We start from the raw sequence: 204,176 nt of genomic DNA, 5'->3' as shown, positions 1-204,176 counted from the left end.
CTCCGCGACCTCGCCCGCGGCATCCACCCCGCCGTCCTCACCGACCGAGGCCTCGACGCCGCACTCTCCGCCATCGCCTCCCGCTGCACCGTCCCCGTGACGGTGGGGGTGGATCTGCCGGCGCGTCCCGCGGAGGCGATCGAGGGAATCGCCTACTTCACGGTCTCGGAGCTGTTGCAGAACGTGAGCAAACACAGCTCGGCACGTTCGGCGTCCGTCGAGGTGTGGCGGTCGGCGGACCGGCTGCTGATCCAGGTCACCGACGACGGGGAGGGCGGGGCCCGGATGGACGGCGGTACGGGCATGGCCGGGCTGGCCGAACGGCTGGGCGCCGTCGATGGGCTGTTCGTCCTAGACTCGCCGGTCGGCGGTCCTACGACGGTCACCGCCGAGCTGCCCTGGCGGGACCGGGAGAGGGAGCCGAACCGCACAGGGGCGGCCAGGCGGCCCTAGAGGCCCAGCGACCCCGGAAGGCCGGCACGCCCGGGCCCAGCCCCCTGAGCCCCCTGAGCAGGGTGGGGAAAACCCCCGGCCGAAGAGGGATACCGCCCTCATGGTGCGCCGACACGCGACCCAGCAACCTTGATGTACCGGCCGGAACCCCGAAACCACCGGAGAAACCGGCTCCATGAGAAGAAACGGACTGCACCCATGGCCACGGCATACGGACCGGACACTCGGGACCACCAGCGGTCCGGAGCCGGTTTCGGGGACCACCCCCCGGTGAAGCACTTCTTCCCGGCCGCGCTGCGCGCGCCTTTCGAGGGCAGGACCTGGCGCGAGTTCGGCTATCTGCTGCTGAGTCTGCCGATCAGCGTGGTCCTGTTCAGCCTCTCGATCACCCTGACGACGCTGGGCATCGGCATGCTGATCACCTTCCTCGGGGTTCCGATCCTGGCCGGCGCGCTGGCCATGTGCCGCGGATTCGGCGCGATGGAGCGGGCCCGGGCGCGCGGGCTGCTGAAGCTGGACGTGGCGGACCCGGCGCCGGTGCGCGGCAGGACCGGCGGCCTGCTGTCCTGGGTGGGCGCGGTCCTCAAGAGCGGGGTGTCCTGGCGGCATCTGCTCTACGCGCTGCTGCACCTCCCGTGGGCGATCTTCGCCTTCACTGTTTCGCTGACGTTCTGGTCGTGGGGGTGGGCCGCCCTCACCTACCCGCTGTGGCAGTGGGTCTTCCCGGCGTCCGTGGGGACCGGCGGCATCCAGCTGTACGGCGACGACGGCCACCGCGTCTATCTCGACTCCCCCTTCGAGCTGACCGCGACCAGCGTGTGCGGCCTGGTACTCGTCCTCGTCACACCGTGGATCATCCGTGGGCTGGCGGGCGTGGACCGGGTGATGGTGTCGGGGCTGCTCGGGCCGTCCCGGCTGGCGACGCGCGTCTCCGAGCTGGAGTCGGACCGCGGGGTGGTCGTCGACACGGCCGCCGCCGACCTGCGCCGCATCGAACGCGACCTGCACGACGGGGCACAGGCCCGGCTCGTCGCCCTCGCCATGGATCTGGGTCTGGCGAAGGAGAAGCTGACCGACGACCCCGAGGCCGCCGCCCGCATGGTCGACGAGGCCCACGGAGAGGTCAAGGTCGCCCTCCAGGAACTCCGCGACCTCGCCCGCGGCATCCACCCCGCCGTCCTCACCGACCGAGGCCTCGACGCCGCACTCTCCGCCATCGCCTCCCGCTGCACCGTCCCCGTGACGGTCGAGGTGGACCTCGCGTCCAGGCCCGCCCAGGCCATCGAGGGAATCGCCTACTTCACGGTCTCCGAGCTGTTGCAGAACGTGAGCAAGCATGCACGCGCGACCCGCGCATCGGTCGATGTGTGGCGGACGGCGGACCGGCTGATGCTCCAGGTCACGGACAACGGGCGCGGCGGCGCAGATGTGTCCTCGGGCAGCGGGCTGGCCGGGTTGACCGAGCGGCTGGACGCGGTGGACGGCGTACTCGTCGTGGATTCCCCGCAGGGCGGCCCGACGCGGATCACGGCCGAGCTGCCGTGGCGCGGCTGAACACACCCGCACACACGCACGGAGCCGTGAACAGGACCGCCCACCCCCACTGCTCCCCCTCGTCCCCGGCCGCCGGACCGGCTTGAAATCAAGCCGGTCCGGCGGCCGGGGACACGGCACTGCCGATACTGGGATGCTGGACGTCATACAGGCGGGACCAGCGAGCAGTGGGGGATACAGCGTCATGGTGGAGGACAGGGTGCGAGTAGTCATCGCCGAGGATTCGGTACTGCTTCGGGAAGGGCTCACCCGGTTGCTGACCGATCTCGGGCACGACGTCGTCGCCGGGGTGGGGGACGCCGAGGCGCTGATCAAGACGGTGCGCGACCTCGCCGGACAGGATGCGCTGCCCGATGTGGTGGTCGCCGATGTGCGGATGCCGCCCACCCACACCGACGAGGGCGTGCGGGCGGCGGTGCGGCTGCGCAAGGACTATCCCGGGATCGGGGTACTGGTCCTTTCGCAGTACGTCGAGGAGCAGTACGCGACCGAGCTGCTGGCCGGATCCAGCCGGGGTGTGGGGTATCTGCTGAAGGACCGGGTCGCCGAGGTCCGGGAGTTCGTGGACGCGGTGGTCCGGGTGGCGCAGGGCGGGACGGCACTGGACCCGGAAGTCGTGGCGCAGCTGCTGGGGCGAAGCCGTAAGCAGGACGTCCTGGCCGGGCTGACGCCGCGCGAGCGCGAGGTGCTCAGCCTGATGGCGGAGGGCCGGACGAACTCCGCGGTGGCCAGGCAGCTGGTGGTGAGCGACGGGGCCGTGGAGAAGCACGTCAGCAATATCTTCCTGAAGCTGGGCCTGTCCCCCAGTGACGGGGATCACCGCCGGGTGCTGGCGGTGCTGACCTACCTGAACTCCTGACGAGCTGACACCCTGTCAGATACCTGATGAAGGTCACCGCGGGGGCCGGATGCGGCCGCCGCGGTGACCCGCGCCCGGACAAGGGCCGATCGGGGTCCTAGAACCAAAGAATGAGTGCACAGCGTCTTCACCGAACGGCTGAGGGGCTTGCGAAATATGACAAACCGGTATCAAATCGCGTCTCAAAACAACGTCCACCATATGATCGGTCCAGGGAAGGCGACCCTTACCGACGTAGGGTGGGCCTTGGGACCGCCGGCGGGCCGGCCGGTCCCGAGCCGCCGCCCCGAGGGAGGTCCAGTTCAGTGACCAGCCAGGTCAGTAGCCCAGCCGAACAGGCCGATGAGGCCAGCGAGGCGCTCGTCGGGGGACAGCGTGCCCCCAGTCCCGATCACACGGGCGCCGGCGAGAAGGAGATCCGTCGTCTGGACCGGGTGATCATCCGCTTCGCGGGTGACTCCGGAGACGGTATGCAGCTCACCGGTGACCGGTTCACCGCGGAAACCGCGTCCTTCGGGAACGATCTCTCCACGCTGCCGAACTTCCCCGCCGAGATCCGCGCCCCCGCAGGTACCCTGCCGGGGGTTTCGTCGTTCCAGCTGCATTTCGCCGACCACGACATCCTGACGCCGGGCGACGCGCCGAACGTCCTGGTCGCGATGAATCCGGCCGCACTCAAGGCCAACATCGGCGATGTGCCGCGCGGCGCCGAAATCATCGTCAACACCGATGAGTTCACCAAGCGCCCGATGGCGAAGGTCGGCTACGAGACCAGTCCCCTGGAGGACGGCTCCCTGGAGGCGTACAACGTCCACCCGGTGCCGCTGACCACCCTCACGATCGAGGCGCTGAAGGAGTTCGGGCTCTCCCGCAAGGAGGCCGAGCGCTCGAAGAACATGTTCGCGCTCGGGCTGCTCTCCTGGATGTACCACCGGCCGACCGAGGGAACCGAGGCATTCCTTCGCGCCAAGTTCGCGAAGAAGCCGCAGATCGCCGAGGCGAACGTCACCGCGTTCCGCGCCGGGTGGAACTTCGGGGAGACGACGGAGGACTTCGCGGTCAGCTACGAGGTGGCACCCGCCTCACAGACCTTCCCGCCGGGTACGTACCGCAACATCTCCGGGAACCTGGCGCTGTCCTACGGGCTGATCGCCGCGGGCCGGCAGGCGGATCTGCCGCTCTATCTGGGCTCGTACCCGATCACCCCGGCCTCCGACATCCTGCACGAGCTCAGCAAGCACAAGAACTTCGGTGTACGCACCTTCCAGGCCGAGGACGAGATCGCGGGCATCGGTGCCGCACTGGGCGCAGCGTTCGGCGGATCGCTTGCGGTGACGACGACGTCCGGGCCCGGAGTGGCTCTGAAGTCGGAGACCATCGGGCTCGCCGTCTCACTCGAACTACCACTGCTCGTCATCGACATCCAGCGCGGCGGCCCGTCCACCGGTCTGCCCACCAAGACCGAGCAGGCCGACCTGCTCCAGGCGATGTACGGGCGCAACGGCGAGGCCCCGGTCCCGATCGTGGCCCCGAAGACCCCGGCGGACTGCTTCGACGCCGCGCTCGACGCCGCCCGGATCGCGCTGACGTACCGCACCCCGGTGTTCCTGCTCTCGGACGGCTATCTCGCCAACGGCTCCGAGCCGTGGAAGATCCCCGAGATCGACGAACTCCCCGACCTGCGCGTCCAGTTCGCCACCGGTACGAACCATGAGCTGGCCGACGGCACCGAGGTCTTCTGGCCGTACAAACGCGACCCGCAGACCCTGGCCCGCCCGTGGGCCGTCCCCGGCACCCCCGGTCTCGAACACCGCATCGGCGGCATCGAGAAACAGGACGGCAGCGGCAACATCTCCTACGACCCCGCGAACCACGACTTCATGGTCCGCACCCGTCAGGCCAAGGTCGACGGCATCGAGGTCCCCGACCTCGAAGTCGACGATCCGGGCGAGGCGCGGACACTCGTCCTCGGCTGGGGTTCCACCTACGGCCCCATCACCGCCGCCGTCCGCCGGCTGCGGGCCGCGGGACAGCCCATCGCCCAGGCCCATCTGCGCAACCTCAACCCCTTCCCGAGGAATCTCGGCGAGGTGCTGAAGCGTTACGAGAAGGTGGTGGTACCGGAGATGAACCTCGGCCAGCTGGCCACGCTCATCCGGGCCAAGTACCTGGTGGACGCGCGCAGTTACAACCAGGTCAACGGTATGCCGTTCAAGGCCGAGCAGCTTGCGACGGCTCTCAAGGAGGCCATCGATGCCTGACACCAATGAACTCCTGCAGCTGGTGCCCAAGGCCGAGGCCAAGCAGTCCATGAAGGACTTCAAGTCCGACCAGGAAGTGCGCTGGTGCCCCGGTTGCGGTGACTACGCGGTCCTCGCCGCCGTGCAGGGCTTCATGCCCGAGCTCGGACTGGCGAAGGAGAACGTCGTCTTCGTCTCCGGCATCGGCTGCAGCTCCCGCTTCCCGTACTACATGAACACCTACGGGATGCACTCGATCCACGGCCGCGCCCCGGCCATCGCCACCGGTCTCGCGTCCTCCCGCCGCGACCTGTCCGTCTGGGTCGTCACGGGCGACGGTGACGCGCTGTCCATCGGCGGCAACCACCTCATCCACGCGCTGCGCCGCAATGTGAACCTGAAGATCTTGCTCTTCAACAACCGGATCTACGGACTCACCAAGGGGCAGTACTCCCCCACATCCGAGGTCGGCAAGATCACCAAGTCGACGCCGATGGGCTCGCTCGACGCCCCCTTCAACCCGTTGTCCCTGGCCATCGGCGCGGAGGCGTCCTTCGTCGCCCGTACGATCGACTCCGACCGCAAGCACCTCACGAGCGTGCTGCGCGCGGCGGCCGACCACCCGGGCACGGCGCTGGTGGAGATCTACCAGAACTGCAACATCTTCAACGATGGCGCCTTCGAGGTCCTCAAGGACAAGGATCAGGCGCAGAACGCGGTCATCCGGCTGGAGCACGGGCAGCCGATCCTCTTCGGCGCGGAAAACGACAAGGGTGTCGTGCGCGACCCGGCCACGGGTGACCTCAAGGTCGTCGCGGTCACCGAGGAGAACCGGTCGCAGATCCTCGTCCACGACGCCCACGACGCCAGCCCCACCACGGCCTTCGCGCTGTCCCGGCTCGCCGATCCCGACACCCTGCACCAGACCCCCATCGGGGTACTGCGCAGCGTGGAGCGGCCGGTCTACGACACGCAGATGGCCGAACAGCTCGAGACCGCCGTCGAGTCGGACGGCAAGGGCGACCTGGCCGCACTGTTCGCGGGCAACGACAACTGGACGGTCGTCGGCTAGCGGACACCCCTGGGCTACATCGGCCGACGGCACCCCCTCGGGGCTACTTCCCATCGCCGGACGGGCTGAATTTCGGCCCGTCCGGCGATTGCGGCCAGGGGTGCGACCGGCCACCGCGCACCATGTGGCCATGACCCCGGACCGCCCCGCGTACCGCATCAAGCGGCGTCTGCTCGGCAGAGCGCTCACCACCGAGCGCATCAGCGAGGAGAAGCTGAACAACCGGACGGCGCTCGGGGTGCTCGCCTCCGACTGCATCAGTTCGTCCGCGTACGGCTCCGAGGAGATGCTCCGGGTCCTCGTACCCGTCGTCGGCGCCGCCGCGTTCACCCTGCTCATGCCGGTGACCGGGGCGATCCTGCTCGTACTGCTGCTCCTCACGCTCTGCTACAGCGATGTCGTGATGATCTACACCAGGGCGGGCGGGTCGTACGTCGTCGCCCGGGAGAACTTCGGGCCCAACATCGCGCAGATCGCCGCCGTGGCGCTGCTCGTCGACTACATCGTCACCGTCGCCGTCCAGGTCTCGGCCGGCACCAACGCCCTGATCTCGCTCGCCCATCTGGCCGGCAACAACTTCACCGGCCTGGACCATCTCCAGCTCCCGGTCTCCGTAGCCGTCATCGTGCTGCTCGCGTACGGGAATCTGCGCGGGGTCCGCGAGGCGGGCCGGGCCTTCGCACTGCCCGCCTATCTCTTCATGGCCGCCGTCGGCCTCGTCCTTCTCGTCGCCGCGCTGCGCGGGCTCACGGGCGAGCTGCCGCGCGCCGATCTGCACGCCGCCGGGGTCGTGCCGCTCGGCACTCCGGGCAACGGCTGGCTCTACGGCGCCTCGCTCTTCATCGTGCTGCGCTCGTTCGCCAACGGCGGGTCGTCCCTCACCGGGCTCGAAGCGATCTCCAACGGCATCTCCGCGTTCCGCGAACCCCAGGGCCGCAATGCCCGCCGCACCCTCATCGTCATGAGCACGGTGCTCGGCATCCTCGTGCTCGGTGTCTCCACGCTGGCGCACTTCACCCATGCAGTCCCGTACACCGACGGCACACCCACCGTCATCGCGCAGGAGGCCCATCTCGCGTTCGGCGGCGGGCCGCTCGGTACGGCCGGGCTGGTCTTCGTGCAGCTGGCGACCGCGCTGGTCCTCTACACCGGCGCCAACACCCCGTTCACCGGCTTTCCGTACCTCGCGAGTTTCGTCGCCAAAGACCGGTTCCTGCCGCGGGTGCTGACCCGGCGCGGGCACCGGCTGGCGTTCTCCAACGGCATCATCTCGCTGGCCGTCGTCTCTCTGGCGCTGCTGCTGGTGACCGGCGCCAGCGTGGACAAGCTGGTGGCGCTGTACGCGATCGGCGTGTTCACCGCCTTCACCATGGCCGGGGCCGGCCTCACCGCCTACCACCTGCGGCGCCGCGAGACGTACCGCAGGCTCAAGATCGCGGTCAATGGGACCGCCGCGGTCATCTCCGCCGCCGTGGTGCTGATCTTCGCCGTGACCAAGTTCACCGAGGGTGCCTGGCTGGTCGTGGTGATCTTCCCGCTCGGGGTGTGGGCGCTGATGCGGATCAACCGCGAGTACCGGCACGAAGCGGCCGCGCTGGAGACCATCCAGGCTCCGGGCGCGGACCGGCCGCGGTTCCGCCGCCATCTGGTGTTCGTCCTCGTCGAGACGCTCGACCTGGCGACGCTGAAGGCCCTGCGCTACGCCCATGAGCTGCGCCCGGACGAGATCCGGGCGGTGCACTTCGCGATCGACGAGGCGTACGGCAGACGGCTGGCCGCCCGGTGGGAGGCGACGGCCGCCACGTCCGTGTCCCTGGAGCTGGTGGAGTGCCCGGACCGGCGGCTGCGCCATGCGATGAAGGAGCTCGCGTCCCGCACCACGGAGGACGGCGAGACCTGGCTGACGGTGCTGGTGCCCCGGCGGACGTACAGCAACGCGCTCGGGAAGCTTCTGCACCGGGGCACGGGTGAACAGATGGCCAAGACGCTGGCGCAGCTGCCACACGTGGCGGTGACGATCCTGCCGTTCGACGTCTCGCGGGCGCTGCGCACGCTGGAGGAGGGGCGCGCGCCTCAGCCGGACTGAGCCTGCTCCTTCTTCCCGGCGTCGTACACCTCGCGCGCCGCGTGCACGGCGTCCAGGCGCCGCTCCGTCCAGCGGGCCAGCGCCCACACCTGCTCGGCGGCCTCCCGGCCCAGCCCGGTGAGCGAATAGTCCACCCGCGGCGGGATCACCGGTTTCGCGTCCCGGTGCACGAAGCCGTCACGCTCCAGCGTCTGGAGGGTCTGGGCCAGCATCTTCTCGCTGACGCCACCGACCTCGCGGCGCAGTTCGCTGAAGCGGTACGAGCGCTCCAGCAGGGCGGCGAGGACCAGGACGCCCCAGCGGCTGGTGACATGTTCGAGCACCAGTCGGGAGGGGCACATCTGCCGGTTCACATCGGGCTTCCTGCTCAGGCCACTCACGCTCATACCAGTACCTTACTTCAAAGTGGGTACTTTCGATTGGTTAGTGCATTCCATACAGTGAGTCTGCGAGCCCGAACAAGGACCAGTGCCACCAAAGAGGAGAAACCCCCCATGAGCATCGTTGTCACCGGAGCCACCGGAGAACTCGGCCGTCTCGTCGTCGACCAGCTGCTCACCGCCGTGCCCGCGAACGAGATCGCCGCCGTCGTCCGCAACGAGGAGAAGGCTGCCCCGCTCGCCGCCCGCGGCGTCGAGCTCCGCGTCGCCGACTACGACCGCCCCGAGTCCCTCAAGGACGTCTTCCGGGCCGGCGACCGGGTCCTGCTCATCTCCGGCAGCGAGGTCGGCAAGCGCGTACCGCAGCACACCGCCGTCATCGACGCGGCCAAGGCGGCGGGCGTCGCGCAGCTCGCGTACACCGGTGTGCTGGGCGGCCCCGACGCCGACTTCAAGCTGGCCGACGAGCACAAGGTCACCGAGCAGCTGATCCTCGACTCCGGGCTGCCGCACACCTTCCTGCGCAACGGTTGGTACACCGAGAACTACACCGCCAACCTCGCCCCCGTCCTGGAGCACGGTGCCGTCGTCGCCAACGCGGGCGACGGACGGGTCGCCTCCGCCACCCGCGCCGACTACGCCGCGGCGGCAGCCGCCGTGCTGACCGGCGAGGGTCACATCGGCGCGGTCTACGAGCTGAGCGGGAATGTCGCCTGGTCGTTCGCGGAGTACGCGGCGGAGGTCGCCAAGGCCACCGGCAAGGAGATCGTGTACAAGAACGTCCCGGCCGCCGTGCACCAGGAGATCCTGGTCGGCGCCGGCCTGCCCGAGGGTTTCGCGGCAATCCTCGTCGACGTCGACGCCGCGATCGAGCGCGGACTGCTCGCCGGTACGAGCGGTGACCTGGCCCGGCTGATCGGCCGGCCGACGACGCCGCTCGCCGAGACGGTGACCGCGGCGGTGGCCGCCGCGTAACTCCGCCCGTCACCGGGACGGCGGATGCGGCGCAACTCCGCTCCCCCGCACCCCACGGGCCCCATGTCATGACCGTATGCCGATACGGCTATGACATGGGGCCCTCCCGGCGCTACCGTCATGCAGTCGGCGGAGCAGTTGGCACAGACATGCTGGGAGGGCCCGTGAAGGGAACAAATGAACAACGGGCCGGACTGCTGTCCGGTATCGGCGCCTACGGCCTGTGGGGCATCGTCCCGCTGTTCTGGCCGCTGCTGAAGCCCGCCGACGCGATCGAGATCCTCGCCCACCGCATGGTCTGGTCCCTCGGGGTCGTCGGCATCGCACTGCTGGTGCTGCGCCGCTGGTCCTGGATCGGTGAGCTGATACGACAGCCGAAGAAGCTCGGCCTGATATCGATCGCCGCGGCCGTGATCACGGTCAACTGGGGTCTGTACATCTGGTCCGTGAACAACGGCCATGTCGTCGAGGCCTCGCTCGGCTACTTCATCAATCCGCTGGTCACCATCGCCATGGGCGTTCTGCTCCTCGGTGAACGGCTGCGCCCCGTGCAGTGGGTGGCGGTCGGCACCGGTGTCGCGGCGGTGCTCGTGCTGGCGATCGGTTACGGACGGCCGCCGTGGATCTCGTTGACCCTGGCGTTCTCCTTCGCGACTTACGGCCTGGTGAAGAAGAAGGTCAACATGGGCGGCCTGGAGTCGCTCGCCGCCGAGACCGCCGTGCTGTTCGTGCCCGCACTCGGCTATCTGCTGTGGCTGGGCGCGCAGGGCGATGCGACGTTCGCCTCCGAGGGCCTCGGTCATTCGGCACTGCTGGCCGCGACGGGTGTCGTCACGGCCGCGCCGCTCGTCCTTTTCGGGGCAGCGGCCATCCGCGTACCGCTCTCCACGCTGGGTCTGCTGCAGTATCTGGCGCCGGTCTTCCAGTTCATCCTCGGCATCCTGTACTTCCACGAGGAGATGCCGCCGGAGCGGTGGGCCGGGTTCGCCCTGGTGTGGCTGGCACTCACCCTGCTGACGTGGGACGCGTTCCGGACGGCGCGGCGGACGAGGGCGCAGGCGCAGACTCGTGCGGTGCAGCTGGCGGCGCAGCAGACACCGACGGCCGGGGATTCCGCTTCGCCCTCCTCCGCCGCAACCCCAGCGAAGTGACCACAAATTTAGTTACTGAGTTGCTTTTTTAACTCGGTTGCGCTTCCCTGGGGGTCCACGGAACGCAACCGAGGAGCCTCCATGTCCACCTCCGCGCCCACCACCCCCGTACTGATCGTCGGCTCGGGTCCGACCGGCCTGACCCTGGCCTGCGATCTGGCCCGGCGCTCCATCGACGTGCGGATCATCGACAAGTCCCCGGACTTTCCTCGCAGTTCACGGGCCAAGGGCCCCAACCCCCGCTCCCTGGAGGTCCTGGAGGACCTCGGCGTCGTGGACAGGGTCCTGGCCGCGGGCTCGGCGCCACTGCCCATGCGCAAGTACCGGAACGGGCTGCCGATCGCCGACGCCGACCCGTTCGGGGCATCGCGCCCGACGCCGGACGCCCCGTACGACCGGGGGTGGCTGATCGCCCAGTGGCGGCTGGAGGAGATCCTGCGGGACCGCCTGGCGGAGTACGGCGTACACGTCGAACTCGGCGCGGAAGCCGAGCGGTTGACGGTGGGCTCCGACTCGGTGACCGTCGGGCTCGCAGACGGCCGGAGCATCGGGGCGCGGTACGTGGTGGGCTGCGACGGCGGCCACAGCCCGGTGCGGGGGATGCTCGGCGTCACATTCGAGGGGAAGACGACCGAGGAGCAGATGATGGTCTGCGGGGACGTGGCGGCGGACGGCCCCGACCGCGGCTACTGGCACCAGTGGTTCGACGACGACGGCGCCGTGATGCTGTGCCCGATCCCGGGTACGCGGTCGGGCTGGTGGTTCCAGGCGGGGCCGGAGCGGGACCGGGCGGGAGCCCCCGTACCGCCCTCGCTGGAGAGCTTCCGGCGGCTCTTCGCCAAGCACACCGGGCTGCCGGGCACCCGCCTGACGCAGGCCACCCTGCTGTCCACGTACCGGGTCAACGAGCGCATGGCCGACCGCTACCGGGTGGGCCGCGTACTGCTGGCCGGGGACGCCGCGCATGTGCACTCCATCGCGGGCGGACTCGGCATGAACACCGGGATCCAGGACGCGTTCAACCTGGGCTGGAAGCTCGCCCGGGTCGTCACCGGCCAGGCTGATCCCGGTCTGCTGGACACCTACGAGGAGGAGCGGCTGCCCGTGGCCTCCTGGGCGCTGGACATCAGCTCCGAGCGGCTGCGGGTCACGCTCGATGCGATCCGGCAGCCGGGCGGCGGCCTGGACTCGGTGTTCACCAGGGAGACCACGGGCCTCGGCCTGGGCTACCGCTGGAGCTCCCTCTCCCCCGCAGGCTCCACCGCTCGCCTGCGAGCGGGCGACCGCGCCCCGGACGCCCCCTGCCGCAACGCCGGGACGGGCGCACCGACCCGGCTGTTCGAGGCGTTCGCCGGACCGCACTTCACCCTGCTGGGCTTCGGCCCGGCCACGGCGGACGCGCTGCGGGCGACGGAAACGACGTACGGCGACGCGGTGCGGGCGTACGGGGTGGACGCCGAAGCACGGCACGGCCTGACCGACGACGCAGGCCACGCCCGCTCGGCGTACGGCATCGAAACGGGCGCCGACACCCTCGTCCTGGTCCGCCCGGACAACCACGTGGGGCTGATCGCGCCGGCCGACGACGGCCGGGCTGTCATGGACTACCTGAACCACCTGAGCGGTACGGCATTCAGGCGGCTTTGAGCGCGTCACGGCAGGCAATCCCAGAACTACCACATGTTTATATTCTTCTGACATGTCATGAGCCGATTCACGCGCACGTCCGGGTACTCCCGCGTGCTCCTGCGCACCGCCACCGCGGCCCTGTCAACGCTGTCCTTCCTCATCTGCGGAACCTCGCCCACCACGCACGCGGACGACAGCGTGGAGCAGGTCCACCCGTCCGGCGTCGAATCCCTGCGCTCCGGTGCGACGGCCGACGTCCGCCGCACCTATCGCACGATCGCCACGCACCGCGTCTACGCCATCGAGGAGTACCCGAGGCAACACTTCCCCAGCACCCACGTCCACGGCGCCACGTAGAAAGCCCGACACCGCTTGCTGCCGGGCGCCGGGTTCGCTCCTGCGCCGGGCGCGGGAGGCCGGGCGCGGCGGGCGGCTGTGCGGCGTGGGTCCCGCGGCCGACCGCCGCCCACCGCCCGCCGCCCGCCGCCCGACACGAACCCGGAGATCATCACGTCGGCACGGAGGGCGTGGGGGATCCTTGATGCCTACTCGCCAGGAGCCGGAGGAACCGGAGGCCATGGGACATCGGCCAGCAAGGGAAGGATCTGCTCCTCCTCGTGGTCGAGGTGCGCGTTCAGCTCCGTCGACATCCGGGCCAGCTCGGCGCGGAAGCGCTCGGGGTCAGTGATCCCGATGCCCGCCAGCAGGGCCGCCAACTCGCCCTGGATGCGCGCGACCGTGCGGTGTTCGTCGGCGAGCCGGGCGAAGGTGTCGGTCAAGTGCGGGTGGTAGTGGGCGATTTTGGGGAACAGGTGCGCGTCCTCGCTGGTGTGGTGGAACTCCAGGGCCTGGCAGAACGCCAGGCAGCGCTGCCTGATCTGGAGCCCCAGGCTCGGGGCCGGCGCTTCACCGGGGCCCCGGTGGGCCGCCCGTGCGATGAAGTGGGCATCGGCCTCCGTCTTCACCTGGCGCAACTGGCCCCGCAGCCAGCTGTGGACCTCCATGACCTTGTCGGCAAGGCTGTTGACCTCGCGGGGGCTCTCCCAGCCGTCGGGTTCGGCGCGCTCCAGCACCACGACCGGCAGGGACCGGGTGGTCCCGGCCTGGTAGTCGCCGTATCCGGGCGCCGCTTCCACTGCGTGCGCGAACAGTTCCTCGCGCCGCGCCCCCTCGGCGGGAACCGCGAGGGCCTGGAAGCTACGGGTGCCGGCCTCCACCCGTACCACGGGGTGGGCGAGCAGGTTGTGGTACCAGTCGGGGTGGTTCGGGGAGCCGAGGTTGGAGCCGACGATCAGCAGCGAATCGCCGTGACGGACATAGCCGAGAGGAGTGGTGGTCTCCTTCCCCGACCTCGCGCCGGTGGTCGTCAGCAGGAGCAGATCGCCGCCCTCGAAGGGGCCACCGACCTTCCCTCCATTGGCGCGGAACTCCTCGATGACTGATTGATTGAAGGATGTGGGCATACGGTTCTGTGTCTCCGGAAGATGCGGATGAAGCCCGCAGTGACTGCGGGAACGGCTGATCGTGCAGCGCACGGGACGGAGCCACCGCACGGCCGGCCGCCGGACACGGCCTGCCGGCAACTACGGTGCGCGGTCACAGGACTTGGCGTCTGGACGGCGCACATGACGGTGCCGGGACGCGCGAACGGCAGATGATGACGTGCGGCTTCTGCGCTACGTCACGTACAGGGCGCGGAGTATGAACTCATCACGGACCCCTTGGATGAAGGGTGTTCGCCCGATCACCGGCCGGCCCACTGCTCTTTGGCCGGCGTCACGCGACACCGTTTTCATTACACGCAGTCGGCCGTCGCCTGTCAACGCGGACGTGTGCGCACCGGGCCGACCTTAGGCTTGATCCATGCCGATCCCACCCGCATATGCCCTCGTCGCCACGGACCTGGACGGCACCCTGCTGCGCCGCGACGACAGCGTGAGCCCCCGCACCCGCGCCGCGCTCGCCCTGGCCGCACGGGCCGGAGCACGGCATCTCGTGGTCACCGGGCGGCCCGTGCCCGGCATACGGGGGCTGCTCGCCGGGCTGGGCTACCGGGGGCCGGCGGTCTGCGGGCAGGGGGCCCAGCTGTACGACGCCGGGTCCGGTCGCATAGTGCGTGCGGTCACCCTGGACCGGGAGGCCGCGGACACCGCACTCGGCAAGATCGAGGCCCAGGTGGGGCCGGTCCACGCGGCCGTCGACCAGGACGGTGCCGAGGGGCGGACGCTGATCGAGCCGGGATATCTGATGCCCCATCCCACACTCCCCGCCCAACGCACCCGCCATCGCCACGAGTTGTGGTCCGCTCCTGTCATCAAGGTGCTCATCCGGCACCCGGAGCTCACCGACGACGCACTGGCCGAGGCGGCCCGTACGGCGGTCGGCGATCTCGCCTCCGTCACGCTCTCCGGCCCCGGCACCGTCGAATTGCAGCCGTTCGGCGTCGACAAGGGAAGCGGGCTCGCGCTGGCCGCCGAGTTCCTGGGTGTGGACGCGGGCACGGCGATCGCCTTCGGGGACATGCCCAACGACCTGCCGATGTTCCGCGCGGCCGGGTACGGCGTCGCGATGGCCGACGCCCATCCGGACCTACGGGCCGCGGCGGACGAGGTGACGTCGTCGAACGAGGGCGACGGGGTCGCCGAGGTGCTTGAGCGGGTGTTCGGCTGAGCGGCGGGCCCGGCTCGCCGAGCAGCAGGCCTCGCAGAGCCGGAACCCGCCCTGGTCGGGCCCGCGCCCTCCGGGAGCCCCCCATGCTCGCACGCCCGTCCGACATTGCCATGCCGTCCGGCCGGATCTCACGGCTCCGGTGGCGCCCCGAGCGCCCGCAGCACATGCGCGACCAGTGCCGCGATCGTCTCCTCGTCCTGCACCGGCTTGCGCAGCACATGGCGGTAGTACACCGGGCCGTACAGCATCTCCACCGCCAGCGGGAGGTCGGCGTCCGGCGGGATCTGGCCTTGTTCCTGGGCCCGTCGCAGGCGGTCGACCGCCTCCTCGAAGCGGGGGTCGATCAGCTTCGTTCTGACTGTTTCCGCGAGTGCGTCGTCATGGTGGACCTCGGAGAGAATCCCGGCGTACGCGGGGCCGTAGGGCGGCGTGGAGAGCAGCTTCACCGCGCCCATCACATTGGCCCGCAGGTCGGCGGCGATGTCGCCGGTGTCGACGAACGGCGTCGTGCCGACCAGTGCGTCGGTGAACGCCTCCAGTATCACTGCGCTCTTCGACGGCCACCAGCGGTAGATCGTCTTCTTGCTGACACCCGCTCTGGCCGCGATGGCCTCGACCGTGACCCGGCCGTACCCCTTCTCCGTACACAGTTCGAGGGCGGCCTCCAGGATCGCCCGTCGTGATCTCTCGCTGCGACGCAGTGAACTCGGCGATGTGATCATTCGGTGAGCATAGGTGTATTTGAGCCAATCCTTGTTGACAGTCCGTCGCCAGAAGTCGAACAATACTGAGGCGGAAACGGAACGTGCCGTGTCGTATCGTTCCTGCTGTTCGCACCGTTCGTGCCGTTCGTGCCGCGACGAGCCGATCGGGGGACGGCTCGCCCGGCCGACGGCACGAGTGCGAAGCGCCGCGCGTCAGGCGGTGATGTCCTTCGCCGTGAAGCGGGCCCAGGCCGCCGAGCCGAACACCACCGCGTACAAGCCTTGCAGTCCCAGGTTCTTGACCGCCTCGTCCCAGTACACGGGGTCGCGCAGCAGGTCCGCGTACGACATCCAGTAGTGCGGGAAAAGATACGGATGGATGCCGCTCAACTGCGGGATCGTGTCCACGATCTGCACGGTGATCAGCATCCCGACAGTGGCGGCCATGGCCGCGATCCCGCTGCTGGTGAGGGTCGAGATGAACAGGCCGATCGCCGCGAATCCGATCAGTGACGCCGCGACCACCACCGCGATCAGTCCGGCCCGCAGCAGCCCTTCACCGAACCCGATCCGGGTCCCCGAGATGGTGGTGACCTCGCCCACCGGGAACAGCAGCGCGCCCACGGCAAGCGCCGAGAGGGCCACGACCAGGGTCGCGACCAGACAGAACGTGAGGACGGAGGCGTACTTCGTCAGCAGCAGCCGGGTCCGGCCCGCGGGGGCGACCAGCAGATAGCGCAGGGTGCCGGCGTTGGCCTCGCCCGCGATCGAGTCGCCCGCGACGACCCCGACGGCCATCGGGAGGAAGACCGGGAGCGTCACGGCCAGGGCCGCGAAGACCAGGAACAGGCCGTTGTTGGTGACCTGGGAGAGGAAAGCCGGGCCTCCCCCGCCACCGCCCGGTCCGGGCGAGGAACCGTGATTCGTCTCGATCTTCACCGCGATCCCGATCAGCACGGGAACGGCGGCCAGCACTCCGAGCAGTGCGAGGGTGCGCCAGCGGCGGAGTGTGGTGGCCAGTTCGGAGCGGAGGATTCCGAAGGTCCACAGCGGATTGCGCGCCGTGCCCGCCCCTACGATTCCGGCTTCAGCCTGCGACATCGAAACCCTCTCCGGTGAGTGCGACAAAGGCGTCCTCCAACGAGGCCCGTTCGACGCCGAAGGACCGCAGGCGCACGCCGGCGTGCACCAGCGCCGCGCTGAGGTCCGCGAGTTCGACGTCGCCCGGCGGGGCCTCGGCGCTCACCCGGTCGCCGTCGACCGTGATACCGGTGACGCCCAACTCCTTGAGGACGCGGGCGGCTTCACCCGGGTCGGGGGTGGTGACGGCCAGCCGGCCGCGCGCCCCGGCCGCCAGATCCGCGACCGGGCCCTGGGTGATCAGCCGGCCCCTGGCCATCACCGCGGCGTGTGTGCAGACCTGCTCGATCTCGTCGAGGAGGTGGGAGGAGAGGAAGACGGTGGTGCCCTCCGCCGCCAGTTCTCTGACCAGGGCACGGATCTCGCGCATGCCCTGCGGGTCCAGGCCGTTCGTCGGCTCGTCCAGGACGAGCAGGCGGCGCGGCTGGAGCAGGGCGGCGGCGAGACCGAGGCGCTGCTTCATGCCGAGCGAGTACGCCTTGGCCTTCTTGCCGGCCGCCGCGGCGAGCCCGACCCGGTCCAGGGCCTGCCCGACCCGGTCCCGCCGGGTGCGCGGATCGGCGGTCGGGTCGGCGGAGTCGTAGCGCAGCAGATTGTCCCGGCCGCTCAGGAAGCCGTACAGGGCGGGCCCCTCGATCAGGGCTCCGACCTGCGGGAGTACGGCGCGGGCCGCGCCCGGCATGGGGTGGCCGAGGACCTGCGCGGTGCCGGACGTCGGGTCGATCAGACCCATCAGCATCCGGATGGTCGTGGTCTTCCCCGAGCCGTTGGGGCCGAGGAATCCGAAGACACTGCCACCGGGGACACTGAGGTCGAGGCCGTCGACAGCGAGTTGGCCGCCGCGGTACCGCTTGGTGAGGCCCCGTGTCTCGATCACGGCCCCGGGGGCGCTCACCGCCCTCGGCTCGGTCACGGTCCCAGGCTCTGTCATACGTACTCCCCCATAAGTCGGGTAGGGCCTGTCCGGCGGATCAGGGCCGGACAGCGCCTCAGCGGACCGCCCCGCCGTACGGAGGGTACGGCGGGGCGGGTGGCCTGCGGCGGGAGGCGCGACGCGCCCCGGCGTCAAGCGGCGTTGTCAGCCGCCTTGACCAGCGCGTCCGGCGTGACCGCGCCGACGTACACCTTGCCGTCGTCCGTCATCAGCGCGTTGACCAGGCGGGTCTTGAAGACCGTGCCCGAACCGAACTTTCCGGAGACCTTGTCGCCCAGCGAGTCCAGGAACTGCTGCGCCTCGGCCGGTACGTCATCCGACGCCTTCGTGGGGAGTCCGGTGCCGCCCGGGGTCCTGATCTCGGCGATCGCGTTCCAGCCCTCGCCGATGACCTTCGTGTCCTTGGCGCCCTGGTCCCCGGCGCCCAGTCCCTCGGCGCCCGGGAACATGCCCAGGCCCCCTGCCCCGTCGGTCTTCGGCTGTGCCTTCGCGTCGTCGGCCTCGGTCACCTCGGCGCCCTTGGGCGGGGTGAAGGTGAACGAGGAGGCAGCCGGCTTCGCGAAGTCGACCTTGGTGAAGCCGGCGTCGACGGCGGCCTTGCCACCGCTGCTCGGAAGCAGCGTGAACTTCAGCGGCACACCGCTCTTCGCGTCGACCGCGACCGTGACCGAGCCGATCGTGGAGCCGCTCTGCTTGGGCTTGATGAGCAGTTTGTACGCGTCACGTCCGGCGACCTGCGCCGTGCCGTCGACCGTCACCGATGTGGTGGGGCCCGCAGCCTTCAGGACCTGTTCGGCGAGCGCCTTCGGCGTGGTCGGCACGCCCTCGGGAGCCGGGGTCGAGTGCCCGGCCTCCTTCCCGCTCCGGTCCTCGGTGGCGTGGTAGGCCTGGTTGGTCCTGCTGTCGTACGCCCAGACCTGATCACCGTTGTGGATCAGGCTGTACTCCGCCGCGTTCTCCAGGATCGACACCCGCTGCTTGTCGGGGCCGTCGGCGGCCACGCGCAGGGTGTGCGTGCCGGACGCCAGCTCCGTCATCTTCGTCTGCGGGTCGGCGGTCGAATCGCCCTTGGCGCTGCCGGTGTCGCCTTGGCTGCCGCCCGGGGCGAAGGAGCCGGCCAGACCGCCGAGCGACGGGATACCGAGGTCCGCACTGATCTTCACCGTGCCGGAGAGCTGCTGGGTGTCCGAAGCGGCGATCTTCTCGATGAGCTGCTGTGCGGTGATCTCCGGCAGATCGGGGTCACCGGTGCTCGCGAGCGCCGGGACGAGCCCGATCGTCGCGGCCGCCACCCCCGCCACCGCGACCGGGACGATGTAGCGCGCCGCCTTTCGGCGGCCGGCGGCGGCGCCCCTGGTCCCGCCGTTGGTCTCTACGCTGTCGTTCGGTGCCATGTGTGCCCTACCTCCGTGGTCGGCGGCTTCCGTCCGGATGCACTCGTCCACTCCGTGCCGCCATTCTCACCGTTTTGCTCAGGAGTGGTTGTTCTCCATCTGACCAAGACGGCGGCGCGAAATCGTCACTCCCGGGGAGCAACTCCGCCTACCTCTTCGGTATGACACCGCACGGCCGGGTCTCCCCGGTCCCGTAGGGGGGTACCCCCGGCTCCAGGACCCAGGGGTACCCCCGGCTCCAGGACCGCCACAACGGCCGGGGCCGGGTCGGGAAACCGCGCCGCATGCCCGCCGATCGGGTCACAGCACGGTGAGACAGGTGAATTACGCGCCAACTCTTGACGATTTTCAGTCACGCGTCCACACTTTCAGGCATCTCCAGTCACTTTTCCACGAAACCAGTCAGCGAGGTTGCCGGGATGCTGCCAGCCGAACGTCACCGTCGAATCTCCACCGTCGTGGAGCGCAGCGGCACGATCAGCACCGAGAGTCTGGCCGAGCAGCTCGGCGTCTCGGCCGAGACCGTGCGCCGGGACCTGGCACAGATGGAGAAGCAGGGGCATCTCATGCGGGTGCGCGGCGGTGCAGCAGCGCTGTCCGTCGTCCGCGGTCTGAGCGGCGAAGAGGCATCCTTCACGGAGCGGTCCGCCTCGCAGCAGCAGGCCAAGACGGCGATCGGACGAGCCGCGGCGGACCTGGTCCGCTCCGGCATGACCGTCGTGATCGACGTCGGCACGACGGCTCTGCAGGTCGCCTGCGCCCTGGCGCCGGACTTCCGGGGGACGGTGGCGACCCCGTCCCTGCTGGTCGCGGCCGAGCTGTCCACCCGCCCCCATGTCGACGTACTGATCCCCGGCGGACGGATCCGGGGCGGCGACCTGGTCTGCTCCGGACCTCTGACGGTGGACTTCTTCAACGGCCTCTACGCCGACATGGCATTTCTGGGTTCCGGCGGTGTCGACAGCTCCGCCGGGATGACCGACTTCCACTTCGAGGAGAACGCGACCAAGCGCGCGATCCTCGCCCGCAGCGCGCTCAGCTACGTCCTGGCCGACGGGAGCAAACTCGGACGGGTGGCTCCGCACCGCGTCTGCGGATTCGAGGACTGCACCGGTCTGATCACCGACCAGGCGCCCGAACCGCCCCTGGCTTCGGTCATCGAGCAGTCGGGCGCAGTGGTGATCTCGGCCGGACACTCCTGAGCGCCGCGGCGATCTCTTCTCGGCGACGTCTCCGCGTGAGACCCGCCCCATGCAACGAACGGCAGTTTCTGTAGCGAGCGGCAGTTTCTGAAAGGACAGCACCGCCATGGTCACGACAAACACTGATGTCGTACAAGGTGACGACCCATCGTCCGCGCCGGGCTCCGGCTACAAGCAGGAGATGCGCCGGGAGTTGAGCCGGTACGCCTCTTTCGCCATGGCCTTCGGCTTCGTCTCGATCGCGACGGGCATCTTCACCACCTACGGCTCCGTGCTGAACAGCTCGGGCCCGCGCGGCATCTTCGCCTGGCCGATCAGCGTCATCGGCCAGCTGTCGGTCGCGCTCGTCTTCGGCGCTCTCGCCGCCCGCATCCCCATCAACGGATACGCCTACCAGTGGGTGTCCCGGCTGGTGAACCCGGTCTGGGGCTGGGTCATGGGCTGGATCTCGTTCTCCTTCCTCGGAGTCGTAGTGGTCGCGGTGGACTACACCGTCGCCGCGACGATCCTGCCGGAACTTCTCCAGTACCAGGGGACGACCCAGAACGCCTGGGCGATCACCGCCGTGGTCATCCTGCTCCAGGCGATTCTCGTGGCCGCCTCGACGCAACTGACGCACAAGGTCAACAAGGTCGCCGTGACCGTGCAGCTCATCGGCATGATCTCGCTGACCGTGCTGCTCTTCGTCGTCGGAGCGTTCACGGGCAAGCTCGACTTCTCCACGCTGTTCAGCGCCGCGCCGGCCACGACCGACGGCTACTACGCCCTGGGCACCGCCACCGAAGCGGGGCCGTTCGCCCTCGCGTTCCTCCTGGGCGCCTTCACCATCGTCGGATTCGAGTCCGCGGCCAACCTCGCCGAGGAGACCAAGGACCCGGCCCGGGTGATCCCCAAGGCCATGGCCCAGGCCGTGCTCTCCCTCGGCGTCCTCGGATTCCTGTTCCTCGTGGCGATCACCGCGCTCATCGACGACCCCGTGAAGCTCGCCCAGTCCGCCACCCCCGTGGCCACCGTGATCACCGCCGTACTCGGATCGACGGTCGGCAAGGCGCTCCTGGTCCTGGTCGTGGTCTCGATCTTCTCCTGTGGTCTGGTCATCACCATGAGCGGCACCCGGCTGGTGTGGGCGATGTCCCGCGACGAGCGCTTCCCCGGCTGGCAGGCGCTGCGCAAGGTCAACCCCTCCCGTGGCACCCCGCTCAATGCCACGCTGTTCATCTTCGTCGTCGCGGAGCTGATCCTCGCCTGCTTCTCCGTCTCGACCGACGCCCTGTTCTCGCTCTTCTCCGCCGCCACGCTGCTGCCCGCCATCATCTACGCCGGCACGGTGCTCATGTACATCGTCAAGCGGAAGTCGCTGCCGCCCACGCAGGGGTTCTCCCTCGGGCGCTGGGAGATACCGGTCATCGTGGTCGCCTCCGTGTGGCTGGGATACGAACTCCTCATCTTCCGTGACCAGTCGTTCCGCGACCCCTGGCTCTACGTCCTCGTCCTCTTCGCCCTCGGGGCCGCCTACCTCGTCTACCTCCTGGTCCGGCGCGGCGTGTCCGGCATGTCGATGCCGGACATGATCAACATCGACGAGACCCTCGACGTCACCGCGGCCCCCGCTGCGCCGGGCGCGGTGGGCGCGACCGCCAAGGAAAGCAACCGATGAGCACCATTCTGGCCATCGACCAGGGCACCTCCGGCACGAAGGCAATCGTGGTCGACGAGCGGGGCGGGACCATCGCCATCGCCGAGGAGGAGCTGCGGCCGGCCTACCTCAGCGGCGGCGGCGTCGAGCAGGACCCGCAAGAACTGCTCGACTCGGTCCTCAACGCCGGACGGCGCGCCGTCGCCGCCTCGGGCCGGTCCGTCGACGCGGTGGCCCTGGCCAACCAGGGCGAGACCGTACTTGCCTGGGACCCGCGCACCGGCACCCCGCTGTCCCCGGCGATCGTCTGGCAGGACCGCAGGGCGGAAACGATCTGCACCGGTCTGGCCGAGCACGCCCCGTGGGTGGCCCGGCGCAGCGGGCTCGTGCTCGACTCGTACTTCTCCGCGCCGAAGATGGCCTGGCTGCGGCGGAACGTCACCACCGAAGGGGTGGTGACGACCACCGACACCTGGCTGCTGCACCAGCTGACCGGCGAGTACGTCACCGATGCCTCGACCGCGAGCCGGTCGCTGCTGATGGACATCGACCAGGTCTCCTGGGACCCGGAGCTGCTGGATCTTTTCGGTCTGGGCGCCGAGAAGCTGCCGCGGATCGTGGGCTGCGACGAGGTCATCGGCACGACCGGTGCCTTCGGACGCGAGGTGCCGGTCGCCGGCCTGATCGTCGATCAGCAGGCAGCACTGCTCGCCGAGGGCTGCCTGGAGCGGGGAACCGCGAAGTGCACCTACGGCACAGGAGCGTTCCTGCTGGCCAACACCGGTGACACCGCCCTGCGTTCACGGGCAGGGCTCACCTCCTCGGTGGCCTGGCGGACCGCGGCGCAGACGCCGTACTGCGTGGACGGCCAGGTGTACACGGCGGCGTCGGCCGTCCGCTGGATCCGGGACCTGGGATTCATCGGGTCCGCGAGCGAACTGGACACGGTGGCGGCGAAGGAGTCCGACGGCACCCTGTGCGTACCGGCCCTGGCGGGCCTCGCGGCACCGTGGTGGCGTCCCGACGCGACCGCCACGTTCACCGGGATGACCCTGTCCACCGGCAAGGAGCACATGGTCCTGGCCGTGTTGCAGGGCATCGCCGCCCAGGTCGCCGCCCTGTGCGGCCTGGTCGAGTCCGACCTCGGCACGCCGCTCAGCCGGCTGCGCGCGGACGGCGGGCTGACCCGCAGCCGCACCCTGATGCAGGCCCAGGCCGATCTGGCCCAGGTGCCTGTCGACATCTACCCGTCCTCGCACGCCACCCCGCTCGGCGCGGCCGCGCTGGCCAGGCTGGCCCTCACCCCGGGCATGGACCTGGCGGAAGCCGTCGGTGACTGGAACCCGGTCACCGTCTACGAACCGGTCTGGTCGGCCGACCGGGCCGCGCACTACCGCAGTACATGGGCGGCGGCCGCCGAGGCCACCGCCCGCAAGGGAGAACTCGGATGACCGACACCACACCGCACGAGCCGGACCCTGTCTACGACGTCGTCGTCATCGGCGCAGGCATCGTCGGCTCGGCGATCGCCCGCGACCTGTCCGGCCATCAGCTGTCGGTCGCGCTCGTCGAGGCGCGCGACGACGTCGGCGACGGAACCAGCAAGGCGAACACCGCGATCCTGCACACCGGATTCGACGCGAAGCCGGGCACGCTGGAGTCCGGGCTCGTCAAGCGCGGATATCACCTGCTGTCGGAGTACGCCCGCTCGACCGGCATCCCGGTCGAGCACACGGGCGCGATCCTCGTCGCATGGAACGCGGAGGAGCTGGCCGTCCTGCCCGGCCTCAAGGAGAAGGCCGAGCAGAACGGTTACGACCGGTGCCGGATCGTCGGCGCCGACGAGGTCTACGAGCTGATCCCTTCCCTCGGCGAGGGAGCGCTCGGCGGACTCACGGTCCCCGACGAGTCGATCATCTGCACCTGGACCACGAACCTGGCCCTGGCCACCGACGCGAGGCAGCGCGGCGCCGAGGTCCTGCTCAACCACGCCGTCACCGCGGTGTCGGTGAACACCCGGTCCACCACGCTGACCACCACGGGCGGCTCCGTACAGGCCCGTTGGGTGGTCAACGCGGCGGGCCTCGGCGCCGACCGCATCGACCGGCTCTTCGGCCACGAGCGGTTCACCGTCACCCCGCGCCGCGGTGAACTGTTCGTCTTCGACAAGCTCGCTCGCCCACTGGTGGACAAGATCGTCCTGCCGGTTCCCACGTCCCGGGGCAAGGGGGTGCTCATCTCTCCCACCATCTACGGCAACGTCATGCTGGGGCCCACCTCGGAGGACCTCACCGACCGCACCGCGACCGGAACGTCCGAGGACGGATTCGCCTTCCTGCTGGACAAGGGCGAGCGCCTCATGCCCCGGCTGCTCGCCGAGGAGGTGACCGCTTCCTACGCGGGGCTGCGGGCCGCCATCGACCACGGGGACTATCTCATCGAGCCCACCCCCTCGCAGCGGTACCTCCTCGTCGGCGGCATCCGCTCGACCGGGTTGACCTCCGGCATGGCCATCGCCGAGCACGTCCACGAGGTGCTCGAAGAGGCCGGACTCGTCCTCACCGCACGCACCGACCTGCCCGGCCCTCCGCAGATGGCCAACATCGGCGAGGCGACCGTACGTCCCTACCAGGACGCCGAGCGCATCGCCGCCGATCCCGAGTACGGCAAGGTCGTCTGCTTCTGCGAGCGCGTCACCGCCGGTGAGATCCGCGACGCCTTCCAGTCGCCCCTGCCCGCACGCAACCTGGAGGGCCTGCGCCGCCGCACCCGGGCCATGAACGGCCGCTGCCAGGGCTTCTTCTGCGGCGCGGCTGTCAACCGACTCCTGAACGAAAACGGTTGCGGCGGCGCGGCCGCCGCGCCGGCGCGGCCCGAGGTGAACTCCTGATGACCACCACCACACTCACACCGGACGTCCTGATCATCGGGGGCGGCCCCGCCGGGCTCACGGCTGCCGCCGCCCTCGCACCCCGCATCCGCGGCGAGGTCCTGGTGCTCGACCGGGAGAAGGACGCCGGAGGCATCCCCCGCCACAGCGACCACACCGGATACGGCCTGCGGGACCTGCACCGGGTCATGACCGGCCCGAAGTACGCACGCCACCTCGTCGAACAGGCCACTTCGGCCGGGGCCACCATCCGCACCGAAACCATGGTCACCCACTGGGCGGGCGACCGTGCCGTGGAGGTCACCGGTCCGCAGGGGCGGCTGCGTGTGGAGGCCAAGGCCGTCGTGCTCGCCACCGGCGCACGCGAACGGCCCCGCGCGGCCCGGCGCATCCCCGGCGACCGGCCGCAGGGCGTCTACACCACCGGGCAGCTGCAGAACGCCGTCCACCTCCACCACAGCGAGGTCGGCAGCCGGGCCGTCATCGTCGGAGGGGAACTGGTCAGCTGGTCCGCCGCCGTCACCCTCCGCGAAGCCGGCTGCGCCACCGAGCTGATGGTCAGCCAGTACCCCAGGACGGAGTCGTACGCAGCTTTCAACGTCGCCGGCCGCGCCCTGCTGCGCGTTCCCGTCGCCAACCGCAGCCGGGTCACCCGCATCATCGGCAAGGGCCGGGTCGAGGCCGTCGAGATCGAGAATCTCGACACCCACGCCCGGCGCACCGTCGCCTGCGACACCGTGGTCTTCACCGGAGACTGGATCCCCGACCACGAACTCGTCCGCAGCGGCGGACTCGACCTGGACCCGGGAACCCTCGGCCCGCTGACCGACACCGCCCTGCGGACCAGCCGGCCCGGCGTCTTCGCCGCGGGCAACCTCCTCCACCCGGTCGACACCGCCGACGTCGCAGCCATTGACGGCCTGCACGTCGCGGACCAGGTCGAGGCATGGCTGACCGGGGCCGGCGAGCCTGCCCCGGGCCTGCGCATCCTCGCCGAGGCGCCGCTGCGCTGGGTGTCACCGGGGCTGCTGCGCCCAGGTGACCCGGCTCCCCCGCGTGGGCGCCTGCTGCTGTGGACGGACCGGTCCATCCGGTTCCCGCACGTAATCGTCCGCCAGAACGGGCGGGTCGTCTCGGAACGGACCCTGCCCTGGCCCGCCGCGCCCGGCCGCGTCTTCCGTGTGCCGTGGTCCGTGATGAAGGGCCTCAGCGCCCGGGGCGGCCCGGTCACCATCGCCCTGCGCTGACGAGCGGCCCGCACCCGGGGTACGAACGTGCCCGGGTGCGGGCCCTTTCCCGTTGCCGCCTGGGACATCTGCGGATGACCGTCGGTCAGGGCCGCGTACGCCCTCGGCGCACCTGGGGCGACAGAACCCGCGGCCCCCGGTGCGCCATGCCTCGGGCAACGGCGGGAAGTCCCGCCCGACCGGGGCCGAGGTACGGACGTGCCTGGGATGCGGCGCCAGGGGCGCCCTCTTCCGGGCAGGTCATACCGGCGGGACCCGCCGGGCGCCGGCCCGGGACGGGCGAGGCGCCACCGGCCCGAATCCGGTACGGCCGAAAGCGCCTTTGGACCACGTCCCGGGCCGGTCAACAGGTTCGGCCTCGGAACTCACCCGACCACCGGACCACCGCGAAAGCAGCGCACCGAAGGCGGGGACGGGCTCAGCCCGCCCGGTGCACCACCGCGTCGCACAGCTCCTCCAGCGCGGCCTTCGCGTAGCCCGCGGGCAGCGGCGCCAGCGTCGCACGCGCCTCCTGCGCGTACCGGATGGTGTCCCGTCGCGCCTGCTCCAGCGCCGGGTGGGCGCGCAGCCTGCGCAGCGCCTCGGCGTGCCGGGCGTCGTCGCTCAGGTCGCTGTCGAGCAGCTCGACGAGTTCCAGGTCGTCCCGCTTTCCGTCGGCCGCGGCCCGGGCCCGCAGATGGAGCACGGGGAGCGTCGGGATGCCTTCGCGCAGGTCGGTGCCGGGGGTCTTGCCGGACTCGTGGGAGTCGGAGGCGATGTCGAGCACATCGTCGGCGAGCTGGAAGGCGACGCCGAGCCGCTCCCCGTACTGGGTGAGGATGTCGACGGCCGTCTCGTCCGCGCCGGCCATCATCGCGCCGAACCGGCAGGCCACGGCGATCAGCGAGCCGGTCTTGCCGCGCATCACTTCGAGGTAGTGCTCGACCGGGTCGCGCCCGTCGCCCGGGCCCGCGGTCTCCAGGATCTGGCCGGTGACCAGCCGCTCGAACGCCTCCGCCTGGATGCGTACGGCCTCCGGACCGAGGTCGGCCAGTATGTGCGAGGCGCGGGCGAAGAGGAAGTCGCCGGTCAGGACGGCCACCGAGTTGCCCCAGCGGGTGTTGGCGCTGTCGACGCCACGTCGTACGTCCGCCTCGTCCATCACGTCGTCGTGGTAGAGCGTCGCGAGATGGGTCAGCTCGACGACGACGGCGGCGGGCACGACACCCGGCGCGTCGGGGTCGCCGAACTGGGCGGCCAGCATGGCCAGCAGTGGCCTGAATCGCTTGCCCCCGGCGCGTACGAGATGCTGCGCGGCCTCCGTGATGAAGGGCACGCCGCTCTTGGTGGCATCGAGCAGCCCCGACTCGACAGCAGCCAAACCGGCCTGGACATCGGCCTCAAGAGCGTGGTCCCGCACGCTCAGTCCGAACGGCCCGACGACGGTCACGAGGGGATCTCCTGTCTGCTGACGATCACACGGAATGTCGATCTGTCGCTGTCATCACTCAAGTCAGCGTATCCGGTCCCCTTTCGATCACAGTGGGCGCCTTCCCGCCACCGCCGGTATGTTCGGGATCAGCTCATACGATCAGGAGTTCTCCCTTTGTCCCTCACGGCAACCGACACTGAACCGACACCGCCGCCGCCCGGCGACGACCATGCCTTTTTCGGCCAGCCACGGGGCCTGATGACCCTGTCCGGCCTGGAGGTCTGGGAACGGTTCTCGTTCCTCGGCATGCAGGCGATCCTGGTCCTCTACTTCGCCGACACCGTCGCCCACGGCGGCATGGGCATGGATGTGGGCACCGCGGCGTCCGTCTCGGCCGCCTACGGCACCCTGGTCTACCTGGTCTCCGTGGCCGGCGGCTGGCTGGCCGACCGGATCCTCGGCTCGTACCGCGCCGTCCTGTACGGCGGAATTCTCATCGCGTGCGGGCATTACGCCATGGCGGTGCCCACCGATGCCATGACGTGGACCGGCCTCGGTCTGATCAGCGCCGGAACCGGTCTGCTCAAGCCCAATGTGGCGACCATGGTCGGCAAGCTCTACCGCACCGAGGACGAGCGCCGCGACGCCGGCTTCGCGCTCTACTACATGGGCATCAACATCGGGGCGTTCCTCGGCCCGCTGGTCACCGGCTGGCTCGGGGACCATGCGAGCTGGCACTGGGGCTTCTCGGCCGCCGCCTTCGGTATGACGCTCGGTCTGATCCAGTACGTACTGGGCCGGCGTCACCTGGCCGGGCGAAAGCACAGCGCCGAATTCGCGCTGGCTCCGGAGCCGATGCGCCGCGCCGTCCGGCTGATCGTGGCGGGTGCCGTCGTGGTCGCCGCCGTCGCCACCGCGCTGGCCCTTTCGGGGTGGCTGACCATGAACCGTTTCGTCGACCTGCTCACCCTCATCTCGGTGATCGCACCGGTCGTGTACTTCGTGGTGATGTTCCGCAACCCGCGGGTCACCAGCGAGGAACGCGGCAGGCTGCGCCCGTACGTGGTGCTGTTCCTGGCCTCCGTCGTCTTCAACTTCATCCTCTTCCAGGCGTACTCGACGATGATTCTGCTCGCGTCGACCAACGCCAATACCGAGATCCTCGGCTTCCACTTCCCGGCGAGCTGGTACGCCTCCGCGCTCGGCGCCTTCGAGGTCGCGCTCGCCCCGGTGGTCGCCGCCGTCTGGGCCCGGATGGGCCCGCGTCAGCCGCACGCCTCCAACAAGATCGCGATCGGGGTGATCCTCGGCGGACTGTCGTTCCTGCTGATGGTGCTGCCGACCTCCGGGCACTCCGGCGACACCTACAAGATGGCCGCCTGGTGGATCGTCGGCTCGTATCTGCTGCTCGGCCTCGGCGACATCCTGCTGGAGACCTCCGGCATGTCCGCGACCACGAAGCTCGCGCCCAAGGCGTTCGCCAGCCAGACCATGGCGCTCTGGTTCCTCTCGCTGGCCCTCGCCAACGGCATCCAGGCCCAGGTCGTGAAGCTGTACGGCGAGGTCTCCAACCCCGCCTACTTCGGTATCAATGGCGCAATCGCGGTGGTGGCCGGTGTGGCCGTCATCGCCGCCGCACCCTGGCTCAAGCGCACCATGCACCCCGTCCACTGAGGTACCGCCATGCACATCCGCACCACGTATCCGTATGACACCACCCATGAGGACGTCTACATTCCGCTGCCGGACGGCACCCGGCTCTACGCCCGGATCTGGCGGCCCATCACCGACGAACCCGTCCCCGCGCTCCTCGAATATCTGCCGTACCGGCTGAGCGACTGGACGGCGCCACGCGACTGGCAGCGCCACCCCTGGTACGCGGGCCATGGCTACGCCTCCGTCCGGGTGGACGTACGCGGACACGGCAACAGCGAGGGAATGCCGGGCGACGAGTACGACGCGACGGAGCTGGCCGACGGGGTCGCCGTCATCCACTGGCTGGCCGAGCAGGAATGGTGCTCCGGCCGGGTCGGCATGTTCGGCATCTCCTGGGGCGGCTTCAACTCGCTCCAGATCGCGGCGCTGGCCCCCGAGCCGCTGAAGGCCGTCGTCACCGTCTGCTCGACCGACGACCGCTACGACAACGACGTCCACTACATGGGCGGCTCGGTCCTCGCCGTCGACATGCACGCCTGGGCGGCCACCATGCTGGCCTTCGTCGCCCGCCCGCCGGATCCGGCACAGGTCGGCGAGGGCTGGAAGGACATGTGGCTGAATCGGCTGGAAACGGTCGAACCATTCATCCACACCTGGCTGGCGCACCAGACCCGCGACGACTACTGGAAGCACGGCAGCGTCTGCGAGGACTACTCCGCGATCACAGCGAACGTCCTCGCGGTGGGCGGCTGGCACGACCCGTACCGCGACACCGTCCTGCGGCTCGTCGAACACCTCGGCCCGGACAAGGTCCGCGGGCTGATCGGGCCCTGGTCGCACCAGTACCCCGACCGGGGTCTGCCGCCCGGTCCGGCAATCGGCTTCCTCCAGGAGACGCTGCGCTGGTGGGACCAGCACCTGAAGGACAAGGACACCGGCATCATGGCCGAGCCCCTGCTGCGGTCCTGGATCAGCGAGTCCCACCGGCCCGCCACGGTGTACGAGACGCTGCCCGGCCGCTGGGTCGGTGAGACCGGCTGGCCCTCGAAGAACATCGCGCCGGTCGCGTACGCCCTCCAGGGCGGCCCGCAGATCGTCGACTCGCCCCAGCAGACCGGTCTGGACGCCGGGCGCTTCTTCCCGTTCGGCAACGACGCCGACCTGCCGCCCGACCAGCGCGACGAGGACGCCAAGTCGGTCTGCTTCGAGTTCCCGGTCGAGGACGCCCCGATCGAGATCCTGGGCCGCCCCCGGGTGAAGCTGCGCATCCGGATGGACGTGCCGCGCGGCCAGGCGATCGCCCGGCTCTGCGACGTCGCACCGGACGGCTCCTCCACCCTGGTGACCCGCGGCGCGCTCAACCTCTCCGCACGGCACGGCCGCGACCGTGCGGAGGACTGGCCGGTGGGCGGGACCGAGGACGTGACCTTCGACCTGAACGGCATCGGGCACACCTTCCCGCCCGGCCACCGGATCAGGCTCGCGGTCTCCTCCTCGTACTGGCCGTGGATCTGGCCGCAGGCCGGGTCGGTCGGCTTCACCCTGGACGCCGTCGGCAGCTTCGTCGAACTGCCGGTACGCCGGCACACCGAGGACCCCGCGATCCGGTTCGAGGAGCCGGAGCAGTCGGAGCCGCTCGGCGTCGTCCACCCGGTGACGCTCGACGAACAGCGCCCCGAGCGCCTGGTGGTCCGCGATGTCGCCAAGGGCGAATGGCGACTGGAGGTCGACCCGCGCTACGGCGGCACCCGCGTCTACCCGGACGGCCTGGAATTCACCGAGGACGCCGTGGAGACGTACACGATCCAGGAGAACGAACCGCTCTCCGCACGCACCCGCTCCGACTGGTCGATCCGGCTGCACCGGCCGGAGATGGCGTGGGACGTACGGATCGAGACCCGGTCCGAAATCAGTGCGGACGAAACCGACTTCATCACGTCCGACGAGGTGCTGTGCAAGGACGGCGGCGAAGTCGTCTTCCACCGGACCTGGGAGAAGCGGATCCCGCGCACGGCCGGGTGAACCCACCGCCGTGCCCCCGTACAGCAGGGGGCACGGCGGAACTTTCCGGGCATCAGGAGCAGTTGGGACACTCCCGCGGGGTAGCAACACCGACGTAACGTGTCCCCCAAGCGACCTGGAAAGCGAGGCAGCAACACATGCCCGAGCAGAGCAGCCCGCTCGATCTGGCCGAGGGCGACCCCTTCGGTCCGCACAACCTTCCGTACGGTGTGTTCTCCACCCCCGACCACCCCGAGGACCGCCGGGTCGGCGTCCGCATCGGCAGCCACGTACTGGACGCCGGAGCGGCGGCACACGCACTCGGCTCGCCCTACGCACAGCTTCTCGCCCAGCCGGACCTGACCGCGCTGCTGGCCGCCGGCCGCACCGCCTGGCGGGACGTCCGACGGGCGCTGACCGCTTGGGTGACGGTCCCGGCACACCGCGCGGACATCGAACCGCTGCTGCACCCGGTCGAGTCCGTGACGCTCCACCTGCCGTACGAGGTCGCGGACTACGTCGACTTCTACGCGAGCGAGAACCACGCCACCAACGTCGGAAAGATCTTCCGGCCGAACGGTGACGCGCTGACGCCCAACTGGAAGCACCTCCCGATCGGCTACCACGGCAGGTCCGGCACCGTCGTCGTCTCCGGCACGGATGTGGTGCGCCCGTCCGGCCAGCGCAAGGCGCCCGCCGACGCGGCCCCCGTCTTCGGTCCTTCCATCAAGCTCGACATCGAGGCCGAGGTCTGCTTCGTCGTCGGAGTGGGCTCCGAGCAGGGCCGTCCGGTCCCGCTCGGCGACTTCCGCGACCATGTCTTCGGTCTCTCGCTGCTCAACGACTGGTCGGCGCGGGACATCCAGGCCTGGGAGTACGTCCCGCTCGGCCCGTTCCTCGGCAAGTCCTTCGCCACGTCCGTATCAGCATGGGTGACGCCGCTCGAAGCCCTGGAGGCGGCCCGGATCGCACCCCCGGCCCGCGACTTCCCGCTGCTCCCCTACCTGGAGGACGCGGGCGAGGAGGAGGCCGGCGGCCTCGACCTGCGGATCTCCGTCGCGATCAACGGACAGCTGGTCGCCGAGCCGCCGTTCGCCACCATGTACTGGACGGCGGCCCAGATGCTGGCCCAGATGACGGTGAACGGCGCGTCGCTGCGCACCGGTGATCTTTACGGCTCCGGCACGGTCAGCGGCGCCGAGCCCGGACAGCGCGGCTCGCTCCTGGAACTGACCTGGAACGGCCGCGACCCGCTGGACCTCCCGGACGGCAAGCGGACGTTCCTGGAGGACGGCGACACGGTGACGATGACGGCCTGGGCACCGGGCCCGGACGGCACGCGGGTCGGCCTCGGCGAGGTCACGGGACGGATCGTGCCGTCCGCATGACGCCTGCCCGTCGACGGCCGCGCTCCTGACGGAGCGCGGCCGTCAATGTCCCGCAATTGGTTCACCTGTTCGCGCGGTTCGGAACCGGTTCTCGGCGGATACGCTGGACAGATCCGCGAGACTCCGCGCATGGGAGCACTGATGAGCATCGAACCCGAGGCCCCCGAGCCGCGGTGGGCGGTTCCGCCCGTGGGTGGCTGGACCGCCGATGACCTGGACACACTCCCGAATCTGCCTCCGCACACGGAGCTGATCGACGGGAGTCTTGTTTTCGTGAGTCCGCAGACCCTTTTCCATTCACGGGCGGTCAGCTTTTTCGAATGGCAGCTGCAGTCGCTGGTACCGCCCGACCTTGAGGTCGTGCGCGAATTCACCATCGACATCGACCGCTACAACCGGCCCGAACCCGATGTGATCGTCGTGGACGGCGAGATCATCCAGGACCCGAACCAGACCCGCTTCCCCGCCGAGTCCGTACGGCTGGCGATCGAGGTCGTCTCCCCGGAGTCCCTGACCCGGGACCGGGAGACCAAGCCCGTGAAATACGCGCGGGCCAGGATCCCGCACTACTGGCGAGTGGAGAACCACGACGGCAGGGCGGTGGTCTACGTCTTCGAGCTGGAGCCGTCGACCGGTGCCTACACCTCCACCGGGATCTTCCACGACCGGATGAAGGTCTCCGTCCCCTTCCCGGCCGATCTGGATCTCACCGCCATCACCGCGCGCCGCCGGGCAGCGCCCCCGGAGTAGCTCCGGTGGCGCCACCGCCCGGCCTCGACAGTCACTCGTACTCGGGCGGTTCCTCGTCCCAGCCCCACTCCGGGTCGGCGTCGGGGACCGTCACCCTTGCGGCCGGGCGCGGGGCGGGCGCCTGAGCAGCCGGGCGCGGGGCCGTGGGCGGCTGCTCCACGAGCGGGGTGGCCTCGTCGGCGGTCCCCGGCAGTTCGGCCGCCGACGCGACCCGGCCCCCCGGAGCCGCCGGGACCGGTGCGGCGGGGACCACCGCAGGGCCGGGCTCCGGGCCCGTCGTGACATCCCCGAACGACGCGAGCACCTCCAGCACCCCCTCTCCGTACGTCGCCAGCTTCTTCTCGCCCAGGCCGCTGATGCCCCCCAGCGCGGACACCGAGTCCGGTCGCACCGTGGCGATCTCGCGCAGCGTCGCGTCGTGGAAGATGACGTACGCCGGGACGCCCTGTTCCTTCGCCTGGGCGCCGCGCCAGGTCCGTAGCGCTTCGAAGACCGGGACGGCCTCGGGCGCCAGCTCGGCGGCGGCCGTCTGGGGCTTCGCCTTGCGTTCGCCCTTCGTGGAGCGCGACGCGGGCTTCGGCGCCTCCTTGCGCAGCAGCACCTCGCGCTCCCGGCCGAGCACCGAGCCGCTTTCCTGAGTCAGCACCAGCGTGCCGTACTCGCCCTCGACCGCGATCAGCCCCTGGGCGAGCAACTGCCGTACGACTCCGCGCCATTCGGCCTCGGCCAGCTCCTCGCCGATGCCGAAGACCGAGAGCTGGTCGTGGTCGAACTGGATGACCTTCGCCGTCTTGCGGCCGAGCAGGATGTCGACGATCTGGCCCGCACCGAACTTCTGCCCCCGCTCCCGCTTCAGCCGCACGACGGTCGACAGCAGTTTCTGCGCGACCACCGTGCCGTCCCAGGTCTCGGGCGGGATGAGGCAGGTGTCGCAGTTTCCGCAGGTCGCGGCGGTGGGCTCCTGGCCGAAGTACGTCAGGAGCTGCGCGCGGCGGCACTGGACCGTCTCGCACAGGGCCAGCATCGAGTCGAGGTGGGAGGCCGCGCGGCGGCGGAACGCCTCGTCGCCCTCACCGCCCTGGATGAGCTTGCGCTGCTGGACCACGTCCTGGAGCCCGTACGCCATCCAGGCCGTGGACGGCAGCCCGTCACGCCCGGCGCGGCCGGTCTCCTGGTAGTAGCCCTCGACCGATTTCGGCAGGTCCAGGTGGGCGACGAAGCGTACGTCCGGCTTGTCGATGCCCATGCCGAAGGCGATGGTCGCGACGACGACCAGGCCCTCCTCGCGCAGGAAGCGGGACTGGTGGACGGCGCGCGTGCCCGCGTCCAGACCGGCGTGGTACGGGACGGCCTCGATGCCGTTGCGGCAGAGATACTCGGCGGTCTTCTCGGTCGAGTTGCGCGACAGGCAGTAGACGATGCCCGCGTCCCCGGCGTGCTCCTCCTTGAGGAAGGAGAGCAGCTGCTTCTTCGGGTCGGCCTTCGGCACGATCCGGTACTGGATGTTGGGCCGGTCGAAGCTGGCGACGAAGTGCTTCGCGTCCGGCATGCCCAGGCGCTGCGTGATCTCCTGGTGCGTGGCGTTGGTCGCGGTGGCCGTCAGGGCGATGCGCGGTACGTCGGGCCAGCGCTCGCCGAGGACGGAGAGGGTCAGATAGTCCGGGCGGAAGTCGTGGCCCCACTGGGCGACGCAGTGCGCCTCGTCGATCGCGAAGACGGAGATCTCGCCGCGGGAGAGCAGGCCGAGCGTGGCGTCCAGGCGGAGCCGCTCCGGAGCCAGATAGAGCAGGTCGAGCTCGCCGGCGACGAACTGGGCCTCCATCGAGCGGCGCTCGTCGAAATCCTGCGTGGAGTTGATGAAGCCGGCCCGCACACCGAGCGCCCGCAGCGCGTCCACCTGGTCCTGCATCAGGGCGATCAAAGGTGAGATGACGATGCCGGTACCGGCTCTGACCAGGGCCGGGATCTGGTAGCAGAGGGACTTTCCGCCACCGGTCGGCATGAGCACGACGGCGTCCCCGCCCGCCACCACATGGTCGACGATCGCTTCCTGCTCGCCGCGGAACGCCTCGTACCCGAACACCCGGTGCAGCGTCTGCCGCGCGTCGCTCTCGGTCACATCCATGGTCCCGCCCGTCGCGCCCATTGCCCTGTCCCCCGAAGTCGTGCCGTTCTGTCCTGCCGCCGTCCCCTGCCACGATAGGCGCCGCCTACGACAACGCCGGACGGGCTTGACTTCTCGGGCCCGTCCGGCGTTGTCCCAGCTGCGTGCGTGTGTGCTACCTCACGAACACTCCCGCCTGGCTCGCCAGGTCCAGGAAGTACTGCGGGGCCAGGCCCAGCACCAGTGTGACCGCGACCCCGACCCCGATCGTCGTCATCGTCAGCGGGGACGGGACGGCGACCGTCGGGCCGTCCGCCTTCGGCTCGCTGAAGAACATCAGCACGATGACCCGGATGTAGAAGAACGCGGCGATCGCCGACGAGATCACACCGACCACGACCAGGCCGCCCGCACCGCCGTCCGCCGCGGCCTTGAAGACGGCGAACTTTCCGGAGAACCCCGAGGTGAGCGGGATACCGGCGAAGGCCAGCAGGAACACCGCGAAGACCGCGGCGACCAGCGGCGAGCGCCGGCCGAGCCCGGCCCACTTCGACAGATGCGTCGCCTCGCCGCCCGCGTCGCGCACCAGGGTGACGACGGCGAACGCGCCGACCGTGACGAAGGAGTACGCGCCCAGGTAGAAGAGGACCGACGAGATGCCGTCCGGGGTGGTCGCGATGACACCGGCGAGGATGAAGCCGGCGTGTGCGATCGAGGAGTAGGCGAGCAGCCGCTTGATGTCGGTCTGGGTGATGGCGACGATCGCACCGCCCAGCATCGTGACGATCGCGACGGCCCACATGACCGGGCGCCAGTCCCAGGCGAGGCCCGGCAGCACCACGTACAGCAGGCGCAGCAGCGCACCGAACGCGGCGACCTTGGTGGCAGCGGCCATGAAGCCGGTGACCGGGGTCGGGGCGCCCTGGTAGACGTCCGGGGTCCACATGTGGAACGGGACGGCGCCGACCTTGAAGAGCAGACCGGTCAGGATCATCGCCCCGCCGATCAGGAGCAGCGCGTCGTTGCCCATGGTGTCGGCGAGCGCCGGATCGATCCGGGTGACGGAGCCGTCGACCACGTTCGCGATGGTGGCGTACGAGACGGAGCCCGCGTACCCGTACAGCAGGGCGATCCCGAAGAGCAGGAATGCCGACGAGAAGGCGCCGAGCAGGAAGTACTTCACCGCGGCCTCCTGCGACATCAGCCGCTTGCGGCGGGCGACGGCGCACAGGAGGTAGAGCGGGAGGGAGAAGACCTCCAGGGCCACGAAGAGCGTCAGCAGATCGTTGGCCGCCGGGAAGACCAGCATGCCGGCCACCGAGAAGAGGACCAGCGGGAAGACCTCGGTGGTGGTGAATCCGGCCCTGACCGCTGCCTTCTCGCTGTCGCTGCCGGGGACCGAAGCGGCCTGTGCGGCGAACGAGTCGACGTGGTTGCCGTGCGCGGCGGGGTCGAGCCGCCGCTCGGCGAAGGTGAAGACGGCGACCAGTGAGGTCAGCAGGATGGTGCCCTGCAGGAAGAGTGTCGGCCCGTCGATCGCGATGGCACCCATCGCGGCGATGTGCGCCTTCGTCGTGCCGTACCCCCCGGCCGCCAGGCCGATGACCGCGGCGAACGCGGCGGCGAGGGCGACGACCGTCAGGAAGACCTGCGTGTAGTAGCGGGCCCGGCGCGGCACAAAGGCCTCGACGAGTACGCCCACGACGGCGACACCGATCACAATGAGGACCGGGGTCAGCTGTGCGTACTCGATGACCGGTGCCTTGAACTTCTCGGCCGGGGCGGCCGATGTCACCCCGCCCGCCATTGTCCACAGGCTGTGGACAGCTGTTGCGCTCACTTGGCGGCCTCCACCTCAGGCTGGGGGTCCTTCTTCTGGACGTCCGACATGGTGTGCTGCACCGCCGGGTTGACGATCTCCGTCAGCGGCTTCGGATAGACACCCAGGAAGAGCAGCAGCGCGATCAGCGGAAGGACCACCACCAGCTCCCGGACCTTGAGGTCCGCCATGCCCTGGACCTCGGCCTTCACCGGGCCCGTCATCGTCCGCTGGTAGAGGACGAGGACGTAGAGCGCAGCGAGCACTATGCCGGTCGTGGCGACGATGCCCGCTGCCGGATAGGCGCTGAACGTGCCGACCAGGACCAGGAACTCACTGACGAACGGGGCGAGTCCGGGCAGTGACAGGGTGGCCAGGCCGCCGATCAGGAAGGTGCCGGCCAGGACCGGCGCCACCTTCTGCACCCCGCCGTAGTCGGCGATGAGCCGCGAACCGCGCCGGGTGATCAGGAAGCCCGCCACCAGCATCAGCGCGGCGGTCGAGATTCCGTGGTTGACCATGTAGAGCGTGGCGCCCGACTGGCCTTGGCTGGTCATCGCGAAGATGCCCAGGACGATGAAGCCGAAGTGCGAGATCGACGCATAGGCGATCAGCCGCTTGATGTCGCGCTGGCCGACGGCGAGCAGTGCCCCGTACACGATGCTGATCAGTGCCAGGACGACGATCACCGGTGTCGCCCACTTGCTGGCCTCCGGGAAGAGCTGGAGGCAGAAGCGGAGCATCGCGAAGGTGCCGACCTTGTCCACGACCGCGGTGATCAGGACGGCGACCGGGGAGGTCGCCTCACCCATGGCGTTGGGCAGCCAGGTGTGCAGCGGCCACAGCGGGGCCTTCACCGCGAAGGCGAAGAAGAACCCGAGGAAGAGCCAGCGCTCCGTGCTGGTCGCCATGGAGAGCGAGCCGCTCGCCCGGGCCTCGGCGATCTCGGAGAGCGAGAACGTCCCCGCGACCACGTACAGGCCGATCACGGCGGCCAGCATGATGAGGCCGCCGACCAGGTTGTAGAGGAGGAACTTGACGGCGGCGTAGGAGCGTTGCGCCGCCGCGTTCTCGTCGCTGCCGGTGTGTGCCCGGTCCCCGAAGCCGCCGATGAGGAAGTACATCGGGATGAGCATGGCTTCGAAGAGGATGTAGAAGAGGAAGACGTCGGTGGCCTCGAAGGAGAGGATCACCATCGCTTCGACCATCAGGATCAGGGCGAAGAAGCCCTGAGTCGGCCGCCATCGATACGGCTTGGTCTCGTTGGGGCCTCCCCTGCTCGAACGGAGTTGAGAGCTTGGGGACGGGTCGGCGTCGTGCCAGCCGGCCAGGATGACGAAGGGGATCAGCAGGGCGGTGAGCGCCATGAGCGCCAGCCCGATGCCGTCCACGCCCAGTTCGTACCGGACGCCGAAGTCCTTGATCCAGGCGTGCGATTCGGTGAGCTGGTAGCGGGCGCCCCCGGGCTCGAAGCGGGCGAGCGCGATGCCCGCCAGTACGAGCGTGGCCAGCGAGAAGAGCAGCGCCAGCCATTTGGCGGTGGTGCGCCGGGCGGCCGGGACGGCGGCGGTGGCGATCGCACCGATCGCCGGGAGCGCCGCCGTCGCTGTCAGGAGGGGAAAGGACATGTGATCAGACCGCCCTCATCAGCAGGGTCGCGGCGATGACGACCGCCGTACCGCCGAACATCGAGACCGCGTAGGAGCGGGCGTAGCCGTTCTGCAGTTTGCGCAGCCGGCCGGAGAGCCCGCCCATCGAGGCGGCCGTGCCGTTGACGACGCCGTCGACCAGGGTGTGGTCGACGTACACCAGGGAGCGGGTGAGGTGCTCGCCGCCGCGGACCAGGACCACATGGTTGAAGTCGTCCTGGAGGAGATCGCGGCGGGCGGCCCGGGTGAGCAGCGAGCCGCGCGGCGCGACGACCGGAACGGGCTTGCGTCCGTACATCGCCCAGGCGATGGCGACGCCGATGACGAGCACCACCATGGTGGCGGCGGTGACGGTCGCGGCGCTGACCGGCGCGTGGCCGTGGCTGTGGCCGGTGACCGGCTCCAGCCAGTTCAGGAAGCGGTCGCCGATGGAGAAGAGGCCTCCGGCGAAGACCGACCCGAACGCCAGGATGATCATGGGGATGGTCATCGACTTCGGGGACTCGTGCGGATGCGGCTCATTCCCCTGGGCGTCGGGCTGCCAGCGCTTCTCGCCGAAGAACGTCAGCAGCATCACGCGCGTCATGTAGAACGCGGTGATCGCGGCACCCAGCAGGGCCACCGAGCCGAGGATCCAGCCCTCGGCGCCGCCCTTGGCGAAGGCCGCCTCGATGATCTTGTCCTTGGAGAAGAAGCCGGACAGACCGGGGAAACCGATGATCGCCAGATAGCCGAGGCCGAAGGTGATGAAGGTGACCGGCATGTACGTCCTGAGGCCGCCGAACTTCCTCATGTCGACCTCGTCGTTCATACCGTGCATGACCGAACCGGCGCCGAGGAAGAGCCCGGCCTTGAAGAAGCCGTGGGTCACCAGGTGCATGATCGCGAAGACGTAGCCGATCGGGCCGAGCCCGGCGGCCAGGATCATGTAGCCGATCTGCGACATCGTCGACCCGGCGAGGGCCTTCTTGATGTCGTCCTTCGCGCAACCGACGATCGCACCGAAGAGCAGCGTGACCGCACCGACGACCACGACGGCCAGTTGTGCGTCCGGCGCCGCGTTGAAGATCGCACCGGACCGGACGATGAGGTAGACACCCGCGGTCACCATGGTCGCGGCGTGGATGAGGGCCGAGACCGGGGTCGGGCCCTCCATCGCGTCACCGAGCCAGGACTGCAGCGGCACCTGGGCCGACTTGCCGCAGGCCGCGAGCAGCAGCATCAGGCCGATCGCCGTCAGCTTGCCCTCGCTCGTCTGACCGGTCGCCCCCAGGACGGGGCCGAAGGCGAAGGTGCCGAATGTGGTGAACATCAGCATGATCGCGATCGACAGGCCCATGTCGCCGACCCGGTTGACCAGGAATGCCTTCTTGGCGGCCGTCGCCGCGCTGGGCTTGTGCTGCCAGAAGCCGATCAGCAGGTACGACGCCAGACCGACGCCCTCCCACCCGACGTACAGCAGCAGGTAGTTGTCGGCGATGACCAGGATCAGCATCGCCGCGAGGAACAGGTTCAGATAACCGAAGAAGCGGCGCCGGCGCTCGTCGTGCGCCATGTAGCCGATCGAGTAGATGTGGATCAGCGTGCCCACACCGGTGATCAGCAGCACGAACGTCATCGACAACTGGTCGAGCTGGAAGGCCACATCGGCCTGGAAGCCCTCGACCGGAATCCAGCTGAACAGCTTCTGGTGCAGCGCCCGGTCCTCCGCGCCCTTCCCCAGCATGTCGAGGAAGAGCACGACACCGATGACGAACGACGCGGCGGCGAGCAGGGTGCCGACCCAGTGTCCGGCACGGTCCAGCCGTCGGCCGCCGCAGAGCAGGACCGCGGCTCCGAGCAGAGGCGCCGCGACGAGCAGCGCAATCAGGTTCTCCACGATTCAACGTCCCCTTACAGCTTCATCAGGCTGGCGTCGTCGACCGAGGCCGAGTGGCGGGAACGGAACACCGACACGATGATCGCGAGCCCGACCACGACCTCGGCGGCGGCGACGACCATCGTGAAGAAGGCGATGATCTGCCCGTCGAGATTGCCGTGCATCCGGGAGAAGGTCACGAACGCGAGGTTGCAGGCGTTGAGCATCAGCTCCACGCACATGAACACCACGATCGCGTTCCGTCGGATCAGCACCCCGGCCGCACCGATGGTGAACAACAGAGCGGCGAGATAGAGGTAGTTGACCGGATTCACTTGGCGACCTCCTCGTCTTCGTTGTCACGGCCGAGTCGCTCCTCGGAGCGCTGCTCCAGCGCCTTGAGCTGGTCCAGCGACTCGTTCGACACATCGCGGATCTGCCCGCGATTGCGCAGCGTCTGCATGACGGTGAGCTCGGACGGTGTGCCGTCCGGGAGCAGACCCGGGATGTCCACGGCGTTGTGCCGGGCGTAGACGCCGGGGGCGGGCAGCGGCGGCAGCTGCTTGCCGCGTACGCGCTCCTCGGACATCTCCCGCTGGGTCTTGGCCCGTTCGGTGCGCTCCCGGTGGGTGAGCACCATCGCGCCGACCGTCGCCGTGATCAGCAGGGCGCCGGTGATCTCGAAGGCGAAGACGTACTTGGTGAAGATGAGGCTGGCCAGCCCCTCGATGTTCCCGCCGTGCTCGGCGTTGGCGGTGCCGAGCCCGTTGAAGCTGTTCAGCGAGGCGTTGCCGATGCCCGCGATGAGCAGGACGCCGAAGCCGATCCCGCAGCCCGCGGCCAGCCAGCGCTGGCCCTTGAGGGTCTCTTTCAGCGAGTCGGCCGCCGTGACTCCGACGAGCATGACCACGAAGAGGAACAGCATCATGATCGCGCCGGTGTAGACGACGATCTGGACGACACCCAGGAAGTAGGCGCCGTTGGCGAGGTAGAACACCGCCAGGACGATCATGGTCCCGGCGAGGCTCAGCGCACTGTGCACGGCCTTTTTCATCAGTACGGTGGACAGCGCGCCGATCACGGCGACAGTGCCGAGCACCCAGAACTGGAAGGCCTCACCGGTCGAGGTCTGGGAGGCCGCTGCGGCCAGGCCGGTCATGCGTCCACCTCCCGCGCCGAGCCGCTTCCGTGCCCGTTGTCCTGCTTGGACTCGCCCTTGGAGACCGCGGCCTGGCGCTCCGTACCGGGCGCGGCCCCGGTGACAAGACCCCGGTAGTAGTCCTGCTCGTCCATCCCGGGGTAGATCGCGTGCGGAGTGTCGACCATGCCCTCCTCCAGGCCCGCGAGCAGCTCGTCCTTGGTGTAGATGAGGCTCTCGCGGGTGGTGTTGGCGAGCTCGAACTCATTGGTCATCGTCAGCGCCCGGGTCGGGCACGCCTCGATGCACAGTCCGCAGAGAATGCAGCGCGCGTAGTTGATCTGGTAGACGCGGCCGTAGCGCTCCCCCGGGGAGTAGCGCTCCTCGTCGGTGTTGTCCGCGCCCTCCACGTAGATCGCGTCCGCCGGACATGCCCAGGCGCACAGCTCGCAGCCGACGCACTTCTCCAGACCGTCCGGGTGACGGTTGAGCTGATGCCGGCCGTGGAAGCGCGGCGCCGTCACCTTCTGCGTTTCCGGATACTGCTCGGTCAGCCGCTTCTTGAACATGGCCTTGAAGGTCACGCCGAAGCCGGCGACAGGGTTCTGGAACTTCTCCTCCGAGGGCTCTGATGACTCAGACACCGTCAGCCTCCTTTCCGTCACTCGAATTTCCGTCACTCTCAGTGTCCGGCCCACCACTGACAACGAGCTCCCGCTCGCTGCGCGGCCTGCGGCGCGGCACCGGCGGCAGAGTCTGTCCGGGCAGCGGCGGCACCGGGAATCCGCCCGCCATCGGGTCGAACGCCGGTTCCGGTCCCGCTTCCGCCTCGGCGGCGCGGCCCTTCTTGTCGCGGAAGATGTCGGCGACGAAGGAGATCAGCAGGATCGCGATCACGGCCCCGGCCACGTACAGCACGATCTTCGAGAAGTCGTACCCCTCGTTGCGCAGCGCCCGCACCGTCGCGACCAGCATCAGCCAGAGCAGCGAGACCGGGATCAGGACCTTCCAGCCGAGCTTCATCAGCTGGTCGTAGCGGACCCGGGGCAGCGTGCCGCGCAGCCAGATGAAGAAGAACAGCAGCAGCTGGACCTTGATGACGAACCAGAGCATCGGCCACCAGCCGTGGTTCGCGCCCTCCCAGAAGGTGCTGATCGGCCACGGGGCCCGCCAGCCGCCCAGGAACAGAGTCGTGGAGACCGCGGAGACGGTGACCATGTTGACGTACTCGGCAAGCATGAACATTGCGAACTTGATCGATGAGTACTCGGTGTTGAAGCCGCCGACCAGGTCGCCCTCGGACTCCGGCATGTCGAACGGGGCCCGGTTGGTCTCACCGACCATCGTGACGATGTAGACGATGAAGGAGACCGGCAGCAGGATGATGAACCAGCGGTCCTGCTGCGCCTCCACGATCTTCGAGGTCGACATCGACCCGGAGTAGAGGAAGACCGAGGCGAACGCGGCGCCCATCGCGATCTCGTAGCTGATCATCTGCGCGCACGAGCGCAGACCGCCGAGGAGCGGGTACGTCGATCCGGACGACCAGCCCGCCAGCACGATGCCGTAGATCCCGACCGAGGCGACCGCGAGGACGTAGAGCATCGCGATCGGCAGGTCGGTGAGCTGCATCGCCGTACGGTGCCCGAAGATCGAGACCTCGTCGGACGGGCCGAACGGGATCACCGCGATCGCCATGAACGCGGGGATGGCGGCGACGATCGGCGCGAGCACGTACACGACCTTGTCGGCACGCTTGACGACGACGTCTTCCTTCAGCATCAGCTTGATGCCGTCGGCGAGCGACTGGAGCATGCCCCAGGGGCCGTGCCGGTTGGGGCCGATGCGCAGCTGCATCCAGGCGACGACCTTGCGCTCCCACACGATGGAGAAGAGCACGGTCACCATCAGGAACGCGAAGCAGAACACCGCCTTGATGACGACGAGCCACCACGGGTCGGTGCCGAACATCGACAGATCCTCGGCGGCGAGTACGGCACTGTGCGGTGCCGCGGCCAGTTGAGCGAAGGCAGTCACGCCCCCACCTCCGGTGTGACGTCGGGAGTGCCCGGTGCGGCGGGGCCGATCCGGACCAGACCGCCGGGCTGGGCGCCGGTGTCGGCCGGGACGCCCCGCCCGACGGAGTTCAGCGGCACCCAGACCACCCGGTCCGGCATGTCGGTGACCTTCAACGGGAGTTCGACGCTGCCCGCCGGGCCGGTGACGGCCAGCAGATCGCCGTCCTTCACGCCCGTCTCGGCCGCGGTGACGGCGGAGAGCCGGGCGACCGAGGCGTGCCGGGTGCCGGCCAGCGCGTCGTCGCCCTCCTGGAGCCGGCCCAGATCGAGCAGCATCCGGTGGCCCGCGAGGACCGCCTCGCCGTCGCCGGGCCTGGGCATCGGCTGCGCCGGCTCGTTCGGGTCGGTGGCGTGCGTACCGGTCCAGCCGCCGAGCCGGTCCAGCTCACGGCGTACGGACTTCAGATCCGGCAGCGCGAAGCGACTGACTTCATCAGCGCCTCCGGCGCGGGCCAGCGCGTCGGCCAGCATGTGCAGCACCCGCGCATCGGTCGGCGCGAGCGTCCGCGTCATCTGCTCGGGCTTCAGCGCCGCCTCGAACATCCGCGCCCTGCCCTCCCAGTTGAGGAAGGTGCCGGACTTCTCGGCCACCGCGGCGACCGGGAAGACCACATCGGCCCGCTCGGTCACCTCGCTGGGCCGCAGCTCCAGCGAGACCAGGAAGCCGACCTGGTCCAGCGCCTCCAGGGCTCGTGCCGGGTCCGGCAGGTCCACGGTCTCGACCCCGGCGACGACCAGCGCGCCCAGTTCACCGGTGGCCGCGGCCTCCACGATCTGGCCGGTGTCGCGGCCGAAGCGGGACGGGAGCTCGGCGACGCCCCAGACGGCCGCCACCTCGTCCCTGGCCCTCGGGTCGGTCGCCGGACGGCCGCCGGGCAGCAGCGACGGAAGCGCACCCGCCTCCACCGCACCGCGCTCGCCGGCCCGGCGCGGAATCCACACCAGCGTGGCCCCGGTGGCGGTGGCTGTCCGTACCGCGGCGGTGAGCCCGCCCGGCACGGCCGCCAGCCGCTCACCGACCACGATCACGGCGCCACCGCCGCGCAGCGCCTCGGCCGCCGCGGCTCCGTCGCCGTCGAGTCCGACGCCGCCCGCGATCGCGTCCAGCCACTCGGTCTCGGTGCCGGGGGCGGCCGGAAGCAGCGTGCCGCCCGCCTTCGTGAGGCCGCGCGTGGCGTGCGAGGCGACGGCGAACGTGCGCTGTCCGTGCTTACGGTTCGCCTTGCGCAGCCGCAGGAAGACGCCGGGCGCCTCCTCCTCCGACTCGAACCCGACCAGCAGCACCGCCGGGGCCTTCTCCAGCGAGGTGTACGTGACACCGCTGCCGTCCAGGTCCCGGCCGCGCCCGGCCACGCGGGCGGCCAGGAAGTCGGCCTCCTCGCTGCTGTGCACCCGGGCCCGGAAGTCGACGTCGTTCGTGTCCAGCGCGATCCGGGCGAACTTGCTGTACGCGTAAGCGTCCTCGACGGTCAGCCGGCCGCCCGCGAGGACACCCGTCCTGCCGCGTGCGGCGGCGAGTCCGGCGGCCGCGGCGTCCAGCGCCTCGGGCCAGCTCGCCGGTTCCAGGACGCCGTCCGCGTTGCGTACCAGCGGAGTGGTGAGCCGGCCTGGCTGTTGCGCGTAACGGAAGCCGAAGCGGCCCTTGTCGCAGACCCACTCCTCGTTGACCTCGGGGTCGTTGGCGGCGAGCCGCCGCATGACCTTGCCGCGCCGGTGGTCGGTACGGGTCGCGCAGCCGCCCGCGCAGTGCTCGCACACCGACGGCGACGACACCAGGTCGAAGGGCCGGGAGCGGAACCGGTACGCCGCCGAGGTCAGCGCTCCGACCGGGCAGATCTGGATGGTGTTCCCGGAGAAGTACGACTCGAAGGGGTCGCCCTCGCCAGTACCGACCTGCTGGAGCGCACCGCGCTCCAGGAGCTCGATCATCGGGTCGCCCGCCACCTGGTTGGAGAACCGGGTGCAGCGTGCGCAGAGCACACACCGCTCACGGTCCAGCAGCACCTGGGTGGAGATCGGGACGGGCTTCTCGAACGTGCGCTTCTTGCCGTCGAAGCGGGAGTCGGCGCCGCCGTGCGACATCGCCTGATTCTGCAGCGGGCACTCACCGCCCTTGTCGCAGACCGGGCAGTCCAGCGGGTGGTTGATGAGCAGCAGCTCCATCACACCCTTCTGCGCCTTCTCGGCGACGGGCGAGGTGAGCTGCGACCTCACCACCATGCCGTCGGTGCAGGTGATGGTGCAGGACGCCATCGGCTTGCGCTGCCCCTCGACCTCGACGATGCACTGGCGGCAGGCGCCGGCCGGGTCGAGGAGCGGGTGGTCGCAGAAACGCGGGATCTCGATGCCGAGGAGTTCGGCGGCCCGGATGACCAGGGTGCCCTTGGGCACGCTGATCTCGATGCCGTCGATCGTCAGCGTGACGAGGTCCTCGGGCGGAAGGGCCGCCTCGCCGCCCCCGGAGGGCGCACTCGTGGTGACTGTCATGCGTTCACCCCCTGGTGAGCGTTCTTGTCGTCGGCCCAGGCGGTCGACCTGGCGGGATCGAAGGGGCAGCCCCTGCCCGTGATGTGCTGCTCGTACTCCTCGCGGAAGTACTTCAGCGAGGAGAAGATCGGCGAGGCCGCGCCGTCGCCGAGGGCACAGAAGGACTTGCCGTTGATGTTGTCGGCGATGTCGTTCAGCTTGTCGAGGTCGGCCATCTGTCCCTTGCCGGCCTCGATGTCGCGGAGCAACTGGACCAGCCAGTAGGTGCCTTCGCGGCACGGTGTGCACTTGCCGCAGGACTCATGGGCGTAGAACTCGGTCCAGCGGGTGACGGCCCGCACCACGCAGGTCGTCTCGTCGAAGCACTGGAGCGCCTTGGTTCCCAGCATGGAACCGGCGGCGCCGACACCCTCGTAGTCGAGCGGTACATCGAGGTGCTCGTCGGTGAACATCGGGGTCGAGGAGCCGCCGGGGGTCCAGAACTTCAGCCGGTGGCCGGCGCGCATGCCGCCGCTCATGTCGAGCAGTTGGCGCAGCGTGATGCCGAGCGGGGCCTCGTACTGGCCGGGGCTCGCGACATGCCCGCTGAGCGAATACAGCGTGAAGCCCGGGGACTTCTCGCTGCCCATCGACTTGAACCAGTCCTTGCCCCGGTTCAGGATCGCGGGAACCGAGGCGATGGACTCGACGTTGTTCACCACAGTGGGGCAGGCGTACAGACCGGCGACCGCGGGGAAGGGAGGCCGCAGCCGGGGCTGGCCGCGTCGCCCTTCGAGCGAGTCGAGCAGTGCGGTCTCCTCACCGCAGATGTACGCGCCCGCGCCCGCGTGCACGGTGAGCTCCAGGTCGAGTCCCGAGCCCAGGATGTTCGTCCCGAGGAAGCCCGCCTCGTACGCCTCGCGCACGGCCTCGTGCAACCGCCGCAGTACGGGGACGACTTCACCGCGCAGATAGATGAACGCATGCGAGGAACGGATCGCGTAGCAGGCGATCACGATGCCTTCGATGAGGCTGTGCGGGTTGGCGAAGAGGAGCGGGATGTCCTTGCAGGTCCCGGGCTCCGACTCGTCGGCGTTGACCACCAGATAGTGCGGTTTGCCGTCGCCCTGCGGGATGAACTGCCACTTCATGCCGGTGGGGAAGCCCGCGCCGCCGCGGCCGCGCAGACCGGAGTCCTTGACGTACGCGATGAGGTCGTCCGGCGGCATGGCGAGGGCCTTGCGCAGACCCTCGTACCCCTCGTGACGCCGGTAGGTCTCCAGGGTCCAGGATTCCGGCTGGTCCCAGAAGGCGGAGAGGACGGGGGCGAGCAGCTTCTCGGGGCTGCCCCCGCTGCCGTTGTCGTTGATTTCGGTTGCCAACGTCATCACTCTCCCTCCTCGCCTGTCGGGCCGGACGGGTGCTCCGGGTCCTGCGGGGCATCGGCGTGCCCCGACTCGCCCCGCGGGGCGACGACCCTCGGGTACGGCTCCTCGCCCCTGGCGAGCCGGAGACCGATCAGCGAGGCGGGGCCCGCGCCGCCGGACGCCTCGACGGCACCGGGGCGCTCGTCGGGGAAGCCGGCCAGAATCCGGGACGTCTCCTTGTACGAGCAAAGGGGCGCGCCACGGGTGGGTTCGACGGTGCGCCCGGCGATCAGGTCGTCGACCAGGCGCGTCGCGCTCTCGGGCGTCTGGTTGTCGAAGAACTCCCAGTTGACCATCACCACGGGAGCGAAGTCGCAGGCCGCGTTGCACTCGATGTGTTCGAGGGTGACCTTGCCGTCCTCGGTTGTCTCGTCGTTGCCGACGCCGAGGTGCTCCTTGAGCCGGTCGAAGATGGCGTCGCCGCCCATCACCGCGCACAGCGTGTTGGTGCAGACACCGACCTGGTAGTCACCGCTCGGCTTGCGCCGGTACATCGTGTAGAAGGTGGCGACCGCGGTGACCTCGGCGGTGGTGAGGCCGAGCAGCTCGGCGCAGAACGCCATGCCCGTACGGGAGACGTAGCCCTCCTCGGACTGCACCAGGTGCAGCAGCGGCAGCAGCGCGGAGCGGCTGCCGGGGTAGCGGGCGATCACCTCCTTCGCGTCCGCTTCGAGCCTGGCGCGCACCTCGGCCGGGTAGGCGGGGGCGGGGAGCTGCGGCATCCCCAGACTGACTTCCTGACGTGTTTCGGTCACCGGTCGACGCCTCCCATCACGGGGTCGATGGACGCGACGGCGACGATGACGTCGGCGACCTGGCCGCCCTCGCACATCGCCGCCATGGCCTGCAGATTGGTGAAGGACGGGTCGCGGAAGTGGACCCGGTAGGGGCGGGTGCCGCCGTCCGAGACGACATGGACGCCGAGCTCGCCCTTGGGCGACTCGACGGCGGTGTACGTCTGCCCGGCCGGGACCCGGAAGCCCTCGGTCACCAGCTTGAAGTGGTGGATCAGGGCCTCCATGGAGGTGCCCATGATCTTCTTGATGTGGTCGAGCGAGTTGCCGAGCCCGTCCGGACCGAGCGCGAGCTGGGCCGGCCAGGCGATCTTCTTGTCGGCAACCATCACCGGCCCGGGGGCGAGCCGGTCGATGCACTGCTCGACGATCCGCAGCGACTGGCGCATCTCCTCGAGCCGGATGAGGAAGCGGCCGTACGCGTCGCAACTGTCGGCGGTGGGGACGTCGAACTCGTAGTTCTCGTATCCGCAGTAGGGGTCCGTCTTGCGCAGGTCGTGCGGGAGTCCGGCGGAGCGCAGGATCGGGCCGGTGGCGCCGAGTGCCATGCAGCCGGTCAGATCGAGATAGCCGACGTCCTGCATACGGGCCTTGAAGATCGGGTTGCCGGTGGCGAGCTTGTCGTACTCCGGCAGGTTCTTCTTCATGGTCTTCACGAACTCGCGGAGCTGGTCGATCGCACCGGGCGGGAGGTCCTGGGCGAGTCCGCCGGGCCGGATGAACGCATGGTTCATCCGCAGGCCGGTGATCAGCTCGAAGAGGTCGAGAACGAGTTCACGATCACGGAAGCCGTAGATCATGATCGTGGTGGCGCCGAGCTCCATGCCGCCGGTGGCGATGCACACCAGGTGCGAGGAGATCCGGTTGAGCTCCATCAGGAGCACGCGCAGGATGCTGGCCCGGTCAGGGATCTGGTCCTCGATGCCGAGGAGCTTCTCGACGCCCAGGCAGTACGCCGCCTCGTTGAAGAACGGCGTCAGGTAATCCATACGCGTCACGAAGGTGGTGCCCTGGGTCCAGTTCCGGAATTCGAGATTCTTCTCGATGCCGGTGTGGAGGTAGCCGATGCCACAGCGGGCCTCGGTGACGGTCTCGCCGTCGATCTCCAGGATCAGCCGCAGCACCCCGTGCGTGGACGGGTGCTGAGGGCCCATGTTGACGATGATGCGCTCGTCGTCGGACTTGACCGCCGACTCGACGACCTCGTCCCAGTCGCCGCCGGTGACTGTATATACAGTCCCCTCGGTCGTCGCCCGAGGTGTTGCATGGGGAGTAGACATCAGGAGTACGACCTCCGCTGGTCCGGAGCCGGGATCTGGGCGCCCTTGTACTCGATGGCGATGCCGCCGAGCGGGTAGTCCTTGCGCTGCGGGAAGCCCTGCCAGTCGTCCGGCATCATGATCCGGGTGAGGGCGGGGTGCCCGTCGAAGATGAGCCCGAAGAAGTCGTATGCCTCACGCTCGTGCCAGTCGTTGGTCGGGTAGACCTCGACGAGGGACGGGATGTGCGGATCGTTGTCCGGGGCCGACACCTCCAGGCGGATCAGCCGGCCGTGCGTGATCGAGCGCAGGTGGTAGACGGCGTGCAGTTCCCGGCCCTTGTCGCCGAGGAAGTGGACGCCGCTCACCCCCGTACAGAGCTCGAAGCGCAGCGCCGGGTCGTCGCGCAGGGTCCGGGCGACCCGGACGAGGTGTTCGCGGGCGATGTGGAAGGTGAGCTCGCCGCGGTCGACAACGGTCTTCTCGATGACGTTCTCGGGAAGCAGGTCCTGTTCCTCCAGGGCCCCTTCGAGCTCGTCGGCCAGCTCGTCGAACCAGCCGCCGTACGGACGGGACGTGGCGCCCGGCAGCGCCACCGTGCGGACGAGGCCGCCGTAGCCGGAGGTGTCGCCGCCGTTGTTGGCGCCGAACATGCCCTTGCGTACGCCGATGACCTCGCCGGTCTCGTCGCGCGGCGCGGGAACACCGTTGTTGTTCTGCTCGTCGTGGTTCTGGTTCTCACTCACCGCAGGAGCCCCTTCATCTCGATCAGGGGCAGTGCCTTGAGCGCCGCGTCCTCGGCCTCGCGGGCGGCCTCCTCCGCGTTGACCCCGAGCTTGGAGCTCTGGATCTTCTGGTGGAGCTTGAGGATCGCGTCCATCAGCATCTCGGGCCGCGGCGGGCAGCCCGGCAAGTAGATATCAACCGGGACAATATGATCAACACCCTGAACAATGGCGTAATTGTTGAACATCCCGCCCGATGATGCACAAACTCCCATGGAGATGACCCACTTGGGGTTCGGCATCTGGTCGTAGACCTGCCGCAGGACGGGCGCCATCTTCTGACTGACCCGCCCTGCCACGATCATCAGATCCGCCTGTCGCGGCGATCCGCGGAAGACCTCCATCCCGAAACGGGCCAGGTCGTAACGCCCGGCTCCGGTCGTCATCATCTCGATGGCGCAGCAGGCGAGGCCGAAGGTGGCGGGGAAGACGGAGGACTTCCGCACCCAGCCGGCGGCCTGCTCGACAGTGGTCAGCACGAAGCCGCTGGGCAGCTTCTCTTCGAGTCCCATGGTGTGCCCCTCAGCCCCTCAGTCCCATTCCAGGCCGCCGCGACGCCATACATACGCGTAGGCGACGAAGACGGTGAGCACGAAGAGCAGCATCTCCACGAGCCCGAAGATCCCCAGGGCGTCGAAGGTGACCGCCCAGGGATAGAGGAAGACGATCTCGATGTCGAAGACGATGAAGAGCATCGCCGTCAGGTAGTACTTGATGGGGAAGCGGCCGCCTCCGGCTGGAGTGGGGGTGGGTTCGATACCGCACTCGTACGCTTCGAGCTTTGCTCGGTTGTACCGCTTCGGGCCGATAAGCGTGGCCATGACCACGGAGAAGATCGCAAACCCTGCCCCGAGGGCGCCGAGCACGAGGATGGGCGCGTAGGCATTCACGCTCCTCGCTCCTTCCAGTCGTCCTTGACCGTTGGACCGCATCGGGCGATTCGGCTCGCCACCTCACCAAGATCGTGTACATGTGAGGCAGTTCACAAGCCCGACTGCCCCGCATCCTATGCCCGCCATCCTGTGATCTGCGACACGGAGTAGTACACCGAGTTTGTGATCTCCACCACCCGGCGAATGATCATGAAGCCGGATGAGGGCTGATCTTCACACGCAAAGCGGCTGTGCGGTCACGAGACGTGACATCTGATGCTGTTGTCGCTGGTCAAGGCGTTCTTCCTTTAACAATCAGACGCCTCTACGCGCAAATTAGCAATGGACAAAGATGCGTGATATGAGGATCCACCCCACTCCGGGCTCACCCGTGCGAGGGGCTCACGTCGGACGAAGTGGACGCGTGCCCGCATTCACGATCTTCCGGGCGAAGACCGGCCGGCCGGCGATCCGCCGCGACGCCGACCGCGGATCACTCGCACGCCCCGTCACCCGTCAATGATGCTGTGACCTGCGTCACTCCATCGAGGCTTCGACAAAAGCGGGCTTGGCCATCGGTGTAAGCGGATGGTAAGCGGCGGGCAATTCGGGCGTATTACCGAAAGTCCGTGATCACAGCGTTGATCAAGCATGCCCGTTTTGCCCGTTACGGCGTCAATAAGGGCCGCCAGAAAGCGGATTCACAGATTCCGAACGTAACTGTGTCGCAACACACGTTTCTTGATGGGAGCCCCGGGGCCCTGATAGCGCTAGTACTCATGTCCCACACCGCTCACATACCCAGCCACCGGAAGCCCCGCCGAAACGCGCCGAAGACGGCGCTGCGGGCCGGAGTTGCCGGTGGCGTCCTCAGCACCATCGCGGTCGCAGGCGCTGCCGGTCCGGCCCAGGCCGAGCCGGTGACCCAGACCATCGAGATGCCCACCATCACCGCCGGGCTCTCCACCGCCGTCGCCGCGTCCGCTCAGGCCACGCAGCAGGTCGCCCAGGACCTGCAGACGCAGGCCCAGGAGGATGCCGCAGCCGCCACCGCGGCCAAGACCGCCAAGAAGGCCAAGGCCGAGGCAGTACGCAAGGCGGAGGCCAAGAAGAAGGCGGAGGCGGCCGCCAAGGCCAAGGCGGAGGCCGCCGAGCGCGCCTCCCGCACCGCCGCCCGTACGACGCTCAGCGCGACCTCCGGCTCCTCCGCCGGCAGCGCCGTGGCCTCGGCCTCCTCTTCCTCCTCGTCGAGCGCCACCGGCTCCGCCGCGTCCGTCATCTCCTTCGTGAAGGCCCAGGTCGGCGACGCGTATGTGTCCGGCGGCACCGGCCCCAACTCGTGGGACTGCTCCGGCCTCGTCCAGGCCGCGTTCCGTTCGGTCGGCGTCGACCTGCCGCGTGTCTCGCAGGCCCAGTCCACCGCGGGCACCCAGGTCTCCCTGAGCAACCTCCAGCCGGGCGACATCCTGTACTGGGGCGGCGCGGGCAGCGCGTACCACGTCGGGGTCTACGTGGGCGGCGGCGAGTTCGTCGGTGCGCAGAACTCCAGCACCGGTGTGGTGCAGCGTCCGCTCTCCTACGACCCGCCGTCGGGCGCGGTCCGCGTTCTCTGATTCGGCGCAACCTCTGGGTTCACGGATTCACAAGCGCCTTCTCGGCGCCTGGTGATGGGCCGTCACTCCCCCGCTCGGGAGCGACGGCCCTTCACTGTTCCCGGCCTTCCGGCGAAAAGTGTCCGGCCTCCGGCGAAAAAGCGACATCACCCCAGGCCGGCAGCGTTGACGTCGCGAACCTGCCAGACACCGTCCACCGCGGCTTGTGAACTGGGGCGAACAGCCCTCGCGTCACCGAGCACAGGACGGCATCCGCCATGCCCCCCACCGCGGCCACCACCCCCTCCGAACGCACCGCCCTCCCCGCCCGCACCCCTTTACGCGGCCGGCTCGCCGTCGTCTCCGTGATGCTGGGCATCTTCTCCATCGTCACCACCGAGATCCTGCCCATCGGTCTGCTGACGTCGATCGGGTCGGACTTCGCCGTCTCGGACGGCACCGCGGGCCTGATGATGACCATGCCCGGGCTCCTCGCAGCGGTCTCGGCCCCTTTGGTCACCGTGGTGACGGCCCGCGTCGACCGGCGGGTGATGCTCTGCGCCTTCATGCTCCTGCTGGCCCTGGCCGACTTCCTCGTCGCCGCCGCGACGGACTACCGACTCGTCCTGGTCTCCCGGGTGATGGTCGGGATCACCATCGGCGGCTTCTGGTCCATCGGGGCCGGACTGGCGGGCCGGCTGGTCCGCCCGGCGTCGGTCGGCCGAGCGACAGCGGTGGTCTTCTCGGCCGTCCCGCTGGGCTCCGTGCTCGGCGTCCCCGCCGGTACGTTCATCGGCGGCCTGGCCGGCTGGCGGACGGCATTCGTCGCCATGGGGGTACTGACCATGGGCGTACTGGCCCTGATGCTCCTGGTGATTCCGGCCCTGCCCCCGACGCAGGTCACCCGCGCGAGCGTGCTCCGTACCGTGCTCGGCCGGACCGGCACCCGGTTCGCACTGCTCCTCACCTTCCTCATCGTCCTGTCCCACTTCGCCACGTATACCTACATAACCCCCTTTCTGGAACAGATCACCCGCGCCGACCCGGCGCTGATCACGGTGTTCCTGCTGGTCTACGGCGCCGCCGGGATCGTCGGCAACTTCGTAGGCGGCGCACTCGTGACACGCCGCCCGCGCGTCGCGGTCTCCCTCGCCGCGGGACTCATCGCCACCGCGACCGCGCTGCTCCCGGTCCTGGGCAGGTGGGAGGCCGGGGCCGTCGCGCTGCTGATTGTCTGGGGTGTCGCCTACGGCGCGGTGCCGGTCTGCTCGCAGACCTGGTTCGCCAAGGCTGCGCCCGACGCGCCCGAAGCGGCGTCGGTCCTGTTCACCGCGTCCTTCCAGGCGACCTTCGCCCTCGGCGCCCTGGCAGGCGGAGCCGTCCTGGACCACCTGTCCTTGTCGGCGGTCATGCTGCTCGGCGGTGCGGTCGCAGCTCTGGTGCTGGTCGTGGCGGGGCCGTGCTCCGGGCGGCGGTTCGCCGGCTGATACGACTTCCGAGGGGTGCCCGAACAAAGGTCCCGGACGTGGCGCACCGGGTCGATCCCGCGCCCGCATGGACGTTCCTCGTCCTCCAGCACATCAGGCCCCGACTCCGAACTGTCCGGGGTTCTGGGGTTCAATGAGCCGCGTGCGTGAGTGGGACGGTGTGTCCCGAAGGGACGGGGGAGTCTGTGCGCGTTCTTGCGGGGCGGTATGAGCTGACGGCGTTCGTCGGCCGGGGCGGTATGGGGGAAGTCTGGGCGGGGCGGGACCGGGTAATCGGCCGCCGCGTTGCGGTCAAGTTGCTGCCCCATGGCCAGGACGACCCCGGCGGCGCGGAGTTGTTCTTCCGAGAGGCGCGCATCGCGGGCGGTCTCAACCACCGCGGCGTCGTCATCGTCCACGACATGGGCCAGGATCCGGCTGACGGGACGCTTTTCCTGGTCATGGAGTACGTGGAGGGCCGGGACCTGGCAGCGGTGCTGCGCCAGGACGGCCTGCCCCCGGTGCCGGTCGCGGTCGAGTGGGCCGCTCAGGGCGCGGCGGCTCTGGCCGCCGCCCACGCCGCGGGCGTCGTGCACCGGGACCTCAAGCCCGCCAATCTGATGCTCACCGCGGGCGGCGAGGTGAAGGTCCTGGACTTCGGGATCGCCCGCTACATGTCAGCCAGCGCCAAGTCCAGCAAAGTCATGGGCACTCTCGCCTACATGGCACCCGAGCGCTTCGAGGAGCAGAGCGGGGACGGCCGCTCGGACCTGTACGCGTTCGGCTGTGTGCTGCACGAACTCCTCACCGGCGCGCCGCCGTTCGAGGCCACGGGGCCGGTGTCGCTGATGACCGCCCACCTCAGCAAGGCGCCCGTGCCGCCCGGCAAGCTCCGGACGGACGTGCCGGCCGCGCTCGACGCCCTGGTGCTGCGGCTCCTGGCGAAGTCGCCCGAGGACCGCCCGGTCTCCGCCGTCGAGGTCCACGACGCGCTGCGCACTCTGCACGCGACGCCCGCGGACGTCCGTACGGTGCCCGACCTGCCCGCAAGGCCCCCCGCCGGGTTCGGTCCCGCGCCCGACCCCGTCCACGGCGCGACGACCCGGACGGCAATGTCCCCGCCCAGGCCCCTGTACCCCGCCGTTGATGACCGGCCCGGGACGGCCGGTACGGACAGCAAGCCCCAACTCCTCACTCGCCGACGTGTGTTGTGGCTGGGCCTTGGCGCGACCGCGGTGGCGGCGACCGGCGTGACGGCCGCAGTACTAACCCGCGACAACAATACGGACAAACCACCCACTGGGCGCGGCTCCGGGGACGGTGGCGGCGGACAGGCGAGCTCCGGGCCGCGCGGATGGCGTTACGAGGCGAAGATTTCCGACCCGTCCGCCCCGGTTGTGTCGGGCGGGACGCTCCGCTTCACCGATGGTGAAACGATCTATGGGCTGGACGCGCTCACCGGAGCGGAGCGGGCACAGCTGGACACCAAGGATGAGGTGTATCAGCTCGCGACGGCCGACGGCATGCTGTACTTCGCCGACTCCAAGGGGAAACTGCACGCCCGGAGCGGTAGCGAGAAGTGGGTGTTCACCGCAGGGGACGTCATCACGGGCAAGCCCGCCGTGGTCGACGGGACGATCTACTTCGGCAGTATCGACAAGCACGTCTATGCCGTCCACGCGGACACCGGCACCAAGAAGTGGAGTTTCGCCACGGGAGACAAGGTCTTCTGTTCCCCTGCTGTGGCCGATGGGACGCTCTACATCGGTCTCGGCGGCAAGGAGCCGGGGCTGTACGCCCTGGACGCAGTGCTCGGCGAGAAGACGTGGGCCTTCCGCGACACCTATTTCACCAAGACCCCTGCGGTGTCCGACGGCATCGTCTTCGCCACCGGCAGCGACGACAGCCTCTACGCCTTGAACACGGCTGACGGTACCGGGCGATGGGTCGTGCCCCTCAAGCGTGCGGCGGGTACCGACGCCTGGTTCCGGCCCTCACCGCCAGTCGTCGCTTCGGGCACGGTCTACGTCGGGGGCGGCGACAACGCCCTCCACGCACTGGTCCCAAAGACGGGCACCGAGAGGTGGAGCTTCGACGTCAACGGCCCCTTCCTCCCATCGACACCGGCCGTGGCAGGCGGGATGGTCTATGTCGCTGATCTGAACGACCCCCGCGGAACCGTCCACGCCGTCGACGCGGCCTCCGGTTCCCGGCGCTGGTCCGCCCGAACCGGAGCCAGGGTGCGCGGCGAAGGGGCGCCGAACACTCCTGTCGTCGCGGGCGGCTTGGTCTACGTGACCAACGAAAGCGGCGTAGTGGCCATCAACGCCACCAGCGGAGACTTTCCCGCCTGACCACTGAGCGGCACCATCGGGCTCAGACACCCGCTATTGATCAGAAACGAAAGCGGCACATCAATAGGGCCGGTGGGGAAAACCCCACCATGGCACGAAGTGCTGGCCCCCCGACCGATTCGGGGGGCCACTTCACTGTGAATATCGCCCACTGACGCCACGCTGTTTACATGCAGCAAACTCACGCGCATTCGCCCGGTCGCAGCAGCATTCTCAGCAGCAGTCGCGGTCGCGATCCATTCATAGACGTCATCAGAGCGCTGTGCGTGCTGGCCGTTATATCCCAGCATTGGCTCATGCCCGTACTGGCCTATGAGAATGGGCATTTGAGCACCGGAAATGCTCTCGCGAGTCCCGGCTGGTGGATCGTCACATGGCTGACGCAGGTCATGCCCATGGTGTTCTTCGCCGGTGGGGCCGCCAATTTCTTCTCCTTCCGGTCGGCGAAATCGGCGCGTGCCTGGCTCCGGAGCAGAATCGCGCGACTCCTGGTGCCGGTCGTACCCCTGGCAGCCGTGTGGCTGGTGCTGCCCCACGTGTTGATCGGCGCGGGGGTGCCCGAGCAACCGGTGCTGATGGCGGGCAAGATTGCCGGCCAGCTGCTCTGGTTCCTCGCCGTCTACGTGCTCGTGGTGGCGCTCACGCCGGTGATGTTCAGGTGGTACCGACGGTACGGGTGGCGTGTGATCGGCGTACTCGCCGTCTGCGCCCTGGTCGTCGACGTACTGCGTTTCGAGGTCAGCCCCGCGATCGGTTTCCTGAATGCCCTGTTCGTCTGGCCGGCGGCCCACCAGTTCGGCTTCCACTACGCCGACGGCGGCCTGCGCATGCGGAGCGGCTGGACATCGGCCGGTCTGGCCGCCGTCGGCTTCGGAATCACCGCGGCCGCCGTGTTCTTCGGGCCCTACCCGGCATCCATGATCGGAATGCCCGGGGCGCCGGTCTCCAACATGAGCCCGCCGACCGCGGTGATGCTGTCGCTGACGATCGGCCAGCTCGGGCTGTGGCTGACGCTCAAGCCTGCAATAGCGCGATTCGCCGAACGCCCCATGGCCACCGCCGTACTTCAGTGGTGCGGAACCCGCTTCATGACGCTGTATCTCTGGCACATGCCCGCGCTCGTGATGACGGCGGGAATCGCAATTGTCGGACTCGGCTTCGCGACCCCGACGCCCGGCAGCCCGATGTGGTTCGCGGTTGCACCGCTGTGGGTCGGCATTGCGGGAACCTTCCTGATGTGCTTCACCAGAATTTTCGGCCGGTTCGAATTCCGTCGCCGTTCCGGTGCGGCATCGGACATGAGCCTCGGCAAGGTCGTTCTCGCGGCGGTGCTTTCTGCCGGCGGCCTTCTCGGACTTGCCGCGCAGGGGTTCATTTCCCCCGGAAACCCGCTCGGTCCGGTGCTCTGGGTGCTGCTGGTGCTGGCAGGGCTGCTCGTCGTACGGGAGAAGAACACCCCGAAGGCCGTTGCCGCACAAGGCGTTCGCACCGTGCCTGTTCAGTTGGCCGTACGCCATGAAGGTGACCGGGTTCTCTCCCGGCAGGGCAGCGGGTGAGGTCTCTTCGCGTGCGTGACCGCGCCCCGCACGCGGTGGTCCCCTCACCTGACGGTTCTCTCACTTCTGCACCCTCATGATCCGTCGGCTGCGAGTTGCTGCCGGACCAGGCAGACCAATCCGTCGATGAGAGGGCCTGGCTCGACGGACGGGTCGAGCGACCGCTGGAGGAGGTAGCCGTCGATCGCCCTCCACCGGGCGCGAGAGCGTCCACGAGCAGAAGCCCCCTGCCGCTCTCGCCCGCACCGGCCTCCGGCGAGGGGTACGCGGGGGCGGCGGCGCGACGAGCCGGTACCACTCGCCGCATCGAGGGAGGCAGGGGGCGGGCACCTGAGGAGCCGTTGCGGGGATCAGGGAGTGATCACTGGGCGGGGTTGCTGGGCGGGCGGTTGAGGATCAGGTCGCCGGCGCGAGCGAGAACCTGGGCGCGGGTGCGGCCGGGGTGGTCGGCGGCAAGGAAGTGGCTGCCGATGGCCGCGCAGAACGCCAGTACGCTGCGGGCCTCGATCTCGTCCGGGTCGGCGCAGACGGTGCCGAACGCCTCGCGCAGCAGGCCCATGCGGGCGTTGTCCACGCGGCGCAGGCGCTCGGCGACGGCCTGGTCGCGGCGTGCCCAGTCGCGGATGGCCAGGTCGATGGGGTGCAGGCGGTCGGAGAAGGTGAGCTGCCCGGCCAGGTATGCCTTGTCCATGAGGTCTCCGCCTTCGCGCTCGATCCGGTCGAGGACGTCGTCGGTGGCCTCCCGTTCCCAGGTGTCCAGCATTTCCTTCAGCAGTGCGTCGCGGTCGGCGAAGTAGCCGTAGAACCCGCCCTTGGTCACGCCGAGGGACTTGGCCAGGGCCTCGACGCGCACGGCGTCCACGCCTCCCGACGCCAGCACCCGCAGGCCCTCCTCGACCCAGTTTTCGCGCGGTGTGCGCAACGAACCCATGGTGTGACCCGCCTCACTCCTCTGCCTGTCGTACGGGACCGTACAACAGGTCTAACCTCTCGTTATACGTAAGCGTATATCCCAAAGAGGGGATCGTCATGTCGTTCGGCTTCGTCGCTTTTCACTACCCGAGCCCCGAGCATGTCGAGGAGTTCGTCGACCGCTGCCATCAGGTCCGCGAGGTGCTGTCCTCACAGCCGGGATTCCTGCGCGCCGAGCCCTGGGTCACCCCCGAGGGTGACGCCGTCGTCACCACCGGAGCGTTCGAGTCCCAGCAGGCGTTCCAGGCGGCGTTCGCCGCTGCGGCCCGGGAACGCGGCGCGGCCATCGGCTTCGACGAGCGCGAGGTCAAGCCCCGCCAGATCCACACCCTGCTGTCACGGTGACGGGGCAGGCCGTGATGACCAGCGGATCACTGCCGTGATCACCTTGCGCAGGGGTCGCAGGTCGAGACCGGTCAGGCCCGGCATCCGGGCGAATCCCACCGGAACAGGGTCCCCGTACGGGGTGGCCCCCCATCGGGCCGCGAGAGCGTCCACAAGCAGAAGCCCCCGGCCGTTCTCGTCCGCACCGGCCTCCGGCGAGGGAGTGCGCGGAGACGGCGGTGCGGGGAGGCGGCCGGGTTCGTCGTCCGTCACGTACACCGTCACCTGCCGCTGGTTGACGGTGACCTCCACCCGGACCTGCGGTGAGTCCGTGTGGCAGTACGCGTTGGAGACGACCTCGCTCACACAGAGCCGGGCGTCGTCGACGAGGCGCGGGTGCCCGGTGGCCCACAGCACCGTCGCCACGAAGTCCCGCACGATCTTGGGGGCGGTGGGGGTGTTCGGCGCGACGAGCCGGTATCGCTCGCCGCGCTGGGGGAGGTAGGGGGCGGGTGCTGGAGGAGCGGTTACGGGGGGGCATGGCGCGATCTCCCTGCGTGATGCGGTCTCCGGGGGCGTCGTGCGGTGGGCGCGGTCCGTGGCATTGGCCGAGTCCCGTGAGCTTTCAACTCGCTTACGGGCAGCTGCACTTCGGGTCGGCCCACCCTTGGGCTCGACACCACTGGACGCTAGGGCACAACAATGGGACGGCGCAACAGTGTGACGGCCGTAGCACCCATACGAGTGGACCAGCGGCATGGTTGAGCGGCACACTCGTACCCGCACGAAGAGGAGAGCCCATGCCACCGAGGAGCTATCCGACCGCCAGGCAGAGGCGGTTGGGTGCGGAACTTCGCAAGCTGCGCGAGCGGGCGGGGATGTCCGGGAGCGAGGCAGCCGCGTACCTGGGCGGCGAGCGAGCCCAGATCAGCCACATCGAGTCCGGCCGGTACGGAGTGAGCAGCGAACGGGTTCGCCGGCTCGCGGCCCACTACTCGGCGACCGACAAGCATCTGGTCGACGCCCTGGCCGAGATGGCCGAGGAACGCACAAAGGGATGGTGGGACGACTACCGCGGAGTACTCTCGCCCGGGTTCCTGGACCTGGCGGAGCTTGAGCACAAGGCGTCCTACATTCGCGCCATCCAGATGCTCAACATCCCTGGCGTGTTTCAGACGGAGTCGTATGCGCGAGCCATCATCCGGAGCGGGATCTCCGACCTTCCCGCCGACGAACTGAGTGCCCGCGTCGAACACCGCACCAGACGACGCGACATTTTCGACCGCCCCAGGCCGACCCCGTTCGAGGCATTCATCCACGAGGCCGCGTTGCGCATGCGGTACTGCGAACCGGAGACCATGCGGGCTCAACTCGCCTTCCTGCACGAGGTTTCCACCTGGCCGTCCGTGACGATCCGCATCATCCCGTTCGACAAGCAGATCACCGGTTCAGTGCACTCGACGCTGTACGCCGGGGCCAGCGTCCCGGCACTCGACACCGTCCAGCTGGACAGCGCCTTCGACGCAGGATTCCTGGACGCCGAGGCCCAGTTGGCGCGATATCGAACCCTCCTTGACTCCATCGAGTCCATCTCTCTCGACACGAAGGAGTCCGCACAATTCATTCAACGCATCGCACAGGAAATGTGAGCCCATCCGCATGACCGACGCAATCAACTGGCAGAAGTCCTCTTTCTCCGGAGCAGACAACAATCAGAGCTGCATCGAGCTGGCCCCGGTCGACGGTTCGATCAAGATGCGCGAGAGCGACGACCCCGACGTCGTCGTCACCACCACCGTCGCCAAGCTGCGCGCTTTCGTGCTCGGCGTGAAGGCCGGGGAGTTCGACCACCTGATCTGAGCCCGACCCACAAGCGCCCTCTGGTTCGAACACCGGAGGGCGTTTTACCTACCCGGCGCAACATAGGGACGTCACACTGTTGCACCGCCATCCTCGGTAACGATAACGTCGCTCTACGTCGCCACACGGCGGGAGTCACCCGCCCCCGCACAGGCGCGATGCCACACCTCCCCCCCGCTCCCGCGCACTTGGCGCGCCCGCTGCGATCGGACAGTCGACGATGCGTACCCCCCTCACCCCCTTACGACCGGCCGTCGAACGCGGCTACCGGTTCGAGGCCCTCCGCTACGGCCCCGCCACCGGCTTCGTCCCCGAGCCCATCGACCTGCGCATCCTGGCCGCGCCTCAGGAGGCCGTCCGCGCCATCCGGATCCAGCTCCGGGCGAACCATCTCTTCGGCCTCACACCGCGCGAACTGATCCGCGCCCTCCACTGGGCCGACCAGGGCGGCTGGGTGCAGGCCCTGGCGACGCTCCATCGCGGCGAGCCCTGCGGGTTCACGCTCATGCTGCGCGGCGGCCGGCACATCGAATGGACGTATCGCTCGACGCCCGCGCCCACCACCGTCCCGCCCCGCTCCCCGTCGCACGGAAATCCGTATGAGTTAGGCTCGCCGGGGCGCAGCGAGGGCATCGATCGGGCTCAGGTATCGGCCCGCTGGGCCGGAATGTGAGGCCGCCCGTGCGGGACTACTTGCTGATGCTGTTCGTCACGGCGGCGGTGACCCATATCCTGACCGGCCCGGTAAGAAAGTTCGCGATCTCCATCGGGGTGGTCCCCGAGGTCCGGGCACGCGACGTCCACCGCGAGCCCACTCCGCGCCTGGGCGGCATGGCCATGTTCGGTGGGCTGCTCGCCGGACTGCTGGTCGCTTCCCACCTGCCGCACCTGGAAGAGATCTTCACCCAGAGCTCGACGCCACGGGCGCTGCTGTCCGGCGCGACACTGATCTGCCTGCTCGGCGTACTCGACGACAAATGGGGGGTCGACGCGCTGGTCAAGCTCGGCGGTCAGGTGCTCGCCGCCGGAGTGATGGTCTTCCAGGGACTCACCATCCTCTGGCTGCCGGTGCCGGGCACCGACGGGATCTACCTCGCCGACTGGCAGGGCACGCTCCTGACCGTGGGTCTGATCGTCGTCTCCATCAACGCGGTCAACTTCGTCGACGGACTCGACGGGCTGGCCGCCGGCACGGTGGGCATCGCGGCGTCGGCGTTCTTCCTGTACGCCTACCGGCTCTGGTACGGCTACGGGATCGAGGCCGCCGCCTCCACCACGCTGCTCTCCGCGATCCTGGCGGGCATGTGCCTCGGGTTCCTGATCCACAACTCCCACCCGGCCCGGATCTTCATGGGTGACTCGGGCTCGATGCTGCTCGGTCTGCTGATCGCCGGATGCGCGGTCTCCGTGACGGGTGAGGTCGACCCGAGCCTTCTCAACCAGTCGATGGACGGCACGTCCGGATCGGCCGCGATGGTGCCGGTCTACATTCCGCTGCTGCTGCCGCTGTCCGTCATCGCACTGCCGGTCGCGGACCTGGTGCTCGCCGTCGTCAGGCGTACGTGGAACGGAATGTCCCCCTTCGCCGCCGACAAGGGCCACCTCCACCACCGCCTGCTCCAGCTCGGCCACTCGCACCGCCGGGCCGTGCTGCTGATGTACTTCTGGTCGGCGCTGTTCTCGTTCGGGATCGTGGCCTACTCGGCGCGGGGCGCCAAGTCCTGGATGCTCTTCGGGGTCGCGTTCGTCTGTGCGGTGGGTCTGTTCCTGCTGCTCCAGCCCCGCTACTCATCCGGTCTCACCCGCCGACTGCTGCCGCGCAGGCCCAGGGGCCGCGTGGTCGCCACCGGCGGAAAGCGCACCGAGGCCGACGAGGAACGCCGGGTGTCGGCCGGGTGACCGCGGTGCCCGGGCCGCCGGGTGCCGCACCCGAGAAGTCTTGAGCAGCCGTTGCGCACGCCCGGTTCATCCCTTGGTCGCGCACCCGCAGACTTTCGGCGGACGCCCGTACCCGCCCCCGCTCGGCGCTACCGGTTGCGCAGCGCGTCCACGGCGATGTGGGCGGCCGTACCGATGACGGCGTCGGCCGCGGGGAGCGTGGCCGCGGTGCGGGCGGTGCGGGTGAAGACGGCGACGGCGTAACGGCCGCCGTCGGGGTACTCGACGACGCCCACCTCATTGCGCAGGGTCGGCAGCGACCCGGTCTTCCCCGCGACGAGCACGTCGTCGAACGGAAAGCCGGAGGCCATGCGGTGCGGCCACACCTGGAGACCCATCACCCGCCGGATGGCGGCGCCGTGTTCGGGCAGGCACGCCTCGTCGCGCCAGACGGCGCGCAGCAGCCGGGTCATGTCCCGCGGGGTGCTGCGGTTGGAACGGGCCGGGTCGAGGGCGCGCAGCCGCGCGACGACGTGCGGGTCGGCCAGTGCCTGGGCACCGGCGGGTCCCGCGTCCTCCTTGACCGAGGCGAGCATGGCGCCGAAGGTGTGCACGGCCCGCGTCGCATCGAGGCCGAGGCGGGCCGTCGTGCGGTTGACCGCGTCGAGGCCGACCCGGGCCAGGAGCAGATCCGCCGCGGCGTTGTCGCTGACGGCCATCATCAGGTACGCGAGGTCGCGCAGCGACAGCCGGGTGGCGTCCAGCATCGCGGCGAGCCCGGTGGGCCCCGGGGCGCGGCCGTCCGGCGAGCATTCGACCTGCTCCGTGAGATCGAGGTCGCCGGCCGCGGCCCTCTCGTGCAGCGCGACCAGCAGGCAGAGTTTGTGGACACTCGCCGTGCAGACCAACTGGTCGGCGTCGACGCCGAGTTGGGCGCCGGAATCGATGTCGAGTGCGTGCATTCGCCCGGTGACTCCGGCATCGGCGAAGGCCGCGCGGATGCGGTCGGGGGCGTCGGGCACGTTCACGGTTCGGGTCACAGCCAGTACTCCGATGCCGGACGCAGGCGCATCGGGCGGGTGGGGGTGTCGGGACGGGCGTCGGCGGTGGTACGCAGCGCGTGCGTGGCCGCGTCGGCGAAGGCTCGTACGGCGGTGTCGCCGTGCCCGCGCGGCCAGGCGACGGAGTGCCGCCAGGCCAGCGGGGCGCCCGCGAGCGGGCGCCACACCAGGTCGGCGTCGGGGTCGGCGGCCTGTGCGTCGCGCGGGCCGAAGGCGACGGCGCCGACGGAGAGCACGAGGCCGCGCACAAAGCTGACGCCCTGGCCGTGCCGGACCGCGGGCGGTGTGTAGCCGCCGCGGGCGCAGGTGGTGAGCAGGTCGTCGTAGAGCACGGGGGCGCCGGCCCGCGGGAAGAGGATCAGGTCGGACCCGGCGAGCGCGGAGAGCGGCACTTCGGTGAGTCCGGCCGCCTCGGCGTGGCGCGGCAGCAGTACGCCGAGCTCGCGCCGGAGGACCGGGCCGAGTTCGAGGCCGGTCACGTCGCAGGGGTGGTGGATGAGTCCGACGTCGAGTTCGTGTGCGGCGAAGCGGGCGAGCTGATCCGTGGTGGACAGCTCGTGCAGCTCCAGCTCCACGCCGGACCGCCGGTCCTGGAACCCCGTGAGGAGCGCGGCGACCGTGTCGCCGGCGATGTCGGGCGGCAGCCCGGCCCGCAGCAGTCCGCTCTCGCCGTCCCTGATCCGGCGCGCGGCCGCCCGCAGCGACTCGGACCGGGCGAGCAGCTCGCGCGCCTCGGGAAGCAGCAGCCGGCCCGCCTTGGTGAGGGCCACCTGGCGGCTGGTCCGGTCGAAGAGCCGCACCTCCAGCTCCCGCTCCAGCCGCTGGATGCGCTGAGACAGGGGCGGCTGGGCCATTCCGAGGCGGGCCGCGGCACGCCCGAAGTGTGACTCTTCTGCAACAGCCACAAAGCACTCCAGGTGCCGAATCAGGTCCACGAGCAGCAATCATATGCAAATTTGATCGATAGACCATCGATATCCGACTTGGACAGAGTGCTGGGCCGATTGCTCTCCTCACGGTATGACGCACCCTTTCCCAGCTCCCGACGCGGACTCCGGGCACACCACCACCCACCGCCACCGGGGCCGTCGCACCGGCCTCCGGGCGGGCATCGCCTTGACCGTCGTGACGGCCGTCGCCGCGGGCGGCGCGTATGCCGCCCGACTCGGCCCCTTCGAGCGCGACGACACCCCCGATGCCGCGGCGACCGCTCAGGCCCGGGCGTTCCTCGCGGACTGGGCGGGCGGCCGGCTCGACAGCGCGGGCTCCCGCACCACGAGTCCCGCGAGGGCTCAGGAGGTGCTGCGCAACTTCACCGCGGGTCTCGACATCAGCAAGCCGGAGCTCACCCCCGCACGGGCCACGAAGGAGGACGACGGCACGGTCCGGGTCGCCTTCACGGCGAAGATGCCCGTCACCGGGCTGGGCACCTGGACCTACCGGTCCCAGCTCCCCGTGCGGGAACAGAAGAACGGGGCCTGGAAGGTCGACTGGTCCCTGTCGCTCGTCCATCCGCATCTCAGCGACACCGCCAAGTTCCGCCTGGAGCGGGAGGACACTGCTCTGCCGGAGGTCACCGACCGGAACGGAACGTCCCTGACGGGCGATGCCCATCCGTCGTTGCACCCGGTGCTGACCCAGTTCGCCGGGGGAGGCTCCGGGCCGCGCGGCGCGATCCGGCTCGTCGACCGGGCCACCGGCGAAGTCGAGGGCACGGAGACCACCTTCGGGAAGAAGGACGGGCAGCCGTCCGACAAACCGTTGGCCACGACACTCGACGCCACCTGGCAGGCAGCGGCGGACAAGGCCCTGGCCGACAAGGCCGGCGGCAAGAACGCCTCGCTCGTCGCCCTGCGGGTCGACAACGGCGAGATCCTCGCGATGGCCAACTCCCCCGCAACCGGCTTCAATCGGGCGGTCTCCGGTACGTACGCGCCCGGCTCCACCTGGAAGATCGTGACGAGCAGCGCGCTGCTGCTCAAGAATGCCGTCGCGCCCGACGACGTCGTGGACTGCCCCAAGTACCTCACCGTCGGCAAGGAGTTCCACAACGTCGAGACATCCGAGTTCCCGGGCGCCACCTTCCGGCAGGACTTCATGCAGTCCTGCAACACCGCCTTCATCAGCCTTCGCGGCAAGCTCGGAGACACCGAACTCGGCGATGTCGCCCGGGACTACTTCGGGGTCGGGCAGGAGTGGCACGTGGGCATCCCGTCGTACGACGGCTCGGTGCCGGTGCCCAAGGACGAGACGGAGAAGGCCGCTTCGATGATCGGGCAGGGCCGGATCCAGGCGAACCCGCTGATCATGGCGTCCGTCACGGCGACCGCGGCGTCCGGCCGGTTCCACCAGCCGACCATCGTCCCCGGCGGCAAGGACACCACCTCGACGAAGCCGCTCCCGTCGTCCGTGGTGACCCAACTGCGCACGATGATGCGGGCCACCGTCACCGACGGGACGGCGCACGCGCTCGCCGGTCTGCCCGGTGACATCGGCGCGAAGACCGGCACCGCGGAGGTCTCCGAGGACGAACCCAACAACGGCTGGCTCGTCGCCCGGCGCGGCAATGTGGCCGTGGCGTGCGTCGTCGAGCAGGGCGTCACGGGTGGTGGTTCAGCCGGTCCGATCCTGCACAGCCTCTTGTCCGCCGTCCCTGACGATCCGTCGTGATGCCGCCCCTGCGGCAGGCACGGGCAGGGCGCGGTTCGTTCGCCGCCGGGTGCCCCTCGGTGGGTGGCACCCGGGACGGGACGGAACCGGTCCACGAGGCGGCCGGTCGTCGCGCACCCCGGCCGATCAGGCGCAGGCGCCGAGGGAGATCTCGCCGGTCGCGCCCTGTCGGCCGGTCACCGGATCAGGCCTTCGGGGCCACCTTGGACAGCCCGTTGATGATCCGGTCCATCGCGTCGCCGCCCGTCGGGTCGGTCAGGTTGGCGAGCATCTTCAGCGTGAACTTCATCAGCAGCGGGTGCGTCAGACCGCGCTGGGTGGCGATCTTCATGACCTTCGGGTTGCCGATCAGCTTCACGAAGGCGCGGCCCATCGTGTAGTAGCCGCCGTAGGTCTCCTTGAGCACCTTCGGGTAGTTGTTCAGCGCCAGTTCGCGCTGGGCCGGGGTCGCGCGGGCGTGGGCCTGGACGATGACGTCCGCGGCGATCTGGCCCGACTCCATGGCGTACGCGATGCCTTCGCCGTTGAACGGGTTGACCATGCCGCCCGCGTCACCGACGAGCAGCAGGCCCTTGGTGTAGTGCGGCTGGCGGTTGAAGGCCATCGGGAGCGCGGCGCCGCGGATCGGCGTCGTCATGTTCTCCGGGGTGTAGCCCCAGTCCTCCGGCATGGACGCGCACCAGGCCTTGAGGACCTCGCGCCAGTCCAGCTCCTTGAACGCGGAGGAGGAGTTGAGGATGCCGAGGCCGACGTTGGACGTGCCGTCGCCCATGCCGAAGATCCAGCCGTAGCCGGGCAGGAGCCGGTCCTGGGGGCCTCGGCGGTCCCACAGCTCCAGCCAGGACTCCAGGTAGTCGTCGTCGTGGCGGGGCGAGGTGAAGTACGTACGCACGGCCACGCCCATCGGGCGGTCCTCGCGGCGGTGCAGGCCCATGGCGAGCGACAGCCGGGTGGAGTTGCCGTCGGCCGCGACGACGAGCGGGGCGTGGAAGGTGACCGGGGTCTTCTCCTCGCCGAGCTTCGCGTTGACGCCGGTGATGCGGCCGGTGCGGTCGTCGACGATCGGGGCGCCGACATTGCAGCGCTCGTACAGCCGCGCGCCCGCCTTCTGCGCCTGGCGGGCCAGTTGCTCGTCGAAGTCGTCACGCTTGCGGACCAGTCCGTAGTCCGGGTACGAGGCGAGATCCGGCCAGTCCAGCTGGAGGCGGACGCCGCCGCCGATGATGCGCAGACCCTTGTTGCGCAGCCAGCCGGCCTCTTCGGAGATGTCGATACCCATGGAGACGAGCTGCTTGGTGGCGCGCGGGGTGAGGCCGTCACCGCAGACCTTCTCGCGGGGGAAGGCCGTCTTCTCCAGAAGCAGGACGTCCAGTCCGGCCTTGGCGAGGTAGTACGCGGTCGTGGAGCCGGCCGGGCCTGCCCCGACGACGATCACATCCGCGCTGTGCTCGGAGAGGGGCTGCTCGGTCACGGTCGGATCTCCCGAAGGCTCGAAATCGCGTGCCGCGCGGCACCTGTCCCGTGCAGTCTATGGGGGCCTGCTGATCAACCTTCCGAAGGGCTCCCGATGTCGACCCTGCCTTCCGCCGCCCCGTCCGTACAGTTGCGCGTCCCCACCGACGAGGACGCGCTGTCCTGGCACCGCGCGTTCGACGACCCCGAGGTGATGGAGTTCTTCGGCGGTACGTCGGAGGAGATTTCGATGTACGAGGAGTGGACCGCCCGCCAGCGCCGACTCGACGCCGAGCTGGGCTACTGCCTGTGGACGGTGCTCGGCGAGGACGGCGAGGTGGCCGGTTTCACCGGCGCCCAGCCCTGGCCGCGGACCGAGTACGGCCCGGTGGGCGAGGTCGAGATCGGCTGGCGGCTGGCCCGCTCGGCCTGGGGCCGGGGTTACGCCACCGCCGCCGCGCGCCTCGCTCTGGAGCGGCTGCGCGCGGCCGGGGTGGAGCGGGTGGTGGCGACGGTCGACGCGCGCAACGAGCGGTCGATCGCCGTGGCCCGGCGGCTGGGGATGGAGCGGGCGGAGAGCTTCACGACCGAGCGGGCGGGACAGGTGGTGCAGTGCTTCCGGCTGGCGCTGAACGCGTGACGAGCCGGATCAGTCGATGTCGTTGAGCATCCAGGTGGACAGGGCGGTGTCGAAGATCCGCCGGGCCTGCGGCCAGTCGGTGTCGCGCTCGGTGGTGTAGATGGCGTACTCGGTGCCGTCGTCCGCGAGGTAGCTCTGGTCGATCGCGTGGATCGTCTCGCCGCTGTCCCGGTCCTCGTACGTGTACTCCCAGATCGCGCCATGCAGCCCCTGGAACGTGTTGGCCGACAACTGCAGCCGTCGGTAGTTCTTCTGGTTGGCGTCGGCGGTCCGCTCCAGCGTCCGGAAGTTCTCGTACGAGCTGTACGGGGCGTTGCGGATGACGCCGACCTTGAGTTCGGCCCGGCCGGTGGAGCCCGCGTAGGTGATCTGGTGGTTCTTCTCGCTCTGCCGGTCCCAGAGCGTGGGGACGGCGAAGGAGAAGCCGGCGGTGTCGGAGACGAGCCGGAAGCCCTCGGGCACGGTGGGGGCGGACGGGGTGGTGGAAGCGGTGGGGGTCGGGCTGCCGGACACGGACGGGGACGCGGTCGGTTCACCGGAAGGCGCGAGGCTGCTCCGGGATTCGGCGGTGGGCTTGTCGTCCGTGACCGCTCCGTCGCCGCCCCGGCCGTCCATCAGGGCCAGGACTCCCGCGGTCGCGCCGCCGCCGACGAGCAGCGCCGCGACGAGGGTGCCGGTCCAGACGAGCGCGGTGCGCCTGCGGTCACCGGCCGGGGAGGCCGGAGGAACCGCGGGCGCGACGGTCAGCCCGACGGTCTGCGGGTCGTAGGGGGCCGCGTCGTACGGAGCCTGAGCGGGAGCCTGAGCCGGAGTCGGAGCCTGAGCCGGAGTCGGAGCCTGAGCGGGAGGTGTCGGCGGGGTGGCCGTCGGCGCCGGGACGACCGCGGTGGGGGCCGAGGCCGCCGGGTCGTACGAGGCCGGGGCCTGGGCCGGAACCGCCGGAGCCGCACCAGGCGGCGGAGGCACCGGCGTCGGCGCGGTCCGCCCCAGCAGCCGCAGCAGATGCGGTGCCACGAGTACCGCGCCGCCCACCCACAACAGCCCGAACAGCAGCGCGTCCGGCACGCTCGGTGCGAGCTCCGCCGTGCCCTGGCCGCCCACGCCCCCGACGCCGCCCGACAGTTGTGTGGACACTCCGCTGAACCCGCACAGCACCAGGAACATCGCCAGGAACATCCCGCCCACGGTGGCCTGTTCACGACGGTCCGCCGAGCGCCGCGCGGCCGAGATCCCCACCGTCAGCGCGCAGACGACACCGGTCACCAGCGCTCCGGCCACCGCCCAGCCGTTCAGTTCCTTGCCCAGTTCGGACAGCCCGAAGCCGCCGTGCTCCAGGTTGGAGCCGAGGTAGCTCACCTGCCCCCGCATGTCGTACTCGACCGGGGCGCCCCAGCTCAGTCCGAGCACCATCAGACCGATGTTCGGCAGCAACGGCAGCGCGATCAGCATGGCTTCGCCGTCCACACCGTCAGCATTGGCGTACGCGATGAAGCCGATCAGGGTGCAGAGCAGCAGGACAACGCCGAGCGCCCGTACCGCCGTCCCCGCCGCCCGGACCACGGTGTGCGCGACCGGCCGCGCGGCCGGCCACTGGGCCGACGCGTCGCGTCGCAGTACGCCGCCGGTGACCAGCAACGAGATCACCAGCGCCCCGAGGGCGGCGAGCAGCGGCGCGGACGAGACCGAGACACCCGCGACATCGGGCTGGGCGAACAGCCCGAGGACCAGGACGGCGGCGGTGGCCACCAGGCTGATCCGTACCGCCGCCTCCATGCCACCGCCCTGCTTACGGGCCGCCCGGGCGCCCAGGAACAGCGCACCCACCCACAGCACGGTGACCGTGAGCGGGACCACGGAGAGCGTGGCACCGCCCTGCGAAACGCCGCCTCCGGAGTCGTACCCGCTGCCGTCGAAGCCGTTGCCGTCGAAGCCGCCGCCCGGACCGGTGGACCGCACCTCGAAGCCGCCGCCGAACGCCTGGAGCAACATCGCCAGCGCGATCCGCAGCCGGTCGCTCCAGCCGACGACGACGTCGTCACCCTGGCCGTACGAGGGGATGGCGAGCGCCACGGCGAGGGCGAGGATCAGCCCGGTGGGCCAGGCCGCCGCCTTCGCCGAACCCGCCCAGTCGCCGCGGAAGGCCCGGCCGAGGAACGCACCGAAGGGCGATGGCGCGGCGGGGCCCGGCAGCGGCGGGGCGGCCGGCATCGGCGCATAGCCGGGCGGCGGAGGCTGGGGCGGCTCATGCGGCGCGGGCTGGTGCGGCAGGAGCTGAGGTGGCCGTGGCGGCGCGTCAGGCATCGTCGGCGGGGCGGCCGGCGCCGCTTCCACGGTCGGCCGCTCGCGCCCGCACTTCATGCAGAAGCGCGCCTCGTCCGGGGCCGGTGTTCCACAGAAGGGGCAGTACGACGGCATGACAGCTCCGGCGGCAGGAACGGGGACGGGGAAGACGTGTGGCGTATCAACGGACACATCTTCCCCACCGTCCGGTTCCCGTCAACAGGCGTCACCGGAGCGTTGTTTCAGGGACGTACGCCCCGGTGCAGTGCCACCACACCACCGGTGAGATTGCGCCAGGCGACCTTCGACCAGCCGGCCCGCTGAAGCTTCGCCGCAAGTCCGGCCTGGTCGGGCCAGGCGCGGATGGACTCGGCGAGATAGACGTACGCGTCGGGGTTGGACGACACCGCGCGCGCGACCGGCGGCAGCGCCCGCATCAGGTACTCGGTGTACACCGTGCGGAACGGCGTCCAGGTCGGCTGCGAGAACTCGCAGATCACCACCCGGCCGCCCGGCTTCGTCACCCGGTACAACTCGCGCAGCGCCGCATCCGTGTCCTGGACGTTGCGCAGCCCGAAGGAGATCGTCACCGCGTCGAAGGTCTCGTCGCGAAACGGCAGCCTGGTGGCGTCGCCCGCGGTGAAGGGGAGCCAGGGGTTGCGCTTCTTGCCCTCCTGCAGCATGCCGAGGGAGAAGTCGCAGGGCACGACGTACGCGCCCGTCGCGGCGAAGGGCAGCGAGGACGTCGCCGTGCCCGCGGCCAGGTCGAGGACCTTCTCAGCGGGTCGGGCGTGCACCGCCTTCGCGACCTCCTTGCGCCACAGCCGGGCCTGGCCGAGCGACAGCACATCGTTGGTGAGGTCGTAGTTCGCCGCCACGTCGTCGAACATCGTGGCGACTTCGTGCGGCTGCTTGTCCAGAGAGGCTCGGGTCACCCATCCATTCAAGCAGCCCGGTCTGCGGTGCTTCGCGCCGGTCGCGAGTCGGCCCCGGACGGACTGAACCAATTGGGTCCACCGGCAGTCAGTACAGAAGGAAACACAGAACACAGAGCCACCGGGAACCAGGGGGGAGCCCAGATGTCCGCAGAGAGGGCACGTCGGCGGCTCGGGCCGGAACGCGGCCGGAAACGGCTGTTCGTGGCTGCTGTCGTCCCGGCGGCGCTGATCTGTGCCGCCGCTGTGGTGGGGCCCCGGTGGAGCACCGACGCCGAGGGGAAGACGGCCGCGCCGTCCGCGTCCGGGACCTCGTCGGGCAGCGGCACATTCACCGTCGCCCGCGCCGGCGCCTCGGACACCGGCAAGGGCAAGGGCAACGCCTACCGGGTCGAGGTGGAGGACGGTTCGGGCGTCGACCCCGACCGTGCCGCCGCGGAGATCGCCCGCATCCTGGCTGCGCCACGGGGCTGGTCGCACCACGGCGAGCGCACCTTCCGCCAGGTGACCGACGGTCCGGCGGGACTGGTCATCCGTATCGCCACCCCCGGGACCACCGACGCCATCTGCGGGCGGAGCGGCCTGGACACCTACGGCGAGGTCAACTGCCGGGTCGGCGCCGACGTCATGGTCAACCTCAAGCGCTGGCAGCAGGGATCACCCGAATTCCACGGCCCGCTCGCCGACTACCGGGCGCTCATCATCGACCACGAGGTCGGACACTGGCTGGGCCACGGCCACGAGACCTGCCCGGGCAAGGGCCGCCCCGCCCCCGCGATGATGCAGCAGATCTACGGACTGAAGGGGTGTGTCTCCAACCCCTGGCCGTACGACGCCGAGGGCCACTACCTGGGCGGCCCGCCGGTACCGTGACGGGCCCCTCCGCCGGACGGGCCCAGGGGCTGTCTCTGCGATCACGGGCGAAGCCGGGTGATCACGGTCGCGAAGGTGGCTGCGCCGAGGAACACATGGCCACGCCTGTCGCGGCGGGTGGCCATGCTCCGGAAGACGAAGAGCGATATTCAGGTTCGTCGCCCTCGTCACATGGAGCGTGGAGCAGCAGGTTGAGGGCGGTCCGTGGGAGCTGTTCCGGGGTACGGCGCCAAAGGTGCCGACGGGCGGGCGAGTATGCCGTACCGGCCGCGATCGGGACGTGATCCATGGCGGGCTGATCACACGGGAGTCCGCACCGGACGGGCCGGCCGTGCGCGCAGGTGTGGCCGGTACTGGTTCACGGATGCCCGGGGCGCGAGCGGGTGGCGCCGGAGCCGGGTCCAGCGGGCTGCCGGGCAGCAGCACCGCGACACCCCCCGAGGTTGCGGCCACATCCGGGAAACCTCACCACGGCCTGCTCTTCGGGGAGAGAGCGTGCCCAGTCCCCGCAGGCCGGCCCTGATCTGCCGCGCAGTACAGCAACCGGCGCACACAGGCTGAGCTGCGGCGGAAGACCAGCCGTGCGCCGAGCACCGTCGCCGTGCAGCTCCCGTCGCCCGCGGTACGCGGCGCCGCCAGGTCCCGTACACCGAACACCGCTGCCCGGTCGGCGCCGTCTCGCGCCGGTCGTGCGCCGACGCCGGAACGTTCCGGAACTCGGCTTCAACCTTTTGGCCACGGCATCACTCAGTACAGAGGTGAGAGACCACCGAGACCCCGGAGAGGGGGACAGATGACCGCAGACGGCAGTCGGGACTCCACCGGATTCGAAGAGTTCGCCCGGGCGAACCAACGGCGTCTGTACCGGACCGCATATCTGCTGTGCGGTGATGCGGAGAGCGCCCGCGATCTGACCCAGACGACGCTGGCCAAGCTCTTCCAGTACTGGCACCGGGCGAGCAAAGCCGACCAACCCGCAGCCTATGCGCGCACCGTCCTCACCCGGACGTATCTCGCCGAGCGCCGGCGCCGGCTCCGGGACTTCCTGGCCCACAGCCACGTCGACGCCCCGCCCTCCGCGGTGGGCCCCGAACTGACGGTGACGCTGCTGGCCGCGCTCGCCGAACTGCCGCCCCGCGCCCGGGCGATGGTCGTCCTGCGCTACTGGGAGGACCTGGGCGTGCAGACGGTCGCCGAGCTGCTGCGCTGCAGTGAGTCCACCGTCAAGAGCCAGTGCTCACGCTCGCTCGCCACGCTTCGTACGCGGCTGGGCGACCCGCACCTCTACACCACCCGCAGCTGAGGAGAACGTCATGGACATGTTTCCGGAAGGTGCGCCGCAGGAGAGCGAGGCCCGGCTGATCAGGGAGGCCATGGCGGAGGCGGCCGAGGGTGCGCCACCGCTGCCGGACCTGGTACCGGCCGCCCTGGCCGGGGGCCGCAGGCGCCGCACCAGGGCGCGGGCGGCGATCGGCGGCGGGATGGTGGGAGTGGTGGCGCTGGGAGTGCTCGGCGCGATGCTGCCGTCCTGGGGTACGGGCGAGGGCGCCGCGCGGGTCGGGGCACCTGCCGCACCGAGCATGGGGCACGGGACCCCGTCCCCCGGGCCCACCAGGCCCACGACCGACTTCCCGACGCGGCCCCCCTCGTTCCCCGGGCCGTCACGTACGCCCGTCCACATCCAACCCACTCCGGGCGAGTCGTCCATGGCCGACCTGCCCGCGACCGAGCGCGGGCGGCAGGAGGAGTTCCAGCAGAAGGCGGCGGCCGTGCTGGACGAGCTGCTTCCTGCGGCGTTCGGCACGGTACGCCCGGTCGACCTGGCCGTCAGCCGGTACCAGGGCGGGTCTGGGGGGCAGGTCTTCCCCGTCGTCTTCTCCGTACAGCCCACCGGCGACGTGTCCGTCAGCCCGGCACAGGAGCCGTGCCACTACGGCCAGAAGAAGAAGTACCGGTGCGAGGAGGCGGCACTGCCGGACGGCATCGTGGCCCGCACCGTCACCGCGGTAGGGACTTCGAAGGGCGGGAAGGACATCGTCGGCGTCAGTGTCCGCTTCAGGTTCAAGGACAGCACCGTCGTCCTCTCGGCCGACGGCGACGACTCCGCCGTGGTCTCGGCGCCGGTCACCACCGACCAATTGCTCCAAGTCGCCCGGGACGCCCGCTTCCTGCACCTCGTGCAGTACGCGGACGCGTTCCCGATGGAGCCGAAGCGGGGGTCCGTCCATGGCGGGTGAGGAGCGGGGCCGCAGGGGGCGGGGCCGTGGTCGTGCTGCAACCCGGCGGGCACGCCGCCGACGGACCCGGATACGAGTGATGGGCGCCCTGCTGGTGCCGGGCGCGCTGCTCTGCGGGGCGCTGGTGTGGGGGCCGTGGGGCGGCGGTGACGGGGCGTCTGCGGTGGCGGACGCCCCGTCGGACCGGGTGGCGGTGTCGTCGTCCCCGGCCTCGGCCCCCGGGCCGGACTCCCGCTCCGTGCCCGGCCGTCCGCTCCCCTCCGCCTCGGGTGCCGCCTCCGACGCCGGGAAGGAACGCAGGGCGAAGAAGAGGCCCGAGCCGAGGAAGCGGGCGGACGGGTCCCGGACCTCGCGCGGGTTTGTGCCCGGACATGGCTCCGGTACGTTCGTCACCGCCGCCGCTGCGGGCACCGGCAGCCATGGCACCGGCACCGTCCACCGCTACCGCGTCGAGGTGGAGCGGGGCACCGGTCTGGCCACACGTCCCGCCGCGGCCGCGATCTCCGAGGTGTTCGGCGACCCGCGCGGCTGGACCCGCACCGGGCACGACGCGTTCCGGCAGGTCGACTCGGGCCCGGCCGGTCTGGTGATCCGGATCGCGACACCGGACACCGTCGACCGGCTCTGCGGGGCGTACGGGCTGGACACACACGGCGAGGTCAACTGCCGTGTCGGCACCACGGTCGTGGTGAACCTGAAGCGGTGGATGCGGGGGTCACCGCAGTTCGACGGGCCGCTGGCCGAGTACCGGGCGCTGATCATCAATCACGAGGTCGGCCACTGGCTGGGCCACGGCCATGAGACCTGCCCGGGCAAGGGCCGCCCCGCCCCCGCGATGATGCAGCAGATCAACGGGCTGAAGGGGTGCGTCGCCAATGCGTGGCCGTACACAGCCGCAGGCACATACATACGCGGCCCGTCCGTGCCGTGACAAGCACGGATGCCCGGATTCCGGGCGCGTCCGGCTCCGGAGGGGCACTGGCTAGCGCCGCCGGTACACCAGCCGCCCGCCCAGCACCGTGGCCACGCACCGCCCCGCCCCCGCCGCGCACAGCGCCGCCTCATCGGGTACGTCGAAGACGGCGAGGTCGGCGCGGCCGCCGACGATGAGCGGGCCGTGCACGGAACCGGGCAGATCGTCCCCCTCCACGAACGGGTCCAGGCTCGGTTCGCCGACCAGGATGCCGGGGGCGCCGACGGCCGAGACCTCCGTCATACCCGAGCGGGCGACAGCGGTGCGGACGGCCGGGTCGTGAAAGCGGCCCGCGAGGTGCGTCGTGCCGTACCGCAGCATCTGCTGCAGCCCGCGCCGTACACTGCCCGCCCGCCGCGTCGCGTCCATCTCACCGACCAGCCGCTCGAACGCCTCGCCCCACAGCGGCTGGTCGCCGAGCGCGTCCGCCTCGCGCGGGTCGGGGTGGTAACAGCGGGTGAGCAACCACAGCCCGTGCCACTGCCGCAGTCCCGGCGTGATGACGCCCGGCCATGTGCGGACCCGGGCCGTGGGGTGGGCGGCCACGACCTCGTCGTACGGTCCGAGGGCGACGATCCGGTCGCCCTCCACGGCCACCGCACCCTGCGCAACGGCAGCCGCGCCAACCGGAAGAACCAGCGGCGCGGCATGAACGGTCAGCACAACTGCCTCAGTTGGCGTTCAGGAGCTTCAGCTCCGGATGGGCCGTGCCGCCCTCGATCGCAGTGGACGAAATGTGCGAGACGACGCGCTCGTCGACCGGGTCGTTCGCCGGGTCGTCGTGGACGACGAGGTGCTCGTACGTCGTGGCACGCTGCGCCGGAACCCGGCCCGCCTTGCGGATCAGGTCGATGATTTCGAGGCGGTTGGAGCGGTGCTTGGCACCGGCCGAGGAGACGACGTTCTCCTCCAGCATGATCGAGCCGAGGTCGTCGGCGCCGTAGTGCAGCGACAGCTGGCCGACCTCCTTGCCGGTGGTCAGCCAGGAGCCCTGGATGTGCGCGACGTTGTCGAGGAAGATCCGGGCGATGGCGATCATCCGCAGGTACTCGAAGAGCGTCGCCTGCGTCTGGCCCTTCAGGTGGTTGTTCTCCGGCTGGTACGTGTACGGGATGAACGCGCGGAAGCCACCCGTCCGGTCTTGTACGTCGCGGATCATCCGCAGGTGCTCGATGCGCTCGGCGTTGGTCTCGCCGGTGCCCATCAGCATGGTGGAGGTGGACTCGACACCGAGGCGGTGCGCGGCCTCCATGATCTCCAGCCAGCGCTCACCGGACTCCTTGAGCGGGGCGATCGCCTTGCGCGGCCTGGCCGGCAACAGCTCGGCGCCCGCTCCCGCGAAGGAGTCGAGACCGGCGGCGTGGATGCGCTGGATGGCCTCCTCGACGGAGACCTTGGAGATCCGGGCCATGTGCTCGACCTCGGAGGCGCCGAGCGAGTGGATGACGAGCTGCGGGAACGCCTTCTTGATGGCGGAGAAGTGCTCCTCGTAGTACTCGACGCCGTAGTCCGGGTGGTGCCCGCCCTGGAACATGATCTGCGTGCCGCCGAGTTCGACGGTCTCCGCACAGCGGCGCAGGATGTCGTCGAGGTCGCGGGACCAGCCCTTGGCGGTGTCCTTGGGCGCGGCGTAGAAGGCGCAGAACCTGCAGGCCGTGACACACACGTTCGTGTAGTTGATGTTGCGCTCGATGATGTACGTCGCGATGTGCTCCGTACCGGCGTAACGGCGTCGGCGTACGGCATCGGCGGCCGCGCCCAGCGCGTGCAGCGGCGCCGACCGGTAGAGGTCGAGCGCCTCCTCCGGAGTGATCCGACCGCCCTCGGCGGCTCGGTCGAGGATGGGCTGAAGGTCGGCCTTCTCGGTCACCGGGCTGTCACCTTTCGGCGGTTTTTCAACGGATCTACGGACCGGTTCACCCTACGCCAGCCCCTGCCGGCGTCAGCTGCCGGACCGGGTGAGCGTGCCGTACGGACGTCCCGCGCCGCCCTCCTCGGACCGGAAGCGGAGGGTGCCGTCGGCGGCGCGCGTGAAGTGGACGTCGGTGGTGGTGGAGGTGCAGAGGGTCGGGTCGCCGGGGCGTTCCGGGTCGGCGCGCTCCCGGAGCGTCAGTTCCTTGTCGGTGCCGGACGAGAGGCTGGCGACGCTGTTGCAGCGGACGGTCAGTCCGAGAGCGCTGACCTCCGTGGTCATACGGACCACGTCCGCGCCCTTCTTCCCCTCGGTGAACACGGCGGTGAGCGTGCCGTGCGACTGCCCGGAGGTCTTCTCGGTGATCGGGCCCTTCCATGTGCCGATGAACGCCTTCGGGAGCTCGCTGATCTGCTCCGGGCCACCCGTACCCGAGTCCGATGGCTGCGACGGCTGCTCGGAGGAGGTGGCGGCCGGCGGGGTGTGGCCGACACCGCCGTTCTCGGCGGTGTCGCCGTCGCCGCCTCCCGGCATCAGATCGAAGAGGTACGCACTGCCCACGGTCACGGCGGCGAGGGCGCCCGCCACGGCGAGGGCGACGGTGCAGCTCAGCCTGCGGCCGCGGTTCGCATCGGGGCGGGCCGGGGCGGAGTCCGCGCTGACGGTGACGGAGAAACGGGTGTCGGGCGTACGTTGCCCGGAGGACCCGGTCGGCCTCGACGGCCCGGCCGGCTCGGCCGTACCGGCGGTCGCGGGCCATGAGGGCGGCCCGTTCGGCCGGGGCGGCCGGGGCGGTCCATGCGACGGGAACGGCTCGATCGGCGGACCGAACCCACCGCCCGCACCACGCCCGCCGTCGGCGCCGTTCGCGCCCCACGCCGCGCTGCTGAACGGCACCGGCCCCGACTGCACCGGTGCGTCCTGCGGCTCCAGGTCCAGCAGTGCGACCGCCGCCCGGCTGACCTCGCGCACCAGAGGTCCCGGCAGCCAGCCCGCCGCCACGAGCGCCGCCGCCCCGCCCGGTGCCAGCTGCCGGGCCAGCTCCGTGGGGGTCGGCCGGTCCTCCGGGTACTTCTCCAGACACCCGGCGACGACGTCCCGCAGCTCCCCCTCCAGCTCCCCCAGCTCGGGCTCCTCGTGCACCACCTTGTAGAGCAGTACGGCGGAGGAGTCGCCGAGGAAGGGGGCGGTACCGGTCGCCGCGTACGCGAGCACCGCGCCGAGCGAGAAGACATCGGCCGCTCCCGAGATGTCCACGCCCCGGATCTGCTCCGGTGCCATGTAGCCCGGCGAGCCGACGGAGACCCCGGTGGAGGTGAGCGAGGCGGTGGCACCGATGGCGTGGGCGATCCCGAAGTCGATCAGCCGGGGGCCGTCGAGGGCGAGCAGCACGTTGGACGGCTTCACATCGCGGTGGATGAGGCCCTGCTCGTGCACCGCGGCCAGCGCCTCCCCGAGTCCGGCACCCAGCGTCCGCACCGCGTGCTCGGGCAGCGGCCCGTGCTCGGCGACCGCGGTGGACAGCGGGGGCCCGGCCACATAGCCGGTGGCGACCCATGGAATGGGGGCGTCCGGGTCGGCGTCCAGGACGGGCGCCGTCCACTGCGCACCGATCCGCCGTGCCGCGTCCACCTCCCGCCGGAAGCGGGCCCGGAACTGCTCGTCGAGAGCGAAGTGGGGGTGCACGACCTTGACCGCGACGGTACGTCCGCCCGCGCTGCGCCCGAGATAGACCCGGCCCATTCCGCCCGCACCGAGCCTGCCGAGCAGTCGGTAGGCACCGATGGTCAGCGGTTCGCCGGCTTCCAGCGGCTGCATATGGACTCCCCCTGTGGACCGGCCTGACCTCCGACCGAAGCCTAGGGGCGAAGGTCATCGGGTCACAGAGGAAACCATCCGCCGATTTCACCCCCAAGGGAACGAACAACGGCTTTCGACACAACAAAAGGCGTGAATGCGTCGTTCACCCGAGCGATTCCGGAACACGACCGGCACTCTCCCCGGACACCATCCGGGAATCGACTATTCGACGCGTATTGACCCGAATCGATAGCCGGGCCAGGAGAAGGGGCGAGAGCGGGAGCGTGAAGAGATATCAACCGCAGGGGGAACAGGATTCCCCTATAGCCCCGGCCATTCCCGCGCACGGCGCACTCGGCGCACGTCCGGCATCCCGCCCCGCCGCCCGGTCAGCCGCCGAGCAGCTCGACCTTCACGTCCGCCGGGAAGCCGGTCGTCGGACCGACCCGGCGCGCGAACTCCTGTACGCCCGCCAGCTGGTCCGGGCCGAAGCGGAAGTCCAGGGTCGTGAAGTACCGCTCCAGCACCTCCGCGTCGAAGGCCTCCCAGCGTGCCGCCTGCTCCGCGACCTTGGTGACTTCCTCCAGGGAGACGTCCCGCGAGGCCAGGAAGGCCTCGTGCACCTTGCTCACGTGGTGGGGCTCGGCCGCCAGATAGTCCTTGCGGGCCGCCCAGACCGCGAAGACGAACGGCAGCCCGGTCCAGTCCTTCCACATCTGGCCCAGGTCGTGGACCTGGAGACCGAGCCGGGGTGCGTCGTGCAGGTTGGCGCGCAGCGCGGCGTCACCGATCAGCACGGCGGCGTCCGCCTCCTGCATCATCACGCCGAGGTCCGGCGGGCAGGTGTAGTAGTCCGGGCTGACCCCGTACCGCTCGGCGAGCAGCAGTTGCGCCAGACGCACGGAGGTGCGCGAGGTCGAACCGAGCGCCACCCGGGCCCGGTCCAGCTGGTCCAGCGGCACCTGCGACACGATCACGCACGACATGACGGGCCCGTCGCAGCCCACCGCGATGTCCGGGAAGGCGACCAGGTCGTCGGCGTTGCGGAGGAACTCCACCAGCGTGACGGGACCGATGTCCAGATCGCCCCTGACCAGCTGCTCACTGAGCTTCTCCGGGGTGTCCTTCGAGAGCTCCAGGTCGAGCAGGGTTCCGGTTCTCGCCAGTCCCCAGTACAGGGGGAGGCAGTTCAGGAACTGGATGTGGCCGACGCGCGGCCGGCTGCGACGGCCGTCGCCTGCGACAGTTGAGACGGTTGAATTGTCCACATCGCGAGGCTAGACCCGTGGTGCCGCACGGACGGCACCGGGTACTCGGGGCGTCACCCGACCCCACTCCCGGGGCGCACCGATACCGCCCCGGAGAGCGCGCCAAAGCCTTCCCCCGTACCGCCTGAAGGCGCCTCCACAACACCCTCCGGGACGCCCACTTCGTCAGCTCATCGGCACAGCTATCAAACATCCGGGTGAAGTGATCTTTCCCTCTACCCTTCCGTACACACTGCGTGCTAGGCTCGACGCAAGTTGCAGTTTGGTTTCCCTTGCAGTACAGAGCCTGCGGAGCATGTAACCCGCAGGCTTTTGTAGTTTTCAGACTTCTTTGCAGGTTCTGGAGCAGGGCAACCCTTTGGCCCAAGGAGGGCTTATGGCTACCGGAACCGTCAAGTGGTTCAACGCTGAAAAGGGCTTCGGCTTCATCGCCCAGGACGGCGGCGGCCCGGATGTCTTCGTCCACTACTCCGCGATCAACGCGTCCGGGTTCCGCTCCCTCGAGGAGAACCAGGTCGTGAACTTCGACGTCACTCAGGGACCCAAGGGTCCGCAGGCTGAGAACGTCACCCCGGCCTAGTTGCCCGGGTCGGCCGATCGCGGCCGGCTAGTAGTACCCAAGGAGCCCCGCTCCTCCGTCTCGACGGAGGAGCGGGGCTCCTGCCTTCTCTCCCGTCTTTTCCCCTCTCGGCGGCATCGGGACGCTGCGATGCTTGACCTTGACACCGTGTGAAGCAGTGCAGTGGGAGACATCATGTTCACCATCGGAGACTTCGCCCGGTACGGGCGGGTGTCGGCCCGGATGCTGCGCCACTACGACGCCATCGGGCTCCTGCACCCCGACCGCACCGACCCCGCCACCGGCTACCGCTTCTACGGAGCCGCCCAGCTCGCACGCCTCAACCGCATCATCGCCCTCAAGGATCTCGGCTTCACGCTCCAGCAGGTGCAGGCCGTCCTCGACGAGCAGGTGGGATCGGAGGAGCTGCGCGGGATGCTGCGGCTGCGGCGGGCGGAGCTGGAGGAGGCCATGGCGGCTGCGGCCGCGCGGCTGGCGCAGGTCGAGGCGAGGCTCCGGTCGATCGAGAGCGAGGGACGCATGTCTGCGGACGATGTGGTGGTCAAGAGTGTTGCCGCGGTACGGGTGGCCGAGCTGACCGGCACCGCGGCGAGCTACGAACCGGAGGACATCACTCCGGTGATCGGCCCGCTGTACGACCGGCTCTTCCCGCTGCTGGGCACGGTGGGCGTCGCGCCGAGCGGCCCCGGGATCGCACACTACGAGGACGCTCCGGAGGGTGGCGGCGCGGTCGTCGTCCACGCCGGGGTGACGGTCGCCGCCCCGGTGGGCCCGCTCGGCGACACCGGAATCACGGTGGTCGAGCTGCCCCCGTTCGAGGCGGCGACCGTGATCCACCGGGGTTCGATGGACGGCGTACTGCCGACGGCCCAGGCCCTGGCCCGCTGGATCGACGCCAACGGCTACCGGTCCGCGGGATACGCCCGCGAGATCAGCCTGGAGTGCCCCGAGGACCAGGACAAGTGGGTGACGGAACTCCAGGAGCCGGTCACCGGGGCCTGATCCCCTTCGGACGTCCGCAGGCTGAAAGGAACGTGACACCCCACACCTCGGGTGTCACGTTCCTTTGCACCCCCTACCGTCCTCCGGACCCCGCCCACAGCCCGTCGTCCGTCAGCCCCAGCAGGTCGATCGCGTTGCGGCGCACGATTCGGTCCACGACATCGGCGTCCAGATGCCCCATCTGCGCCTCGCCGACCTCGCGCGACTTGGGCCAGGTGGAGTCGGAGTGCGGGTAGTCCGTCTCGTACAGAACGTTCCCGACGCCGATCGAGTCGAGGTTCTTCAGCCCGAAGGCATCGTCGAAGAAGCAGCCGTAGACGTGCTCGGCGAACAGCTCCGACGGCGGACGGTGGACCTTGTCGGCGACGCCGCCCCAGGCCCGGTTCTCCTCCCAGACCACGTCGGCGCGTTCCAGGATGTACGGGATCCAGCCGATCTGGCCCTCCGCGTACATGATCCGCAGGTTCGGGAACCGTTCGAACTTGCCGCTCATCAGCCAGTCGACCATCGAGAAGCAGCAGTTGGCGAAGGTGATGGTGGACCCGACGGCGGGCGGGGCGTCGGCCGAGGTGGACGGCATCTTCGAGGACGAGCCGATGTGCATCGCGATCACCGTCCCCGTCTCGTCACAGGCCCGCAGGAACGGATCCCACTCGTCCGTATGAATGGACGGCAGGCCGAGATGCGGAGGTATTTCGGAGAACGCCACCGCGCGCACACCGCGCGCCGCGTTCCGCCGGACCTCGTCCGCGGCCAACCGCGCGTCCCAGAGAGGGATCAGGGTGAGCGGGATGAGCCGGCCCCGCGCCTCGGGCCCGCACCACTCCTCCACCATCCAGTCGTTGTACGCCCGCACCCCGAGCAGCCCCAGCTCGCGGTCCTTCGCTTCGGTGAAGGTCTGGCCGCAGAAGCGGGGGAAGGTGGGGAAGCAGAGGGCGGACTGGACGTGGTTGACGTCCATGTCGGCGAGCCGGTCGGGAACCGAGAACGAACCCGGGCGCATCTGCTCGTAGGTGATGACCTCAAGCCTGATCTCGTCCCGGTCGTAGCCGACCGCGGTGTCGAGCCGGGTGAGCGGGCGGTGCAGATCCTCGTACACCCACCAGTCGCCGACCGGCCCGTCGTCGCCCTTCGCACCCATCACTGGCGCGAACTTGCCGCCCATGAAGGTCATTTCCTTGAGCGGTGCGCGGACGATGCGCGGGCCGCGGTCGAGGTACTTGGACGGGAGCCGGTCCCGCCAGACATGAGCGGGCTCCACCGTGTGGTCGTCCACCGAGATGATCTTCGGGAAGGTCTCCATGCCTCCCACGGTAGCGTTGATCTGACGTACCGTCAGCTATCTGTACCGGCCCCCGTTCCACAATCGTTGTCGAGGGCTTGTGCAGAGAGTCACCCACTGCTGACGTGTCCGCCCAAAACAAGGCAGACTGTTGAGCGCGATACCAGCGGTACCGAACAATCCGGATCCACCCGCACCGGACCGGCACAAGGGCGGGCGATCCGGAACAGACAGCACCAGCACGATCGGCAGGACCGGCGGGGCGAGCAGGACAGGGGGCATCAATGGACCGTGACGACCACGGGCCACGCGTGCGTGTTCCGGGGCAACGGGCTCCGCAGCAGCAGTCGGCCGACGGCACCTATCTGCGCTTTTCCGTACTCGGCCCGGTACGGGCCTGGCGGGACGGAGAAGCGCTGCCGTCCGGTTCACCTCAGCAGCGCGCCCTGCTGACCGCACTGCTCCTGCGCGACGGCCGCACGGCCACGGCCTCCGAACTCATCGACGCCATCTGGGGCGAGGAACCTCCCTCGCAGGCGCTCGCCGCCGTACGCACGTACGCCTCTCGGCTCCGTAAGGTCCTCGACCCGCAGACGCTGGTCAGCGACGCCGGCGGTTACGCGATCCGGACCAGGAACGACGCCTTCGACCTGACCATGGCCCAGGAGTTGGTGGCCGAGGCGGAGAAGGCCCGCGCGGGCGGCGACCGCGCCCAGGCCCGCAGTCTCTTCAGCAAGGCGCTCGGCCTGTGGGACGGCGAGACCCTGGCCTCCGTGCCCGGCCCGTACGCCGAGAATCAGCGCACCCGTCTGGAGGAGTGGCGGCTCCAGCTCACCGAGACCCGGCTCGACCTGGACCTGGAGGTCGGCTGCCACGCGGAGGCGGTCTCCGAACTGACCGCGCTCACCGCCGCGCATCCGCTGCGCGAGCGGCTGCGCGAACTCCTCATGATCGCCCTGTACCGCAGCGGCCGGCAGGCCGAGGCCCTCGCGGTGTACGCCGACACCCGTCGGCTGCTCGCCGACGAACTGGGCGTCGACCCGCGCCCCGAGCTCTCCCAGCTCCAGCAGCGCATCCTGCAGGCCGACGAGGAACTGGCCCGCCCGGCCGACGAACCGGCCCCGGCCGCCGCACCGCTGCGTCCCGCCCAGCTCCCGGCCACCGTCCCGGACTTCACCGGCCGCGCCGACTTCGTACGGGACTGGGCGACCGGCTGGCGACCGCCGAGGGTTCGGTCATGGCCGTCTCGGCACTGGCCGGCATCGGCGGCGTCGGCAAGACGACGCTCGCCGTGCACGTCGCCCACCAGGCGCGCCAGCACTTCCCGGACGGTCAGCTGTACGTGGACCTCCAGGGCGCCGGCGCACGGGCGGCGGAGCCGGAGACGGTGCTCGGCGCGTTCCTGCGCGCGCTGGGCACGGCGGACTCGGCGATCCCCGACTCCCTGGACGAACGCGCCGCGCTCTACCGGTCCACGCTCGACGGCCGCCGCATCCTGGTCCTCCTCGACAACGCCCACGACGCGGCCCAGATCCGCCCACTCCTCCCCGGCACCGCGGGCTGCGCGGCCCTGGTCACCAGCCGCGTCCGCATGGTCGACCTGGCCGGTGCGCACCTGGTCGACCTGGACGTGATGTCCCCGGAGGAGGCTCTCCAGCTCTTCACCCGCATCGTGGGCGAGGAGCGCATCGACTCCGAGCGCGAGGCCGCCCTCGACGTGGTCGCCGCCTGCGGCTTCCTCCCCCTGGCCATCCGCATCGCCGCCTCCCGCCTGGCCGCACGCCGCACCTGGACGGTCTCCGTCCTGGCCGCCAAACTCGCCGACGAGCGCCGCCGCCTGGACGAACTCCAGGCCGGCGACCTCGCGGTGAAGGCCACCTTCGAACTCGGCTACGGCCAGCTGGAACCGGCCCAGGCGCGCGCGTTCCGCCTGCTGGGGCTGGCGGACGGCCCGGACATCTCCCTGGCAGCGGCGGCGGCTCTGCTCAACCTGGAAGCCCATGTGGCGGAAGACCTGTTGGAGGCCCTGGTCGACACCAGCCTCCTGGAGTCGGCGGCGCCGGGCAGGTACCGGTACCACGACCTGGTGCGCCTCTACGCGCGTTCCTGCGCGGAACGGGACGAGCAGGATCCAAAGGGGCGGGAGTTGGCGCTGTCGCGACTGCTGGACTTCTATCTGGCGACGGTCGCGCGCGTGAGCGCCATGGAGAAGCCGGGCGACACGCTGGTCGACCACCTCGCGCCCACCTCCTACGCAGGCCTGGCGTTCTCCAGCCGGCGCGATGCTCAGGACTGGCTCTACGCCGAGGCGGGAACACTGCTGGCCTGCGCCCGCCAGTCCGCGGGCGGGCAGACGTTGCGCCACGCCGTCGACCTGCTCTGGACTGCCATCGAGCTGGCGGAATCCGGGGCGAATTCAAAGGAGTACGAGGCGACAGTCGTTGCTGCCTGCAAGGCTGCCGAACTGGTCGGCGACGCCAAATCGGAGGGCAGGGCGCTCATCACTCTGGCCAATGTGCACCATGTCTCCGGTCGCTTCGACCTGGCCGATCACGAATGTCGGCGCGCACTTCACCTCTCCGCCGTCGCGCAGGACCCGCTCCCCGCCTGCTGGGCATCAAATCTGCTCGGCATCATCGCGCTCTACGAGAACCGTCACAAGGACGGCGAAGAGCATCTGACTCGCGCCATAGCTCATTTCCGGGAAGTCGAGGACCGCCCCGGCGAAGCCGCCGCTCTCTGCAACCTCTCGCGGGTTCACCTGGCCATGGGCCGAACGGCCAGTGCCGTATCGCTCGCACAGCAGGGCACGGAGATGTACGACGAGATGGACCACGCGCTCAAAGGGGCGAACGGACGTTACGCATTGGGCCTCGCACTCACGCAGAGCGGTCGGCTGGAGGACGCGGCCGACAGCCTGAAGGAAGCGCACCAAGTCTTCAAGGACAGTCGCCAGCGACTCTACGAAGGCATGGCGCTGTTCCGTCTCGCCGAGGTCGACATCGCCGCCGGGCGCCCGGCGCAGGCCGCGGCCAACTCCGAGATCGCGCTCACTGTTCTCCGCGGAATCGGGGGCGAATGGCGGCGCGGTAATGTCCTCACAGTCCTCGGCAGGGCACTGTCCGGCATCGGGCAGACCGACCGGGCCCAGGTCTGCTGGCGCGAGGCCCTGGCCATCTTCGAGGCGCTCGGTTCCCCGGAGGCCGATGATGTACGAAGTCTCCTCCACCCGGCCGTAGTCGCCTGACCGGCTCCCGCCAGGCCGTTCATCGTTCGTTTATCGCCGCAGGACACTCTCTTTTCCAGTCGATCCGTCGCGTCGGGGGGCAGACGGGGCGACAGACGGCCGTGGCACTAATGTGAGCGGCCCTGACAGGCCCGTCCGGCAGTCCACGGGGGAACAGCCGGGCGGGCCTTGCCGACCCAGCACGCCGAATCACCAACGGGAGTAGACGATCATGAGCGACGCAAAGAGCAACGAGCCGATCATCAAGCCGCTCAACACCCACGCCACCGCGGCTCCGACGGGCGAGACGGTTCCCGACGTCCGGGGCACGGACGGCGAGATCAAGCCGCTCAACACCCACGCCACCGTGGCTCCGACGGGCGAGACCGAGGCCACGACCGACAACACGCACGCGACGGCGGAGCCGGCCAACTAGAGCTGAATTCGACGGGGTACGGGGGAGCGGCCGCGGCGGCGCGGAGGGGGAGCCGTCGCGGCCGCTGCATGTCTGCGCCCGGTCAGCACAATCGCACCAACGTTCGACCGCCGCGCTCAGGGCATGGCTCTCCACCCACGGGTCTGCCACCGTCCCCACGTGTGACCTCACGCGTACGGAGGTCGGGCGCGCACTGCGCGCCCGTCGGTGCGGGCGCAGATGTCACCGCCGAAGCCGAGGAATGGCTCGACGAGAGTGCGCTCGTACGGATGCCACCGCTCCTCTTCGACCGCGCAGGGCAGCTGTCCCCCGGCAACCGGCTCCGCTCGGTCGACGCGCTGCACCTCGCCGCGGCGCAAGGACTGGGACAGGCACTCATCGCCTTCGTCGTGTACGACAAACGGCTCGTCGAATCCGCACAGTCGCCGGGGCTGCCGGTCGAGAGCCCCGGAGCAGCCTGACTCGTCAGGCCTCCCGCCCCCGCAGCTCCCCCTTCACCACCTTGCCGCTCGCATTGCGCGGCAGTTCCGTCACGAACTCCACCGCCCGCGGGACCTTGTAGTTCGCCATCTCGCGCCTCGACCAGGCGATCAGGTCGTCGGCCGTCACCGTCGCGCCCGGCCTGCGCACCGCGTACGCCTTGCCCACCTCGCCCAGTCGGGGGTCCGGGACGCCGATCACCGCCACATCGGCCACGTCCGGGTGCAGGCCGAGGAGCTGTTCGATCTCGGCCGGATACGCGTTGAAGCCGCCGACGATGAACATGTCCTTGATCCGGTCGGTGATCCGGAGGTTGCCGTCCTCGTCGAGGACGCCCACGTCGCCCGTGCGGAGCCAGCCGTCGGCGGTGATCGTGGCGGCCGTGGTCTGCGGGTCCTCGAAGTAGCCCTGCATCACGTTGAACCCGCGGACCAGGACCTCGCCGGGCGTGCCGGGGGCGGCCAGGACGCGGATCTCCGTGTCGTCGATCGCACGGCCCGACGTCGAGGTGATCGTCTCCAGCGGGTCGCCGCGGCGGCACATGGTGACGATGCCGCTCGCTTCGGAGAGGCCGTACGCGGTGAGCACCGTCGCTATGCCGAGCTCCGTGCGCAGGCGTTCCACCAGTTGCAGGGGGACCACCGCCGCGCCCGTCACCACCAGGCGGAGGGCGGAGAGGTCGTGGGCGCGCCGGGCCGGGTGGTCCAGGAGGGACTGGTGGAGGGTGGGTGGGCCGGGCAGCACCGAGATGCGTTCGGCGGCGATGTTGGCCAGGGCCGTGTCCACGTTGAACACCGGTTGCGGAACCATCGTCGCGCCCCGCATCAGGCACGCGATGATGCCCGCCTTGTAGCCGAACGTGTGGAAGAAGGGGTTCACGATCAGATAGCGGTCGCCCTCGCGCAGATCCGCCAGCTCGCTCCAGATCGCGTAGCAGCGCAGGGTCTGGGCGTGGGTGATGACGGCGCCCTTGGGCCGGCCCGTGGTGCCCGAGGTGTAGATGATGTCGGAAGGGGCCGAAGGGGCGATCGCGTCGGCGCGGGAGCGTACCGCCGCTCCGGACACACCCTCCCCCGCCGCCAGGAAGTCCTTCCAGGTGACGTAGTCGTCGGGGGCGCTGTCCGCCAGCACCACCACCCTTTCCAGGTGCGGGAGTTGCACATCGGCCCGGCGCAGGGACGCCACGTACGACGTACCGAGGAAGGTGCCGGTGACGAAGAGCAGTTTCGCCCGGCTGCGTTCCAGGATGTACGCCGCCTCGGTGCCCTTGAAGCGGGTGTTGAGGGGGACCAGGACCGCGCCGGCCGTGACCGCGCCGAGCGCGGAGACGATCCAGTCCAGGGTGTTCGGCGCCCAGATCGCGACCCGGTCCCCCGGCTCCACGCCCGAGGCCATGCATGCGGCGGCGGCCCGTTCGACGCGGTCGCCGAGTTCGGCGTACGAGATCCGGGTCCGGCCCTCGACGACCGCCTCCCGGTCCCCGTACCGCCGCGCCGCCGCCCGGACCAGCTTCGGGATGCTGCCCCACTCCTCGTCGCCGCGCATCGCTCACCCTCCCTGACACAGTAGCTGACTATCCGTCAGATTAGCTGTAGCCTCAGCCGCTGTCAGCAGTCATGACGGTCTCGGAGGTGGCGGTGGCGGCACTCAAGGACGTGACAGCGATAGCCGGCATAGGGCAGACGGCCTTCGCGAAGCAACTGCCCGAATCCGAGAAGACATTGGCCTGTCGGGCCATCGTCGCGGCGCTCGACGACGCGGGCATCGCCGCCTCGGAGGTGGATGCCTTCGCCTCGTACACGATGGAGGAGACCGACGAGGTCGAGATCGCCAAGGCCATCGGGGCGGGCGATGTCACCTTCTTCAGCAAGGTGGGATTCGGGGGCGGCGGCTCGTGCGCGACGATCGCGCATCTCGCCGCCGCCGTGGCGACCGGGCAGGCGAGCGTCGGTGTCGCCTGGCGGTCGCGGAAGCGGGGGTCGGGGCCCCGGCCCTGGAGGAACACCGCCGTGCAACTGCCCACTCCCGCCCAGTGGACCCGGCCGTACGGGCTGCTGCGGCCGGCCGACGAGATCGGGATGCTGGCGCGCAGGTACATGCACGAGTACGGGGCGACCCGCGACCATCTCTTCAACGTCGCACTCGCCTGCCGCAACCGCGCCAACCAGAACCCGGACGCGGTGATGTACGAGCGGCCGCTGACCCGCGACATGTATATGACCTCGCGCTGGATCAGCGAGCCGCTCTGTCTCTTCGACAACTGCCTGGAGACCGACGGGGCGCTGGCCTGCGTCATCGTCTCGGCGGAGCGGGCCCGCGACTGTCGGCAGAAACCCGTCTACATCCACTCCGTCGCCCAGGGGCTGCCCGCCCAGCACCACGGCATGGTCAATTACTGGAACGACGACCCGCTCACCGGACCCGCCTGGACGGCCGCCCGGCAGCTGTGGAAGCAGGCCGACTTCGGCCCGGACGATGTGGATGTCGCGCAGATCTACGACGCGTTCACCCCGCTCATTCCGCTCTCCCTGGAGGGCTACGGCTTCTGCGGGCGCGGCGAGGGCGCGGCGTTCACCGAGGGCGGGGCGCTGGAGAGCGGCGGGCGGCTGCCCATCAACACCGGGGGCGGCGGGCTCAGCGAGGCGTATGTGCATGGCTTCAACCTCATCAACGAGGGTGTGAAGCAGTTGCGCGGCGTCTCCACCGCACAGGTCCCGAACGCCGGGACATGTCTGGTCACCGCCGGTGAGGGCGTACCCACATCTGCCGTACTGCTGAGGAGTTGACCGGGATGGATGCTCTGCTGCTGCCCGTCGTGGACGAGGACGGCGCACCCTTCTGGGAGTACGCGGCCCGCGGCGAACTCCGCGTCCAGGCCTGCGCCGCCCCGGAGTGCGGAAGGCTCCGCTTCCCGCCCCGGCCGTGCTGCCCGCACTGCCAGTCCTTCGAGAGCGAGTGGCGGCCGATGAGCGGACGCGGCCGCATCTGGTCGTACGTGCTGCCGCATCCGCCGCTGCTGCCCGCGTACGCCGCGCAGGCCCCGTACAACGCCGTCGTGGTCGAGCTGGCCGACGCCCCGGACATCCGGCTGGTCGGGAATGTGGTGAGCGGCCCGGACGCCCCGCTGGACTCGGTCGATCCGGGGCGGCTGCGGATCGGGGCGGCGGTGCGGGTGGTGTTCTGCCCGGCCGGTTCCGGGGCGACCCTGGTGCGTTGGCTGCTGGAGAGGTGATCGGTGATGGCGCTGCGGACGGAGACGGACAAGGAGACCGGGGTCGCGCTCGTCACCCTCGACCGGCCCGAGAAGCTCAATGCCATCGACCTGGCGACGGCCGCCGAACTGACCGCCGCCTGGCGGGCGTTCCGATTCGACGACGGGGTGCGAGCCGTTGTCGTCACCGGTGCGGGCGGCCGGGCCTTCTGTACGGGGATCGACCGGGGCGTGGAAGTGCCGCAACCCTCGTCCCCGTACACGATCGACGATCCGCTGATCGCGATCGGGCCGAAGGCGAACGACCTGTGGAAGCCGGTGATCGCGGCCGTGGAGGGGATGGCCTGCGGCGGGGCGTTCTATCTGCTGGGCGAGGCGGAGTTCGTCATCGCGTCCGAGGAGGCGACGTTCTTCGACCCGCACACGACGTACGGCATGGTCAGCGCGTACGAGGCGATCACCATGGCGCAGCGGATGCCGTTCGGCGAGGTGGCCCGGATGTCCCTGATGGGTACGGCCGAACGGGTCACGGCCCGCCGGGCGTACGAGACCGGGCTGGTCAGTGAGGTGACGGCACCCGGCGGCGCAGTGGCGGCGGCGCTGCTGGCAGCGGGAGTGATCGCCTCGTACCCGACCCGGGCGGTGCAGGGGACCGTACGGGCGGTGTGGTCCGCGAAGGAGGCGGCCAGGGCGCAGGCCATGGCCCACGCCCCGCACCTCATCGCACTCGGGAACCTGCCGCCGGAGCGGCAGGCCGAGTTGTTCCTGAGGCGGGGCGGCAATGAGTTCCGGATGCGGTGAGGTCAGTAGCTCAGCTCGGCCTCGACCCGGCACTTCTTCACCCGGGAGACCTTGCGCGGGCTGTCCATCCGCACGGAGACGGTCTTGGTCTCGCCACCCTCGGCGTCCACCTTCGCCTCACCGGTGTCGACGGTGTTGCCCGCTGCGTCGAGGAAGGTCACATCGACTTCGTAGGTGTGCGAGCCGACGGCGTTCGCGGTGAGCCGGACGGTGGAGGTGGTGACGGCCTTGCGCTTGCCCTTGCGGGGCTGGGCGCAGCGGAAGACGTACGCCTGGGGCGCGTCCGAAGCGGTGGCGCTCGGGGTCGGCGTCCCGTAGTCGGTATTGCCGGAGGAGCTGCTCGACGAGTCGTAGTCGTTGTCGTTGTTGTCGTAGCTGTTGTCGTGGTAGCTGCCGTTGCTCTTCTTGGAGTTGGAGCATCCGCCGCCGCCGCTGCTGCTGCTTCCCGACCCCTTGCTCTTGCCGCTTCGGCCGCCGTGGCTGGAGGTCGAGAAGCCGGTGAGTGCGAGTACCACCACGACCAGTACCGCGGAAAGTTTTATGTGCTGCCGCATCATCGATGCAGCCCCCCTTGTGTTGTTGTCCGTGTTGTCGCTGCCGAATGTGCTGTTGCTGCTGTCGAACGACCGCGCGACACGCTAGCGCAAGGTGCGGGGGTCAGGGTCCGGGCGTAGCGTCGAGGCCGAGAGCGGTGCTGATCCCCGACGCCGGTCCGCGCACCTGCAGGAGGCCGATGATGGTCCGCAACGTCCTCGGCTCGGTCCTGGCTCTCGCCGGAGCGGCGGCCGCCGTGCTGAGCCCCTTCCGTGACTGGTACGACGGCCGTCTGGGACGTCATTACCGGATCGACGAGCTGTTCACGGGTGTCACCGGCAGCCGGCCGGGGCCGCTGGGCTCGATCTTCCTGGCCTTTCTCTTCGCCGCCCTGCTGGCGGTGGTCGGTGTGGTGCTGCGGTCGCGTCTACTGGTCGCATCCGCGGGTGTGGTGGTGCTCGGGTTCACCGTGCTGTGGATGGTGCGCCAGGGGGAATCGATGGGCAGTCTGACCGTCGCGGGCGACGGTTCCGGGCTGCAGTGGGGGGTGGCGAACGCGGTGGGCGGCGCGGTGCTGTTGCTGCTGGGTGCGGTGGTGATGCCGGGGCGGCACGGTGGGCGCCGGCCTGCCCGCGGCGGCCGTGACCAGCCGTATGCGGCGCCCGGATCGGAGCATCCGGATACGTGGCCGCCCACGCAGGAGCCGGGGCCCTCCGTGCAGACGAGTACGTTGCCGGAGCCCGAGCCGGACCCGTACACCGGGCCCACTCCGGCGGACCGCCGCCCGGGCCCGGAGGACCGGGACACGGCGCCGCATCCGGTGACCGGGCCGAGGGACCAGGACACGGCTGACACGGCCCAGTACCCCGTCGTACCGGACGAGGGGCCCGACTCCCACCGGCCCCCGCACGCATGACGGACCGCGGTCGGCACGATCAGGCCCGTCCGGCGCTCGAGGACGAAGCGGCGGCCGGACGAGCCCGGCGAGGTACTACGTCCGGGGCCGGTTGCCCGTGCCCGTTCCCTTCAGCGCATCCAGCGCGTACACGCAGCGGTCCTTGCTGCACGCGTACACGACACCGCCCCTAGCCACGGGCGAACCCGTGATCTCGCCGCCCGTCGCCAGCTTCCAGCGGAGTTGGCCGCCCGCCGCGTCCAGGGTGTACAGGACGTGGTCGGCGGAGCCGAAGTGGACCCGGCCGTCGGCGACCACCGGGGCCCCCACCACCTCGCCGCCTGCCGCGAACCGCCATTTCGGGGTGCCGGTGACCGCGTCGAGCGTGTACAGGGCGCTGCCGCTGCCGACATGGACGTTCCCGGCCGTGACCAGGACCGGTTCGATCGACTGGCGGGCCTCCGTGGCGATGCGCCAGCGGTCCTTGCCGGTCGAGGCGTCGATCGCGTACACCGTGCCGAGGTAGTCGGCGAGGTACACGCCACCGCCGGTGACGGCGGGCCCGGGTGCGAACGCGGGCGGGGAGAGGAAGACCGCGGGCGACTCGAAGTGCCAGCGGACATGACCGGACACGGTGTCGACGGCCAGGACCCGGGCCCCCGCACTGACGTACACGAAACCGTCCGGCGCCGCGGTCACCCGGACCGGCACGCCGCCGCAGGAGGCCGCGTCGCCGATGGGGTACGACCAGCGTTCGATGCCGGTACGGGCGTCGACGGCACGCAGCCGGGCGTCCTGCCACAGGTAGACCGTGCCGTCGTGGATCGCGGGCCCGGCCTCCGCCGTCTCGAAGTCGGTCTGCACGCCGCTGCTCTCCCACAGCTTCTCGCCCGTGGACGCCTCCCACGCCTGGACGCCGCCGCCCCGGGTGCCGGTGACGACGGTGCCGCGGTCGGCCTTGAGGGAGTACACCCAGGCATCTGTCTGCAGCCGCCACCGCTCGGCGCCGGTCGCCCCGTCCAGGGCGTACAGCGACGGCCCGTCGGAGGCGTGGATGCGGCCGCCCTCGACGGCCATCACCCAGGCCACGTCCCGGGTCTTGAACTGGCGCCGCCCGTTGCCGATGTCCAGGGCATGCACCTCGAACGACGTGACGTAGAGGAGGTCCCCGGCTACGACGGGCGTCCCCCAGACGTCGTTGGACATCCGGAACCGCCAGGGCCGCCAGCGGTCCGGGCCCGGGGGCGCGGTCTCGGGCGCGTGCGCGGGCGCGGGCAAGGGGGCCGGTGCGGCGGCGGGGGCCGTGCCGTTCACCCCGGCGGGCGGGCGCACCCAGCCGGTCGCGGGACCGGCGTCCGCGGTGGCCGTGGCGGTGGCCCGTACGTCCTGGGCGCGCGGGCCGGGGCCGATCGGCACCTTCGCACCGGGCAGCCGCACCGGGCCGCCCCCGTCGGACAGCTGCGCGGACGCGGCGGCCGGGGAGCGCAGGTCGGCGCCGCTGCGCCAGGCGGTGTCCCGGTCCGCGCCGGGCGGCTGCTGGGGCGGCGGCGGCACGGGGGCAGGAGCGGGCGCCGGAGCCGCGGTCTTGCGGCCTCCGCCGCGGCGGAGCTCGATCATCGCGGTGGCGGAGGTCGGCAGCCATGCCGAAGCCGTACCGCTGTCGTCACCGCCGGAGGCGAAGAGGTGCGGAGCGAGCTGGGCCTGCAGATCGGCGGGGGTGGGCCGCAGCCCGGCGTCCATCTGCATGCAGGACTCGATCAGCGGCCGCAGTTCGTCGGGCAGGCCCTCCAGATCGGGGCCCTCGCGCAGCAGCATGAAGACCGTCTCCACGGGGTTGGCGCCGTGGAACGGCGCATGGCCGGTGGCGGCGAAGACCAGCGTCGAGCCGAGCGAGAAGACATCGCTGGCGCCCGTGACGCTGCGCGAGTCCCGCGCCTGCTCGGGCGACATGTAGGCGGGCGTGCCGACGGCGACATTCGTCATGGTCAGCCGGGTGTTGGAGACCCCGGACGCGATCCCGAAGTCGATCACCCGCGGGCCGTCCTCGACGACGAGCACGTTCGACGGCTTCATGTCGCGGTGGACGAGCCCCGCACCGTGGATCGACTGGAGCGCCTCGGCGATGCCGGCGGCCAGCCAGCGCACCGCCTGGACCGGCATGGGCCCGCACTCATTCACTATCTCCTCGAGCGACGGGGCGGGCACATAAGCGGTGGCCAGCCACGGCACGGCGGCCCGCGGGTCGGCGTCCACCACTGCGGCCGTGTAGAAGCCGCTGACCGCCCGGGCTGCCTCCACCTCGCGCGTGAAGCGGACCCGGAACAGCTGGTCCTCGGCGAGCTCCGTACGTACCGTCTTGATCGCCACCCGCCGGCCCGAAGCCGAGCGGGCGAGATAGACCAGCCCCATGCCACCGGCCCCGAGCCGTCCCAGCACCTCGAACGGGCCGATCCGCCTCGGGTCGTGCTGCGTCAGCTGCTCCACCACTTGCCCTGCCACCTCCCCGTACGGGCCTCAGGAACAGAAGCCCGCGAAAACCCGCCCTGTACGGCGTCTCACCACTGGGCACCACCCGGCGGTGCGCACCCCGATTGTTCCTGGCTGAGGCTCCGGTTGCGAACCCGGGGGCGGACCGGGGTGTCACAGCTCACTCTGCACTCTTCCCGGACACAGGGGGCTGAAGTACGGCGAACACGGCACTCTGATCGTCCTGGAGGACCGCCATCCTCCCGTACGGGATGTCGAAGGGCGGCGCGGAGATGCGGCCGCCGAGGCGTACCGCGTGTCCGGCGGCGGCATTGCAGTCCTCGACGGCGAAGTAGTTGAGGAAGTAACTGGGCATCTCGGCCGGGAAGGCATCGGTGATGACGCTGCGCCCGCAGACCGCGGTGTCCGGTCCGGGTTCCGTGCCGGCCGGGGACCAGATGCGGAAGTCGACGCCGGACCCGGCTGTACCGGATTCACCCGCGCCGGAGGTGTCGAGGTCGGTGCCCTGGAAGCCGAAGACCTCCTCGTAGAAGGCGTCGACACGGTCCTTCTGCCGGGTGTGGACCTCGGTCCAGCAGAAGGAGCCCGGTTCGTGTCGCTTCTCGAAGCCTTCGCGGTCACCGGCCTGCCAGAGCCCGAAGACCGCTCCGCCGGGATCGGCCGCCTCGGCGAGCGCTCCGGCCCCGCCCGCCCGCACGGGGTCGGTGATCACCTGACCGCCCGCCTCCCTGATGCGGGCGACGGTCGCGACGATGTCATCGGTGGCGAAGTAGACGCCCCAGGCGGTCGGCATCCGGCCGTCCTGCTTGGCGGCGAGTGCGGCGACGAGCTTCCCGTCGCTGAGCGCGTCCGCGCACGGGCCGTCGCAGGCCCGGAAGGTCCAGCCGAACAGCTCACCGTAGAAGCGCTTGCCCGCTTCGAGGTCGGGAAGCTTCACATCCACCCAGCACGGCGCGGATTGCGCGAATGCGGCCATGGGCCCGGGTCCTTCCGTCGCGGTCGGTCGCGGCCGTTCGCGGTTTGTTCGCAGTTGTCCGCAGTCGTTCGCGGCCGTTCACAGTTCATGGCAGTGACGCTCGCCACACCAAACGTAACCGCGGGCGGCATGCACCGCGCACCGACCCGTCCGCATCGAACTCATTTTCGATAGAGGGGTCCCGTGCCCGCGGCTTCACGGAAAGTTATCCACGGAAGTTATCCACAGGCTGTTGATAAGACTTATCGCCCCGTGGGGCGCATCCGTCGATATCCGGCCACTCCCCCCACCCCACCTGCGGTGCTCCCCATTTGCAGTCGGCCGAATCGCGCTCCGATCCCCCCTCGGTAAGCTGACGGCATGACAGGACAAGTGCGCACCGTCGACGGCCGCGTGGCCGGTCGACGCGGACAGGCGACGCGGCAGAAGCTGCTCGACTGCCTCAGCGAGATGCTCAGTTCCTCGCCGTACCGGGACGTCAAAGTCATCGACGTCGCCCGGAAGGCGGGGACTTCACCCGCGACCTTCTACCAATACTTCCCCGACGTCGAGGGCGCCGTCCTCGAAATCGCCGAAGAAATGGCCAAGGAGGGTGCCGGTTTGACCGAACTGGTCGCAGGCCGCTCCTGGGTCGGCAAGGCCGGCTGGCAGACCGCCGAAGAACTCGTCGAGGGATTCCTCGACTTCTGGCGACATCATGACGCGATCCTGCGAGTGGTCGACCTCGGAGCGGCCGAGGGCGACAAGCGGTTCTACAAGATCCGTATGAAGATCCTGAACTCGGTCACCAACTCCCTTACGGATTCGGTGAAGGAGCTCCAGGCCAAGGGCAAGGTCGACAAGGACGTCAGCGCCGCCGCGATGGCGGGCTCGCTCGTCGCGATGCTGGCCGCGGTCGCCTCGCACCAGAAGGGCTTTACGACCTGGGGCGTGAAGCAGGCCGAACTCAAGCCGAATCTCGCACTGTTGGTACATCTGGGCATCACCGGCAGGAAGCCGACCAAGTAGCGCCGCACCGGGCCCCTCCCCCACTGGGTACCGCGCGGCAGTTCCGGGCGCCCCAGGTCCTGTCTCACCGACGGCGGACCACGCACGTGGTCCGCCGTCGGTGCACCCGGACCGTTCCACGGATCGCTCCGACGGCCGATCCCGCGCACGGTTTTCGCGCATCACCAACAGTCACGGTCCGCACGCACCGCTTCCGCGTCCGGCCTCGTCAGGTCGCGGCGTCACCTTGCCGTTCCAGCCTGAAGAGCCGGATCTCCCGCTCGACCCGCGCCTGATACGTCGCGTAGGGCGGCCAGAACTTCAGCGCCGTCTGCCACACCGCGTCCCGTTCCGCGCCCTGCAGCAGTGTGGCGCGCACCGGAATGTCCCGGCCCCTCCAGTTGACGACGGCCTTGCCGGGACCGGCCAGCAGGTTCGCGGTCCAGGCCGGATGCCCCGTACGGCCGAAATTGCTGCCGACCAGGATCCAGCTCTGCTCCGTCCCGTTCTCCGGCATGCAGGCCAGTGGAGTGCTCCTGAGCTGCCCGCTCCTCGCCCCCGGCACCGTCAGGATCAGCCCCGGCAGCATCCGGGCGCTGAGCAGCACCTTGCCGCGCGTGAGCCGGTGCACCGTACGGTCCATGGCGGGTATGACATGCGGGGCGATCCTCGCGAACGTGCGGGTCGAGGACACCTTCTGGATCAGCCGGACGCCGGGCGCCATCAGACCGCCACCTGCCCGGTCGGTCCCGGGGTGGCGAATGCCGAGGACGCGGACGGCTGCCCGTGCGGCGGTGCGAACAGTCCGGCCTGCTCCGCCGCCCGGTCGCGGAGCCGGTGGACGGGGCCGAAGAGCAGTTCGTCGGCAGCGGCCCGCTTGAAGTACAGATGCGTCTCGTGTTCCCAGGTGAAGCCGATCCCACCGTGCAGCTGGACGGCCTCGGCCGTGGTGATCCGCAGCGCCTCCAGGGCCTGGGCGAGTGCGAGGCCCCCGGCCGCCGGGTCCCAGGCCGCGTAGTACGCGGCGGAACGGGCCGCCTGCACCCGTACGTACAGATCCGCGAGGCGGTGCTTCACGGCCTGGAAGGACCCGATCGCCCGGCCGAACTGTTCGCGCGTCTTCACGTATTCGACGGTCCGCTCCAGTGCGCTCGCCGCCGCCCCCACCGCCTGAGCGGCGAGCAGTGCGGCGGCCCCGCGTCCTGCCGGGGCGAGCGCGTCGACGACGTCCACGGTGTCGTCCGCGCCGAGGAGTTCGGCCTCGGTGTCACGGAGTTCGATGCGGGCCAGCGGGCGGGTCTCGTCCAGCGAGGTCCGGCGGGTGCGGACGATTCCGGCCGCCGTGTCCGGGCGGACCAGGAAGAGGAGCGTACGGCTGCGCGGGAAGCCGCCGGTGTGGGCGGCGACCAGGAGGAGTCCCGCGCTGTGCCCGTCGAGGACCTGGGCGGCCTCCCCGTACAGCCGCCAGCCCTCCGCGCCGCCGACCGGCCTGGCCTGTATTCCGCCCGCCCGGCCGCCACCCGCCCAGGCGCCGCCGGTGGGGTCACCGGTGAGGCCGAGTGCGGTGGCGAGCGAGCCGCCGGGGACGGCCAGGGTCGCGGTCAGCCGGCCGGCGGCGATGCGCGGCAGCAGGGCGGTGCGCTGGGCCTCGGTGCCGAGGGCGGCGATCAGGGGCGCGGCGAGTGCGGCGGTGGCGATCAGGGGTGACGGCAGCAGGGCACGACCGGTCTCCTCGCAGGCGACGGCGAGCTCGGCGAGGCCGCAGCCGACACCTCCGTACTCCTGGGGGAGGGCGAGTCCGGGCAGCCCGAGATCCTGGGCGAGCTGTCGCCACAGGGTCTCGTCGTATCCGTCGGCGGTCCGTACGGCACTCCTGACGTCGCCGGGGCCGCTGCGTTTGGCCAGCAGTTCGCGCAGGGTGCGGCGGATCTCGTCCTGTTCCGCGGTGAAGGCGGCATCCATCGTCGGGCTCCTTCCCCTCAGAGGACTTCGGCCTCTGATCTGACGGCCCGTCATGCTAGGGGTGAATCCATGAGATTCCCAGAGTCGCGCACGGCGGGGAGCCGGGAAGATCCCGCCCCACCGAGCGGTCCGCGCGCTCACTATCTGATGTACCGTCAGATTCATGCCTTCTTCCCACCGCAAGGTCGCTGTCGTCGGCATATCCCTCGCCGACTGCGGACGCGTCGACGAGGCCACGCCGTACGCACTGCACGCCCAGGCCGCCCGCCGGGCACTGGCCGATTCGGGTCTGGACCGGTCCGTCGTCGACGGTTTCGCCTCCGCCGGACTCGGCACGCTCGCCCCGGTCGAGGTCGCCGAGTATCTGGGGCTGAAACCCACCTGGGTGGACTCCACCGCGGTCGGCGGCTCGACCTGGGAGGTGATGGCGGCCCATGCGGCGGACGCCATCGCGGCGGGTCACGCCAATGCCGTTCTGCTGGTGTACGGATCGACCGCACGCGCGGACATCAAGGCGGGCCGCCGGACGTCCAATCTCTCCTTCGGGGCGCGCGGCCCGCTCCAGTTCGAGGTGCCGTACGGGCACTCGCTGATCGCCAAGTACGCGATGGCCGCCCGCCGCCATATGCACGAGTACGGCACGACCCTGGAGCAGCTCGCCGAGGTGGCGGTCCAGGCACGGGCGAACGCGGCGGCCAACCCGGACGCGATGTTCCGTGAGCCGATAACGGTGGACGACGTGATGTCGGGGCCGGTGATCGCGGACCCGTTCACCAAGCTGCACTGCTGCATCCGCAGCGACGGCGGCTGCGCGGTGCTGCTGGCCGCCGAGGAGTACGTACCGGACACGGCGAAGGAACCGGTGTGGATCCTCGGTACGGGTGAGCACGTCTCGCACTCCGCCATGTCCGAGTGGGACGACTTCACGGTCTCCCCCGCGGCGGTCTCGGGCCGCCTGGCGTTCGAACGGGCAGGGGTGCGGCCCGCGGACATCGATCTCGCCGAGATCTATGACGCGTTCACCTATATGACGCTGGTGACGCTGGAGGACCTGGGTTTCTGCGCGAAGGGCGAGGGCGGCGCGTTCGTGGAGAAGGGCCGGACCGGCCTGACGGGCGAGCTGCCGGTCAACACGGACGGGGGCGGCCTGTCCGCCTGCCACCCCGGGATGCGCGGACTGTTCCTGCTGGTGGAGGCGGTACGGCAGCTGCGCGGCGAGGCGGGTGGGCGCCAGGTGCGCAGGGCGGGCGGCCGACTGCCGGAGCTGGCGGTGGCCTCGGGGACGGGCGGCTGGTTCTGCTCGTCGGGAACGGTGGTGCTGGGGCGGGGGTGAGGGCCGGGGCGGGGCAGCCGGTCACACCGCGATGACCGTGAGCACCCCCTCGAGCCCCTCGAAGGCCTCCGCGCTGCGGGTGAAGAGCGGCAGTCCCCTGACCTGGGCAATGGAAGCGATCACCAGGTCCATGCGCCGGGGCCGGGGATCGTGCCGGGCTACGGCGATCTGCCCGATGCCCTGTGCGAGGGCGTCATGCGCTGCAATGGGGCCATGAGCGACGCACAGAAGACCGATGCGCAGCAGAGCTTCCTGGACCTGCTCCACGCCCAGCGGGTCTGGGACGTGGACCTTCCCGCCTTCGACCCGGACGCCGCGCCCTCCGCCCCGCTCCCCCTCTTCCACGCCTGGTTCGCCGAGGCCGTGGCCGCCGGGCAGGCCGAGCCGCACACGATGTCGCTGGCCACCGTCGACGCCGAGGGCCGGCCCGATGTGCGGACGCTGATGCTGCACGACGCGGACGAGCGCGGCTGGCACTTCGCCACGCACCGCACCAGCGCGAAGGGCCGCCAGCTCGCCGCCCACCCGCACGCCGCGCTCGGCTTCTACTGGCCGGTGCAGGGGCGGCAGGTACGGGTGCGGGGACCGGTCACCGAGACGAGCCGGGCGGAGAGCCTGGCCGATCTGCACGCCCGCTCGGCCGGGGCGCTCGCAGCGGCGCTGACCGGGTCGCAGAGCGAGGTGCTGGAATCGCAGGAGGAACTGGCCCGGACCGCCGACGCCGCCTGGGAACGGGCGTCGGCCGAGCCGGACGCGGAGGTCGCCGGCTGGACGCGGTACGTGGTTGAGCCCCGGGAGGTCGAGTTCTTCCAGGGCGACGCGGGGCGCCGACACGTACGGCTGCGCTACCGCCGGGACGGTGCGCACTGGACGCGGGAACTGCTCTGGCCGTAGGGACAGCGGCCGCCGGCCGCCCGGCCTGGAGGTGGGGCACTCACGGGCCGCAGCTTTATTCGGATTCAACCGAAAAGGAGCACTATGGGAGGCAGGTGAGGACTGGAGGCACCGATGAGCCGAACCCGTTCCCGTTACGCCCCCGACCGCGGGCTGACCACGCGCATGGTGACCACCATGTTCCTGATCGGTCTGCTGTACGTGGTGCTGGTGGGTGTGCTGCTCGCCGTGCTGCGCGGCGCCTGGCCGATCATTCTGATCTTCACCGGCGGCCTCTTCATCGCCCAGTTCTGGTTCAGCGACCGCATCGCGGCCTTCAGCATGGGCGCCCGGGAGGTCACCCCCGAGCAGGCGCCGGAGCTGCACGGCACCGTCGACCGGATCTGCGCCCTGGCCGACATGCCCAAGCCCCGGGTGGCGATCGCCCAGAGCGATGTGCCGAACGCCTTCGCCACCGGCCGGAGCGAGAAGACCGCCCTTGTGTGCGCCACCACCGGACTGCTGCGCAGACTGGAGCCGGAGGAGCTGGAGGGCGTACTCGCGCACGAGATGTCGCACGTCGCGCACCGCGATGTCGCCGTCATGACGATCGCCTCGTTCCTCGGTGTGCTCGCCGGCATCATCACCCGTGTCGCCCTGTGGGGCGGTCTCTCCCGCAGCAGCAGGGCCAATGACCCCGTCGGCATCGCGGTCATGCTGATCCCGCTGGTCAGCGCCGTCGTGTACGCCCTGAGCTTCCTGCTCACCCGGCTGCTCTCGCGCTACCGCGAGCTCTCCGCCGACCGCACCGCCGCCCTGCTCACCGGCCGCCCCTCGGCGCTCGCCTCCGCCCTCACGAAGGTGTGCGGCCAGATGGCCCGCATCCCGACCGAGGACCTGCGGAAGGCGGAGCCGTACAACGCCTTCTACTTCGTTCCCGCGTTCTCCTCCAAGGAGAGCCTGAGCCGGCTGCTCTCCTCCCACCCGACCCTCGAACAGCGCCTGGACCAGCTGGCCCGTATCTCCGCCGACCTCGCCCGCCCGTAAGGAACGTTCATGGGTCTTCTCGACACCATCCTGGGCCGCACCAAACCGGTCCGCCCCGACCTCGACCAGCTCTTCGCCGTGCCCTCCGCCGCCCTCACCCTCCAGGCCGGTGCGGGGTTCGCCCCCACCGGCCTCGGCTCGGTCTGCTTCGCGGGCGTCGAGGGCGGCACCTTCGCCCGCATCCAGCAGGACGTACGCGAACTGCTCGACGCCGACACCGACCGGGGCGGCATTCCGGTGGAGTTCAGCCAGGACACGTACGGCTACACCTGGCTGCTCGCCCGGCAGCCGGCCGAGGACACGGCCGCCCTGGTCAACGACCTGCACGCGGTGAACACCCTGCTCCAGGACGGCGGCTTCGGGCCGCAGCTGCTCTGCTCCCTGATCGGCTTCCGGGACGCGCGGGACCGTCCGCTGGCCCTGGTCTATCTCTACAAGCGCGGCACGTTCTATCCGTTCGCGCCGGTGCCGGGTGGCGCCGAGAAGCGTGACAACCAGCTGGAGTTGCAGGTCCGGGCGGTGGTCGGGGACGACCTCCGGATGGAGAAGGACCTGGCCCGGTGGTTCCCGGTGTGGGGGGCGCCGGGGCTGTGACGCGGGGCGGCCGATGACAGGGGACCCGGCGCCGCACCCGCCCGTATCATCGCTTCCATGACTGCTGAACCCTCTCGTTCCGCCGACCGTATGCGCGCTTCGGATGCCGATCGCGAGGCGGTGGTCGAGCAGTTGCGGGAGGCGGCGGCCGAGGGCCGCATCGACATGGACGAGCTGGACACCCGGCTCGGGCAGGCGCTGTCCGCCAAGACCTACGCCGAACTCGCGCCCCTCACCGAGGACCTGGTCCCCATCGAGGTGGCCACGGGCGAGCCGCTGGTCCTCAAGGGCGGCATGCACGGGATGACGCGCTCGGGCGTCTGGAAGGTGCCCCCGGTGATACGCGCCCAGGGCGGCGTCGGCGGCGTCAGGATCGACTTCACCCGCGCCGAGTGCCGGCTGCGCGAGATCGAACTGGAAGTGCGCGGAGAGATGGGCGGGGTGAAGATCGTGATCCCGGAGGGCTGGACCGTACACACCGACAGCCTGGACCACGGACTCGGCGGCCTGAAGGCCAGAACCACGGACGAGAGGAAGTCCGGCGCCCCGCTCCTCCGACTGACGGGCTCCTGCGGCATGGGCGGTGTGGTCGTCCGCCACCCGAACTTCCGCGAACGCCGCAAGCTGCGCAGCATCGAGCCCTGATCCGCGCCGAGCTGCACTGAGCCGCGCCGAGGCACAGGCACGTGCACTCCCTGCGTGGACCTCAGCAGTCTCCGGGGTGGAAGACCGCAACGGCCTCCTCCCCCTCCTCCCGCCGGAAGGCCACCCGCAACGCCATGCCGATGGCGAGAGCGGACTCCTCGCACCCCACGATCTCCGTCATCATCCGCGGCCCCTCGGCCAGGTCGACCACGGCCGCGACGTACGGGACGCGGGCACCGAACGGCGGCAGGTCGTTGCGGTGGACGACGGACCAGGTGTAGAGCGTGGCGTCTCCGCTCGCCCGTTCCCAGGTGACGTCCTCGCTCCAGCAGTGCGGGCAGAACTCGCGGGGGTAGTGGTGGGCGCGCCCGCAGGCGCGGCAGCGGCGCAGCAGCAACTGCCCCTGGGCGGCGGCGTCCCAGTAGGGGCGGGTGAAGGCGTCGGGCTCGGGGAGGTCGAAACGTACGGCGGCCGTGGTCACAGGAAGAGTCCGATCGCGTCGTCGAGGGACCAGGTCTGCCAGGACATCGCGAACAGCGCGACGAGCGAGATGAGCGCCATCATCGCGTTCTGCCCCTGCTCGGCCCAGTCGTGGATCATCAGCACGAGGTAGAGGAGGTTGAGGAGGAGTCCGGCGACGAGCGCGACAGGGGTGAGGAATCCGGCGATCAGGCCGAGGCCCAGGGCGAGTTCGGCGTACACGACGAGGTAGGCCATGGCCTTGGGGCGCGGGGCGACGATCCGCTGGAATCCGGTGCGCACGGCCGTCCACCGGTGCTTGCCCGCCACGTCCGCGGCCCAGGCGATGCCCGTACCGCGCTCGAACCAGCCCTTCTTGTCCTTGTGCCGCCAGCTCTCCAGCCACCACAGGCCGAGGCCTATCCGGAGGACGGCGAGCCACTCGGCGCCACCGAGCCACATCGTCTGCATGGGGCCTCCCGCTCACTGGATCTGACGGTACGTCAGTTCACCTGATGGCGGCGGCTTGCGCAAGGGGCATGCACGGGGCGCGCAGGAGGCATGCAAGAGCCACACCCCGTGATCGATTCGCAATCGATTCCGGTCTTGTCCGAGACCCATCAAGTATGTGCGCGGATACGCTCCGAACCATGCCCGACAGCGCATTTACCGCCGGTAGCCCCACCCGGGCCCGTATCGACCTCACCGAGGGCCGGCCCGTGTACGTCATCGGTGGCGGTCCGGGCGGTCTCGCCGCCGCGGCGGCCCTGCGCGAGCAGGGGTTGAGGGCGGTGGTGCTGGAGAAGTCCGAGAACGTGGGCGCGTCCTGGCGCCATCACTACGACCGGCTGCACCTCCACACGACCCGGCGCTGGTCCGCGCTGCCGGGACTCGCGATGCCACGCCGGTTCGGACGGTGGGTGGCCAGGGACGATGTGGTGCGCTATCTGGAGAAGTACGTCGAGCACCACCGGCTGGAAGTGGTGACAGGCGTCGAGGTGTCCCGGATCGACCGGGCCCCCGACGGAACCGGCTGGCAGCTGAGCGCGACCGGCGGCCGGATACTGACCGGCCGGGCCGTCATCGTCGCCACCGGCTACAACCACACCCCGCGCATCCCCGACTGGTCCGGCCGCGACACCTTCACCGGCGACCTGGTGCACGCCTGCGGCTACCGCAATCCCGCCCCGTACGCGGGCAGGGACGTCCTTGTCGTCGGCATCGGCAACACGGGCGCCGAGATCGCCGCCGACCTGGTGGAGGGCGGGGCGTCCCGAGTTCGGATCGCCGTGCGCACCGTGCCGCACATCGTGCGCCGCTCGACGGCGGGCTGGCCCGCGCAGGCGACCGGCATCCTGGTCCGCAGGCTGCCGGTCCGGCTCGTCGACGCAGCCGGGGGCCTGATGGCCAGGATCGCCGTGCCCGACCTCGCCGGGCAGGGGCTCCCGCGTCCGGACACCGGCCTGTACTCACGGGTCAAGGACGGGGCCATTCCGGTGCAGGACGTGGGGCTGATCGACGCGGTGAAGAGCGGCCGGGTGGTGCCGGTGGCGGCCGTCGAGTCGTTCGACAAGGACGTGGTGGTGCTGGCCGACGGGGACCGGATCACCCCGGACGCGGTGATCGCCGCAACCGGCTACCGGCGGGCCCTGGAGGAACTGGTCGGCCACCTCGACGTACTGGACGCCCGGGGCCGCCCGGTGGTGCACGGCGGCCGCACGCCCAAGCAGGCACCCGGCCTGTACTTCACCGGGTTCACCAACCCGATCAGCGGCATGCTGCGCGAACTGGCCCTGGACGCACAGAAGATCGCCAAAAAGCTGGCGTGTACCGGCTGACCGCCGGGCCCCCACGCGCGCGCGGGGCGCGGCCGGGAGAAACCGGCCGCGCCCCGCCCTGTTCGTGAAGCGTCTGTCACGCCTCGGGCGTGGCGTTCACCACGACCTTCGCCGTGTTGTTCTCGGGCTTCGGGTCGAACGGGAACGTGCCCCCGGGGCCACCGGAGGTGAGTACGACCCGGCCGGTGGCGTCGGCGACGACCCGGTCGACGCGCAGCTGGAACGGGAAGGAACGCGCCGTGTCCGGCAGCGCCCAGTACGGCAGGGAGCAGACGTACCGCGGGGCGCCCGTCCGCTGCGGGTGGTAGCCGCCGCTCAGGGTCCGCGGCTCGCAGTCGGCAGGGGCGGAGGTGACGGTTACGCCGTCGGGGACGGTGAAGTCGACGTCCGCGACGGGGTCGCCGGAGCCGAGGTTGCCGAGCCAGGCCGGTCCGTTGTTGCGGAAGCCGAGTTCGGCGGTGACGGTCTCACCGGCACCACCGGCGACGCGGGCGCCCGTGGCCTCGAAGTCCGCCGTGTTCACCGCCTTGAAGGTGGCGATGGTGTAGTTGTCCTCGTCCGCCAGGTCGGTGGCGCCGTTGCCGGGCTCGACGCTGATGTCCAGGCGCTCGGCGAGCGCGTGCGGAGCGAGGGCCAGCCGCATCGGCTCGGGCAGCGTATAGGTGTCACCCGGTTCGAGCACCCGGTCGAAGGTGCAGGTGGCGTGGGTCATCGGGGCGTAGTCGTCGCCACCGGTCGTCCCGTACGTGCACTCGGGGTACTCGTTGACGAAGTCGAGCCCGTACGACGCGTCGAGCGTGGCCGTGAAGCCCTCGGACCGCTCACCGCCCTTGTTCGTCACCGCGAACGCAACGGTGTGCACGCTGCCCGGCCGGGCGCCCTTCACGGGAGCGATCTCCGCGAGGGACAGGTCCGGCCCCGAGGCGACCGTGACCGTGGTGTCGAACGAGTCGAGCGGGGCCTCCAGGGTGCCCGAGGGGCCGCCGGTGGCCACGGCCGCGTAGGTGATACGCCCCTGTGCCCCGGCCGTCGCACCGTCCGCGGCACGGATCGTGAGGTTGACCTGCGGGGTGTAGTCGTCGCCGGTGGTGGGCACCACGGGAACGCTGCACACGGCCGTGGTTCCGCTCGGTGCGCAGTTGTCGGGCCAGGTCACATCGGCCACTCCGGCGACACCGGAGATGTCGACCGAGAGCCGGCCGTCGGTGACGGTGAAGTTGTCGTTGTCGTGATAGAGCCCGATGTCCAGCGACCGGCTCTGCGGTGCACCGCCGCCGCTGCCTCCGAGCAGCAGGTTCTGCTCGGAGGGCGCCTGGATCCAGAGCTGGTCGGACTGCTCCTCGGCGGACGCGGACGCCGAAGCCGCGAGTCCGGCGGTCAGCAGCCCGGCGGCCACGGCGATGCTGGCGCCGAGGCGCGCGGTGCGCCGGACGGATACAGGTCTCATGAATTCCCCCAGGGATGGACCGACGATGGTGAGCGACGGCCGGAAATTCGGCCTGTCGGTTGGACATTCAAGATCACCAGGAGGTTGTACGGCGACGTTGTCCGGCCGGTCCGCCGCCCCGTGTACGTACCGTTGGCGCATGGACGTGTTCGACGAGTTGTTGCGTGGTGTGCGGGGGAAGGGGGCGCTCTTCGGCCGCTCGGTGCTGTGGCCGCCGTGGTCGCTGAGGTTCACGGACGGCGCGTATCTGACCCTGTGCGTGCCGCTGCGCGGCGAGGGCTGGATCATCCCGGAGGACGGGAACGGGGATGGGGGCCGGGGCGGCGACGGTACGGCGCGCCGGGTGCGGGTCGGCGAGGCGGCGATCGTACGGGGGCCGGCCCCGTTCGTCTTCACCGACGACCCGGCCACGGGTACGGGCCCGGGCCCGGGCCCGGGTGCGTCCGTACGAGAGGTGCGCTGGGACGCGGGACCGGGTAACGACCCGGCACCGCCGGACGAACTCACCGGCCCCACCGTGCTGCTGGCCGCCGCCTTCGACGTGCACGCCGAGGTTCCGCGGCGGCTGCTCCGGGTCCTTCCTCCGGTGCTCGTCGTACCGGACGAAGAGGACTGTTCACCGCTGCGCGACTATCTGGAGGCGCAGATCGGCAGGGTGCGGCCGGGCCGGCAGATCGTGCTGGACCGGCTGCTGGACTGGCTGCTGGTGTGCACCCTGCGCGACTGGTTCGACCGTCCGGAGGCGGCCCCGCCCATGTGGTACCGCGCGCTCGGCGACGAGGTGGCAGGCCCGGCGCTGCGTGCCATGCACGAGGAGCCGGCGCATCCGTGGACGACGGCCGAGCTGGCGGCACGGGCCGGGGTCTCGCGCACCACGTTCGCCAAACGGTTCACCGAACTGGTCGGGGAGGGCCCGGTGGCGTATCTGACCGAATGGCGCATGACGCTCGCCACCGATCTGCTGAGCCGCCAGGAACTGACGGTGGCGGCGGTGGCCCGCCGGGTGGGGTACGCCGACGCGTTCGGCTTCAGCGCGGCGTTCAAGCGGGTCCGGGGCGTCAGCCCGAGCGCGTACCGCCGCGAGCCGGCGGTACGGGGCGAACTGGACCGGGAGGCCCCGGCAGGCTGACGCCCCGCCCCTTTCCCCTCCCCGGATCGCCGGGGCCCGGATCCCCGGATCCCCGGATCCCCGGGCCCCGGGCCCCGGGCTCAGCCGGTCCAGGCTCCCGCGTCGGCCGCCTTGCGCACGAACGTGCCGAAGTCCCGCGGCGCGCGCCCCAGCGCACGCTGCACTCCGTCGACGACCGGAGCCTCCTGGCTCGTACGGATCGGCTTCATCGCGTCCGTCCACAGCGCCGCTTCCTCGGGGGACATCCCCTGGGCGACCAGTCCCGCCACGAACTCCTGCTCGGGGACCGGGACGTACCCGGCCCGCTGCCCGGTGGCCTTCGCGATCTCGGCCAGCGCGTCGTCGACGGTGAGCGCCCGCGGCCCGGACAGCTCGTACACCTGGCCCTCGTGGCCGGGCCGGGTGAGCGCGGCGACGGCGACGTCCGCGATGTCGTCCGCGTCGACGAACGCGGCGGCCCCGTCCCCGGCGGGCAGCGCCAGCTCACCGCCGATCACCCCGTCGCGGAAGACTCCCTCGCTGAAGTTCTGCGCGAACCAGCCGGGCCGCAGGATCGTCCACGGCACCCCCGAGGCCCGCACCGCGATCTCCCCCTCCAGGTGCGGCCCGGTCCCGTCGTAGGAATCCCCGAAGTACCCCGGCACGTCGGCGCCCCGGGCGGACAGCAGCACCAGCCTCCCGACCCCGCCCGCCACGGCCTGCTCCACCAGCGCGGGGGTCCGGGAGGGAGCGAGGTCCAGCGGAACGATGTACGCCGCCGCGACCCCCTCCAGCGCCGCCTCCCAGGTCCCCCGGTCGTCCCAGTCGAACGGTGTCTCCCCGGACCGCGACGCCACCCGCGTCTCCACCCCTTGTTCCCGCAGCCGGTCCACGACCCTGCGTCCGGTCTTTCCGGTACCTCCGATGACGAGTACGGGCCGGTCTGTACGAGTGTTCTGTGCTTCCTGTGTCATACGAGAAGCCTGTCCCGGCGCCCCGCATGCGGGCCATGTCCCGGAATCCGGAGTGGATGTCCATGCGTCCGGATCAGCCTTTGCCTGCACACCCATTCCTGACGGGCCGTCAGTTCAGTAACCTGACAGAGCGTCAGCTTTCGGCTGGCCGGTCACGATCACCCGACGGACCTCGAGCAGGAGTGGGCGGAACGATGCTTGGATCGACTCACGGCACCCTCACCACCGACTTCCGCGCCAGGGTGGTGGCCTGCGGCGAAGAGCCGCATGCCATCGTCCACAGCATGACGGCCGCCGCCGCGGAGGGCGATCTCGATGTCAGCGGCCGCCCGCTGCACGCGCCCGTGCCGGATCTGGACCGGTTCTTCCGGCCCGAGTCCGTCGCCGTCATCGGCGCGTCCGACACCGAGGGGCGGCCCAATACCGGGATCACCCGACAGCTGATCGGCTGGGCCGAGCGGGTCGGGGCGCGGCTGTATCCCGTGCATCCCAGCCGGGAGTCCGTGTTCGGGCGGGCCTGTTCTCCTTCCGTCGCGGACCTGCCGGAGCAGGTCGATCTGGCCGTGCTGCTGGTCGGTGATCCGCTCCCGGTGATCGAGGAGCTCGCGCAGTCCAAGGTGAAGTTCGCCGTGGCCTTCGCCTCCGGGTTCGCCGAGACCGGTGAGGAGGGCGCCGCCGCCCAGGCGCGGTTGGCCGCGGCGGTGGAGCGGTCCGGGCTGCGGCTGCTCGGGCCGAACACCAACCTCAACGCCTTCGAGGAGTTCCGGGACGATCTGGACGGGCCGGCCATCGCGCTGATCACTCAGTCCGGTCACCAGGGGCGCCCCGTCTACACCCTTCAGGAGCTCGGCGTGCGGCTCTCGCACTGGGCGCCCACGGGCAACGAGGCGGATCTGGAGACCGCCGACTTCATCTCGTACTTCTCACAGCGCCCGGAGGTCGGGGCCATCGCCTGCTACGTGGAGGGGCTGAAGGACGGGCGCTCCTTTCTGCTGGCCGCGGACCGGGCGGCGCGGGCCGGCGTTCCGGTGGTCGCGGTCAAGGTGGGGCGCACGGAGACGGGGGCCAGGATGGCCGCCTCGCACACCGGCAAGCTGACCGGCGCCGACCAGGTGGTGGACGCAGCGATGCGACAGTTCGGCGTGATCCGGGTGGACGGGCTCGACGAACTCCAGGACACCGCGGCCCTGCTGGCCCGGGCGCGGAAGCCGCAGGCCGACGGGGTCGTCGTGTATTCGATCTCGGGCGGCACGGGCGCGCACTTCTCGGACCTGGCGACCGGCGCGGGGCTGAAGATCCCCACCCTGTCCGAGGAGAAGCAGCGCGAGCTGCACGAGTGGATCCCCGGATATCTGAACGTGGCGAACCCGGTCGACAACGGCGGCCATCCGGTCGGCGACTGGCGCGGACGGAAGATCATCGACGCGATCCTCGCCGACCCCGCCGTCGGGGTGCTGATCTGTCCGATCACCGGCCCCTTCCCCCCGATGAGCGACAGGCTCGCGCAGGACCTGGTGGACGCGGCGGAGGCCACGGACAAGCTGGTGTGCGTGGTGTGGGGATCGCCCGTCGGTACGGAGGACGCGTACCGTACGACGCTGCTCGGCTCGTCCCGCGTCGCCACCTTCCGTACCTTCGGCAACTGCATCACCGCCGTGAAGGCCTATCTGGACCACCACCGGTTCGCCGCCTCCTACCGCTCCCCCTTCGACGAGGCGCCCCGCACGCCGTCGCCCTCGTTCCGCAAGGCGCAGGCACTGATGCGCCCGGGCCACCAGATGAGTGAGCACGCGGCGAAGCAGCTGCTGCGGGCGTACGGAATCCGCGTTCCGCGCGAGCAGCTGGTGACGAGCGCCGCGGCGTCCGTCCGGGCCGCGGGGCTGGTCGGCTACCCGGTCGTCATGAAGGCGTCGGGCGCCCGGCTCGCCCACAAGACCGAGCTGGGCCTGGTCAAGGTCGGGCTCACCTCCGCCAGCCAGGTGCGCGACGCGTACCGCGAACTGACCGACATCGCACGGTACGAGGGCGTCGAGCTGGACGGCATCCTGGTCTGCCAGATGGTCGAGCGGGGTGTCGAGATGATGGTGGGTGTCACGCAGGACGCGCTGTTCGGACCGACGGTGACGGTCGGACTCGGGGGTGTACTGGTCGAGGTGCTGCACGACGCGGCGGTGCGCGTGCCGCCCTTCGGTGAGGATCAGGCGCGGTCGATGCTGGGCGAACTGCGCGGCCGGGCCCTGCTGGAGGGCGTACGCGGCGGTCCGCCGGTGGATGTGGACGCGCTCGTCGAGGTCGTGCTGCGGGTGCAGCGAATGGCCCTGGAGCTGGGCGACGACCTCGCCGAACTGGACATCAACCCGCTGATGGTGCTGGGGCGCGGGCAGGGTGCGGTGGCGCTGGACGCGCTCGCCGTCTGCCGCTGACCGGTCACCCCGCCGACCGCCTCGACGGCCGCGCCACCGGCCGGCCCACCTACCCAGGAGCTGCCTCATGCCGTCCTCCCCCGAAGACACCACCGAGTCCACCGACCCGCTTGACTCATTGGTACTCCACGCCACTGACAACGGCGTCTCCTGGATCACGCTCAACCGTCCCGAAGCGATGAACGCCGTCACCTGGGACCAGCGGGAGCGCGTCATCGCCCTGCTCGCCGAGGCCTCCGCCGACCCGGCGGTCCGGGCCGTCGTCCTCACGGCCACCGGCCGTGGTTTCTGCGCGGGCGCCGACCTGCGGGGCGCGCCGGCGACGGGCGACCGGGTGCCGGGCGATGTCGCCCGTACGATCCGGCTCGGCGCGCAGCGCCTGATCGCCGCGGTCCTGGATTGCGAGAAGCCGGTGATCGCGGCCGTCAACGGCACGGCGGCCGGTATCGGCGCACACCTCGCCTTCGCCTGTGATCTGGTGCTGGCCGCCGACTCGGCGAGGTTCATCGAGGTGTTCGTACGCCGCGGCCTCGTGCCCGACGGCGGCGGCGCGTATCTGCTGCCGCGCCTGATCGGCCCGCAGCGCGCCAAGGAGCTGATGTTCTTCGGCGACTCGCTCGCGGCGAGGGAGGCGGAGCGTCTGGGTCTGGTCAACCGGGTGGTCCCGGACGAGGAACTGACGGCGACGGCCCGCGCGTGGGCCCAGCGCCTGGCCGACGGCCCGACCCGCGCGATCGTCCTCACCAAACAACTGGTGAACGCCTCCCTGGACTCCGACCGCGCGACGGCTTTCGCGGCGGAAGCAATGGCCCAGGAGATCAACATGACGACGCAGGACGCCAACGAGGGCGTGGCGAGCTTCGTTGAACGGCGTACGCCGAAGTACCGGGGGGTGTGAGCAGCCCCGGAAGCCCTCTGGCGTCCCTCCGACCTCGAACGCACCTTCAGAATGATCAAGCAGACACTGGGCTGGGCCCGCTCGAAACTCCGCACCCCACAGGCAGCCGACCACTGGACCTGGCTGATCAACTCCGCCCACACAAGCTGAGCGCCTGTGTCACGACTCGTGATTCGCGACGTTGCGTGATCCAGGCGCACACATGAAAGTGCCTCATATCGTCACGCACGTCTCATCCGACCTGACACGCACCGAACTCGGTGGGCAGAGGGTGCCTGCTGATCAAGCGGCGCGGCCCCGCTTGACCTTGACACAGTGACAAGGTCTTCACTGTGTCAAGGAGGTGGTCCCGATGGCCCTGCCGAAACAGGACACGGAAACGATGCGAGCTCTCCAGGGGCTGGAGGACAGCCGCTCGTCAGTGCGGCTGCGGGCAGCGCTGGCGGTCGGCACGACCCCGGACCCGCGGTTCATCGGCAAGCTCATCGAACGATGCGCGATCGAACCCGAGTTCTATGTGCGCGAAATGCTTACATGGGCACTCACCCGCCACTCAGCATCAATGACGGTCCCGGAGCTTCTCGATGAAGTCCGCTCGGAGCGTGCGCAGGCACGGAGCCAGGCGTTGCACACGCTGTCCAAGATCGGGGATCGGCAAGCGTGGCCGGCGATCACACGGGCGCTTCTGTCCGACGCCGACGATGAGGTGGCGCGGAGCGCTTGGCGGGCAGCGGTCGTGCTCGTGCCCGAAGGTGAAGACCCCGAGTTGGCGGCGGTGTTGTCGACACAGCTCGGACGCGGCGAACGTGAGACGCAGCTGAGCCTCAGCCGGGCACTGATCGCTCTCGGTGAGGTGATTCTGCCAACTCTGCGCGCTGCGATGACGGATCTCGACCCTCGCGTGCGCGCGCACGCGTTCGCCACGGAAAGGCTGTTGCGCGACCCGGATGCCGGATTCGAGTTCGCGATCGAGGAGGCGAAGCGCACCGTAGCCCTCGGCGGGGCGGGCCAGGAGGGGTGATGGGCAGTGTTGATCGGTGATGTCGCACGACGGTCCGGGGTCAGCGCCCGCATGCTCAGGCATTACGACTCGCTCGGCCTGGTGCGGCCAACGGGTCGTACCGACGCCGGCTATCGGGAGTACTCCAGCGAGGACATCCGACGGATCTTCCATATCGAGAGCCTGCGGTCATTGGGGCTGTCGCTGCGTGACGTCAGGCGCGCGCTCGATGATCAGGGCTTCACGCCCTCAGAGCTCGTCGACGACCTCATCCGCCGGACGCGAGAACGCATTGCGGGTGAGACGGAGCTGCTCACGCGACTCTGTCGGATCGGTGCCGCGGAACCCGCCGGCTGGGAGGACGTCCTCCAGATCGTCGCACTCCTCCAGGCGTTGGGGTCGAAGAGCGCTGGGACGCGCCAGCGCGCGGCCTTGTCCTCGATCGAAGAGGCTCCGGTGCCGGTGGAAGCACTGGTCGAGGCAGCGCTGAGCGAGACGGACCCGAACGTCGCCGGAGCCCTTCGATGGGCTCTGGCGCAATCGGGCGATGGCGCATTGGCACTGCTGGCGGAGGGCCTCGGCTCACCAGTGGCCGAGGTGCGGAAACGTGCCGTCCAGTCCATCGCCGAGATTCCGAACGGTGAGGCGACCGCACTGCTGCAGGACGCCCTCACGAACCCCGACATCGTGGTCCGCAGGTATGCAGCTCTGGCGCTCGGGGCACGTGGAGCAGCCGACGCGATCCCGACGCTCATCGATATGGTCGTCGAGGAGACGAACGACGTCGATGCAGCCGATGCGCTGAGCGCGCTGGCGAGTCGTCCCGCGTTGGCGGAGCAGATCGCTACCGGGCTCGTCGATGGCCTCGCCCACGGCACCGTTGAATCGTCCGTACGTCGACGGCTGGCACAGGCGCTCGCGGATATCCCGGGGGTCACAGCGTCACGTGCCCTCGCAGATCTGTCACATGACGAAGACCGTGCCGTTGCGCTTACTGCGACATACATTCTCGGGATACGCAACGCCCGATAACGGATCTTTCCCAGGGTGATGTGCGCGCGGGGCCCAGTTGTTGCCGGTCACCGCCGACAGGGCCACGGCATCGCCGAGGACCCCGGCTGTACCGCCGGCCACAGGAACAGCCGGCTCAGCGACCGAGATCGATCTCGGCGCTACTTCCTGTACCTCAACTCAGCCGTCGCAAACTATCGTTGGGTGATGCGCGCCCACCATATCGACCGCCCAGCCGATCTCGACGTGGTCCGTGAGTCCTATGACCGCGTGGCCGACAACTACGCACACATGGTGGTGACGACGGGAATCGGCGACATCCGTAGCCATCCATGGCTCAAGGCATCAATCGACGCCTTCGCTGACACCGTGAGCGAGCTCGGGCCTGTCCTCGACGTCGGCTGCGGACCCGGAACGGTGACCGCCTACCTTGCCGAACGCGGACTCGACGTGTCCGGGGTCGATCTCTCCCCTCGCATGATCGAGAACGCGCGCCGTCTTCATCCGCAATGCCGCTTCAGCGTCGCCTCTGCCACCGACCTCGACCTCGGTGAAGCGTCCCTTGGCGGCGTGCTCGGGTGGTGGTCACTGTTCAACCTCCCCCGTGACGTCCTTCCTCAGGTTCTCGCCCAGTTCGCGCGCGCTCTGAAGCCGGGCGGACACTTCATCACCGCAACACACGTCGGCGACGAAGACGCTGTGCGCACCGAGGCCTACGGAGGAGTACCCGTTCGTTGGACGACACACAAATGGCAGCCGGAACAACTCGTGGCCCTGATCGAGCAGGCCGGCCTGCACCCGGTCGCCGAACTTCGGCTTCCCCCGGAGGAGTACAGCGGGCCGGGCCTGGTGGTCATGGCCAAGCGCCCCGGCTGAGGACCAGGCACCTGAGGCAGCACAGGGGTCCCGTGCCGGGCAAGGCTCCTCCGGCCTGTCCTCCCACTACGCTCTACCGCCGGAGAGGTGCCGGTGCGCTCCTCCTCGTCGGCTGCGGCTACCCCACTGCGAAGACGTCCTCGACGGATGTGGCGGTGGGGGCGCGCAGGAGCCAGCGACTCAGGATGTCAAGGTCAGCGCAGCCCATGACGCGCTCGCGCGCCTCCTCGGGCACGTCGACGCCGGCCTGAGCAAGAAGGAGCAAGATGCCCCGCGCGATGCCCTCTGCGCGGCCCTCTGTGCGGCCCTCGTCCCGGATCTCTTCCGAGAGGGACGACTTGTAGAAAGAAAGGTCCACGGCCACCAGGTTCCTCCACTGTTGTGCGGCCGGAACTCATCCATTGGCGTGAGCCATCGGCGGGTCCCGGCCGCAACCTGCCTACTTCTCGGCGAAGACGTCCTCGACGGATGTGGCGGTGGGGGCGCGCAGGAGCCAGCGACTCAGGATGTCAAGGTCAGCGCAGCCCATGACGCGCTCGCGCGCCTCCTCGGGCACGTCGACGCCGGCCTGAGCAAGAAGGAGCAAGATGCCCCGCGCGGTGCCCTCTGCGCGGCCCTCTGTGCGGCCCTCTGTGCGGCCCTCGTCCCGGATCTCTTCCGAGAGGGACGACTTGTAGAAAGAAAGGTCCACGGCCACCAGGTTCCTCCACTGTTGTGCGGCCGGGCGGTTGCCCAGGCCCTGTGCGGTGAGTTCGACGATGGGGTCGGCGATGGTTTCCGGTACGTCGCGCAGAGCGGTCGACAGCGTTTTCAGTATGGCACCGATGTCCGGATCGCCTGCGTGTGTGATCGCGGCCAGCGTGGCTAATGCCAGGTCCTTGCGGGCCTCGGCCACATCCGTGATCACCGGCATGTTGTGCGGCCCCGCGACGAGGGCTTGCAGGGTGAGCACGGGCGATTGCGGGTGGCCGACGGGGAACGGGCGTGCGGCCCATTCGGCGGTGGCTCGGTCCTGACAGACGACCAGCAGCATGGGTGGCAGCTTGTACTTCGCCTGGAGGTACGACAGGTAGTACATCCAGCTCGCCGGCTTGTCCGGGTCCTTCTTGCCCTGGGCCTCGATCGCCAGGAGGTAGGAACGGTCGTCCTCCATGTCGATGCGCAGCAGGGTGTCGACACGGCGTTCGAGAGGCCGGTTCTCGGTGAGATCGGTGGGCATGACGGTCGCTGAGGCGGGTGGGCCGATTTCGACCCCCAACACCTCGGAGACGCGGGAGAACAGGCCCGGGTACTCCTGAAAGATGCGGTGCATCGCCTCGTGAGACGAGCTGACCATGTGGGATTCCTAGAGTTGTTGAGCGGTCGGATGGAAGTCTTCGGTCCGGCAGTCGGAGCACTCTCCTGGCTCCGCCGCGCGGAATGCCCTGTCGCAGCCCTCGCAGTTCTGCAGCGGGATCGGCCCGGGCGGGAGCGTGGCCGGGGGCAGGAACGGGGGCGGTGGCGGAAGCCGGGCGGTGAGCCGGTGAGCAAGGAGACCGGCGGGGCGGCGCATCCCCTCGGGCGGGAGATCGGTGGTCAGGGCGTGCTGTACGGCGGCGGGACCGACCTCGCGCTCCAGCCATGCGGCGACCCCCGGGGCCAGGGCGTCCACGTCCTGCTCGGAGAGCAGCAGGCGCGGGTCCTGGTGGTGCAGTCCGGCAAGCAGGTCGGTGGCGGTCCGGAGGAGGGACGCGGCGGGGAAGGCCGGCTTCGGTACGAGCAGGGGCGCGGGCTCACGACGGGGCGCGGGCTTGGTGTGGGTCCGGGTCCTGGACCTGGCCGGATGCGCGTCGTCGGCCTCGGGCTCGCTACAGGGCCGGACGGGCGTAGGCGGGCGGACCGTGCGCTGCGGGCAGTCGCGGCCCGGCAGAGAGTCCGTGCGCCGCTGGTCCGAAGGCTGGTTGCAGGAGACCGTACGGGTGACGATCCGACCGTTGGCCAGACGCGTCCGGGTGCGTCGCAGATAGCCATGGGCTTCGAGTTCGCGTAACGCTGCGGCGATCCGGGCCTCGCTCTCCGGGAAGCGGCCGGCGAGATCCTTGATGCCGATCCCCGCCCCGGCGGGCATGGACTGGATGTGCGCGGCGAGCCCGATCGCGGTAAGGGAGAGCTCGCGGTGCTGGGTGAGGTGGTTGCCCACGACCGTGAAACGGCTGGTGTGCCGGGAGTTGTCGTGCACGACACCGGACGAAGCGCGCGAGGGCGCGCTAATCTGCTGGGTATCCATCGGGAAGCGTTCTCTTCCTCGTTGGTCAGGCCCTCGATCGGGATGCCAGTCCCGGCCGGGGGCCGTCGCATGTCTGGGGTTGTTTGTCGCGGTGAGCATATGCCAGCCAACCAGCCTGAAATCCAGCCCAGTTGGACGATCTCACCCGTGTGGGTGACGGCAGGTGGGGTGGGTTCGGAAAGGTTCATTGCCCAAGGTATTCAAGGCTTTTGATGTCCCACGGCGCCGCGTCGCGGACCACCGGATCGTGGAAATCTGCGATCCGGTGGCGGCGGGTCACGGTACGAGGTCGAGCTCGGCCCAGACGGTCTTGCGGGGGACGGGACCGGGGCTGACGCCCCAACGGTCGGCGAGCGCCTCGACGATCAACAGGCCGCGCCCGGACTCGCAGTCGTCATCCGGAACGGCCGTGCCGCCCGGACCGGGCGGAAGGCACTCGCCACGGGCGTCGCTCACCTCGATCCGCAGGAGCGCACCGCCGTCGTGGATCGTGAGGTCGAGCCGGAAGTCCCTGCCCGGTACGCGGCCGTGCACCATGGCATTGGCGGCCAGTTCGGCGACGATCTGCACGGCCGACTCCAAAGGGATCCCCCACTCGCCCAGATACCCGGCGGTGAGCAGCCGGGCCAGCCTGGCTCCCCGGCGGGTGGGCGAGAGCAACACGGTGAACGTGCGGCTGGAGGCGGGGGGTTGAGGGAGGGTGATTTCTTGTTTCACGTCACTCAGCGTGGCCGGGCACGCATAAGCTGACCAGTGATCGACTGGATGCGTACGGTGACTATCCGGCGGTTGTCCGGAGCTGTCCGGGCTGTCCGGAGGGGGCGTGCGGGTAGAGGGCGTCGAGGTGTGACGGCACGTCGGAGGTGGCGCGTATGCGGGTGGATGCGAACAGTACGGAACGGCCCGGGGGCGAGGCGGACGAGCCCGGTTGGGACGTCGACCCCGACGACGAGTCGGGGGCGGCGGTCGTCGCCACGGTGGGGCGGCAGCTGAGGCTGCGGCGTGAGGCGGTCGGCATGCGGGCGGCCGATTTCGGTGTGGCGATCGGGTACGGGGAGGACCAGGTCTACAAGGTCGAGGCCGGGAAACGGATTCCGCGCCAGGAGTATCTGGACAGAGCGGACGAGGTGCTGGGGGCGGGTGGGCTCATCGCCGCCATGAAGAAGGATGTGGCGGAGGTCCGGTACCCGAAGAAGATTCGGGATCTGGCGCGGATGGAGGCGAAGGCGGTCGAGGTCGCTGTGTACGCCAACCACGGCATTCACGGCCTGCTGCAAACGGAAGGGCACGCCCGGGTGTTGTTGGAGACGCGGCAGCCCGCGTACTCCCGGAACGAGGTGGAGCGAGGTGTGGCAGCACGCATCGCCCGCCGCTCGATCTTCGACCGCTCACCCGCGCCGGCGCTCAGCTTCGTTCAGGAAGAGGCGGCGCTGCGACGCCCCATCGGGGGCAGAATGGAATGGCGCCGCCAGCTCGAACGTCTCTTGGAGGTGGGTCGGTTGCGCAACGTCTCACTGCAAGTAATGCCCCTCAACTGTGAGACCCACCCTGGGCTGGATGGCGGGATCGAGGTGCTGAAGTTCGGGGACGGCACAGCCGTGGGACGCTCAGAAGGCGCGTTCAACGGTCGCCCGGTCTCCGACCCGAAACAGCTTCGGATCCTCGAACTGCGATATGGGATGATCCGGGCCCAGGCTCTCGCGCCAGGGGAGTCGCTGGCCTTCATCGAGCAAGTGCTGGGAGAGACATGATCCGAAAGACCTCAGTGGGGGAAGGCACCGCGCTGAAGTGGCTCAAGAGCAGCTACAGCGACAGCAGCAGCGGCAACGACTGCGTCGAGGTCGCCACCACCCCCAGCACGGTCCACGTCCGCGACTCGAAGAACGCGCAGGGCCCCCGGTTCGCCGTAACCCCCGACGCATGGGGGCACTTCGTGACGTACGCCGCCGGAAGCTGACCGTCGGACCTCGCCCCGATCCCGGCCCCGGGTCTGGCGGGGTCGGGGGACCGTCACCGGCTGAGCATGTACCAGTCCGGTGAGTCGAGATCGCCATACTCCCGGTTGAGTTCGGGCCGGACCGACGTGCCGCCGATCCGCCAGCCGTCGGAGTCGCAGGGTTCACCCGGACCAGCACCGGTTCCACGGCGTGGCAGCGGCTCGGTGCACGAACCGTCTTCGCCTCAACCCTTCCGATCTGACGCTACGTCAGTTTCAATGGAAGGCGTGATGGGACACGCAGGCATGGCCGCCACCGCCGTCCGGTACCTCAGGTCCGTCGGCGCCGCCACCACCGCAGGGACGGCGCCGGTCGACCCACTGCCGCGCCCGGATCTGCGGGCCGTCGCCGACGACGAGCGGCTGCCGGTCGACCCGGCCGAATTCCGCCGCGTACTGGGGCACTTCGCGAGCGGGGTAACCATCGTCACCGCGCACGACCCGGACGACGCACAGGGACCGGCGGGCTTCGCCTGCCAGTCGTTCGCGTCACTCTCCCTCGACCCGCCGCTGGTCACCTTCATGGTCGCCCGTACGTCGACGACCTGGCCGCGCATCGCCCGCGCCGGGGCCTTCTGCGTCAACATCCTGGGCGCGGACCAGGGCGCACTGTGCCGGAGCTTCGCGGTGAGCGGGGCCGACAAGTTCGCGGGGGTGGCGTACGAGGCGGCCCCCGCGACCGGGTCGCCGCTGCTGGACTCCGTACCGGCCTGGATCGACTGCCGCATCCAGGCCGTCCACACCGGGGGCGATCATCTGATCGTGGTCGGCCGGGTGGAGGCGCTGGGGGCGGCGGACGGGGACGGTCCGCTGCTGTTCCACCGGGGGGTGTTCGGGCGGTTCGGGCCGCTCGGGGGGTGAACGTTCACCGCGGCCCCGGCCCGGCCCGGCCCGGCGTGTGAACGCGCACCATGGTCCCGATCGTGCCCGGCGGACGGCGGTTCAGCCGACGGCGTCGTGCAGCAGATCCCGCAGTTTCAGTGCCGCCGGAAGCGGGGCTGCGGGCAGCGCGACATGTACGGTCCGGCGCGGGGCGAGGTCGCCGAGCCGGCAGAGGGCGAGTTCGGCCGGGACCGCCCAAGCGGCCAGCGACGGGACCAGCGCGACCCCCAGCCCGGCGGCCACATAGCCGAACTTCCCGGTCCACTCCGCGATCCGGATGGTCTTTCTCGGCCTGAAGCCGGCCCGTGCGCAGATCTCGGCGAGCATCATGGGCCGGTCCGCTGGCGCGTCCTGGAGCCAGGCCTCATTGCGCAGTTCACGTAGATCGATCGCCCCGGATCCGGCCAGGCGATGGCTGCGCGGGAGAGCGACGAGCAGCTCGTCCACCAGCAGAGTCTCCGTGGTGACACCGTCGGCCGACGACAGGCCGGACGGGTAGTCGCTGACCACGGCGAGGTCGAGCGCTCCCTCCGCGAGACGCTGCATCAACGTACCGCTCCGGCCCTCGGCCGCTATGACCTCGACATCCGGTCTGGACTGCACAAACGCCCGCAGAGCGGCGGGCACCAACGAGATGTTGGCGGTGGCGAACGCCCCGACGCGCAGCGTCCCGCCATGCCCCGCATGGATCACGGTCAGCTCGTGCTCCGCCCTCGACAGACGGTCGAGCACCTCCACGGCGTGACGGTGCAGCGCGTGCCCGGCAGGGTTCAGCCGTACGCCCCGGGCGAGCCGTTCGAACAGCGGCCCGCCCGCCCGCTTCTCCAACGAGGCGATGCGCCGGGACACCGCGGACTGCGTGTAGTCGAGCCGGACCGCGGCCTTCGTGAACGATCCGGTCTCGGCCACCGTCACCAGCAGACGCAGTGCGTCGGTCTCGAACACATTCCCCCCAAGCATGGCCCGCATGCAATCTAGTCGCTGGTGGAATGACTTGTCCCGCCCTAGCGTCGATCACGTGGTCGCGCTTGCGGGACGGGGCCGGACGGAACCGTCGCCCCGCGACTTCTCCGGCATCAACTCCGAGAGGGCAACGTGTCGTTACCGACGAAAACCGACCCGCGGCGGGGCCGGTGACCGCGCACCTCGCGGTCGGACGAATGATCCCCCGTACCCGCCTGCTCGCCCAGCTGATCGAGAGGACCCGGCGATGACCAGACCGACACAGCCCCATCTGTCGCCTGAGGCCGCCGAACTGGCCGCCCGTCATCAACTCGGCGCGCTGGAAGGAACCTTCAGCCCGAAGCGCCTGAGCAAACCGCTCTTTGCCCTCTACATCTTCACGATTGCCCACCTCTTGGCGATGTTCGTGATACCCGGCCTGATGTTCTTCTGGTGGCTGCGCCGGTATCCGGACTTCAGCAGAAAGCAGGCCGCCAAGCGTCTCCATCTGTTCGAGCACGGAATGATCGTGCACCCGCAGTCCGGCGACGGCATGGTCGCCATCCGCTGGGACTCCGTGCGGCTCTACCAGAACATCAGCCAGAAGATCATCAACGGTGTCCCCGGCCCCATCGACCACGTCTACTCCGCGGTCGCCCCGGGCCGCGTCAACGCGACGATCACGGATTTCTACGAAGGCCCCCAAACCTGGGGACCTCATATGCAGGGGGCCGTTCTCCGCGCCCAGGGACCGGCGGTCCTGGAATCGATCCTGGAAGGGCAGAGGGTCAACTTCGGTGACTTCTCGCTCTCCCGCACCGGCGTGACCACCAGCAGGAGCGGTCACCTCCCCTGGTCCGACGTCCAGGAGATACAGGTCGGGGCGGGCAGGGTTCACATCATGAGGACCGGTGAATCCGGCCGCTGGTGCAGCGTCGCGGTCAGCGACATCGCGAACTTCCCTGTCTTCCTGACGGTCGCCGAGAACCTCTCCGCCTGAGACCGGCCGGCACCGTCAGCCGAGTCCCGCGGCGACGCCCGACGGCTCCCGGACCCGTCGGATCACCAGCGCCATCAGGGCCGCCATCGCGCACAGCGCCCCCGACGCGTACCAGACCATGTCGTACGAGCCGAACACATCGCGCGCCACACCGCCCAGGAACGCCACCAGGGCCGCGCCCACCTGGTGGGAGGCGAGGACCCAGCCGAAGACGATGGCGCTGTCCTCGCCGTACTGCTCGCGGCACAGGGAAAGCGTCGGCGGGACGGTGGCAACCCAGTCCAGACCGTAGAAGACGATGAAGAAGACCATCGGCGGGTGCACCGTCGGTTCCATCAGCATCGGCAGGAAGAGCAGCGAGATGCCGCGCAGCGCGTAGTAGACGGCGAGGAGCCGGCGGGCGTCGAAGCGGTCGGTGAGCCAGCCGGAGAAGACCGTGCCGATGATGTCGAAGACCCCGATGACGGCGAGCAGCGAGGCCGCGGCGGTGATGGGCATGCCGTGGTCGTGGGCCGACGGCACGAAGTGCGTACGGATCAGGCCGTTGGTCGAGGCCCCGCAGATCGCGAACGTACCGGCCAGCAGCCAGAACGGCCCGGTGCGGGCGGCGTCGAACAGGACGCGTACGGTGCGCCTCGCCGCCCCGTGTGCGGGTGCGGGCTTCTCCACGTATGTGCCGCCGTACGGGGCGAGGCCCACATCGGCCGGGTGGTCGCGCATCAGGAGCCGGACGAACGGGACGACGACCAGGGCGGCGAGGGCCACGGTCACCGAGGCCGGGCGCCAGCCGTGCTCCTCGACGATCCAGGCGCACAGCGGCAGGAAGACCAGCTGGCCGGAGGCGCCCGCCGCGGTGAGGATGCCGGTGACCAGGCCGCGCCGGGCGACGAACCAGCGGTTGGTGACCGTTGCCGAGAAGGCCAACGCCATCGACCCGGTGCCGAGGCCGACGAGCAGCCCCCAATAGATCATCAGCTGCCAGGAGGCCGTCATCCAGACGCTGGCCAGCGCCCCGGCCGCCACCGTGGAAAGGGCCACGACGACGACCCGGCGGATGCCGAAGCGGTCCATCAGCGCGGCCGCGAACGGCGCGGTGAGCCCGTACAGCGCCATGTCGATGGAGACGGCGAGTCCGATCTCCCCGCGCGACCAGCCGAATTCCGTGTGGAGCGGGTCGATGAGGAGGCCGGGCAGGGAGTTGAAGGCGGCGCCGCCGATGATCGTCACGAAGGTGACGACGGCGACGATCCAGGCGCGGTGAACGCGCCGACGGGAGCGCCTGTCGGGGGCTACGGAGGTGGCCTGCCGGTCGTCGTCCCGGGCGGCGCTTTCGGTTGTCTGGGTCACGTCACTCAGCATCGGGTCATGGCGTGCGCCCTCACGAGTGGCCGGAGGGACACGCTTCGCAAGAATCGGGCCATGACCGCGGGCGAACCGGGGAAGTAGCCGGAGCCACCGCCGCCGCCCCTGCGAATGCGGCCCAGGCCGCTGACGCCCCCACCGCGTACCAGAACAGATCGGGTGCGTTGAAGGTCGAGCCGAGGACCAGCCGCGCCACCGCGCTGTGCCGGGAGAGCTCCGCGGGCACCCCGGTCAGTTGCAGCAGCTCGACCGCCCAGCTGAACGCCAGCGCCGTCCCGGCCTTGGTGACCGGCCGCGCGCGGGGTGCGATCACGGCGACCAGGGCGCAGATCAGTACGGTTTAGAGCGCGTCCCCGGCGTACTTGGCGACGTCTCCGTTCGCGAACGCCCTCACCCCGAGCCCTGCGATGGCGGTCAGCACCGCTGCCCCGGCCGTGACGGCCCGTGCCGTCAGTGCGTCCACGCTCACCCGATCCCCTCTCACCCGATCCGCTCCAGCCGCCGGATCGGCCGGGCCGCCAGCAGTACCGCCACCACCATCATGTTGATCACCGCTCCGGCCAGCAGCACCTCCGGTGCGCCCAGCCGGTCCGCGACCGGTCCCGCCAGTGCCCGGCCTGCCGCCAGCATCAGCAGGGAGCCCGCCACGTCGTACGCGTGCAGGCGGTTCAGCGCCTGCGGCGGGACATGGGTCTGGACCGTCGTCGACCACATCACCAGCCAGAACGCGAACACCCCGCCCGCCACGAACTGCCCGACCCCCAGTGCGGACACCGGCAGCCCGAGCCCCAGCACCACCAGGTTCACACACACCCCGGTCAGCGCGATCGCGCCCGCCGCGAGCGGGCGGCGCGGTCTCAGGCGCAGGGCGAGCAGCCCGCCGACGACGCTGCCCGCGCCGTTCACCGCCATCATCACGCCGTACGTCCCCGAGCCGTGCGCCTCGGTGACCTCGACCGCGGTCAGCGGGAGCATCGGGCCGATCACGGTGAATCCGTACACGGTCCAGATCGCGATCACCCCCCACAGCCAGCTACGGGCCTTGAACTCCCGCCATCCGTCGACCAGTTCGGCGACGAACGTGCCACGCTGTGCCGCGTCGGACGGCATCGGGGCGAGCCGCAGCAGGAAGAGGCAGACGCCGGAGACCGCGAAGGTCGCCGCGTTCGCCGCGTACACCGCTCCGGCGCTCGCGAGTCCGACCAGGAGTCCCGCGAAGGCCGGGCCCGCCATCGTCATCAGCGCCTCGGAGACCCGAAGCACCGCGTTGCCGCGCTGCACGTCCAGCGACACCCGGGGCACGGTCGACGCGACGCCCGGCTGGAAGAGCGCGGCCCCGACGCCGGCCACCGCGCTCAGTGCGTACACCGCCCACAGCGGCGGGTTGCCGGTCGCGAAGGAGACGGCGAGCACCGACGCCCCGACCAGCCGCAGCGCATCGGCGATGATCATCATTCGACGCGGGGTGAAACGATCCGCCAGCACGCCGCCGAAGAGCACGAAGAGCGCCAGCGGGCCCATCCAGGCGGCCAGCGCGAAGCCGACGGACGCGTGCGGGCGACCGGCTCCCAGCAGACCCGCGGTGAGCGCCACCGGGATCATGCCGTCGCCGAAGAGTGCGGCGGTCCGGGCGATGAAGAAGAGCCGGAAGTTACGGTTCCAGAGCTCGCTTCCCGGCCGTTCGCCGTCCCGGCGCGCGTCCAGGGGCGGCAGGGCGGCCGACGGGTCCGAGGGGGACGACTGCGAGGGTGCGTTCGCGCGGGCCGCGCCGGGAATGCACTCGTGCTCTGCTGACTTTTCCTTCACGTCGGTGACATGTATCAGTTTATGGTCTATACCACTAGGGGTAAGGGAGGCCTGCCGTGAAGCACAGAGTCGTCGTCCTCGCCCTCGACGGGCTGCTCCCGTTCGAACTGGGCATCCCTCAAAGGATCTTCGGCCTGGCGCTCAGTTCCGAGCCGCATGACAGGGGCCGGAAACTGTACGAAGTCGTTACCTGTTCCGTCCGCCCACCGGGACCGGTCTCCACCGACGCGGACTTCACGATCACGGTCGAGCGCGGCCCCGAAGCACTGGCCACCGCCGACACCGTCGTCATCCCCGCCTCGTACGAACTCGGCCCCGTCCACGAAGAGGGCAGACTGTCGGGCGAGCTCGCCGCGGCGTTCGCGTACATCAGGCCGGGCACCCGGCTCGTCTCGATCTGCACCGGAAGTTACGTCCTCGCCGCCGCCGGGTTCCTCGACGGGCGCCCCGCCACCACCCACTGGTCCTCCGCCGACCACTTCCAGCAGCTCTTCCCCAAGGTCCAGGTCGACCCGGACGTCCTGTTCATCGACGACGGGGACGTCCTGACCTCTGCCGGGGTCGCCGCCGGAATCGACCTCTGCCTGCACATCGTGCGCCGCGACCACGGCACCGCCGTCGCCAATGACGTCGCCCGCCGCACGGTGGTGCCCCCGCACAGGGACGGCGGGCAGGCGCAGTACATCCAGCGCCCTGTCCCCGAGGCACAGTTCGCGACCACGACCGGTGCGCGCGCCTGGGCGCTCGGGCGGCTGGACCGGCCGATCCTGCTGCGTGACATGGCGCAGCAGGAGTCGATGAGCGTACGGACGTTCACCCGCCGGTTCCGCGAGGAGGTCGGGGTCAGTCCCGTCCAGTGGCTGACCCGGCAGCGGGTCGAACGGGCCCGGCAGCTGCTGGAGTCGACGGACCTGTCGATCGACCAGGTGGCGAGGGACGCGGGCTTCGGGACACCCACATCGCTGCGGCAGCATCTGCAGGCGGCGCTGGGGGTGTCCCCCACGGTGTACCGACGCACATTTCGCGCGGGGAGGACCTGACCGGGCGCTCCAGCCGTTACCCCTCCGCATCGCTCGGATTCCCCCCGCCCCGACGCCCCGGACGACCGCATGAAGTACGTCACAGTGCCGCCCGTGGACCGCGTCCGCCGCCGGGGCCCCGGCGCCGGCAACGCCCCACCCCCGCCGACCGATCCGAGGCTTCCTTCCCCGGAGGCCGGGGGCCGCTCCTCCACGGAGCGACTTAGGTCACCCTTCCCTGTCACCGCTTCCGCCTGATACGCATGTGGAGTTCCACCGGCACTTCGGGAGTTTCGCCATGAAAAAGGGAAATCCAGACAGCCTCATACCCTTCACGATCGATCTGACGTTCGAGGAAGCTCGGCGCCGGGCCGAGGTCGTGACCGCACTCGGGCCCGACTGGGACCCGGTCGCCGTCCTCCAGGGCGAGGACGAGGCGTATGCGCTCCTCTACTCGGGCCTGGACGCCGAACAGCAGCGCACCTACGACCTGCTGGTGGCGAGCGGCGTCCTGCCGGGAAGGGGACCGGGTCGTGCGACTGCCCATTGATCCGCAGGCGGACGTGGCCCGCCGCGCCTGGCTGCCCTGCCCCGTCTGCGACGACGCCCGTCATTGCGAGAACTGCGCCGACCTCCGCACCTGCGGTGAGCACTGGCGCTATCTGATATCCAACAAGGGACCGGTCGTTCACCTCCAGTGCCCGCAGTGCACCCACATGTGGTCCGTGAACACGCGGCCCGGCGTCACCCGGCGCGACAGCAGCGCCTTCGGCGACTGACCGCCGGCAACGCGGCCGGGCGCGGCGCCGGGGCACGCGACCCCGGCGCGATCCGGACAGGAGGGCCCGGGATTCGCCGGTCCGGGAGGACGCCGGCCCCGGACGGCCTTCACAGGGCCTAGAACACCAGCACCCCGCGCGCCACCCGGCCGTGGTGCGCGTCGTCCGCCGCCTTGGCGAAGTCCTCCACCGCATAGGTCTCGGTGACGAGTTCGTCCAGGAGCAGCCTGCCCTCCCGGTACAGGTCCGCGTAGAGCGCGATGTCCCGCTGCGGGCGCGAGGAGCCGTACCGGCAGCCCAGAATCGACTTGTCCAGGTACATCGACGAGACGAGGAACGACGCCTCGGCCGTCGCCGCGGGGACACCCAGCAGGATGGCCTGGCCGTGCCGGTCCAGCAGATCGATCGCGGTACGGATCAGTTCTGTCCGGCCCACGCACTCGAAGGCGTGGTCCGCGCCGCTGGGCAGGATCTCCCGTACGCCCTCTGCCGACGTCAAGAAGTGCGTCGCACCGAACTGCCGCGCCACCGCCTCCTTCGCCGGGTTGGCGTCGACAGCGACGATCGTCAGGGCGCCCGCGATCCGGGCGCCCTGGATCACATTGAGTCCGATGCCGCCCGTGCCGATCACCACGACCGTGTCGCCCCGGTCGACCCTCGCCCGGTTGAGTACGGCTCCGACTCCCGTCAGCACCCCGCAGCCGATCAGGGCCGCCGAGGTGAGCGGCAGACCGGCGGGGATCTTCACCGCCTGCACGGCCTTGACCAGGGTCCGTTCGGCGAAGGCCGAGTTGGACGCGAACTGGTACAGCGGTTTCCCGCGCCGCGAGAACGGCGCTCCCGGCATCCCGATCGCCTTGCGGCACATCGTCGGCCGGCCCCGGTCGCACTGGGCGCACGCCCCGCAGTTGGCCAGCGTGGACAGCGACACATGGTCGCCGGGCGCCACATGACCGACGCCCGCACCGACGGCCTCCACCACACCCGCACCCTCGTGCCCGAGCACCACCGGCGCCGGGAACGGAATCGTCCCGTCGATCACCGACAGATCGCTGTGGCACAGCCCGGCCGCGGCCACCGCCACCAGCACCTCACCGGGGCCCGGGTCGCGTATCTCCAGATCGTCGACGACCTCGGTCCGCTTGCCGTCGAAGACGACGCCTCTCATCTCGGCTCCCTCGGTAGGCCGAGCACCCGCTCGGCGATGATGTTCCGCTGGATCTCGTCCGAGCCGCCGTAGATGGTGTCGGACCGGGTGAACAGGAACAGGCGCTGTGCCTCGTCGAGTTCGTACGGTGTCCGCGCCGACCAGTCGTCCGGGCCGACGGCACCCGCCGCGCCCCTGATCTCCACGGCCAGTTCGCCGAGGCGCTTGTGCCAGCCGCCCCAGAGCAGTTTCGCCACGCTGGGTGCGCCGGGGTCGCCCGTGGAGCCCAGGGTGCGCAGGGCGTTCCAGCGCATGGTCTGCAGCTGTGCCCACTGCCTCACGAGGCGCTCGCGCAGTACCGGGTCGGTGACGGCGCCGCCGTCGACAGCGGCGCGGACCACCCGGTCGAGTTCGGCGGCGAACCCGATCTGCTGGACGAGTGTGGAGACGCCGCGTTCCAGGGCCAGCAGCCCCATGGCGACCGCCCAGCCGTTGCCCTCGCCGCCGACACACTCCTGCGCGTGCGCCCCGTCGAAGAAGACCTCGTTGAACTCGCTGGCACCCGACATCTGACGGATCGGCCGCACCTCGATCCTGCCCGGCTGGTCCATCGGCAGCAGCAGGAACGACAGGCCGTGGTGGCGGCTGGAGCCGGGCTCCGTACGGGCCAGGACGAAGCACCAGTCGGCGTCTCTCGCGAGCGACGTCCAGATCTTCTGCCCGGTGACGCGGTGGCCGCCGCGGCCCTTGTCGGGTACGGCGGCCGTCCGCACCCCGGCGAGGTCCGATCCGGCGCCCGGCTCGCTGTATCCCTGGCACCACAGCTCGTCGCCGCGTGCCACGGCGGGCAGGAAGCGCTGTTTCTGCGCCTGCGTGCCGTAGGCGATCAGGGTCGGGGCGAGGAGGTTCTCGCCGATGTGGCCGACCCGGGCGGGGGCGCCGACGCGGGCGTACTCCTCGGCCCAGACGACCTGCTGGGTGAGGCTTGCATGCCGGTTGCCGTGGCCGGCGCCGTGGTTGTCCCAGCCGAGACCGATCCAGCCGGCCCGGCCCAGCTCCTGCTCCCAGGCGCGGCCACCCTCGGCGGCGCAGGGCTGCGTGAGGTGGGCCTCCAGCCAGGACCGGGCCTCCTGGCGGAAGGCGTCGTCCACCGCGTCGAATGCGAAGTCCACGTCCACTCCTCGGTGTCGGGCGGAAGATCCAGCCCCTCCGGCGATCGAGGAGCGGGGCCGGGGCGGAGCCCCGGTGGAGGTCACGCGTTCGGCCGCGCCCTCGCCGCCGCCGCGGCCGCCATCTCCTCCAGCTGCGCCAGCATCGGCATCGGGTCCGTGCCCACCGTCCCCGGCAGGAAGTCCGCGATCCGTTCCGGGGTCCAGGCCCCCTCCGCGTACCCCGCCCGCAGTTCCCTCGGCTGGGCCCAGACCGCGATCTTCGGTCCTGCGATCGTGTACACCTGGCCGGTGATCTTCTCCTTGCGGGCCCGTTCGCTGAGCAGGTAGACGACGAGCGCCGCCACATCCTCCGGCTCGCCGATCTCCTTGAGTTCCATGGGCACATTGGCGGACATCCGGGTGCGGGCGACCGGGGCGACGGCGTTCGCCGTGACGCCGTACTTGTGCAGGCCGAGCGCCGCGCTCCGTACCAGCGAGATGATCCCGCCCTTGGCGGCGCTGTAGTTGGCCTGGGCGACGCTGCCCTGATGGTTGCCGCTGGTGAAGCCGATCAGCGTGCCGCCGTCCTCCTGCTTCCGCATCACCGCCGACGCGGCCCGGAAGACGGTGAAGGTGCCCTTGAGGTGGGTGGCGACCACCGGGTCCCACTCCTCCTCGGACATGTTGAACAGCATCCGTTCCCGCAGGATCCCGGCCACGCACACGACCCCGTCGATCCGCCCGTACCGCGCGAGCGCCGTGTCCACGATCCGCTGCCCGCCCGCCATCGTGGAGATGTCGTCGGCGACGGCCACCGCCTCGCCGCCCGCCGCCTCGATCTCCTTGACGACGGACTGCGCTATCTCGCTGCTCGGCTCGCCGCCCTCGATGGAGACGCCGTAGTCGTTGACGACGACTCTCGCCCCCTCGGCCGCCGCCGCGAGTGCGACCGCCCTCCCGATGCCGCGCCCGGCCCCCGTCACGGCGACCACTTTGCCTGCCAAGAAGTTCCCCATGCCCGGACCCTTCCCACGGTTTCTGACGGACCGTTAGATTTTATGGGTCATCAGGTCCACGAACACAAGCCCCGGGAGGCCCCGTGTCACTGCCGGCCGAGTTCCACGAGATCGCCGAGCGGGTCAACAACTGGGGCCGCTGGGGTGCCGACGACGAGATCGGCACGCTCAACCTGATCACCGACGCGGTCGTACGCGAGGCGGTCGCCGCCGTCCGCACCGGGCTGCGCATCCCGCTCGCGCTCCCCCTCCAGCAGGACGGCGTCCAGAGCGGACTGATCCCGGGGCGGATCAATCCGCTGCACACCATGGTCCAGATCAATCAGGAGCTCTTCGGCCCCGGCACCGTCGCCACCAGCGACGACACAGCCGTCCTGAGCCTGCAGACGGCCACCCACTGGGACGCCCTCACCCACGCCTCGCACTCGGGGAAGATCTACAACGGCCGCCCGGCCGCCACGATCACCGCGCACGGCGGCGCGCAGTTCAGCGGGATCGACAAGGCGCCGCACATCGTCTCGCGCGGGGTGCTGCTCGATGTGGCGCGCGCACACGGCACGGACAGGCTGCCCGGCGACCATGCCGTCACCCCCGAGGACCTGGACGCGGCCGAGGAACTGGCAGGAGTCGGGGTCAGGGCCGGTGACATCGTGCTCGTACGGACGGGGCAGGTGCAGGCCTATCTGGCGGGCGACAAGCATGCGTATGCCTATCCATCGCCCGGTCTCTCGATCAGGACGCCCGAGTGGTTCCGTGCGCGCGATGTCGCGGCGGTCGCCAATGACACCCTGACCTTCGAGATCTTCCCGCCCGAGATCGAGGATCTGTGGCTGGGGGTGCATGCGCTGGACCTGGTCGAGATGGGCATGCTGCAGGGCCAGAACTGGAACCTGGAAAAGTTGTCCACAGCCTGTGCGGAAGAGAAGCGGTACAGCTTCCTGCTCTCCGCGATGGCGGAACCGTTCGTCGGCGCGACCGGCACCCCGGTCGCCCCGGTCGCCGTTCTCTGAAGGGGGCTCGGGCCGGCGCCGTACCGCAATCCGGACCGACCGCTTCAGCCTTTATGCGCGATGCGTGATGACTCGTGACGGCTCGTACGCCTCGCGGTCCGCATCCGCCGCGCCCGGTGCGCCATGAACACCTTGCACGCTCTGCACGACCGGGTGCACCGGCACCACCTGGATCACCGGGGCGCCCCGGTCGACCTCGCACCAGATGCGCTTCCCGGCACCCTCCGGCTGCCAGCCCCAGCGGTCCGCGAGGCCGTCGACGAGCTCCAGGCCCCGGCCGCCGGTGTCCTCACCCGCCGCGTGGCGCTGCTGCGGCGGACGACAGCTGGTGTCGGCCACCTCGACCCGCACGGTCCCGGCCGTCCCCGCCGTTTCCGCCGTGCCGAACAGCATGCGCAGCACGGCCGGACAGCCGGTGTGGACGACCGCGTTGGTGACCAGCTCCGAGATCAGCAGGATGAGCGTCTCGGCCAGCGGCTCGTCGTCTCTTATCCCGGACCCGACCAGTCTCGATCGCGCCCATCTACGGGCCCTCCCGACCTCCGCGGGATCCGGCCCGACCTCCAGCTGAACCTGAAGCACCTGCACCGCTCACACCATCCGAACCGGCGGACACATCGCCTCGCGCCTCCTCAGGGTCACGGAACGTGATTCCCTTACGAGACAGCATGGTTGACGTACAGTCACCGCAACAAGCGCTTCGGGCATATTCCAGCGCGAAGGAGTACGCGTGATGCATACTGTGCGACGCGCGCTGCGGGGAGTCGAACAGAGGCGCATCGAGGCCGCGGGAGTCGTCTCCCGGGCAGGCCCGGCGCTTCTGCGTGGAATGCGAGCAGGGCACCTCTTCCGGACCGGAGTCGCCGCACGGGCAACATCCGGATCATCCGATTCCAGAACCTCTCGCATCCCACGGAGCGTACCCGAGCCCGGCGCCGACTCCACCCCGTGACGAATCACGCAAAGGACACAAGCCGGCATCGGAACCCGCCGACTCCACTGCGTAACTCCGCAGCGTGAGGCTCAGCGGCCCGCCTGTCACCTGCGTGCGCCCCGCATCCACCCGCCGTCGCCCGCCCGAAGCCTCCACGGAACCCATGCGCAATCAGCACAGGTCGGCTGCAAGCGCCTCCTCGGCCGCCGCTGCCGTCAGCCACTGCCCGGACCGCAGCCACGCCCTCTTGAGGTGCAGATGGACATCTGCCTCCCAGGTGAAGCCCATTCCGCCGTGCACTTGAAGGCAGTCGCGCGCATTGCGGACCGCCGCGTCGTCGGCGAGCAGTTTGGCGCCCGCGATCTCGGCCCGGTCCGCGGTCACGGCCGCCGCGTAGACGGCGCTGCGGGCCAGCTCGGCGCGGACCAGCATCCCGGCGCACAGGTGTTTGACCGCCTGGAAGGACCCGATCGGCGATCCGAACTGTTCACGTTCACCGGCGTGTTGGACGGCCATCTCGGTCGTACGGGCGGCGCTGCCGAGCTGTTCGGCGGCGGCGAGCAGGGCTCCCTCGTCGCGCAGCCGCGCCCCGCCGGACAGGAGCTCGCCGGGCCCGACGGGGCCCGTGACCCGCCACAGGGGCGTGAACGGGTCGAGCGACCGCAGAGGCCTGGCGGCCTCCCGTACGACATCCCGCAGCGCCCCGCCGGTCATGACCCGCGCCTCTCCCGGCCCGAGTACGAGCAGGCCGTCCGCATCCCCCAGGTGCCCCACCGGCTGCCCCGCGTCCAGCACCGCGACCACCGTCTCGCCCTCCGCCGCCCCCTTCACCGCACCGGCGGCGAGGTGGGTGGCGATCAGCGGTCCGGGCAACAGCGACCGCCCCGCCTCCTCGAAGAGGAGGACCGATTCGGGCAGCCCGAGCCCGACACCGCCCTCCGTCTCCGGCAGCCGCAGCGCGAAGAACCCGGCCTCGCCGAGCTCCCGCCACAGGGCCCGGTCGATGCCCGTGCCGCCGTCGAGAGCCGCTCGCATCCGGTCCCTGCCGAAGCGTCCGGCGAGGAGTTCCCGCACCCCCGCCCGCAGGGCCCGCTGGTCGTCCGAGAGCTGGAAGTCCACAGCCCGCTCACCGCCCCTTCGGCAGGCCGAGGATCCGCTCGGCGACGATGTTCCGCTGGATCTGCGAGGTACCCGCGGCGATGGTGTACGAGAGCGAGGAGAGCCGGTCCACGGCCCACTCCCGGTCCAGATCGGCCGCGTCCGCGCCGAGCACCTCGGCGGCCGCCTCGTACAGCTCCTGGCGGGCGTGCGAGTAGCGCAGCTTGAAGACCGAGCCGCCGGTGCCCGGGACACCCCCGCTGCTCTGCGCCTCGCTGACGTTCCACTGGGTGAGCCGCCACAGTGCCCGGAATTCGGCGTTCAGCCTGCCCAGCCTGCGGCGCAGGACCGGGTCGTCCCAGCGGCCGTTCGCCTGCGCCTCGGCTGCCAGGGCGGCCAGGGTGCGGCGGCAGGCGACGACCTCGCCGACGAATGCCGTACCGCGTTCGAAGGAGAGGGTGACCATGGTGACCCGCCAGCCGTCGTTCTCCGCGCCGATGCGGTGGGAGACCGGCACCCGCACCTCGTCGAGGAACATCTCGGCGAATTCGGTGGACCCGGCGAGCGTGCGCAGCGGGCGGACGGTGACGCCGGGAGCGTCCATCCTCATCGCGAGCCAGCTGATCCCGCGATGCCTGGGCGCCGTCGGGTCCGTACGCACGAGCAGCTCGCACCAGTCGGCGACCTCCGCGTGCGAGGTCCAGATCTTCTGCCCGCTCACCACGTAGTGGTCGCCGTCGCGCACCGCACGGGTCCGCAACGAGGCGAGGTCCGAGCCGGCGTCCGGCTCGCTGAACCCCTGGCACCAGATCTCGTCGCCGCGCAGCACCGGTGGCAGCCAGCGCGCCCGCTGTTCGGCCGTGCCCTCGGCCGCGATCGTGGGCCCGGCGTGCAGCAGCCCGACGAAGTTCGCGCCGACGTACGGGGCGCCGGCCTTCTCGGTCTCCTCCAGGAAGATCAGATGCTGGGTCGGGGTGGCGCCCCGCCCGCCCGCGTCGGCGGGCCAGTGCAGGCCCGCGTAGCCCGCGTCGTACAGCATCCGCTGCCAGGCGGTGTCGTATGCGCGGCGCCCGGGCCAGTCGTCGGGGCCGGGCTTCGCGGGCAGTGACGGCAGCACGGCGGCCAGCCACTCACGCAGCCGTGCCCGGAACTCCTCCTCGGCCTCCGTGTACGCGAGATCCACCGCGCGCCTACTTGTCCAGGTCCAGATCGAGCATCCGGATCGCGTTTCCGCGCATCAGTTTGTAGACGGTCTCGTCGTCCAGTCCCTTGACGTGGTCGAGGGCGACCTCCTTGGTGTGCGGGAAGGTCGAGTCGACGTGCGGGTAGTCGGTCTCGAAGGTGGCGTTGTCCCGTCCGACCACATCGAGCGAGGCGACGCCGTGCTTGTCGCGGAAGAAGCAGCAGAACATCTGCCGGTAGTAGTACGTGGACGGCGGCTCGGGAATCAGATCGCGCACCCCGCCCCAGGCCCGGTGCTCCTCCCAGACGTCGTCGGCGCGCTCCAGGGCGTAAGGGATCCAGCCCATCTGGCCCTCGCTGTAGGCGAGCTTCAGCCGTGGGAACTTCACCAGCACCCCGCTGAACAGGAAGTCCATCATCGAGGCCATGGCGTTGTTGAAGGAGAGGCTGGCCTGTACGGCGGGCGGGGCATCGGGCGAGGCGGCGGGCATCTGCGAGCTGGACCCGATGTGCATGTTGACGACCGTGCCGGTCTCCTGGCAGACCGCGAAGAACGGGTCCCAGTAGCCGGTGTGGATCGACGGCAGTCCGAGGTAGGTGGGGATCTCGGAGAAGGTCACCGCCCGCACCCCGCGCGCCGCGTTCCGCTCGATCTCCGCCACCGCCAGGTCGATGTCCCAGAGCGGGATGATGCAGAGCGGGATGAGCCGGCCGCCGCTGTCGCCGCACCACTCCTCCACCATCCAGTCGTTGTAGGCGCGGACGCACGCCAGCGCTACTTCTTTGTCCTGCGCCTCGGCGAAGGTCTGGCCGCAGAAGCGCGGGAAGGTGGGGAAGCAGAGGCTCGCCTCGACATGGTTGAGGTCCATGTCCTTGAGGCGCTCGGCCGGGTCCCAGCAGCCGCGCCGCATCTCGGCGCGGGTGATCCCCTCCAGCGTCATGTCGTCGCGGTCGAAGCCGACGGCGGCGATGTTCCGCTTGTACGGGAACTTGAGGTCCTCGTAGATCCACCAGTCGGTCGGCGGCCCGTCCGGGTCCATCGTGATGACGTACTTGCCCCCTGTGTACGCCAGCTCGCCGATGCCCGCGGTGAGCGGCTGCGGGCCGCGCTCGCGGTATTTGGCGGGCAGCCAGGTCGAGAAGAGGTGCGGCGGCTCGATCACATGGTCGTCGACGCTGACGATCCGAGGCAGTTCCGTCATGGTGTCCCCTTCGGCGCACACTGCACGCATCTGATGGTTCGTCAGATTCGGTTTCGGCACTCAGGCTAGCCCCGCACCCCTGGACCGACAAGGCGCAGCGCTCTACGCTCTCGACATGATCTGACTACCCGTCAGTTACGAGGGAACGGGGAACGCAGTGAACGAGACCGCACACGCCCTGGGCGCATCGGGCACCTTCTGGGAACTCATCGAGCGCCGGGCCGCACTGACCCCGGACCGCCCCGTCCTGATCCAGGACGACCGCACCCTCACCTTCGGCGAGCTGCGCAGCCGCTGCGAGCGGGTCGCGGCCGGGCTGTGGGGGATGGGCGTGCGCCCCGGCAGCGTGGTCGCCTGGCAGCTGCCGACCCGGATCGAGACGGTGCTGCTGTCGTTCGCGCTGACCCGGATCGGGGCCGTGCAGTCGCCCGTCATCCCGTTCTACCGGGACCGCGAGGCGGGGTTCGCCCTGCGCGAGTCGAAGGCCGGCTTCTTCGCCGTGCCGGGTGCCTGGCGCGGCTTCGACCACACGGCGATGGCGCACCGGCTGGCCGCGGAGGCCGAGCATCCGCCGCTGGTCTTCGAGGCGTACGAGTCACTGCCGGACGGCGACCCGTCCGTACTGCCACCGCCGCCCGCCGACGGGACGGGGGTGCGCTGGATCTACTGGACCTCGGGCACCACCTCCGACCCGAAGGGGGTCCTCCACACCGACCGCAGCCTGATCGCGGGAGGCTCCTGCCTGGCCCACGCGCTGCGTCTGTCGGCGGACGACGTCGGTTCGGTGGCCTTCCCGTTCGCCCATGTCGGCGGGCCGGACTATGCGGTGATGCTGCTGCTGTACGGCTTCCCGGCAGTCCTCTTCGAGCACTTCGCGATGCCTGACGCGCTGGAGGGGTACCGGCGCCACGGGGTGACGGTCGCCGGCGGGTCCACGGCGTTCTACTCGATGTTCCTGGCCGAACAGCGCAAGGCCCCGGACCGGATGCTGATCCCCACCCTGCGGCTGCTGGCGGGCGGCGGGGCGCCGAAACCGCCGGAGATCTACCACTCGGTGGTACGCGAGATGGGCATCCAGCTCACCCACGGCTACGGCATGACCGAGGTCCCCATGATCACGATGGGCGCCCCCGACGACACGGCGGAACACCTCGCCGAGACGGAGGGGCGCCCGCCCGAGGGCATGGAGATACGGATCACCGACGAGGACGGCAAGCCACTGCCGTACGGCACGGACGGCGAGGTACGGCTCCGTGGGGAGGCCGTCTGCAAGGGTTATCTGAACCCCGAGGCGTCAGCGGCGGCCTTCGACGCGGACGGGTTCCTGATCACCGGCGATGTCGGCCATGTCGAGGCGAGCGGGCATCTGGTGCTCACCGGGCGGCTGAAGGACATCATCATCCGCAAGGGCGAGAACATCTCAGCCAAGGAGATAGAGGACCTGCTGCACCGGCACCCGGGCGTCGGGGACGTGGCGGTGATCGGGCTTCCGGACCCGGAGCGCGGCGAACGCGTCTGCGCGGTCGTGGAACAGCCGGCGGGCGCCGCCCCCCTGACCCTGCCGGAAATCACCGGCTACCTGCGGGCGGAGGGGCTCTCCGTGCACAAGCTGCCGGAACAGCTGGAGGTGGTGGCGGCGCTGCCGCGCAACGAGGCGCTGCGGAAGATACTGAAGTACCGGCTGCGGGAGCGGTTCTCCACCCCCGGCCCGCCCGGCGTTCGAGGGCACCTCATGGGCCCGTCCGGCGACTGAGGACGATCGGCCGCCGGACCGACCGGCTACGCGTCCGGCGCGATCACCGTGAAATAGGCGGCGAGCGCCGCCACCGCCTCGTTCTCGCCGACCTTGCCGTCCTGGTCCGCGTCCAGGTTCCGCGCCGCGAAAGCCGCCGTCTCCGCGCTCGCGCCCAGCACCCTCAGTGCTCGCTGCACGGCGGGTACGGAGGCCGCGCCCTCGTTGTCCTGGTCCGCCACGGCGAGCGCGGCGTGCAGGAAGGGGCGGGCGATCTCCGCGAAGCGTTCCGGGTTGTCGCGCAGCCGCTTCACGGCCCCGCCCACGAACTCCTCACGGGTGACCCGCTGGTCCCCGTCGACATCGGCGATGCCCGCCATGCCCTGCCAGAAGGCCTCGGCCCCGATGTAGAGCGCCTGGCCCTTGTCGCAGCGGGCCGTCGTACCGAACTCGGTGAGCAGACGGGCCGCGGCGGCACTGAAATCCGCGCGATCGATGTATCCGTTGCCGTCCTGGTCGAAGGCGGCGAAGCGGAGGGCGATCTTGCGCTCATACTCTGCGCTGTCCATGCGGGGAGCCTACGGCGCCGACAGACGTCACGTGCCACTTACGCGCGCCACCGGTGTTACAACCTGGTCATGGACCGGCTTCACGCCGAGAGCGGGCGGGCCCCGTCGTCGACGGCCGCGTACCGGTCGGGGTAGACGTCGAAGAGACGGCGTACCCCGAGGGCGGCGAGCACCCGGTTGACGTGGGAGCCCTCTTCCGCGCCGCGGGCCGGCAGGATCAGCCGCAGCCGGCCCCCGCAGGAACGCATCAGACGGCGGGCCGCGATCAGTACGCCGACGCCGCTGGAATCGCAGAACAGGACCTCGGAGAGGTCGAGCACCACATCGTGGCGGCCGACGGCGACCGCGTCGTGGACGGACTGGCGCACGAGGGGCGACGTCACCAGATCCAGTTCGCCCCGTATGCGCAGTACGGTCCAGTCGCCCTGCACGGTCTCGGCCACTTTCAGTGGCGTCCGGGAACGTTCCTGGGTGAGCCGCGGTGCGTGGGTGGTTGCAGCCGGTGGGTGGTTTCCACGAGGGCAAGGATTCCTCACGCGACTGGGCCTCTCGTTGCGGGGATTCCGACGTTCCGGAAGTTTCCGTTCCTCCTCGCGGCTGCCCCCGCCGCAGCCCTATGAAACACCGAGCCGCCCGGCGGGACACAATCGGGACCGTCGTCGGTGGATGGCGCATTCCCTACCATCCCAGGCCTCATCAGGGGCGTACTTGCCGTAAAGGGCGTGCATCGTCGGTGCCGCCGACTACATTCGATGTGACGAGGGGAACAGGGCTGGGGGTCGTATGTCGAAGAACGCACCACCCCGCTGGGACCGCAAGATGCAGCAGCGGCTGGCGCGCGGTGAGGCGGCTGCTCTCGGCGAGCTCTACGACCGGTTCGCCTCGCTCGTGCACAGCCAGGCCCACCGGATGCTCGACGACGAGACCGCCGCCGATCTGGTGACCCGCGAGGTCTTCGGCTACGTCTGGGAGAACCCGAACGCGTACGACCCGAAGCAGGGCTCGATGCGGTCCTGGGTGGCCCGGCTCACGCACCGCCAGTCCGTGCGGCGGCTGCGCGAGGAGGACGGCCTCCCGGGCGGTACGGACGAGGGGACCGGGGCCGCGGACCGGTCCGATCTGGAGGAGCGGGTGCGCCGGGCCACGGCCGCGGCCCGCGCCGATTACATCGTGGCGTCCATGCCCGCCCCGCTGCGGGCCGCACTGGAGCTCGCGTACATCCAGCGCCGGGACTACCGGCAGACGGCGGCCGACCTCGGGGTCACCGAGGACGAGGCCCGCCGCCGGCTGCGGCTCGGGCTGCAGCTGCTCTCCACCGCGCACACCCGTCCGCTGGAGGGGTCGTCGCCGCCCGGATACGGACGGCCGCTGTGACCGGTGACGACGACTCGAACGAACGCGAGGGGGACGGACGCGACGACGAGATGCGGAGCGCGCCGCGCATACCGGGACCCCGGGCCGCCGCGGACGACTTCGACCTCGACGCCTTCCCCCTGCCGCCGCCCGTGCCCGCGACCGAGCCCGAGGAGCCGCGGCCGGCCCCGCAACCGCCGACACCGGAACCGGAATCTGCCGCGGCACCACCGGCCCCTTCCGGCCCGCCCGCCGCACCGGCGCTGGTGCTGCCCCATCGCGTCCTCAAGGCCCTCCTCGGCGCCTGGGCCCTGGCCGCCTGCTCGGCGGAGGAGACCGAGGCCGTCGAGGCACATCTGACCGTGTGCGCCGCGTGCGCGGACGAGGCCCTGCGGCTGCGCGACGCGGTCGGCCTGTTGCAGACCGACCGCAGCCTGGATCTCGATCCGGCGCTGCGTTCCCGGGTGATCGACGCCTGTCTGAGCCGCCGTCCGGCCAACATCCCGGTGCCGCACTGGGCCGCCCCGTACGACGCGGAGACCGCGCGGCTCGACGCGCTGCTGCGTGACATCGGCGGCTCGGAGTGGCACGCACCGGTGCGGCTGAAGTGGTTCGAGGGCGAGCGCGCGGTCAATCGCAAGACGACGGTCGCGGGCGTCATCGGCCACCTCATGACCGTCGACGGGCTGGTCGGCACCGCCCTCGGCATGGACGTACAGCTCGGCGACGGCGCCTCGGGCCGGGGCGTCGACTGGCCGCTCTCGCCCGGTGCACGCACGGAGAAGTACTGGTCGGGAACCCGGCGGCCACTCACCCGCGCAATCCGCGGGCCCTGGCGCGAGCAGAGCCACGCCCTCATCCGTACGGTGTCCTTCGCCGGCCGCAAAGTCGCCGAACTCTCCGTCTCGTACGGGGACTTCGCCCTACCGATGCACGACTCGCTGCTGGACCGGGCCTTCGAATGCTGGGTGCACGGCGGCGACATCGCGGAGGCGGTGGACTATCCCTACGAGGCGCCCTCGGCCGCCCATCTCAACCGGATGATCGACCTGGCGGCCCGGCTCCTTCCGGCGGCTCTTGCCGAGCGCCGCGGGTCGGGGCCGGCCGGGCCGGCCCGCCATCTGGTGACGGCCGGTTCACCGGGCCGTTCGCTGCATCTGGAGGTCGAGGGCTCGGGCGGCGGGGACTGGTACATCCCGCTGGACTCCCCGGCCGCGGTCGGCTCGCCCGCGCACGCGGTGGCGCAGGTCGCGCTGGACAGCGTCGAGTTCTGCCAGCTGGTGGCCGGGCATGTGCCGCCGGTGGAGGCTGCGGCCGGTCAGCAGGGCGACCGTGAGGCGATCCGCGACGTGCTGTTCGCGGCCGCGTCGCTGAGCCGGCTCTAGGTCCGTCCTGTCGTCGGACTGCCGCCGTCCGCCGTGGGCGACGGCGGCAGTCCGACGACAGGACCTGTGCCGGGCCCGCAAAGTCCCGCCCGGCCCGCGTCCTACGAGAAGATCACCGTGCGGCGCCCGTTGAGCAGGATGCGGCGCTCCGCGTGCCACTTCACCGCCCGCGCCAGCGCCCGGCACTCCACATCGCGGCCGACGGCGACCAGCTGGTCCGGCGTGACGCCGTGGCCCACCCGCTCGACCTCCTGCTCGATGATCGGCCCCTCGTCGAGGTCGGCCGTCACATAGTGCGCCGTCGCACCGATCAGCTTCACACCACGGGCGTGCGCCTGGTGGTACGGCTTCGCGCCCTTGAAGCTCGGCAGGAAGGAGTGGTGGATGTTGATGATCCGGCCGCTCAGCTGCTTGCACAGATCGTCCGAGAGGACCTGCATGTAGCGGGCGAGGACGACCAGTTCGACGTTCTCCTCGCGGACCAGATCCAGCAGCTCCGCCTCCGCGGCGGCCTTGTTCTCCTTGGTCACCGGGATGTGCCGGAAGGGAACGTCGTACGAGGCGACGAGCTCGGCGAAGTCCGTGTGGTTGGAGACGACGGCGGCGATCTCGATCGGCAGCGCCTCGATCCGGGAGCGGAACAGCAGGTCGTTGAGGCAGTGCCCGAACTTGCTGACCATCAGCACGACCCGCATCCGCTCCGAGGAGCGGTGGATCTGCCAGTCCATCCGGAAGGAGTCGCCGATCGCGGCGAAGCTGGCCCGCAGCTTCTCCACGGTCACCGGGCTGTGCGCCGAGAAGTGGACACGCATGAAGAACAGACCCGTGTCGTGGTCGCCGAACTGCTGACTGTCCTCGATATTGCAGCCGGTCATGAAGAGATAGCTCGACACGGCGTGCACGATGCCCTGTTTGTCCGGGCAGGAGAGCGTGAGGACGTACTGCTCCGGGGTGGTCTCAGCAGGCTGCGGCGCGGTCATCCCCGTAGCGTGCCACACCGGACCGCTGTCAGGCCGTCCTGGTCATGATGCGGAGCACATCCAGGGAGCGCGGCGGGGCGTCCGGGTCGTCGCCGTCATTGGTGGCGAGCAGCACATGGGCCTCGCGGGCGGCCCGTACGGCCTCCGGCCAGCCGTGGTGCTCCAGATACGCCGACACGGGGGCGTCCGCGCCGACCTGGTGCATGATGCGCAGCACCCGGAGCACGGCGACGTCGACGAGGGCGGACTCGCCGGAGTCGCGGAAGATCGTCCCGACGTATTTCTCGGCGGACCAGTTGTCCAGCCAGGTGTCCTCGACCAGGCGGTACACGGCGTCGGTGACGTCGCCGTACCCTTCCTGTCCGGCCAGCCAGCACTCGTGGTGGAAAACGGGGTCGGAGAGCATGTGCAGCGCCGAGCGCACGTTGCTGCGCCAGCGCCACCAAGGCATGTCATTCAGCGGCATGCCGCCCATGGTGGAGGAGCGACGGCCGCGACGGGAAGTGTTCTCCGAACCTTGCTGCACGGTTGTCGATCGTACGTTCCCTTCCCGGCTCCCCGCACAGGCCCCCGTAATTCACCCGGATGTCACCGAGCGTTGTACCAAGCACACAGCAGCGTTACCCCACGGGCGGAAATGTGCATGTCTATGACCGGACGGCGACGCCTCACCTCCCCCCGCCCCTACAAGCTCCTCACAAGTACGGCGGCGGTCGGGGCGTTGCTGGTCACCGGCTGCGGTGCGCTCCCTGGGGCTTCGGGGGACTCCAGGGAGCCCCTCACCGTCGTGACGTGGGCCCCGGGCGGCGCCACGGAACCGGACACGGCGAACATGGCGGGCATGACCGCCATGGCGCGCACGTACGCCCGCTGGGTCAACAACAGCGGCGGGCTCGACGGACACAAGCTGCGCGTCGTCACCTGCGACGAGCAGGACACCTCGCTCGGCGCGGCAAACTGCGCCCGGCTGGCCGTCAAGGAGCAGGCGGTGGCGGTCGTCGGCTCGTACAGCCGGCACGGGTCCTCGTTCATGGCGCCGCTGGAGACCGCCCAGATCCCCTACATCGGCGGCTACGGCGCCTCCGACGAGGAGTTCAGCAGCTACGTCTCCTACCCCGTCAACGGCGGCCAGCCGGCACTGCTCGCGGGCAACGCCCAGCAGCTCGCCCGCAGTTGCGAGCGGGTTTCCGTGGTGCGGCCCGACACCCTGGCCGGCGACGACCAGGCCTGGCTCCTCAAGACCGGACTCACCGAGGCCCGTCGTCCCGAGCCCGCCGACATCCGGGCGGCGGAGTCGGCCACTTCGTACGACAAGGACGCCGAGCGGGCGCTCCAGGCGGCGGGGACGAGCGGCGGCTGTGTGACAAGTGTGCTCGGGGAGAGTACGGAGACGTTCTTCGACTCCTTCCGCCGGCTCGAACCGTCGTACGGGAGCGTAGGGATCTCGTCCGTACTCGGCAGTGTCGGGCAGCCGCTGATCGACAGCACCGGCGGCCGGAACAGCCCGTTCGAGGGGGCGTACCTCACCGGCTGGTACCCGGAATCGGGCGACGCCCGCTGGGACCTGATGCGGGAGGTGATCCGTAAGCACGCCTTCGGCGACAACCGGATCGACCCGGACGACACGGGCGTCCAGACCACGTGGATCGCGTACACCGTGCTGAACGAACTCGTGAAGTCGATCGACGCCCCGGAGATCACCGCCTGGAAGCTCACCTCCGCCCTCAACCACGGCACCCCCGTCGACACCGGCGGCCTCACTCCGGTGCTGCGCTGGCGCTTCACGGACATGCTCGGATCGTCCGCGTATCCACGTGTCGTGAACACCAGGGTGACGTTTCAGGTGGTGCGTGACGGGCGGCTCGTCGCGGACAAGAAGGGGTTCGTGGACGTGACGAAGACTCTGTCGGATGCGAGCGCGAAGGGGTGAGGTACCGGGGGCCGTGCCCCCGGACCCCCTCTCCTCAATCGCCGGAGGGGCCCGATACCGAGCCCCGGGTCAGAGCTCGGTCGCCGCATGCCGGGTCAGCCCGTACTTCGACGCGATCGAGTTCCACAGCCCCGACGCCTCCTGCTTCGCCTTGCTCGCCTCGCCGCTCTTCACGTTGGCTTGCTGGAACTCGGAGGTCGTCCGGGCCTTGCCGTGCTTGCAGACCTTCTTGCCGTTCTTGGCCTGGCCCGCCCACGCGGCGTAGTGCTCGTCGGCGGCGGCGGACGCCTGCCAGGCCTTGGTGAGGGAGGCGGTCAGCCGCTCGTGGTCCGGCAGCTTGTCGACAGTCAGCCCCTGGAGCCGGGTCACCAGATCACGGCGTTGCTGGGCGGCGCCTTTCAGATCGGTCACGGCCTGGTCCAGGTCGGTGCAGCTCTTGGTCTTCTCGACGGCCCCGATGACCGCGGCGCGGCTGTTGTTGCTGTCCGCCAGCAGCTTGTCGAGCGCCTCGGCCTGCGGCTTCGCCGGATCGGCCTCGGGCTGCGCGGAAGGCCGACCGGCGGATGAACCGGCGGCGGCCACCGGCTGCTTGTTGTCCGCGCCCTTGTCGTCGCCACCGCTCATCAACGCGCCCGCGCCGAGGCCGACGACGGCGCAGCCGACGACGACCGCAGCGATGAGCTTGACGTGCGCCCGCTTCTTGGGCTGCCCGGTCCGCCCCTGCGGACCCTCGTCCACGGGCTGGTACTGGGGCTGCGGGGCCCGTGGGGGCTGATGGGCGCCCTGGTGCTGCTGCGCGGGGTCGATCCGGGGCATCTGCTGGGTGGCGCCCGCATGCCCGTCGTTGCGGAACAGGTTGTCGAACTCGGCGGGAGGCTGCCGTTCGCCGGGGGTCCCGGGCCTGATGCCGTACGGGGCGCCACCGGGGACCGGCGGGATGAACTGGGTCGCTTCGGCGTCGCCGCCGTGCGCAGGCGCCTGGGGCTGCTGGTACGCCTGCGGCTGCGGCGCTCCGTGGTCGAGGAACTGGGTGGCCTCCGCCGGGCTCTCCGGCGGCAGCCCGCCCGGCGCGGGCCCGGCGGGCACCGGCGCGATGTACTGCGTGGCGTCCGCGTCCCCGCCCATGCCGGGCACGGCCTCGGGCGGCAACGGCTGCGCGTACGGCTGCTGGGGCTGCTGGGGCTGTGCGGGAGGCAGCGGCTGGGCCTGCGGCTGTCCGTATGCCTGCGGCTGGCCGTACGCCTGCGCCGGCTGCCCCTGCCCGTACGCGCCCTGCCCGTACGCGCCGTGCCCCTGAGCCTGTGCCTGTGGCTGCGACGAGGCGTCCTGGTGCGCCGACTGCGGCCCCCAGGGCTGCCCCCACGGCTGGCCGCCCGCCGGGGCGCCCTGATCCGCAGGCCCCCCCGGTATCCAGGGCTCGCCGCCACCCGCGGGCAGCACGACACCTTCGTGCGCGGGCCGTACAGCAGGGAGCTGCTGCTCGTCACCCTGTCCGCTCTGCGTCACCGGGACTCCTACGTGTAAACCTACGGAATCGTCGGCTCACGCTATCGGGTGGTTGCCACCCTTCGCCAAGCGCGTGATGTCACTCACCGCCCCTTCACAGGCGCTGTAACATCCAGCGCTCTCAAGACGCAGTTAAGGGGCGCTCCGTCGCACTCCACCGGTCGGACCCTCTCACGCCGCCTGGAGTTCCAGCCGCGCCCCGAACTCCCGCACCGCCGGCTCGTCCCCGTAGGGCATCAGCCGCTGCTGCAGATCGTCCAGATACTCCACTCCCCGGCTGGAGCGCACCGACCCCAGCAGCTCCATCGCCCGCGTGCCCGTGTGGCAGGCCTGCTCCACCTCGCGCAGCTGGACCTGGGCCGTGGCGAGAAGTACCAGGCCGATGCCGCGGCGGCGGGCCCGGGACTCCGGGTGGCCGTCCAGGGACTCCTTCGCCCGGCGGGCGGCCGCCTCGGCCTGCCCGAGGTCACGGTGACAGTGCGCCAGCTCGTCGGCGAGATAGGCGTGGTCGAAATGGGCGATCCAGTCGGGGTCGTCCCCGGTGCCCGATTCGGCATTCTCCATGGCCGTCAGCGCCCGGCCCGTCACCGCCTGACAGGTGCGGGCGTCGCCGAGCAGGGCGTGCCCGCGCGCCTCCGCCGCGTAGAACATCGCCTCCGCCCTCGGGGTGACACGCCCGCGCGCGCCCTCCTGTGCGGCCCGTGCCAGCTGGGCGATCTCCCGCGGATTGCCGAGCTGCGCGGCAAGGTGGCTCATCGACGCGGCCAGTACGTAACCCCCGTACGCCCGGTCGCCCGCCGCCTGCGCCAGGCGCAGCGCCTGGATGTAGTAGCGCTGGGCGAGCCCCGGCTGGCCCGTGTCGACCGCCATGTACCCGGCGAGTTCGGTGAGCCGCGCGACCGCCGCGAACAGCTGCCGCCCGACCGATTCGCGGTACGCCCCCGAGAGCAGCCCGGAGACCACGCTGTTCAGGTAGTGCACCAGGACCGGCCGCACATGTCCGCTGCCGAACCGGTGGTCGAGGTCGACGAGCGCGGCCGTCATCGCCCGCACCGCCTCCACGTCCGACGTCCCGACGCGGGCTCCGGCGGCCCGGGCCACCTGCGGGTCGGCGCCGGTGATCAGCCAGTCGCGGCTGGGCTCGACCAGCGCCGACGACGCGATCGTCGAACCGGACAGGAAGTCGCGGCGGCCGACATCGCTGCGCCACAGCTCACAGACCTGCTCGATCGCCCCGATCACGGTCGGGGCGAACTGCAGGCCGACGCCGGACGCCAGATTCTTGCCGTTGGCCATGCCGATCTCGTCGATCGTGACCGTACGGCCGAGCTTGCGCCCGAGCGCCTCGGCGATGATTCCCGATGCCCTGCCGCGTGGTTGCTGTCCACGCAGCCAACGGGCCACGGAGGTCTTGTCGTAACGCAGATCGAGCCCGCGCTCCGCGCCGACCATGTTGACGCGGCGGGCGAGGCCGGCGTTGGAGCATCCGGCTTCCTGAATGAGCGCCTGGAGCCGTTCGTTCGGCTGGCGGGCGACGAGAGGCCTGGCTGCCATGTTTCCCCCTGAGGCCGCAGTGATCGATGAGCGGATCACTGCCCGGCTAATACACGGAAAATGCACACATTCATCGTGTTCATCACGTACGACGTGTTCCTTGTCATTCATGTCGGCATATGACAGAGGCCGACCGTTCCGGAGTTGCCCCTAAATGGCTACCCGCCCGATCGGGCACCGCTTCACGCGCGCCCCCACCCATGCATCCATGCGCCCCGCATGCCGGATCGATGAGCTCTGACCACACCCGCCACGCCCGTAACCCCATGTGAGGGCGGTAGTTGTGCTGTTCGTGGAAGAGCCCATCGGAGTCGAAGAGCCCATCGGAGTCATGGAAGCCGCGAAGAACCCCCTGCAGCGGAACGAGCAACTGCTCGACGCCGCGGTGCGGTACGCGGACGAGCGGCACTGGGACGTGTGCCCCGGCACCTGGCTGGAGGCGGCGGAGGGAGCCGAGCGGTGCTCGTGCGGCGACGCCGGCTGCGCCTCGCCCGGCGCGCACCCCGCCGGACCCGACTGGGCGGGCCGGGCGACCGGCAGCGGTACCGCGGCCCGCCGGATGTGGTCCAAGCACCCCGGGGCGTCGATCCTGTTGCCCACCGGTCGCTCCTTCGACGCGATCGACGTACCGGAGTCCGCCGGCTTCCTCGCCCTGGCCCGCATGGAGCGGATGGACGTACCGCTCGGACCCGTCACCCGCACCCCCGACCGGCGGATGTTCTTCTTCGTCCTGCCGGGCACGGCGGCCGACGTGGACGATCTGGTACGGAAGTTGGGCTGGCGGGCAGTCGCGATCGACCTCGTCGGCCGCGGCGACGGCCACTACGTGACGGGGCCGCCGACCCGGGTCGGCGGACGCGGGGCGGTGCAGTGGGCCCGCCGTCCCACATCCGCCAACCGGTGGCTGCCGGACGCCAAGGAGCTCATCAGCCCGCTCGCCTACGCCTGCGCAAGGGAAGCAGCCGACGCACGAGCACGCCTCTCCTGAGCTGCCCTTTCGTAGGCTGTCCCCGTACACGGGGACACCGAAAGGCTTACATCATGCAGGACCGGACAGAGACCGACAGAGCAGTGCGGGCGGGAGAAGCGGGAGAGGCGGGCGGAGCTCCGACGGCGCCGCCCGCCGTTCGCGTACAGGGGCTGTGGAAGCGGTTCGGCGAGCAGACCGCGGTCGCCGGGATCGATCTGGAGCTGCCCGCAGGCAAGTTCATCGGTCTCGTGGGCCCCAACGGAGCAGGCAAGACCACCACTCTGTCGATGGTCACCGGACTACTCCGCCCCGACCAGGGACTGATCGAGGTCGGCGGCCACGACGTGTGGCGCGATCCGGTCGAGGTGAAGTCCAGGATCGGTGTGCTCCCGGAGGGGCTGCGACTCTTCGAACGCCTCTCGGGGCGCGAACTCCTCGCGTACACCGGAAGATTGCGCGGGCTGCCGGGCGCCGAGGTCGACAAACGGGCCACCCAGCTGCTCGATGTACTCGATCTGGCGGGCTCCCAGCACAAGCTGGTCGTCGACTACTCGACCGGCATGCGGAAGAAGATCGGACTCGCCGCCGCGCTGCTGCACAACCCCGAAGTACTCTTCCTGGACGAGCCGTTCGAGGGCGTCGACCCGGTGTCGGCACAGACCATCCGCGAGGTTCTGGAGCGGTACACCCGCTCGGGGGCGACCGTCGTCTTCTCCAGTCATGTGATGGAGCTCGTGGAGTCCCTCTGCGACTGGGTGGCCGTCATGGCCGCCGGCACGATCCGGGCCCAGGGCACCCTGGCCCAGGTGCGCGGCGAGGCGTCCTCGCTGCAGAACGCCTTCCTCGAACTCGTCGGCGCGGGCTCCCGGACCACCGGCGAGTCCCTGGACTGGCTGGGCGGCGACCGATGAGCGTGCTCGACGCCCCTGTGGGAGCCGCCCCCGGCCGGGACAGCACGAGCGGTGGCGAGGGGCTCGTCCCCGTCTTCGTACGGCTCAAGCTCACCCTGCTGCGCAACGGGCTGCGGCAGTCGGCCGGCCGACGGGCCGCGTACATCGCCTCCCTCGTCCTCGCCCTGCTGATCGCCGCGGGCCAGCTGATCGCACTGATCGCGCTGCGCGGGAACGCCCATGCCGGCTCCCTCGTCGTCCTGCTGGCCGGGTTGCTGGCGGTCGGCTGGACCGTGATGCCGCTGTTCTTCCCCAGCGGTGACGAAACCCTCGACCCGAGCCGTCTCGTGATGCTGCCGTTGCGGCCGCGCCCGCTGATCGCTGCGCTGCTGATGGCGTCGCTGGTCGGGATCGGTCCGCTGTTCACGCTCTGTCTGACGGCCGGCTCGGTGATCGCGGTGGCGCAGGGGGCGGCCGGTGCGGTGTTCGCCGTGGTGGCCGCGCCGCTCACGCTGCTGGTGTGCGTCGCGCTGACGCGGGCCGTGGCCACGGCCAACACCCGGCTGCTGACATCGCGCAAGGGCCGCGATCTCGCGGTGCTCAGCGGACTCTTGATCGCGGTGGGCTTCCAGGTCGTCAACTTCGGTGCGCAACGGCTCGGCCGGGCGGGCGGGCTCTCCGCCCTCGATCCGGTCGCGGATGTGGTGCGCTGGCTGCCGCCCGCCTCGGCGATCGGGGCGGTCGACTCGGCGTCGCAGGGCTCGTACGGGCAGGCCGCCGTACAGCTGCTGCTGTCCGTGGCGGCGCTGCTCGCGCTGTTGTGGCTGTGGCAGCGGAGCCTGGTGAAGCTGATGACGGCCCCGGACGGTTCGACCCTGGCGGCTGCCGAGCCGAACCGCGAGAAGGCCGGCAAGGGCGGCTCCAAACTCTCCGCACTGCTGCCCCAGGGGCGTACGGGCCCCGTGATGGAGCGCAGTCTGCGGTACATCGCACGCGACCCGAAGACCAAGGCCGCCTGGGTCACGGCGCTGGCGATCGGGCTGATCGTGCCGATGCTCAACGCGTTGCAGGGCACCGGCTCTCTCTACTTCGCCTGCTTCGCCGCCGGGATGCTCGGCATGCAGATGTACAACCAGTTCGGGCAGGACACCTCCGCGTTCTGGATGGTGGCGCTGACCATCTCCTCCACCCGGGACGCGTACCTCGAACTGCGGGCGCGGGCGCTGGCATTGCTGCTGATCACGCTGCCGTACACGATTGTGGTGACCGTGGTGACGGCGGCGGTGCTCGGCGACTGGGAGGCGCTGCCGGAGGTCATGGGCCTGTCGTTCGCCATGCTGGGCGCGATGCTGGCGACGGGTGCGGTGGCGTCGGCGAACTTCCCGTACTCGATCCCGCAGGACGGGGCGTTCAAGAACGTGGCACCGGGGCAGGCCGGGCTCGCCTGGATCTCGATCTTCGGCGGCATGATCTCGGCGGCGCTGCTCTGCGCACCCGTGATCACGGTGACGATCTGGCTGCATGTCGCCGACATGGAGCAGTGGCTGTGGCTGCTGCTGCCCGCGGGGGCGGTGTACGGAGCGCTGATCTCCTGGGCGGGGCTACGGCTCGCCGCTCCCCGAACGGCGAACCGGCTCCCGGAGATCCTGGCGGCGGTCAGCAAGGGCTGAGAGCTTCCCGCGCAGGGCCTGTCTCTCCTGGACCGGCCGGCACATGGGGGGCGGCGCCCCCATGTGCCGGTCGGCCTCAAGAGGAAACGGGCTCGCGGTCGCCCTGGGGGTCCTCGGCGAACTGCTCCAGGAAGGGTTCGACCGCCGCTCGCCAGCCCTCCGGCTGGTCGTAGTGGACGAGATGGCCGGCGTCGGCCACCTCCGCGTACTGCCCGCGCGGCAGTACGCGGACCATCTCCTGGGCCTCCGCCCGGCCCAGCTCGCCGTCGAGGCCGCGGAGCACCAGGGCCGGGCACCGGACCTGCGCCAGCTCCTCCCAGTGCGCGTCGAACACCCACGTCGCGCGCGACTGGAGCATCTGGCGGCGGGAGAAGACGGGGCGCCAGCCGTCGGCCCGCTCGGCCATCACCTCGGCGAAGAATTCGCCGCGGGCGGGGTTGGGCCGCTCCACCCAGGGGTCGTCCTCGCCGAACCACTTCCGTACGTCGGAGAGCGTCGCGAACGGCACCGGCCAGGACTTGAACCAGTCCTCCCACTCCCGCTGCGAGGCCGCCCCGAGCGCGGAGGCCCGCATGTCGCAGATGACCAGGGCGCGGACGAGATCGGGGCGCTTCGCGGCGAGCTGCCAGGCGGTGAGCGCTCCCATCGAATGCCCGACGAGGGTGACGGGGGCGAGGCCGAGCTGTTCGATCGCCGCCTCGGCGTCGGCGACGTACGCCTCACGGGTGTACGGGCCTTCGGCCGGCTTCTCGCTGCGGCCGTGCCCTCGCTGGTCGAGGCCGACGGCGCGGTGCCGCTCGGCGAGCCAGCGGGTGGTCGAGGCCCAGTGGGAGGCCCGGCCCATCAAACCGTGGAGCAATAAGACCCCGGGGGCGCGTTCGCCCTCCGTGCGCCCTTTGGGCGGGTCGGCGAACTCCCAGGCCGCGAGGCGTACGCCGTCGGTCCCGGTCACATCGATGCGCCGCACCATATGTTCTGGCACCCCCTTCTGGTCCTCGATCACCGCTCGATCACCGCTCGATCACCGTGTGGTCGCGTCACGCCAGACTATCGAACCTCTATTCGAAAACTGGGTTCCGGCACCCAACACCCCTCGTTCGAGTGACCGGCTCCAAGGATTGACGGCGGCCTCGGAGGGGAGATCTTCTCCGGGAGGCGGGCCACTCGGGGATGAGGGCTCGTGGGGATCGGCCTTGAGAGCTCGGGGCTCCAGGCCGAAACAGGGGAGGGCAGGCCCCGGCGCCGCAAGGCGCCGGGGCCCTCTGCCGTTCGGGGAGCGATCGTTCGGGGGCGGCCGGCGCCAAAAAACCTTCGTGGGCGGTGGCATGGGTACCGCGGGCGGTGGCATGGGCTTCATGGACGGCCGGGCGCGACCCGCAGGCAGCCGGGTGCGGATCGTGGGCGGCCGGGACCGCGGCAACGACCTTCCGGTGCGCGTGCCGGACGTGCCGGACATGCCAGTACGACGGGTGCATGCGCCTGCTCCCTCCCCGGCCGCGCGACCAGATGGCCGACACTCTCAGGTATGCCTCAGCCACAGCCTGGCACGGGATCCGTCCGGGCGCTGCACTTCCGGGCGGAAAAACGGAAAGCGGACGTTGCGCTTCAGCGCCCTGCCGGCACTCGGTCGGGCGCGCATGGGTGCACGTCGCGGCGGCCGTCAGCGCTTGGCCACGAACACATGCGAGGCGATCTCGGCGCCCAGCTCCGCCGCCTCGCCACTGCTGCCGACCAGCACCCCGCCGGGCGACTGGGTCACGCTGACCACGGAACCGGGCTGAACACCCGCCCGCCGCAGCGTGTACATCAACTGGGCGTCCGTCTGGATCGGCTCACCGATCCGGCGCACGACCACCGTCTTGCCCTCGGTACCCGGGTCGAGCTCCGACAGGCTCACCATGCCCTCGTCGAGGAACGGGTCGGCCTCGGCCTTCTCGCCCAGCTCCTCCAGGCCTGGGATCGGATTCCCGTACGGGGACTCCGTCGGGTGGCGCAGCAGCTCCAGCACCCGCCGCTCCACGGCCTCGCTCATCACGTGCTCCCAGCGGCATGCCTCGGCGTGGACCTGCTCCCACTCCAGGCCGATCACGTCGACGAGCAGGCACTCGGCGAGCCGGTGCTTGCGCATGACGCGGGTCGCGAGGCGACGCCCCTCGTCGGTCAGCTCCAGGTGGCGGTCGCCCGCGACCTGCACCAGGCCGTCGCGCTCCATGCGCGCCACCGTCTGGCTGACCGTCGGACCGCTCTGGTCCAGCCGTTCCGCAATCCGGGCGCGCATGGGGACCACGCCTTCCTCTTCGAGTTCGAGGATGGTGCGGAGATACATCTCCGTGGTGTCGATCAGTCCGGACATTCGTGCCCCTCGATGCTGTGACATGAAAACGTCGTAAGCGCTGTGCGCTGGCCCTGCCCCAATTCTGACGCATACCACCGACAACCGTGCCGCGCCGGCCGAGCGCTGTGCGGCGGAGCGGCGTGGGCGCTATTGACAGGCCACTGGTCCGGACCGCAACGTGATCCGCGGCACGGACACCCCACGGACCATTCTCCCCGCCGGAAAGGGCCTCCTCGATGAGCGACAGCAAGCTGGCCGGTCAGTTCTTCGATGCAGCGATCGGCCTGCTGGAGCGCGTACGCGACGAGGAGTCCGGCAACATCGCGGCCGCCGGTGCCGCGATCGCCGACACCGTCGCCGCGGGCGGCAGGCTCTTCGCCTTCGGCGCCGGGCACTCCTCGCTCGCCGCGCAGGATGTCGTCTACCGGGCGGGCGGGCTCGCCCTGATGAACCTGCTGGCCGTGCCGGGGGCGGTCGGCGTCGACGTCATGCCGGCGACCCTCGGCTCGGCCCTGGAGCGGGTCGACGGGCTGGCGGGCGCGGTGCTCGACTCCAGCCCCGCCGAGGCGGGCGACGTCCTCGTGATCATCTCGCTCTCCGGGCGCAACGCGCTTCCGGTGGAGATGGCGATGAATGCGCGGGCGCTCGGCCTGAAGGTCATCGGCGTCACTTCGGTGGCGTACGCGGACGGCACCCGGTCCCGGCACAGCTCGGGCGGCTTCCTGCGGGACCACTGCGACATCGTGCTCGACAGCAAGATCTCCATCGGTGACGCGGAACTGACCGCCGACGGGATCGAGGCACCGTTCGCACCCGCGTCGACGGTTGTCACCAGTGCGGTGATGCAGGCGATGATGGCCGCCGCCGCGGAGCAGCTCGTGGCGCGGGGGATCGAGCCGCCGATGCTGCGGTCGGGGAACGTCGACGGCGGTCACGAGTGGAACGGGCGCGTGATGACGGAGTACCGGGACCGGATCTTCTACCGCCGCTGATCGCGCCGGGCCGCCTGCCGCCCCGCTACGGGCACGTCGGCAGCACGACCCGGACCGTCAGTCCGCCGCCCGGGTTCGCCGTCGCACTCGCCTCGCCGCCGTGCGCCCTCGCGATCGACGCCACGATGGAGAGCCCCAGACCGGCCCCCTCACCGGGGGCATGGCGGCGGGCCTGCGCCCGGCGGAACGGCTCGAACAGCAGCGGCACGGTCGCCGGGTCCACCACCGGCCCGGTGTTGGCGACCTCCAGACCGCCCGGCCCCACCCGGACCCGCACCGTCCCGCCGGGGTGGTTGTGGCGCAGCGCGTTGGCGACCAGGTTGTGCACGAGATGGCCCAGCAGGACCGGGTCGCCCTCGACCGACAGCGGCCGGACCTCCGCCTCGACGGTGATGGAACGGTTCTTCGCCTCCGGCTCCAGCGCCTCGGTCACCGTGGACGCGGTCGCGTCCAGTCCGACCCGTTCGCGCCGCCGCAGGCCCTCGTCACAGACCGCGAGGAGCAGCAGACCCTCGATGAGCTGCTCGCTGTCGGCGGCGGTGTCGATGAGCTTGTCCCGGATCCAGGCGACCTTCTCGGGCGGCGGGTCGTCGGCGAGGCCGATCTCGGCCGCGGCCCGCTGCACGGCGAGCGGGGTGCGCAGCTCGTGGGCGGCGTTGGCGGCGAACCGCTGCCGGGCGGCGACCAGCTCCTCGATCCGGTCGAGCATCCCGTCGAAGGTGTCGGCCAGTTCCTTGAGCTCGCCGGGCGGGGCCTTCAGCGCGAGGCGTTCGTGCAGGTTGCTGCCGGAGAGCCGGCGGGCGCGGGCGGTGATGACGCCGACCGGCCGCAGCACCCGGCCCGCCATCCACCAGGCGAGCGCGACGGAGAGCGCCGAGTAGACGGCGAGGGAGACCCCGGAGACCGTCAGCAGTTGGTTGAGCGCGGCGTCCCCGGCCGCGGTGGTGACCCTCTTCGCCACCGCGTACTGCCCGGGTTCCATGACCACGGTCTGCGCCCAGTCCGTCGGCGGCTGGGGCGCGGAGGCCACGCCCGACCGGATGGCGGGGCCGGCCCCGTCGGGGACCGCCGGGGCCACCGCAGTGAGCACAGTGGCGTAGAGGCGCTCGCTGACCAGCAGGTAGACCAGCCCCATCAGCAGGGCGCCGGCCAGCACCAGCAGTCCGCCGTACAGCGCGGTGAGCCGGGCGCGCTCGCTCCTCACCGGCTCTCCCCCGGCCGGTTCACGGAGCCGTCGTCCGGCTGGTCCGCCGGCCCGCTCACCGGTCCGGTCGCGGGGCCGTGGTGCCCCGGCCCGTCCGCGGGGCCGTCCCCGATGCGGTAGCCGGCCCCCGGGACCGTCTCGATCACCGGGGGCGCGCCCAGTTTGGCGCGGAGCTTGGACAGGGTGACCCGGACCGCGTTGGTGTGGTAGCTGGTGTCCTCCTCCCACACCTCCTCGATCAGGTCGTCGCCGCTGACGACCGCGCCCTCGGCCCGCAGCAGGGTCTCCAGCACGGCAAACTCCTTGCGGGAGAGCGAGAGGTAGCGGCCGTCGCGGCAGACCTGGCGGCGGGCGGTGTCGAGCGTCAGCCCGGCCCGCTCCAGGACCGGCGGGAGAGCGGGGCGGGCACGGCGGCCGAGCGCCAGGACCCGGGCGAGGAGTTCGTCGTACGCGAACGGCTTGGTCAGGTAGTCGTCGGCGCCGAGCCCGAGGCCGGCCACCCGGTCCCGTACCGTCCCGGACGCGGTGAGCATCAGGATCCGGGTCAGCAGGCGCATGCCGACGACCCGCCGGCACACCTCGTCGCCGTGCAGCCCCGGCAGATCGCGGTCGAGGATCATCACGTCGTACGCGCCGAACCGAAGCCGGTCCAGCGCCGCCCGGCCGTCGGGGGCGATGTCCACCGCGACGGCGTCGCGGCGCAGCCCCTCGGCGATCATCCCCGCCAGGAATTCCTCGTCCTCCACCACCAGCACACGCATGAGTCCTGTGTAACCCAAAGCGATGTTTCGTCGGTGTAAGCATCCGGGCTGAGAGAAACGAAACCGCGACCTCGTGCACGCTCAAGCCGTTCGTACCCGGCCTGTCAGCAACGGACGAGGAGTCCTCATGAACCCGACCATTTCCCGCCGGACCACCTCCCGCACACAGAGCCGCAGCGTCGTCGCCGCCTGCCTGATGGCCGCCGCCGTCGTCCTGTCTGCCACCGCCTGCTCGGGCGACGGCGACGGCGGCGGAAGCGGAAGCGGAACCAAGAGCGGCGGCTCTGCTTCGAGCACCAAGAAGACGGCCGAGGACCAGGCCCTGGAGCACCGCAAGTGCCTGCGGGAGCAGGGCCTGGACGTCGCGGAGCCGAAGCCGGGCGAGGACGGCCACGGAATGACCATCAAGGGCGACGGCAAGAGCAAGCAGGAGATGGAGAAGGCGCTCAAGGCCTGCCAGGACAAATCGGTCGGCGGGGCCAAGGAGATGACCCAGGCCCAGAAGGACAAGATGCTCGCCTTCGCCCGGTGCATGCGCAAGCACGGCATCGACATGCCCGACCCGAAGTTCGAGGGCGGGATCGCGCAGGCGCCCGCCATACAGCAGAAGGACATACAGAAGGACATGAAGAAGTTCGAGAAGGCCAACGCGGCGTGCGAAAGCGCCGGGCGGTGAGGCACGGACGCGTCATGGTGGCCGCCGCGGCGGTGCTCGCCGTGGCGGCCGGGTCACTGGCTCTCACCCAGTTCGGCTCCGCCGGGGAGACGGGCGGCCCGAGGAACACCGGGCTGCCCCCGGCCACCGCCGCGGTCGAGCGCCGCGACCTGCGCGACAGCGCCCAGGCGGACGGCACGCTCGGCTACGACAAGCAGCGCAAGGTCAACGCGGGCGCGGGGGGCACCATGACCTGGACCCCGCGCACCGGCTCGACCGTCAAGCGGAACGAGCGGCTGTACGAGGTCGACGGCCGGCCGGTATGGCTGATGTACGGCTCGGGGCCGATGTACCGGACGATGAAGCCGGGCGACCGCGGCCGGGACGTGGAGCAGCTGGAGCGCAATCTCGCGGAGCTCGGCTACACCGGCTTCACCCCGGACGACGAGTACACCGAGCTGACCGCGGCCGCCGTCAAGCGCTGGCAGAAGTCCCACGACAGCGAGCGGACCGGAACGGTGGGGCCGCAGGACATCGCCTTCTCCCCGGGGGAGGTCCGGATCAAGAGCGTCGAGGCGGCCGTCGGCGAACTGGCCCAGCCCGGCGCTCCGGTCCTCACCACGACCGGCTCCGAGCGCATCGTGACGTTCGAGCTCGACGTCGCCGAGACCCAGCTCGCCAAGGCGGGCACCAAGGTCACCGTCGATCTGCCGGACGGCAGCCGCGCGGCCGGGTCGGTCTCCTCGGTCGGCCGGACGGCGAAGCCCGGCAAGGACCCGCAGGACAACAGCCCCAAGGTCTCTCTGACCGTCTCCTTCGACAAGCCGGACAAGGTCGGCGGCTTCGACCAGGCGCCGGTCACGGTGAACCTGAACGGCGAGCTGCACAAGGATGTCCTCAGCGTCCCGGTGAACGCGCTGCTCGCGCTGCCCGGCGGCGGCTTCGGCCTCCAGGTCGTCCAGGGCGGCACGGTCCGCGACGTGAAGGTCGAACTCGGCATGTTCGCCGAGGGCCGGGTCGAGGTGTCCGGCGGCGGGCTGCGCGAGGGCATGAAGGTCGGGGTGCCGAAGATATGAGCACGGTCGTCGGCCTCAGGGCCGTCACCAAGGAGTACCCGGGCCCGGTCGCCGCCCTGCGCGGGGTGGACCTCACCGTCGAGGAGGGCGAACTCCTCGGCATCGTCGGCCCGTCCGGCTCCGGCAAGTCCACGCTGCTGCACATCATCGGCACCCTGGACCGCCCCACCGCCGGGTCCGTCCACATCGCGGGGCACGACGTGGCGGCGCTCTCCGACCGCAGGCTCTCCGCGCTGCGTGCCCAGCACGTCGGCTTCGTCTTCCAGGCGTTCCACCTGGTGCCGGGCGTCAGCGCCCGCGACAACGTCGCGGAGGGCCTGCTGTACTCGGGCCTGTCCCGTGCCGTACGCCGCCGCAGGGCCGCCGAAGCGCTGGAGCGGGTCGGGCTCGCCGACCGCCTCGACCACAAGCCGCACCAGCTCTCCGGCGGACAGAAGCAGCGGGTCGCCATCGCGCGGGCCGTCGTGGGGGAACCCGCGCTGCTGCTGGCCGACGAACCGACCGGGGCACTCGACTCGGCGTCCGGGGAAGCGGTGATGAAGCTGCTGCGCGACCTCAACCGGGAGGGCGCCACCATCGCGGTCATCACGCACGACACCGAGATCGCACGGGACCTGCCGCGCGAGGTGCGCATCCGGGACGGCCAGGTGGTCGCGGACGTACGCAATCCGTCCGCGGACGTACGCGATACGTCCACGGGCATGCGCGATCCATCCACGGATGTGCGCGATGGATCCGGAAACGGCCGCTCCCCAGCCACGACGGGAGCGGACCAGTGAGGGCGCGGCGGGCGGACCGCGACTCCGCCGGCCGAGGCCGGGGGCGGCTGAAAGCGGCCCGGCTCGGCCCCCGGGACGTACTGCACGTCGGCTCGGCGGGGCTGCGCAGCCGGCCGATGCGGGTCGTACTCTCCGCCCTGGGCATCGCCATCGGCATCGCGACGATGATCTCGGTGGTGGGCATCTCCGCCTCCAGCCAGGCCCAGCTGCTCCGGGAGCTCGACAAGCTGGGCACCAACCTGCTCGTGGCCTCCCCCGGCGATTCGATGTTCGCCGGGCAGGACGTCGAGCTGCCCGAGGACGCGGTCGGGATGGTGGGCCGCATCAAGGGCGTCCAGGAGGTGGGCGCGACCGCCGACCTCGACACGACCGCACGCCGCAACGAGAAGATCGACAAGGACGACACCGGCGGGATCGTCGTCAAGGCGACCACCGGCGACCTGCTGCGGGTACTGCGCGGCGAGGTCCACAGCGGGAGCTGGCTCAACAATGCGACCGGACGCTACCCCTCCGTCGTGCTCGGCCATGTCTCCGCGGAGCGTCTCGGCATCACCGCTCCGGGCCGGCAGGTGTGGATCGGCAACCGGTACTTCACCGTGGTCGGCATCCTCGCCCCACTGCCGCTCGCCCCGGAGATCGAACGCTCCGCACTGGTCGGCTGGGAGGGTGCGAAGCGCCTGCTGGGCTTCGAGGGCCACCCGACGTCGGTGTACGAGCGCTCGGCCGACGCGGCGGTGCAGGACGTGCGCAAGGTCATGGCGGCGACGGTCGACCCGCAGAACCCGCAGAACGTAAAGGTCACCGACCCGTCGGCGGCACTCCAGGCCAAGGCGGCGACCGAAGGGGCGTTCAGCAGCATGCTGCTGGGCCTGGGCGGCATCGCGCTGCTCGTCGGCGGCGTCGGGGTCGCCAACACCATGATCATCTCGGTGCTGGAGCGGCGGTACGAGATCGGGCTGCGCCGCTCGCTCGGCGCGACCCGGGGCCAGATCCGCATCCAGTTCGTCACGGAGTCGCTGATGCTCTCCGGCCTGGGCGGCCTGGCGGGCGTGGCGCTCGGTGCGGCGGCGACCGGGGTGTACGCGTACTCCGGCGGGCTGCCCTGGGTGGTGCCGCCGTGGGCGGTCGGCGGCGGCTTCGGCGCGACGCTGGTGATCGGCACGATCGCGGGCCTCTACCCGGCGGTGCGGGCGTCCCGTCTCTCACCGACGCTGGCGCTGCACGCGGCGTGAGGACGGGCCCCGGCCGGGTCCGGTGCCGGGCTCCGCGACGGGGCCCGGCACACCCCTGGCCGGACCGCGTCGCCTACGGCCGCTTCGTCACCTGCGCCAGGTCCACCGCTGCCGCTACCCGCACCGCCACGCTCTCCGCGTACACCGCGTCGGGGCGTTCGAAGGCCGTGCGGTGGGCGGAGCGCAGGAACGTCACCACGCCCAGCGTCCGCCCCCTGCTCCGCAGCACCGCGCACAACGCGTGCACCGAATCCCCCGGCCACTGCCGTTCGGCCGCCCACGCCCCGGCCCCGGGTCCCGCCCCCGCGCTGGCCCGTACCGAACCCGTACGGTCCACCGCCTGAAGAGCCGGGTGCCCCGCCGCGTACCGCAGCGGAATCCCACCGCCGGCCACCGGCAGGCACGGACCCGGCTCACCGGACGGGGTCGCCGCCACCCGCACCAGCCGCTCCCCCGCCACCAGGTCGACCAGCGCATGGTCGGCGAAGCCCGCGAGCGCGTAGTCCAGATAGGACGTCGCCGCCTCCATCGGATCCTCGCACTCGGACGCCGACCTCGAAGCCCGGTGCAGCTGGTTCGAGCGGAACCGCACCCGGTCCGCCTCCTGCGCTGCCAGCTTCTCCGTGGTCACGTCCTGGAACAGCCAGCCGACCCCCAACGGAACCGGCTCCTGCGCGAGCGGCGACGTCAGCCGCAAAAAGCCACTGCGCCAGCAACGCCGCCGGTCCCCCTCCGCCGTCCGCAACGTCACCCACAGCTCGCCGAGCGCCGGTGGCGCGCCCTCGGCGAGTACGTGCTGCAGGGCACCCTCCAGATCCTCGACGCCCTGCGCGATCAACTCCCCCAGCGGGCGCCCCAGCAGCGTCGTACGCCCGCCGCCCAGCGCCCGTGCCGCGTGCGTGTTGACGACCGTCGGGCGCAGATCGGCGTCGACGAGCACCACACCCCACGACGCGTCCTCCAACAGCGCCTCGCTCAGCGCGATCGACCGCTCCAGGTCGATCTGCGCCTGCACCTCCCCGAACGCGCAGTACACCCCGGCCGGCTTCCCGTCCGCACCCCGGACCCCCGCCGACTGCGTCCGCACGAGCACCCGCCCGCCGTCCTTGCGCAGCAGCGCGAACTCATGCACCCGGCGACCGGCACCGTCCATGGCCGCCATCAGCCGCTCCTGCACCTCCGCCGCGTCCGCCCGCCGCACCGCCCACCCGGCGAACCCGGGCCGGCCCACGGCCTCCTCGGCGGACCAGCCCAGAATCCGCTCGGCCTCACGGTTCCAGTGGGTGATGGTGCCGTCCGCGTCGAACGCGCAGAGCGCCGCATCCATCCCGTCGAGCAGCGCCGCGAGCAGCTCGGCCCCGGGCCCCGCCCTCGGCCCCTTCTCGGGCTCGAGCGCGTCGGTCGTCCCACTGCTCGTGGACGCACTCATCCCGTACCCCCCGCAGGACGTATCCGGCATTACCGCACGTCAGACCATTGAACTCGAACGTGACCCAGCGCACACCGACTTCGCTGAAATCCACTCCCATCCGGCGCGGAATCCGGCCGCTCAAGCCTCCGCAGATGTGTACGGGCAATGACGGCGCCCAGGACGTTCGGGGCGTGCTCGGGCGACGACTGCGGATCTGTGAAGGCGAGGGGGCGCTGCGATTGCCGGGACGACACGTCGGGGTCCGGGACGAGCGTGGAGTGGAGTGGGGCGGTTGCCCGGCGTGGAGGTGTCAGACGATGACGGGGACGGCCTCGGCGCGGTTGGTGGCCCAGTTGGTGACGATGGGCTTGTCGACTTCGGCGGTGTCGGGGAGCTTGAGTTCGGCGGGGTTGGGATCGTCGTCGGTGGTGGCGATGATGACGTGCTCGAACTCCTTGCCGGCATTGCTGTTGGTGGTCTTGGGGCTGATACCGGTGTATGCGACGGCGGAGCCGGTGAGCTTGATGGGGTCTTCGCCACCCTGTCCGACGGGGGAGGCGACGCCGTCGGCGCCGGAGCCGAAGGACACGCTGGGGGTGTTGATCTCCAGGTAGCAGGTGATGCCGGACTTGGCCTTGGCGGTGACGAGGTAGTAGCCGCCGGCCTGGGACTCCGAGGTGACCGTGAAGTCCAGGTCGTTGGTGCCGCAGGACTGCCCGTAGCCGCCCTTCTTGCCGCCGCCGGAGTCGCCGGCCTTGTCGGTGGAGCCGCTGGAACCGGAGCCGCTGGAGCCGGAGCCGCCTGTGCCGGAGCCGCTGGTGGAGGGGCTGTCGCTGGAGGTGCTGTCGCTCCCGCCGCTGCCGGCGGAGGCGACGGCGGAGGGGGCCGTGGAGCTGCCGGCGTCCGCGACGTCGTCGGGGTCGCAGGCGGTGGTGGTGGCGGCGAGGGCCGTCACGGCCGCGGCGGCCAGGACGAGACGGGCGGAACGGGCGGCGAGACGCGAACGCATCATGATCTCCAGCGGGTGTCGGTTGCAGTGTTTCCTGCTGACACCGATGACACTAGGGCCGCGTCGATCCTGAAATGATCCTGTGAGTGTCCGGGTTCTGTCTCAGCAACTTCGGTTCCAGGAAACGGCGTTGGATTGCACCAGCCCCAGCTCAAGCTGCATGTCCGGGATCGCGCGAGTCCGGGGCGCTGCGAGAGATCCAGCGGCTCGACCATGACCCGGCCTGAGCACGCCTGTGGGCCGCTGCACCGTGTCCCGCGTGCGCCTGCGGCTGCTGCAGCGTGCCGACGGATACGCGTACAGCTACCGGCAGGAAGCCACCGAATAAATAGGTTGAGACATTCTCCGAGGGTTCCTAGGCTGTTGCCAGCGAATGAAAGGAGGTGATCCGAAAAGTGCAGTCTTATCGGATTCGTGAGGTGGCTGCGGGCTGACAGCCCGTCGTCGCACACAGTGCACCTCGGCAGGCTGTCTGCCGAAACCCAAGCAGTCACCGACCCGCAGGCTCGCCGGTAAGTCCGGCCGGCTCCTCCGCAAGGAGGGACCAGAGCCTGCGGGTTTCTGCGTGACTGGAACGGTTTTCTACGGACACAGGCGCTCGACGCGCCACTTCTCGCCCTCGCGTACATACCTCAGCCGGTCGTGCAGCCGGTTCGCGTGGCCCTGCCAGAACTCGATCGTGTCGGGGACCACGCGGAAGCCGCCCCACTGAGGGGGCGCGGGGACATGCTCGCCCTCCGGGTAGCGGGCAGCCAGTTCCTCGTAGCGTTCGATCAGCTCGTCGCGGGAGCCGATCACCGTCGACTGGGCGCTCGCCCAGGCGCCCAGCTGGGAGCCGTGGGGGCGGGTGCGGAAGTAGGCGACCGTCTCTTCGCGGCCGACGCGGGCCGCCGTGCCGGTGACGACGACCTGGCGGGCCATCGGGTGCCAGGGGAAGAGCAGCGAGACGTACGGGTTGGCGGTCAGTTCGCGGCCCTTGCGGGATTCGTAGTTGGTGAAGAAGACGAAGCCGCGTTCGTCGTACTTCTTCAGCAGCACCGTGCGTGAGGACGGACGGCCCTCGGGGGTGGCGGTGGAGACCACCATGGCGTTGGGCTCGTGAAGCACCCCGCCCACGGCTACCTGCCTGAACCAGTGGGCGAACTGCTGCATCGGGTCGGCGGCCAGCGTGTCCTCGGTGAAGGCCTTGGAGCGGTACTGCTCGCGCATCGCGGCCGGATCGGTGGTGGAATCGGAGGGGGAGTCTGCGGTGGGCACGGGGTCATCCTGCCGCAGCGGCCGAGTCCGCCCGGCAAGGAGGGGCTTCAATCCGTCACCGGTGAATCGGGAAGCTGTGCCGGATGTCACGCTTCCCCGCGTCGTGGGAACCCGCCAATATCTTGGGGCAGGCCACTGTGGCCTCCGTACAGCCGCCGACCGAGGGAGCCGCCATGTCCGACTTCGTACCGGGACTAGAGGGAGTCATCGCGTTCGAGACGGAGATCGCCGAACCGGACAAGGAAGGCGGTTCGCTCCGTTACCGCGGTGTCGACATCGAGGATCTCGTCGGCCATGTGTCGTTCGGAAATGTCTGGGGTCTGCTGGTCGACGGGGCGTTCAACCCGGGTCTGCCACCGGCCGAGCCGTTCCCGATCCCGGTGCACTCCGGGGACATCCGGGTCGATGTGCAGTCCGCGCTGGCGATGCTCGCTCCCGTGTGGGGCCTGAAGCCGCTGCTCGACATCGACGCGGAGACGGCGCGCAACGATCTGGCCCGGGCCGCGGTGATGGCGTTGTCGTACGTCGCCCAGTCGGCGCGTGGGCAGGGGCTGCCGATGGTTCCGCAGAGCGAGATCGACAAGGCGCAGTCCGTGGTCGAGCGGTTCATGATCCGCTGGCGCGGTGAGCCGGACCCCAAGCACGTCAAGGCCGTGGACGCGTACTGGACGTCGGCCGCCGAGCACGGCATGAACGCCTCCACGTTCACCGCCCGCGTCATCGCGTCGACCGGCGCCGATGTGGCGGCGGCGCTTTCGGGTGCGGTGGGTGCGATGTCGGGGCCGCTGCACGGTGGTGCGCCGTCCCGGGTCCTCGGCATGATCGAGGAGATCGAGCGGACCGGCGACGCGACCGCGTATGTGAGGAAGGCCCTGGACAAGGGTGAGCGGCTGATGGGCTTCGGGCACCGGGTCTACCGGGCGGAGGACCCGCGGGCGCGGGTGCTGCGGCGTACAGCGAAGGAGCTGGGCGCGCCGCGGTTCGAGGTGGCTCAGGCGCTGGAGAAGGCAGCGTTGGAGGAGTTGCACGCGCGTCGCCCGGACCGGGTGCTGGCGACGAACGTGGAGTTCTGGGCGGCGATCATGCTGGACTTCGCGGAGGTTCCGGCGCACATGTTCACGTCGATGTTCACGTGTGCGCGTACAGCGGGCTGGTCGGCGCACATTCTGGAGCAGAAGCGGACGGGGCGGCTGGTGCGGCCGTCGGCGAGGTATGTCGGGCCGGGGGCGCGTGATCCCCGGGAGATCGAGGGGTACGAGCAGATCACGGATCTGGGGAACTGACGGTCCCGGTGCCCCGCGAGCGCCCTGGGTGATCCGGAAGCAGTGCCCCGGACAGGTCCGCGGGGTCTCGCCCGGCCTGCTTGTCCGTACGTCTAGAGCTTGCCGCGGAGGGTGACGGTGCGGTGTCCGCCGAGGCGGCGCCGCACCTCCTGTTCGAAGCCGTAGGTCAGCTCCGCCCAGTTCCAGAAGGTGAGGCCGAGCTGTCCACAGGCGTAGTAGTCGTCCTCCCAGCTCCAGCGGTCGATGCCGGAGGGCCGGCGGCAGGAGGGGCACTCCACGACGCCTTCGCCGCCGTTCGCCCAGGCGTCGAGCCGACCCGCGAACGGGGCCCAGGCGCTGTCGACGGGGCACCAGGTGTCGTCGACGAGGCGGATCTCGGTGACGCAGAGCGGGCAGGTGGCAGCTCCCGCCTCGCCCTGGCCGCTGTCGAAGACGGTGCGTCCGGTCGCGACGTGGAGGCCGTTGCTCCACAGCTCGACCGGTTCCGGGTCGTCGACGGCCTTGGCGTAGTCCGGACCGGGTGCGTTGCCGTAGCCGTCGTTGTCGAGGACGCAGTCGGTGCGCTCGGCGCTGACGATTCCGTCGGCGATCAGCCAGTCGAGGAGCCCGGCGCCGAGTCGTGCGGCGTCCTGCTCGGTGGCGTCGAGGTCGACGATCGTCTGGAAGTAGTCGCCCACAGGTCCCCCGGGGTCAGTTGAGTACGTCGTCCAGCAGTGCCGCCCACTGTGCCACGACCCTCTGACGCCGGGCGGTGTCGTCGGTGAGTACGTTGGCCAGGCCCAGGCCGCGGGCCATGTCGAGGAGGCCCTGGACGGTTTCGCGTACGCCGGGCCTGGTTTCGTCGGCGGTGAGGAGTTCGACGGCGATGCGGTGGGTCTCGCGGCCGACGCGGGCTTCGAGTTCGGTGACGCGGGGGCGGAGCTGTTCCTCGTTGGACGCGGCGACCCAGAGCTGGAGTGCGGCACGGAAGAGCGGGCCCGTGTAGAGGTCGACGAGGGCGGCGACGACGGCCGTGCGGCCCTGGACGGGCAGGGCGCGCAGGGCGGCGGAGCGTTCTTCGGCGACGTATTCGACGGCTGCGGTGAACAGGTCCTCGCGGGTCGGGAAGTGGTGCTGGGCGGCGCCGCGCGAGACGCCTGCGCGTTCGGCGACGACGGAGACGGTGGAGCCCGCCCAGCCGTGTTCGGCGAGGCAGGCGACCGCGGCTTCGAGGAGTCGCCGGCGGGTGGCGCGGCTGCGGTCCTGCTTGGGGGTCCTGTCGGTGGGGGGCGTCACAACACCCATGCGGGGTCCCGTCGTTCGAGGAAGGCCGTCATCCCTTCCCGTGCCTCGGCGGAGGCGAAGAGTGCTGCCGAGCGGGCGATGAGGTCTTCGGCGTACTGGTCGAAACTCATCCGCACAGTAGCTGTGACCAGCTCCTTCGATGCTGCCAGCCCCTGTGGTGAGGCCCTGCGCAGTCCGTCCAGTACGGGTACGAGTGTCTTGTCGATGTCCTCGGCGGACCCGACGGCGATCGTGATCAGGGAGATGCGGGCCGCTTCGGTCGCGTCGAAGCGTTCGCCGGTGAGGTAGTAGCGGGCGGCGGCGCGCGGGTCGGTGCGGGGCAGCAGTGGCATGGAGATGACGGCGGGGGCGAGGCCGAGCCGGGATTCGGTGAGGGCGAACGAGGCGCCGGGGCCGGCCACGGAGATGTCGCAGGCGCTGAGCAGTCCGAGGCCGCCCGCCCGGACGTGTCCCGTGACCCGGGCGACGACAGGCTTGGGCAGTGCGACGATCTGCCGCATCAGGGCGACGAAGGCTGCCGGGTCGGGCGGTCCGGTGAGGTCGGCGCCCGCGCAGAACGTGTTGCCGGTGTGGGTGAGGACGACTGCTCGTACGGTGTCGTCGGCCGCGCACGCGTCCAGGGCGGTGGAGAGCTCGCCGACCAGTTGCGCGGAGAGTGCGTTGCGGTTGGCCGGTGAGTCGAGGGTGAGGGTGGTGATGCCCCGGTCGTGGGTGGGTTCGGCGAGCGGCGTCATGTGTCGGTCTCCTTGTCGCGGGACTTCTCGGACGCGGCGGGAGCTGCGGTGGGCAGCTGCGGCGTGGAGAGACGGAATGTCCCGCGTCAGTACGACTTGGGGAGACCCAGGGACTGGTGGGACACGTAGTTCAGGATCATTTCCCGGCTGACGGGCGCTATCCGGGCGACGCGGGCCGCCGTGATCAGGGACGCGAGACCGTATTCGCGGGTGAGGCCGTTGCCGCCGAGGGTGTGCACGGCCTGGTCCACGGCTTTGACGCAGGCTTCGCCGGCCGCGTACTTCGCCATGTTGGCGGCCTCGCCGGCACCGATGTCGTCGCCGTCGTCGTACAGCCGGGCGGCCTTCTGCATCATCAGCCGGGCCAGTTCCAGTTCGATGTGGGCCTGGGCGAGGGGGTGGGCGATGGCCTGGTGGGAGCCAATGGGTTCCTTCCACACCTGGCGGGTCTTCGCGTACTCGACGGCGCGGGCGAGTGCGTAGCGGCCCATGCCGATGCCGAACGCGGCGGTCATGATGCGTTCGGGGTTGAGCCCGGCGAAGAGCTGGAGCAGTCCCGCGTCCTCATCGCCCACGAGGGCGTCGGCGGGTAGCCGTACGTCGTCGAGGACCAGCTCGAACTGCTTCTCCGGGGCCTGGAGTTCCATGTCGATCTGCGAGCGCCCGAAGCCCGGGGCGTCGCGGGGGACGATGAAGAGGCAGGGCTTGAGCCGGCCGGACCGGGCGTCCTCGGTGCGGCCGACGATGAGGGTGGCGTCGGCGATGTCGACGCCGGAGACGAAGACCTTGCGGCCGGTGAGCAGCCAGTCCTCGCCGTCCTTGCGGGCGGTGGTGGTGATGCGGTGGGAGTTGGATCCGGCGTCGGGTTCGGTGATGCCGAAGGCCATGGTGAGGCTGCCGTCGGCGAGGCCGGGCAGCCACTGCCGTTTCTGGGTTTCGGTGCCGAAGCGGGCGATGACGGTGCCGCAGATCGCGGGGGAGACCACCATCATCAGCAGCGGACTGCCGGCCGTGCCCAACTCCTCCAGGACGATGGAGAGTTCGGCCATGCCGCCACCTCCGCCACCGTACTCCTCGGGGAGGTTCACGCCGAGGTAGCCGAGCTTGGCGGCTTCGGCCCACAGTTCGCGCGGGTGGGCGCCGTCGCGTACGACGGAGGTCGTGTAATCCCGCCCGTAGCGCTTTCCGAGGGCGGCGACGGCTGCGCGCAGGGCCTGGTGCTCTTCGGTTTCGAGGACGGTGCTCATTGCTTCGGTTCCTCCTGTACGTCTTGCACGACGGCGAGCAGGGCGCCGACCTCCACCTGGAGGCCGGGGGCGGCGTGGAGTGCGGTGAGGGTGCCGGTGGCGGGGGCGAGGATGCGGTGTTCCATCTTCATCGCCTCCAGCCAGATCAGTGGCTGCCCGGCTTCGACGCTTGCCCCGGCCCCGAGTCCGTCCGCGATGCGGACGACGGTGCCGGGCATGGGGGCGAGCAGCGAGCCGGGTTCGGTGCGGTCGGTGGGGTCGGTGAAGCGGGGCAGGGCGGTGAAGGTGTACGAGCCGGTGGCGGTGTCCACGTACGCCTTGTCGCCGTGGGCGGCGATGTCGAAGTGGCGGGTGATGCCGTCGGCTTCGAGGGTGACGCGGCCGGGCCGGGCGGCGATGACCCGTTCTCCGGTTTCGGGGACGGGGCCGGTGCGGGTGGTGCGGTAGGCGGCCTGGTGCTCGGTGCCGTCGGGTTCGGCGCGGTAGCGCTTGGTCCGGGGCTGGGAGGAGATGTTGCGCCAGGCGCCGAAGCGGGCGGGGCCGGGGCCGGGTGCCTGCTGCCGGGCGGCGGCGTCGGCGAGGGCGGCGGCCAGGGCGGCGAGGCGCGGTTCCGCTTCGTCCGGGGCCGGGGCCGGGGTGAGGGCGTCCAGGTGGCGGTCGTAGAAGCCGGTGTCGAGGCGGGCGGCGCGGAAGTCGGGGTGGCGCAGGGACCGTACGAGCAGGTCGCGGTTGGTGACCGGGCCGTGAATGCGGGCGCGTTCCAGGGCGCGGGCGAGGAGGCGTACGGCTTCGGTGCGGGTGCGGGCGTGGGCGATGACCTTGGCGAGCATCGGGTCGTAGTGGACGCCGATGGTGTCGCCGTCGGTGTACCCGGTGTCGAGGCGCAGGCCGGGTGCGGTCGGCACGTCGAGGGTGTGCAGTGCGCCGGTCTGCGGCTGCCAGTCGCGGGCGGGGTCCTCGGCGTAGAGGCGGGCCTCGACGGCGTGGCCGTGCGGTGCGGGGGGTGCGGTGGTGGGCAGCGGTTCGCCTTCGGCGATGCGCAGCTGGAGGGCGACGAGGTCGAGGCCGAAGACCGCTTCGGTGACGGGGTGTTCGACCTGGAGGCGGGTGTTCATCTCCAGGAAGTACGGGCGTCCGTCGGCGGTGAGCAGGAACTCGACGGTGCCCGCTCCCTGGTAGCCGACGGCGTGCGCGGCGGCCACGGCGGCGTCGTGCAGCCGGTCCCGCAGCTCGTCGTCGAGTCCGGGGGCGGGGGCTTCCTCGATGACCTTCTGGTGGCGTCGCTGGAGCGAGCAGTCGCGGGTGCCGAGCGCCCAGATGCCGCCGTGCCCGTCGGCCATGACCTGGACCTCGACGTGCCGGCCTCGTTCCACGTACGGCTCGGCGAAGACCTCGCCGTCCCCGAACGCGGACGCCGCCTCGGCGGACGCGGCCGTCAACTCGGCGGGCAATCCGGCGAGTTCGCGTACGATCCGCATCCCGCGTCCGCCGCCGCCCGCCGCCGCCTTGAGCAGCAGCGGGCCCGTGCCGGGTCGACGGGGGCGAGGAGCGGCACCCCGGCGGCGGCCATCAGCTCCTTGGCGCGGGTCTTGGACGCCATCAGCTCGATGGCCTTGACCGGCGGCCCCACCCAGACGAGACCGGCGTCCTGCACGGCCCTGGCGAATCCGGCGTTCTCGGAGAGGAAGCCGTACCCGGGGTGGACGGCGTCGGCGCCCGCCGCGAGCGCGGCGCGTACGACGAGGTCACCGCGCAGATAGGTGTCGGCCGGGGCGGCGCCCGGCAGCCGTACGGCGGTGTCCGCCTCCCGTACGTGGAGCGCGTCGGCGTCCGCGTCGGAGTACACGGCGACGGTGGCGATGCCGAGCGCGCGGCAGGTGCGGAAGATCCGGCAGGCGATCTCGCCCCGGTTGGCGACGAGCAGTGTGGAGATCATCTGTGGCCTCACATCCGGAAGATTCCGAAGCCGCCGCGGGCGCCTTCGACCGGGGCGGTGTGGATCGCGGACAGGCACATCCCGAGGACGGTCCTGGTGTCGCGCGGGTCGATGACCCCGTCGTCGTACAGCCGCCCGGACAGGAACATCGGCAGCGACTCGGACTCGATCTGCTGCTCGACCATGGCGCGCAGCCCGGCGTCCGCCTCGGCGGCCTTGTCGTCGTACGGTTGCCCCTTCGCGGCGGCAGAGGTGCGGGCGACGATGGACAGCACCCCGGCGAGCTGCTGCGGCCCCATGACGGCGGACTTGCTGCTGGGCCAGGCGAAGAGGAAGCGCGGGTCGTACGCCCGTCCGCACATGCCGTAGTGCCCGGCCCCGTACGAGGCGCCCATCAGCACGGACAGATGCGGGACCTTGGAGTTCGACACCGCGTTGATCATCATCGCGCCGTGTTTGATGATGCCGCCCTGCTCGTACTCCTTGCCGACCATGTAGCCGGTGGTGTTGTGCAGGAAGAGCAGGGGGATGTCGCGCTGGTTGGCGAGCTGGATGAACTGGGCGGCCTTCTGCGACTCCTCGCTGAACAGCACGCCCTGCGCATTGGCGAGGATGCCGACGGGATAGCCGTGAAGCGTGGCCCATCCGGTCACCAGGCTGGTTCCGTACAGCGGCTTGAACGCGTCGAAGTCGGAGCCGTCGACGAGCCGGGCGATGACCTCGCGCGGGTCGAAGGGCACCTTCAGATCGCCGGGCACGATGCCGATCAGCTCGTCCTCGTCGTACTTCGGTGGTTCGGCCGGTCCCGGATCGGCGTGTGCCTTGCGCCAGTTGAGACGGGCGACGATCCGGCGGGCCTGGCGCAGCGCGTCCTGCTCGTCGACGGCGAAGTGGTCGGCGAGCCCGGAGGTGCGGGCGTGCATCTCGGCGCCGCCGAGCGATTCGTCGTCGCTCTCCTCGCCGGTCGCCATCTTCACCAGCGGCGGTCCGCCGAGGAACACCTTGGACCGTTCCTTGATCATGACGGTGTGGTCGGACATACCGGGGACGTATGCCCCACCGGCGGTCGAGTTCCCGAAGACGACGGCCACGGTCGGGATGCCGGCCGCCGACAGCCGGGTGAGGTCGCGGAACAGCGCCCCGCCCGGGATGAAGATCTCCTTCTGCGAGGGGAGATCGGCGCCCCCGGACTCGACGAGGCTGATGCAGGGCAGCCGGTTGGCGAAGGCGATCTCGTTCGCCCGCAGGGCCTTCTTCAGGGTCCAGGGGTTGGAGGCGCCGCCGCGTACGGTCGGGTCGTTGGCGGTGATCAGGCACTCCACGCCCTCGATCACCCCGATCCCGGTGATGAGCGAGGCGCCGATCGCGTACTCGCTCCCCCAGGCGGCGAGCGGCGACAGCTCCAGGAACGGGGTGTCCTCGTCGATCAGCAGCTCGATCCGCTCGCGGGCCAGGAGCTTTCCGCGCGAGCGGTGCCGCGCCACGTACTTCTCGCCGCCGCCCGCCTGCGCCTTGGTGTGCTCGTCGGCCAGTTCGTCGAGTTTCGCGAGCATGGCCGTGCGGTTGGCGGCGTATTCGGGGCTCGCGGTGTCGAGCCCGGTGGGCAGGACGGTCATGCGTTCACCTCCGGTGCGTGGACGGTCTCCAGCAGCGATACGGGAATGGGCAGGTGCCGGGAGCGCAGCCACTCCCCCACCGCCTTGGCCTGCGGATCGAACCGGCGCTGGGCGGCGACGCCCTCGCCGAGCAGCCCGTGGACGGTGAAGTTCAGGGCGCGCAGGTTCGGCAGGAGGTGGCGTACGACGGTGAGGCCGGCGGTCTCCGGCAGCAGCTCCCGGAACCGTTCGACGGTCAGCTCATGGGCCAGCCACCGCCAGGCGTCGTCGCCGACGGCCCACACCCCCACGTTGGCGTCCCCGCCCTTGTCACCGCTGCGGGCACCCGCGACCCGGCCGAGCGGGGCGGTCCGGGTGGGGCCGGGGTCCGGCAGGGGTGCGGGGAGCGGCGGTTCCCCGGCGTCCCGGAGCGGCTGTGTCGTCGCGGGAGGTGCCAGGCTCAGTCGCCGCCCGTCCGGCAGGACGGCCACGTGCGGGACCTCGTCGGCCGGTACGTACTGTGCCTCGAACACCCCGTACGGTGCGCCCTTTCCGGGCGGGGCGGTGACATGGAAACCCGGATAGCTGCCGAGGGCGAGCTCGATCGCGGCGCCGGAGACCGCGCGTCCGACGGCCTCCGGGTCCTGGTCGCGGACGACGAGCCGGAGCAGGGCGCAGGCCCTCTCCTCGGTGTCGGCGTCGGCCCGGTCGGTCCGGGCCAACTCCCAACGAACCTCCGCGGGGCGGGTACGGGACCGGTCGAGTGCCTGCGCGAACTGGTCCTTGACGAGCTGTGCCTTGGCCTCGATGTCGAGCCCGGTGAGCACGAAGACGACTTCGTTGCGCCAGCCGCCGAGCCGGTTGAGTCCGACTTTGAGTGCGGGCGGCGGGGCCTCGCCGCGCACGCCGGAGACCCGTACCCGGTCGGGGCCTTCCTGGGCCAGCCGTACGGTGTCGAGTCTGGCGGTGACATCCGGTCCGGCGTACCGGGCCCCGCCGGTCTCGTACAGCAACTGGGCGGTGACGGTGCCGATGTCGACGACGCCGCCCGTGCCGTCGTGCTTGGTGATGACGGACGATCCGTCGGCATGGATCTCGGCGACGGGGAAGCCGGGCCGGTGCAGGTCATGGCCCCGGAAGAACGAGTAATTCCCCCCGGTGGCCTGGGTTCCGCACTCCAGTACGTGTCCGGCGACGACGGCCCCGGCGAGGGCGTCGTGGTCGTCGGGTCCCCAGCCGAAGTGGGCGGCGGCGGGCCCGGTGACGAGGGCGGCGTCGGTGACCCGTCCGGTGACGACGACATCGGCGCCCGCGGTGAGGCAGGCGGCGATCCCCGCGCCGCCGAGGTAGGCGTTGGCGGTGAGGAAGCCCTCGGGTACGGGGAGGCTGTCGCCCTCCACATGGGCGACCCGTACGGGCACCCCCACCTTCTGCGCCAACTCCCTTACGGCGTCGGCCAGTCCTGCCGGATTGAGTCCTCCGGCATTGGTGACGATCTTCACCCCGCGCTCGTGGGCGAGCCCGAGGCCCTCTTCGAGCTGGCGCAGGAAGGTGGTGGCGTACCCGTGCGTGGGGTCCTTGAGCCGGCTCCGGCCGAGGATGAGCATGGTCAGCTCGGCCAGGTAGTCCCCGGTGAGGACGTCGAGGGGGCCGCCGGTGAGCATCTCACGCATGGCGTCGAAGCGGTCGCCGTAGAACCCGGAGGCGTTGCCGATCCGCAGCGGCCCGGTCGTCCTCGGCGGCTTCCCGGTCGTCTGCGACGGGTCGGCCGGGGTACGCGGTCCAGTCACTCGTCGTCTCCCTTCGGCGCGCCGGCTCCCCGGGGTGCGCGGCCCGGTCCGGCGGGCCCGGCAAAGGCCTGCGCGATGCCGAGCCACTGGTCGGCGTCGGGCCCGACGGCCCGGACGGCGAGGTCGTCGCGGTGGGCGCGCTGGGTGACGAGGAGGCAGAAGTCGAGCAGCGGCCCGGTGACGTGCTGCGGTGCGTCCTGTGCCCCGAACACGATCAACTCGCCGTCGGGTGCTTTCAGTTCGACTCGGAACTCCTCCTCGGGCGCCTTGATGCCCCGTACCAGGTAGGCGTAGTCCCTGGCCCGCACACCGATCCGGGCGACGTGCCGCAGCCGGGCGGTGGGGGTCCTGGTGACCCCGAGGGCGTCGGCGATGTCCTGGCCGTGCGCCCAGGTCTCCATGATCCGGGCGGTCGCCATGGAAGCGACGCTCATCGGCGGCCCGTACCAGGGGATACGAACACCGGCCGGAGCGGCCCGCAACACCGCGTCGAGCCGCCCCCGCCCGTCCCGCCACCGCGCAAGGAGCGCCGCCGGATCCAGCACGGCCAGCTCCTCGGCACCCCGGTCGACGAAGGACTCGGGTGCCTCCATGGCCCTGGCCACCTCCCCGGCGAAGGCGTCGGCATCGGTGGCGGCCAGCAGTGCGACCTCGTCGGTCCAGGTGAGATGGGCGATCTGATGCGCGACGCTCCAGCCGGGGGCAGGCGTCGACGCGGCCCACTGCCCGGCGCTCAACTCCCGTACGAGTACGTCGAGTTCCTGGCTCTCTTCGCGCAGATCGTCGAGCAAGGCGGCGACATCGGGCACGGTGCGCTCCCCTCGGGGCAAGGCGGTGTGCCCAGGAGCATGGCAGCGGACCTATAAACAAGCAAGCATGCTTGCCTTATTTTCTGTCCCGCCACCGGGCGTTGGCAGGCCGTGCGCCCGAACGCGCCACCGTGGATGCGCAGGGCGAGGTCGGACTCCTCCCGCGCCTGTCGTCATTCGATTGCCGACGGGCACGGGAGGCCGGGCAGACCGGCGGGGGCCATCGCTTCTCGGGCGGCCGGCAGTTCGGGTGTGAGCAGTTGAGGCAAAGGGAGATCCCGGTGAGAACGATCAAGGTTCCGGGGTGGAGGTCTCCGCGTTCGGGCAGGGCTGGGTCTTCGTAAGCGCCAACACCGCCAGACCGAACCGCCAGACCGATGGGTCAAGAGCACCCCCTTCCCATCTACTTGCCCAACCAGGTATCTTGCATCGCATGGAACCAGGTGATTCGACCAAGCAGGCCCGGGCAGCCGCCCAGCTGCGCAAGGGGGTCCTGGAGTACTGCGTACTCGCCCTGATGCGGGACCGTCCCCGTTATGGCGTGGAACTCCTCCACGCCCTGGAGGACTCCGGCGCCCTGGCCACCAGCCAGGGCACGGTCTACCCGCTGCTGTCCCGGCTCCGCCGCGACGACCTGGTCACCACCACCTGGCAGGAGTCCGCCTCCGGACCACCGCGTCGCTACTACGCGCTCACCGACAGCGGCCGGGCCGCACTCGACGAGTTCACCCGCGTCTGGCCCGGCTTCCGCAACGCCGTCGACGCCTTCCTGGCCACCCCGCACCCCTCCACCGGAGACCTCGCATGAAGACCTCTGCCGACCCCGTACGCCACTACCTCTCCGCCGTCGAACGCGAGAGCTCCGCACTCCCCGCCGACCGTCGCCAGGAACTCCTCGCCGACCTCGCCGAACACATAGAGGTGACGCGCACCGAGCGTCCCGACGCCGCGATCGGCGAGATACTCGCCGAGCTGGGGGACCCCCGCACGATCGCGGCGACGGCACTGGCCGAGGCGGGGAACGGGACCACCGGCACCCCGGCCCGGAGCGACGTGGACGCACCCGCCCGGCGCGGCAAGGTGCACCCCCTGGTCCCGCTCCTGATGCTCACCCTCTCGCTGCCTTTCACGATGATCTTCTCCATCGGGCCCGACGCGGCGTTCGACCCCGGCCCGGTGTTCGGCTTCCTGTTCCGTGTCACCGGCGCGGTACTTCTCTGCACCTCAGTGCACTGGACCGCCGTCCAGAAGACCACCGGCGTGCTGCTCACCGTCATCGTGCCGACCACCGTCATCGTCACCTGGAACCTGATCAGCGGCTGGGCGGCGGGCGAAGTCCCGGCCCTCCTGGGCAACCTGGGAAGCCTCGCCCTGATGATCGGCACGGCAGTGTGGCTCTGGCGGGTCCGCCGCGCCTGAGCGCGGCCGCCGGCACATCGAGGTCGACAAGTGGATCGACCTGGCACGCGACTGCGCGTACCCCGAGGGCAGCAGCGGCTCCCTGGTCCGGGAGGGCTTCCGAGTCGCGCGGCTGCCCGGCCCCGGCTGCGCCTGGCCGCCGGCGCCGCACAAGCTGCCCACGCGCCGGGGCCATCGCCGCGCACTCGATCGACGTCACAACCCACCCCACCCCAGACGGAACCCGACATCACCACCAACGACGCTGAGCCGAATGGGTGACAGCGACAAGTTCTCAACGCTCCGAGATCGTCCTGTGGCGGGGTTCCGGCGTATCCGGGTCATGCCCCGTTCAGGGCAAGCTGGTGCAGAGGGTGCAGGCGGAACACGCCGCCCCCTTCGCCGACCCGGCCGGCGTCCCCCGAGAACGCCCACCCGGCAGGACGTCACTGCACATCGATGCGGCCCAGCCAGCTCGGCCGGACCGGCACCCCGTCCGCGTATCGCTCCACCGGCGGCGACGAGGGCGGCGGCGGAGGCGACGGCACCGTGGCCCCCGGTTCCGGCTCCACCGGCTCCGGCTCCGGTTCGGCCGGGGGCGGTGCGGCGCTGTCGTCCAGCAGCTCCGCCACCGTGAACCGGGTACTGAAGGACTGCCAGGCGCCGTCGATCACCAGAAGGAAGCCGTCGCCCTCCCGGAAGAGCCGACGGCGCTTCGGGCTCCGGGGGTGCTCCGGCGTATGGTTCCGGGCCCGCTGCTCCAGCTCCGCCAGGGCGTCTTCACGTGTGCCCTCCAGGTGCGCCAGCACGTATGCCTCCGCGTGCTTGCGCTCCCCCACCCCCACGGTCGTCTCCATGACCAGTCCCCAGTTCGCCACGTGCCCCGCCCCTTCCCGTTCGGATCAGGAGCAAGCCTAGGAGGCGCGGCGGGCCGGTGGACCGGCCGCACGCAGCCGAGGGTGTGCGGCTCGTTCCGGGCGGTGGACACGGGTCGACGCGTCGAGCGTCCGGGGCAGCCGGTCGCGGAGCGCGGGCGGGGCGCGGGCGAGCCGTCAGGCGTGGTCGCGGCGCTTCCCGACCCGTACCTGACTGCGCACCGCCCCCATGCTCGCGCCGATGACCAGTGCGATGGCCAGGGCGTCCGTCGCGGAGAGGGCCTGGTCGAGGATGAGGAAGCCGGCCGTGGCCGCGATCGCGGGTTCGAGGCTCATCAGGATCGCGAAGGTGGGCGCGGGCAGGCGGCGCAACGCCATGAGTTCGAGGGTGTACGGGAGGACCGAGCTCAGCAGTGCCACCGCCGCGCCCAGCCCCAGCGTGGACGGGACCAGCAGCTTCGAGCCCGACTCCAGGATGCCGAGAGGCAGGGAGAGAAGTGCCGCTACCACCATGGCCAGGGCCAGGCCGTCCGCCTGGGGGAAGCGGCGGCCGGTGCGGGCGCTGAAGACTATGTACGTGGCCCACATGGCACCCGCGCCCAGTGCGTACGCGGCGCCCACCGGATCGAGGCGGTCGAAGCCACCCCCGCTCAGCAGCACGACGCCGCCCAGCGCGAGGCCCGCCCACACCAGGTTGACCAGGCGGCGCGAGGCGACCACGGACAGGGCCAGCGGCCCCAGCACCTCCAGGGTGACGGCCGCGCCCAGCGGGATGCGGTCGACGGCCTGGTAGAAGAGTGTGTTCATGCCACCCATGGCCACCCCGAACGCGAGGACCGTGCCCCAGTCGGCGCGCGAGTGGCCGCGCAGCTTCGGGCGGCAGACGGCCATCAGGACGAGCGCGGCGACGGCCAGGCGCAGGGTGACCACCCCGAGCGCGCCGGCCCGCGGCATCAGCAGGACCGCGACGGCGGAGCCGAACTGGACGGACAGGCCGCCCGCGACCACCAGCGCGACCGGGGCGAGTGCCGCCCTACGGCCGTTGGGACGCACAGGACCTGCCGCCCCGCCCAGGGCGGACACCGCCTCCGGTACGGCGACGGCTGCGGCCTGCTCCGCGGCCATTGCCCCTGCTGCACTGCGCTGGTCGTTCACCTGCGGTGTTCCTCCCGAGTCCGACAGTGCATTTCAATGCACTGCCCGATTGAAGATACTGCACTCTCTCCGTGCGATACCTCCCCTTACGGTAGGTACCTCCGCGTGGCACGTGAAATGCCTACTGGGCTCCCGTTATGCTCCACGCGCATGAGCCTTGGACGCAGCGGTGACGGCCGCACCGGGAGCCATGCGGGCCGGAGTTCCGGACGCGGTATCGAGGTCCGCCATCTGCGCGCCTTCCTCGCGATCGCCGACGAGGGCAACGTCACCCGCGCCGCCGCCAGCCTCCGCCTCACCCAGCCCGCGGTCTCCCGCACCCTCGCCGCCCTGGAACAGCACCTCGGCATCCGGCTCGTCGACCGGTCCACCCACCATCTCGTCCTCACCCCCGAAGGCGTCGCCTTCCGGGACAAGGCCGCCGCCGCGGTCGCCGCGTTCGACGAGGCGCTCGACTCCGGCGGGCTGCGCCACTGGCCGCTGCGGCTCGGGCACGCCTGGTCCGCTTTCGGCCCGTACACCACACCCCTGCTCCGGCGCTGGCAGGAGCGGTATCCGCAGACCCCGCTCGAACTGCTGCGGATCGACGACCGCACCGCCGGGCTCACCCGCGGCGAGGTCGACGCGGCGTTGTTGCGAGGCCCCGTCGAGGCACCGGGGCTCGTCACCGAGGTGCTGTTCGAGGAGGACCGGGTGGCGGCGGTGGCCGCGGACGGGCCGCTCGCCGCCCGAGCCACGCTCCGTCTCGCCGATCTCGCGGACGGCACCGTCGTCCTCAACACCGTCTCCGGCACCACCACCGTCGATCTGTGGCCGCCGGACGCAAGGCCCGCCGCGACCCTCACCGTCGCCAACACCGACGACTGGCTGACCGCCATCGCGGCGGGGCGCGGCGCCGGGGTCTCCGCCGCGTCCACCGCCGGGATGCACCCGCACTCAGGAGTCGCCTACCGCCCGCTGGTCGACGCCCCGACCGTCCCGGTCCTGCTCGCCCGGCGCGACGCCCCCGGCCATCCCGCGCTGCCGAAGCTCGCCGCGCTCGCCCGGGAGATCGTGGGGCAGGACACCACCGACGCTGAGGAACTCCCGCACGGGGCCGGACGGTCGGGGTGAGCGCCCCCGCCCGCCTCGGCTCACTCCTCGACCACCGGAAAGGCCAGGGCGGTTTCGGCGGGCAGCCCCAGTTCCACGCCGGCCGGCCCTGGAGGAGTTCAAGGACTCACAGGTCTGGTTGAAGATCGACTCGAACGGCAACTATGACCTGAACCTCGCCGCCAACGAGTACAGGGGAGACGGCCATACCCTGGACAAGCACGTCGGCAAGACGGACGAGTAGTTGGCGCAGCGCTTGCGTGACCAGCAGTCGAACGGCCCGACACAGGCCTGGCCACACGGCAAGCCAATACCCAGCGGCTCCTCTGCCTTCCCGAACTATCAGCGCGCGGAGGAGTTGACCGAACGCAACCTCAACAAGAACAAGGCCGCCATCGAGGCTTGGATCAAGGGACCCCCGCCGGCCTCCGACGGCGAAGTCAAGTCGTTCTACGACACGGCGCCCAACGGTGAGACCAGCGGCCGCAGCGTGAGCAAGCAGCCGGTGGACCCCAGCGACCCCCTGTCCGGGTGCAAGCAGGGCGGCCTGAACGCCAAGGCGTACGACGTGAACGGCATCGCCATGCGCATCCGTTACGACAGCAGCCGCAACCCGCCGTTCACTGTCATGACGTCGATGCCCTCCAAGCCCTAGCGACCGCCGAGAAAGGCCAGCACCACATGTCCGTCGACCAGACGTCCTGGGAAGCCGCGGTACGCCACCTGTACGAAGACGCGTACCCGTACGACGCCACAGGCCCGCGTCGCCACGAGGACTGGGTCCTCGACGTCCTCGCTCTGATGGCGCGGGTCCCGGACCCCCGCGGCTGGGCCGGTCTCGACGACGCGGCCCAGAACCCGGAGCGCGAGGCATCCCCCACGTACCCCTTCGTCGCCCACCCCCCGGAGTACATCGCGAGGCGTCTACAGGAGATCGACCAGGACAGCGCCGAGAACCTGCTCCTTGCCCTCACGGACGACCGCTGCACCCTGTCCAACTTGAGGCGCTTCACGGAAAGCGAGGAGGAACTGCGGGCGATGGCGCGGACAGTCCTCGCACGTTACGGGGACGAGGCCAACTATCACACCAACGTCAGCAAGCCCGGCAGCGAGCCCGGCACACTCGACTTCACGACGCCGAACTGGGGGTACAGCCCGCTGAGCGTCTACTCGGAGGACTGCGGCCTGATCGTCGTCTCGGACACCGAGGTGGGCATGTTCTGGAATTTCTCCGACTACTGAACCGCCTGCCACCTGTACGAGCTCTGCTCCTGAGCAGGTGATTTGAGAGGATGCCCCCCGTGCTGACCCGTTCCGCCTCCTACCCCGACCGGGAGATTGCCCAATGGGCCACCCAGCAGGTGGTGACCGCCAACGAGCAGGCCATCCACCGCTGGCTCGCCCAGAACACCCGGGCCCGCCTCACCATCGAGGCTGCCTAGCCCTCCCACGAGGAGCCCGTGGGCCGGGTCCAGCTGGAAGCCGAGCTGCTGGCTGGCCGCGGGCCCGCCGACGTCCGCGCGGCGCGCGTGGTGCTGCGCCGCGAGCCGTCGAGCCCACACGGTTTCGTCGTCCACACGACCGTCCCGTTCTACCTGTAGGGGCCGCACGCACATGTCCATGAAGCCCCTCGAACACGACCGCCGGTACGGCGAGCTGGACCAGGTGATGCGCGCGTACCTGGGGCAGCCGGCCGACGACACCCCGGAGCGCCGCAGTCGCGCCCTGGACGCGTACTCCGTCACACCTGGCACACCGCCCCTCGGCCATCGCGGAGGCGGAGCGCCAGCTGCGCGAGTACAGCCGCAACCCTCCCGGCCGCATCCGGCAGGGCCTGGGCGAGTTCTACGCGATCCCGGACACCGGGAAGCCGCAGTCGGAGATCGGCGACTGGCTGATCGTGCTGGCCGACCACTGAAGAAGAGCATCGAGGAGGGCGACGTCCCGGAACCGTCGTCCCCGCAGACTCACTGGGAGTGGCACGCGCGCTTCCCGGGGCCGCTCCTTCACCGACCACCTGATGGACCTCGGACTGATCGCCGTGAGCGCGGACGAGGTCGGGGCCTTCTGGTCGTTCAACGCGAACTGAGAACACGCAACCGGCACTTGGCGGTTGGCGATTGGCGGTTGGCGGGGACGAACAGTGGCGTCATGCGCCCAATGTGCAGGGCGCGCAAGGGTGTTCACCAGGACCGACGTGCGTACGCTGAGTCAGCGTACGCACACAATCAGTGGACAGTACGCATCACCCGGCGTGACGATGGAGCCGAGTCAGAAGCGGTACGGCGGGGCGGGTGCGCGCGAAAGGTGGCCGACTGTGGCCTACGAGAACACGGACGACGGCGCTGCGGGAACGGCGGCAGGAGGAACGGGCGCGGGAGCCGGCGCCGAGCCGGGGGTGTCGGACAGTCTGCGCACATTCGGCGCGTTCGTCCAGGCCTTACGGGAGCACGCGGGCCTGAGCCGCGAGGAGTTCGGCGCGCTGGTCCGCTTCTCCAAGCACACCGTCGCCTCGATCGAGCAGGGCCGCCAGATGCCGGACCGCGACTTCGTGGAGCGAGCGGAGGCGACGCTCGGAAACACCGGCGCGCTACGGAAGGCGGCGCCACATCTGACACGGCAGGCGGGACTGGCGAGTTGGTTCCGGCAATGGGCGCGGGTGGAGACGACGGCGATCAGCCTGTACACGTACGAATGCCGGGTCGTGCCGGGCCTGTTGCAGACGGAGGCGTACGCGCGAGCGGTGTCGCTGGACGTGCCACCACTCCCCGACCCGGAAGAGCTGGAGCAGCGGATCGCGGCGCGGCTCGCCCGGCAGGAGCTGCTGGCGGTGACACGGAAACCACCGACGGCTTTCAGCTTCATCGTGGAGCAGGGAGTGCTGGAGCGGTGGACGGGCGGGGAGGCGGTGACACGGGAACAGTTCGACCGGCTGCTGGAGTTGATCGAGCACAACTGGAACGTGGAGTTTCAGGTAATGCCGCTACGGCAGCCGTCACACGCGGGCTTGGACGGGCCGATCATGTTGGCGGAGACGCCCGACAACCACTGGTTCGCGTACTCGGAGGGACAGCAGAACGGACGACTGATCGCCAACGCGAAAGAGATCAGTCTGCTCCAGCAGCGGTATGCCAAACTGCGCTCACAGGCCCTGACCCCCGAGGACTCTCTGGGCCTGTTGAAGCGATTGCGAGGAGCGCTATGAGCACGTCCGAACTGGCCTGGTTCAAGAGCAGCTACAGCGGCTCGCAGGGTGACGCCTGCATCGAGGTGGCGAAGGGGACGCAGGCGATCCACGTCCGCGACTCCAAGGACCGGCTGAGCCCCGAACTCGCCCTCTCCCCCGCCGCGTGGGACGACTTCGTCTCCTACGCCGTCCAGGGCTGACCCTCACGCCCCGCCGGGCAGGCGGCGTCCACGACGAGCTGGGGCACGTGCACAGGCTCCTTGGGCCCGAAGTTCGCGAGCAGTTCGCGCGGCCCGGCCGGTCGGGCCGGGCCCAGTTGGCGGCAGGGCCTGCACAGGCCGTCACGGAACGCTTCGGGCCTCCCCGGGACGGCGCACTCGGTGCACTCGACGATCAGACGGCGTACGGGAGTTCCCGGCACGAACGGGGCTGCGGCGGGCAGACGGGGCAGGATCTTGTCGCGGAGACGGCGGCGGACGAACCCGAAGGGCGAGTCGACAGACGCGGGAAGCCCGGCGGTGAGGACGCGCGTCAGGTAGTCGGCGTCCACACCGCGCGCGAACCACTCGGCAGCCGCCTGCTCCAGTGCCGCACAGTCCGCTGCCGAGAGGGCCAGGCGGGAGTCGGTACGGCCGAGACGGGCCAGGGCGACGAAAGCGGGAGAGGGCCGGTCCACGGTCGCCTCCGGCTCCGGCTCCGGCTGCGGCTGCGGCTCGGGCTCTGCGGTGCGCTGCTGCGGCACTGTCGTGACGGGCGGCTGCGCCGGTACGGATGCGGATGCTTCGGACGCGGCGGGGTCGGTGGGGACCCACGGGGGCAGTGGCGCGGCGGCCTCCTGCGGCGCGGAGCCGCGCTCCTCGGCGGCGAGGAATGCCTCCCACCACTCGTTGTCACGGGCGATGCGGGACCAGAAGGTGCGGGTTACCCAGCGGACCTGGCCGCCCTCGCCGCTCAGGCACCGGACATGCCGCAGATGACCGGCCACGCCCAGGGCCCGCAACGCGCTGCCGACGGCCATCTGCCCGTACAACGGCTGACTCCGGGCCAGCGACTTGATATCCATCGCCGCGCCCTCGGGCAGCGCGTCGACGTAACCGGCGATGTGCCGCTCACGCTCGGGCAGCATCGCGAAATCGCCCTCGTGGGGCAGGCGTTGATCCGGCACGGATCGCTTTCCGTAACCGGGCTTGGCCTTCGGATGGGAGCGCGAGGATGCGGACGCGCGCGGGGCAGGGCTAAGGTCTGAAACAGCCACGGGATCGCTCGCTTCGATCTTGGGGTCAGGCCCCGGCCGGTGCTGCGAACACCGCGTCGGGGTCGTTACGTTGGGCACCGTAAGCAGCCGCGAATCCGCGCCGCAAGTCGGTCACGATTAGTCATACTTGCTGGCCGTGACAGGTCAGGGAGGGCGAGAGGTTTCCCCAACCCCCTTCTTTCACCCACCGGTTGTACGACACCGCTCGAATCCCGACATCCGGACCCCGGCCCCCGAAGCTCGGGCTCCGGCCGCCCCGCGCCTCAGCCGCAGGAAGTGCCCGATTCCGGCGGCAGCCCCTCCGCCAGGTGCCGGGCCCGCACCCCGCCCGGCCTGCTCACCCGCCCACCGGCACCCCCGGCCGGCCGCCGAGCAGGTCCAGTCCCGCCGGGGTGATCGTGTGCAGTACGTGCTTGCCGCGACGCACGCTCAGCAGCAGCCCGCACCGGCGCAGGACCGCCGTGTGCTGGCTGACGGCTGCCGCGGAGACGCCGAGACGGCACGCCAGCTCACCGGTCGTACGACCCGACACCGCGCCCTCCAGGATCGCGGCGCGGGTGCCACCGATCAAGGAGCCCAGCCCGGTCCCCCGTTCCCGCGCCCAGCCGAGCGTGTGCTGGATGGGGTAGACGAGAACCGGCACCGGCTCGTCGGTTGCGAGCGTGACCGGTGTGCGGACGCAGAAGAAGGAGGGCTGGAGCAGGAGGCCCCGCCCGCGGAGCCATACGTCGCGCTCGACGGGGTAGTCCGCTTCCAGCACCGGTGGCCGCCACCGCAGCACCGGGCGGAAACCTCCCAGCAGTCCGTCCGTACCGCCCCCCAGTACCGCCCGCGCCCGCACGGCCAGGTCCGTCTCCAACTGCGCCCGCATCCGCGGCCAGAAGGGCGCGAGTGCGTTCCGGTGGTAAGTGTGCAGAGCGGCGCCCAGCTGGCTGAGCGCCTCCGGCGAGCCGTCTGCCAGCGAGCGGAACACCGGGGGCAGCGGCCGGGTCCGGCTCCGGGCCGCTGCGAGTTCCGCGAGATGGGCGTGCATGGTGGAGCGGGGCGTGTCGAGCACGGTCCCGACCGCATGGTCCAGGTCGAACGTGCCGCCCAGGTCGGGCGTGAGGAAGTCCGGGAAGTAGCCGAGCGGCGGGAGCAACGGGCCCAGCAGCTTGCAGGCCGGGGGCAGCCGCTGTCGGACCCGGCGCCGCCAGTCGCCGAACATCAGGGGGTTCCTCCCGGTGACCAGCGCCTGGAAGCTGTTGACGATCTCCCACATGGGGTCGGGCGCGGCGGCGACGCGCACGCGCCCGATGTCCTCGTTGGTGAAGTGCACCCGCAGCAAAGGGATCTCCGATGGTGATCGCTCGGACGGGGCGCAGCGGCGCCCGTACGGCAAGGGCTCGGCAGGCGGACCCGAGTGCGGCCGTTCAGCCGTCACGCGCGTCGAGCGGCCCGGCCGGAACCCTGGGCACCGGGCCGGGGAAACGGACCTCGTACACGGGCCGTTCAGCCGGCTGGTCCGCCGCGGCTGCCCGCACCCGCGCCCTGACGTGCCCCTGTGCCGCGGAGCGCCGGGCGTGGTCGGCGCCCGCCCTCCGGTGCGACCTGATTCATGCGCCCCCCCCGGGGTATGGCCGATGCCTTCACCTTCGACGCCGGGCAAGGGGGCGAGCAAGACGGAGTGAGGGGGATGTCCGGATAACACGCTTCTCTGGCATTTCTTCGACGCTGCGTCGTTCACCGTCCCGGCCGCCCGTTCGGCGTCGTGCCCTGCCCGCGCCGGACGCTTAAGCGACGGCTTCAACGTGTGGCGCCCTCCGGTCCGCCGACGACAACCTGGCATCGCGAACGGGCCACGGGAGAAGAAACCGAGTCCGGTTCGCACCCGTACGCGGACCTCGCGTGCGTGCCGTTGCGACAGGGGGATTCCTCACATGCGACACAAGCGTTCACTCGTCGGCGCCATCAGCGCCCTGATCCTCGTCCTCACGGCCGGCGTCACCGCCGGCTCCGCGCAGGCCGCCGCGCCTCTCGACCAGGGCGGCGCCGGACAGGTCCTGAGGGTGCCGGCCGCTCCCGCAGGGGCCGCGGTCGCGTCGGCCCAGGGGCTGGCCGCGGTTTCTCCGAGCGTCAGCCCGTCCGTCAGGTCCGAGCACGTGGCACCGGGCGGGACCTTCAGCTGCCTCGGCGGCGAACTCTGCGCCGCGGTCTGGGACCCCACGACTTCCAACTGGGAGATCTTCCACTTCTACACGTGCAACCGGTACTACCTGTCCAACTGGGCGAACACCGGCTACTACTGGGACAACCAGACCGGCAACCCGACCTCGACCTTCTACGGTCAGTCCGGCAATGTCATCAAGACCTTCAAGCCGTTCGATGGCGACCGGGACCAGGACTGGAACTCCGTCTGGTCCATCCGCAACTGCTGACCGCCTGCCCGGTCACACGCCGCACCCGCCCGGCCCGGTCGCCATCGACCGGGGCCGGGCCCGTGCGTGTGCGCACCCCTCCCGGCCATCGCACTCAGTCCTCGGCCAGCCCCTCCGCCAGCACCTCCGCCAGGTGCCGGGCCCGCACCCCGCCCAGTTGCTCCATCTGGGTCCGGCAGGAGAAGCCGTCCGCCAGGAACTCCGTACCGGGCTCCGCCGCCCGTACCGACGGCAGCAGGGTCTCCTCCGCGCACGCCGCCGATACCGTCCAGTGGCCCTTCTCGAAGCCGAAGTTTCCGGCCAGTCCGCAGCAGCCACCGCTCAGCTCGCCTGCTAGTCCGGCCCGTTCGCGCAGGCGGCGGTCCGCCGCGTCGCCCAGGACCGCGTGCTGGTGGCAGTGGGTCTGACCGGTGGCCGGGCGGTCCAGGCGAGGTGGTTGCCAGTGCGGGGCGTACTCCTCCAGATACTGCGCCAGCGTCCGTACCGATCCGGCGAGTTCGGCAGCCCGGGGTTCGTCGGGGAGGAGTTCGGGAAGGTCGGTGCGGAGGGTGGCGGCGCAGCTGGGTTCGAGGACGACGAGGGGGTCACCGACACCGTCGCCCATCCGGTCCAGGGTGCGGCGCATCACCTTGCGGGCCTTGTCCAGTTGGCCCGTCGATACATAGGTGAGGCCGCAGCACAGCCCCCGGCCGGGCAGCAGCGTTCTGCGGCCCGCGGCCTCCAGGACCCGCACCGCCGCCCGCCCCACCTCGGGGGAGAGGTGGTTGGTGAAGGTGTCGGGCCAGACGGTGACCACCTGGTCGTTGGAGAGGATCACCGTCCCCCTGCCCCGGTGCCGCCCGAGCCACTGGGTGAACGTCTCCCGCGCCAGTACCGGGAGGGTCCGCTCCGGAGCGATGCCCGCCAGCCGTTTGGCCAGGGCCGCCAGCGGTCGGACCCGGGCCAGGGCGTTCAGGGCAGGTGCGAACGGGGCCGCCGCACGCAGCCAGACCGGCAGCCGTCCCATTGCGTAGTGGGCGGCCGGGCGCAGCCGCCCCCGGTAGTGGTGGTGCAGGAACTCCGCCTTGTACGTGGCCATGTCGACACCCACCGGGCAGTCGCTGCGGCAGCCCTTGCAGGACAGGCAGAGATCGAGCGCGTCGCGCACCTCCGTCGACCGCCAGCCGTCCGTGATCACCTCGCCCGCGAGCATCTCGTGCAGCAGGCGGGCCCGGCCGCGGGTGGAGTGGGCCTCCTCGCCGGTCGCCCGGAACGACGGGCACATCACACCGGCGCCCGCCGGCTCCGCCGTGCGGCATTTGGCGACGCCCACGCACCTGCGTACCGCCGCGGAGAAGTCGCCGCCGTCGTGCGGGTAGCCGAACGTGACGTCCACCGGGCGCTTCGGCAGCACCTCGAAGCGGAGGTTCTCGTCGAGCCGGGCGGGCTGGGTGAGGATGCCGGGGTTCATGCCGCCGTACGGGTCCCAGATGTTCTTGAACCTGGAGAAGAGGGCGACCAGTTCGTCCCCGTACATACGTGGGAGCAGTTCGGCCCGCGCCTGGCCGTCGCCGTGTTCCCCGCTCAGTGATCCGCCGTGCGCGACGACCAGGTCCGCCAGTTCCTCGGAGAAGCGGCGGAAGCGGGCCACGCCCTCGGGGTCCAGCAGGTCGAAGTCGATCCGCACGTGGATGCAGCCGTCGCCGAAGTGCCCGTACGGGGTGCCACGCAGCCCATGGGCGGCGAGCAGGGCACGGAAGTCGCGGAGGTACGGGCCGAGGCGGGCGGGCGGTACGGCGCAGTCCTCCCAGCCGGGCCAGGCCTCCGTGCCGTCCGGCATCCGTGTGGCGGTGCCGGCGGCGTCCTCGCGGATGCGCCACAGGGCCCGCTGTCCGGCCGGGTCGGTGACGACCAGGCCGGCCGGCGCGTCGGCCGCACGGAGGATGCGCCCGGCGTGCGCACGCGCCTCGGCCGGGGTGGCGCCGCCGGTCTCGACGAAGAGCCAGGCGCCTCCGCGCGGCAGCCCGGCCGGTTCCCGCACGAGATCGGCGGCCATGCCCTCCACGGTCAGGGGTTGGAACGGGAGCAGGCCGCAGGCGGCTTCGGCGGCCGCGGACTCGTCGGCGTAGGCGAGTACGGCGAGCGCGCGGGCCGCCGGTGCCTCGACCAGCCGTACGGTCGCCTCCGTCACCACACCGAGCGTGCCCTCGCTGCCGCAGAAGGCGCGGACGAGGTCGGTTCCGCGCTCGGGCAGGAGTGCGTCCAGGGCGTATCCGGAAATACGGCGCGGGAGTTCGGGGAATCCGGTGCGCAGGAGGGCGAGGTTCTCGCCGATGAGTTCGGGGAGTCCGATGAGTCCGGTGGGTCCGGAGAGTCCGGTGGGTCCGGAGAGTCCGGTGGGCGGTTCGACCTCCCCTGCCCGGCCCAGACGCAGCATGTCGGCGCCGTAGCGGGCCACGGTCAGGGCGCGCACATTGTCGGCCGTGGTGCCCCACGCGACCGAGTGCGCGCCGCAGGAGTTGTTGCCGATCATGCCGCCCAGCGTGCAGCGGCTGTGCGTGGAGGGGTCGGGGCCGAAGGTGAGGCCGTGCGGGGCGGCGGCGGTGCGCAGGTCGTCCAGGATCACTCCCGGCTGGACGATCGCTGTACGGGATTCGGCGTCCAGCTCGACGATCTTCCGCATATGGCGGGTGAGGTCGAGGACGATGCCGGTGCCGGTGGCCTGACCGGCGATGGAGGTGCCGCCGCCGCGCGGGACCACGGGCACGGCGTGTGAACGGCAGACGGCGAGCGCGGCGGCCACGTCGTCGGCGTCGCGCGGGGTGACGACGGCGAGCGGTACGCGGCGGTAGTTGGAGGCGTCCATCGTCGTCAACGCCCGTGCGGTGGGGCCGAAGTCGACCTCTCCGCGGACCGCGGCGCTCAGCGCCTGCGCGAGTGCGGCGGATTCCGACGGTGTGCGATGTGCGGCCATGGGCCCAGGATGCCGTTGATCCGGTCTCTCGGCGGCCCCGCGCCCGCGCGATTCCCCCGAATACGTCAATACGTCGGAATACGTCGGACGCGTAGTCACATACGTGACAGAGAACGCCACAAGTACTTCCCAAATAGAGCGTCAATTCTCATATAGTGACCAAGACTTGCCTTGGAATTATCAGCTCCAGTTGTCGTTTTCGTCCCTGTAGTACCGAACTGTCCCGATCGGGCCTGTTGGCCCTTCCCGCCCTGCCCGTCCCGTTTACCCCGTCCGCCCCAAGGACTGCACTTGAGCCCCTCATCCCGGCCGACCGCACTGGCCCTGCTGATCTCACTGGCCGTCACCGGATCCCTGTGCCTGTGGGCGGTCGTCGCCGCCCCCGACTCGGTACGGACCACGCTGGCCTGGGGGGCGGGCGCCGCCGCCGTGCTGCTGTCCGCCGCCGTGGCCGCCGCCGTCCATGCCCGCGCCACCGCGAACCGGTTGCGCGCCCGTCTCGCGGCGGAGACCCAGCGGTTCACCGGCGAGATCAGCCGGCTCGTCTCCGCCTCCGCGGCCGAGGGCCAGCGGTTCACCGCCGAGACCGCCCGGATCAAGGCCGCCGCCGAGGCCGAGACCGCACGGATCGCCTCGCAGGCCGCCGCCGATGCCGAACGGCTCACCGCCGATGTCGAGCGGCTCGGTGCCCGCGCGGCCCGCAGCGACACCGAGCGTTCCGCCGCGGTCGCCGCCTGTGCCAACGCCGCGGGCCGGATGCAGGCCCTGGCCACCAGCATGCTCGCCGACCTGCGCGACATGGAGCACCGGCACGCCGCCGAGGACGTCCTCGGCGATCTGCTCCATCTGGACCACCGCACCGCCCAGGCGGGCCGGCTCGCCGACTCCATCGCCGTGCTGACCGGCGCCCGCTCCGGACGGCGCTGGGCGAAGCCGATCGTGATGGAGTCGATCCTGCGCGGCGCGATGGGCCGGATCAGCGGCTACCAGCGGGTACGCCTCCACTCGACCAGCGATGTCGCGGTCGCCGGCCACGCCGCCGAGGGCGTCATGCACGCGCTCGCCGAACTCCTCGACAACGCCGCCAACTTCTCGCCGCCCACGGCGGAGGTCCATGTGTACGTCGAGGAGGTGCCGGCCGGCATCGTCCTGACCGTCGAGGACAGCGGCCTGGTCATGAGCGATGTGCAGCTGCGCCGCGCCGAGCGCGCGGTGTCGGCCACCAACCAGGACCTGACGGGTCTTTCCGGCACCCGGCTCGGCCTCGCCGTCGTCGGCCGGCTGGCCCGTAAGCACGGTCTGAACGTGTCGTTCCGGCCGTCCGCACGCGGCGGCACGGGCGCCCTGATGATGCTTCCGCAGGAGCTCCTCACCCGGACCCCGGTTCCGGTCCGTGCATCGGCGCCCCAGCCGGCGTCCGAGTCGAGGCCCGAGCCGGAGCCCACGCACGAAACAGCTGCCACTACGGCAGCGGAAGCCGTCCCCGCCTTCTCGGACTCCCCCGCGTCCGAGACCACCGGCAACCTCCCCCGGTTCGGCGAGAGCGGACTCCCCAAACGCCCCCGCGGCCGCACCCTCGCCGCCGCCGAGGCCCGTACCAACACCAACGGTGCCACCGAAACTCCCCGGCCCCGTACCGCCGACCCCAAGGAACAAGCAGCCCGCTTCAGCAGCTTCCGCCAGGCTGTTCGGGCCAACTCCCCGCACCCGGAAGAAGGCAACACCCGATGACCGCGACCACCGACGAGAAGCTCAACTGGCTGCTGGAGGGGCTCCTGGAGCGCACCCCCGGCACCCGCCATGCCCTTGTCCTGTCCAGGGACGGACTCAAGCTGTGCCGTACCCCCGAGCTCTCCGTCGACCAGGCCGATCAACTGGCCGCGATCTCGGCCGGTATCCAGAGCCTGTCGCACGGCGCGTCCGTCGAGTTCGGTGACGGCACCGGCGGCGTACGGTCCGCGATGGCCGAGTTCTACGGCGGTGTGCTGTTCATCGTCGAGGCGGGTGCGGGTGCCCATCTCGCGGTCGTCGCCTCGGAGGACGCCGACGTCGGCTTCATCGGCCACAACATGAGCGAACTCGTCGAGCAGCTCGGCGAGCACCTGAGCGCCCCGCCGCGTTCCCCCTCGGCCTCCGAGGCGGCCGCGGTCGTCGACGCGACAGCGAACGTATGACCCGCCGCCGCCCCGGCCGGGACGACGCCCCGGACCGGCTGTACACCCTCACCGGTGGCCGCAGCCGGTCCGGTTCGGACGCCTTCGACCTGGTGACGCTGGTCGTCTCCGAGTGCGAGCCGGCCCCCGGCATGCAGTCGGAGCACGTCACGATCCTGCGGATGTGCACGCGGCCCACCGCGGTCGTGGAGATCGCGGCGAGCCTCGGCCTGCCTGTCAGCATCGTCCGGATCATGCTGTCCGATCTGCTGGACACCGGCCGGATCAGCGCCCGTCACCCCCGTACCGCCCGTGTCGCGGACCGGCTCCCCGACCCCGACATCCTGGAACAGGTGCTCGTTGGACTCCGCAACCTCTGACCGTGCCGCCCTGCAGGCGACGGCCGACAACGGACTGAAGATCGTCGTCGTCGGCGGCTTCGGTGTCGGCAAGACCACCATGGTCCGCTCCGTCAGCGAGATCCGTCCGCTGAACACGGAAGAGACCATGACCCGCGCGGGCGAGGCCGTCGACCATCTCGACGGTGTGCAGTCGAAGACATCCACGACCGTCGCCTTCGACTTCGGCCGGATCTCGCTCGACGAACGCTCGGTGCTGTACCTGTTCGGCGCCCCCGGTCAGGAACGGTTCTGGTTCCTGTGGGACCGGCTGTTCTCCGGCACGCTCGGTGCCGTCGTCCTCGTCGACACCCGCAGGCTCGCCGACTCCTGGTACGCGATCGACCGCCTGGAGCACCACGGCACGCCGTTCATCGTGGCGTGCAACGACTTCGGCGGCCCGCTCCACACCGAACAGCAGATACGGGAGGCGCTCGACCTCTCGGACGACGTACCCCTGGTGGAGTGCGACGCCCGGGACCGTTCCTCCAGCAAGTACGTACTGATCACGCTGGTCGAGCACCTGCATGCCCTGTCGCAGGGCAATGCCTCCGCCACATCCGCCGCCCGTCCGGAGATCACACCGGAGAAGACCCCGGAGCCCACCTCGTGACCCAGCCCCCGGCGCCGGCCCCCGGCTGCCCCGTGTCCCAGGGCCGCGCCCCTCTCTCCGGCCCCCGGTTCCAGACCGAACCGACCCGGCTGTACCGGGAGATGCGCCGTGACCACGGGGCCGTGGCGCCCGTCGTCCTCGACGGCGACATCCCCGCCTGGCTCGTGCTCGGCTACCGCGAACTGCACCAGCTGACCAGCGACCCGGTGCTGTTCAGCCGCGACTCCGACCTGTGGAACCAGTGGGACCGCATCCCCGACGACTGGCCGCTGCTGCCGATGATCGGCCGCAAGCAGCCGTCGATCCTCTACACGGTCGGCCCGCGGCACACCGAGCGCGCCGGAATGATCAGCAATGCGCTGGAGGCCGTCGACACGTTCGCGCTGAAGCGGTACGCGGAGGAGTTCGCCGACGGTCTCATCGACCGGTTCTGCTCCACGGGCCGGACCGAGATCATCGCCGAGTACACGATGCTGCTCCCCGCCCTCGTACTGGCGAAGATGTACGGCTTCAGCGACACCATCGGCCACGCGCTGGTCGGCTCGCTCAACGACATGATCGACGGCCGGGAGCGGGCGCTGGCCGGTCAGCAGCACCTCGCCTCGTCCATGTTCCAGCTGCTGGCCGACAAGCACGCCGAGCCCGGCGACGACGTCGCCTCGCGGATGATCGCCGACCGCGGCCACTTCACCGACGAGGAGGTCGCGCAGGACCTGATGGTCATGATGGCCGCGGGCCACCAGCCGACCGCCGACTGGATCGGCAACTCGCTGCGGCTGATGCTCACCGACGACCGGTTCGCCGCCTCCCTCTCGGGCGGCAGGCACAGCGTCGCCGAGGCCATGAACGAGGTGCTCTGGGAGGACACCCCGACGCAGAACGTCGCGGGCCGCTGGGCATCGCGCGACACCCATCTCGGCGGGCGCCACATCCAGGCGGGCGACCTGCTGCTGCTGGGCATCGCCGCCGCCAACTCGGACCCACAGGTGCGCACCGACGGTTCCGCGCTGACCGGCGGCAACAACGCGTTCCTCTCCTTCGGCCACGGCGAGCACCGCTGCCCGTTCCCGGCCCAGGAGACCGCCGAGGTCATCGCCCGTACCGGCATCGAGGTGCTGCTGGACCGGCTCCCGGACATCGACCTCGCCGTCCCCGCCGAACAGCTCACCCGGCGCCCGTCCCCGTGGTTGCGGGGCCTGACGGACCTGCCGGTGACCTTCACACCCACCCCTGCCGTCGGACTCGCCATCGGAGGCCAGAGATGACCCGGATCGCCCTCGACCCCTTCGTCGCCGACCTCGACGGCGAGAGTGCCCGGCTGCGGGCGGCGGGCCCGCTCGCCGAGGTGGAACTGCCGGGCGGAGTGCACTGCTACGCGGTCACCCACCACGCCGAGGCGCGCCAGCTGCTCACCGACAGCCGGATCGTGAAGGACATCAACGTCTGGGGCGCCTGGCAGCGCGGCGAGATACCGATGGACTGGCCGCTGATCGGCCTCGCCAACCCGGGCCGCTCCATGCTCACGGTCGACGGCGCCGACCACCGCCGGCTGCGCACGCTGGTCGCGCAGGCGCTGACCGTGAAGCGGGTGGAGCGGCTGCGGGCCGGCATCGAGGCGCTGACCACGGCGAGCCTGGACCGGCTGGCCGCACTGCCCCGGGGCGAGAAGGTCGACCTGAAGGCGGAGTTCGCGTACCCGCTGCCGATGAACGTGATCAGCGAGCTGATGGGCGTGGACAGCGCGGACCACCCGCGACTGAAGGAGCTCTTCGAGAAGTTCTTCTCCACGCAGACGCCGCCGGAGGAGGTCCCGCAGATGATGGCGGACCTCGGCGCGCTCTTCACACAGATCGTCGACTCCAAGCGGGAGAACCCGGGCGACGACCTCACCAGCGCGTTGATCGCGGCCTCCGAGGACGGTGACCGCCTCACCGACGAGGAGATCGTCAACACCCTCCAGCTGATCATCGCGGCCGGTCACGAGACCACGATCAGCCTGATCGTGAACGCGGTCGTCGCGCTCCAGACGCACCCCGAGCAGCGCAAGCAGGTGCTGAGCGGGCAGGTGCCGTGGGAGAACGTGATCGAGGAGACCCTGCGCTGGAACACCCCCACGTCCCATGTCCTGATCCGGTTCGCCACGGAGGACGTCGAGGTGGGCGACAAGGTCCTGCCGAAGGGCGAGGCGCTGATCATCTCCTTCGGTGCGCTGGGCCGCGACGAGGCGCAGCACGGGCCGACGGCCGGTGACTTCGACATCACCCGCTCCCCCAACCGCCACATCGCGTTCGGGCACGGCCCGCACGTCTGCCCGGGTGCGGCACTGTCCCGGCTGGAGGCGGGGGTGGCGCTGCCCGCGCTGTACGAGCGGTTCCCGGAACTGGAGCTCGCCGTCCCGGCGACCGAGCTGCGGAACAAGCCGATCGTCACCCAGAACGACCTGTACGACCTGCCGGTCGAACTGGGCTGACCCGGCCTCCCGCACACGGTCCACGGACCACAACGCACGCGGTCCACGGACCGGAGCAGGCGTCTCATCCGACGGACACGGTCGAGGGCCGTGTCAGTGAGGTACTACGCTCCGGTTCGTGGCCGATATCCAGATTCCCGCTGACATCAAGCCCGCCGACGGACGCTTCGGCGCCGGTCCTTCCAAGGTGCGGACGGAGGCGCTCGACGCGCTGGCCGCCACCGGTACGTCTCTTCTCGGTACGTCCCACCGCCAGGCCCCGGTCAAGAACCTGGTCGGCGCGGTGCGTCAGGGCGTGCGCGACCTCTTCTCCCTCCCCGAGGGCTACGAGGTGATCCTGGGCAACGGCGGCTCCACCGCCTTCTGGGACATCGCGACGCACGGACTCATCGAGACGAAGTCCCAGCACCTCAACTTCGGCGAGTTCTCGTCGAAGTTCGCGAAGGCCGCCAAGCTCGCCCCGTGGCTGGCCGACCCGACCGTGATCGTCTCCGACCCCGGTACCCACCCGGACCCGCGGGCCGAGGCGGGCGTCGACGTCTACGCGTTCACACACAACGAGACCTCGACCGGTGTCGCCGCACCGGTCAAGCGCGTCGCGGGCGCCGACGAGGGCTCCCTGGTCCTGGTGGACGCCACCTCCGGTGCGGGCGGCCTGCCGGTCGACATCACCGAGTCGGACGTCTACTACTTCGCCCCGCAGAAGTCGTTCGCCTCCGACGGCGGCCTCTGGATCGGCGTGTTCTCCCCGGCGGCCCTGGAGCGCGCCGCGCGCATCCACGCGTCGGGCCGGCACATCCCCGAGTTCTTCTCGCTGCCGACGGCGATCGACAACTCCCTCAAGAACCAGACGTACAACACCCCGGCGCTCGCCACGCTGTTCCTCCTGAACGAGCAGCTGAACTGGCTGAACACCCAGGGCGGCCTGGACTTCTCGGTCCGCCGCACGGCCACCTCGGCGCGGAACCTGTACGGCTGGGCGGAGGAGTCCAAGTACGCGACCCCGTTCGTCACCGACCCGGCGAAGCGCTCGCAGGTCATCGGCACGATCGACTTCGCCGACGAGATCGACGCCTCGGCCGTCGCCAAGGTGCTGCGCGCCAACGGAATCGTCGACACCGAGCCGTACCGCAAGCTGGGCCGCAACCAGCTGCGCGTGGCGATGTTCCCGGCGATCGACCCGTCGGACATCCAGGCGCTGACGGCCTGCATCGACTACGTGATCGAGAAGCTGTAACGAGCAGCTGTACATCTCCGAGGGGCCCCTGGTACGGATCCGGATCCGTACCAGGGGCCCCTCGCCGTTCCTCACCCCGCCGCCTGCGCGAGGACCGCCCGGAGCCGGCCGATCCCTTCCTTCCACTGCTCCCCGTCTCCGCCCTCGGTCCACAGCTCCAGCAGCTCGGACGGCTCGGCCACCACTCGGTCCAGGGCCTGAACCGCGAGGCCCCGCAGCTCCACGGGCAGCTCCGGAAGCGGCTTGTCCGGACCGTACGCGGTCGTCACGGGCTCCCCACCCGGGCACTGCGCGGCCACCAGAGCGGCTGCCGCCACGGCCACGACGGCCTCGTCGGAGTCGAGGTAGTCCTCGGTCCGGACGACATCCGCCAGAGCATCCCGGATCAGCTCCGCACGTTTGCCCTGCGGGGCGCCGTCCAGGTCCCCCGAGAAGTCCGCTGCGGTGTCGTTGTCGAAATGGCCGATGTCCCAGGTGCCCATGGCGCCCCCTTCTTCGATGGTCCAGCCATCCTCGCAACCACCACTGACAACGGGCCTGTCAGTGCTCGTTGTTACGTTCCTCGCATGACGAAGACCGTGCCGTACACCGGCGGCGAGAAGGATTCCCTGCACATCGCGCTCGACCGGCACCGCGACACGGTGCTGTGGAAACTCGACGGCCTCGACGACGAGCAGCTGCGCCGCCCGATGACCCCGACGGGCACGAATCTGCTGGGCCTGGTCAAGCATCTGGCGACGGTCGAGTACGGCTGGTTCTGCACGACGTTCGGCCGCGAGACGGAGAAACTCTGGTTCGACGCGTACACGGAGGACATGACGGTCGCCCCGGACGAGACGACCGCCGATATCCTGGCGTTCTACGCCCGCGCCCGCACCGCCGCGGACCGGGCGATAGAGGAGATCCCACTCGACGCGACCGGTACGGCGTGGGACGGGCGGAAGGTGTCGATGCGCTGGGTGCTCATCCACATGCTGGAGGACGTCGTACGGCATGCCGGACACATGGACATCGTCCGCGAACTGATCGACGGGGCGACGGGCGCACACCCGCAGAGCGCCTCCTCCGCATAGGGTCTGGCACGCCTCGTTCACTCGACCGAGTGGACGACGACATACAGGACACGCAAGGCGCACCGTTCTACGACGATGCTCTCGACACCACCCACCAGGAGGCCCGCAATGTCTGCAGCATCAGTCGAGCACCCCTGTGACGGTGAGCCGGATTCGCAGCTCGACGTGGCCAACAGGCTGATGGAGCAGCATCCGGGTTACCGCGTCGAGATCATCGGAGGCGTTATCACCGCGGCCCCACCCCTGGACGGCCCCCATGCCCGTGCACTGACCAAGGTCATGCGGCCGTTCATCGCGGCAGGGCTCGATGACGGGGAGACGGAGGTCCTCCAGGGGATCGGCCTGTGGCTGCCTGACGGGCCCGAGGACTACACGATCCCCGACCTCTCCCTCGTCGACGCCGACTTCGACGAGCATGTGCTGGAGAACAACTGCTACGACCCTGCGGTCTTCCGCCTAGTCCTGGAAGTCACGTCGAGCAACTACAACAACGATCTGCGTGCCAAAGTCACCGCGTACGCCGAGGCCAAGATCCCGGTCTATGTGATCGTCAACCGCAAGCACGGCCGGGTCCACGTCCTGACCGAGCCCCTCGCCGACGGGTACGACAGCCACCAGGTGTACGCCCCCGGCCAGCAGGTCACGCTCCCCGCCTCCATCGGCGCCGAGGTCACCCTCGATGTCGCGGACCTGCTCAAGGCCGGGCAGCACCGGAAGTGACATCCGTGCGGCGCCACCGCCGCTCCCCGTCCTCCCACTCGTCGGTGGGCACGAGTCCCGCCGCCGCGGCCACCGCGGCGGATGCGGTGTGGTCGGGGTGGATGTGCGCGACGACCGTACGGATCGTGCCCCCGTCCAGCAGGTGCGTCACCAGGCCCTTCGCCGCCTCCTTGGCGTAGCCCAGCCCCTGCCGCTCGGTGCCGATGACCCAGGCGATCTCGGCCTGCGGGCCCGCCACAGTGGCCTGGGTCCAGCCCGCCAGGCGGCCGTCGGCGCGGACCTGGAGTACCCAGTTCCACCAGTGTTCGGCGGGGTCGGGGGAGCCGGATTCCCAGCGGGTGTAGCGGGCCCGGAGAGTGTCCAGATCCTCCGGGGCGCCGCCCGTGTAGGTGTGCAGGGCCGGGTCGGCGAGGACCGTCGCCATCTCCTCGGCGTGCGCGGCGCGCAGCGGCAGTGCGTCGAGCCGCTCGGTGGAAAAGGCCTCGGGCCCATGGTTCGTCATAGGTGCCCGACCCTACGCGCGCCGTCCCGCGTTCGGCCTGCAACGACTGATCGACGGCTTCGAAGTGCTCGTCGAGCGGCGCGCCAAGGAGTGAGCGGAGCCGGGGCCGTGCACCGGTGGAGGCCGGCCGACGGTCAGCCGCGGTTGCGACGCCGCTTCGTGAAGACGAGTGCGCCCACGGCGGCGAGCACCAATACCCCGACCAGAGTGCTGCCCTTCATCTCGCCGCTCCCGTCACCGGCAAAGGACGACGCACCACCGCCGTCCTTCGACGGCGACTTGCTGCCACCACCGCCGCTGCCGCCGGCGATGTCCACCCGCACCACATCGCTCCGCTCCCCCTCCGTGCCGAACATCAGCGCCGAGCCGTCCGCCGTGTACGTCACCGACTCGGCCTGCCGCTGCAGCGGTGCCTGGACCGCGTGGTCGGCGCCGAGCCTGCCGTCCTTGAAGGCGTAGCCACGGGCGCTGAAGTACGAGCGCAGCACCAGCTCCTTGCCGTCCGGCGAGAACGCCCCGTCCGTCACCCACGGCACCTCACCCACACGTCGGAAGACATTGGTGGCGCCGGTGGTGAGCTCGGCCGGGCCCTCGTACAGTCCGCCGCCGTCCTCGTTCTTCGACGCGATGTAGACCCGCCCGGTCGTGGGGTGGACCATCAGCGCCTCGGCGTTGCGCGGACCATCGGCGTACTTCACATCGAACTGTGTGGCGCGGACCGTCGCGTCCTTCAGCTCCTTCGGCTCCGGCAAGCGGTAGATCCAGACATGGTCCCAGCTGCCGTTCAGGTTGTCGCCGATGTCACCGATGTACAGATTGCCGTCGGGTCCGAGGGAGATGGCCTCCACATCGCGCGGCTGCCCCACCCCTCGCAGGGTGATCGTCGCGACGGTCTTCCCGGTGCGGGAGTCGACGGCGTAGATGTACGGGCCGTCGTCGCTGTCGTTGTGCGTCCAGTAGATGCCGGGGTGGGCGCGGCTGGCGGCGAGGCCGCTGGACTCGGTGATCCGGGGGTCTTCGATCGTGAAGCTCCGATCGGCTCCGTCTCCGGCCGCGACGGCGGGAGCCGCCCCGGCGAGGAGGAGGAGCGCGGCGGCTCCGGACACAGTCAGGTACGAACGCATGACACAAGTGTCCATCGTCACGTCGCAGGCCGGATGGATGATCCGCGATGATGACGCCATGCGTTTCACGTTTGTCGGCGATTCCATGTCGATCGGCCGCGCCGGCGACTTCACCTGGCGCTACCGGATGTGGCAGCACCTCGCTTCCACTTTCGGTGCCCCGTTCGCGATCGTCGGCCCGCGCAGCGAGCTGTACGACACCGGGACGAACACCCCTGTCTCGCACGAGTACGGCGCACCGGACTTTCCCGCCGAAGCCCGCACCCATCTGGCCGGCTGGGGTGAGGGCTGGCTCCACATGGCCCCGGTGATCGCCGACACGGTCACCGAGCACCGCACGGACATCCTGCTCGTCTCGCTCGGCCTGATAGACCTCGGTTTCTATACGGACAGCGGTCAGACCGCCCTGAACGCAAGGGCGTTCATCACGGCGGCCCGCACCGCGAACCCGCACGTCAAGATGGTGATCCTGCCCGTGATACCGAACATACGGGCTGAATCGGACGCCCCGTTCGCCGCCGAGTGCGACCGTTTCAACGAGCTCCTGGCGAAGGCCGTCGCCGACCTCGACAACCCGATGTCCCCGATCCTGCTGGCCTCCCGCCCGCCGGGGTACGACATTCACAAGGACACGTACGACGGGACGCATCCCGGCCCCACCGGCGAACACAAGCTGGCGGCCTCGTTCGCCGACGCGATGCACCAGGCGTGGGGCCTGGGCGGCCCGTACGCAGCCCGCCCGTAGCCGGCATCCGCAGTCGGCACTCATAGCCGCGCCCGGTGTCGGTCCTGGTCTGCAACGACGTGCGGCACCTGCCCGACGAGCTGCGCCGGACGGGCTTCCCGCCCGGCCCCCGCCTCTGAGAACCCGCCTGTCACCGGGTTCCCGGCACCTCACCGCTCCGACCCCGTGGGCCGGGCCCTCACATGCATCCGCTCCCCCTGCTGCCCGAACAGGCTGAGGAATTCGACCGGATCAGGCCCGGCACTGGCCCACGCATGCGGCGTACGTGTGTCGAACTCGGCGACCTCGCCGGCCGTGAGCACCAGATCGTGCTCGCCCAGCACCAGTCGCAACCGCCCCGCGAGTACGTACACCCACTCGTACCCCTCGTGCACCCGCTGCTCCAGAGGCCCCGTCGCCCCGCGGCCGCCGGGCAGGATCTGCTTGTATGCGTGCAGCCCGCCGAGGTGCCGGGTGAGCGGCACGAAGGTCATGCCGTCCCGGGTGAAGGGGCGGAAATGGATACGCGGATCACCGGTGGCGGGTGCGCCGACGAGTTCGTCCAACTGCACCCCGTACGCCTTGGCCAGTGGCAGCAACAGTTCGAGCGTGGGTTTGCGGCCACCCGATTCCAGACGCGAGAGGGTGCTGAGGGAGATCCCGGTCGTCTCGCTGAGCCGCGCCAGGGTCGTGCCGCGTTCCTGGCGCAGGGCGCGCAACCGCGGCCCGACGCCTGTCAGGACGGTCGAGATCTCGCCGTCCGTACGCTCTGCACGCTCTCCGTCTTGTTCATCCATCTCCCCATTATTTGCCGTCCCGGCAACGGGGTGTGTCAGGACGGCAGGATCATGGCCAGCGAGAGACGGGTCAGCTCATCGGTCAGCCACTCGGCGTCGACCTGCCTGGGGCGGCGGCCGTGATGGGCCATGAGTTCGTCCACCGAGTGGTTCAGCACAGTGACGGTCACGGTGTGGTCGCTCGCCACCGCCTCGCCCCGTCGCACGGCGCGCTCGGCCTCGGAGGTCAGGAAGTCGATCCACATCGCCCGCCATGTCGCGAGGTGCTTGTCCACCTCCCGGCTCACTCCCAGCACCTCGACGAACGCCACCCGGGCCGCGCACGGGTCCTCGGTTACCGCCTTCACATAGGCGTCGAAGAGCAGCCGGACCCGTTCCGCCGTCGGACAGTCCTCCATGCCCTCGGCCATCAGGGCGTTCTCGGCGGCGCGCAGCCCGTAGGTCGCCACCTCGTCGTAGATCGCCATCAGGAGCACCTCCCGCGAGACGAACTCCTGTTGGAAGATGTGGACGGGCACCTTCGCCTGCTCGCACAGAGCCTCGACGCTCGTGTGCGCGTACCCGTACGCGGCGAACAACTGGCGTCCGGCCCACAGGAGTCGGTCCCGTGCCCCCGGACCCTCCAGGGCCTGTCCCACCGCCCCGTTCCGCTGGTTCGCCACGACACCTACCATCGGTCCTCCTTCGTCGTCCGTACCGCTGCCCCCACTCTCCACGCTCTGCCCCGCCGGTGGTGTCACCGCCACGCGCTCGGCCACGCGTAGGGCGGTGCTTCGGTCAAGTCCGATTGCCCATCGAATCGTTGCTGCTACCGTCTGAAATTTGGATCTACGGAGGTGTCCAGGCGATTGCCTGCCGCCCTGCTGCCGGGCGTTTCAGCAGGACCTCGAGGGCAGGGCTTTGAACATGACGTCCGCGGCGTGAGCGGTGACCTCGAGCTCGTCACCGAGAGCCCATTCGGCGACCCGCGAGACCGTGGCGGCCGGGATGCGGTCGCTGATTCCGGGGGCCGCCGGAATGTCCTGCGTCGCGTGGGCGTCGTGCGGCATGACGACCCGATACCCCAGCGCCAGGGCTGCGCGGGCCGTCGCCTGGACACACATCTCCGACATCACACCGCAGATGACGAGCGCCTGCACCTGCGATTCGGTCAAGAGACCACCCAGCGAAGTCCCGTCGAACCCGTTGTCCTCGGTCTTGCGGATCACGACCTCAGTGGGGCCGGCCTCGACAGGATGGTGGAGCTCCCAACCCGGCGTGTGCGGCTCGTCGCCGGCTCCGGCCGCCCCGTCGTTCTGAATGTGGACAACGAGCGCCCCGCTCCTTCGCGCCCGTGCGATCAGGTCCGCCGTCCGGTCCAGGAGCCGGGCCGTCTCGGGTACTGCCCTGTCACCGCGGACGGCGGCCTTCTGAACGTCCACAACGAGCAGGGCCTCTGCGGGAAGCGCACGATTGTCCATCCCGTCATCATGTCCGCCGGCGCCATGCACCTCTACGTGTTTTCGATCCGATGGCGGGAGAGAGGACGACTCCTCCGCACCACCCAACACATTGGTACGATCGTCAGCTCAATGTGGCGTGAGCGCATGCATGGAACGGGGGAACACCGGCATGAAGTTCGACATGGGGGCGCAGGTTCTTTCGACGCTGTCGTCGAAGTCGCGTGGGTCGAGTACTGATCTGGGGACGTTGATTCGTCAGCTGGTGCAGGCCGCGCAGCCGTTGGAGGGGAAGTTCAACGGTGCGGGGCGTGCGGCGTTTGATTCGTTTAAGGGGCGGTCGGATGAGATCACGGCGGCGTTGAACGGTTCGCTGTCGGCTCTCCTCGGTGGTCAGTCGGGGATGGAGGCGGCGTTCAGCTCGGGTGATCAGGAGCAGGGTGACAACGCGCGGCAGCAGATGTCGGCGGCGAACTTCGACGCGGCGCGCTTCGGCGGCCGCTGACAGACGGGGGTTGGGTTTCTGATGGCTGGTCAGAGTGATCGTCGTTCGTATGACACGGGTGCGTCCGCGGATGCGCAGGGCAACATCCAGGTGGTGATCGCGCAGCTGGAGGAAGTGATCGCGGCGCGTGACGCGCAGGTGAAGGCCGCGATGGCGGACTTCGCGGCGGACGGTGTGGCGGATGAGTACCACGGCAAGGAACTGCGGTGG

Annotated in this window: 185 protein-coding genes and 7 pseudogenes; 100 read left to right on the top strand and 92 right to left on the bottom strand. The window is 70.4% G+C overall.

The genetic code is table 11. The annotated features are described in order from the left end of the window. The 6 genes from IEZ15_RS06505 to IEZ15_RS06480 form a co-directional block, all read left to right on the top strand. Positions 1 to 453: sensor histidine kinase (locus IEZ15_RS06505; RefSeq protein WP_373302511.1), on the top strand; the 453-nt coding region annotated here is incomplete at its 5' end. 198 nt (positions 454 to 651) lie between these two features. Beyond that, entirely contained in the window at positions 652 to 2,007 is a 1,356-nt protein-coding gene (locus IEZ15_RS06500) for a sensor histidine kinase (protein WP_189274965.1), read from the top strand. Between the two features lie 184 nt (positions 2,008 to 2,191). Continuing rightward, a complete protein-coding gene (locus tag IEZ15_RS06495; protein ID WP_308427387.1) occupies positions 2,192 to 2,866 on the top strand; it encodes a LuxR C-terminal-related transcriptional regulator in 675 nt (224 codons plus the stop codon). A 305-nt stretch (positions 2,867 to 3,171) separates the two neighbouring features. Next, positions 3,172 to 5,127: a 2-oxoacid:acceptor oxidoreductase subunit alpha gene (locus IEZ15_RS06490; protein ID WP_114246058.1), complete on the top strand. Its 1,956-nt coding sequence runs from the start codon at positions 3,172 to 3,174 to the stop codon at positions 5,125 to 5,127. After that, positions 5,120 to 6,178 (top strand): 2-oxoacid:ferredoxin oxidoreductase subunit beta, encoded by a 1,059-nt coding sequence (locus tag IEZ15_RS06485; RefSeq protein WP_189274963.1) that lies wholly within the window; start codon positions 5,120 to 5,122, stop codon positions 6,176 to 6,178. The genes IEZ15_RS06490 and IEZ15_RS06485 overlap by 8 nt, the downstream gene beginning before the upstream one ends. Before the next feature lie 130 nt (positions 6,179 to 6,308). Next, entirely contained in the window at positions 6,309 to 8,264 is a 1,956-nt protein-coding gene (locus IEZ15_RS06480; protein WP_189274961.1) for an APC family permease, read from the top strand. Here the strand turns inward: IEZ15_RS06480 and IEZ15_RS06475 are convergent. Further along, a complete protein-coding gene (locus IEZ15_RS06475) occupies positions 8,252 to 8,650 on the bottom strand; it encodes a winged helix-turn-helix transcriptional regulator (protein WP_189274959.1) in 399 nt (132 codons plus the stop codon). The genes IEZ15_RS06480 and IEZ15_RS06475 overlap by 13 nt on opposite strands. A gap of 108 nt (positions 8,651 to 8,758) precedes the next feature. On the opposite strand from IEZ15_RS06475, the gene IEZ15_RS06470 reads away from it, so the two are divergent. The 4 genes from IEZ15_RS06470 to IEZ15_RS06455 all read left to right on the top strand — a co-directional run bounded on the left by IEZ15_RS06470 (position 8,759) and on the right by IEZ15_RS06455 (position 12,756). Then, positions 8,759 to 9,619: an SDR family oxidoreductase gene (locus tag IEZ15_RS06470; protein ID WP_189274957.1), complete on the top strand. Its 861-nt coding sequence runs from the start codon at positions 8,759 to 8,761 to the stop codon at positions 9,617 to 9,619. A 164-nt stretch (positions 9,620 to 9,783) separates the two neighbouring features. Further along, a complete protein-coding gene (rarD, locus tag IEZ15_RS06465; protein WP_189274955.1) occupies positions 9,784 to 10,770 on the top strand; it encodes an EamA family transporter RarD in 987 nt (328 codons plus the stop codon). Positions 10,771 to 10,851: 81 nt separating this feature from the next. Then, entirely contained in the window at positions 10,852 to 12,417 is a 1,566-nt protein-coding gene (locus IEZ15_RS06460) for an FAD-dependent monooxygenase (RefSeq protein WP_189274953.1), read from the top strand. A 57-nt stretch (positions 12,418 to 12,474) separates the two neighbouring features. Next, complete coding sequence (locus tag IEZ15_RS06455) at positions 12,475 to 12,756, top strand: sortase family protein (protein ID WP_157987153.1); 282 nt, start codon at positions 12,475 to 12,477, stop codon at positions 12,754 to 12,756. A gap of 188 nt (positions 12,757 to 12,944) precedes the next feature. On the opposite strand, the gene IEZ15_RS06450 is transcribed toward IEZ15_RS06455, so the two are convergent. Beyond that, positions 12,945 to 13,862, bottom strand: coding sequence for a nitroreductase/quinone reductase family protein (locus IEZ15_RS06450; RefSeq protein WP_189274951.1), 918 nt, complete (start codon positions 13,860 to 13,862; stop codon positions 12,945 to 12,947). 400 nt (positions 13,863 to 14,262) lie between these two features. Here IEZ15_RS06450 and IEZ15_RS06445 point away from each other — a divergent pair, with 400 nt between their 5' ends. Continuing rightward, the gene (locus IEZ15_RS06445) at positions 14,263 to 15,069 is read left to right on the top strand and encodes an HAD family hydrolase (RefSeq protein WP_189274949.1); all 807 of its coding nucleotides are present in this window, start codon (positions 14,263 to 14,265) and stop codon (positions 15,067 to 15,069) included. Positions 15,070 to 15,197: 128 nt separating this feature from the next. Here the strand turns inward: IEZ15_RS06445 and IEZ15_RS06440 are convergent, their stop codons facing one another. The 4 genes from IEZ15_RS06440 to IEZ15_RS06425 form a co-directional block, all read right to left on the bottom strand. Beyond that, positions 15,198 to 15,791, bottom strand: coding sequence for a TetR/AcrR family transcriptional regulator (locus IEZ15_RS06440; RefSeq protein WP_114246050.1), 594 nt, complete (start codon positions 15,789 to 15,791; stop codon positions 15,198 to 15,200). A gap of 195 nt (positions 15,792 to 15,986) precedes the next feature. Next, the gene (locus tag IEZ15_RS06435; protein ID WP_189274947.1) at positions 15,987 to 16,874 is read right to left on the bottom strand and encodes an ABC transporter permease; all 888 of its coding nucleotides are present in this window, start codon (positions 16,872 to 16,874) and stop codon (positions 15,987 to 15,989) included. Further along, entirely contained in the window at positions 16,861 to 17,844 is a 984-nt protein-coding gene (locus tag IEZ15_RS06430; RefSeq protein ID WP_189274945.1) for an ABC transporter ATP-binding protein, read from the bottom strand. Before IEZ15_RS06430 ends, IEZ15_RS06435 begins: the two co-directional genes overlap by 14 nt. A gap of 134 nt (positions 17,845 to 17,978) precedes the next feature. Further along, entirely contained in the window at positions 17,979 to 19,241 is a 1,263-nt protein-coding gene (locus IEZ15_RS06425) for a LolA family protein (RefSeq protein ID WP_189274943.1), read from the bottom strand. Between the two features lie 419 nt (positions 19,242 to 19,660). Between IEZ15_RS06425 and IEZ15_RS06420 the strand changes: the two genes are divergently transcribed. The 5 genes from IEZ15_RS06420 to IEZ15_RS06400 all read left to right on the top strand — a co-directional run bounded on the left by IEZ15_RS06420 (position 19,661) and on the right by IEZ15_RS06400 (position 26,216). Beyond that, positions 19,661 to 20,443 (top strand): DeoR/GlpR family DNA-binding transcription regulator, encoded by a 783-nt coding sequence (locus tag IEZ15_RS06420; protein ID WP_189274941.1) that lies wholly within the window; start codon positions 19,661 to 19,663, stop codon positions 20,441 to 20,443. Between the two features lie 106 nt (positions 20,444 to 20,549). Next, positions 20,550 to 22,100 (top strand): APC family permease, encoded by a 1,551-nt coding sequence (locus tag IEZ15_RS06415; RefSeq protein ID WP_189274939.1) that lies wholly within the window; start codon positions 20,550 to 20,552, stop codon positions 22,098 to 22,100. Beyond that, positions 22,097 to 23,530 (top strand): FGGY family carbohydrate kinase, encoded by a 1,434-nt coding sequence (locus IEZ15_RS06410; RefSeq protein ID WP_189274937.1) that lies wholly within the window; start codon positions 22,097 to 22,099, stop codon positions 23,528 to 23,530. The genes IEZ15_RS06415 and IEZ15_RS06410 overlap by 4 nt, the downstream gene beginning before the upstream one ends. Further along, a complete protein-coding gene (locus IEZ15_RS06405) occupies positions 23,527 to 24,969 on the top strand; it encodes an NAD(P)/FAD-dependent oxidoreductase (protein ID WP_189274935.1) in 1,443 nt (480 codons plus the stop codon). Before IEZ15_RS06410 ends, IEZ15_RS06405 begins: the two co-directional genes overlap by 4 nt. Further along, a complete protein-coding gene (locus IEZ15_RS06400; protein WP_114249238.1) occupies positions 24,969 to 26,216 on the top strand; it encodes an NAD(P)/FAD-dependent oxidoreductase in 1,248 nt (415 codons plus the stop codon). Before IEZ15_RS06405 ends, IEZ15_RS06400 begins: the two co-directional genes overlap by 1 nt. A 418-nt stretch (positions 26,217 to 26,634) precedes the next feature. On the opposite strand, the gene IEZ15_RS06395 is transcribed toward IEZ15_RS06400, so the two are convergent. Continuing rightward, positions 26,635 to 27,645 carry a polyprenyl synthetase family protein gene (locus tag IEZ15_RS06395; RefSeq protein ID WP_114246043.1) on the bottom strand — a complete coding sequence of 337 codons (1,011 nt, stop codon included), beginning with the start codon at positions 27,643 to 27,645 and terminating at the stop codon, positions 26,635 to 26,637. A gap of 156 nt (positions 27,646 to 27,801) precedes the next feature. Here IEZ15_RS06395 and IEZ15_RS06390 point away from each other — a divergent pair, with 156 nt between their 5' ends. The 4 genes from IEZ15_RS06390 (at position 27,802) to IEZ15_RS06375 (ending at position 33,422) form a co-directional block, all read left to right on the top strand. Continuing rightward, on the top strand, positions 27,802 to 29,301 hold the full coding sequence (locus tag IEZ15_RS06390; RefSeq protein WP_114246042.1) for a peptide MFS transporter: 1,500 nt from the start codon (positions 27,802 to 27,804) through the stop codon (positions 29,299 to 29,301). A 9-nt stretch (positions 29,302 to 29,310) separates the two neighbouring features. Continuing rightward, positions 29,311 to 31,305: a CocE/NonD family hydrolase gene (locus tag IEZ15_RS06385; protein ID WP_189274933.1), complete on the top strand. Its 1,995-nt coding sequence runs from the start codon at positions 29,311 to 29,313 to the stop codon at positions 31,303 to 31,305. A 137-nt stretch (positions 31,306 to 31,442) separates the two neighbouring features. Next, on the top strand, positions 31,443 to 32,672 hold the full coding sequence (gene fahA, locus IEZ15_RS06380; RefSeq protein ID WP_189274931.1) for a fumarylacetoacetase: 1,230 nt from the start codon (positions 31,443 to 31,445) through the stop codon (positions 32,670 to 32,672). Between the two features lie 141 nt (positions 32,673 to 32,813). Then, complete coding sequence (locus IEZ15_RS06375; RefSeq protein ID WP_189274929.1) at positions 32,814 to 33,422, top strand: Uma2 family endonuclease; 609 nt, start codon at positions 32,814 to 32,816, stop codon at positions 33,420 to 33,422. Between the two features lie 31 nt (positions 33,423 to 33,453). Here the strand turns inward: IEZ15_RS06375 and recQ are convergent, their stop codons facing one another. From recQ to IEZ15_RS06300, 15 genes are all read right to left on the bottom strand, one after another. After that, positions 33,454 to 35,547, bottom strand: coding sequence for a DNA helicase RecQ (gene recQ / locus IEZ15_RS06370; protein ID WP_189275365.1), 2,094 nt, complete (start codon positions 35,545 to 35,547; stop codon positions 33,454 to 33,456). 154 nt (positions 35,548 to 35,701) lie between these two features. Further along, the gene (gene nuoN, locus IEZ15_RS06365) at positions 35,702 to 37,366 is read right to left on the bottom strand and encodes an NADH-quinone oxidoreductase subunit NuoN (RefSeq protein ID WP_189274927.1); all 1,665 of its coding nucleotides are present in this window, start codon (positions 37,364 to 37,366) and stop codon (positions 35,702 to 35,704) included. Then, a complete protein-coding gene (locus IEZ15_RS06360) occupies positions 37,363 to 38,973 on the bottom strand; it encodes an NADH-quinone oxidoreductase subunit M (RefSeq protein ID WP_189274925.1) in 1,611 nt (536 codons plus the stop codon). Before IEZ15_RS06360 ends, nuoN begins: the two co-directional genes overlap by 4 nt. A gap of 4 nt (positions 38,974 to 38,977) precedes the next feature. Further along, positions 38,978 to 40,873: an NADH-quinone oxidoreductase subunit L gene (gene nuoL, locus IEZ15_RS06355; RefSeq protein ID WP_189274923.1), complete on the bottom strand. Its 1,896-nt coding sequence runs from the start codon at positions 40,871 to 40,873 to the stop codon at positions 38,978 to 38,980. Between the two features lie 14 nt (positions 40,874 to 40,887). Continuing rightward, positions 40,888 to 41,187: an NADH-quinone oxidoreductase subunit NuoK gene (gene nuoK / locus IEZ15_RS06350; protein WP_093543641.1), complete on the bottom strand. Its 300-nt coding sequence runs from the start codon at positions 41,185 to 41,187 to the stop codon at positions 40,888 to 40,890. Then, positions 41,184 to 42,011 carry an NADH-quinone oxidoreductase subunit J gene (locus tag IEZ15_RS06345; RefSeq protein WP_189274921.1) on the bottom strand — a complete coding sequence of 276 codons (828 nt, stop codon included), beginning with the start codon at positions 42,009 to 42,011 and terminating at the stop codon, positions 41,184 to 41,186. Before IEZ15_RS06345 ends, nuoK begins: the two co-directional genes overlap by 4 nt. After that, positions 42,008 to 42,634 (bottom strand): NADH-quinone oxidoreductase subunit NuoI, encoded by a 627-nt coding sequence (gene nuoI, locus IEZ15_RS06340; RefSeq protein WP_114246036.1) that lies wholly within the window; start codon positions 42,632 to 42,634, stop codon positions 42,008 to 42,010. Before nuoI ends, IEZ15_RS06345 begins: the two co-directional genes overlap by 4 nt. Further along, complete coding sequence (gene nuoH / locus IEZ15_RS06335) at positions 42,627 to 44,027, bottom strand: NADH-quinone oxidoreductase subunit NuoH (RefSeq protein WP_189274919.1); 1,401 nt, start codon at positions 44,025 to 44,027, stop codon at positions 42,627 to 42,629. The genes nuoI and nuoH overlap by 8 nt, the downstream gene beginning before the upstream one ends. Continuing rightward, entirely contained in the window at positions 44,024 to 46,555 is a 2,532-nt protein-coding gene (locus tag IEZ15_RS06330; protein ID WP_189274917.1) for an NADH-quinone oxidoreductase subunit G, read from the bottom strand. Before IEZ15_RS06330 ends, nuoH begins: the two co-directional genes overlap by 4 nt. Then, on the bottom strand, positions 46,552 to 47,925 hold the full coding sequence (nuoF, locus tag IEZ15_RS06325; protein WP_189274915.1) for an NADH-quinone oxidoreductase subunit NuoF: 1,374 nt from the start codon (positions 47,923 to 47,925) through the stop codon (positions 46,552 to 46,554). Before nuoF ends, IEZ15_RS06330 begins: the two co-directional genes overlap by 4 nt. After that, positions 47,922 to 48,683 carry an NADH-quinone oxidoreductase subunit NuoE gene (gene nuoE, locus IEZ15_RS06320; RefSeq protein ID WP_189275362.1) on the bottom strand — a complete coding sequence of 254 codons (762 nt, stop codon included), beginning with the start codon at positions 48,681 to 48,683 and terminating at the stop codon, positions 47,922 to 47,924. Before nuoE ends, nuoF begins: the two co-directional genes overlap by 4 nt. Before the next feature lie 29 nt (positions 48,684 to 48,712). After that, the gene (locus tag IEZ15_RS06315; protein WP_114246031.1) at positions 48,713 to 50,035 is read right to left on the bottom strand and encodes an NADH-quinone oxidoreductase subunit D; all 1,323 of its coding nucleotides are present in this window, start codon (positions 50,033 to 50,035) and stop codon (positions 48,713 to 48,715) included. Continuing rightward, on the bottom strand, positions 50,035 to 50,760 hold the full coding sequence (locus IEZ15_RS06310; protein WP_189274913.1) for an NADH-quinone oxidoreductase subunit C: 726 nt from the start codon (positions 50,758 to 50,760) through the stop codon (positions 50,035 to 50,037). The genes IEZ15_RS06315 and IEZ15_RS06310 overlap by 1 nt, the downstream gene beginning before the upstream one ends. Further along, positions 50,757 to 51,311 (bottom strand): NuoB/complex I 20 kDa subunit family protein, encoded by a 555-nt coding sequence (locus IEZ15_RS06305; RefSeq protein WP_030975705.1) that lies wholly within the window; start codon positions 51,309 to 51,311, stop codon positions 50,757 to 50,759. The genes IEZ15_RS06310 and IEZ15_RS06305 overlap by 4 nt, the downstream gene beginning before the upstream one ends. A gap of 18 nt (positions 51,312 to 51,329) precedes the next feature. Beyond that, positions 51,330 to 51,689 carry an NADH-quinone oxidoreductase subunit A gene (locus tag IEZ15_RS06300; protein WP_003992243.1) on the bottom strand — a complete coding sequence of 120 codons (360 nt, stop codon included), beginning with the start codon at positions 51,687 to 51,689 and terminating at the stop codon, positions 51,330 to 51,332. Between the two features lie 761 nt (positions 51,690 to 52,450). On the opposite strand from IEZ15_RS06300, the gene IEZ15_RS06295 reads away from it, so the two are divergent. The 4 genes from IEZ15_RS06295 (at position 52,451) to IEZ15_RS06280 (ending at position 58,639) form a co-directional block, all read left to right on the top strand. Beyond that, the gene (locus IEZ15_RS06295) at positions 52,451 to 53,284 is read left to right on the top strand and encodes a C40 family peptidase (protein WP_189274911.1); all 834 of its coding nucleotides are present in this window, start codon (positions 52,451 to 52,453) and stop codon (positions 53,282 to 53,284) included. A 257-nt stretch (positions 53,285 to 53,541) separates the two neighbouring features. Beyond that, positions 53,542 to 54,750: an MFS transporter gene (locus IEZ15_RS06290; RefSeq protein WP_189274909.1), complete on the top strand. Its 1,209-nt coding sequence runs from the start codon at positions 53,542 to 53,544 to the stop codon at positions 54,748 to 54,750. 185 nt (positions 54,751 to 54,935) lie between these two features. Further along, positions 54,936 to 57,083: a serine/threonine-protein kinase gene (locus IEZ15_RS06285; RefSeq protein ID WP_229845764.1), complete on the top strand. Its 2,148-nt coding sequence runs from the start codon at positions 54,936 to 54,938 to the stop codon at positions 57,081 to 57,083. Positions 57,084 to 57,253: 170 nt separating this feature from the next. Beyond that, positions 57,254 to 58,639: an acyltransferase family protein gene (locus tag IEZ15_RS06280; RefSeq protein WP_189274906.1), complete on the top strand. Its 1,386-nt coding sequence runs from the start codon at positions 57,254 to 57,256 to the stop codon at positions 58,637 to 58,639. A 361-nt stretch (positions 58,640 to 59,000) separates the two neighbouring features. Here the strand turns inward: IEZ15_RS06280 and IEZ15_RS06275 are convergent, their stop codons facing one another. Next, a complete protein-coding gene (locus tag IEZ15_RS06275) occupies positions 59,001 to 59,570 on the bottom strand; it encodes a TetR/AcrR family transcriptional regulator (RefSeq protein WP_114246026.1) in 570 nt (189 codons plus the stop codon). A 98-nt stretch (positions 59,571 to 59,668) separates the two neighbouring features. On the opposite strand from IEZ15_RS06275, the gene IEZ15_RS06270 reads away from it, so the two are divergent. Then, entirely contained in the window at positions 59,669 to 59,956 is a 288-nt protein-coding gene (locus tag IEZ15_RS06270) for an antibiotic biosynthesis monooxygenase (RefSeq protein WP_189274904.1), read from the top strand. On the opposite strand, the gene IEZ15_RS44480 is transcribed toward IEZ15_RS06270, so the two are convergent. Next, positions 59,948 to 60,484 (bottom strand): ATP-binding protein, encoded by a 537-nt coding sequence (locus IEZ15_RS44480; protein ID WP_268250359.1) that lies wholly within the window; start codon positions 60,482 to 60,484, stop codon positions 59,948 to 59,950. The two genes, IEZ15_RS06270 and IEZ15_RS44480, sit on opposite strands and share 9 nt — an antisense overlap. Positions 60,485 to 60,735: 251 nt before the next feature. Here IEZ15_RS44480 and IEZ15_RS06260 point away from each other — a divergent pair, with 251 nt between their 5' ends. From IEZ15_RS06260 to IEZ15_RS06245, 4 genes are all read left to right on the top strand, one after another. Further along, positions 60,736 to 61,584 carry a helix-turn-helix domain-containing protein gene (locus IEZ15_RS06260; protein ID WP_189274900.1) on the top strand — a complete coding sequence of 283 codons (849 nt, stop codon included), beginning with the start codon at positions 60,736 to 60,738 and terminating at the stop codon, positions 61,582 to 61,584. A 10-nt stretch (positions 61,585 to 61,594) separates the two neighbouring features. Next, positions 61,595 to 61,795, top strand: coding sequence for a DUF397 domain-containing protein (locus tag IEZ15_RS06255; protein WP_114246022.1), 201 nt, complete (start codon positions 61,595 to 61,597; stop codon positions 61,793 to 61,795). A 220-nt stretch (positions 61,796 to 62,015) separates the two neighbouring features. After that, entirely contained in the window at positions 62,016 to 62,468 is a 453-nt protein-coding gene (locus tag IEZ15_RS06250) for a hypothetical protein (protein ID WP_189274898.1), read from the top strand. A gap of 8 nt (positions 62,469 to 62,476) precedes the next feature. Then, positions 62,477 to 63,694, top strand: a complete 1,218-nt coding sequence (locus IEZ15_RS06245; protein ID WP_189274895.1) for an MraY family glycosyltransferase — start codon at positions 62,477 to 62,479, stop codon at positions 63,692 to 63,694. 128 nt (positions 63,695 to 63,822) lie between these two features. Here the strand turns inward: IEZ15_RS06245 and IEZ15_RS06240 are convergent, their stop codons facing one another. Both IEZ15_RS06240 and IEZ15_RS06235 read right to left on the bottom strand, forming a co-directional pair. After that, positions 63,823 to 64,635 (bottom strand): serine hydrolase, encoded by an 813-nt coding sequence (locus tag IEZ15_RS06240; RefSeq protein ID WP_189275358.1) that lies wholly within the window; start codon positions 64,633 to 64,635, stop codon positions 63,823 to 63,825. A gap of 74 nt (positions 64,636 to 64,709) precedes the next feature. Further along, positions 64,710 to 65,669: a LysR family transcriptional regulator gene (locus IEZ15_RS06235; protein ID WP_189274893.1), complete on the bottom strand. Its 960-nt coding sequence runs from the start codon at positions 65,667 to 65,669 to the stop codon at positions 64,710 to 64,712. An 85-nt stretch (positions 65,670 to 65,754) separates the two neighbouring features. On the opposite strand from IEZ15_RS06235, the gene IEZ15_RS06230 reads away from it, so the two are divergent. Beyond that, entirely contained in the window at positions 65,755 to 67,404 is a 1,650-nt protein-coding gene (locus tag IEZ15_RS06230; protein ID WP_189274891.1) for a penicillin-binding transpeptidase domain-containing protein, read from the top strand. A gap of 184 nt (positions 67,405 to 67,588) precedes the next feature. Here the strand turns inward: IEZ15_RS06230 and IEZ15_RS06225 are convergent, their stop codons facing one another. Then, entirely contained in the window at positions 67,589 to 68,875 is a 1,287-nt protein-coding gene (locus IEZ15_RS06225; RefSeq protein ID WP_114246018.1) for a geranylgeranyl reductase family protein, read from the bottom strand. A gap of 96 nt (positions 68,876 to 68,971) precedes the next feature. On the opposite strand from IEZ15_RS06225, the gene IEZ15_RS06220 reads away from it, so the two are divergent. After that, a complete protein-coding gene (locus tag IEZ15_RS06220) occupies positions 68,972 to 69,496 on the top strand; it encodes a GNAT family N-acetyltransferase (RefSeq protein WP_114246017.1) in 525 nt (174 codons plus the stop codon). 9 nt (positions 69,497 to 69,505) lie between these two features. On the opposite strand, the gene IEZ15_RS06215 is transcribed toward IEZ15_RS06220, so the two are convergent. The 3 genes and pseudogenes from IEZ15_RS06215 to IEZ15_RS06210 all read right to left on the bottom strand — a co-directional run bounded on the left by IEZ15_RS06215 (position 69,506) and on the right by IEZ15_RS06210 (position 72,711). Next, positions 69,506 to 71,704, bottom strand: coding sequence for a serine/threonine kinase C-terminal domain-containing protein (locus tag IEZ15_RS06215; RefSeq protein WP_189274889.1), 2,199 nt, complete (start codon positions 71,702 to 71,704; stop codon positions 69,506 to 69,508). A gap of 138 nt (positions 71,705 to 71,842) precedes the next feature. Then, a pseudogene (locus IEZ15_RS46355) lies at positions 71,843 to 71,911 on the bottom strand (zinc-ribbon domain-containing protein); the annotation flags it as partial. Between the two features lie 107 nt (positions 71,912 to 72,018). Next, complete coding sequence (locus IEZ15_RS06210) at positions 72,019 to 72,711, bottom strand: demethylmenaquinone methyltransferase (protein WP_114246015.1); 693 nt, start codon at positions 72,709 to 72,711, stop codon at positions 72,019 to 72,021. A gap of 144 nt (positions 72,712 to 72,855) precedes the next feature. Here IEZ15_RS06210 and IEZ15_RS06205 point away from each other — a divergent pair, with 144 nt between their 5' ends. From IEZ15_RS06205 to IEZ15_RS06190, 4 genes are all read left to right on the top strand, one after another. Further along, positions 72,856 to 73,584, top strand: a complete 729-nt coding sequence (locus IEZ15_RS06205) for a DUF3152 domain-containing protein (RefSeq protein WP_229845762.1) — start codon at positions 72,856 to 72,858, stop codon at positions 73,582 to 73,584. Between the two features lie 793 nt (positions 73,585 to 74,377). Next, a complete protein-coding gene (locus IEZ15_RS06200; RefSeq protein ID WP_114246014.1) occupies positions 74,378 to 74,887 on the top strand; it encodes a SigE family RNA polymerase sigma factor in 510 nt (169 codons plus the stop codon). Positions 74,888 to 74,897: 10 nt separating this feature from the next. Then, positions 74,898 to 75,821 carry a hypothetical protein gene (locus IEZ15_RS06195; protein ID WP_189274887.1) on the top strand — a complete coding sequence of 308 codons (924 nt, stop codon included), beginning with the start codon at positions 74,898 to 74,900 and terminating at the stop codon, positions 75,819 to 75,821. Between the two features lie 79 nt (positions 75,822 to 75,900). Continuing rightward, positions 75,901 to 76,752 carry a DUF3152 domain-containing protein gene (locus IEZ15_RS06190; RefSeq protein ID WP_229845761.1) on the top strand — a complete coding sequence of 284 codons (852 nt, stop codon included), beginning with the start codon at positions 75,901 to 75,903 and terminating at the stop codon, positions 76,750 to 76,752. A gap of 51 nt (positions 76,753 to 76,803) precedes the next feature. Here IEZ15_RS06190 and IEZ15_RS06185 read toward each other — a convergent pair whose 3' ends face one another. The 4 genes from IEZ15_RS06185 to IEZ15_RS06170 all read right to left on the bottom strand — a co-directional run bounded on the left by IEZ15_RS06185 (position 76,804) and on the right by IEZ15_RS06170 (position 81,774). Then, a complete protein-coding gene (locus IEZ15_RS06185) occupies positions 76,804 to 77,457 on the bottom strand; it encodes an imidazolonepropionase-like domain-containing protein (protein WP_189274883.1) in 654 nt (217 codons plus the stop codon). A gap of 7 nt (positions 77,458 to 77,464) precedes the next feature. Next, positions 77,465 to 78,664, bottom strand: coding sequence for a cyclic dehypoxanthinyl futalosine synthase (gene mqnC / locus IEZ15_RS06180; protein WP_114246010.1), 1,200 nt, complete (start codon positions 78,662 to 78,664; stop codon positions 77,465 to 77,467). Positions 78,665 to 78,736: 72 nt separating this feature from the next. Continuing rightward, positions 78,737 to 80,524, bottom strand: coding sequence for a serine/threonine-protein kinase (locus IEZ15_RS06175; protein WP_189274880.1), 1,788 nt, complete (start codon positions 80,522 to 80,524; stop codon positions 78,737 to 78,739). A gap of 371 nt (positions 80,525 to 80,895) precedes the next feature. Beyond that, positions 80,896 to 81,774 (bottom strand): menaquinone biosynthetic enzyme MqnA/MqnD family protein, encoded by an 879-nt coding sequence (locus IEZ15_RS06170; RefSeq protein ID WP_114246008.1) that lies wholly within the window; start codon positions 81,772 to 81,774, stop codon positions 80,896 to 80,898. A 376-nt stretch (positions 81,775 to 82,150) separates the two neighbouring features. Between IEZ15_RS06170 and IEZ15_RS06165 the strand changes: the two genes are divergently transcribed. Further along, the gene (locus tag IEZ15_RS06165; RefSeq protein WP_003967102.1) at positions 82,151 to 82,354 is read left to right on the top strand and encodes a cold-shock protein; all 204 of its coding nucleotides are present in this window, start codon (positions 82,151 to 82,153) and stop codon (positions 82,352 to 82,354) included. Positions 82,355 to 82,528: 174 nt separating this feature from the next. Further along, the gene (locus IEZ15_RS06160; RefSeq protein WP_189274878.1) at positions 82,529 to 83,356 is read left to right on the top strand and encodes a MerR family transcriptional regulator; all 828 of its coding nucleotides are present in this window, start codon (positions 82,529 to 82,531) and stop codon (positions 83,354 to 83,356) included. A gap of 73 nt (positions 83,357 to 83,429) precedes the next feature. On the opposite strand, the gene IEZ15_RS06155 is transcribed toward IEZ15_RS06160, so the two are convergent. After that, positions 83,430 to 84,659, bottom strand: a complete 1,230-nt coding sequence (locus IEZ15_RS06155; RefSeq protein ID WP_114246007.1) for an amidohydrolase family protein — start codon at positions 84,657 to 84,659, stop codon at positions 83,430 to 83,432. 263 nt (positions 84,660 to 84,922) lie between these two features. On the opposite strand from IEZ15_RS06155, the pseudogene afsR reads away from it, so the two are divergent. From afsR to IEZ15_RS06140, 3 genes and pseudogenes are all read left to right on the top strand, one after another. Next, a pseudogene (gene afsR, locus IEZ15_RS06150) lies at positions 84,923 to 87,885 on the top strand (SARP-family global regulator AfsR). Positions 87,886 to 88,096: 211 nt separating this feature from the next. Further along, positions 88,097 to 88,300, top strand: a complete 204-nt coding sequence (locus tag IEZ15_RS06145) for a hypothetical protein (protein ID WP_114246005.1) — start codon at positions 88,097 to 88,099, stop codon at positions 88,298 to 88,300. Positions 88,301 to 88,461: 161 nt separating this feature from the next. Beyond that, complete coding sequence (locus tag IEZ15_RS06140; RefSeq protein WP_189274876.1) at positions 88,462 to 88,761, top strand: PIN domain-containing protein; 300 nt, start codon at positions 88,462 to 88,464, stop codon at positions 88,759 to 88,761. A 4-nt stretch (positions 88,762 to 88,765) separates the two neighbouring features. Here the strand turns inward: IEZ15_RS06140 and IEZ15_RS06135 are convergent, their stop codons facing one another. After that, positions 88,766 to 90,325, bottom strand: coding sequence for a FadD3 family acyl-CoA ligase (locus IEZ15_RS06135; RefSeq protein ID WP_189274874.1), 1,560 nt, complete (start codon positions 90,323 to 90,325; stop codon positions 88,766 to 88,768). A 92-nt stretch (positions 90,326 to 90,417) separates the two neighbouring features. On the opposite strand from IEZ15_RS06135, the gene IEZ15_RS06130 reads away from it, so the two are divergent. From IEZ15_RS06130 to IEZ15_RS06120, 3 genes are read left to right on the top strand one after another with little or no spacing between them, the layout of a single operon-like run. Continuing rightward, positions 90,418 to 91,566, top strand: a complete 1,149-nt coding sequence (locus IEZ15_RS06130; RefSeq protein ID WP_114249230.1) for a lipid-transfer protein — start codon at positions 90,418 to 90,420, stop codon at positions 91,564 to 91,566. Positions 91,567 to 91,571: 5 nt separating this feature from the next. After that, a complete protein-coding gene (locus IEZ15_RS06125; RefSeq protein ID WP_189274871.1) occupies positions 91,572 to 92,012 on the top strand; it encodes a Zn-ribbon domain-containing OB-fold protein in 441 nt (146 codons plus the stop codon). Positions 92,013 to 92,018: 6 nt separating this feature from the next. Continuing rightward, positions 92,019 to 92,792, top strand: a complete 774-nt coding sequence (locus IEZ15_RS06120) for an enoyl-CoA hydratase/isomerase family protein (RefSeq protein ID WP_189274869.1) — start codon at positions 92,019 to 92,021, stop codon at positions 92,790 to 92,792. 2 nt (positions 92,793 to 92,794) lie between these two features. Here IEZ15_RS06120 and IEZ15_RS06115 read toward each other — a convergent pair whose 3' ends face one another. Next, the gene (locus tag IEZ15_RS06115; RefSeq protein WP_189274867.1) at positions 92,795 to 93,349 is read right to left on the bottom strand and encodes a hypothetical protein; all 555 of its coding nucleotides are present in this window, start codon (positions 93,347 to 93,349) and stop codon (positions 92,795 to 92,797) included. A gap of 179 nt (positions 93,350 to 93,528) precedes the next feature. Between IEZ15_RS06115 and IEZ15_RS06110 the strand changes: the two genes are divergently transcribed. Next, the gene (locus tag IEZ15_RS06110; protein WP_189274865.1) at positions 93,529 to 94,242 is read left to right on the top strand and encodes a hypothetical protein; all 714 of its coding nucleotides are present in this window, start codon (positions 93,529 to 93,531) and stop codon (positions 94,240 to 94,242) included. Positions 94,243 to 94,317: 75 nt separating this feature from the next. Here the strand turns inward: IEZ15_RS06110 and afsK are convergent, their stop codons facing one another. After that, positions 94,318 to 96,708, bottom strand: coding sequence for a protein serine/threonine kinase AfsK (gene afsK, locus IEZ15_RS06105; RefSeq protein ID WP_189274862.1), 2,391 nt, complete (start codon positions 96,706 to 96,708; stop codon positions 94,318 to 94,320). Between the two features lie 160 nt (positions 96,709 to 96,868). After that, positions 96,869 to 97,684 (bottom strand): VOC family protein, encoded by an 816-nt coding sequence (locus IEZ15_RS06100; RefSeq protein WP_189274860.1) that lies wholly within the window; start codon positions 97,682 to 97,684, stop codon positions 96,869 to 96,871. A 360-nt stretch (positions 97,685 to 98,044) separates the two neighbouring features. Here IEZ15_RS06100 and IEZ15_RS06095 point away from each other — a divergent pair, with 360 nt between their 5' ends. After that, positions 98,045 to 98,692 carry a TetR family transcriptional regulator gene (locus IEZ15_RS06095; protein WP_114245998.1) on the top strand — a complete coding sequence of 216 codons (648 nt, stop codon included), beginning with the start codon at positions 98,045 to 98,047 and terminating at the stop codon, positions 98,690 to 98,692. 208 nt (positions 98,693 to 98,900) lie between these two features. Here the strand turns inward: IEZ15_RS06095 and IEZ15_RS06090 are convergent, their stop codons facing one another. Both IEZ15_RS06090 and IEZ15_RS06085 read right to left on the bottom strand, forming a co-directional pair. Beyond that, complete coding sequence (locus IEZ15_RS06090) at positions 98,901 to 99,395, bottom strand: nitroreductase family deazaflavin-dependent oxidoreductase (protein WP_189274857.1); 495 nt, start codon at positions 99,393 to 99,395, stop codon at positions 98,901 to 98,903. Next, positions 99,395 to 100,633 carry an acyl-CoA dehydrogenase family protein gene (locus IEZ15_RS06085; RefSeq protein WP_189274855.1) on the bottom strand — a complete coding sequence of 413 codons (1,239 nt, stop codon included), beginning with the start codon at positions 100,631 to 100,633 and terminating at the stop codon, positions 99,395 to 99,397. Before IEZ15_RS06085 ends, IEZ15_RS06090 begins: the two co-directional genes overlap by 1 nt. A gap of 163 nt (positions 100,634 to 100,796) precedes the next feature. On the opposite strand from IEZ15_RS06085, the gene IEZ15_RS06080 reads away from it, so the two are divergent. The 5 genes from IEZ15_RS06080 to IEZ15_RS06055 all read left to right on the top strand — a co-directional run bounded on the left by IEZ15_RS06080 (position 100,797) and on the right by IEZ15_RS06055 (position 105,125). Beyond that, complete coding sequence (locus tag IEZ15_RS06080; protein WP_189274853.1) at positions 100,797 to 101,966, top strand: thiolase C-terminal domain-containing protein; 1,170 nt, start codon at positions 100,797 to 100,799, stop codon at positions 101,964 to 101,966. A 213-nt stretch (positions 101,967 to 102,179) separates the two neighbouring features. Then, the gene (locus IEZ15_RS06070; protein WP_189274852.1) at positions 102,180 to 102,860 is read left to right on the top strand and encodes a pyridoxine/pyridoxamine 5'-phosphate oxidase; all 681 of its coding nucleotides are present in this window, start codon (positions 102,180 to 102,182) and stop codon (positions 102,858 to 102,860) included. 114 nt (positions 102,861 to 102,974) lie between these two features. Then, the gene (gene htpX, locus IEZ15_RS06065) at positions 102,975 to 103,886 is read left to right on the top strand and encodes a zinc metalloprotease HtpX (protein WP_189274850.1); all 912 of its coding nucleotides are present in this window, start codon (positions 102,975 to 102,977) and stop codon (positions 103,884 to 103,886) included. A gap of 9 nt (positions 103,887 to 103,895) precedes the next feature. Next, positions 103,896 to 104,480 carry a PspA-associated protein PspAB gene (gene pspAB / locus IEZ15_RS06060; protein ID WP_189274847.1) on the top strand — a complete coding sequence of 195 codons (585 nt, stop codon included), beginning with the start codon at positions 103,896 to 103,898 and terminating at the stop codon, positions 104,478 to 104,480. Positions 104,481 to 104,537: 57 nt separating this feature from the next. Next, positions 104,538 to 105,125: a DUF1707 SHOCT-like domain-containing protein gene (locus IEZ15_RS06055; RefSeq protein WP_189274845.1), complete on the top strand. Its 588-nt coding sequence runs from the start codon at positions 104,538 to 104,540 to the stop codon at positions 105,123 to 105,125. Positions 105,126 to 105,186: 61 nt separating this feature from the next. Here IEZ15_RS06055 and IEZ15_RS06050 read toward each other — a convergent pair whose 3' ends face one another. Beyond that, positions 105,187 to 105,606: a Zn-ribbon domain-containing OB-fold protein gene (locus IEZ15_RS06050; RefSeq protein WP_114245990.1), complete on the bottom strand. Its 420-nt coding sequence runs from the start codon at positions 105,604 to 105,606 to the stop codon at positions 105,187 to 105,189. Then, positions 105,603 to 106,055 carry a DoxX family protein gene (locus tag IEZ15_RS06045; protein WP_114245989.1) on the bottom strand — a complete coding sequence of 151 codons (453 nt, stop codon included), beginning with the start codon at positions 106,053 to 106,055 and terminating at the stop codon, positions 105,603 to 105,605. The genes IEZ15_RS06050 and IEZ15_RS06045 overlap by 4 nt, the downstream gene beginning before the upstream one ends. Before the next feature lie 179 nt (positions 106,056 to 106,234). Here IEZ15_RS06045 and IEZ15_RS06040 point away from each other — a divergent pair, with 179 nt between their 5' ends. After that, positions 106,235 to 107,422: a flavin-containing monooxygenase gene (locus IEZ15_RS06040; RefSeq protein ID WP_189274843.1), complete on the top strand. Its 1,188-nt coding sequence runs from the start codon at positions 106,235 to 106,237 to the stop codon at positions 107,420 to 107,422. A 76-nt stretch (positions 107,423 to 107,498) separates the two neighbouring features. On the opposite strand, the gene IEZ15_RS06035 is transcribed toward IEZ15_RS06040, so the two are convergent. Then, a complete protein-coding gene (locus IEZ15_RS06035; RefSeq protein ID WP_189274841.1) occupies positions 107,499 to 108,869 on the bottom strand; it encodes a COG1361 family protein in 1,371 nt (456 codons plus the stop codon). A gap of 139 nt (positions 108,870 to 109,008) precedes the next feature. Here IEZ15_RS06035 and IEZ15_RS06030 point away from each other — a divergent pair, with 139 nt between their 5' ends. Continuing rightward, on the top strand, positions 109,009 to 109,998 hold the full coding sequence (locus IEZ15_RS06030; protein ID WP_189274839.1) for an AraC family transcriptional regulator: 990 nt from the start codon (positions 109,009 to 109,011) through the stop codon (positions 109,996 to 109,998). Between the two features lie 80 nt (positions 109,999 to 110,078). On the opposite strand, the gene IEZ15_RS06025 is transcribed toward IEZ15_RS06030, so the two are convergent. After that, entirely contained in the window at positions 110,079 to 110,951 is an 873-nt protein-coding gene (locus tag IEZ15_RS06025; protein WP_189274837.1) for an NAD(P)H-binding protein, read from the bottom strand. A gap of 194 nt (positions 110,952 to 111,145) precedes the next feature. Between IEZ15_RS06025 and IEZ15_RS06020 the strand changes: the two genes are divergently transcribed. The 5 genes from IEZ15_RS06020 to IEZ15_RS06000 all read left to right on the top strand — a co-directional run bounded on the left by IEZ15_RS06020 (position 111,146) and on the right by IEZ15_RS06000 (position 117,159). Continuing rightward, positions 111,146 to 113,374, top strand: coding sequence for an acetate--CoA ligase family protein (locus tag IEZ15_RS06020; RefSeq protein WP_114245985.1), 2,229 nt, complete (start codon positions 111,146 to 111,148; stop codon positions 113,372 to 113,374). A 67-nt stretch (positions 113,375 to 113,441) separates the two neighbouring features. Continuing rightward, entirely contained in the window at positions 113,442 to 114,272 is an 831-nt protein-coding gene (locus tag IEZ15_RS06015) for an enoyl-CoA hydratase/isomerase family protein (protein ID WP_189274835.1), read from the top strand. 352 nt (positions 114,273 to 114,624) lie between these two features. Further along, positions 114,625 to 115,293 carry a HEAT repeat domain-containing protein gene (locus IEZ15_RS06010; protein ID WP_189274833.1) on the top strand — a complete coding sequence of 223 codons (669 nt, stop codon included), beginning with the start codon at positions 114,625 to 114,627 and terminating at the stop codon, positions 115,291 to 115,293. 6 nt (positions 115,294 to 115,299) lie between these two features. Next, positions 115,300 to 116,304: a HEAT repeat domain-containing protein gene (locus IEZ15_RS06005; RefSeq protein WP_189274831.1), complete on the top strand. Its 1,005-nt coding sequence runs from the start codon at positions 115,300 to 115,302 to the stop codon at positions 116,302 to 116,304. Positions 116,305 to 116,490: 186 nt separating this feature from the next. Next, positions 116,491 to 117,159, top strand: a complete 669-nt coding sequence (locus IEZ15_RS06000) for a class I SAM-dependent methyltransferase (RefSeq protein WP_189274829.1) — start codon at positions 116,491 to 116,493, stop codon at positions 117,157 to 117,159. Between the two features lie 118 nt (positions 117,160 to 117,277). On the opposite strand, the gene IEZ15_RS05995 is transcribed toward IEZ15_RS06000, so the two are convergent. The 4 genes from IEZ15_RS05995 to IEZ15_RS05980 form a co-directional block, all read right to left on the bottom strand. Then, the gene (locus IEZ15_RS05995; RefSeq protein WP_189274827.1) at positions 117,278 to 117,517 is read right to left on the bottom strand and encodes a hypothetical protein; all 240 of its coding nucleotides are present in this window, start codon (positions 117,515 to 117,517) and stop codon (positions 117,278 to 117,280) included. 81 nt (positions 117,518 to 117,598) lie between these two features. After that, the gene (locus IEZ15_RS05990; protein WP_189274825.1) at positions 117,599 to 118,495 is read right to left on the bottom strand and encodes an RpnC/YadD family protein; all 897 of its coding nucleotides are present in this window, start codon (positions 118,493 to 118,495) and stop codon (positions 117,599 to 117,601) included. Between the two features lie 9 nt (positions 118,496 to 118,504). Then, complete coding sequence (locus tag IEZ15_RS05985; protein ID WP_189274823.1) at positions 118,505 to 119,425, bottom strand: helix-turn-helix domain-containing protein; 921 nt, start codon at positions 119,423 to 119,425, stop codon at positions 118,505 to 118,507. A gap of 276 nt (positions 119,426 to 119,701) precedes the next feature. Continuing rightward, positions 119,702 to 120,142, bottom strand: a complete 441-nt coding sequence (locus tag IEZ15_RS05980; protein WP_189274820.1) for an ATP-binding protein — start codon at positions 120,140 to 120,142, stop codon at positions 119,702 to 119,704. A gap of 155 nt (positions 120,143 to 120,297) precedes the next feature. On the opposite strand from IEZ15_RS05980, the gene IEZ15_RS05975 reads away from it, so the two are divergent. The 3 genes from IEZ15_RS05975 (at position 120,298) to IEZ15_RS05965 (ending at position 122,282) form a co-directional block, all read left to right on the top strand. Next, entirely contained in the window at positions 120,298 to 121,176 is an 879-nt protein-coding gene (locus IEZ15_RS05975) for a helix-turn-helix domain-containing protein (RefSeq protein WP_189274818.1), read from the top strand. Beyond that, positions 121,173 to 121,382: a DUF397 domain-containing protein gene (locus IEZ15_RS05970; protein ID WP_189274815.1), complete on the top strand. Its 210-nt coding sequence runs from the start codon at positions 121,173 to 121,175 to the stop codon at positions 121,380 to 121,382. The genes IEZ15_RS05975 and IEZ15_RS05970 overlap by 4 nt, the downstream gene beginning before the upstream one ends. A 285-nt stretch (positions 121,383 to 121,667) precedes the next feature. Next, entirely contained in the window at positions 121,668 to 122,282 is a 615-nt protein-coding gene (locus tag IEZ15_RS05965) for a flavin reductase family protein (RefSeq protein ID WP_189275353.1), read from the top strand. Positions 122,283 to 122,363: 81 nt separating this feature from the next. Here the strand turns inward: IEZ15_RS05965 and IEZ15_RS05960 are convergent, their stop codons facing one another. Beyond that, the gene (locus tag IEZ15_RS05960; protein WP_189275351.1) at positions 122,364 to 123,248 is read right to left on the bottom strand and encodes a LysR family transcriptional regulator; all 885 of its coding nucleotides are present in this window, start codon (positions 123,246 to 123,248) and stop codon (positions 122,364 to 122,366) included. A gap of 265 nt (positions 123,249 to 123,513) precedes the next feature. Between IEZ15_RS05960 and IEZ15_RS05955 the strand changes: the two genes are divergently transcribed. Continuing rightward, the gene (locus tag IEZ15_RS05955; protein WP_189274813.1) at positions 123,514 to 124,245 is read left to right on the top strand and encodes a DUF6585 family protein; all 732 of its coding nucleotides are present in this window, start codon (positions 123,514 to 123,516) and stop codon (positions 124,243 to 124,245) included. Between the two features lie 15 nt (positions 124,246 to 124,260). On the opposite strand, the gene IEZ15_RS05950 is transcribed toward IEZ15_RS05955, so the two are convergent. From IEZ15_RS05950 to IEZ15_RS05940, 3 genes and pseudogenes are all read right to left on the bottom strand, one after another. Next, complete coding sequence (locus IEZ15_RS05950) at positions 124,261 to 125,604, bottom strand: MFS transporter (RefSeq protein ID WP_189274811.1); 1,344 nt, start codon at positions 125,602 to 125,604, stop codon at positions 124,261 to 124,263. 19 nt (positions 125,605 to 125,623) lie between these two features. Further along, a pseudogene (locus IEZ15_RS05945) lies at positions 125,624 to 126,091 on the bottom strand (ribosomal maturation YjgA family protein). Beyond that, the gene (locus tag IEZ15_RS05940; RefSeq protein ID WP_229845786.1) at positions 126,088 to 127,320 is read right to left on the bottom strand and encodes an MFS transporter; all 1,233 of its coding nucleotides are present in this window, start codon (positions 127,318 to 127,320) and stop codon (positions 126,088 to 126,090) included. The pseudogene IEZ15_RS05945 and the gene IEZ15_RS05940 overlap by 4 nt, the downstream one beginning before the upstream one ends. A 149-nt stretch (positions 127,321 to 127,469) precedes the next feature. On the opposite strand from IEZ15_RS05940, the gene IEZ15_RS05935 reads away from it, so the two are divergent. The 3 genes from IEZ15_RS05935 (at position 127,470) to IEZ15_RS05925 (ending at position 129,211) form a co-directional block, all read left to right on the top strand. After that, on the top strand, positions 127,470 to 128,453 hold the full coding sequence (locus IEZ15_RS05935; RefSeq protein WP_189274810.1) for a GlxA family transcriptional regulator: 984 nt from the start codon (positions 127,470 to 127,472) through the stop codon (positions 128,451 to 128,453). 277 nt (positions 128,454 to 128,730) lie between these two features. Beyond that, positions 128,731 to 128,982: a DUF6400 family protein gene (locus tag IEZ15_RS05930; protein WP_114249221.1), complete on the top strand. Its 252-nt coding sequence runs from the start codon at positions 128,731 to 128,733 to the stop codon at positions 128,980 to 128,982. Next, complete coding sequence (locus IEZ15_RS05925; protein WP_189274808.1) at positions 128,966 to 129,211, top strand: hypothetical protein; 246 nt, start codon at positions 128,966 to 128,968, stop codon at positions 129,209 to 129,211. Before IEZ15_RS05930 ends, IEZ15_RS05925 begins: the two co-directional genes overlap by 17 nt. 118 nt (positions 129,212 to 129,329) lie before the next feature. Here the strand turns inward: IEZ15_RS05925 and IEZ15_RS05920 are convergent, their stop codons facing one another. The 3 genes from IEZ15_RS05920 to IEZ15_RS05910 form a co-directional block, all read right to left on the bottom strand. Continuing rightward, complete coding sequence (locus IEZ15_RS05920; protein ID WP_189274805.1) at positions 129,330 to 130,379, bottom strand: Zn-dependent alcohol dehydrogenase; 1,050 nt, start codon at positions 130,377 to 130,379, stop codon at positions 129,330 to 129,332. Beyond that, on the bottom strand, positions 130,376 to 131,530 hold the full coding sequence (locus IEZ15_RS05915) for an acyl-CoA dehydrogenase family protein (protein WP_114245972.1): 1,155 nt from the start codon (positions 131,528 to 131,530) through the stop codon (positions 130,376 to 130,378). The genes IEZ15_RS05920 and IEZ15_RS05915 overlap by 4 nt, the downstream gene beginning before the upstream one ends. An 80-nt stretch (positions 131,531 to 131,610) precedes the next feature. Then, positions 131,611 to 132,525, bottom strand: a complete 915-nt coding sequence (locus IEZ15_RS05910; RefSeq protein ID WP_189274803.1) for an SDR family oxidoreductase — start codon at positions 132,523 to 132,525, stop codon at positions 131,611 to 131,613. A gap of 83 nt (positions 132,526 to 132,608) precedes the next feature. Here IEZ15_RS05910 and IEZ15_RS05905 point away from each other — a divergent pair, with 83 nt between their 5' ends. After that, positions 132,609 to 133,535 carry a cyclase family protein gene (locus tag IEZ15_RS05905; protein ID WP_189274801.1) on the top strand — a complete coding sequence of 309 codons (927 nt, stop codon included), beginning with the start codon at positions 132,609 to 132,611 and terminating at the stop codon, positions 133,533 to 133,535. A gap of 51 nt (positions 133,536 to 133,586) precedes the next feature. On the opposite strand, the gene IEZ15_RS05900 is transcribed toward IEZ15_RS05905, so the two are convergent. The 4 genes from IEZ15_RS05900 to IEZ15_RS05885 all read right to left on the bottom strand — a co-directional run bounded on the left by IEZ15_RS05900 (position 133,587) and on the right by IEZ15_RS05885 (position 137,951). Further along, positions 133,587 to 134,123: an ATP-binding protein gene (locus tag IEZ15_RS05900; protein ID WP_229845760.1), complete on the bottom strand. Its 537-nt coding sequence runs from the start codon at positions 134,121 to 134,123 to the stop codon at positions 133,587 to 133,589. 517 nt (positions 134,124 to 134,640) lie between these two features. Then, a complete protein-coding gene (locus tag IEZ15_RS05895; RefSeq protein ID WP_189274799.1) occupies positions 134,641 to 135,588 on the bottom strand; it encodes an acyl-CoA dehydrogenase family protein in 948 nt (315 codons plus the stop codon). Between the two features lie 7 nt (positions 135,589 to 135,595). Then, the gene (locus tag IEZ15_RS05890; RefSeq protein WP_114245967.1) at positions 135,596 to 136,750 is read right to left on the bottom strand and encodes an acyl-CoA dehydrogenase; all 1,155 of its coding nucleotides are present in this window, start codon (positions 136,748 to 136,750) and stop codon (positions 135,596 to 135,598) included. Between the two features lie 7 nt (positions 136,751 to 136,757). Then, positions 136,758 to 137,951, bottom strand: coding sequence for an amidohydrolase family protein (locus IEZ15_RS05885; protein WP_114249220.1), 1,194 nt, complete (start codon positions 137,949 to 137,951; stop codon positions 136,758 to 136,760). A 157-nt stretch (positions 137,952 to 138,108) separates the two neighbouring features. Between IEZ15_RS05885 and IEZ15_RS05880 the strand changes: the two genes are divergently transcribed. After that, positions 138,109 to 139,704 (top strand): class I adenylate-forming enzyme family protein, encoded by a 1,596-nt coding sequence (locus tag IEZ15_RS05880; RefSeq protein ID WP_189274797.1) that lies wholly within the window; start codon positions 138,109 to 138,111, stop codon positions 139,702 to 139,704. A gap of 26 nt (positions 139,705 to 139,730) precedes the next feature. Here the strand turns inward: IEZ15_RS05880 and IEZ15_RS05875 are convergent, their stop codons facing one another. After that, entirely contained in the window at positions 139,731 to 140,252 is a 522-nt protein-coding gene (locus tag IEZ15_RS05875) for an EF-hand domain-containing protein (RefSeq protein WP_114245965.1), read from the bottom strand. A gap of 80 nt (positions 140,253 to 140,332) precedes the next feature. Next, on the bottom strand, positions 140,333 to 140,701 hold the full coding sequence (locus IEZ15_RS05870; protein ID WP_189275347.1) for an STAS domain-containing protein: 369 nt from the start codon (positions 140,699 to 140,701) through the stop codon (positions 140,333 to 140,335). 334 nt (positions 140,702 to 141,035) lie between these two features. On the opposite strand from IEZ15_RS05870, the gene IEZ15_RS05865 reads away from it, so the two are divergent. Next, positions 141,036 to 141,626 (top strand): RNA polymerase sigma factor, encoded by a 591-nt coding sequence (locus tag IEZ15_RS05865; RefSeq protein ID WP_189274794.1) that lies wholly within the window; start codon positions 141,036 to 141,038, stop codon positions 141,624 to 141,626. Positions 141,627 to 141,676: 50 nt separating this feature from the next. Next, positions 141,677 to 142,990: a zf-HC2 domain-containing protein gene (locus tag IEZ15_RS05860; protein ID WP_189275345.1), complete on the top strand. Its 1,314-nt coding sequence runs from the start codon at positions 141,677 to 141,679 to the stop codon at positions 142,988 to 142,990. A gap of 101 nt (positions 142,991 to 143,091) precedes the next feature. On the opposite strand, the gene purU is transcribed toward IEZ15_RS05860, so the two are convergent. Further along, positions 143,092 to 143,970: a formyltetrahydrofolate deformylase gene (purU, locus tag IEZ15_RS05855; protein ID WP_189274792.1), complete on the bottom strand. Its 879-nt coding sequence runs from the start codon at positions 143,968 to 143,970 to the stop codon at positions 143,092 to 143,094. A 28-nt stretch (positions 143,971 to 143,998) separates the two neighbouring features. Beyond that, a complete protein-coding gene (locus IEZ15_RS05850) occupies positions 143,999 to 144,445 on the bottom strand; it encodes an SCO4402 family protein (RefSeq protein WP_093899874.1) in 447 nt (148 codons plus the stop codon). Between the two features lie 174 nt (positions 144,446 to 144,619). Here IEZ15_RS05850 and IEZ15_RS05845 point away from each other — a divergent pair, with 174 nt between their 5' ends. Further along, positions 144,620 to 145,900 carry an ABC transporter substrate-binding protein gene (locus IEZ15_RS05845; protein WP_189274790.1) on the top strand — a complete coding sequence of 427 codons (1,281 nt, stop codon included), beginning with the start codon at positions 144,620 to 144,622 and terminating at the stop codon, positions 145,898 to 145,900. A gap of 69 nt (positions 145,901 to 145,969) precedes the next feature. On the opposite strand, the gene IEZ15_RS05840 is transcribed toward IEZ15_RS05845, so the two are convergent. Then, positions 145,970 to 147,406, bottom strand: coding sequence for a hypothetical protein (locus IEZ15_RS05840; RefSeq protein WP_189274788.1), 1,437 nt, complete (start codon positions 147,404 to 147,406; stop codon positions 145,970 to 145,972). Between the two features lie 171 nt (positions 147,407 to 147,577). Next, the gene (locus tag IEZ15_RS05835) at positions 147,578 to 148,960 is read right to left on the bottom strand and encodes an NsdA family TPR-like regulatory protein (protein WP_114245957.1); all 1,383 of its coding nucleotides are present in this window, start codon (positions 148,958 to 148,960) and stop codon (positions 147,578 to 147,580) included. 331 nt (positions 148,961 to 149,291) lie between these two features. Between IEZ15_RS05835 and IEZ15_RS05830 the strand changes: the two genes are divergently transcribed. The 3 genes from IEZ15_RS05830 to IEZ15_RS05820 are packed head-to-tail and all read left to right on the top strand — an operon-like array spanning position 149,292 to position 152,490. Beyond that, positions 149,292 to 149,948, top strand: coding sequence for a bifunctional DNA primase/polymerase (locus IEZ15_RS05830; RefSeq protein WP_189275343.1), 657 nt, complete (start codon positions 149,292 to 149,294; stop codon positions 149,946 to 149,948). 53 nt (positions 149,949 to 150,001) lie between these two features. Next, positions 150,002 to 150,841, top strand: a complete 840-nt coding sequence (locus tag IEZ15_RS05825; RefSeq protein ID WP_229845759.1) for an ABC transporter ATP-binding protein — start codon at positions 150,002 to 150,004, stop codon at positions 150,839 to 150,841. After that, on the top strand, positions 150,838 to 152,490 hold the full coding sequence (locus IEZ15_RS05820) for a transporter (RefSeq protein WP_189274786.1): 1,653 nt from the start codon (positions 150,838 to 150,840) through the stop codon (positions 152,488 to 152,490). Before IEZ15_RS05825 ends, IEZ15_RS05820 begins: the two co-directional genes overlap by 4 nt. A 76-nt stretch (positions 152,491 to 152,566) precedes the next feature. Here IEZ15_RS05820 and IEZ15_RS05815 read toward each other — a convergent pair whose 3' ends face one another. Both IEZ15_RS05815 and IEZ15_RS05810 read right to left on the bottom strand, forming a co-directional pair. After that, positions 152,567 to 153,460 carry an alpha/beta fold hydrolase gene (locus tag IEZ15_RS05815; protein ID WP_189275339.1) on the bottom strand — a complete coding sequence of 298 codons (894 nt, stop codon included), beginning with the start codon at positions 153,458 to 153,460 and terminating at the stop codon, positions 152,567 to 152,569. 690 nt (positions 153,461 to 154,150) lie between these two features. Further along, the gene (locus IEZ15_RS05810) at positions 154,151 to 154,843 is read right to left on the bottom strand and encodes an iron-dependent transcriptional repressor DtxR (protein WP_114245954.1); all 693 of its coding nucleotides are present in this window, start codon (positions 154,841 to 154,843) and stop codon (positions 154,151 to 154,153) included. Between the two features lie 218 nt (positions 154,844 to 155,061). Here IEZ15_RS05810 and IEZ15_RS05805 point away from each other — a divergent pair, with 218 nt between their 5' ends. Next, positions 155,062 to 155,817: an SIS domain-containing protein gene (locus IEZ15_RS05805; RefSeq protein ID WP_189274784.1), complete on the top strand. Its 756-nt coding sequence runs from the start codon at positions 155,062 to 155,064 to the stop codon at positions 155,815 to 155,817. A 25-nt stretch (positions 155,818 to 155,842) separates the two neighbouring features. On the opposite strand, the gene IEZ15_RS05800 is transcribed toward IEZ15_RS05805, so the two are convergent. Both IEZ15_RS05800 and IEZ15_RS05795 read right to left on the bottom strand, forming a co-directional pair. Next, positions 155,843 to 157,021 carry a sensor histidine kinase gene (locus IEZ15_RS05800; protein ID WP_189274782.1) on the bottom strand — a complete coding sequence of 393 codons (1,179 nt, stop codon included), beginning with the start codon at positions 157,019 to 157,021 and terminating at the stop codon, positions 155,843 to 155,845. Beyond that, entirely contained in the window at positions 157,018 to 157,782 is a 765-nt protein-coding gene (locus tag IEZ15_RS05795; RefSeq protein ID WP_114245951.1) for a response regulator transcription factor, read from the bottom strand. Before IEZ15_RS05795 ends, IEZ15_RS05800 begins: the two co-directional genes overlap by 4 nt. Positions 157,783 to 157,909: 127 nt before the next feature. Here IEZ15_RS05795 and IEZ15_RS05790 point away from each other — a divergent pair, with 127 nt between their 5' ends. The 4 genes from IEZ15_RS05790 to IEZ15_RS05775 are packed head-to-tail and all read left to right on the top strand — an operon-like array spanning position 157,910 to position 161,524. Further along, positions 157,910 to 158,458, top strand: a complete 549-nt coding sequence (locus IEZ15_RS05790) for a hypothetical protein (protein WP_114245950.1) — start codon at positions 157,910 to 157,912, stop codon at positions 158,456 to 158,458. Between the two features lie 14 nt (positions 158,459 to 158,472). Then, entirely contained in the window at positions 158,473 to 159,513 is a 1,041-nt protein-coding gene (locus IEZ15_RS05785) for an efflux RND transporter periplasmic adaptor subunit (protein WP_189274779.1), read from the top strand. Then, entirely contained in the window at positions 159,510 to 160,292 is a 783-nt protein-coding gene (locus IEZ15_RS05780; protein WP_229845758.1) for an ABC transporter ATP-binding protein, read from the top strand. The genes IEZ15_RS05785 and IEZ15_RS05780 overlap by 4 nt, the downstream gene beginning before the upstream one ends. After that, positions 160,289 to 161,524, top strand: coding sequence for an ABC transporter permease (locus IEZ15_RS05775; RefSeq protein WP_189274777.1), 1,236 nt, complete (start codon positions 160,289 to 160,291; stop codon positions 161,522 to 161,524). The genes IEZ15_RS05780 and IEZ15_RS05775 overlap by 4 nt, the downstream gene beginning before the upstream one ends. 73 nt (positions 161,525 to 161,597) lie before the next feature. Here IEZ15_RS05775 and IEZ15_RS05770 read toward each other — a convergent pair whose 3' ends face one another. From IEZ15_RS05770 to pdxH, 3 genes are all read right to left on the bottom strand, one after another. After that, positions 161,598 to 162,953: a PAS domain-containing protein gene (locus IEZ15_RS05770; RefSeq protein ID WP_114245947.1), complete on the bottom strand. Its 1,356-nt coding sequence runs from the start codon at positions 162,951 to 162,953 to the stop codon at positions 161,598 to 161,600. Between the two features lie 292 nt (positions 162,954 to 163,245). After that, complete coding sequence (locus IEZ15_RS05765) at positions 163,246 to 163,944, bottom strand: DUF4232 domain-containing protein (protein ID WP_189275337.1); 699 nt, start codon at positions 163,942 to 163,944, stop codon at positions 163,246 to 163,248. Between the two features lie 582 nt (positions 163,945 to 164,526). Beyond that, a complete protein-coding gene (pdxH, locus tag IEZ15_RS05760; protein WP_189275336.1) occupies positions 164,527 to 165,153 on the bottom strand; it encodes a pyridoxamine 5'-phosphate oxidase in 627 nt (208 codons plus the stop codon). Positions 165,154 to 165,374: 221 nt separating this feature from the next. Here pdxH and IEZ15_RS05755 point away from each other — a divergent pair, with 221 nt between their 5' ends. Continuing rightward, positions 165,375 to 166,484 carry a citrate synthase 2 gene (locus IEZ15_RS05755; RefSeq protein WP_114245946.1) on the top strand — a complete coding sequence of 370 codons (1,110 nt, stop codon included), beginning with the start codon at positions 165,375 to 165,377 and terminating at the stop codon, positions 166,482 to 166,484. Positions 166,485 to 166,576: 92 nt separating this feature from the next. Here IEZ15_RS05755 and IEZ15_RS05750 read toward each other — a convergent pair whose 3' ends face one another. The 8 genes and pseudogenes from IEZ15_RS05750 to IEZ15_RS05715 all read right to left on the bottom strand — a co-directional run bounded on the left by IEZ15_RS05750 (position 166,577) and on the right by IEZ15_RS05715 (position 175,879). Then, positions 166,577 to 167,161 (bottom strand): hypothetical protein, encoded by a 585-nt coding sequence (locus IEZ15_RS05750; protein WP_189274775.1) that lies wholly within the window; start codon positions 167,159 to 167,161, stop codon positions 166,577 to 166,579. 13 nt (positions 167,162 to 167,174) lie between these two features. After that, the gene (locus tag IEZ15_RS05745; RefSeq protein WP_189274773.1) at positions 167,175 to 167,768 is read right to left on the bottom strand and encodes a TetR/AcrR family transcriptional regulator; all 594 of its coding nucleotides are present in this window, start codon (positions 167,766 to 167,768) and stop codon (positions 167,175 to 167,177) included. Further along, positions 167,756 to 168,502, bottom strand: a complete 747-nt coding sequence (locus tag IEZ15_RS05740) for an enoyl-CoA hydratase family protein (RefSeq protein ID WP_189274771.1) — start codon at positions 168,500 to 168,502, stop codon at positions 167,756 to 167,758. Before IEZ15_RS05740 ends, IEZ15_RS05745 begins: the two co-directional genes overlap by 13 nt. Before the next feature lie 86 nt (positions 168,503 to 168,588). Then, positions 168,589 to 169,749 (bottom strand): acyl-CoA dehydrogenase family protein, encoded by a 1,161-nt coding sequence (locus tag IEZ15_RS05735; protein WP_189274768.1) that lies wholly within the window; start codon positions 169,747 to 169,749, stop codon positions 168,589 to 168,591. After that, positions 169,746 to 171,685, bottom strand: a pseudogene (locus IEZ15_RS05730) (acetyl/propionyl/methylcrotonyl-CoA carboxylase subunit alpha). The gene IEZ15_RS05735 and the pseudogene IEZ15_RS05730 overlap by 4 nt, the downstream one beginning before the upstream one ends. Positions 171,686 to 171,693: 8 nt before the next feature. After that, on the bottom strand, positions 171,694 to 173,301 hold the full coding sequence (locus IEZ15_RS05725; protein WP_189274767.1) for an acyl-CoA carboxylase subunit beta: 1,608 nt from the start codon (positions 173,299 to 173,301) through the stop codon (positions 171,694 to 171,696). Further along, positions 173,298 to 175,001, bottom strand: a complete 1,704-nt coding sequence (locus IEZ15_RS05720) for an acyclic terpene utilization AtuA family protein (protein WP_268250357.1) — start codon at positions 174,999 to 175,001, stop codon at positions 173,298 to 173,300. Before IEZ15_RS05720 ends, IEZ15_RS05725 begins: the two co-directional genes overlap by 4 nt. Before the next feature lie 65 nt (positions 175,002 to 175,066). After that, entirely contained in the window at positions 175,067 to 175,879 is an 813-nt protein-coding gene (locus IEZ15_RS05715; protein WP_189274762.1) for a TIGR03084 family metal-binding protein, read from the bottom strand. A gap of 433 nt (positions 175,880 to 176,312) precedes the next feature. Here IEZ15_RS05715 and IEZ15_RS05710 point away from each other — a divergent pair, with 433 nt between their 5' ends. Beyond that, on the top strand, positions 176,313 to 176,687 hold the full coding sequence (locus IEZ15_RS05710; RefSeq protein ID WP_189274760.1) for a PadR family transcriptional regulator: 375 nt from the start codon (positions 176,313 to 176,315) through the stop codon (positions 176,685 to 176,687). Beyond that, on the top strand, positions 176,684 to 177,298 hold the full coding sequence (locus tag IEZ15_RS05705; RefSeq protein ID WP_189274757.1) for an HAAS signaling domain-containing protein: 615 nt from the start codon (positions 176,684 to 176,686) through the stop codon (positions 177,296 to 177,298). Before IEZ15_RS05710 ends, IEZ15_RS05705 begins: the two co-directional genes overlap by 4 nt. 425 nt (positions 177,299 to 177,723) lie before the next feature. On the opposite strand, the gene IEZ15_RS05700 is transcribed toward IEZ15_RS05705, so the two are convergent. Then, entirely contained in the window at positions 177,724 to 178,134 is a 411-nt protein-coding gene (locus IEZ15_RS05700; protein ID WP_189275334.1) for a hypothetical protein, read from the bottom strand. A 195-nt stretch (positions 178,135 to 178,329) separates the two neighbouring features. Next, the gene (locus tag IEZ15_RS05695) at positions 178,330 to 179,307 is read right to left on the bottom strand and encodes an EamA family transporter (protein WP_189274755.1); all 978 of its coding nucleotides are present in this window, start codon (positions 179,305 to 179,307) and stop codon (positions 178,330 to 178,332) included. A 150-nt stretch (positions 179,308 to 179,457) separates the two neighbouring features. Between IEZ15_RS05695 and IEZ15_RS05690 the strand changes: the two genes are divergently transcribed. From IEZ15_RS05690 to IEZ15_RS05665, 7 genes and pseudogenes are all read left to right on the top strand, one after another. Further along, on the top strand, positions 179,458 to 180,420 hold the full coding sequence (locus IEZ15_RS05690) for a LysR family transcriptional regulator (protein WP_229845757.1): 963 nt from the start codon (positions 179,458 to 179,460) through the stop codon (positions 180,418 to 180,420). A 337-nt stretch (positions 180,421 to 180,757) separates the two neighbouring features. Then, the gene (locus tag IEZ15_RS05685; RefSeq protein ID WP_506353381.1) at positions 180,758 to 181,054 is read left to right on the top strand and encodes a hypothetical protein; all 297 of its coding nucleotides are present in this window, start codon (positions 180,758 to 180,760) and stop codon (positions 181,052 to 181,054) included. A gap of 26 nt (positions 181,055 to 181,080) precedes the next feature. After that, positions 181,081 to 181,641, top strand: a complete 561-nt coding sequence (locus IEZ15_RS05680; RefSeq protein WP_189274752.1) for a hypothetical protein — start codon at positions 181,081 to 181,083, stop codon at positions 181,639 to 181,641. A 59-nt stretch (positions 181,642 to 181,700) separates the two neighbouring features. Continuing rightward, positions 181,701 to 182,000 (top strand): annotated as a pseudogene (locus IEZ15_RS05675) (RNase A-like domain-containing protein). Positions 182,001 to 182,013: 13 nt separating this feature from the next. Further along, positions 182,014 to 182,394, top strand: a pseudogene (locus IEZ15_RS44470) (contact-dependent growth inhibition system immunity protein); the annotation flags it as partial. Between the two features lie 322 nt (positions 182,395 to 182,716). Next, positions 182,717 to 183,604, top strand: coding sequence for a helix-turn-helix domain-containing protein (locus IEZ15_RS05670; RefSeq protein ID WP_373302505.1), 888 nt, complete (start codon positions 182,717 to 182,719; stop codon positions 183,602 to 183,604). After that, positions 183,601 to 183,786: a DUF397 domain-containing protein gene (locus IEZ15_RS05665; RefSeq protein WP_189274750.1), complete on the top strand. Its 186-nt coding sequence runs from the start codon at positions 183,601 to 183,603 to the stop codon at positions 183,784 to 183,786. Before IEZ15_RS05670 ends, IEZ15_RS05665 begins: the two co-directional genes overlap by 4 nt. On the opposite strand, the gene IEZ15_RS05660 is transcribed toward IEZ15_RS05665, so the two are convergent. Both IEZ15_RS05660 and IEZ15_RS05655 read right to left on the bottom strand, forming a co-directional pair. Continuing rightward, entirely contained in the window at positions 183,768 to 184,841 is a 1,074-nt protein-coding gene (locus IEZ15_RS05660) for a MarR family transcriptional regulator (RefSeq protein WP_229845756.1), read from the bottom strand. The two genes, IEZ15_RS05665 and IEZ15_RS05660, sit on opposite strands and share 19 nt — an antisense overlap. A gap of 337 nt (positions 184,842 to 185,178) precedes the next feature. After that, positions 185,179 to 186,159 (bottom strand): ArsR/SmtB family transcription factor, encoded by a 981-nt coding sequence (locus IEZ15_RS05655; RefSeq protein ID WP_308427389.1) that lies wholly within the window; start codon positions 186,157 to 186,159, stop codon positions 185,179 to 185,181. A gap of 601 nt (positions 186,160 to 186,760) precedes the next feature. On the opposite strand from IEZ15_RS05655, the gene IEZ15_RS05650 reads away from it, so the two are divergent. Then, positions 186,761 to 187,258, top strand: a complete 498-nt coding sequence (locus tag IEZ15_RS05650) for a hypothetical protein (protein WP_189274746.1) — start codon at positions 186,761 to 186,763, stop codon at positions 187,256 to 187,258. Positions 187,259 to 187,352: 94 nt separating this feature from the next. Here the strand turns inward: IEZ15_RS05650 and IEZ15_RS05645 are convergent, their stop codons facing one another. After that, positions 187,353 to 190,211 (bottom strand): FAD-binding and (Fe-S)-binding domain-containing protein, encoded by a 2,859-nt coding sequence (locus IEZ15_RS05645; protein ID WP_189274743.1) that lies wholly within the window; start codon positions 190,209 to 190,211, stop codon positions 187,353 to 187,355. Between the two features lie 291 nt (positions 190,212 to 190,502). Between IEZ15_RS05645 and IEZ15_RS05640 the strand changes: the two genes are divergently transcribed. The 7 genes from IEZ15_RS05640 to serC all read left to right on the top strand — a co-directional run bounded on the left by IEZ15_RS05640 (position 190,503) and on the right by serC (position 197,082). Continuing rightward, a complete protein-coding gene (locus IEZ15_RS05640) occupies positions 190,503 to 191,942 on the top strand; it encodes a sensor histidine kinase (RefSeq protein WP_189274741.1) in 1,440 nt (479 codons plus the stop codon). Further along, on the top strand, positions 191,939 to 192,385 hold the full coding sequence (locus IEZ15_RS05635; RefSeq protein WP_114245922.1) for a roadblock/LC7 domain-containing protein: 447 nt from the start codon (positions 191,939 to 191,941) through the stop codon (positions 192,383 to 192,385). Before IEZ15_RS05640 ends, IEZ15_RS05635 begins: the two co-directional genes overlap by 4 nt. Further along, on the top strand, positions 192,382 to 192,744 hold the full coding sequence (locus tag IEZ15_RS05630; RefSeq protein WP_114245921.1) for a DUF742 domain-containing protein: 363 nt from the start codon (positions 192,382 to 192,384) through the stop codon (positions 192,742 to 192,744). The genes IEZ15_RS05635 and IEZ15_RS05630 overlap by 4 nt, the downstream gene beginning before the upstream one ends. Then, the gene (locus IEZ15_RS05625) at positions 192,725 to 193,375 is read left to right on the top strand and encodes a GTP-binding protein (RefSeq protein WP_229845755.1); all 651 of its coding nucleotides are present in this window, start codon (positions 192,725 to 192,727) and stop codon (positions 193,373 to 193,375) included. The genes IEZ15_RS05630 and IEZ15_RS05625 overlap by 20 nt, the downstream gene beginning before the upstream one ends. Continuing rightward, entirely contained in the window at positions 193,372 to 194,640 is a 1,269-nt protein-coding gene (locus tag IEZ15_RS05620) for a cytochrome P450 (RefSeq protein WP_229845754.1), read from the top strand. The genes IEZ15_RS05625 and IEZ15_RS05620 overlap by 4 nt, the downstream gene beginning before the upstream one ends. Continuing rightward, on the top strand, positions 194,637 to 195,845 hold the full coding sequence (locus IEZ15_RS05615; RefSeq protein ID WP_189274739.1) for a cytochrome P450 family protein: 1,209 nt from the start codon (positions 194,637 to 194,639) through the stop codon (positions 195,843 to 195,845). Before IEZ15_RS05620 ends, IEZ15_RS05615 begins: the two co-directional genes overlap by 4 nt. Positions 195,846 to 195,963: 118 nt before the next feature. Next, complete coding sequence (serC, locus tag IEZ15_RS05610; RefSeq protein WP_189274737.1) at positions 195,964 to 197,082, top strand: phosphoserine transaminase; 1,119 nt, start codon at positions 195,964 to 195,966, stop codon at positions 197,080 to 197,082. Positions 197,083 to 197,153: 71 nt separating this feature from the next. On the opposite strand, the gene IEZ15_RS05605 is transcribed toward serC, so the two are convergent. Next, positions 197,154 to 197,564, bottom strand: coding sequence for a DUF4259 domain-containing protein (locus tag IEZ15_RS05605; protein WP_189274735.1), 411 nt, complete (start codon positions 197,562 to 197,564; stop codon positions 197,154 to 197,156). 84 nt (positions 197,565 to 197,648) lie between these two features. Between IEZ15_RS05605 and IEZ15_RS05600 the strand changes: the two genes are divergently transcribed. Together IEZ15_RS05600 and IEZ15_RS05595 are read left to right on the top strand one after the other, a co-directional pair. Beyond that, positions 197,649 to 198,155: a DinB family protein gene (locus tag IEZ15_RS05600; RefSeq protein ID WP_189274733.1), complete on the top strand. Its 507-nt coding sequence runs from the start codon at positions 197,649 to 197,651 to the stop codon at positions 198,153 to 198,155. A 108-nt stretch (positions 198,156 to 198,263) separates the two neighbouring features. After that, positions 198,264 to 198,875, top strand: a complete 612-nt coding sequence (locus tag IEZ15_RS05595) for a Uma2 family endonuclease (RefSeq protein WP_189274731.1) — start codon at positions 198,264 to 198,266, stop codon at positions 198,873 to 198,875. On the opposite strand, the gene IEZ15_RS05590 is transcribed toward IEZ15_RS05595, so the two are convergent. Together IEZ15_RS05590 and IEZ15_RS05585 are read right to left on the bottom strand one after the other, a co-directional pair. Continuing rightward, positions 198,850 to 199,377 (bottom strand): GNAT family N-acetyltransferase, encoded by a 528-nt coding sequence (locus tag IEZ15_RS05590; RefSeq protein ID WP_189274729.1) that lies wholly within the window; start codon positions 199,375 to 199,377, stop codon positions 198,850 to 198,852. The two genes, IEZ15_RS05595 and IEZ15_RS05590, sit on opposite strands and share 26 nt — an antisense overlap. 134 nt (positions 199,378 to 199,511) lie before the next feature. Next, a complete protein-coding gene (locus IEZ15_RS05585) occupies positions 199,512 to 200,501 on the bottom strand; it encodes an SdiA-regulated/phytase-like domain-containing protein (protein WP_189274728.1) in 990 nt (329 codons plus the stop codon). A gap of 58 nt (positions 200,502 to 200,559) precedes the next feature. Between IEZ15_RS05585 and IEZ15_RS05580 the strand changes: the two genes are divergently transcribed. Further along, positions 200,560 to 201,246 carry a GDSL-type esterase/lipase family protein gene (locus tag IEZ15_RS05580; RefSeq protein ID WP_373302504.1) on the top strand — a complete coding sequence of 229 codons (687 nt, stop codon included), beginning with the start codon at positions 200,560 to 200,562 and terminating at the stop codon, positions 201,244 to 201,246. A gap of 149 nt (positions 201,247 to 201,395) precedes the next feature. Here IEZ15_RS05580 and IEZ15_RS05575 read toward each other — a convergent pair whose 3' ends face one another. The 3 genes from IEZ15_RS05575 to IEZ15_RS05565 form a co-directional block, all read right to left on the bottom strand. Next, positions 201,396 to 202,022 carry a helix-turn-helix domain-containing protein gene (locus tag IEZ15_RS05575; RefSeq protein ID WP_114245914.1) on the bottom strand — a complete coding sequence of 209 codons (627 nt, stop codon included), beginning with the start codon at positions 202,020 to 202,022 and terminating at the stop codon, positions 201,396 to 201,398. A 35-nt stretch (positions 202,023 to 202,057) separates the two neighbouring features. After that, on the bottom strand, positions 202,058 to 202,696 hold the full coding sequence (locus IEZ15_RS05570; protein WP_114245913.1) for a TetR/AcrR family transcriptional regulator: 639 nt from the start codon (positions 202,694 to 202,696) through the stop codon (positions 202,058 to 202,060). A 201-nt stretch (positions 202,697 to 202,897) separates the two neighbouring features. After that, positions 202,898 to 203,482, bottom strand: coding sequence for a cysteine hydrolase family protein (locus tag IEZ15_RS05565; RefSeq protein WP_114245912.1), 585 nt, complete (start codon positions 203,480 to 203,482; stop codon positions 202,898 to 202,900). Positions 203,483 to 203,633: 151 nt separating this feature from the next. Here IEZ15_RS05565 and IEZ15_RS05560 point away from each other — a divergent pair, with 151 nt between their 5' ends. Continuing rightward, a complete protein-coding gene (locus IEZ15_RS05560) occupies positions 203,634 to 203,966 on the top strand; it encodes a hypothetical protein (RefSeq protein ID WP_114246774.1) in 333 nt (110 codons plus the stop codon). A gap of 21 nt (positions 203,967 to 203,987) precedes the next feature. Beyond that, a pseudogene (locus tag IEZ15_RS05555) lies at positions 203,988 to 204,176 on the top strand (hypothetical protein); the annotation flags it as partial.

This window comes from Streptomyces atratus, from assembly GCF_014648655.1.
Taxonomy (GTDB): Bacteria; Actinomycetota; Actinomycetes; order Streptomycetales; family Streptomycetaceae; genus Streptomyces; species Streptomyces atratus.
Note: the sequence above shows the minus strand (reverse complement) of the source record. Positions and strands in the feature narration are given on the sequence as shown.

Bases quoted from the DNA above. Each gene is read 5' to 3' on its own strand.
- IEZ15_RS05930 (WP_114249221.1), top strand. From the start codon at position 128,731: ATGAAAAAGGGAAATCCAGACAGCCTCATACCCTTCACGATCGATCTG.
- IEZ15_RS06135 (WP_189274874.1), bottom strand. From the start codon at position 90,325: ATGCGCGGCGACGAGGAGTGGGGCAGCATCCCGAAGCTGGTCCGGGCG.
- IEZ15_RS05860 (WP_189275345.1), top strand. From the start codon at position 141,677: ATGCGGAGCGCGCCGCGCATACCGGGACCCCGGGCCGCCGCGGACGAC.
- IEZ15_RS05710 (WP_189274760.1), top strand. From the start codon at position 176,313: ATGGAACCAGGTGATTCGACCAAGCAGGCCCGGGCAGCCGCCCAGCTG.
- IEZ15_RS05850 (WP_093899874.1), bottom strand. From the start codon at position 144,445: ATGGGCGGCATGCCGCTGAATGACATGCCTTGGTGGCGCTGGCGCAGC.
- IEZ15_RS05630 (WP_114245921.1), top strand. From the start codon at position 192,382: ATGACCCGCCGCCGCCCCGGCCGGGACGACGCCCCGGACCGGCTGTAC.
- IEZ15_RS06045 (WP_114245989.1), bottom strand. From the start codon at position 106,055: ATGCAGACGATGTGGCTCGGTGGCGCCGAGTGGCTCGCCGTCCTCCGG.
- IEZ15_RS05780 (WP_229845758.1), top strand. From the start codon at position 159,510: ATGAGCACGGTCGTCGGCCTCAGGGCCGTCACCAAGGAGTACCCGGGC.
- IEZ15_RS06040 (WP_189274843.1), top strand. From the start codon at position 106,235: ATGCCCGACAGCGCATTTACCGCCGGTAGCCCCACCCGGGCCCGTATC.
- IEZ15_RS05845 (WP_189274790.1), top strand. From the start codon at position 144,620: ATGACCGGACGGCGACGCCTCACCTCCCCCCGCCCCTACAAGCTCCTC.
- IEZ15_RS05975 (WP_189274818.1), top strand. From the start codon at position 120,298: ATGCGGGTGGATGCGAACAGTACGGAACGGCCCGGGGGCGAGGCGGAC.
- IEZ15_RS06295 (WP_189274911.1), top strand. From the start codon at position 52,451: ATGTCCCACACCGCTCACATACCCAGCCACCGGAAGCCCCGCCGAAAC.
- IEZ15_RS05825 (WP_229845759.1), top strand. From the start codon at position 150,002: ATGCAGGACCGGACAGAGACCGACAGAGCAGTGCGGGCGGGAGAAGCG.
- IEZ15_RS05705 (WP_189274757.1), top strand. From the start codon at position 176,684: ATGAAGACCTCTGCCGACCCCGTACGCCACTACCTCTCCGCCGTCGAA.
- IEZ15_RS06330 (WP_189274917.1), bottom strand. From the start codon at position 46,555: ATGACAGTCACCACGAGTGCGCCCTCCGGGGGCGGCGAGGCGGCCCTT.
- nuoE (WP_189275362.1), bottom strand. From the start codon at position 48,683: ATGCCGCAGCTCCCCGCCCCCGCCTACCCGGCCGAGGTGCGCGCCAGG.
- IEZ15_RS05580 (WP_373302504.1), top strand. From the start codon at position 200,560: ATGCGTTTCACGTTTGTCGGCGATTCCATGTCGATCGGCCGCGCCGGC.
- IEZ15_RS05645 (WP_189274743.1), bottom strand. From the start codon at position 190,211: ATGGCCGCACATCGCACACCGTCGGAATCCGCCGCACTCGCGCAGGCG.
- IEZ15_RS06055 (WP_189274845.1), top strand. From the start codon at position 104,538: ATGACTGCTGAACCCTCTCGTTCCGCCGACCGTATGCGCGCTTCGGAT.
- IEZ15_RS05740 (WP_189274771.1), bottom strand. From the start codon at position 168,502: ATGACGCCGCTCGCCGAACCCACCCACGACCGGGGCATCACCACCCTC.
- IEZ15_RS05690 (WP_229845757.1), top strand. From the start codon at position 179,458: ATGAGCCTTGGACGCAGCGGTGACGGCCGCACCGGGAGCCATGCGGGC.
- IEZ15_RS06090 (WP_189274857.1), bottom strand. From the start codon at position 99,395: ATGGCGCCCGGCGTCCGGCTGATCCAGAAGGTGTCCTCGACCCGCACG.
- IEZ15_RS06410 (WP_189274937.1), top strand. From the start codon at position 22,097: ATGAGCACCATTCTGGCCATCGACCAGGGCACCTCCGGCACGAAGGCA.
- IEZ15_RS06010 (WP_189274833.1), top strand. From the start codon at position 114,625: ATGGCCCTGCCGAAACAGGACACGGAAACGATGCGAGCTCTCCAGGGG.
- purU (WP_189274792.1), bottom strand. From the start codon at position 143,970: ATGACCGCGCCGCAGCCTGCTGAGACCACCCCGGAGCAGTACGTCCTC.
- IEZ15_RS05965 (WP_189275353.1), top strand. From the start codon at position 121,668: ATGGCCGCCACCGCCGTCCGGTACCTCAGGTCCGTCGGCGCCGCCACC.
- IEZ15_RS05590 (WP_189274729.1), bottom strand. From the start codon at position 199,377: ATGACGAACCATGGGCCCGAGGCCTTTTCCACCGAGCGGCTCGACGCA.
- IEZ15_RS05755 (WP_114245946.1), top strand. From the start codon at position 165,375: ATGTCCGACTTCGTACCGGGACTAGAGGGAGTCATCGCGTTCGAGACG.
- IEZ15_RS06450 (WP_189274951.1), bottom strand. From the start codon at position 13,862: ATGCCCACATCCTTCAATCAATCAGTCATCGAGGAGTTCCGCGCCAAT.
- recQ (WP_189275365.1), bottom strand. From the start codon at position 35,547: ATGGATGTGACCGAGAGCGACGCGCGGCAGACGCTGCACCGGGTGTTC.
- IEZ15_RS06025 (WP_189274837.1), bottom strand. From the start codon at position 110,951: ATGACACAGGAAGCACAGAACACTCGTACAGACCGGCCCGTACTCGTC.
- IEZ15_RS06425 (WP_189274943.1), bottom strand. From the start codon at position 19,241: ATGGCACCGAACGACAGCGTAGAGACCAACGGCGGGACCAGGGGCGCC.
- IEZ15_RS05575 (WP_114245914.1), bottom strand. From the start codon at position 202,022: ATGGATGAACAAGACGGAGAGCGTGCAGAGCGTACGGACGGCGAGATC.
- IEZ15_RS06435 (WP_189274947.1), bottom strand. From the start codon at position 16,874: ATGTCGCAGGCTGAAGCCGGAATCGTAGGGGCGGGCACGGCGCGCAAT.
- IEZ15_RS05985 (WP_189274823.1), bottom strand. From the start codon at position 119,425: ATGGATACCCAGCAGATTAGCGCGCCCTCGCGCGCTTCGTCCGGTGTC.
- IEZ15_RS06290 (WP_189274909.1), top strand. From the start codon at position 53,542: ATGCCCCCCACCGCGGCCACCACCCCCTCCGAACGCACCGCCCTCCCC.
- IEZ15_RS05970 (WP_189274815.1), top strand. From the start codon at position 121,173: ATGATCCGAAAGACCTCAGTGGGGGAAGGCACCGCGCTGAAGTGGCTC.
- IEZ15_RS06190 (WP_229845761.1), top strand. From the start codon at position 75,901: ATGGGCGCCCTGCTGGTGCCGGGCGCGCTGCTCTGCGGGGCGCTGGTG.
- IEZ15_RS05885 (WP_114249220.1), bottom strand. From the start codon at position 137,951: ATGACGGAACTGCCTCGGATCGTCAGCGTCGACGACCATGTGATCGAG.
- IEZ15_RS06215 (WP_189274889.1), bottom strand. From the start codon at position 71,704: ATGCCGGCCGCCCCGCCGCTGCCGGGCCCCGCCGCGCCATCGCCCTTC.
- IEZ15_RS05605 (WP_189274735.1), bottom strand. From the start codon at position 197,564: ATGGGCACCTGGGACATCGGCCATTTCGACAACGACACCGCAGCGGAC.
- IEZ15_RS06240 (WP_189275358.1), bottom strand. From the start codon at position 64,635: ATGCACGCACTCGACATCGATTCCGGCGCCCAACTCGGCGTCGACGCC.
- IEZ15_RS06400 (WP_114249238.1), top strand. From the start codon at position 24,969: ATGACCACCACCACACTCACACCGGACGTCCTGATCATCGGGGGCGGC.
- IEZ15_RS06345 (WP_189274921.1), bottom strand. From the start codon at position 42,011: ATGACCGGCCTGGCCGCAGCGGCCTCCCAGACCTCGACCGGTGAGGCC.
- IEZ15_RS06420 (WP_189274941.1), top strand. From the start codon at position 19,661: ATGCTGCCAGCCGAACGTCACCGTCGAATCTCCACCGTCGTGGAGCGC.
- IEZ15_RS06385 (WP_189274933.1), top strand. From the start codon at position 29,311: ATGCACATCCGCACCACGTATCCGTATGACACCACCCATGAGGACGTC.
- IEZ15_RS05815 (WP_189275339.1), bottom strand. From the start codon at position 153,460: ATGGTGCGGCGCATCGATGTGACCGGGACCGACGGCGTACGCCTCGCG.
- IEZ15_RS06125 (WP_189274871.1), top strand. From the start codon at position 91,572: ATGGATGCTCTGCTGCTGCCCGTCGTGGACGAGGACGGCGCACCCTTC.
- IEZ15_RS06145 (WP_114246005.1), top strand. From the start codon at position 88,097: ATGAGCGACGCAAAGAGCAACGAGCCGATCATCAAGCCGCTCAACACC.
- IEZ15_RS06480 (WP_189274961.1), top strand. From the start codon at position 6,309: ATGACCCCGGACCGCCCCGCGTACCGCATCAAGCGGCGTCTGCTCGGC.
- IEZ15_RS05805 (WP_189274784.1), top strand. From the start codon at position 155,062: ATGAGCGACAGCAAGCTGGCCGGTCAGTTCTTCGATGCAGCGATCGGC.
- IEZ15_RS06120 (WP_189274869.1), top strand. From the start codon at position 92,019: ATGGCGCTGCGGACGGAGACGGACAAGGAGACCGGGGTCGCGCTCGTC.
- IEZ15_RS06020 (WP_114245985.1), top strand. From the start codon at position 111,146: ATGCTTGGATCGACTCACGGCACCCTCACCACCGACTTCCGCGCCAGG.
- IEZ15_RS06160 (WP_189274878.1), top strand. From the start codon at position 82,529: ATGTTCACCATCGGAGACTTCGCCCGGTACGGGCGGGTGTCGGCCCGG.
- IEZ15_RS06030 (WP_189274839.1), top strand. From the start codon at position 109,009: ATGGACGTGTTCGACGAGTTGTTGCGTGGTGTGCGGGGGAAGGGGGCG.
- IEZ15_RS06455 (WP_157987153.1), top strand. From the start codon at position 12,475: ATGAGCCGATTCACGCGCACGTCCGGGTACTCCCGCGTGCTCCTGCGC.
- IEZ15_RS05570 (WP_114245913.1), bottom strand. From the start codon at position 202,696: ATGGTAGGTGTCGTGGCGAACCAGCGGAACGGGGCGGTGGGACAGGCC.
- IEZ15_RS06095 (WP_114245998.1), top strand. From the start codon at position 98,045: ATGACAGGACAAGTGCGCACCGTCGACGGCCGCGTGGCCGGTCGACGC.
- IEZ15_RS06000 (WP_189274829.1), top strand. From the start codon at position 116,491: ATGCGCGCCCACCATATCGACCGCCCAGCCGATCTCGACGTGGTCCGT.
- IEZ15_RS06500 (WP_189274965.1), top strand. From the start codon at position 652: ATGGCCACGGCATACGGACCGGACACTCGGGACCACCAGCGGTCCGGA.
- IEZ15_RS06015 (WP_189274835.1), top strand. From the start codon at position 113,442: ATGCCGTCCTCCCCCGAAGACACCACCGAGTCCACCGACCCGCTTGAC.
- IEZ15_RS06175 (WP_189274880.1), bottom strand. From the start codon at position 80,524: ATGCAGCCGCTGGAAGCCGGCGAACCGCTGACCATCGGTGCCTACCGA.
- IEZ15_RS06470 (WP_189274957.1), top strand. From the start codon at position 8,759: ATGAGCATCGTTGTCACCGGAGCCACCGGAGAACTCGGCCGTCTCGTC.
- IEZ15_RS05565 (WP_114245912.1), bottom strand. From the start codon at position 203,482: ATGGACAATCGTGCGCTTCCCGCAGAGGCCCTGCTCGTTGTGGACGTT.
- IEZ15_RS05810 (WP_114245954.1), bottom strand. From the start codon at position 154,843: ATGTCCGGACTGATCGACACCACGGAGATGTATCTCCGCACCATCCTC.
- IEZ15_RS05830 (WP_189275343.1), top strand. From the start codon at position 149,292: ATGGAAGCCGCGAAGAACCCCCTGCAGCGGAACGAGCAACTGCTCGAC.
- IEZ15_RS06415 (WP_189274939.1), top strand. From the start codon at position 20,550: ATGGTCACGACAAACACTGATGTCGTACAAGGTGACGACCCATCGTCC.
- IEZ15_RS05745 (WP_189274773.1), bottom strand. From the start codon at position 167,768: ATGGGTGTTGTGACGCCCCCCACCGACAGGACCCCCAAGCAGGACCGC.
- IEZ15_RS05795 (WP_114245951.1), bottom strand. From the start codon at position 157,782: ATGCGTGTGCTGGTGGTGGAGGACGAGGAATTCCTGGCGGGGATGATC.
- IEZ15_RS05680 (WP_189274752.1), top strand. From the start codon at position 181,081: ATGTCCGTCGACCAGACGTCCTGGGAAGCCGCGGTACGCCACCTGTAC.
- IEZ15_RS06220 (WP_114246017.1), top strand. From the start codon at position 68,972: ATGTCGACCCTGCCTTCCGCCGCCCCGTCCGTACAGTTGCGCGTCCCC.
- IEZ15_RS06230 (WP_189274891.1), top strand. From the start codon at position 65,755: ATGACGCACCCTTTCCCAGCTCCCGACGCGGACTCCGGGCACACCACC.
- IEZ15_RS06110 (WP_189274865.1), top strand. From the start codon at position 93,529: ATGGTCCGCAACGTCCTCGGCTCGGTCCTGGCTCTCGCCGGAGCGGCG.
- IEZ15_RS05595 (WP_189274731.1), top strand. From the start codon at position 198,264: ATGTCTGCAGCATCAGTCGAGCACCCCTGTGACGGTGAGCCGGATTCG.
- fahA (WP_189274931.1), top strand. From the start codon at position 31,443: ATGCCCGAGCAGAGCAGCCCGCTCGATCTGGCCGAGGGCGACCCCTTC.
- IEZ15_RS06195 (WP_189274887.1), top strand. From the start codon at position 74,898: ATGGACATGTTTCCGGAAGGTGCGCCGCAGGAGAGCGAGGCCCGGCTG.
- IEZ15_RS05920 (WP_189274805.1), bottom strand. From the start codon at position 130,379: ATGAGAGGCGTCGTCTTCGACGGCAAGCGGACCGAGGTCGTCGACGAT.
- IEZ15_RS05790 (WP_114245950.1), top strand. From the start codon at position 157,910: ATGAACCCGACCATTTCCCGCCGGACCACCTCCCGCACACAGAGCCGC.
- IEZ15_RS05875 (WP_114245965.1), bottom strand. From the start codon at position 140,252: ATGGACAGCGCAGAGTATGAGCGCAAGATCGCCCTCCGCTTCGCCGCC.
- IEZ15_RS06445 (WP_189274949.1), top strand. From the start codon at position 14,263: ATGCCGATCCCACCCGCATATGCCCTCGTCGCCACGGACCTGGACGGC.
- pspAB (WP_189274847.1), top strand. From the start codon at position 103,896: ATGGGTCTTCTCGACACCATCCTGGGCCGCACCAAACCGGTCCGCCCC.
- IEZ15_RS06440 (WP_114246050.1), bottom strand. From the start codon at position 15,791: ATGATCACATCGCCGAGTTCACTGCGTCGCAGCGAGAGATCACGACGG.
- IEZ15_RS05950 (WP_189274811.1), bottom strand. From the start codon at position 125,604: ATGCTGAGTGACGTGACCCAGACAACCGAAAGCGCCGCCCGGGACGAC.
- IEZ15_RS05650 (WP_189274746.1), top strand. From the start codon at position 186,761: ATGCGACACAAGCGTTCACTCGTCGGCGCCATCAGCGCCCTGATCCTC.
- IEZ15_RS05615 (WP_189274739.1), top strand. From the start codon at position 194,637: ATGACCCGGATCGCCCTCGACCCCTTCGTCGCCGACCTCGACGGCGAG.
- IEZ15_RS06085 (WP_189274855.1), bottom strand. From the start codon at position 100,633: ATGGATGCCGCCTTCACCGCGGAACAGGACGAGATCCGCCGCACCCTG.
- IEZ15_RS05585 (WP_189274728.1), bottom strand. From the start codon at position 200,501: ATGCGTTCGTACCTGACTGTGTCCGGAGCCGCCGCGCTCCTCCTCCTC.
- IEZ15_RS06155 (WP_114246007.1), bottom strand. From the start codon at position 84,659: ATGGAGACCTTCCCGAAGATCATCTCGGTGGACGACCACACGGTGGAG.
- pdxH (WP_189275336.1), bottom strand. From the start codon at position 165,153: ATGCGCGAGCAGTACCGCTCCAAGGCCTTCACCGAGGACACGCTGGCC.
- IEZ15_RS06165 (WP_003967102.1), top strand. From the start codon at position 82,151: ATGGCTACCGGAACCGTCAAGTGGTTCAACGCTGAAAAGGGCTTCGGC.
- IEZ15_RS05835 (WP_114245957.1), bottom strand. From the start codon at position 148,960: ATGGCAGCCAGGCCTCTCGTCGCCCGCCAGCCGAACGAACGGCTCCAG.
- IEZ15_RS05735 (WP_189274768.1), bottom strand. From the start codon at position 169,749: ATGAGCACCGTCCTCGAAACCGAAGAGCACCAGGCCCTGCGCGCAGCC.
- IEZ15_RS06315 (WP_114246031.1), bottom strand. From the start codon at position 50,035: ATGTCTACTCCCCATGCAACACCTCGGGCGACGACCGAGGGGACTGTA.
- IEZ15_RS05560 (WP_114246774.1), top strand. From the start codon at position 203,634: ATGAAGTTCGACATGGGGGCGCAGGTTCTTTCGACGCTGTCGTCGAAG.
- IEZ15_RS05600 (WP_189274733.1), top strand. From the start codon at position 197,649: ATGACGAAGACCGTGCCGTACACCGGCGGCGAGAAGGATTCCCTGCAC.
- IEZ15_RS06375 (WP_189274929.1), top strand. From the start codon at position 32,814: ATGAGCATCGAACCCGAGGCCCCCGAGCCGCGGTGGGCGGTTCCGCCC.
- IEZ15_RS05785 (WP_189274779.1), top strand. From the start codon at position 158,473: ATGGTGGCCGCCGCGGCGGTGCTCGCCGTGGCGGCCGGGTCACTGGCT.
- IEZ15_RS06460 (WP_189274953.1), top strand. From the start codon at position 10,852: ATGTCCACCTCCGCGCCCACCACCCCCGTACTGATCGTCGGCTCGGGT.
- IEZ15_RS05990 (WP_189274825.1), bottom strand. From the start codon at position 118,495: ATGGTCAGCTCGTCTCACGAGGCGATGCACCGCATCTTTCAGGAGTAC.
- IEZ15_RS06485 (WP_189274963.1), top strand. From the start codon at position 5,120: ATGCCTGACACCAATGAACTCCTGCAGCTGGTGCCCAAGGCCGAGGCC.
- IEZ15_RS06035 (WP_189274841.1), bottom strand. From the start codon at position 108,869: ATGAGACCTGTATCCGTCCGGCGCACCGCGCGCCTCGGCGCCAGCATC.
- IEZ15_RS06305 (WP_030975705.1), bottom strand. From the start codon at position 51,311: ATGGGACTCGAAGAGAAGCTGCCCAGCGGCTTCGTGCTGACCACTGTC.
- IEZ15_RS05665 (WP_189274750.1), top strand. From the start codon at position 183,601: ATGAGCACGTCCGAACTGGCCTGGTTCAAGAGCAGCTACAGCGGCTCG.
- IEZ15_RS06070 (WP_189274852.1), top strand. From the start codon at position 102,180: ATGAGCGACGCACAGAAGACCGATGCGCAGCAGAGCTTCCTGGACCTG.
- IEZ15_RS06255 (WP_114246022.1), top strand. From the start codon at position 61,595: ATGACCGACGCAATCAACTGGCAGAAGTCCTCTTTCTCCGGAGCAGAC.
- IEZ15_RS05635 (WP_114245922.1), top strand. From the start codon at position 191,939: ATGACCGCGACCACCGACGAGAAGCTCAACTGGCTGCTGGAGGGGCTC.
- IEZ15_RS05910 (WP_189274803.1), bottom strand. From the start codon at position 132,525: ATGGGGAACTTCTTGGCAGGCAAAGTGGTCGCCGTGACGGGGGCCGGG.
- IEZ15_RS06200 (WP_114246014.1), top strand. From the start codon at position 74,378: ATGACCGCAGACGGCAGTCGGGACTCCACCGGATTCGAAGAGTTCGCC.
- htpX (WP_189274850.1), top strand. From the start codon at position 102,975: ATGAGCCGAACCCGTTCCCGTTACGCCCCCGACCGCGGGCTGACCACG.
- IEZ15_RS06115 (WP_189274867.1), bottom strand. From the start codon at position 93,349: ATGATGCGGCAGCACATAAAACTTTCCGCGGTACTGGTCGTGGTGGTA.
- IEZ15_RS06260 (WP_189274900.1), top strand. From the start codon at position 60,736: ATGCCACCGAGGAGCTATCCGACCGCCAGGCAGAGGCGGTTGGGTGCG.
- IEZ15_RS06250 (WP_189274898.1), top strand. From the start codon at position 62,016: ATGCGTACCCCCCTCACCCCCTTACGACCGGCCGTCGAACGCGGCTAC.
- IEZ15_RS06280 (WP_189274906.1), top strand. From the start codon at position 57,254: ATGCAGCAAACTCACGCGCATTCGCCCGGTCGCAGCAGCATTCTCAGC.
- IEZ15_RS05820 (WP_189274786.1), top strand. From the start codon at position 150,838: ATGAGCGTGCTCGACGCCCCTGTGGGAGCCGCCCCCGGCCGGGACAGC.
- IEZ15_RS06405 (WP_189274935.1), top strand. From the start codon at position 23,527: ATGACCGACACCACACCGCACGAGCCGGACCCTGTCTACGACGTCGTC.
- IEZ15_RS06205 (WP_229845762.1), top strand. From the start codon at position 72,856: ATGTCCGCAGAGAGGGCACGTCGGCGGCTCGGGCCGGAACGCGGCCGG.
- IEZ15_RS05955 (WP_189274813.1), top strand. From the start codon at position 123,514: ATGACCAGACCGACACAGCCCCATCTGTCGCCTGAGGCCGCCGAACTG.
- IEZ15_RS05700 (WP_189275334.1), bottom strand. From the start codon at position 178,134: ATGGAGACGACCGTGGGGGTGGGGGAGCGCAAGCACGCGGAGGCATAC.
- IEZ15_RS05770 (WP_114245947.1), bottom strand. From the start codon at position 162,953: ATGAGTGCGTCCACGAGCAGTGGGACGACCGACGCGCTCGAGCCCGAG.
- IEZ15_RS06475 (WP_189274959.1), bottom strand. From the start codon at position 8,650: ATGAGCGTGAGTGGCCTGAGCAGGAAGCCCGATGTGAACCGGCAGATG.
- IEZ15_RS06430 (WP_189274945.1), bottom strand. From the start codon at position 17,844: ATGACAGAGCCTGGGACCGTGACCGAGCCGAGGGCGGTGAGCGCCCCC.
- IEZ15_RS06270 (WP_189274904.1), top strand. From the start codon at position 59,669: ATGTCGTTCGGCTTCGTCGCTTTTCACTACCCGAGCCCCGAGCATGTC.
- IEZ15_RS05765 (WP_189275337.1), bottom strand. From the start codon at position 163,944: ATGCGTTCGCGTCTCGCCGCCCGTTCCGCCCGTCTCGTCCTGGCCGCC.
- IEZ15_RS06495 (WP_308427387.1), top strand. From the start codon at position 2,192: ATGGTGGAGGACAGGGTGCGAGTAGTCATCGCCGAGGATTCGGTACTG.
- IEZ15_RS06100 (WP_189274860.1), bottom strand. From the start codon at position 97,684: ATGGCCGCATTCGCGCAATCCGCGCCGTGCTGGGTGGATGTGAAGCTT.
- IEZ15_RS06275 (WP_114246026.1), bottom strand. From the start codon at position 59,570: ATGGGTTCGTTGCGCACACCGCGCGAAAACTGGGTCGAGGAGGGCCTG.
- IEZ15_RS06080 (WP_189274853.1), top strand. From the start codon at position 100,797: ATGCCTTCTTCCCACCGCAAGGTCGCTGTCGTCGGCATATCCCTCGCC.
- IEZ15_RS06360 (WP_189274925.1), bottom strand. From the start codon at position 38,973: ATGTCCTTTCCCCTCCTGACAGCGACGGCGGCGCTCCCGGCGATCGGT.
- IEZ15_RS05725 (WP_189274767.1), bottom strand. From the start codon at position 173,301: ATGACCGTCCTGCCCACCGGGCTCGACACCGCGAGCCCCGAATACGCC.
- IEZ15_RS05865 (WP_189274794.1), top strand. From the start codon at position 141,036: ATGTCGAAGAACGCACCACCCCGCTGGGACCGCAAGATGCAGCAGCGG.